Source organism: Streptomyces sp. L2, from assembly GCF_004124325.1.
Taxonomy (GTDB): Bacteria; Actinomycetota; Actinomycetes; order Streptomycetales; family Streptomycetaceae; genus Streptomyces.
Map to the genome: position 1 here is coordinate 1829221 of NZ_QBDT01000001.1, position 228213 is coordinate 2057433.

The following is a 228213-nucleotide window of genomic DNA, read 5'->3' on the forward strand; positions in this document are numbered from 1 at the left end:
GCGAGTGAGCCATCGGCATCGTGCAGGTCCGCGCCGCGCAGCCAGAGGGTGGGGGCGGGACGGGCATGGCCCTGGCCGACCGCGTGGGCGGCATCGGGGCAGCGGAGCCCGCTCGACGGCTCGGTGGTCCGGCGGGAGACCCCGGCCGAGTCGGACGTCTGGGCAGCACAGCCCGCGCTGCTCTGATCGGCGCCGGCTGGCGCGGCCGCGCGGGCATCGGCCACGGATGAAGCTGCGGCGTCCGGCCACGGCTCGGGAACCGGATCAGGCGCGGCGCTGGGCGCACCGGCCATCTGCCACGACGCCGCCCCTGACCATGGTGCGACGTCGGCGTCACTCGACACCTCACGGCCATGAGCGGCTGCGGGCACACCGGCCACCGGTGGTCCCACGACGCCCGGACACAGCGTGGTGACAAGAGCCAAGGCGGTGGGTTGCGCGCCGTGTCCTTCCGATGGGCGCGCCTCGGTATCCGTCGAGGTCGCGGTGGTCGGCGGCCGGGGCTCCGTGGCCGGGCCGTTCCCTGCGGCGGGCCAGGACTGGGGAGGGGGAGCGGAGGGCGTGGGGTCCGTGCCGCGTGGTCCCGAGCGGAGCCCCGCGGCATCCGTCGGGATCGCCGTGGTCCGCGGCGATGGCTGCGTGGCCGGGCTGTCCCCAGAGGTCGGCCAGGCCTGGGGAGAGGGAGCAGAGGCGGTCAGGTCCGTGCCGCGTGGTCCCGAGGGGAGCCCCGCGACATCCGTCGGGATCGCGGCGGTCCGCGGCGATGGCTGCGTGGCCGGGCCGTCCCCGGAGGCCGGCCAGGACTGGGGAGAGGGAGCGGAGGGCGTGGGGTCCGCGCCGCGTGGTCCCGAGGGGAGCCCCGCGGCATCCGTCGGGATCGCCGTGGTCCGGGGCGGGGGCTCCGTGGTCGTGTCGTTGGCGGCGGCGGTCCGGGCCTGGGGAGAGGCGGCGAGATTTGGGGTGTGCAGTGGGGACGGGGTAGTGCGGCGGGCGGCCAGGGTGGCCAGCTCTGTCGTGCGGCCGGTGCCTGGGGCACCCACCAGGGCCAGTACCGGGGTGTCGGCGGCGGCGAACGCGGACAGGTCCCGGGTCAGCGCGAGGCGCTCGACGAAGGGCGTGGCACCCGCGCCGTGGGCGGCGGCCGAGGGGCCGTCCTGGGCGACCGAGGTGGCGGCCAGTTCCAGGACTCCGGCCAGGTTGAGGTCGGCGCCGTAGGCCGGAACGGTCGCCTCGTTGCGGGCGAGCAGTTCGGCGAGGGCGTGGGGGCCGTCGGCGAACCGCAGCGGCGCCGCGAAGCCCGTGTCGCGCTGAGCGGAGTGCAGGGCCGTGCCGAGGACTCCCAGTACCGCGCCCGTCAGCGCGTCGAGAACCGGTCCGCCGGCCGCTCCCCCACCGAGGCGAAGCGCGTCCCGGCCCGCTGTGCCGATCGCCAGTTCCAGGGCGTCGTCAACGAGGTGGAAGCGGTCCGTGGCGGTGTACGTCACCTGCGTCGCCGCCAGAACGCGCGCCTCACGCCAGCAGCCGGCGGCGATCCTCACGTAGGTCCCGGCGTCGATCCGGTCCCGCCTGGTCAGCGGCAGCGGGTCCACGCCCAGGCCCTCAGTGCGGACGAGAGCGAGGTCCCGCGCGGGCAGCGGGGTGACAGCGTGGGCGTCGACGACACAGGTCTGGCCCCCGACCGCGTGCAGGACCAGCCGGGGCAGTCCGTCCACGGCCTCGTGGCTGGTGAGGAGGGTGCCGTGGTGGTCGGCGAGGAACCCGACACCACGCGGGCGGCCGGCCAGGTCATGGATCCGGACGAGGGCGTCGGTAGGGCTCCGGTCGGGTGTGGGGGCGTCGCCGTCCGCCTCGCGGTCTGCGCCGGGCGGGCGTGCAACGGACGCCCCACGTCCCCCGTCACGACGGAGGCCGCCGGCCTCCCTGCGCAGTCCGCGCCGGTCACCACGACGGCGGGCGCCGTCCCCCGGCCGGCCATCGGTATCACCCGTGCGCGTCCCGTCGTCGTCACGACGGAGGCCGCCGGCGTCGTTGCCGTTGCCGTCGTCGCCAGGGCGGCTGTCGCCACGGTCCCGTCGGCCGCTGTCGTCCCCCCGGCGGCTGTCGCCACCGTACAGTCGGCGGCCACTGTCGTCCCCCCGACCACCGTCACCGCCGCGCCGACCACCGGCCACGCGCCCCCCGGAGTCCGTGCCTGCCCCGGTGTCCGAGCGGTACCCGGTCTCCAAGCCCCGCGCGGCCACCCCGCCGCCCGTACCGTCCCTGTCCGGCAGGGCACCGCCCCGTTCCGCCATGGCCGTACCTCCCCGCCCGGTCCCGCCCCGTCCGCACACACGTGCCTGATTTTCGACGGTAGGCGGGTGGTGATCAGCGGGAAAGATCGCGCGGTGAAAGCGCCCCCTTCCGCTCCCCCGGTTCACTCCGAGCGCCTGCCCGGTCGGGTGAATAGGCGGGGGCCGGTGGATACACCCTAGGGGTGGGGGAACCGAGGGGGGACCGTGGAGCGGCGGCGAGTGGCAGTACCCCGTGGCCGCCGCTCCACGGGCCGGGGAGCGCAGGCCGACGGACGCTGTCGGCAGGCGAGCGCGGGCCGCAAACCGGCGGACCTTGCCGGTCGGTGCGCGCAGGCCAGCGACCGGCGGATCCGAGAGCCCCGGCGGCCGCGTACCTGACGCTGGATCCCTCTCAGCGGCGCAGGCTCCGTCGCGTCACGCACACGGAATTCGGCGGCTGACGGCCGGCCGGCCCGGATGCGCCTGCCACGGCCCGGCACCCGCTCCTGAGCCGTCCAGGACCGTGCGCCCCCGGGCGCCCCTACCGGCCGGCGAGCGCAGGCCGGAAACGGCGGACGCTACCTGCCGGCGAGCGCAAGCGGCGACTGGCGGATCCTGCCAGCCGGCGCACCAGGCCAGAAACCGGCGTGCGCAGGCCCGAATCCGACGGACCCTGCCGGTCGGCGCCCGCAAGCCCGAAACCGGCGCGCGGCGGAACCCAGCGGACGCGGCGGAACCCAGCGGACATGGGTCAGCCGAAGACCGCCAAGCTCTTCGCCTTGCCCTTGTGGTGTTCGACGAGCGCGAGGAAACGGCCCTCGGGGTCGAAGACGGCCACGGGGCCGGTGCCGGCGTACTCGTCGGGCATGTCGAGGCGGACGCCGTTGAGGAGGAGACGGGCGCGCCTGGTGTCGACGTCCCAGCGGGCGAACGCGGCCGCTGCGGCCTCGGCGACCGGCATCACAGTCAGCTCCTCCTGGAGCTGGTCGAGGGTCCGCGCCGCGTCGATCTTGTACGGCCCGACGCGTGTCCGGCGCAGCGCCGTGAGGTGGCCGCCGACGCCCAGGCCGGCGCCCAGGTCGCGGGCGAGGGCGCGGATGTAGGTGCCGGAGGAGCAGACCACGGAGACGACCAGGTCGAGCACCGGGGTGCCGTCCTCGGCGACGGCGTCACGGGCGTCGTACACGGTGAAGGAGGAGATGGTCACCGGCCGGGCGGGGATCTCGAACTCCTCGCCCTCGCGGGCCCGCTTGTACGACCGTACGCCGTCGATCTTGATGGCGCTGACCTTGGACGGCACCTGCATGATGTCGCCGGTCAGCTTGGCGATGCCGGCGTCGATGGCGTCCCGGGCGACCTTGGAGGCGTCGGTGGCGGAGGTGATCTCGCCCTCGGCGTCGTCCGTGAGGGTGTTCTGGCCGAGCCGGATGGTGCCCAGATACTCCTTCTCGGTCAGCGCGAGGTGGCCGAGCAGCTTGGTGGCGCGCTCGATGCCGAGGACGAGGACGCCGGTCGCCATCGGGTCGAGCGTGCCCGCGTGGCCGACGCGCCGGGTGCGGGCGATGCCGCGCATCTTGGCGACCACGTCGTGCGAAGTGAAGCCCGACGGCTTGTCGACGATGACGAGGCCGTCGGGCGTGGGGTGTTTCTGGGTCATTCCGCGGCGTCGCCGTCCGTCTCGCCGGTCCCGGCGTCCCCAGGGGTGCCGGTGGCGGTCTCGTCCTCGGCCGGCTTGCGGTAGGGGTCCGCTCCGCCGGCGTACGTGGCGCCTGTGGCCGCCTCGCGCACCTTCTGGTCGGACTGCCGCGCCTTGTCGAGGAGGTCCTCGATGGTCCGGGCGGTGTCGGGCAGGGCGTCGGCGACGAAGGTGAGGGTCGGCGTGAACTTCACGCCGGCCGCGCGGCCGACCTCGGAGCGCAGGATGCCCTTGGCGCTCTCCAGGCCCGCCGCGGCGGCCTGCCGCTCCTCGTCGTCGCCGTAGACCGTGTAGAAGACGGTCGCCTCCCGCAGGTCACCCGTGACCCGGGTGTCCGTGATGGTGACGTGCGAGCCGAGCCGCGGGTCCTTGATCCCGCGCTGCAGCTTCTGGGCCACCACCTCCCGGATGAGGTCCGCCAGCCTTTTCGCCCGCGCGTTGTCGGCCACTGGTCCGTCTCCCGTTCTTTCTTCTTCTTGCGTTCTGCGTTCTGCGGTGTGCGTTGTGCGTACTGAAATCTTTGTGATGTGCGCTGTGCGGTCAGTCGTCCTCGCCGTGGAAGCGGCGTCGTACGGACAGCAGCTCCACCTCGGGGCGGCCGGCGACCAGCCGCTCGCAGCGGTCCAGTACGTCGGTGAGGTGCCCCGCGTCGCCGGAGACCATGGCCAGGCCGATGACCGCTCGCCGGTGGAGGTCCATGTGGTCCACCTCGGCCGCGCTCACGGAGTACTTCCGCTGGAGCTCGGCGACGATCGGGCGGACGACGGAGCGCTTCTCCTTCAGCGAGTGGACGTCGCCGAGGAGGAGGTCGAAGGACAGAGTCCCCACGTACATGTGTGTAGCCGGTTCACCCGCCGGTACGGGATCGATGGCCCCGTGGCCGTGTGGCCGGGGTCATCAAGAACGGTACCGCGTACCCGCCGGAGGCTCGACAGGGTTTACCCGCGTCCCCTACCCGCGTCCCCCCGGGAACGGCGCGCCGGCCGGCAGGAGCGAACTCCCGCCGGCCGGCACGAACCGTGGTCGGTTACGACCGCGGCTTCTCCCGCATCTCGTACGTCGCGATGACGTCGTCGACCTTGATGTCGTTGAAGTTGCCGAGGTTGATACCGCCCTCGAACCCTTCGCGGATCTCGGTGACGTCGTCCTTGAAGCGGCGCAGACCGGAGATGGTGAGGTTCTCCGCGATGACCTTGCCGTCGCGGACGAGGCGCGCCTTGGTGTTGCGCTTGACCTCTCCGGAGCGGACCAGGACACCGGCGATGTTGCCCAGCTTGGACGACTTGAAGACCTCGCGGATCTCCGCCGTACCGAGCTCGATCTCCTCGTACTCCGGCTTCAGCATGCCCTTCAGGGCCGCCTCGACCTCTTCGATCGCCTGGTAGATGACCGAGTAGTAGCGGACGTCGACGCCCTCGCGCTCCGCCATCTGCGCGGCACGGCCGGCCGCGCGGACGTTGAAGCCGATGACGATGGCGTCGGAGCCGGTCGCCAGGTTGATGTCCGACTCGGTGACCGCACCCACGCCGCGGTGCAGGATGCGGATGTCGACCTCTTCGCCGACGTCGAGCTGGAGCAGCGAGGACTCGAGGGCCTCCACCGAACCGGACGCGTCGCCCTTGATGATGAGGTTGAGTTCCTGCACCAGGCCGGCCTTGAGGGCCTCGTCCAGGTTCTCCAGGGAGAACCGGACGCCACGGCGGGCGAAGTTGGCGTTGCGCTCGCGCGCCGCCCGCTTCTCGGCGATCTGCCGGGCCGTGCGGTCCTCGTCGACGACGAGGAAGTTGTCGCCGGCGCCCGGGACGTTGGTGAGACCGAGGACGAGGACCGGGGTCGAGGGACCCGCCTCCTCCACGTTCTCGCCCTTGTCGTCGAGCATCGCGCGGACACGGCCGTACGCGTCGCCGACCACCATGGTGTCGCCGACCCGCAGGGTGCCGCGCTGGACCAGGACGGTCGCGACGGCGCCGCGGCCACGGTCGAGGTGGGACTCGATCGCGATGCCCTGCGCGTCCTGCTCCGGGTTGGCCCGCAGGTCGAGCGAGGCGTCCGCGGTGAGGACCACGGCCTCCAGCAGCTGGTCGATGTTCAGACCCTGCTTGGCGGAGATGTCGACGAACATCGTGTCGCCGCCGTACTCCTCGGCCACCAGACCGAACTCGGTGAGCTGGCCGCGCACCTTGGTCGGGTCCGCGCCCTCGACGTCGATCTTGTTGACCGCGACCACGATCGGCACGTCGGCCGCCTTGGCGTGGTTCAGCGCCTCGATCGTCTGGGGCATCACACCGTCGTTGGCCGCCACCACGAGGATCGCGATGTCGGTCGACTTCGCACCGCGGGCACGCATGGCGGTGAACGCCTCGTGACCCGGGGTGTCGATGAAGGTGATCCTGCGCTCTTCGTCGTTGACCTGGGTGGCGACCTGGTACGCACCGATGTGCTGCGTGATGCCGCCGGCCTCGCCCGCGATGACGTTCGTCTTGCGGATGGTGTCCAGCAGGCGGGTCTTACCGTGGTCGACGTGACCCATGACGGTCACGACCGGCGGACGCGCGACGAGCGCTTCCTCGCCGCCCTCGTCCTCGCCGAACTCGATGTCGAAGGACTCGAGCAGCTCGCGGTCCTCCTCCTCCGGGCTGACGATCTCGACGACGTAGTTCATCTCGCCGGCGAGCAGCTGGAGGGTCTCGTCGGAGACGGACTGCGTGGCAGTGACCATCTCGCCGAGGTTCATCATGACGGCGACGAGCGACGCCGGGTTGGCGTTGATCTTCTCCGCGAAGTCGGTGAGGGACGCACCGCGCGACAGGCGGACGGTCTGTCCGTTGCCGCGAGGCAGCATCACGCCGCCGACCGACGGGGCCTGCATGGCCTCGTACTCCTGGCGCCTCTGCCGCTTCGACTTGCGGCCACGACGGGCCGGACCACCGGGACGGCCGAACGCGCCCTGCGTGCCACCACGGCCGCCGGGACCACCCGGACGCCCGCCGAAGCCGGGACGGCCACCGCCGCCACCCGGACCACCGGGACGGCCGGCGAAACCGCCGCCGCCACCACCACCGGGACGACCGGCGAAGCCACCGCCGCCACCACCGGGACGACCGGCGAAGCCGCCGCCACCCGGGCGACCGCCGCCGCCACCGGGACGACCGCCGCCACCGGGACCGCGGCCACCGGGGCCGCCGCCGGGACGCGGACCGGCCGCGGGACGCTGCGGCATCATGCCGGGGTTCGGACGCGGACCGGACGGGCCGGGACGCGGGCCGCCCTGCGGGCGGGGCATGCCGGACGGGGACGGCCGCTGACCGGGAGCGCCGCCCGGACGCGGGGCGCCGCCCTGGCCGCCGGGCGCCTGCGGACGGGGGCCGCCGGCGCCGGGGGCACCGCCGGGACGCGGACCGCCCTGCGGGCGGGGCGCCTGCGGACGGGCCATGCCGGTGGAGCCACCGGAGGTGAAGGGGTTGTTACCCGGACGCGGGCCGGCCGGACGGCCGCCCGGACGGGCACCCTGGCCGCCGGGACGCGGAGCGCCCTGGCCGGGACGGCCCGCCTGGCCCTGACCGGGGGCCGGACGGCCACCGGGCTTGGGCGCGCCGGGACGGGCACCGCCGGGACGCGGACCTTGCGCGGCCGGGGCCTGCGGGGTCTGTGCGGCCGGAGCGGCCGGCGGAGCGGTGAACTCCGGGGCGGCCGGAGCCGGACGCGGAGCGGGCTTGGGACCCGGAACCGGACGCGGGCCGGGGGCCGCGGCCGGCGACGACGGGGCAGCGGGCTGCTGCGCCGTGGCGGGCTTGGGGGCCGTCGGCGGCTTCGGGGCAGCCGGACGGGCCGCCTGCGCCGGGGACGGCGCGGGGGCGGGCTTGGGGGAAGCCTTGCGCGGGGCGGGCTTGCCGGCGGACTTGCCGTTGCCACCGCCCTGGAAGGCGTCGGTCAGCTTACGTACTACGGGCGCTTCGATCGTCGAAGACGCCGAACGGACGAATTCACCGAGCTCCTGGAGCTTGGCCATGACGACCTTGCTCTCGACACCGAACTCCTTGGCGAGTTCGTAGACCCGGACCTTAGCCACTTCGCTCCTTTGAGGTCCGGGTGAAGCCGGACCGCCGCTAGTTCATGGGCGTACTCATCGCGTACTCATCGAGTGCTCATCGCAATCTCGACCTGCTTTCGACTCGCGAGGTACCGAGCCGCACGGGGGGTTCCGTACGGCACTTCGTGCTGTGTCGCCTGCTCAGCAACTGTCCGTCTGCTCGACGTACCGGCGCAACGCCTTTATGTCGAGCGGCCCCGGGACGCGCAGCGCCCGCGGGAACGCCCGGCGGCGTACCGCCTGGTCGAGACAGACCGGGTCGGGGTGTACATAGGCACCCCGGCCGGGCAGCGTACCGCGAGGATCGGGAACGCACTGTTCCTGATCCGCCACGGCACGCAACAGATCATCCTTGGCCGCTCGCTGCCTGCACCCCACACAGGTGCGTTCAGGGCATGCGCGGGCTCGCGTCCGGCCAGACACCTCTAAGTCTACCTCCCCGTACCGACCTCACCCCTTCGGGGGAAAAGTCGAACAGTTGCTGCATGCAGGCTGACGTGATCTCAGCGACGGACGGCCGAGATCTATTCCCCGGCCGTCGCCCCGCCTCGGACGTCACTCCCCGGCTTCTCCGGCTTCCCCGGCCCCTGCGGCCGCCTGCTCGGTGTCCGGCCGGATGTCGATCCGCCAGCCGGTCAGCCGGGCGGCGAGGCGGGCGTTCTGCCCCTCCTTGCCGATCGCCAGCGACAGCTGGTAGTCCGGCACGGTCACCCGGGCGGACCGGGCGGCCATGTCCACGACCTCGACCTTGGACACCCGCGCGGGCGACAGGGCGTTCGCGACCATCTCCGCCGGGTCGTCCGACCAGTCGACGATGTCGATCTTCTCGCCGTTCAGCTCACCCATCACGTTGCGCACCCGGCCGCCCATGGGCCCGATGCAGGCGCCCTTGGCGTTCAGGCCGGACCGCATGGACCGGACGGCGATCTTGGTGCGGTGGCCGGCCTCGCGGGCGATGGCGGCGATCTCGACGGACCCGTCGGCGATCTCCGGCACCTCCAGCGCGAAGAGCTTCTTCACCAGGTTGGGGTGCGTGCGCGACAGGGTGACGGACGGGCCGCGGACACCCTTCGCCACCCGGACGACGTACGACCGCAGGCGCATGCCGTGCGGGTACGTCTCGCCCGGGACCTGCTCCTGCACCGGCAGGATGGCCTCCAGCCGGCCGATGTCGACCAGCACGTTCTTCGGGTCGCGGCCCTGCTGGACCACGCCGGTGACGATGTCGCCCTCACGGCCCGCGTACTCGCCGAGCGTCGCGTCGTCCTCGGCGTCGCGCAGCCGCTGAAGGATCACCTGTTTGGCGGTGGTGGCGGCGATGCGGCCGAACCCGGAGGGGGTGTCGTCGAACTCGCGGACCTCCTGACCCTCCTCCAGGTCCTCGGGGTCCTCCTTCGCCCACACGGTCACGTGGCCGGTCTCCCGGTTCAGCTCCACACGCGCGTGGCGGCGGCTTCCCTCGGTGCGGTGGTACGCGATGAGGAGGGCCGACTCGATCGCCTCGACCAGCAGGTCGAAGGAGATCTCCTTCTCCCGGACCAAGCCCCGCAGGGCGCTCATGTCGATGTCCACGGCTACGCCTCCTCCTCTTCCTTCATGTCTTTCTCGGCTGCCTTGTCCTTGCGGTTGAACTCGACCTGCACCCGCGCCTTGTCGATCTCGGCGAAGCCGAGCCTGCGGGCCGTGGGCTTGCGGCCCTTGACGCCGGGCACCTCGACGTCGAGTCCCTCGTCGTCGGCCTTCAGGATCCGGGCGATCAGTTCGCCGCCCTCGGCCAGCTGGAACTTCACGAGCCGGTCCGTGGCGCGCACGTAGTGGCGGTGCTCGGTGAGGGCGCGCTCCGCGCCGGGGGTGCCGACCTCCAGGTCGTACGCCGCGTCGCCCATCGCGTTGGTCTCGTCCAGCTTCGCCGAGAGCGCGCGGCTCACATCGGCGACGGCGTCCAGATCGGCTCCGGAGTCGGAGTCGACGACCACGCGCAGCACTTTCTTGCGTCCGACGGAGTCCACCGCGATCTCTTCGAGATCCAGGCCCTGGGAGGTGACGAGCGGTTCGAGCAGCTCTCGCAGCCTCTCGCTCTGGGTGGTGCTCATCCGGGTGACTCCTCGGCCGCGTGTGCTGTTGTGGGATGGGTCGCGTGTCTGGTCAAAGGGTATCGGGTCACGGGGGGTGTTGCCGTCCATGCGGGTGCCTCCGGCGATGGGGCGGGGCGCCTTCGGGTATGGGGGGCGTGGTCGTCTTGCGGGTGCGGGTCGTGGCCGGTTGCTCGCGCCCACGCGGCGGAGCCGCATATCGACACAGCCCCGCGCCCCTTGGGGGGCGTTGCCGCTGGGCGGGTCGAGCCGGTGACAGTAGACGAGGCATGTCACAGGTACGGTGATCAGCGGCGGGGTGTTTTTCCCGCCCGTGTGTTCGTACGAGCCTCTGAGGACGTCATCCGTGCCGTACCCCCCGCCGCCGCGTGAGCCCTCGGGGCCGCGCAGACGAACCCTGCTTGTTTCCGCTGCCGGTGCCGCCCTGCTGGTGGGCTGCTCGGCGGAGTCCGGTACCGGTTCCGGGGGCGGTGACACGCCCTCGGTGACCGCGGCGGCACGCGCGCGTGCGGGCCGGGACAGCGCGGGTCTGCTCGCACGCTACGACGCCGTGGTCGCCGTCCATCCGGGGCTGGCGGAACAACTGCGGCCGTTGCGGGCGCAGGTCGCGGCCCACGTGAAGGCGTTCGGGCACGCCACGCCCACGAAGACGCCCGTGAAGTCGCCCTCCCCCACGGCCACCGTGCCGCCCGCCGAGAAGGACGCCGTCGCCGAACTGGCCGCCGCCGAACGGTCCCTCGCCGACCAGCGCGCGAAGGACCTGCTGGACGTACCCGGCGAACTGGCCCGGCTGCTCGCCTCGGTGGCGGCGTCCGGCGCGGCCCACGCGTATCTGCTGACGAAGGGGGAGGCATGAGCGGGAAGGCCGGTGAGGGGGCGCTGACGGCCCTGCAGGCGGCGCTGGCCGCCGAGCACGCGGCGGTGTACGGGTACGGCGTCGTCGGCGGGCAGATCGCCGACGGGCGGCGCGCGGAGGCGCGGTCGGCGTACGACGCGCACCGGGCCCGGCGGGACGCGCTGGTCCGCGAGGTGCGCGATCTGGGCGGCCGGCCGGTCGCCGCGAGCGCCGCGTACGCGCTGCCGTTCCCGGTCCGGGACCCGTCCGCCGCCGTACAGCTCGCCGCTCGGCTGGAGGAGCGGGTCGCCGACGTGTACTCGGACCTGGTGCGGGCGACGACGGGCGCCCGGCGCGGGACGGCCGCGGCGGCGCTGCGCGAGGCCGCGGTCCGGGCGGTGCGCTGGAGCGGGGAGAGCGTAGCCTTCCCTGGGCTCGCCGAACACGGCGATGAGACGGCGGCACCCGCGGGGCCGCCGGTGTCCACGTCGGCGTCCCCGTCGCGGTGATCCCGTAGCCGCCGGCACGGCAGGAAGGAACGACTCGCGCATGGCTTTCGAACCGCCGAAGCGTCTGGTCCGGGCGCTCGGGGAGACGGCGCCGGCCGGTGACGACTGGCTGGCGCGGCTGCCCCAGGCGGCCGAACGAGCGGTCGGAGAGCGCGAGTTGGTGGTCGAGCGGGTTCAGGTGCCGGGCGGGCGCAGCAGTCTGGTGGTGCTGGTCCGGCGCGCGGACGGCACGCCCGCCGTGCTGAAGCTGGCTCCGCCGCGGGCCCGCCCGGACAGTGAGCGGGCGGCGCTGGCGCACTGGTCCGGACGGGGTGCCGTGGGGCTGCTGGAGGCCGACGCGGGTGCGGGGGTGCTGCTGCTGGAGCGCTTGCACCCGGATGTGTCCCTGCGGTCCCTGCCGGAGGCGAAGGCGCTGCTGGAGGCGGCGGGGACGCTGCGCCGGCTGTGGGTGGAGCCGCCCGACGGGCACGCGTTCGAGACGGTCGAGGACCGCACGGGGCGGCAGGCGGCGGCGATGCGGGCCGGCGCCGACGCGCATCAGGAGGTCGCTCCGCTGGTCGACGCGGCGCTCGCGGCGCGCGAGGAGTTGCTGTCGGTGGCGCCGCCGAGCCGGCGGCTGCTGCACGGCACGTTCCGGCAGAGCAAGGTGCTGGCCGGGGAGCGGATGCACTGGCTGGCGGTGGGTCCGGACCCGGTGGTCGGCGAGTGCGCGTTCGACCTGGCCCGGCTGGTCCGGGACCGGGTGGAGGACCTGATCGCGGCGCCGTCGGGCCCGTCGACGACCCGGCGGCGGATCAAACGGCTCGCGGAGTCCCTGGAGGTGGACCAGGACCGGCTGCGCGGCTGGACGCTGTTCCGCGCGGTGGAGTCCGGCGTCCGCGCCCGCAGGACCGGCCGCGAACGCGACGCGGAACTCCTCCTGGAATTCGCGGCCTGGCTCTGAGCCACGCGCTCTCAGGCGGCGGGGGTGCTCAGGTCGCGCCGGTACCGGGTCGCCGGGCGGTCGTTGATGGTGGTGTCGGCGACCGCTGTGAAGCCGTTGCGTTCGAGGACGGTGCGCGAGGCGCCGTTGTCGAGGGTGGCGACCGCGGTGATGGCGCGCAGGCCGTACTCGGCGGCGGCCAGGCGGCACAGGTCGGCCACCGCCGCCGTCGCGAGGCCCCGGCCGGTGGCGTGTTCGGCGATCCGGTAGCCCAGGGTGGCGCAGCCCTCCTCGACGTCCACGAGGTTGATCCGGCCGACTACTTCGCCCCCGTCGTCCACCAGGACGTGGAAGTGGCAGACGCCGTCCTCCTGTTCGGCGAGGCGGTCGTGGAGCATGGCGTCGAACTCGGCGAAGAAGGCGTCCCCGCGGTCGGGGATCGACCGGGCGAAGTACTCCCTGTTCGCCCGCTCGAAGGCCAGCAGGGCCTCGGCGTGGTCGGTGCGGAGTCGTTCCAGAGTCGGCACGGCGTGTCCCCCGTCCGTAGGTCGAAGACGTCCGCCGGGGGCCGCGGTGGGCCCCCGGCGGACGTCCGGTGTCTGTCCGGTCAGGCCGTCAGGCGGGCGATCGCGTCCTCGACGGACAGCTCCTCGCGCTCGCCGGTCCGGCGGTCCTTCAGCTCCAGCACACCCTCACCGGAGCGGCGGCCCGCGACAAGGATCTTCGGTACGCCGATCAGCTCGGCGTCCGTGAACTTCACGCCCGGGGAGACACCGGCCCGGTCGTCGACCAGGACGCGGACACCGGCGGCGGCCAGCTTCTGCGAGACCTCCAGGGCCAGTTCGGTCTGCAGGGCCTTGCCGGCGGCGACGACGTGCACGTCGGCCGGGGCGACCTCGGCGGGCCAGCACAGGCCCTGCTCGTCGGCGGTCTGCTCGGCGAGCGCGGCGACGGCACGGGAGACGCCGATGCCGTAGGAGCCCATGGTGACCCGGACGGGCTTGCCGTTCTGGCCGAGGACGTCCAGCTTGAGGGCGTCGGTGTACTTGCGGCCCAGCTGGAAGATGTGGCCGATCTCGATGGCGCGGTCCAGCTTCAGGCCGGTGCCGCACTTCGGGCAGGGGTCGCCCTCCTGCACGACGACGACGTCGACGTAGGCGTCGACCTCGAAGTCCCGGCCGGCGACGACGTTCTTGGCGTGCGTGTTCGCCTTGTTGGCGCCGGTGATCCAGGCGGTGCCGGGGGCCACGCGCGGGTCGGCGATGTACGTCACCTTCTCCAGGCCCTGCGGTCCGACGTACCCGCGGACCAGGTCCGGGCGGGCCGCGAAGTCGGCCTCGGTGACCATCTCGACGGTGGCCGGCGCGAAGTGCGCCTCGACCTTGTCCAGGTCCACCTCGCGGTCGCCGGGCACGCCGACGGCGACGATCTCGCCGTCCACCTTGACCAGCAGGTTCTTCAGCGTGGCGGAGGCCGGGACGCCGAGCGAGGCGGCCAGGGTCTCGATGGTCGGGGTGTCCGGGGTGGGGATGTCCTCGGCGGCGGGCACGGCGGAGCCGTCCACCGCCCGCAGTTCGTAGTTGATCGCCTCGGTGTTGGCGGCGAAGTCGCAGTTCGGGCAGTCGGCGAAGGTGTCCTCGCCGGCCCCGGCGGGGGCGAGGAACTCCTCGGACTTGGAGCCGCCCATGGCGCCGGCGGTGGCCGCGCAGATGCGGTAGTCCAGGCCGAGCCGCTCGAAGACGCGCTGGTAGGCCTGGCGGTGCAGAGCGTAGGACTCGGCGAGGCCCTCGTCGGCGAGGTCGAAGGAGTACGAGTCCTTCATCAGGAACTCGCGGCCGCGCAGGATGCCCGCCCGGGGGCGGGCCTCGTCCCGGTACTTGGACTGGATCTGGTACAGGATGACCGGGAGGTCCTTGTAAGAGGTCGCCTGGTCCTTCACCAGCAGGGTGAAGATCTCCTCGTGGGTCGGGCCGAGGAGGTAGTCGCCGCCCTTGCGGTCCTTCAGGCGGAACAGCTCGCCGCCGTACTCGTCCCAGCGGCCGGTCGCTTCATAGGGCTCACGCGGCAGCAGGGCGGGGAGCAGGACCTCCTGGGCGCCGATGGCGTCCATCTCCTCGCGGACGATCCGCTCCACGTTGGCGAGGACCTTCTTGCCGAGCGGCAGCCAGCTCCAGATGCCGGCGGCGGTGCGCCGCACGTAGCCGGCGCGGACGAGGAGCTTGTGGCTGAGGACCTCGGCGTCCGCCGGGTCGTCGCGCAGCGTCTTCACCATCAACTGGGACATGCGCTGGACCGGTGCGTTCGCCATGGTTCTCGTACTCCTGCCGGGTATCGGTGATGGCACGAGGTTAGCCGCGTGGCGGGGGCCGGTGGAAATCGGTTATGCCCGTCCCCCGGAAGTCACCACGGCCGGCGGCGCAGCGGGAGGGGGGCGCCCATCACGGCGTACGGCCGCGGGGCGCTCGGGAAGTGGACCTGGCGGGCCAGGTCGACGTAGCCGAGGGAGTGGTAGAGGCCGCGCGCCGGGCTGTCGGTGTCGATCGCGGAGAGGATCGAGCGGGGTTCGGCGGCGCCGTCGGTGAGGGTGGTGATGAGGGTGCGGCCGATGCCGTGGTTCTGGTGGTGGGGGTGGACGTGCAGTTCGGTGATGACGAAGGCGTCGTCCAGCCAGCCGTCGTTGCCGCCGGCGCGCAGGTAGGGCTCGACGACGGTGGACCACCAGTGGCCGCGGTTGTTGGGCATGCCGTACACGAAGCCGGCGAGGCGGCCGTCGGCGGTGGTGGCGCCGAGCGCGCGGGCGCCCTGGTGGCCCATGTGCCGCAGCACGATCTGGCGGCGTACGGCGACCTCGTCGGCGCCGAGCCCGAAGGCGACGGCCTGGACGGCGAGGGCCTCGTCGACGCGGGCGGCGAGGTCGAGGGGGCCGATGGTGACGGCGTCGTCCACGGGGTGCGGCATGCGGGGAGCGTACCCCGGTGGGATCGGGCCCGAGCGGTGCGAGTCGGTCCGGGTCCGGCCGGTCTAGAACAGGACGCTCATGAACGCGCCGACCTCGCGGAACCCCACCCTCAGATAGGTGCGGCGCGCGGGTGTGTTGAAGTCGTTCACGTAGAGGCTCACGATCGGGGCCACGTCGGCGAGGGCGTAGCGCAGCACGGCCGCCATGCCGGGGGCCGCGAGGCCCTGACCGCGGTACTCGGGGGCCACCCACACGCCCTGGATCTGGCAGGCCTCGGCCGTGGCCGCGCCGATCTCGGCCTTGAAGACGACCTTGCCGTGCTCGTCCAGCCGGGCGAAGGAGCGGCCCGAGCCGACGAGTTCGGCGACCCGGGCCTGGTAGAGCAGCCCGCCGTCCCCGGCCATGGGCGAGACACCGACCTCCTCGGTGAACATCGCCACGCACGCCGGCATGATCGTCTCCATCTCGTCCTTGCGGATGCGACGGAGGTACGGGTCGGGGGCGATGTCGGCGGGCATCCGGTCGGTGACCATCAGCGGCTGCCGGGTGCGGACCTCGCGGGCGGGGCCCCAGCTGGGCTCCAGCAGCCGCCACAGCCGGCTGGTGGACTCCGCGGGGCCGACGATGGAGGAACACCGCCGGCCCGCGCGGCGCGCCCGGTCCGCGAAGGCGCGTACGGCCCTGGGGGTGGCGCAGATCGGGACCAGGTTGGCGCCCGCGTAGCACAGGGACGTGAGCATGCCGTCCTCGTACCAGCCCCACATCTCGCCGCCGAGACGCCAGGGGTCGAGACCGGCGACGCGGACGCGCGAGGTCACGAAGGCGTTGGCGACGGGCTCGCGGTCGAGGACGGCGAGCGCGGCTTCGAGGTCACTCGGTTCGAGGACCCGTGAGGTGGTCTGGGTCAACACGTGCGGGGCCTCACGCTGGGGTTCTGCTGGTTTCCGCACTATAGCTGCGCTGGCTTGGCCGTGCGCCTTTCAGCTCGGGGGGCTTGGGATTCCGGGCGGGTGCGGGCCGTTTGTGGCTGGTCGCGCCCACGCGGCGGAGCCGCATATCAGCACAGCCCCGCGCCCCTTCGGGGCTCGGCCCCCTTCGGGGCGCCGAGCCCGTGCTGGGGCGCGTCAGCCGGCTACCGCTACCGACGGTTCGCCGGAAGGGGTGCCGTCCTTTTCCATCTGCTCGGCCAGCTTCATGGCCTCTTCGATGAGGGTCTCCACGATCTTGGACTCGGGGACGGTCTTGATGACCTCGCCCTTGACGAAGATCTGGCCCTTGCCATTGCCGGAGGCGACGCCCAGGTCGGCCTCGCGGGCCTCACCGGGGCCGTTGACGACACAGCCCATCACCGCGACGCGCAGGGGGACGTCCATGCCGGTAAGGCCCGCGGTGACCTCCTCGGCGAGCTTGTAGACGTCGACCTGGGCGCGGCCGCAGGAGGGGCAGGAGACGATCTCCAGACCTCGCTGCCGCAGATTCAGCGACTCCAGGATCTGGATGCCGACCTTGACCTCTTCGACGGGCGGGGCGGAGAGGGAGACGCGGATGGTGTCGCCGATGCCCTGGGAGAGCAGCGCGCCGAAGGCCACCGCGGACTTGATCGTGCCCTGGAAGGCGGGGCCGGCCTCGGTGACGCCGAGGTGGAGGGGGTAGTCGCACTGCTCGGCGAGCTGGCGGTACGCCTCGATCATCACGACCGGGTCGTTGTGCTTCACGGAGATCTTGATGTCCCGGAAGTCGTGCTCCTCGAAGAGGGACGCCTCCCACAGCGCCGATTCCACCAGCGCCTCCGGCGTCGCCTTGCCGTACTTCTCCAGCAGACGGCGGTCCAGGGAACCCGCGTTCACGCCGATGCGGATCGGGGTGCCGTGGTCCTTCGCGGCCCGCGCGATCTCCTTGACCTTGTCGTCGAACTGCTTGATGTTGCCCGGGTTCACACGGACCGCGGCGCAGCCGGCCTCGATCGCCGCGAACACGTACTTCGGCTGGAAATGGATGTCCGCGATCACCGGGATCTGCGACTTGCGGGCGATCGTCGCCAGCGCGTCCGCGTCGTCCTGCGTCGGACACGCCACCCGCACGATCTGGCAGCCCGACGCCGTCAGCTCCGCGATCTGCTGCAACGTCGCACCCACGTCCGACGTCCGCGTCGTCGTCATCGACTGCACCGACACCGGCGCGTCCCCGCCGACCGCCACGGACCCGACCTGGATCCGCCGGCTCTTGCGGCGCTCGGCGAGCTTGGTCGGAACGGACGGCATGCCGAGAGAAATCGCAGTCATCTGCTGTGCAACCCCAAGTCGTGGATCAAGGTCCGGTCCCGTGAACGGCGGGCTCCAGCCTCCGAGATTACGTCACCGCCCGGGCCGTCGGCACATTCCGCCCGGCAAACCCACCCAATGGATGGCGGCCCGGAACCAGCCGTTCCGAGCCGCCGAAAGTGGTGCTGCCAAGTGATGCCGACCCAAGGGCGCGGGCTAAGAGATCTTGACCGGGTTCACCACGTCCGCCACGAGGACGAGGAGGGTGAAGCAGACGAAGATTCCCGCGACCACGTACGCCACCGGCATCAGCTTCGCCACGTCGAACGGACCGGGGTCCGGGCGGCGCAGCACCCGGGCCAGGTTGCGGCGCAGCGACTCCCACAGGGCGCCGGCGATGTGGCCGCCGTCGAGCGGGAGGAGGGGGAGCATGTTGAAGAGGAACAGGGAGAGGTTGAAGCCGGCGAGGACGAAGACGAACATGGCGAGCTGCTGCGAGGCCGGGATGTTCAGCGTGGCGATCTCGCCGGTGACGCGGGCGGCGCCGACGATGCCCATCGGGGAGTCCGGCTCGCGCGGGCCGTCACCGAAGGCCGCGTCCCACAGGGCCGGGATCTTGCCGGGCAGCGAGACGAGGGAGTCGACGGCGTCGCCGACGCGGTCGTCCATCCAGGTCACCGACTCGCCGAAGCTCTGCCGTTCGACGCCGGTCGCGGAGCTGAAGCCGAGGAAGCCGGCCTTGACGTACTTGCCGGGGACGTAGGTGCCGCTGGAGTCCTTCTCGGCCACCTGGTTCGTGGCGATCTTCGCGTGCAGGGTCTGCTCCTGGCCCTTGCGCTCGACGACGATCGCGACGTTCTTGCCGACGCTGTCCCGGATGAGGTCCGACAGCTTGTCCCAGTCCTTGGTGGACTTGCCGTCGAAGGAGACGATTCGGTCGCCGGCCTTCAGTCCGGCGGCCTGGGCCGGGGAGGCCGGGTCGGACTTCTTGCAGGTGTCGCGGTTCTGGCTCTGCGCGATGACGCAGGGCGAGACCGAGGAGACGGTGGTCGTCTGCTGCTGGATGCCGAAGCCCATCAGCACGGTGAGGAACAGGCCGACGGCCAGGATCAGGTTCATGAAGGGGCCGGCGAACATGACGATGACGCGCTTCCACGGCTTGCGCGTGTAGAACATGCGCGTCTCGTCGCCCTCCTTCAGCTCCTCGAAGGCGGCCGAGCGGGCGTCCTCGATCATGCCGCGCCAGGGCGAGGTGGAGCGGGCGGAGACCCGGCCGGCGTCGTCGGGCGGGAACATGCCGATCATGCGGATGTAGCCGCCGAGCGGGACCGCCTTGATGCCGTACTCGGTGTCGCCCTTGGTGCGCGACCAGATGGTCGGGCCGAAGCCGACCATGTACTGCGGGACGCGGATGCCGAAGAGCTTGGCCGTGGACAGGTGCCCCAGCTCGTGCCACGCGATCGAGACGAGCAGGCCGACCGCGAAGACCACTATGCCGAGGATGAACATCAAGGTCGTCATGCACGCGCCTCCGCGGTCTCCGTCTGGCCGGTCAGTTCACGGGCCCGGGCCCGGGCCCAGGTCTCCGCTTCGAGGACGTCCGACACGGTGAGTGAAGTTCCCGCGACGGGGGTGCCGTGTTCCTCCACCACCCGGGTGACGGTCTCCATGATGCCGTTGAAGGGCAGGGCGCCGCTGCGGAAGGCCTCGACGCACTCCTCGTTGGCGGCATTGAACACCGCCGGGGCGGTCCCCGCGAGCCGCCCCACGTGCCGGGCGAGGTTCACCGAGGGGAACGCCTCGTCGTCCAGCGGGAAGAACTCCCACGTGGCGGCCTTGCTCCAGTCGAAGGCCGGCGCGGCGTCCGGGACGCGCTCGGGCCAGCCCAGGCCGACGGCGATGGGCCCGCGCATGTCGGGCGGTGTCGCCTGGGCGATCGTGGATCCGTCGGTGAACTCGACCATCGAATGAACATACGACTGCGGGTGCACGACCACCTCAATGCGGTCGAAGGGAATGTCGTAGAGGAGGTGCGCCTCGATGACTTCCAGTCCCTTGTTGACCAGGGTCGCGGAGTTGATGGTGATCACCGGGCCCATCGCCCAGGTGGGGTGGGCGAGGGCGTCCTCGACGGTGACGTCTCCCAGCTCGGCCTTCGTACGGCCGCGGAACGGGCCGCCGGAGGCGGTGACGACGAGCTTGCGGACGTCGGCGCGGGTGCCGGCGGCGAGGGCCTGGAACAGCGCGGCGTGCTCGGAGTCGACCGGGATGATCTGGCCGGGCTTGGCGAGCGCCTTGACCAGGGGGCCGCCGACGATGAGCGACTCCTTGTTGGCGAGCGCGAGGGTGCGGCCCGCCTCCAGGGCTGCGAGGGTCGGCGCGAGACCGATGGAGCCGGTGATGCCGTTGAGCACGGTGTGGCAGTCGGAGCCCGCCAGCAGGGTGGCCGCGTCGGGTCCGGCGAGGATCTCGGGCAGCGGCTCGGCGCCGTAGTGCGCGGTGAGCGCCTCGCGCAGGGCCGGTACGACGTCCTCGCGGGCCACGGCGACGGTCCGCACCTTGAGGGTGTGGGCCTGCTCGGCGAGGAGGGCGACGCGTCCGCCGTTGGCGGAGAGCGCGGTGACCCGGAAGCGGTCGGGGTGGCGCCGTACGAGGTCGATGGCCTGGGTGCCGATGGACCCGGTGGAGCCGAGGATCACCACGTCCTTGGGGCCGTCGCCGGCGCCGGGATCGAAGACGAGGTGCGGGTCCGCGAGTGGGGCTGGGCTGTCGCTCATCCCCCCATTGTGGCCGCTGCCGGCGCCCGCGCGGGCAGCGCGTCCCCCGAGCGGGCGCGTCGGCGGCTTTCACGGCCTTATGTGGGGAATGTCCCGACGTGCAGACGGCGTCAGCCGCCGAACGGCCGCCGTACGTTCTCCCGCTCGCTCGGGCCGGGGGTGGCGTCGGCGATCCACGCGCCGTCCGTCGAGGGGTCGATGATCCCTTCCTCCAGCCACTCGTAGGCGCCGCCGAGGACGCCCTTGACCACCGTGCGGTCCAGGTCGTCGGTGTTGGTCCACAGCCGGTTGAAGAGTTCCTCGACGCGGATGCGGGCCTGGCGGCAGAAGGCGTCGGCGAGTTGATAGGCCTCGCGGCCGTGGTCGCCTTCGGCACGCAGCCGTTCGGCGCGCACGCAGGCGGCGCTCATCGCGAACAGTTCGGCGCCGATGTCGACGATCCGTCCGAGGAAGCCCTGCTTGGTCTCCATCCGGCCCTGCCAGCGGGACATGGCGTAGAAGGTGGACCGGGCGAGTTTGCGGGCGTGCCGCTCGACGTAGCGGAGGTGGCCGGAGAGGTCGACCTCCCGTTTGAACTCGCCGTAGGCGGTGGGGAGCTGGCCGGGGCCGGCGACGAGTTTCGGCAGCCACTTGGCGTAGAAGACGCCGGCGCCCGCGCCCGCCTTCGCCTTGTCGGACAGGGACTTGTCGGGGTCGATGAGGTCGCCGGCGACGGAGAGGTGGGCGTCGACGGCCTCGCGGGCGATGAGGAGGTGCATGATCTCGGTGGAGCCCTCGAAGATCCGGTTGATGCGCAGGTCCCGCAGGATCTGCTCGGCGGGCACCCCGCGTTCGCCGCGCGCGCGGAGCGACTCGGCGGTCTCGTAGCCGCGCCCGCCGCGGATCTGGACGAGTTCGTCGGCCATCAGCCAGGCCATCTCGGAGCCGTACAGCTTGGCGAGGGCGGCCTCGATGCGGATGTCGTTGCGGTCCTCGTCGGCCATCTGGGACGACAGGTCGAGGACGGCCTCCAGGGCGAAGGTGGTCGCGGCGATGAAGGAGATCTTGGCGCCGACGGCTTCGTGCAGCGCGACCGGCTTGCCCCACTGCTCGCGTTCGGCGGCCCACTGGCGGGCGATCTTCAGGCACCACTTGCCGGCGCCGGCGCACATCGCGGGCAGGGAGAGGCGTCCGGTGTTGAGGGTGGTGAGGGCGATCTTCAGGCCGGCGCCCTCGGGGCCGATGCGGTGGGCGGCTGGCACCCGGACCTGGTGGAAGCGGGTGACGCCGTTCTCGATGCCGCGCAGGCCCATGAAGGCGTTGCGGTTCTCGACGGTGATGCCCTCGGACGCGGCCTCGACGACGAAGGCGGTGATGCCGCCCTTGTGCCCCTCGGACTTCGGCACGCGCGCCATGACGACGAGCAGGTCGGCGACCACCCCGTTGGTGGTCCAGAGTTTCACCCCGTCGAGGACGTAGTCGTCGCCGTCGGGCACCGCGCTGGTGGCGAGGCGGGCCGGGTCGGAGCCGACGTCGGGCTCGGTGAGCAGGAAGGCGGAGATGTCGGTGCGGGCGCAGCGGGGCAGGAAGGCGTCCTTCTGCTCCTGGGTGCCGAACATCTTGAGCGGCTGGGGCACGCCGATGGACTGGTGGGCGGAGAGCAGCGCGCCGACGGCGGGGCTGACGGAGCCGACGAGGGCGAGGGCCTTGTTGTAGTAGAGCTGGGTGAGGCCGAGACCGCCGTACTTGGGGTCGATCTTCATGCCGAGGGCCCCGAGCTCCTTCAGGCCCGCGACGACCTCGTCGGGGATGCGGGCCTCGCGCTCGATGCGGGCGGGGTCGATCGTGCTCTCGCAGAAGTCGCGCAGCCGGGCGAGGAACTCCTCGCCGCGCCGTACGGCCTCGTCGTCCGGGAGGGGGTGGGGGTGGATGAGGTCGAGCCGGAAGCGTCCGAGGAACAGTTCCTTGGCGAAGCTGGGCTTGCGCCAGTCCTGTTCCCGGGCGGCCTCCGCCACCTGGCGTGCCTCGCGTTCGGTGACGGTGGTGCGTTGGGTGGTGGGGGCGGACATGAGGCTCACCTCGCCGCGAAGAGGGACGATGGGTACCGGTCGTCACCGACCAGTTGCTACTGGATCGTTGGTACCCGAATCGGCGGGGCCTCACCACCCCTCGCGCGTCCGATCGGCCGATTAGGGCCTGTCCGGCGGATCAGGTCGCAGGAGATCGGCGGGACCTCATCAGCCCCGCGTCCGCGGCATGATCCGCCGGACAGGCCCTGGGTCCCTCTGGACGGCGAGGGACCCGGCACCAGATGCGCGGTGCCGGGTCCCTCGTGTGGTGCAGTGTGTGGCGCTGTCAGGCCGTGGCCCGGGCGTCAGCCGTGGCGGGCGGCCTTCGCCAGGGCCGGGACGAAGCGGAGGGCGTCGAGGGTGCCGACGCCGGTCGCCATGTCGTAGCCGTTGACGGCCTTGTAGCCCTTGACGCCCTCGTAGCTGTTGTCCGTGCCGTCCTTGACGTCGACGATGCCCCGGTCCTTGTGCTTGAGGAGCTTGTAGAGGGCCTCGTGGATGTCGCCCACGCGGTGGCCGGCGGCCTGGTCGGCGAGGGCGACGATGCCCGAGAAGAGCGGGGCGGCCTCGCTGGTGCCGCCGGAGACGCCCCAGCCGACGGAGGTCGGGTCGTAGCTGGAGTACGCCCAGGCGCCGCCGTTGACCGCGGCGGCCATGGAGATGTCCGGGGTGCCGCGGCGGCTGCCGACGGTCTTCTTCACGCCGTTCTGGTACGAGGGGCGGGTGAAGACGTGGGACTGGCCGCCGCCGCCCGCGCCGTAGTCGTTGTAGACGCTGTCCGGCTTGACGCGCTGGCCCTTGTCGTTCAGGTGGAGCTGGGTGCCGCCGATGGAGGTGACCAGCGGGTCGGAGGAGGGCCAGGAGTTGACGCGCTTCTTGTAGTAGCCCTTGCCGTCCGCGGTGCTGTCGGTGGCGCCGCCGTCACCGGAGGAGGCGAGCACGGTCACGTGCTTGCGCCGGGCGTCCTCGAAGGCGTACCGCAGCTTCTTGATGCTGGTGAAGTCGCCCCGGGCGAAGCCGGGGAAGGTGTTCTCGGTGGCGCCGAAGCTCTGGCTGATGACGTCGCCGACGCCGTGGTCGATCAGGTACTTCTCGGCGGACATCATCTCCGGCAGGCCGGTGGTGCCCTCGGTCTCCGCGACCGCCGTCTCCACCAGGACGATCTTCGCGCCCGGCGCGACGGCGTGCGCCATCTCGACGTCGAGGCTGGTCTCGCCCGCCCAGCCGGTCATGTCGGAGTTCTTGGGGTCGAACTTGGGCACGTGGCCCCACTTCACGACCTTGACCTTGGTGTGGGGCAGCCCGAACTGCTTGCTGTAGACGTCCAGGTCGTGCTGGACGGTCGGGGACCCGAAGGAGTCGACGATGACGATCGTCCGGCCCTTGCCGGTGACGCCCTTCTTGTACAGCGGGTTCAGGTGGTAGGCGGTGCGGTACTGCAGCGGGTTGTAGCAGTTGATGTGCCACTTGGACTGGCACTGGCCGATGGGCAGCGGGCTGGTCGCGCCCCGGACCAGGGTGTGCCCCGCGACGGCCGGGGCCGCGAAGGTGTGCGGCACGGCGGAGGGCGCGGCGCTGGTGGCGCCGGCCTGGGAGGTGACCGCCAGTGCGGCGGCGACGAGCGCGACGGTGGCGGCGGACGCCGCGACGCCGCGCCCGGGACGGGCTATCTGCATGTGTTCCCCTGAGTGATACCGAGACGTCCTCATCAGGACGTGGTGGTCAGGCGCATCACATCGGGTGAGTCATGGACAGGACAAGACCCGGAGTACGGATCTTGAACCGCCGATGCCGAATCCTTTACCGGGGAGCAGGAAAGCGACGGGAGAGCGAACCGGAAAGCGACCGGGAAAGGCGTGTGAACGGCGGACGGCCGCAGCCCCCGCACAGTGGGCTGCGGCCGTCCGGTTTTTCCGACCTGTCCGTGGCAGGTCAGAGCGCGAGACCGGTGAGGACCAGCACGCGCTCGTATGTGTAGTCGTCCATCGCGAACTTCACGCCCTCGCGGCCCACGCCGGACTGCTTGGCGCCGCCGTACGGCATCTGGTCGGCGCGGTAGGACGGGACGTCGCCGACGACGACGCCGCCGACCTCCAGGGCGCGGTGGGCGCGGAAGGCGGACTGCACGTCGTGGGTGAACACGCCAGCCTGCAGGCCGTACTTGGAGTCGTTGACCGCGGCGAACGCCTCGGCCTCGCCCGTCACCTTCTGCACGGTGAGGACGGGGCCGAAGACCTCCTCGCAGGACAGCGTCGCGTCCGCCGGTACGCCGGTGAGGACGGTCGGCGCGTAGGCGGCGCCGTCCCGCCTGCCCCCGGTGAGCAGCTCGGCGCCCGCGGCGACGGCCTCGTCCACCCAGGACTCCACCCGCTTGGCGGCGTCCTCGCTGACCAGCGGGCCGACGTCGGTCGCGTCGTCGGCGGGGTCACCGGTGCCCTGGGCCTCGACGGCGGCGACGATGCGCGGCAGCAGGCGGTCGTACACCGAGGCGTCGGCGATGACCCGCTGCACGGAGATGCAGGACTGGCCGCCCTGGTAGTTGGAGAACGTCGCGATGCGCTGCGCGGCCCAGTCCAGGTCGGCGTCGCTCGCGTAGTCGGCGAGGACTACGGCCGCGCCGTTGCCGCCCAGCTCCAGGGTGCAGTGCTTGCGCGGCACCGAGTCCATGATCGCGTAGCCGACCTTCTCGGAGCCGGTGAAGGAGATGACCGGCAGGCGCTCGTCCTGGACCAGGGCGGGCATCCTGTCGTTGGTGACCGGCAGGATCGACCAGGAGCCGGCCGGCAGGCCCTCGGTCTCGGCGAGCAGGTCGCCGAGGATCAGGCCGGACAGCGGGGTGGCCGGGGCCGGCTTGAGGATGATCGGCACGCCGGCGGCGATCGCGGGGGCGATCTTGTGGGCGCACAGGTTCAGCGGGAAGTTGAAGGGCGCGATGCCGAGGACGACGCCCTTGGGGAAGCGGCGGGTGAGGGCGAGGCGGCCCTGGCCGCCGGCGTCGGTGTCGAGCCGCTGGGCCTCGCCGCCGTTGAACCGGCGGGCCTCCTCGGCGGCGAACCGGAACACGGAGACCGCGCGGCCGACCTCGCCGCGGGCCCACTTGATCGGCTTGCCGTTCTCGGCGGAGATCAGCTGGGCCAGTTCCTCGGCGCGCTCGGCGATGCGCTTGCTGACGTGGTCGAGGGCGGCGGCGCGCACGTGGGCCGGGGTGGCGGCGAAGTCCTCGCGGACGGCGTGGGCGGCGGCGACGGCCTCTTCGACCTGGGCGTCGGTCGGGACGCTGACCGTGCCGACGAGGCGGCCGTCCCACGGGGAGGTGACGTCGAAGGTGGCCTCGCCGGTGGCCTGGCGGCCGGCGAGCCAGAAGGCGTGGGTGGAAGTCATTGTCGAGTCCCGGCCCTTCCGCGTGAGAGGTGTGCGATCGGTTCGTGGTCCACGGTAGGGGTGGAGGGCGGCGGGGTCGCTTGTCCGGGGTGTACGGGTGCGGGGGGTCGATACGCCGGTTTGGCGGGGTGGGGTGGGGTGGGCCCGGGGGTTTCTCGCCCCCGCCGCCCCTACCCGTCCCGTCCTTCAGGGGCTCCGCCCCTGGACCCCGGTCGGCCTTCGGGCGGCGGGCGCCGTCGCCGGGTGCGGGCACGCTGGGGCTGGTCGCGCAGTTCCCCGCGCCCCTGGCGGGACTGCAGCGCGGTCGGCCGTGCAGCGACCGTGACTGCGACTCCTCTCAGCCCCCTCAGTCGCCGGACTGGCCGGAGGACGTCGCCTTCAGGGCCAGCCAGAGTTCCATTCGGGCGTCGGGGTCGTCGAGGGAGCGGCCGAGGATCTCCTCGACGCGGCGCATGCGGTAGCGGAGGGTGTGGCGGTGGACCCCGAGGTCGGCGGCGGCGGCGTCCCACTGGCCGTGGCGGGAGAGCCAGGCGCGGAGGGACGCGACCAGGTCGCCGCGGCCCGTGGCGTCGTGCTCGTGGAGGGCGCGCAGCAGGCCGTCGGCGAAGGCCCGTACCGCGTCGTCGGCCAGCAGGGGCAGCACCGAACCGGCCGCGACCTGCTCGTGCTCGACCAGGACCCGGCCGCGCCGCCGGGCCACGGACAGCGCCTGCTCGGCCTGCTTGTAGGCGGCGGCAGCGGCGACGGTGCCGACGGGTGCCGACAGGCCGACGACCAGTTCGTCCTCGTCGCCCGCCGGTTCGGGCACGGCCCGCGCCGACTCCAGCGCGGCGGCGTGCGCGGCGCAGGCGGCCACGGCCGCGCCGCCGTCGGCCGCGAGCACCACCAGCCGCTCCCCCTCCGGTACGACGAGGACGGCCTCGCCGGAGCGGGCCGCGGCCGACTCGGCCGCTTCGGTGAGGGCCCCGAGGGGGTCCCCGCCGGCCGGCTGTTCGGCGACGATCATCCGGAACGGGGCGTCGAGCAGCCCGCCGTACAGGTCGCCGGCGACGGCCCGGGCGTGGTCGGGCTGCCCGGCGAGCAGCATGCGCAGCACCGCCGCCCCGATCCGCTGCTCGGCCGCGTGCAGCGAGCGGGAGCGTTCGGTGGTGAGGGTGAGCAGGGCGATGGCGGAGTGGACGGCGTAGCGCTCGGCGGTGCCGAGGGTGGCGGCCGTGCCCACGGCGAGGGCCGCGCGCGGCCGGCGGCCGGTGCCGAGAGAGTGCAGTTCGATCCGGTCCTCGTGTTCGGGGCCGCCGACCACCGCGGAGGCGGGTGCCGGCCGGTCCCGGAGCCGTTCCACGTCCGGGGTGAGCCGCGCCGCCCTGCGGCCCGCCCATTCGGGCGCGGTGGCGACGACGGCGCCGGACGCGTCGTAGAGGGCCGCCCACCCGTCGACCTGGCCGGCGAGCGCGGCGAGGAGCCCCTCGGGGCCGGCGGTGAGAGCCTGCTTGGTGAGTTCGCGCTGGGCTGCGAAGCCCGCCGTGACCGCCCGGTACTGGTCGGCGGCGATCGCGGCGGACACCGCCTTGCTGATCGCGAGGAACGGGGTGCGCCGGGGCACCTCCAGCAGCGGCAGCCCCTCCTCCGCGGCGGCGTCGACGAGTGCGGCGGGGATGTCGTCGTAGTTGACGCCTATCGCGAAGCCCAGCCCGACCACACCGGCCCCGGCCAGCCGCTTCACGTAGCGGCGCATCGCCACCGGGTCCTCCGCGTCCAGCTTGAGGGCGGTGATCAGCAGCAGCTCCCCGCCCTCCATGTAGGGGACGGGGTCGGCCAGCTCGCTGACGTGGGCCCAGCGGACGGGCACGTCGAGGCGGTCCTCCCCCGCGCGCACGGTCAGCTTGAGCGCGGTGTGGTGGACGAGCGAGGCGAGCGTCGGGGGCATGGTGCCTTCAAGGAGTTTCGAAGAACGACGTTCCGGATTTTTGGCCGTCGCGTATGAACAGCCTAGGCCGATTCTGCCGCACCGTACGATCCGTCGATCCCCGCAGCCCGCCGCCCGCCACTCCCCGCCGGCATCGGACCTCAGCTCCGCAGGTCCACCAGTACCGGGGGCGCGTGCTCGCCGCGCACGGTCGTCAGGGACAGCACCGCGTGGCCCGGTGGGACGGCGTGCGCCAGTTCGGAGGCGGACCAGCGTTCGCGTTCGACCTGCCGGACGGTGACGGCCCGGGCGGTCGGCGCCTGGCCGGTGATGACCCGGCGCAGCATGTGCACGGCCTTGCCGGCCGGGGTCTCGGCGATGATCTGCCGGTCGGTGACGTCCCGGGTCTCGGTCCACTCCTTGCCCCAGACCTCGGCGAAGTCCTGTCCGTCCCAGGGGGTGAGCCCGGACAGGGCCATCCGGCACCCGGTCGCGCCGAGCAGCGGCCCGCGCAGCGGCCGGGGTACGTCGTCCAGGGTGCGCAGGGTGAGGACGGCGCCGGCGCCGGCGGACCGGAGCCGCTGGATGCCGCGCACGGCCTCCGGGGTGACGGCGCCGGTGGCGTCGTCGAGCAGCAGGCAGGCGAACAGGGACCGGTCCTCGCGGGCCGCGACGCTTGCCGTGAACTGGGCGAGGACGAGGCGGGCGAGGATCCGGGAGGCGTCGGCGTGGCCGCGCTGCGGCAGGTCGATGCGGACGCGGACGGGGTGGTCGAGCGCCTTCAGGGAGAACGGCCGAGACTGTCCGGAGGTGCCGAAGAAGGAGGCGAAGGCGGGCCGGTCGAGCAGGGCGATCCGGTCGGCGAGGACCGTGCCGACGTCCCCGGGGTGGGCCATCTGCCGTTCGCGGGCGTCGAGTTCGCGCAGCAGCGACTCCTGCCCGGTGTCGGTGAGCGCCTTGCGCAGGGCGGCCAGCGGGCCGGGGGTGCCGTCGAGGAGCTGGCGCAGTTCGGGGACGGACGGGAAGCGGTCGTGGACGGCGCGGAACGGTCCGAGGAGCTGGGCGAGGACGGTGGTGGAGCGGCGGCTGTCGCCGCCGGGGTGCGGGTCGGTGAGGTCGCCGACGAGGGCCTCGGCAAGTATGGCGGCGGCCTCGTCGGGGTCGGTGGTGCCGCCGTAGAGGTCGAGGTCGTAGACGGACTCGGAATGTCCGATGCGGACGACGACGTCGTAGGACTCGGCCGGGCCGAGTCCCGCGCCGGCGGCGCCGACCACGACGACGGCGGCGCGGCCGGCGAGGGCGTGCAGACAGAGCGACTCGGCGAGCGGCCGGACCAGGGTGCCGGTCTTGCCGGAGCCGGCCGGGCCGACGGCGACCAGGGAGGTGCCGAGCAGGTCGGGGTCGAGGGCGAGTCCGGCGCCCCGGTAGCCGTAGGGGTTGCGGGGGTCGTCGGCGGCGGTGCCCAGGCGGACCTGACCGGTGAGCAGGTCGTGCCGGGCGTGCCGGGCGGGCAGGTCGCGGTCGCCGGAGGGGTGGGCGCAGGCGGCGGCGCCGTCGGTGAGCACCGCACTGGTGAAGGCGGCGAGGCTGTGCCGGCCGGACCGCACGCCCTGCCAGGCGCGGTTGATCCGGGCGTGGTCGACGTCCCGGAGGAGGCCGGCCCTGGCCTCGGTGGCGAGTCGTTCGGCGGCCTCCGGGGCGCCGGCCCGGCGCAGCTGCGGCCACTCGGCGGGGTCCTGCTCGGGGGCGGGCGGCGGGACCTCCTCGGGCCTCCCTTGCGTCCAGGCGGGCGGGCCGTAGCGGCGCCAGACCTCGCCCCAGCGGCCGAGGCGGCCGACGACCAGCATGATGGCGAGGGCGATGACCGTGTAGTAGCCGTACCAGAGGATGGCGTTGCCGACGCGGTCGTTGCTCTGCCGCCAGGAGTCCGGGGTGAACAGTTCCAGGGGCAGCACCCACCAGCCGCCGAGATAGCCGTTCCACAGCAGGGACCAGACCAGCCAGCCCACCAGGAACGCGATCAGCGCGCCGCTGAGCAGTTGCCGGGCGGGGATCCGCTCGGGTTCCTCGGCGGGGCGGGGCCGGTGCCCGAACCGCCAGACGCCGGGCGCCGCCTCCGGGCGCGGGGCGCGCAGCCAGGTCAGGTACGCCGACCCGTCGGGCCTCGGCGGGGCGCCGGGCGGAGCCGCGGGCATGGGCGGTACGGCGGAGCTCCGGGCGGGCGGCCCGGAGCCGGCCGCGGGCGGCGTGGAGCCCTCCGCCGGTGCCGCAGGGCGTGGCACCGGATGCGCGTGCGTGCCGCGCGGGTCCCGGGTCCCGTCGCTGTCCATCTGCTGTGCCCCCTGACCTGCCGTTCCGTCCACCGTCAGCGAGCCAATCTAACGCCCCGACAGGGCGAGTTCACCGCTTACGCGGCCGAGAGGGCGGGCCGACCGGGCGTACCTCCTGCCGGGCTGCTATGTCCACCACGGACAACGGGCCCCGGCGACAACGCCCACATGGAGCATGCCCACTGTCCGGTCGTGGTCCTAGCCTGCGAGAAAAGAACGAAAGTGTCCCGCAATACCCCAGGAGCCCCGCATGACCGCACTTCCGCAGGAGCGCCGCGTCGTCACCGCCATCCCCGGCCCGAAGTCGCAGGAGCTGCAGGTCCGCCGTACCGCCGCGGTCGCGCAGGGCGTGGGCTCCGTGCTGCCCGTGTTCACCACGCGCGCGGGCGGCGGGATCATCGAGGACGTCGACGGCAACCGCCTGATCGACTTCGGCTCCGGCATCGCCGTGACCAGCGTCGGCGCGTCCGCCGAGGCCGTCGTCCGCCGCGCGAGCGCCCAGCTCGCCGACTTCACCCACACCTGCTTCATGGTCACCCCCTACGAGGGCTACGTGGAGGTCGCCGAGGCGCTCGCCGAGCTGACCCCGGGCGACCACGCGAAGAAGTCGGCGCTGTTCAACAGCGGCGCCGAGGCCGTCGAGAACGCCGTCAAGATCGCCCGCGCCTACACCAAGCGCCAGGCGATCGTCGTGTTCGACCACGGCTACCACGGCCGTACGAACCTCACGATGGCGCTGACCGCGAAGAACATGCCGTACAAGCACGGCTTCGGTCCGTTCGCGCCCGAGGTGTACCGCGTCCCGGTGGCCTACGGCTACCGCTGGCCGACCGGCCCGGAGAACGCGGGCCCCGAGGCCGCCCAGCAGGCCATCGACCAGATCACCAAGCAGGTCGGCCCGGACAACGTGGCCGCGATCATCATCGAGCCGGTGCTCGGTGAGGGCGGCTTCATCGAGCCGGCCAAGGGCTTCCTGCCCGCGATCCGTCAGTTCGCCGCCGACAACGGCATCGTGTTCGTCGCCGACGAGATCCAGTCCGGCTTCTGCCGCACCGGCCAGTGGTTCGCGTGCGAGGACGAGGGCATCGTCCCGGACCTGATCACCACGGCCAAGGGCATCGCCGGCGGTCTGCCGCTGGCCGCCGTGACCGGCCGCGCGGAGATCATGGACGCCGCGCACGCGGGCGGCCTGGGCGGCACGTACGGCGGCAACCCGGTGGCCTGCGCCGGTGCGCTCGGCGCCATCGAGACCATGAAGGAGCTGGACCTCAACGCCAAGGCGAAGAACATCGAGGCGGTCATGAAGTCCCGCCTCGCCGCCATGGCCGAGAAGTTCGACGTGATCGGTGACGTCCGCGGCCGCGGCGCCATGATCGCGATCGAGCTGGTCAAGGACCGCGCCACCAAGGAGCCGAACCCGGAGGCGACCGCCGCGCTGGCCAAGGCCTGCCACGCCGAGGGCCTGCTGGTCCTGACCTGTGGCACCTACGGCAACGTGCTGCGCTTCCTGCCCCCGCTGGTCATCGGCGAGGACCTGCTGAACGAGGGCCTCGACATCATCGAGCAGGCGTTCGCGCGCATCTGAGCACCCTGTTCGCACCGCTGAGGGACGCTGCGGCAGGCCGTGTGAAGAAGGTGTGCGAGGTGGATGGCGGGACGCGATTCCGTCTGCCCAAGCGCCACCGGCTGCCGTAGGTTCTTCTCAGTTGAGAGATACACCCCGCCCGCAGGGGACTGCGGGCGGCATCGGGCCGGGGCCTCCCCAGCTTCGACCTGGTCGTGCCCTCGCGCACACAACCGGGGCCTGACGGCTCCGGGATCTCCTCACCGATCGGACGGTCGCCGCCCCAAACCCCCCGGGGCGCGCGACGTTCCGATCCGGACGGCCGCCCCGGAACGACCCCCCCTGTTCCGGGGCGGCCGACCTCCTTCCCCTCCCGGCCGGCCGTACGGCCTCCTTCTCCGCCGGACCTGCGAAGCTGGGCGGGTGCCGACCTCAGCCCGCCGCCCGTACGCCGTCCTTCTCGCCCTCCTGGGCGTCCCGGCGCTCCTCTTCGCCCTGATCACCTGGCAGGTCCTCACGCACGGCCCGCTGCTGCGCCCGGACGCGCGGCTGAGCCGGGCCCTGGTCCATCCCGACGGCTTCGCCGAGGTGCTCTCCGACCTCGGCGATGTGCAGGTCGCGGTGCCGGTGCTGCTGCTGGCCGCCGGCTACGCAGCCTGGCGGGGCCGTGCCAGTGGTACGGACCTGTGGTGGCTGCCGCCGGTGGCCGCCGTCGCCCTGATGGCGCTGCTCCCTGCGATCGTCGTCCCGCTGAAGGACTGGACCGCCCGGCCGGGCACGCCGGTGGTGCCGCCGGGGACCGGCTACTTCCCGTCCGGTCATACGGCGACGGCGGCGATCGCGTACGGCTCCGCGACCCTGCTGCTCCTCCCCCTGCTCCGCTCCCCCGCCGCACGCCGGACGGCCGTCGGGATCTGCGCGGCCCTCGTGCTCGGGGTGTCGTACGGGCTGGTCCGGCACGGGTACCACTGGCCGCTGGACGTGGTGGCCAGCTGGTGCCTGTGCACCGTGCTGCTGGCCACCCTGTCCCTGCTGTCGAGCCGGCGCCTCAGCCGAAGTACGCGTCGAAGTTCTTCTCGAACTCCCAGTTCGAGTAGCGGTCCCAGTTCACCGACCAGGTCATCAGACCGCGCAGCGTGGGCCAGGTCCCGTGGGTCGCGTACGAGCCGCAGTTCGTCTTCTTCGTCAGGCAGTCCAGGGTCTTGGTGACCTCCGCCGGGGAGACGTAGCCGTTGCCCGCGTTGGTGGAGGCCGGCATGCCGATGGCGACCTGGTCGGGGCGCAGCGGCGGGAAGACGTTGTTCTGGTCGCCGGCCACCGGGAAGCCGGTGAGCAGCATGTCGGTCATGGCGATGTGGAAGTCGGCGCCGCCCATGGAGTGGTACTGATTGTCCAGGCCCATGATCGGGCCGGAGTTGTAGTCCTGGACGTGCAGCAGGGTGAGGTCGTCACGCAGGGCGTAGATGACCGGGAGGTAGGCCCCGCAGCGCGGGTCCTGGCCGCCCCACTTGCCGGTGCCGTAGAACTGGTAGCCGTTCTGCACGAAGAACGTCTCGGGGGCCATGGTGAGGACGAATCCCGAGCCGTACTTGGCCTTCAGGGTCTTCAGGGCCGAGATCAGGTTGACGATCACTGGCGTGGTGGGGTGCTTGAAGTCGGTGTCGTCGGTGTTCAGGGACAACGAGTGGCCCTCGAAGTCGACGTCGAGGCCGTCGAGGCCGTATTGGTCGATGATCTTCGAGACGGAGGAGACGAAGGTGTCGCGGGCGGCGGTCGTGGTCAGCTGGACCTGGCCGTTCTGGCCGCCGATGGAGATCAGCACCTTCTTGCCGGCGGCCTGCTTGGCCTTGATGGCGGCCTTGAAGTCGGCGTCGCTCTCCACGTTCGGGCACTCGGTGACCGGGCAGCGGTTGAACCGTATGTCACCGGAGGTCGGGGAGGTCGGCTCGCCGAAGGCCAGGTCGATGACGTCCCAGCTGTCGGGCACGTCGGCCATGCGGGTGTAGCCGGAGCCGTTGGCGAAGCTGGAGTGGAGGTAGCCGACGAGGGCGTGGGTGGGCAGGCCGGTCGAGCCGCCGCCGTCTCCGCCCCCGCCGCCGGAGGTGGTCGTGGCGGTCACGGCGGCCGACTTCGCGGACTCGCCGGCGTCGTCGCTCGCGGTGACCTGGAAGCTGTACGCCGTCGAGGCGGTAAGTCCGCCGATGGTCGCCGAGGTGCCGGTCACGGTCTGCGCCTTGGTCCCGTCGCGGTAGACGGTGTAGCCGGTGGCGCCGGGCACCGACGACCAGGACAGCGCGACGGAGGAGGCGGTGACCGAGGACGCGGTCAGTCCGGTCGGCGCGGCGGGCGCCTGTTGGGTGCCGCCGCCGGGGCCGGTCAGGGTGATGTCGTCGGCGTAGTAGGCGCCGGTGCCGTACCAGCCGTGGGTGTAGATGGTGACCTTGGTGGTGGAGGGGCCGGTCCGGAAGGTCGTGGTGAGGTGTTGCCAGTCGGGGGCGGACTGGGTCCAGGTGGAGACGTCGGTGGTGCCGGTGCCGCTCGCGCCCAGGTAGACGTAGGAGCCGCGGACGTACCCGGACAGCGTGTACGGCGAGTCGGGCTGGACGGTCACGGTCTGCGCGCACTGGGCGTTGTCGCTGCCGGCCGGGGTCGCCTGCAGCGCGGCGCTGCCGCTGTGCACGGGTGAGGTGACGGTCGTACCGGCGGAGCAGGTCCAGCCGGTCAGGCCGGACTCGAAGCCGCCGTTCTTCGCGAGATCGGCGTCGGCCGCACGGGCGGCCGACGAGAGCGCGGTGATGCCGGACACGGCGAGTGCCGTGGCCGCGAGGAAGGTGACCAAGGGTCTGGTGCGATCCACAGGTGCCTCCGGGCAAGGGGGAGTTGGAGGAGCGGAGCGCCCTCAATTTGGTCCAGACCAATCCTCGTGTCAAGGTGTCCCGGCGTTACCCGTGCTGATCGCGGTCACTTGCCAGCCGTGCCGCCGCCTCGTGCATCGCCAGTTCCAGCAGCGCCGGATCGGTGAGCGTGCCCGAGCCGTCGGGCGGCACGAGCCAGCGCACCCCCCGGGTGGCCCGGCCGGGATACGGCACCACGATCCAGGTGCCGGACCCGGCGGTGCGGATGCCGGTGCCGAGCCAGCGGGCGGCGGTGCCCGGCGGCACGAAGAAACCGACCCGGTTGTCCCCGAAGTCGACGAGCACCGGGCCCGGTTGGTCGAGGACCCGGGTGAGCACGTCGAGGGTGGGATAGCCGAGGTCGCCCGGCAGGATCAGCACGTCCCAGGACCGGCCGGCCGGGAGCAGCGCGACCCCCAAAGGGTTGCGCTCCCATTCCCAGCGGCAGGCGACGGGATCCGGTGCGACCGACACCAGCCATTCGACGGCGGTCTTCGCCCCTGTCATCAGTGGACCTCCCTCTTCGTCGTGGACGCGGGCGCGTCACGAGGGAGAGGGAGGTCCGGGGGCGGCATTACGCGGGTTCCGGCCACTCCTTGGAGTGAACCCGCTCACACGCGGGGACCGTCAGCTGTCGAAGCCGAGCCCCAGCCGGTCCATGGTCCGCAGCCAGAGGTTGCGCCGCCCGTCGTGGGCGTCCGCGCGGGCCAGGGACCACTTGGTGAGGGCGATCCCGGTCCAGGCGAACGGCTCGGGCGGGAAGGGCAGCGGCTTCCTGCGGACCATCTCCAGCGCGGTCCGCTCGGTGCGCTCCCCGTCCAGCAGGTCCAGCATCACGTCGGCGCCGAACCGGGTGGCGCCCACGCCGAGGCCGGTGTAGCCGGCCGCGTACGCCACCCGGCCCTGGTGGGCGGTGCCGAAGAACGCCGAGAAGCGGGAGCAGGTGTCGATCGCCCCGCCCCAGGCGTGGGTGAAGCGGACGCCCTCCAGCTGCGGGAAGCAGGTGAAGAAGTGCCCCGCCAGCTTGGCATAGGTCTCCGGGCGGTCGTCGTACTCGGCGCGCACCCGGCCGCCGTAGTGGTGGACGGCGTCGTAGCCGCCCCACAGGATCCGGTTGTCGGCGGACAGCCGGAAGTAGTGGAACTGGTTGGCCGAGTCGCCGAGTCCCTGGCGGTTCTTCCAGCCGACGCCGGCCAGCTGTCCGGCGCTGAGGGGCTCGGTCATCAGCGCGTAGTCGTAGACCGGGACGGTGTACGAGCGCACGCGCCGGATCAGGTTCGGGAAGATGTTCGTCCCGAGCGCGACGCGGCGGGCGCGCACGGAGCCGTACGGCGTGCGTACGGCCATCCCGGCACCGTAGCTCTTCAAGTCCAGGGCGGGCGTGTGCTCGTACACGCGCACCCCGAGGTCCAGGCAGGCCCGCTTCAGGCCCCAGGCGAGCTTGGCCGGGTGCAGCATGGCCACGCCCCGGCGGTCCCACAGGCCGGCCTGGAAGGTGGGCGAGTCGACCTGCTCGCGCACGGCGTCGGCGTCCAGGAACTCGACACCGTCGGCGAGACCCTTGTCCTGAAGTTCCCGGTGCCAGTCGCGCAGTTCGGCCGCCTGGTACGGCTCGGTGGCGACGTCGATCTCGCCGGTGCGCTCGAAGTCGCAGTCGATGCCGTGCCGGGCGACGGCCGCCTCGATCTCGTCCAGGTTGCGCCGGCCCAGCTTCTCCAGGGTGTGGATCTCGTCGGGCCAGCGGGCCAGGCCGTTGGCCAGGCCGTGGGTGAGGGAGGCGGCGCAGAAGCCGCCGTTGCGGCCGGAGGCGGCCCAGCCCACCTCACGGCCCTCCAGCAGGACCACGTCCCGCCCGGGATCGCGCTCCTTGGCGTTCAGCGCGGTCCACAGTCCGCTGTAGCCGCCGCCGACGACCAGCAGGTCGCAGGTCTCGGCGCCGGTGAGGGCCGGCTCCGGGCGGGGGCGGCCGGGGTCGTCCAGCCAGTACGGGACCGGCTGGGCCTCGGACAGCGCGGCGATCGGGGTGTCTGTGCCACGACTCATGGCGCTCGGGGCCATGATTTCAACTCCCTACGAAGGGTGTGCGAGCAGGACGAAGGCGTTACGCCTTCTGCCGGTTGCGGCGGCTGGTGACGAGCATCGACGTCAGCACGAACAGGACGGCGACGAGGAACATGGCCGTACCGATGACGTTGATCTGGACGGGTGTGCCGCGCTGCGCCGAACCCCACACGAACATGGGGAAGGTGACGGTCGAGCCGGCGTTGAAGTTGGTGATGATGAAGTCGTCGAAGGAGAGCGCGAAGGACAGCAGCGCGCCCGCGGCGATGCCGGGTGCCGCGATGGGCAGGGTGACCCGCAGGAAGGTCTGCGCCGGACCGGCGTAGAGGTCGCGTGCGGCCTCCTCCAGGCGGGGGTCCATCGACATCACGCGCGCCTTGACGGCGGTGACGACGAAGCTGAGGCAGAACATGATGTGGGCGATCAGGATCGTCCAGAAGCCGAGCTGCGCGCCCATGTTGAGGAACAGGGTGAGCAGCGAGGCGGCCATGACGACCTCGGGCATCGCCATCGGCAGGAAGATCAGCGAGTTGATGGCGCCCCGCGCGCGGAACCGGTACCGGACCAGCGCGAAGGCGATCATCGTGCCGAGTACGGTGGCGCCGATGGTGGCCCACACGGCGATCTGCAGGCTGATGGAGAGCGAGCCGCACAGTCCCGCGACGCCGCACGGGTCCTGCCAGGCGTCCGTGGAGAAGTGCTGCCAGTCGTAGTTGAACCGCCCCTTCGGCTTGTTGAAGGAGAACACGGTGACGACGACGTTGGGCAGCAGCAGGTAGGCGAGCGTCAGGAGTCCCGCGATGACGACGAGACGGCGCTTGAGCCAGGTGACGACGGGCATCAGACCAGGTCCTCCGTCCCTGACCGGCGGATGTAGACCGTGACCATGAGCAGGATCGCGGCCATGAGGATGAAGGAGAGCGCGGCGGCCGTCGGATAGTCGAGGATCCGCAGGAACTGGGTCTGGATGACGTTGCCGATCATCCGGGTGTCGGTGGAGCCGAGGAGTTCGGCGTTGACGTAGTCACCGGCCGCCGGGATGAAGGTGAGCAGCGTGCCGGAGACCACGCCGGGCATCGACAGCGGGAAGGTCACCTTGCGGAACGTGGTCCACGGCTTGGCGTACAGGTCGCCGGCCGCCTCGTGCAGCCGCCCGTCGATCCGTTCCAGCGAGGTGTAGAGCGGAAGGATCATGAACGGCAGGAAGTTGTACGTCAGTCCGCACACCACGGCGAGTGGTGTGGCGAGGACGCGGTCGCCGGCCGTCCAGCCGAGCCAGTTGGTGAGGTCCAGGATGTGCAGCGAGTTCAGGGTGTGCACGACCGGGCTGTTGTCGGCGAGGATCGTCTTCCAGGCGAGCGTGCGGATCAGGAAGCTGGTGAAGAACGGCGCGATCACCAGGATCATGATCAGGTTGCGCCAGCGGCCCGCGCGGAAGGCGATCAGGTACGCCAGCGGGTAGCCGAGCAGCAGGCACAGCACGGTCGCGGAGGCCGCGTAGAGCACGGACCGCAGGAACTGCGGCCAGTACTCGGCGAGGGCGTCCCAGTACGTGACGAAGTGCCAGGTGATCTTGTAGCCGTCCTCCAGGGAGCCCTGCTGCACGGAGGTGGACGCCTGGTAGATCATCGGGAGCGCGAAGAAGACGACCAGCCAGAGGATGCCGGGCAGCAGCAGCCAGTACGGCGTGAACCGGCCGCGTCTGCGCGGCGGCTTGCTCTCGGTCTCGGTGGGCGCGAGGGGCGGCGGCGCCTCGGTGAGGGTCGACATCAGGCGGCCGCCTCTTCCTCGGTGCCGGCGTCGATGTCCTGCGCCGCGTCGAGACCGAACGTGTGCGCGGGGCTCCAGTGCAGGACGACCTCGGCGCCGGGCACGAGACGCCCGTCCCGCTCGACGTTCTGGACGTAGACGGCGAGTTCGTCGCAGACGGGGCTGTCGATGACGTACTGCGTGGAGACGCCGATGAAGCTGGCGTCGGCGATCCGGCCGGTGACCCGGTTGCGGCCCTCGGGGATCTCACCGGCGTCGTCGGCGTGGGTGAGCGCGATCTTCTCGGGGCGGATGCCGACCAGCACCTTGCCGCCGGTCGCGGCGGGCGCGGAACAGCGGGCCCCGGGCAGCACCAGCTTGCCGCCGCCCGCCTTCAGCACGATGTCCTCGCCGCTGCGGGTGTCGACCTCGGCCTCGATGAGATTGGAGGTGCCGAGGAAGTTCGCGACGAACGTGGTGTCCGGGTTCTCGTACAGGTCGCTGGGCGAGCCCAGTTGCTCGACGCGGCCCGCGTTCATCACGGCGACCGTGTCGGCCATGGTCATGGCCTCCTCCTGGTCGTGCGTGACGTGCACGAAGGTGATGCCGACCTCGGTCTGGATGCGCTTGAGCTCCAGCTGCATCTGGCGGCGCAGCTTGAGGTCGAGGGCGCCGAGGGGCTCGTCGAGGAGGAGCACCTTGGGGTGGTTGATCAGCGCGCGGGCGACCGCGACGCGCTGCTGCTGGCCGCCGGAGAGCTGGTGCGGCTTCTTGCGGGCCTGCTCGCCGAGCTGGACCAGCTCCAGCATCTCCTCGACCTGCTTCTTCACCCTCTTGATGCCGCGCCGGCGCAGGCCGAAGGCGACGTTCTCGAAGATGTCGAGGTGCGGGAAGAGGGCGTAGGACTGGAACACCGTGTTGACGGGCCGTTTGTACGGCGGCAGGTGCGTGACGTCCTGGTCGCCGAGGTGGACGGTGCCGGAGGAAGGTTCCTCCAGGCCGGCGATCATGCGCAGGGTGGTGGTCTTGCCGCAGCCGGACGCGCCGAGCAGGGCGAAGAACGAGCCCTGCGGCACGGTCAGGTCGAGCGGGTGTACGGCGGTGAAGGAGCCGTAGGTCTTCGAGATGCCGGAGAGGCGGACGTCGCCGCCGGCGTCAGTCGTCGTCTTCATCGTCGTCACGCCCCTGTGAGCTTCGCGAACTTCTCTTCGTAGGCCGCCTCTTCCTTCTCGCTGAGCGCGCGGAAGGAGTGGGATCGGGCGGCCGTGGCCTTGTCCGGGATGATCAGCGGGTTGTTCGCCGCATCCTTGTCGATCTTCTCCAGGTAGGGCTTCACGCCCTCCACCGGAGACACGTAGTTGACGTAGGCGGCCAGGGCGGCGGCCTGCTGGGGTTCGTAGTAGAAGTCGATCAGCCGTTCGGCGTTCGTCTTGTGGCGCGCCCTGTTGGGGATCATCAGGTTGTCGGTGGACGTCATGTAGCCGGCGGCCGGGATGACGTAGTCGACGTTGGGGTTGTCGGCCTTGAGCTGGACGATGTCGCCGCCCCAGGCGACACAGGCCGCCAGGTCGCCCTTGGCGAGGTCGGACGTGTAGTCATTGCCGGTGAAGCGGCGGATCTGGCCCTTGTCGACGGCCTTCTGCAGCCGGGCGGTCGCCGCGTCGTAGTCGTCGGCGGTGAGCTTGGCCGGGTCCTTGCCCATGTCGAGCAGGGTCATGCCGATGCTGTCGCGCATCTCGGAGAGGAAGCCGACCCGGCCCTTGAGCTTCGGGTTGTCCAGCAGGTCGGAGATCGACTTCACCTCGACGCCGTCGAGCGCCTTCTTGTTGAACGCGATGACCGTGGAGACGCCCTGCCAGGGGTAAGAGTAGGCGCGTCCGGGGTCCCAGTCCGGGCTGCGGAACTGCTCGGCGAGGTTGGCGAAGGCGTGGGGCAGGTTGGACGGGTCCAGTTTCTGGACCCACCCGAGCCGGATCACGCGCGCGGCGAGCCAGTCGGTGAGGACGATCAGGTCCCGGCCGGTGTCCTGGCCGGCGGCGAGCTGCGGCTTGATCTTGCCGAAGAACTCGTTGTTGTCGTTGATGTCCTCGGTGTACTTGACCTGGACGCCGGTCCGCTTGGTGAACGTCTCCAGCGTGGGGTGGTGCTTGCCGCTGTCGTCGACGTCGATGTACTCGGGCCAGTTGGAGAAGTCGACGACCTTCTCCTTGGCCGAGTGGTCCTCGGACGACGTGCCTCCTTGCGTCTTGCCCGCCGCGGGGATCCCGCAGGCGCTCAGCGTCCCGAGTCCGCCCGCCGCGAGCGCGGTGCCGGCGGAGGCGCGCAGCAGCGAACGGCGGGTGAGGGAGGCCCGCCCGGTGCGCAGGCTGCGCCGTAGGGCGGCTGCCTGGGCGGGGGCCAGGCGGTCGGGCTCGTACTGATCCATGCGCGTGGTGCCCTTTCGGGAAGGTCGGCCTGGTCGGTGGCCGGATCGGCTTATCGGTCCCCGAAGATCGTGCGGTGCCAGTCCTTGCGCGCCACCGCCGTGTTGTCGAACATTACGTGTTTGACCTGCGTGTACTCCTCGAATGAGTACGCCGACATGTCCTTGCCGAACCCGGAGGCTTTATGGCCGCCGTGCGGCATCTCGCTGATGATCGGGATGTGGTCGTTGATCCACACGCAGCCCGCCTTGATCTCGCGGGTGGCGCGGTTCGCGCGGTAGACGCTGCCGGTCCACGCGGAGGCGGCGAGGCCGTACGGGGTGTCGTCGGCCAGCCGGATCCCCTCATCGTCGCCGTCGAAGGGCAGGACGGCCAGCACGGGACCGAAGATCTCGGACTGGACGATCTCGCTGTCCTGCGCTGCGTCGGCGATCAGGGTGGGCCGGTAGTAGGCGCCGTCCTTCAAGTCCCCTTCCGGGGCCTCGCCGCCCGTCACCACGCGCGCGTAGGCACGCGCCCGGTCGACGAAACCGGCGACCCGGTCCCGGTGGGCGTGCGAGACGAGCGGGCCGAGGTCGGTGCCGGGGGCGAAGGGGTCGCCGAGCCGGACCGTCTCCATCAGGGCGGCGGTCTGTTCCACGAACGCCTCGTAGAGCGGCCGCTGCACGTACGCGCGCGTGGCGGCGGTGCAGTCCTGCCCGGTGTTGATGAGCGCGCCCGCGACCGCGCCGTGCACGGCCGCCTCCAGGTCGGCGTCGTCGAAGACCACGAAGGGTGCCTTGCCGCCCAGCTCCAGGTGGAGGCGTTTGACGGTGGCGGTGGCGATCTCGGCGACCCGCTTGCCGACCCCGGTGGAGCCGGTGAAGGAGGTCATGGCCACGTCCGGGTGGCCGACGAGCCGCTCACCGGCCTCCTTGCCGGTGCCGCAGACGATGTTGATCACGCCGCCGGGGATGCCGGCGTCCATGGCGGCCTGCGCGAACAGCAGGGAGGTGAGGGGCGTCAGCTCGGCCGGCTTCAGCACGATGGTGTTGCCGGCGGCGATCGCCGGGAGGATCTTCCAGGCGGCCATCTGGAGCGGGTAGTTCCAGGGCGCGATGGAGCCGACGACACCGATGGGCTCGCGGCGGACGTACGACGTGTGGTCGCCGGAGTACTCACCGGCGGACTGCCCCTGGAGGTGCCGTGCCGCGCCCGCGAAGAACGCGGTGTTGTCGATGGTCCCCGGCACGTCGAACTCGCGGCTGAGCTTCAGCGGCTTGCCGCACTGCAGGGACTCGGCGCGGGCGAATTCCCCGGCGCGGTCGGCGAGGACGGCGGCGAACCGGTGCAGGGCGTCCGAGCGCTCGCCGGGGGTCGCGCCGGCCCACCCCGGGAAGGCGGCGCGGGCCGCGGCGACGGCCGCGTCCACGTCGTCGGCGCCGGCCAGTTCGTACGTGTACACATCCTCGCCGGTGGCCGGGTCGACCACGGTGTGCGTGCGGCCGGACGTGCCGTGCGCCGGACGGCCGCCGATGAACTGCGCGCCCTCAGCGAAGCGCTCCCGGGCGGGGAATCGTTCCGGGGTGGCGGTACCCGGTGTGTGCATGTCGCTCTCCTCCGCCGTACGCCCCTGCCGGGGGTGGGTGGCGTAGCTCCAGCTCGAATTGAGTGCCGATCCTGACAGAGGAGTGGCACTCCAACAAGTGATTCCGTTGTTGCCTTTTGGTTACGCGACGGAATCTGTCGACCAGGTGTCGAGTGACGAGGCAAAAGGGCGGACGGAGTGTCAGTGGTCCGTGCCAGACTCGCGTGCATGGGGAAGATCGACTGCGTGGAGGCCCTGGTCAGGGAGGTCCGTGCCGGGGCCCGGGTGAAGTATCTGCACTTCTGGGGGCACCGGCCGCTGCCGGACGGCCGGACCGGCGCGAGCTGCCTGAGTCAGTGGTGGCCGGCGCCGTTCGAGGTCGCCGGGGTGCGGTACGCGACGGCGGAGCACTGGATGATGGCGGAGAAGGCGCGGCTGTTCGGAGACGCCGAGGCGGAGAAGCGCGTGCTGGCGGCGGGGCATCCGTCACAGGCGAAGAAAGCCGGGCGGCTGGTCCGGGGCTTCGACGAGGCGATATGGGAGCGGGAGCGCTTCCGGATCGTGACCGAGGGCAGCGTGCACAAGTTCGGGGCGGACGAGGCGCTGCGGGCGTTCCTGCTGGGCACCGGTGACCGGGTGCTGGTGGAGGCGAGCCCGCTGGACCGGGTGTGGGGCATCGGTCTGGCGGCGGCCGACGAGGCGGCGTCGGACCCCGCGCGCTGGCGGGGCCCGAACCTGCTGGGCTTCGCGCTGATGGAGGCCCGGGAGCGGCTGCGGGAGGGCTGAGCCCCGGTCCCCCGGAGCCGCTGCTCCTCAGACCTCGGGGTGGACGGGGGCCGGGAGGAGGGGCGCGGAGTTGTAGTACGGCTCGGGGGCCGGGTCGGGATCGTCGTTCCTGTGGTCGTAGGCGAACACGAAGACGCACACCCAGAAGATGATCAGAGCGATGCCGAGGACGATCCCGATGATGCCCAGGACGAAGCCCGCCTGGGCCTGGCCGCGGTTGTTCGCCTCACCGCGGGCCACCCGCTTCTTGCCCTTGACACCGAGGACGAGGGCGATGACACCGAGGACGAGGGAGGGCACGCCGTACAGACAGAACAGGCCGACGGCCAGGATGCCCAGCACCATCGCCGCGGTGCCCATGCCGTTCTGCGGGGCCATGGGCATTCCGGGCCAGCCGTAGCCCTGCTGCGGAAAGCCGGGGTAGGCGGGGTAGCCGTAGCCGCCGGGAGCGTGCGGGGCGGGACCGGCCGGGCCTGCCGGGCCTGCCGCACCGGGACCGCCGTAGGGGGCGGCCGGCGGGGGCGGTACGGCGGCGCCCGGGGCCATCGGCGGAGCGGCGGGCTGTGCCCAGCCCTGAGCGGGGGGCGCGGCGGAGGGGCCGCCGGTGCCGGGGGCGCCGAAGCCACTGGCGGGCAGGGACGTCATGGTCGCCGAGTCGTGGAGGGACGGCGACTGGGCGGGCGGCTGGACCGGCGGCTGCTGCTGCGGCTGCTGTGGCTTCTTCTCCAGCGACGGCCCGCCGCTCTCGGGCACCGCCCACGGGTCGAAGCCCGCTCCCCCGCCCGCATCCGGCTGCGTCTGGTCCGTCACGTGGCCCATCCCCCTCGTTCGATCGCCACGACATGGTAAAGCCTCCGCTCCGCGGCCTGACGGCCGGGCGGCGACCACCGCCCGCACGGGCCTTGGAGCGGGACGACCGGCCCGCGGGCCACCGCCTACGATGACTGCGAGTCATCGATCAGCCGATCACCCGCGCCCGGAGCACGGACGTCGTTCCGCGGGCGCCGTTCCCGGGGAGGAACCTTGACCGACACCACCGGCACGACCGGCATCACCGGCGAGACCGGCGCTGCAGGCGAGACCGCCGCACGCGATCCGCACGCCTTCATCGCCGGGCTGCCCAAGGCCGAACTGCACGTCCACCACGTCGGCTCCGCCTCCCCCCGCATCGTCTCCGAGCTGGCCGCCCGCCACCCCGACTCCAAGGTGCCCACCGATCCCGAGGCGCTGGTCGACTACTTCACCTTCACCGACTTCGCGCACTTCATCGAGGTGTACCTGTCGGTCGTCGACCTCATCCGCACCCCGGAGGACGTCCGGCTGCTCACCTACGAGATCGCCCGCGACCTGGCCCGGCAGCAGGTCCGGTACGCCGAGCTGACCGTGACCCCGTTCTCCTCCACCCGGCGCGGCATCGACGAGCTGGGCTTCATGGCCGCGATCGAGGACGCGCGCAAGGCGGCCGAGGCCGAGTTCGGGACGGTGCTGCGCTGGTGCTTCGACATCCCCGGCGAGGCCGGCCTGGAGTCCGCCGAGGAGACGGCCCGGCTGGCCACCGACGACCGGATCCGTCCGGAGGGGCTGGTGTCGTTCGGGCTCGGCGGCCCCGAGATCGGCGTGCCCCGGCCGCAGTTCAAGCCGTACTTCGACCGGGCCATCGCCGCCGGCCTGCACTCGGTGCCGCACGCCGGCGAGACCACCGGCCCGGAGACCGTCTGGGACGCCCTGACCGAGCTGCGCGCGGAGCGCATCGGGCACGGCACCAGCTCCGCGCGGGACCCGAAGCTCCTCGCGCACCTGGCCGAGCACCGGATCGCCCTGGAGGTCTGCCCGACCTCCAACATCGCCACCCGCGCGGTCCGCACCCTCGACGAGCACCCGCTGAAGGAGTTCGCCGCGGCCGGGGTGCTGGTGACCGTCAACTCCGACGACCCGCCGATGTTCGGCACCGACCTGAACAACGAGTACGCGGTCGCCGCCCGCCTCCTCGACCTCGACGAGCGCGGCCTCGCCGACCTCGCGAAGAACGCGGTCGAGGCGTCCTTCCTGGACGCGGCGGGCAAGGCGAGGATCACGGCGGAGATCGACACCTACACGAACGCCTGGACGGCCTCCTGAGACCGGGCGGATGCGGGGGCGGCCCTCCTGAGACCGGCGGGCGCGGGCCGACGGGCGCGGGCCGACGGACGCGGGCCGACGGACGCGGGCCGACGGACGCGGGCCGGCGGGCGGCCACAATGGGGGCCATGCAGACCGTGACCGCCGTGGCCCACCGCGGCGACCCCTACCGCTTCCGCGAGAACACCCTCGACTCCCTGCGTTCCGCGCTCGACCTCGGCGCGGACGCGGTCGAGGTCGACGTACGGCTCACCCGCGACGGCGTCCCCGTGCTGCTGCACGACGACTCGCTGCGGCGGCTGTGGGAGCACGACCGGCCCCTGCTCGCGCTGTCGGCCGAGGAGGTACGGGGACTCACGGCGGGCCGGGTGCCCACCCTGGAGCAGGCGCTGGCCGCGACGGACGGCAGCCGCGTGATGCTGGACCTGCCGGGGCCGGTGCGGCGCCGCACGCTGGAGCGGATCGTGGACGTGGTCCGGCAGACGGGCGCCGAGGACCGGGTGTACTACTGCGCGGGAGCCGAGGCCATGCTCGCCGTCCGCGCCGTCGACCCGTCCGCGGAGATCGCCCTGACCTGGACGACGCTGGCCCCGCCCCGGCCCGCCCTGCTCGACGCGGTGCGCCCGCGCTGGCTCAACTACCGCTTCTCCCTGCTCGACCGGGACCTGGCGGCCCGCGTCCACCGCGACGGCTACCTGCTCTCGGCCTGGACCCCGGACACCCGCCGCGCCATGCGCCGCCTCCTCGCCCTGGGCGTCGACTCGATCACCACGAACCGGGTCGACGTCCTGCACGCCCTGCGCACCACGGGCGGCTGACCGTCAGGCGGCCACGGCCACCGGTGTGCCCAGGCTCTCCAGCCGCTTGATCTTCTTCCGTACGACATAGAGCGGGACGACGCCGAACACGCCGAACGACATGTCGATCAGGGTCCACCAGAACGGGATACCGCGGACCGGGCCGCAGACGAGCGCGAGCGGGATGATGCCGGCGCAGGCGATCATGCCGAACTCGACGACCCAGATGTTGCGGACGGGGTCGCGGTAGGGGCCGTAGAACGCGACCGCGATGACGAGGTGGGCGAAGGCCAGCCAGTCGGTGCCGTACAGCACGAACGGGTAGCGGGCGTCGACCGTGTCGAGCCCGTCCCGCACGCGTCCGATCCAGGCCGTCAGCCCCGGCAGCCACTCCTGGACGGACAGTGCCCGCAACGCTTCGTCCGTCCAGCGCAGTTCGTGCACCAGCGGAAAGGCGGTGGCCCCGCTGAGCACGAGGCACACGACGAACAGGACCAACCAGACGCGAATGCCCTTGAGCAGGGCGGCTCTGTCGCTCATGGGGGGAAGCGTACGCCTCGATTTGAACATGTTCAAAACCTTGGAACCAACCCGAGATGGGCTCACAGGCCGACGATCTTGTTCCAGCGCTTGGCGAACTCCACGCGCTCGGCGGAGGTGATGTCCCGGGCGATCGCCAGGCGTCGGCGCATCGTGTGGTCCGGGAAGATGAGCGGGTTGCGGGCCAGGGCGGCGGTGTCCTTGTCCTTGGAGGCGGCCAGGGCCTCCCTGGCCGCCGGGACGGGGCAGACGTAGTTGACCCAGGCGGCGAGTTCGGCGGCGACCTCGGGGTCGTAGTAGTAGTCGACGAGGCGTTCGGCGTTGCTCTTGTGGCGGGCGCGATTGGGGATCATCAGGGAGTCCGACCACAGCTCGGCGCCCTCCTCGGGGACGAGGAAGCGGATGTCGGGGTTGTCCGCCTGGAGCTGGATGACGTCACCGGAGTACGCCTGGCAGGCCAGGACATCGCCGCTGACCAGGTCCTTGGTGTAGTCGTTCCCGGTGAAGCGGCGTATCTGGCCCCGGTGCACCTCGCGCTCCACCTGGTCGCAGACGGTGTGGAAGTCGTCCGCCGTCCACCGGGTGATGTCGACGCCGTTGCCCTGCATCAGCAGCGCGAACGCCTCGTCCAGGCCGGACAGGAGGGTCACCCTGCCCTTGAGGTCGCCGGCCCACAGGTCCTTCACGTGCCGGATCTCCCGGCCCAGCCTGCGGCGGTCGTACGCGATCCCCGTGATGCCCGACTGCCAGGGCACCGTGAACTTCCGGCCCGGGTCGAAGGCGGGCGAACGCAGCAGCGGGTCGAGGTGCTCACGCACGTTCGGCTGCCGGTCCCGGTCCATCTCCTGGACCCAGCCGAGCCGGACGAACCGCGCGCACATCCAGTCGCTGATGACGATCAGATCGCGGCCGGTGGACTGGTGGTTCATCAGCGCGGGGCTGATCTTGCCGAAGAACTCGTCGTTGTCGTTGATCTCCTCCGAGTAGTCGACGGAGATCCCGGTGCGCCGCTCGAACGCCTCCAGCGTGGGCCGCTTGTTCGGGTTGTCGTCGTCGGTGTCGATGTACAACGGCCAGTTGGCCCAGTCCAGTCTCCGGTCGGCGGCCGACTCGTCGGCCACCCCCCGGTCACCGGGCTTCACATAGGCGGCGGGCACGCCGCAACCGGCCGCCCCACCGAGAACGGCGGCACCGCCGAGGGCACGCAGGAGAGAACGACGGGACAGGGAAGTCGTACGAGCAGTTGTCTGGGCCACACGCGCAGCATGTAGCCCCGCCCCGACCACGGACAATCGACGCTGCGTCAACTAGCCGGGGGCCGGCAAGACACCTTGTCGATCAGCGCCGCAGCGCCCGCGACAGACGAAGGCCCCCGGACGGGGAGGTGAACCCGTCCGGGGGCCGAGCTGTGTCAACGCCGGTTACGGCAGGCGCCCTTCAGGGGCGCGGGGCGCGTCAATTTGCGGCTCCGCCGCGTGGGCGCGATCAACCACAACGCACCCGCACCCGAAACGCAGCCGAACTCAGCCGTCCAAAGAAGTCATCACATGCTTGATCCGCGTGTAGTCCTCGAACCCGTACCCCGACAGATCCTTGCCGTACCCCGACTTCTTGAACCCACCGTGCGGCATCTCCGCGACCAGCGGAATGTGCGTGTTGATCCACACGCACCCGAAGTCCAGCTTCTTGGACATCCGCATCGCGCGCCCGTGGTCCTTGGTCCACACCGAGGAGGCCAGCGCGTACTCGACGCCGTTGGCCCACTCGACGGCCTGGTCCTCGTCGGAGAAGGACTGGACGGTGATGACCGGACCGAAGACCTCGCGCTGGACGATCTCGTCGTCCTGCTTCAGGCCGGAGACGACGGTCGGGGCGTAGAAGTAGCCCTTGTCGCCGACCTGCTGGCCGCCCGCCTCGACCTTGGCGTGCGCGGGGAGGCGCTCGATGAAGCCGGCGACCTGCTTGAGCTGGTTGGGGTTGTTCAGCGGGCCGAAGAGCACGTCCTCGTCGTCCGGCTGCCCGGTCTTCGTCTCGGCGGCGGCCTTGGCCAGCGCGGCGACGAACTCGTCGTGGATGGACTCCTGGACGAGGACGCGGGTGGCGGCCGTGCAGTCCTGGCCGGCGTTGAAGAAGCCGGCGACGGAGATGTCCTCGACGGCCTTGGCGATGTCGGTGTCCTCGAAGACGACGACCGGCGCCTTGCCGCCCAGCTCCAGGTGGACCCGCTTGAGGTCCTTGGAGGCGGACTCGGCGACCGACATGCCGGCCCGGACGGAGCCGGTGATCGACGCCATGGCGGGCACGGGGTGCTCGACCATCAGGCGGCCGGTGTCACGGTCGCCGCAGACGACGTTGAAGACGCCCTTGGGCAGGATCGAGCCGATGATGTCGGCGATGAGGACGGTGGAGGCCGGGGTGGTGTCCGACGGCTTGAGGACGACCGCGTTGCCGGCGGCGATCGCCGGGGCGAACTTCCACACGGCCATCATCATCGGGTAGTTCCACGGCGCGACCTGCGCGCAGACGCCGACCGGCTCGCGGCGGACGATCGAGGTCAGGCCGTCCATGTACTCGCCGGCGCTGCGCCCCTCCAGCATCCGGGCCGCACCCGCGAAGAAGCGGATCTGGTCGACCATCGGCGGGATCTCCTCGGAGCGGGTGAGCCCGATCGGCTTGCCCGTGTTCTCCACCTCGGCCGCGATCAGCTCCTCGGCGCGCTCCTCGAAGGCGTCCGCGATCTTCAGCAGGGCCTTCTGCCGCTCGGCCGGGGTGGTGTCCCGCCAGCCGGGGAAGGCCGCGGCGGCGGCGGCCATGGCGGCGTCCACGTCCGCCTGCCCGGACAGCGGCGCGGTCGCGTACGCCTCGCCGGTCGCGGGGTTGACCACCTCGGTGGTCCGTCCGTCGGCGGCGTCCCGGAACTCACCGTCGATGTAGTTGCGCAGACGACGCAGCTCGGTAGTCACTGCCGGCCCTCCTGGGATTGGTGCGGGGTGTCCATTCACTGAGACACCCACCCTAGTCGCCGTACCGACGTTTTCAACACCCCCACCGGCACCAGTTCTGCGAAATCCGCAAGCTAGACACTCGCTCACAACGAATTTCATCGCTACGGCCTTGCAAAACTGTCGAGACGTCGTGCACAGTGAGGTCGTGGCCAGTCGAAGCGCAGACCAGAGGGACTCGTCCCGCGAGTCCAGGAACGGCAGCAGTCCCCAGCTGGACGCCGTCTCCCTCGCCATCATCCAGCAGCTCCAGGAGGACGGCCGCCGGCCGTACGCCGCGATCGGCAAGGCCGTGGGCCTCTCCGAGGCGGCCGTGCGCCAGCGCGTGCAGAAGCTCCTGGACCAGGGCGTGATGCAGATCGTCGCCGTCACGGACCCGCTCACCGTGGGCTTCCGCCGGCAGGCGATGGTCGGGATCAACGTCGAGGGTGATGTCGAGTCGATCGCGGACGCGCTGACCGCCATGTCGGAAGTCGAGTACGTGGTGATGGCCGCGGGCTCATTCGACATCCTCGCCGAGATCGTCTGCGAGGACGACGACCACCTGCTGGACGTCATCAACAAACGCATCCGGGCGCTGCCCGGCGTGCGCTCCACCGAGAGCTTCGTCTACCTCAAGCTCAAGAAGCAGACCTACATGTGGGGAACCCGATAACCGTGAGCCAGAAGGACCTCAGCCGCACCGCGTACGACCACCTGTGGATGCACTTCACCCGCATGTCCTCGTACGAGAAGTCCCCCGTCCCGACAATCGTCCGGGGCGAGGGCACCTACATCTACGACGACCAGGGCAAGCGCTACCTCGACGGCCTCGCCGGCCTCTTCGTGGTCCAGGCCGGTCACGGCCGCACGGAGCTCGCCGAGACCGCCTTCAAGCAGGCCCAGGAACTGGCGTTCTTCCCGGTCTGGTCCTACGCCCACCCCAAGGCCGTGGAGCTGGCCGAGCGCCTCGCGAACTACGCCCCGGGCGACCTGAACAAGGTCTTCTTCACCACCGGCGGCGGCGAGGCCGTCGAGACCGCCTGGAAGCTGGCCAAGCAGTACTTCAAGCTGACCGGCAAGCCCACCAAGTACAAGGTCATCTCCCGCGCGGTCGCCTACCACGGCACCCCGCAGGGCGCCCTGTCCATCACCGGCCTGCCGGGCCTGAAGGCCCCCTTCGAGCCGCTGGTGCCGGGCGCGCACAAGGTGCCCAACACCAACATCTACCGCGCCCCGATCCACGGTGACGACCCCGAGGCCTTCGGCCGCTGGGCCGCCGACCAGATCGAGCAGCAGATCCTCTTCGAGGGCCCGGAGACGGTCGCCGCCGTCTTCCTGGAGCCCGTGCAGAACGCCGGCGGCTGCTTCCCGCCGCCGCCCGGGTACTTCCAGCGGGTGCGCGAGATCTGCGACCAGTACGACGTGCTGCTCGTCTCCGACGAGGTCATCTGCGCCTTCGGCCGCCTCGGCACGATGTTCGCCTGCGACAAGTTCGGCTACGTCCCGGACATGATCACCTGCGCCAAGGGCATGACCTCGGGCTACTCCCCGATCGGCGCGTGCATCGTCTCCGACCGCCTGGCCGAGCCGTTCTACAAGGGCGACAACACCTTCCTGCACGGCTACACCTTCGGCGGCCACCCGGTCTCCGCGGCCGTCGGCGTGGCCAACCTCGACCTGTTCGAGCGCGAGGGCCTCAACCAGCACGTGCTGGACAACGAGGGCGCCTTCCTGTCGACGCTGCAGAAGCTGCACGACCTGCCGATCGTCGGCGACGTCCGCGGCAACGGCTTCTTCTACGGCATCGAGCTGGTGAAGGACAAGACCACCAAGGAGTCCTTCAACGACGAGGAGACCGAGCGCGTCCTGTACGGCTTCCTCTCCAAGGCGCTCTACGACAACGGCCTGTACTGCCGGGCCGACGACCGCGGCGACCCGGTCATCCAGCTCGCCCCGCCGCTGATCTCCAACCAGGAGACCTTCGACGAGATCGAGCAGATCCTGCGCGCCACGCTGACCGAGGCATGGACCAAGCTCTGAGCCGGCGCTTGAGTCCGCGCTCGGGCCCGCCTCTGGGCTCATTCATCTGATCAGCCGATCAACACCGGCCCCGGTGTCCACCGTTCGAGTGAGAACGGCGGCCCGGGGCCGTGTGCTGTCCGGCCTCCTGGTGACGGCTCCTTAGCGTTCCAGTGACCGATCGGCCCAGCCTTCGTTCCGCCCAACGGGGGATCGGATGCGGGAAAACGGATCAGAACCGAGGTGTACGCCCATGGAGGCTCCGCCGGACAACGACGTGCTGTGGGCACGCTCCCTGCACTTCAGGCACCCCGACGGCTCACCCGGGCTGACCGGGGTGTCGCTCGGTGTCCGCGACGGTGAGATCCTCGCCGTCGCCGGCCCGCGCGGCAGCGGCAAGACGACGCTGCTGCGCTGCCTGTCCGGGCTGGTGCCGGTGCGCGGCGGCGAGGTCTGGTTCAACAGCGTGCCCCTGCACACCATGGGGCCCGTGCGCCGGGAACGGCTGCGCCGGGAGCGGTTCGGCTGGATCGACCCGGCGCCGTTCCTCGTCCCCGAGCTGAACGTCTGGGAGAACACCGCCCTGCCCCTGATGCTGCGCGGCACGAATCGCCGCCGGGCCAAGGTGACCGCCCTGGAGTGGCTGGAGCGCCTGGACGTCGGCGCCACCTCCCGCAAGCACCCGCACGAGCTTCAGCACGCCGAACGCCAGCGCGTCTCCATCGCCCGCGCGCTCGCCCCGGCCCCCACGGTCCTGTTCGCCGACGAGCCGACGGCGCCGCTGCACCGCTCCGACCGCGCGCACGTCCTGCGGACCCTCACCACGGCCGCCCGCTCGCACGGCATCACGGTGGTCCTCGCCACGCACGACGCCGAGACCGCCGCGCTCGCCGACCGTACGGTGGGGCTGCTGGACGGGCGGCGCGTGCGGACCGTGCACCTGCCCGACCCGTCCGAGGCGGAGGGCCGGGCCGCGTGCTCGCTCTCCGTCTGACCCGCGCGGGCCGGCCCGCCGTCCAGCTCCGCCGCCTGCTGGTCGCCCTGGCCTCGGCCGGCACCGGCTTCCTGCTGCTGGCCTCGCTCGGCTACGCGATGAGCCATCCCCAGACGCCGGGGGCCGCCTCGCTGCGGCTGGTCTGGTGCGTGCTGCCGCTGGCCGCGACCGTGTACTTCGCGCTCGCGGTCGCCCGCACCGACCCCGCGACCACGCCCCGCCCCGGCCTCTCGGCGGTCGGCCTCGGCCCGGCCCGCCTGATGGCGATCTCGGCCCTGACGACGGCCCTGTCCTGCACGCTCGGCTCCCTGATCGCGCTCCTCTTCTTCCTCCACCTGCGCGGCGACCTGACCGGCATGCCCTTCGACGGCTCCGCCGCCCAGTTCCTGGCCGCCGGCACCCCCCTCCCGGTTCCGGCCGCGCTCACCCTCCTGGCCACGATCCCGGTCACCGCCTCGGCCACGGTGGCCCTCGCCCTCCGCCCCCGCGACCCCCGCCCCCACCCCGGCCCACGCCGCCCCTACGGCCGCTTCGGCGCATACGGCCGCGCCGCCGCCACAGAAACCATCGGAACCTACGCCCGCTTCGGCACCCGACTCCCCCGCAAACCGGCCACACCCACGCCCGCAAACCCCGAGGCCGCGCACCTCGCCCACGACGAGAACCCCTCCCACCAGCCCGCGAACCCGCGTCCCACCCACGGCGGAAACCCCTCCCACCAGCCCGCGAACCCGCGTCCCACCCACGGCGGGGACCCTACCCGTCAATCCGCGGGCAGTCGTGCCGCTGGGGCGGCACGGGTGGGCGCGGACGGCAACCATGTGACGCCGGGTGGCGTGACCGTGGGCGAACCGGACCTTGTGACGCCGGGTGGCGTGACCGTGGGCGAACCGGACCTCGCCGCGCCGGGCACCGGCACCGGCACCGGCACCGGCACCGAGGCCGGCCTCTCGGCGCGGGACGGCGTCACCGAGGGCACCCCGGCCAACCCCCCGGCAGGGCTCCCCTGGGGCGTCGCCACCCTCGCCGCCGGCCTCACCGTGCAGGCCTACGCAGGCCACCCCACCCACCTCCCCGCCCTCACCACCCTCCCCACCGAGGCCGTAGCCGTACTCGTCGGCTGGCTGCTCACCGCCCTGGGCCTCGTCCTCGCCGCCCCCGGCCTCACCCACCTCTGCGGCCGCCTGCTCCAGGCCGTCCGCCCCGGCGCCCTCCGCCTGCTGGCCGGCCGCGTCCTCATGGCGGAAGCCACCCGCGTCGGCCGCCCCCTCGGCGTCGTGTGCGCCGTCGCCGCCGCGTCGTACGCGATGACCGCCCTGTACGACGGCCCCGCCCCCTCCTTCGGCCCGCTGAGCACCCTCGGCGCCCTGGTGGTCATCGGCTGCACCGTCGCGACCCTGCTCACCGCCGCCGTGGAGGCCCGCCATCTCCGCGCCGACACCACCGCCGCCCTGGTCCGCCTCGGCGCTCCGGCAACGATGCTGCGCGGCGCAGCGGCCCTCCGTGCCGCCGTCCTGCTGGCCGTCTTCGGCCCGCTCACGCTCGCGATCGCCGACCTGGCCGCACTCCCGCTGTCCCGCTGAGCCCCGTACCCCCGCCGTCCGGCAAGAAAGAGACCCGCGCCGCCGATGAGTTTCCCGGCGGCCCGGCGTCTACCCCTGCGAAAGGCGAGCACCACCCGAGGGAGAGACCATGTACCAGCAGATGATCTTCGTAAACCTGCCCGTGAACGACCTGGACGCGTCCAAGAAGTTCTTCACGGAGCTGGGCTACTCGATCAACCCGCAGTTCAGCGACGAAAAGGCGGCCTCCGTCGTCATCAGCGACACCATCGTGGCCATGCTGCTCACCAAGCCGTTCTACGCCACCTTCACCGACAAGGAGATCGCCGACGCGACGAAGACCAGCGAGGTGCTGGTCTGCCTGAGCGCCGAGAGCCGCGACCAGGTCGACCAGTTGGTGGAGCGGGCGATCGCGGCGGGCGGTTCGCCCACCGGCCACACCCAGGACCACGGCTTCATGTACGGCCGCGCCTTCGACGACCTCGACGGCCACACCTGGGAGGTCGTCTGGATGGACCCGGCGGCGATCCAGGGCTGAACCCTCCCCGGCCGAACGCCTGTGCCAGCATGGGCGGGTGCACCCGACACCCGCCCAGCCGCAGCCGGCCCCGCCGTCGCAGCCGCACCGCGCCGCCCACGACCGCGAGATCGAGTCACTCGCCGAGTTCGACGAGGCCGTCTCCGCGCACGGCTCCCTCGCCCGGTACCGCCTCCAGGCGGTCGACCTGACGGACCGCACGGCCGCCCTGCTGAAGCTCGACGCCACCGGCGCCGTCTTCCTCGGCTGCCCGATGGCCCCGGAGGCGGCCGCGCACATCCGGTCGGCCGGCGCCCTGGTCTTCCCGCCGGTCCCGGGACTGCCGTTCGACCCGTACCGGGCACTGCCCTACACCCCCGACGAGCTGTTCGCCTCGCTCGACGGCGGCTACGAGGCGACCCCGGACGCCCGCGCCTACGCCTGGTTCCAGCAGACCAAGGCCGACGGCGACGTCTTCGCCTCGATGCTGCGCGCCGTCCACGACGACGCCGTCTCCGACGCCCTCGACGAACTCCTCGTCGGCGCCCGGGTGGTGGGCGTCATGGGCGGCCACGCCATGGCGCGCGGCACAGCCGCGTACGCCGGAGCCGCCCGGCTCGGCCGCGAGCTGGCCCGGGCCGGCTTCACGGTCGCCACCGGCGGCGGCCCCGGCGCGATGGAGGCCGCGAACCTCGGCGCGTACGCCGCCCCCTTCGACGACGGCATGCTCGACGACGCCCTCCTGCTCCTGGCCAAGGCCCCCTCGTTCCGGCCGTCGGTGTCCGACTGGGCCCGGGCCGCCTTCGAGGTGCGCGAACGCTGGCCGGACGGCGGGGCGTCGGTCGGCATCCCGACGTGGTTCTACGGCCACGAGCCGCCGAACGCCTTCGCCGCGCACATCGCCAAGTACTTCGCCAACGCCACCCGCGAGGACGGCCTGCTGGCCCGCTCGAACGCGGGTGTGGTGTTCCTGCCGGGCGCCGCCGGGACCGTGCAGGAGATCTTCGACAACGCGACACCGAACTACTACGAATCGCGGGGCGAGCCGACGCCGATGGTGCTCGTGAACGAGGAGCACTGGACAGGTGAGTTGCCGGCCTGGCCGCTGCTGACGGCGCTGGCGAGGGAGCGGGCGATGGAGTCCCGTATCGCCCTGGTTGACCGGATCGAGCAGGCTCCGGAGGCGTTGAAACGTCTGCGCGGTTAAACAGCGGGCAAAGCCAACGGCGGTCGGAGGCATATGCATTGACAGGTCTGATGGACCGCTTATAGACCTGTGAGCCACTTGGGGGTGCTGGGACTCACCTCATCCGTCGTCCCAACTCCCCCATGACCCCCCTCACTTGTGCACATGTAAAGGACAAACGTGTCCATGACTCGCCGTAGCGCACACCGTTCCGTGCGCATCCTGGGTGTCGCCTCCGCTTCGGCCGCGCTGGCGTTGGGTATTGCCGGTCAGGCGTCCGCCTGCGTCATCGGCGACTTCACCGCCGAGGCCAAGTGCGATGGCGCCAAGGGCGCCATCCTCGTCACCGACAAGGACGCCTCGGCCACTCCGGCCACCATCACCCTGTTCCGGACTAACAAGGGCGGCGTGGAGAAGCAGATCGACGAGAAGGCCGACGTGAAGGGCTCCGCCAAGGGCACCGTCGTCACCTTCGCGGAGAACTGGCAGCCCACCGCGTCCTACCGCATTCACGTCCAGGCGGGCGCGGTCGACCAGGACATCAGCCCGGCGCTGACCCTGCCGTCCAAGGCCTGCGCCCCCGAGAGCCCGTCCCCCAGCCCCAGCACCTCCGCCGACACCAGCCCGAGCCCCAAGCCGTCCAAGTCCACCCCCGCCGAGTCCGACACCCCGACCCCGTCCACGTCGGAGAGCAGCGCCCCGGCCGTCCCGTCGGACAACGCGCCCTCCCCGGCGGCCGGTGACTCCAACCTCGCCGAGACCGGAGCGAACTCCAACACCGGTCTGATCGCCGGTATCGCGGGCGCCCTCGTCGTCCTCGGCGGTATCGCGGTCTTCTTCGGCCTGCGCCGCCGCAGCGCCGGCAACGGCCGCTGACGACACCCGGTTTTGTACCTCGCTAGGGCCGTGGCCCGTCCCCGTGACTCGGGGGGGGCGGGCCACGGCCATAGCCGTGCGCGAGGGCCCGGCGCCCGCCTCAGCCGAAGGTCGACCGGGACAGCCAGAACTCCAGGGCCGCGCGCTCGCCGACCACCTCCAGGCCGGGTGCGTCCAGCGGCAGCCGCCGGTAGAAGGCCAGCAGCACCGAGGTGAGCGGGCCGCGCAGGGCGACCGTCGCCTTCTCGTGGCCGCGCCGCCACTGGACGCCCTCGGGACCGTACTCCAGCAGCCACTCGGCGTTCAGGGACGAGTCGGCGTCGGTCGCGTGGAGGTGGATGGAGCGTGCTGGGCCGTCCAGCCGGAAGGCGTCCTCGTGGCCCCGGTACCGCTGGAGCCAGACGGCCAGTTCGAGCCACTCGTCGAGCGCGTCGGCGGCCACCTCGGGCGCCACGTCGTACGGCGCCCGGGCGGTCAGCGTCGCGTCGGCGCGGTGCACGGTGATCTCGCAGGTCATCCGGCGGGCCCAGAATCCGCTGGTGGCCGGGCCGGTCCACGACCACACCTTGGCGTCGGGGCCGGCCTCGCGCAGCGCGCCCACGACCAGCTCGCCGCACTCGGCCAGCCACGCGTCCAGGGCAGCGGCGTCGCCGCGCTCCTCGGGGCCCCGGCCCAGCGGGACCTCGTCCCAGGGGATGTTCTCCTGCGCGCGGGTCCGCACCAGCGCGGCCGACCAGCGCAGGGCGCCGCCCATGTGCCGTACGAGCTTCTCCAGCGACCAGTCGGGGCAGGTCGGCACGGTGGCGGACAGATCGGTGCCGGAGGTCACCAGGGCCCTCAACTGGTCCACCTGGTGGGCGATTTCGTCGCAGTACCGGTCATGAGCGAGCAAAGTCATGCACCCACCCTAGGGGGGCGGTGATCAGCCGAGCACCACGATTTCGGCCACGTCGAACTCCGCGCCGGTCTCGGCGCCGACCTCCGGGGCGTCGCGGAGCGGGCAGGCGGCCTCCAGGCGGGGGCCGTCCTGGGGCTGGAGGTGGAGGGTCACGTGGGTGCCCTTGAAGGTGCGGGCGGTGACCGTGCAGGGCAGGCCCGCGTCGGCCGGCACGAGCCGTACCCCGGCGGGGCGGACCAGCAGGGAGCGGGTGCCCTGCGGGGAGCCCTCGGGGACGGGCAGCTTGCCCCACGGGGTGTCGGCGGCCGTCTCGGCCACGGTCGCCGGGACCACGTTGTCGAAGCCCAGGAAGCGGGCGACGAACTCGTCCGCCGGCCGCTGCCAGACCTCCAGCGGCGTCCCCGACTGGGCGATCCTGCCGTCGCGCATCACCACCACCCGGTCAGCCAGGGCGAACGCCTCACCCTGGTCGTGGGTCACGGCGAGCACGGTGGTGCCCAACCGGCGGAACAGCTGCCGCAGTTCGACCACGAGACGTTCCCTCAGGGAACGGTCGAGCTGGCCCAGCGGCTCGTCGAGCATCAGCAGCCGGGGCCGAGGCGCGAGGGCCCGGGCGAGGGCGACACGCTGCTGCTCACCGCCGGACAGCCCGGCCACGGCCCGCCGTTCGGCGCCCGGCAGCCCCACCAGGTCCAGCAACTCCCGCACGCCGTCGCCCTGCCGGCCCTTCGCCAGGCCGTGCATGCGCAGCCCGAACGCCACGTTCCCGGCGACGTCCCGCTGCGGGAAGAGCTGGTGGTCCTGGAACATCAGCCCGACGCCGCGCCGGTGCGCGGGCACGCCCCGCTGGTCGCGGCCGTCGAGCAGCACCCGCCCGGAGTCCAGGGGCTGCAACCCGGCCACCGCCCGCAGCAGCGTGGACTTGCCGCTGCCGCTGGGCCCGAGCACACACACCACCTCGTGCTCGGCGACGTCGAGACCGACCGCGTCGAGCACGGGCCGCCCCCCGAAGCGCACGGTCGCGGCGTCGAGGCTCAGCAGCATCGAACGGTCCCCTTCAGTGGTGCCCCACGGCATCAGAACTCCCCCGTCCGGTCGACGCGCAGCCGCTCCAGGATCAGCAGGGCCGCCGCGCACACCACCATGAGAATCGTGGACAGCGCCATCGCCTGCCCGTAGTTGAGGTCGCCGGGCCGGCTCAGCAGGCGGGCCACGGCGACCGGGAGCGTCGGGTTGCCGGGCCGGGCGATGAACACGGTCGCCCCGAACTCGCCGAGGGACACGGCGAACGCGAACCCGGCGGCGACCAGCAGCGCCCGCCGCACCATCGGCAGGTCGACCTCGCGCCACACCCGCCACGGCGAGGCGCCGAGCACGGCGGCGGCCTCCCGCAGCCGCCCGTCGACCGCGCGCAGCACGGGCAGCATGGTCCGTACGACGAAGGGGGCGCCGACCAGCGCCTGCGCGAGCGGCACCAGGATCCAGGACTGGCGCAGGTCCAGCGGCGGTTTGTCCAGGGCGATCAGGAAGCCGAAGCCGACGGTCACGGCGGACACGCCGAGCGGCAGCATGAGCAGCGCGTCGAATCCGCGCACCAGCCGCCCGGCGTCCCGGCGGGCCAGCGCGGCGGCGGCGAGGCCGCCGATCACCACGGCGATGGCGGTGGCGGCGACGGCGTACTGCAGGGAGGTCCACACGGCCTGGAGGGGGGCGACGAGGAAGGTGCCGCCGTCGGTGTTCGTCAGCTGCCGGTAGTAGCCGAGGCCGGGCGCGTCCAGGGAGCGCTGGACGAGGACGGCGAGTGGCAGCACGAGGAGCAGGGCGATGGTGGCGAGGACGCCGGTGAGCAGCGCCCACTGGCCGGTGCCGCGCGGCCGGCGGGCGGTCACCTTCGGGTCGACCAGGCGCAGCGCGGACTCCCGCCGCCGTACGGTCCAGGCGTGCACGGCGAGGACGGCGCCGACGGCGGCGAACTGGACGAGGGTGAGGACGGCGGCCGTGGACAGGTCGAAGACCTCGGAGGTCTGCCGGTAGATCTCCACTTCGAGGGTGGCGAAGGTGGGGCCGCCGAGGATCTGCACGATGCCGAAGGAGGTGAAGGTGAACAGGAACACCATCAGCGCGGCGGCGGCCACGGCGGGTCCGAGGGCGGGCAGGGTGACCTTCCGCCAGGCGGCGAGGGGGGAGGCGCCGAGCATGCGGGCGGCCTCCTCCTGCCGGGGGTCGAGCTGGGCCCACAGTCCGCCGACGGTGCGGACGACGACGGCGTAGTTGAAGAAGACGTGCGCCAGCAGGATCGCCCACACGGTGGTGTCCAGCCGTACGCCCCACAGGTCGTCGAGCAGTCCGCCGCGGCCGACGAGGGCCAGGAAGGCGGTGCCGACGACGACGGTGGGCAGCACGAACGGGACGGTGACGACGGCCCGCAGCACCTGTTTGCCGGGGAAGTCGAGGCGGGCGAAGACGTAGGCGGCGGGCAGGGCGGCCAGCAGGGTGAGGGCGGTGGAGGCGAGCGCCTGCCAGGTGGTGAACCACAGCACGTGCCGGATGTCGGGCTGGGTGAGGACGTCCGTGATCCGCCCGAGCTGCCAGACGCCGTCCACCTTGAGGCCACGCGCGACGATCGCGGCGACCGGCCAGGCGAAGAACAGCGCGAAGAACGCGACGGGCAGGGCCATCAGGCCCAGCCGCGCCGCGCTCCCGCGTGCACTCCGGGTGCGCCCCGTGCGGGGGGCTACTTCAGTACGAGCGACGTCCACGACTTGACCCACTGGTCGCGGTTGGCGGCGATCTTGGCGGGCGGCATGGTCTCGGGGTGCTTCGCGGCCGGACCGTACTTGGTGAAGTCGGCCGGGACCTGGGCGCCCTTCACCACCGGGTAGACGAACATGTTCAGCGGCATGTCCTGCTGGAACTCCTTGGTGAGCAGGAAGTCGATGAACGCCTTGCCGCCCTGGGTGTTCTTGGCGTTGCTGAGCAGCCCCGCGAACTCGATCTGCCGGAAGCAGGTGCCGGTGGCGACGCCGGTGGGGGCGGTGCTGGGCCGCTTCTTGGCGTAGATCACCTCGGCGGGCGGGGAGGAGGCGTACGACACGACCAGCGGCCGGTCACCGCCGGCCTTCTTGCCGCCGGAGGAGCCGGAGAACTCCTGGTCGTAGGCCTGCTCCCAGCCGTCGACGACCTTGACGCCGTTGGCCTTGAGCTTCTTCCAGTAGTCCTGCCAGCCCTGGTCGCCGAACTGGGCGGCGCTGCCGAGCAGGAAGCCGAGGCCGGGCGAGGAGGTGGCGGCGTTCTCGGTGACGAGGAGGTTCTTGTACGCGGGCTTGGCCAGGTCGGCGAAGGTCTGCGGCGGGGCCAGCTTGTGCTTGCTGAAGTAGGCCTTGTCGTAGTTGACGCAGATGTCGCCGTAGTCGATGGGGGTGACCCGGTGCTTGTCGGCGTCGAGCTGGTAGGCGGAGCCGACGGTGCCGAGGCCCTTGGCGGTGTACGGCTGGAACAGGCCGTTGTCGAGGGCGCGGGAGAGCAGGGTGTTGTCGACGCCGAAGAAGACGTCGCCCTGCGGGTTGTCCTTGGTCAGGATGGCCTTGTTGACGGCCTGGCCGGCGTCGCCGTCCTTCAGGACGCGGACCTTGTACCCGGACTGCTTCTCGAAGTCCTTGAGCACGTTCTTGGAGACGGCCCACGAGTCGTGGCTGACGAGCGTGACGGTCTTGGAGTCGGCGGCCGACGCCTTGTCGTCGGAGCCGCAGCCGGTCAGCGCGGACAGGCTGATCAGGCCGAGGCCGGCCGCCGCGGCCACGAGGGTCTTGTGGTGCACTGGATGTCCTCCTGGGGTTGGCCAGGAAGAGACGCGGCCCCGCCCGGGCTCCGTGAGGGGCCCGGGCGGGGCGCAACAGCTTGAGTGATGACCGAACTTCCTACCCAGAATGACCTGGGCAAGGTTCAGAGGGTCTGCGGCCCTGTCCGCCGCACTCTCAGCGCTGTGGCGCTCCCCTGTCGGAATATGCAGATGTATGAGACGGCCGGATTGCCGTGGCCGGATCACTCTGGCCGGTTTGTCATGGCCAGATTATCGCTCGGTCGCGGCGAGCTGGCCACAGGCCCCGTCGATCTCCTGTCCCCGGGTGTCCCGGATCGTCACCGGCACACCATGGGCGGCGATCGCCTCGACGAACGCCTTCTCGTCCTCCGGCCGGGACGCGGTCCACTTCGAGCCCGGCGTCGGGTTCAGCGGGATCAGGTTGACGTGCACCGGTTTGCCCCGGAGCAGCCGGCCGAGCCGGTCACCCCGCCAGGCCTGGTCGTTGATGTCCCGGATGAGGGCGTACTCGATGGACAGCCGGCGCCCGGACTTCTCGACGTACTCGAAACCGGCGTCCAGCACCTCGCGCACCTTCCACCGGGTGTTCACCGGCACGAGGGTGTCGCGCAGCTCGTCGTCGGGGGCGTGCAGGGAGATCGCGAGCCGGCACTTCAGGCCCTCGTCGGCGAACCGGTGGATGGCCGGGACCAGGCCGACGGTCGACACGGTGATCCCGCGCTGGGACAGCCCGAGCCCGTCCGGTGCGGGGTCGGTGAGCGCCCGGATCGCGCCCACGACGCGCTTGTAGTTGGCGAGCGGCTCGCCCATGCCCATGAAGACGATGTTGGACAGCCGCGCCGGTCCGCCGGGCACGTCACCGTCGCGGAGCGCCCGCATGCCGTCCACGATCTGGTGGACGATCTCCGCGGTGGACAGGTTCCGGTCCAGACCGGCCTGGCCGGTGGCGCAGAACGGGCAGTTCATCCCGCAGCCCGCCTGCGAGCTGATGCACATCGTCACCCGGTCCGGGTAGCGCATCAGCACCGACTCCACGAGCGTGCCGTCGAACAGCCGCCACAGCGTCTTGCGCGTCGTCCCCTCGTCGGTGGACAGATGCCGTACGACGGTCATCAGCTCCGGGAACAGCGCCTCGCGCAGCCGCTCCCGGGAGCCGGCCGGGATGTCCGTCCACTGCTCGGGCTCGTGCGCGTACCGCGCGAAGTAGTGCTGCGAGAGCTGCTTGGCACGAAACGGCTTCTCCCCGGCCTCCGCCACCGCGTCCTTGCGCTCGGCGGGCGAGAGATCGGCGAGATGCCGCGGCGGCTTCTGGGCTCCGCGCGGCGCGACAAAAGTAAGTTCTCCGGGCTTGGGCATGGTGGTACCAGTGTCTCAGATCCACTCGGGTGAACCTGCGGCCCGGAATCGGGGCGGTGGCCCGGGGCGGTGGCCCGGGCCGACTGGGGCTCAGGACATCGCGCTCTTGATCACGGCGAAGGGGGCGCCGGACGGGTCGAGGAACATGGCGAAGCGGCCGATGCCCTCCGCGCTGGTGGCCGGGATGATGACGGTGGCGCCGGCTTCGGCGGCCCTGGCGGTGGTGGCGTCGCAGTCGCTCACCTCGAAGTACGGGTGCCACTCCGGTGTCGATCCGGCGTCGAGGTTCTCCTGCGGGAGCTGCATCAGGCCGCCGTGGGCCGCCTCCGCGCCGGCGCCGGCCGGGGTGAGGACCGTGTAGGTCAGCTCGGGGCTCATCGGCATGTCGGTCATCTGCCAGGAGAAGACGGAGCCGTAGAACGCCTTCACCGCGGCTGCGTCGGTCGTGTACAGCTCCGCCCAGGAGAGGCTGCCCGGCACGCCGACGGACTCCAGGCCCCCGGTCTCGCCCGGCTGCCACACGGAGAAGTCCGCCCCGGCGGGGTCGGTGAAGGCGGCCATCCGGCCGTAGGAGAAGACGTCCGACGGCGGCACCCGGACGCTGCCGCCGGCCTGTTCCACGGTCTTGGCGGTGGCGTCGGCGTCCGGCGTGTGGAAGTACACGGTCCAGGAGGGGCTCGCGCCCTCTTCCGTGAGGGGGCCGAGACCGGCGACGGTCCTGCCGTCCTGCCGGAAGAAGCCGTAGCCGCCCGCCTCCGGGCCCGCCGACTGGAAGTCCCAGCCGAAGACGGCGGCGTAGAAGGCGGCCGCCGCGTCGGTGTCCGGGCTGCCGAGGTCGAGCCAGTTCGGAGCGCCCGGTACGAATGAGGTCGTCAGCATGGTGTGGTCCTCCAGTGTGCTCGCGGTGCGTACTGAAGAACGATCCCGCCGGTTCGCCGTTTCGGCATCCGGTGGGACCCGGCGCCGACGCGGCCCGGCCCCGCGGCCGCCTGCCTCAGGCGCTCCCCACGAAGATCACCAGCAGCAGCCACACCACGGGAGCCGTCGGCAGCAGGGAGTCCAGACGGTCCATGATGCCGCCGTGCCCCGGGAGGAGGGTGCCCATGTCCTTGATGCCCAGATCACGTTTGATCATGGACTCGCCGAGGTCGCCGAGCGTCGCGCTGGCCGCGACCGCGAGGCCGAGGAGCAGGCCCTGCCACCAGGCGCCGTCGTCGATCAGGAACTGCATGCACAGGGCGCCCGCGACCATCGCGAACAGCACCGCGCCCAGCAGGCCCTCGCGGGTCTTGCCGGGGCTGATGCGCGGGGCGAGCTTGTGCTTGCCGAAGCGCCAGCCGACGGCGTACGCCCCGGTGTCGCTGACCACTGTCAGCAGCAGGAAGGTGAGGACGCGCCAGGGGCCGTCGTCTGCGGTGAGCAGCAGCGCGACGAACGTGGCGAGGAACGGCACGTAGAACGCGGCGAAGACGCCGGCCGTGACGTCCTTGAGGTAGCCCTCGGGGGGATCGGTCATGCGCCAGACCAGCACGGCCAGCGCGGTCAGCGCCATGGCGACCCAGGCGCCCTCCGCCCCCCGCACGTACCCGGCGATCACCATCGCGGCGCCGCCGACCGCGAGCGGCACCAGTGGCGCCTTGATCGCCTTGCGCTCCTGCAGCCTGCTGGTCAGCTCCCACAGGCCCACGACTACGGCGACCGCGATCACCCCGACGAACACGGCCTTGACGATGAACAGGGAGGCGACGATCACCACACCGAGACCGACCCCGACCCCTATGGCCGCGCCCAGGTCGCGGCCCGCGCTCTTCTTCTGCGGCGTGGGTGCGGGCGCCGGCTGGGGGGCGTCGGGCATGGGCTCCGGATTCTGCGTCTGGGGCGTCTCGGGCGGAAGGGACTGGCTCGGCTGAAGCAGGTTTTCCCGGAACTCGTCCCGGAACAAGGGGCCGCTCAGCCGAGCGGCCCCCCGGTCGTCGTCCTGGTCTCCGCCATACGCGGGTACGTCGGGAACGATGGGCATGGGGCGAGTCTGCTGCGCCTTGGGCGCATCGTACGCGGGACCCGCCGGGGCAGCCCCCTGGACAGGCCCACGCTCGGTGGGCCCCCAGTACCCGGATGGTGGCGGCGCCCCCCAGGAAGAGTCGCTCATCAGACTTCGAGCAGCTCCGATTCCTTGTGCTTGAGCAGCTCGTCCACCTGGGCGACGTACTTGTGCGTGGTGTCGTCGAGCTCCTTCTCCGCGCGACGGCCCTCGTCCTCGCCGACCTCGCCGTCCTTGATCGCCTTGTCGAAGGCGTCCTTGGCCTTGCGGCGCACGGAGCGGATGGACACGCGCGCGTCCTCGGCCTTGCCCTTGGCGACCTTGATGTAGTCGCGGCGGCGCTCCTCGGTCAGCTCGGGGAACACCACCCGGATGATATTGCCGTCGTTGCTGGGGTTGACGCCCAGGTCGGAGTCGCGGATCGCCTGCTCGATGTTGCGCAGCGCGGTCTTGTCGAACGGGGTCACGACGGCCATGCGCGGCTCCGGCACGGAGAACGAGGCCAGCTGGTTGATCGGCGTCGGGGCACCGTAGTAGTCGGCCACGATCTTGTTGAACATCGCGGGGTGCGCCCGGCCGGTGCGGATCGCGGCGAAGTCCTCCTTGGCGACCACGACGGCCTTCTCCATCTTCTCCTCGGCCTCGAGGAGGGTCTCTTCGATCACCACTTGCTCCTGCGTGTCTTGAGTGAGGCCCGGCTGCGGTTCCTGGTCGGGGCGGCGGCCGGCTGCGTCGCGTCTTCTTCCTGCACGGTTCCGGACCGGCAGGACATTGTCCATCCCCCGGCCTGGGTGCGTCCCGTCCGTCCCCCGGACAGGTGTCGTACCTCGGGCGAAGGGGGCGTACGGGTCAGTGCCTGCCGCCCTGGTCCCCCACCAGGGTGCCGATCTTCTCACCCTTGACCGCCCGGGCGATATTGCCCTCCGCGAGCAGCTCGAAGACGAGGATCGGGAGCCGGTTGTCGCGGCACAGGGTGATGGCGGTGGCGTCGGCGACCTTGAGGTCCCGGGTGATGACCTCGCCGTAGCCGAGGGCGTCGAACTTGACGGCGTCGGGGTTGGTCTTGGGGTCGGAGTCGTAGACCCCGTCCACGCCGTTCTTGCCCATGAGCAGCGCCTCGGCGTCGATCTCCAGGGCGCGTTGGGCGGCGGTGGTGTCGGTGGAGAAGTAGGGCATGCCCATACCGGCGCCGAAGATGACCACACGGCCCTTCTCCAGGTGGCGCACGGCGCGCAGCGGGATGTACGGCTCGGCGACCTGGCCCATGGTGATGGCGGTCTGCACCCGGCTGTCGATGCCCTCCTTCTCCAGGAAGTCCTGGAGCGCGAGGCAGTTCATGACGGTGCCGAGCATGCCCATGTAGTCGGAGCGGGCGCGGTCCATGCCGCGCTGCTGGAGTTCGGCGCCGCGGAAGAAGTTGCCGCCGCCGATGACGACCGCGATCTCGGCGCCGTCGCGGACGACGGCCGCGATCTCGCGGGCGATCTTGTGTACCACGTCCGGGTCCACGCCCAGGCCCCCGCCACCGGAGAACGCCTCTCCGGACAGCTTCAGCAGAAACCGGCCGCGTACTTTGCCGTCGTCGCTCTTCTGGGCCTTGGTGGTCATGGAGATCCCGCCTCTTTCACGTGGTGCACATACGAAGAAGGCCACTGCCGGTTGGGGTCGCTTTTCGCTCCCATGCGCGGCAATGGCCTCCTCGTCAGATCTGCTGCCGTCCGCCGCACGCCCGGGTGTGGCGGTGTGCGCGGACGACTGCTGTCGACCCTACCGAGATTTCCCGCCGGGTCGCGCGTCGATCGCGGTACGGACTCAGATGCCGACCTTGATGCGCGTGAAGCGCTTCAGGGTGACACCGGCCTCGTCCAGCACCTTCTGGACCGACTTCTTGTTGTCCAGCGCGTAGGGCTGGCCGAGCAGCGTGGCGTCCTTGAAGAAGCCGTTGACGCGACCCTCGACGATCTTGGCGATCGCGGCCTCGGGCTTGCCCTCGGCGCGGGTGGTCTCCTCGGCGATGCGGCGCTCGGACTCGACGACCTCGGCCGGCACGTCCTCCTTGGAGAGGTACTTCGGCGCGAACGCGGCGATGTGCTGGGCGATGCCCTTGGCGACCTCGGCGTCGGGCTTGTCGAACTCGACGAGGACACCGATCTGCGGGGGCAGGTCGGGCATCGTGCGGTGCATGTACGCGATGACGTAGCCGTCGGCGAACTGCGCGAAGCGGTCCAGGACGATCTTCTCGCCGAGGTTGGCGTTGGCCTCGTCGACGAACGCCTGGACGGTCTTGCCGGCCTCGATCTCGGAGGCGAGCAGGGCCTCCAGGTCGGCCGGGGAGGTCTTGGCGACGTGCTCGGCGATGGCGGTGGCCACGGCCTGGAACTTGTCACCCTTGGCGACGAAGTCCGTCTCGCACTTCAGCTCGACCAGGACACCGGAGGAGTTGTCGCCGGCGATGATGGAGACCACGGCGCCGTTCTCGGCGGAGCGGCCCTCGCGCTTGGCGACGCCCTTCTGGCCCTTGATGCGCAGCGCCTCGACGGCCTTGTCGACGTTGCCCTCGGCCTCGTCCAGCGCCTTCTTGCAGTCCATCATGCCAGCGCCGGTCAGCTCACGGAGCTTCTTGACGTCGGCGGCGGTGTAGTTCGCCATGAGTCAGTGAGTCTTTCTGGAAGTCTTGGGAGATCTTCAGATCCGGTACGGTCCGCGCTCCGCGTGGGTGGCGGAATCGCGGACCTGGTGCCGACCTACGGGTGAGCGGCGGGGGCGGACTTCACCGCGCCGGGGGCGCCGTGAAATGCGGTACCGCCCCCGCCGTTCGCACCGTCAGGTCAGGCCTGCTCGCCCTCGGCGGCCGGGGCCTCGGCGGGCTTCTCGGCTTCGGCGGCGGGCGCCTCGGCGGCCGGGGCCTCAGCAGCGGCCTCGGCCGGCTTCTCGGCCTCGGCGGCGGGGGCCGCGGGAGCCTCGTCGGCCTTCTTCTCGCCCTCGAGCAGGTCGCGCTCCCACTCGGCGAGCGGCTCGCCGGCGGCCTTCTCGCCCTTGTCACCGGTGGCGACGCGGGAGCGGGAGATGAGGCCCTCGGCGACCGCGTCGGCGATCACGCGGGTGAGCAGGGTGACGGAACGGATCGCGTCGTCGTTGCCCGGGATCTTGTAGTCGACCTCGTCGGGGTCGCAGTTGGTGTCGAGGATCGCGACGACCGGGATGTTGAGCTTCCGGGCCTCACCGACCGCGATGTGCTCCTTCTTGGTGTCCACGATCCAGACGGCGCTGGGAACCTTGGACATCTCGCGGATACCACCGAGGGTCTTCTCCAGCTTGGCCTTCTCGCGCGAGAGCACGAGAAGCTCCTTCTTGGTGAGACCGGACGCGGCGACGTCCTCGAAGTCGATCTGCTCGAGCTCCTTGAGGCGCTGCAGACGCTTGTAGACGGTGGAGAAGTTGGTGAGCATGCCGCCCAGCCAGCGCTGGTTGACGAAGGGCATGCCGACGCGGGTGGCCTGCTCGGCGATGGCCTCCTGCGCCTGCTTCTTCGTGCCGACGAACATGACCGTGCCGCCGTGGGCGACGGTCTCCTTGACGAACTCGTAGGCGCGGTCGATGTACGACAGTGACTGGAGCAGGTCGATGATGTAGATGCCGTTGCGCTCGGTGAAGATGAAGCGCTTCATCTTCGGGTTCCAGCGACGGGTCTGGTGACCGAAGTGGACGCCGCTCTCCAGCAGCTCCCGCATCGTGACGACGGCCATGGCCGTATCTCCTTGAATTTCTCGGTTGTGCCGCGGCAGCCGGGACGGCCGTCGCGCCTGACGCCCGCGGTGCGCCGTTGCCGCGAAGGACCGAGGGGCGCTGATACGGCTCCTTGCCAGGTGCCGTACCGGGGCGTGCGAAGTCGACCCGGTGACCCGGATCGCCAGAAGAAGTGTACGGGACCGACGGGGCCGCGGGTGACGCCGCTGCCCACAACCGGGGAGTTGTCCACAGGCCGCGGCGGTGATCGACGGAATACGGGACGGTGTGGGGCATGCGACGAGTGACGCGAACCGCGTGGACCTGCCTGTTGTTCCTGGCCGCCCTGCCCGCCCTGGCAGTGGCCCTGCTGCCGCCTCCGGCCCGGGCGGCCACGCCGGCGCCCTTACTTCCCAGCCCCCCGGCGACCACGCCGGCGCCGTCGCCCCCGCCGGCCCGTGAGGCACCGGTTCCGGCCGTCGCCCGCGGGTGGCCGGTGGGCGTCCGGCCGCCGGTCCTGCGGGGCTGGGAGCCACCGGCCACGGTCTACGGCCCCGGCCACCGCGGAGTCGACCTGGCCGCGCCTCCTGGCTCCGCCGTGCGCGTGGTCGCCCCCGGCCGCGTGTCCTTCGCGGGCCGGGTGGGGGGACGGGGAGTGGTGTCGGTGACCCTCACGGGGACTGACCTGCGCACGACGTACGAGCCGGTGACCCCCTCGGTGAAGGAGGGGGACGCCGTGGGGGCGGGCGAGGTGGTCGGGACCCTGGAAGACACCGGCTCCCACTGCGGCCGTACGACATGCCTGCACTGGGGCCTCCTACGAGGCGAGACCTACCTGAACCCCCTCACCCTGCTACCCCCCTGGCTCCTGAACACGGGCCCCTCAAGACTGCTACCGGTACTGAGCAAGTAGCAGCGGGCAGGCGTGCGCGCCTAGCTGCGGACACGGGTACGCCCCCAGCTGCGGGCATGCGTGCCGCAAGGGGCGGCACGGGTGGGCGGTCGGGGTCCCCCGCTCGAAGCCGAGAGTGGGGGAGGCACCCCGCAAGCGCGGGCAAGTGAAACCCGCCCCCGCTCAGCCCCGCACCCCCCGCAGCGCCATGCCAACAGCAGCCTCGGTCACGACAGCCGCATCCTCCACGCCCAGCTCGATCCGCCGCACCGCCGCATCGACAACCCCCTGCACCAGCATCGCCGCCAGCCGAGGCTCCCCCTGCCCCATCTCCCCCAGCGCCTGAACGATCATCGCCACCAGCCCCCCGTGCGCCCCCCGGATCTTCTCCCGCGCCCCGGCGTCCAGCTCACTCGCGGAGATGGCGACCACGGCCCGGTGCCGCCGGTCCCCGACCAGCGCCAGCTGCCGCCGCACGTACGCCTCGACCTTCCCCTCGGCCGACGGCACCCGCTCCATCGCCGCCGCCACCTCCGCGGCCCACACGGGAAAGTCGACGGCGCACAGCTCCTCGACCACCGCGGCCCGGGACCGGAAGTACTCGTACACGGACGACCGCGCCAGCCCCGTCCGCTCGGCCAGCGCGGGAAAGGTCAGCGCCTCCGTACCGCCCTCGGACAGCAGGGACCGGGCCGCGTCCAGCAGGGCGGCTCGCTGCATCGACCGGTGCTCGGCCACGGAGGCCGCTCGAATCCTTGGCACGCCGACCACTGTACGGACCGCCGGCCGGCGGCCGCGGGCGCTGCGCCGCTCAGCGTCCGAAGCTCGCCAGCTTCGCCCGCAGCTGCAGAACCGACTTGGTGTGGATCTGGCTGACCCTGCTCTCGGTGACCCCCAGCACGTTCCCGATCTCGGCGAGTGTGAGTCCCTCGTAGTAGTACAGGGTGACCACGGTCTTCTCCCGGTCGGGCAGCGTGTTGATCGCCCGCGCCAGGAAGCGCCGCAGTTCTCGGTCCTCGGCCACTTCCACCGGGTTGTCCGCAGCGGTGTCCTCCAGCGTGTCCATCAGGCTGAGCCGGTCCCCGCCCTCACCGCCGACGTGCAGCAGCTCCTCCAGGGCCACCACGTTCGCCAGCGACAGCTGGCTGAACACGGCGTGCAGGTCGTCGACGTCCATGCCCAGCTCGGCGGCGACCTCGCTCTCGCTCGGCGTCCGTCTCAGCCGGGCCTCCAGCGTGGCGTAGGCCCGCTCGACGTTCCGCGCCTTCTGCCGCACCGACCGCGGGATCCAGTCCAGCGCCCGCAGCTCGTCGATCATGGCGCCGCGGATCCGGGTGATCGCGTACGTCTCGAACTTGATCTCCCGGTCGATGTCGAACTTCTCGATCGCGTCGATCAGCCCGAAGACCCCGGAGGAGACGAAGTCGGCCTGCTCGACGTTGGGCGGCAGGCCGACGCTGACCCGGCCCGCCACGTATTTGACGAGCGGCGAGTAGTGCAGGATCAGCTGCTCCCGCAGCCGGTCGTCCCCCGTCGCCTTGTACGACCGCCACAACTCGTCGAGCGTCGAGGGAGCGGGCGGCCGCACGCTGCCACCGTCGCGGGCGGCTGGGGGGATCGCCGCCCGGTCGGACCCGGAGGTGTGCTGGGGCATTCGTCGCCTTGTGCCGTTCTGCCGTGAAGTGCCGTGAAGTGCTACGGCTGCGGTGTCGTGGGGGGTGGTGGGATGAGGTGGGCTGTCTGGGCGAGCTGTCGGTCTGATGTCGAGTTGGCGCGGTCTGCGCCAGGGCCTTCGTGAGCGTAGCGTGACTGAGGAGTCGCGGTGTGCGAACTGTGCGGCACCACCCTTGCGCGGACTGCCTCCACGGGCCGCGACACCGCTCTGCGCAGGTCGCTCAGCGTGACCGAGTGGAGGCATCAACTCCGGGAAAACCCAAGGGGGTCGGGGATTCCCCCGGACGGCCGAACACGCTCGGTCAGCACGGGCTGCGGCCGCGCCGGACCGAGATCACCGCCTGGCGTGTCAACTTCCAGCCGTCGCCGTGTCGTTCGACGTAGCCAAGTGCTCGGAGTTCGTACAACCTCGCGATCGCCTCGTCGCGTGTCGTCCGCGCGCCCCGCGCGATCTCCTCGGCGGGGGCCGCACGGTGTCCGGGCAGAGCGGCGAGTACCTCGCGGGCTGCGGGTTCCAGCAGGTCTCGCGGGAGGACGGGCCCGTGCCGGACCGGGGCCAGCTCTCCCATCTCCCCGACGAGTTCGACGACGTCGGCGGCGTCGGTGACCAGGGCGGCCTCACCGCGCAGCAGTTCGTGGACGCCGGCGGAGAGTGCGCTGGTGACCGGGCCGGGGATGCCCATCGTGATCCGCCCGAGGCGCTGGGACGCCCGCGCGGTGACCAGCGAGCCGCTGCGGCGGGCCGCCTCCACGACGACGGTGCCCCGTGTCAGCGCGGCGATCACCCGGTTGCGGAGGATGAAGCGGCTCGGTGTCGGGTGGTCGCCGGGTGGCAGTTCGCCGATGACCAGTCCCTGTTCCGCGATCCTGCCGATCAGTGCGGCGTGGCCGCGCGGGTAGGGACGGTCGACGCCGCAGGCCAGCACGGCGACGGTGGCGCCGCTGGCCGCGAGCGCTCCGCGGTGGGCGGCGCCGTCGATGCCGTAGGCGCCGCCGGAGACCACGATCCAGCCGCGCTCGGCGAGGCCCGAGGCGAGGTCGGCGGCGACGTGGGCGCCGTACTCCGTGCAGGCGCGGGCGCCCACGACGGCCACGGAGCGGAGCGCCCACATCCGCAGGGAGGCGGTCCCGCGGACCCAGAGGCCGAGCGGGCGTCCGTCGCCCAGGTCGTCGAGCTGGCCCGGCCACTCGACGTCCCCCGGCCGGAGGAACCGCACTCCGGCGGCCCGCGCCACGTCCAGGTCCCGCTCCGGTTCCGCCGCGCCGGCCCGCGCCACGAGCCCGCCCCACCGCGCCGCGCTCACCCCGGGCAGGGCGTCCCGCGCCTGCCGCAACCGCCGCACCACCTCCGCCACCCCGAACTCCCGCACCCACCGCCCCCCAACCTCGTCCCCGGGCTCGATGACCCGAGCCAGAAACACCCGCGCGAGCAGCTCGGCGTCGGGTTCGCGGGCGTCTGCGCTCACGTCAGGGCCCCGATGGCCATGGGCACACCGCGTGGCACCCCGGTGCGCAATTGCAGCGCGAGGGCGACGTCGGTGGCGTCGGGCCGGTCGTGGCCGACCAGGTCGGCGACCGTCCAGGCGACCCGTAGCACCCGGTCGATACCGCGGGCGGTGATCACCCCGCGTTCCAGGTTGCGTTCCGCCTCCTCCATCGCGCCGACGGCCGCGAGGAACCGGCTGCGCAGTTCGCGCCCGGGCACCTCGCTGTTGGTGCGCCACGGCGTGCCGGTCAGACGTGCCGCCGCGCGCTGCCTGGCCTGGCCGACCCGGTCGGCCACGGTCGCGGTGGACTCACCGCGGGCGCCCGGGTCCGTGAGCTGGGCCCGGGTGACCGGGTCGACCTCGACCCGCAGGTCGACTCGGTCCAGCAGCGGCCCGGACAGCCGTGCCTGGTAGCGGCGGATGGCCGACGGCGGGCACTCGCAGAGGGAGTCCCGCTGCGAGAAGCGCCCGCACGGGCAGGGGTTGGCCGCCAGCACCATCAGGAAGCGGGCCGGGAACCGCACCACGCCCGCGCTGCGCGCGATCACGACGTGGCCCGACTCCAGCGGCTGGCGCAGGGCGTCGAGGGTGCGGGTGTGGAACTCGGGGGCCTCGTCGAGGAAGAGGACACCCCGGTGGGCGAGGGAGACGGCACCGGGGCGGGCGATGCCCGGGCCACCGCCGACCAGGGACTGCATGGTGGCCGAGTGGTGCGGAGCGCAGTAGGGGGCGATGTCGATGAGCGGCTTACCCGGAGGCAGCAGACCGGCCACCGAGTGCACGGCCGTGACCTCCAGCGACTCCCCACGCGTGAGCAGGGGGAGCACAGCAGGCAGGCGCTCGGCGAGCATCGTCTTCCCGGCACCCGGAGGCCCCTCCAGGAAGAGGTGGTGCCCACCCGCCGCGGCCACTTCCACGGCCGTACGCGCCGAGGTCTGGCCCACGACATCCGCCAGGTCGTGGTCGTGGCCGTGCTGGGTGGCGCCAGTGCTGTGCATGCCCGTGGCCGCGCCCGTGCCCGGCACGCGCAGGCCGGCCAGCAGCGGATCGGGGCGGCCCTCCTCGTCCGCGGGTTCGTCGGGCAGCGGCTCGTCGGCCAGTACCGCGATCAGCTGCCGCAGGCTGCGGATGCCGAGCACGGAGATCCCGGGGACCAGCGAGGCCTCGGCCGCGGCGCACTCCGGTACGACCACTTGTTCGTAGCCGGCGTCGGCGGCGGCCAGGACGGCGGGCAGGATGCCCCGGACCGGCCGCACCCTGCCGTCAAGTCCCAGCTCCCCGATCATGACGATGTCGGCGAGGACCCTCGGGTCGATCCGCTCGGCGGCGCCGAGGACCGCGCAGGCGATGGCCAGGTCGAAGCCCGAGCCTGCCTTGGGCACCGATGCCGGGCTGAGCCCGACGGTGAGTTTCTTCGGCGGCCACTCGCCGCCCGAGTTCACCACCGCCGCCCGGACCCGGTCCTTGCTTTCTGTCAGGCTTTTGTCCGGGAGGCCCACCAGGGTGAAGGCCGCGACGCCGGGTTCGAGGTCGGCCTGGACCTCGACGACCACGCCCTCGACGCCGACCAGGGCCACGGAGCAGGTGCGGGCGAATGCCATCAGGCCACCCCCCGCGCGTGCTCGACGGACGGGGCGCCGCGGCGGGGCAGCAGGACGCCGACCAGGTCGATGCGGACGCCGCCCGGTGGGGCGCCGCCCTGGGCCTGGATCCAGCGGTGCGCCAGGGCGAGGAGCCGCTCCGCCTTCTCCGGGGTGACCGCGGCCATCGGGTGCTGGAAACCGCCGCTCCTGCGGGTCTTCACCTCGCAGACGACCAGCGTGTTCCCGTCCCGGGCCACGATGTCGATCTCACCGGTCCGTCCGCAGCGCCAGTTGCGCTCCAGGATCGTCATACCGGCCTCGGTCAGCCGCCGGGCGGCCAGCCCCTCGCCGTACTTGCCGAGTGCGCTGCGTGCCTTGCTCATGTCGGCACCACCTCCGGCGCCAACCGTCACGCATCGGCCGCCAAGAAGTGGATCTTGGTGCACTACTCACGGGTTGTGGACAACCCCGTCACCCGAACGTGGTGGATCAGCCGCCCGGAAGCTCCAGGTCGCTCTTGTTCAGCTCCTCGATGTTCACGTCCTTGAACGTCAGGACGCGCACCTGCTTCACGAAGCGGGCCGGCCGGTACATGTCCCAGACCCAGGCGTCGGCCATGGACACCTCGAAGAACACCTCGCCCTGGACCGAGTGCACCTGCATCTCGTAGTCGTTGGTGAGATAGAAGCGCCGTTCGGTCTCGATCACGTATTTGAACAGACCGACGACATCTCGGTACTCCCGGTAGAGCTTCAGCTCCATCTCGGTCTCGTACTTCTCGAGGTCCTCGGCGCTCATGGCATGTTCCCCTTCAGCCGTGCGATCCCACCATTGTGCGCCAGTCCGACGGACCCTCAGACGATTTCCGTGTCGAGGGTCACGGGTCCGGCCGGGGGACCCTCGTCGAGCAGCGTGCGCAGCAGCCCGGCGAGTCTGGTCGGATACACCGTCTCATGGGTCCGGGTCAGTTCCTGACACGTCCACCAGCGCGCTCCGGAGACGCTGCGCCGCTCCAGCTCCGTCAGCGCCGCCGGCTCGGTGGCCGTCCGCGTCGTACGGGCCAGGTAGTACCACTCGTCCTGGTCCCAGCGGCGGCCCGCGAACGGGAAGGAACAGGTGCGCCGCCACAGCACCGGGCCGAGTTCCACCTCGGTGATGCCGGTCTCCTCCGCGAGTTCCCGCAGCGCGGCCTCCTCGCGCGTCTCGGCGCCCTCCAGTCCGCCGCCCGGGGTGAACCACCAGTCGTCGGCCGGATCGTCCGGCTCGTGCCCGTGCAGCAGGAGGATGCGGTCCTCGGGGTCGAGCAGGACCACCCGGGCCACCTTGCGCAGCCCGCCCGCGCAGGACTCGTCGTACGTCTCCTCGCCCGCCCCCGTGGGTTCAGCGGGCACCGGCGGCCTCCGTGCGGGCGCGGGTGCGGGAGCGGGCCCTGCGGTTCGCGATCGGGCCGTAGGCGCCGCCCAGGAGCACCAGGACCGCCCCGGCGACGATCATCGTCTCGATGGTCCGCAGGGGGCCCGGCTGGGACAGGGTGCCCAGGGCCTCGAAGCCGGTGGGGCGCTTGAGCATGCCCTTCATCGGCCAGATGACGGCGTCCACGCGCGCGGCGACGGCGTCGCGGGACACGGTGCCCTTGGCGGCGTCGGTGAGGTGGGCGGTGGAGTCCAGGGAGCCCTGGCGTTCGTCACCGAGCAGGAAGAGACGGCCCTCGGGGACCTTGATCTCCGGGATCTTCTTGGTCTCGGCCAGGCTGCCCTTGGGCAGATACGGTTCCTCGATCTGCTTGCCGTTGACGGTGAGCTTGCCGTCGGTGCAGCAGGAGACGGTGTCCCCGCCGACCGCGACCACGCGCTTGACCACGTCCGAGCCGGTGACCCAGTCCTTGTCCCGGAAGACGACCACGTCACCGCGCCGGATGTCGGAGCCGTCGACGCGCTGGGCGAGGACGCGGTCGCCGACGCCGATGGTCGGGGACATGGAACTGGTGGGCACGGTGTACGGCCGGTAGGTGAAGGCGGCCCAGCCGAAGCCGCCCAGGAACAGGACCAGGCCCAGGGCCACGGCCACTCCGGACAGCCGCTGCCCCGTCCGGCTGCCGCCGGGTCGTGCCGTGCCTGTGCCCGCGCCGTGCGGTGCCGTACGTGTTGTGCTCTCGCCACCCATGGGCGGCACCCTACCCGGCAGTACCGTGCCCGCCCAGCCCCGGTTCCGTCCGGCCCGGCCGGACGGAACCGGGTCGGTCAGTCCTGCTTACGCTTCGCCGGACGCCGCCGCCTGCGCCATACGACCACCGGCACGACCAGGGCGACGGCCACGCCTCCCGGGGCCGCCGGCAGGGGCGCCGCCGAGGAGTGGTCGCTCAGGCCCGGCTGGCTGAAGGTGTCGGGGACCGGGAGGGTGCCCCAGCGGTTGATCGGCCAGGCGCGGACGATGGCGCGGCCGACGACGTCCTTCACGGGGACCATGCCGTGGTGCTTGTCGTTCTGGTTGTAGCGCGAGTCGCGGGAGTTCTGGCGGTGGTCGCCCATGACCCAGATGTAGCCCTTGGGGACCGTCACCTTGAACCGGCCGCCCGTGTCGTCGTCGGAGCACGGGGTGTTGCCCGCGTACACGTACGACTGCTCGTTCAGCGCCTTGCCGTTGACCATGAGGGGCCCGGTGCCGTTGCACTGGATGGTGTCGCCGCCGACGCCGATCACGCGCTTGATCAGGTCCTTCTCGTCCGCGGACGGCATCAGTCCGACCCAGCTGAGGACCTGCTGCACCGCGTTCGGGGACGGGGCCGGCTCGCCCGCGAGCCAGTTGTCCGGGTCGTGGAACACGACGACCTCGCCGCGCTCGGGCTCGGAACCGAACCACGGGGTGAGCTTGTCGACGAGGACCCGGTCGCCGATCTGCAGGGTGTTCTCCATCGACGCGGACGGGATCGAGAACGCCTGTACCAGGAACGTCTTGATCAGCAGGGCCAGCACGAGGGCGATGCCGATCAGGATCGGCAGCTCCTTCCAGAAGCTGCGCGGCTTCTTGGGGGCCGACGCGGCCTCGTCCCCGTCCTCGGTGTCGTCCGTGTGGTCCGTACGGTCCCTGTCCAGCGTGTACTCCGTGTGCGCCGTGTTCTCGTCCCTGCTCCGGGGCCGGCCGTCCGCCGGTGGTCCGGCGGCGCCCGCCGCGTCATTCCCGGAGGTCATGGCGCCTTCGGATGCGGGGACGTCCGCCTCCACGGGGTGCCCGCGGTGCTCCTCGCCGTCGTGTCCCGACCGTGCGCCAACCGCCACATCCCCCACGCCAACTCCTCACTCTGCGTCGCTGCCTGCCCCACACGCGGCGCAGGCCCACCACTCCCATAACGAGCGGGAGTTCCGCAGGGGTCGGGAGCCGGGTCAATCCGTTCTGTTCGTCGGAAGCAACCCTATGCGACAGCGCGGGAGCGGCGGTGGCACCCGACACGGAGTGGGAAACGCTTGCGAAGGTTTTAGGTTCGTCCAGACCCGTCCAGTGACCGACCGGCCAGCCGATGACCATGGCCCGGCCCACTACGGAGCGCAACGAGACCGTGCCGCCGTACTTCGTGTTCTGGTGGACGCGGGAGTCCGCGGAGTTGCCCCGGTGGTCCCCCATCACCCACAGCCGCCCCTTCGGGACGGTGATGTCGAAGGGCGTGTTGGAGGGCGCGTTGCCGGGGTACAGGTAGTCCTTCTCGTCGAGGGGTACGCCGTTGACGGTGATCCTGCCCTGCGCGTCGCAGCACTTCACATGGTCGCCGCCGACCCCGATGACCCGTTTGATCAGGTCTTTCTCGTTGTCGGAGGGCAGCAGGCCGATGAAGGTCAGGCCCTCCTTGATCTGCTTGACGACGATGGGGTCGTTCTTCTTGGGCGTCTGCTCGCCCTCCAGCCAGCCACCCGGGTCGTGGAAGACGACGACGTCCCCGCGGTGCGGCTCGGAGCCGAACCAGGGGGTGAACTTGTCGACCAGGACGCGGTCGCCGATCCGGATCGTCTGCTCCATGGAGCCCGAGGGGATGACGAACGCCTGGACGAGGAACGTCTTCAGCACGAGCGCTATGAGGACCGCGACACCCACCAGAAGGGGGATCTCTCGAACTACCGATCGTCTGCGCTTGCGTTTGACCTTGCGCTGCAGTTTGCGCCGCTCCGCGCGCGTACGGCCGCCGGCGGGCGACGCGGCCGACGTACGGCGGGCCCCCGTGGGCAGCAGGTCCTCGGCGGGCGTGCTCGGCGCCCCGCGCGGCTTGCCGCGGTTACCCATGTGCGCCCTCCGGTGCGGGGACGCGCGCGTAGGCGCCGGGGCGGGTCAGGTGGGTCCAGTGGTCGCGGGGCCAGATGATCCAGTCGGCGCGGCCGATGACGGAGCCGACGGGGATCATGCCGCCGCCGGGCGAGCCGAGGTGGTCACGGGAGTCGCTGGAGTCGCTGCGGTGGTCACCGAGGACGAACAGGCGCCCTTCGGGCACGACGACGTCGAAGGAGACGTCGGAGGGGCTGTCCCCGGGATAGAGGAACGCCGTCTCGTCGACCGCCCGGCCGTTCACCTCGACCCTCCCCTGCTTGTCGCAGCAGACCACATGGTCTCCACCCACCCCTACAACGCGCTTGACGTAGTCGCCGTGCCCGAAGTACTCGGTGCCGTCGAAGACGACGACGTCGCCGCGGTGCGGCTGGGCACCGAAACGGTACGCCAACTTGTTTACGAGAACGCGGTCCCCGATCCTCAATCCCTGTTCCATGGATCCGCTCGGAATCTGGAACGGTTGCACCACGACGTGGTTGAGGATCAGCAAGAACGCCAGGCAGACGAAGAGGCCGAGGGTGATCCGGCCGCCGGGCAGCCACTCGGCGAGCCGCGGCACCAACGCGAAACGCGACCGGCCCTCCGGGCCCGGAGTACCGGGCTGGGAGGAACGGTCGCGCTCTGTCGGCTTCGCTTCGGTGTCCATCGAGGCCAGATGGTATCCGGCCCCGCTGTGCACGCCCGCGCGAGATCAGTTCTCGCGCTTCTCCTTGATCTTCGCGGCCTTGCCGCGCAGCTCACGGAGGTAGTACAGCTTGGCGCGGCGCACGTCACCGCGGGTGACCAGCTCGATCTTCTCGACGATCGGGGTGTGCACCGGGAAGGTGCGCTCGACGCCGACGGAGAACGAGACCTTGCGGACCGTGAAGGTCTCGCGGACACCACTGCCCTGGCGGCGGATCACAACGCCCTTGAACTGCTGCACACGGGAGCGGTTGCCCTCGATGACGCGGACGTGGACGTTGACGGTGTCACCCGGGCGGAAGGCCGGGACGTCGCTGCGCAGCGACGCGGAGTCGACGGTGTCGAGCAGGTGAGACATTTCGTCTGCTTTCTTCGCTGATGCCACAGGTCATCAACGGAAACTAGGTGTATCAGGGGTCTGCCGTGCGGGTCGGGACGGGCGTCGTGTCCCCCTGCGGCAGGGGCGCACGCCGGACGGACGCACAACAGCGGTCTATTCTTCCACGGCCTCGGGCCTGCGCCAAAATCGGCCGTACGGCTCCCCCTCCGGGTCGGGCGCCCAGCCCAGGATGGAGAGCATCTCGCGGTCCTTCTTGTCGAAGGCGCCGGGCTCGCAGCGCTCGATCAGGTCGGGCCGGTTGGCGGTCGTCCGCCGCAGCGCCTCGTCGCGGCGCCAGCGGGCGATCTTGCCGTGGTGGCCGCTGAGCAGCACGTCCGGGATGTCCCGCCCGCGCCAGAGCGGGGGCTTGGTGTAGACGGGGCCCTCCAGCAGGTTCGCCATCGCGCCGGGTGCGAAGGAGTCGTCCCGGTGGGACTCGGCGTTGCCGAGGACGCCGGGCAGCAGCCGGGCCACGGCCTCGGTGACGACGAGGACGGCCGCCTCGCCGCCGGCCAGGACGTAGTCGCCGATGGACACCTCGTACACGGGCATACGGCTCGCGTACTCGTCCATCACGCGCCGGTCGATGCCCTCGTAGCGGGCCGGCGTGAAGATCAGCCAGGGCCGCTCGGAGAGTTCGACGGCCAGTTCCTGGGTGAAGGGGCGGCCGCTGGGGGTGGGGACGATCAGGGCGGGTGCCTGGGCGCCGGTCTCGTAGCCGTCGGCGAGGACCGTGTCCAGGGCTTCGCCCCAGGGTTCGGTCTTCATGACCATGCCGGGGCCGCCGCCGTACGGGGTGTCGTCGACCGTGTTGTGCCGGTCGTACGTCCATCCGCGCAGGTCGTGCACCTGGACGTCGAGCTGTCCACGCGCGCGTGCCTTGCCGACGAGGGAGACGTTCAGCGGTTCGAGGTACTCGGGGAAGATCGTGACGACGTCGAGCCGCATCACGCCTCGTCCCGTGACGAGGCGATTTCGGCCTGGTCGTCGATCAGGCCCGGCGGCGGGGTGATGACGGCCTTCTGCTCGGCCAGGTCGATCTCGGTGACGATCTCCTCGACGAAGGGGATCATCACCTCGCTGCCGTCGGGGCGCTCCACGATGAACAGGTCCTGGGACGGCAGGTGCGAGATCTCGGTGATCCGGCCGACCTCGGTGCCGTCCGCGGTGACGACGTCGAGGTCCATGAGCTGGTGGTCGTAGTACTCGTCCTCGTCCTCGGGCAGCTCGTCCGGGTCCACGTCGGCGATCAGGAGGGTGTTGCGGAGGGCCTCGGCGCCCGTACGGTCGCTCACGCCCTCGAATCGCAGGAGGAGGCGGCCGCTGTGGACGCGTCCGGTGGCGATGGTGAGCGGTCCGGTGGCGGCCGGGTCGGTGGTCAGGACGGCACCGGGTGCGAGCCGCAGTTCCGGCTCGTCGGTGCGTACCTCGACGGTGACCTCGCCCTTGATGCCGTGGGCGCGGCCGATCCGTGCGACTACGAGCTGCACGTGTCCCATTCTCCTGTCGTCTGCTGCCCGGTGTCCTGCGCAGGCTGCTCAAGTGTGCTCATACGGCTGCGCTCATACGACTGCGGGCCGGGGACGGCCTGTGGCCCTCCCCGGCCCGAGCCGGTTGCTTTGAAGCGTCAGCGGACGTGGTCCACGTCGACGAGGTCGACGCGGACGCCGCGACCGCCGATGGCGCCCACGACGGTACGCAGGGCACGCGCGGTACGGCCGTTGCGGCCGATCACCTTGCCGAGGTCGTCGGGGTGCACCCGGACCTCCAGCACGCGCCCGCGGCGCAGGTCGCGCGAGGCGACCTGCACATCGTCGGGGTTGTCGACGATGCCCTTCACGAGGTGCTCAAGCGCCTCTTCGAGCATGCTGCTCAGGCCTCGGTCGACTCGGACTCGGCCGCGGCCTCGTCCTTCTTCTCAGCCTTCTTCTTCTGGGTGATGGCCTCACCCTTGCCCTCGTCTTCGCCACCGAGAGCCTCGAACGACGGACGCGTGGCCTTGGGCTCGGCGACGAGCAGCGGCGCGGGGGCCGGCTCGCCCTTGAACTTCTGCCAGTCGCCGGTCTTCTTGAGGATGGCGAGCACGGGCTCGGTCGGCTGCGCGCCGACACCCAGCCAGTACGCCACGCGCTCGGCGTCCACCTCCATGACCGACGGGTTGTAGGTCGGGTGGTACTTGCCGATCTCCTCGATGGCCCGGCCGTCACGGCGGGTACGGGAGTCGGCGACGACGATGCGGTAGTGAGGCGAACGGATCTTGCCCAGACGCTTCAGCTTGATCTTGACTGCCACGGGAGTGGATTCTCCTGGAATTGACGTGGTTGGGCACGGCGAGACGCCGCGTGGGGTTGCGGTACCCGAGTGCCCGATGGACGCGTCAGCCGGAGGAGAGAGGGGTCCTGTGCGGCTGTCGAGTACAGCTAGCCATTGTGCCATACCCTGCGGGTCGCTTTTGGCCGGGTGGGTGAGCTGTGCTGCGGGCATGCCTGGGAGGCACCCGGCGTAGTGGTGCCGTACGTCGGGTGCGCTGCCCGGCGCTGACGGGGTGCCGTCCGCGCCCACCCATGCCGCCCTGCGGCACGACTGCCCGCGGATTGGACTCTGAGCTGACCTACGGCTGCCACGAGCAGCCGTGGGTCAGCTTGCTGCCGCTCCTGCCAGTTCTGGGATGCGGAAGGGTTTGCCGCAGCCGCCGCAGACGATGGGGGCCTGGGCGAGGACGGAGGGGACGACGCGGACGTTGCGGCCGCAGTCGCAGACCGCCTTGACCCGGACCCCGCCGCCCGAGGAGCCGTGCCGTGCGGCCGGGCCCCGGAAGGTGCGGGAGGTGTCGGACGAGGTGGCCGCCACGTGGGCCTTCAGCGCGCGCTGCAGCCGCTCCATGGTCGGGCGGTAGCGCCGCTTCGCCTCGGGGTTGAGCGTGACCAGGGAGAAACCACTGCTCGGGTGCGGTTCCTCGGGGTGGTCCAGGCCCAGCTCCTCGGCGATGGCGAGGAAACGACGGTTGTGGTAGCGGCCGGCACGGGAGGTGTCGCGGATCCCACGGGCGGCCGCGATGCCATGGACTGCCTCATGAAGCAGTCGCTCGAAGGAGAGCTCGTGCCCGCACGCGGACGACGACTCTCCGATCAGGGACTCTGGCGCGGCAAGGTCGGGCAGCTCGGGGTGGTACCGCTGAATGTCGGCCCACGCCTGTGCCAGCTCTGCGGCGAGAACAGGTGGTGTCTGTGTCGTGCTCACGTAATGACAACGAGCGGGGGTGCCCCTGTGTTCCTATTCCGGGGCATCCCAAATAATTTGCACGTACCCGTCAGTTGGCACTCATGCGTCCGGACGAGGGCGGGTGCGCTGATCTGCGGAGAAGCCGCACAGCTCATACCAAGCCGGTGCGTAGTCTGACGTACGCCCCAGTGATGGGCGCGGATCCGCCCGCCTGCGCAAGAGGCGTTTCGGCCGCACTGCTGTCGCAGAGCCGTTGCCTTCGTCAGCGCCGGTGACGACCGCGACGTTACCGGGTGCCTGCCGGCGGCCCCGCACCGGCCCGGCCCGCCAGCCCGCGCGGGGCCGGGGGGTGGTGAATTCCCGCCACTCACACCCGCGGCTCCCAAACGGGGCCCCTCGGACCCTGGACGGCATGGCGAGGCGGGAGTTACCTGGCATACGTGGATGGTGCGAGCGCACGGCACGGGGGCCACGCCATCGGGTTACTGCGGCGAACGCGACGCCGGTCCGGTCGGGCCGGCTCCGGACTGTCGGCGGATTGGGGCGCTTACCTATGACACCTACGCTCGTGCGGGAACACCTGTCCTCCTCCACGGGTTCCGCGCCGCGCGTGAACCCGTACGCACGCGCGCGTGACTGGTCCGAGATCCAGGAGCGGATGCTGGTGCCGCTCCACCAGGCGGTCTACGACCGTCTCGACGTGGGCCCGGCCACCCGACTGCTGGGTCTGCGGTGCGGTTCCGGTCTGGCCCTGCTGACGGCGGCCGCCAGAGGAGCCGCGGTCACCGGTGCCGATCCGTCCCCCGAGCGCCTCGCCCTCGCCCGTGAGCGCCTGCTGCCGGACGCGCCGCCCGGCCCCCGCGGCCGTACACGCGCGCGTGCGAGTGCCCGTACGGCCGGCCGTACGGGAGGGCGTACGGCCGTGGAACTCGTCGAGGGCTCCCCCACCGATGTCGCCGCGCACACGCGGGGCGCGGACACTCCCCCGTACACCCTGGTGACCGTTTTCGAGCCGATCGGCTGCCTCGCGGGGGACGCCGAGGGGCTCACCGAACTGCTCGCGGCCGCCGTACCGCTCGCCGGGCGCGGGGCGGCGGTGGTGCTGGCCGGCTGGGGTCCACCGGAGCGCTGCGCCACCTCCTCGGTGCTGCGGGTGGCGGCGAAACTGGCCGATCCGCTGAGCAGCCCCCGCTGCTGGCGGCCGGCCGGACGGGACGATCTGGAGGAGGTCGCCCAGCGGGCCGGGCTGCGGCCCGACGGCTCGGGGCGGGTGGCCTGCCCGTTCGGGTACGCCGATGCCGACAGTGCCGTACGGGGGCTGCTGTCGACGGGGTTGTTCGACGCGGCGGTCGCGGCGACGGACCGCAAGCAGGTGGCCAAGGAACTGGCGGAGGCGCTGCATCCGTATCGTCGCGCGGACGGCACGGTGTGGATGCCGAACGTGTTCCGCTACCTGATCGCCCGCGTGCCCTGAGGGGACACGCGGGCGACGGCGGCCGGGGCCGGGGCCTCGGTCAGCCCATGAACTTCTTGAACTCGTCCGGCAGCTCGAAGTCCTGACCGCCCTGCTGCGGCAGCCCGCCGAAGGGGTTGCCGTTCTGCGCGGCCTCGCGGCGCTGGGCCTCCTCCAGCTCCTGCTGCTTGCGCTTCATCGGGTTGCCGGAACGCTGCTTGCCCTTGGCCTTCTTGGGCTGCTTCTTGGAGCGGCCCGGGCCGCCGCCCATGCCGGGGATCCCCGGCATGCCGGGCATGCCGCCGCCCTGCGCCATGCGGGACATCATCTTGCGCGCCTCGAAGAACCGCTCGACCAGGTTCTTCACGGCGCTGACCTCGACACCGGAGCCCTTGGCGATACGGGCGCGGCGCGAGCCGTTGATGATCGTCGGCTCCTGGCGCTCGGCCGGGGTCATCGACTTGATGATCGCGGCGGTGCGGTCGACGTCCCGCTCGTCCAGGTTGTTGATCTGGTCCTTGATCTGGCCCATGCCGGGGAGCATGCCGAGCAGCTTGGAGATGGAGCCCATCTTCCGGACCTGCTCCATCTGGGCCAGGAAGTCGTCGAGGGTGAAGTCCTGGCCCTTCTTGGAGGCCAGCTTCTCCGCCATCTTCTGGGCTTCGGCCTGGTCGAAGGTCTTCTCCGCCTGCTCGATCAGGGTGAGCAGGTCACCCATGTCGAGGATGCGGGAGGCCATCCGGTCCGGGTGGAACTGGTCGAAGTCCTCCAGCTTCTCGCCGTTGGACGCGAACATGATCGGCTTGCCGGTGATCTGCCGGATCGACAGGGCGGCACCGCCGCGGGCGTCGCCGTCGAGCTTGGAGAGGACGACGCCGTCGAAGCCGACGCCGTCGCGGAAGGCCTCGGCGGTGTTGACCGCGTCCTGGCCGATCATCGCGTCGACGACGAAGAGGATCTCGTCCGGGGAGACGGCGTCGCGGATGTCCGCGGCCTGCTGCATCATCTCGGCGTCGATGCCGAGGCGGCCGGCGGTGTCCACGATCACGATGTCGTGGACCTTGGACTTGGCGAACTCGATGGAGTCCTTGGCGACCTTGACCGGGTCGCCCACCCCGTTGCCCGGCTCCGGCGCGTAGACGGCGACGCCGGCGCGCTCGGCGACGACGCTGAGCTGGTTGACGGCGTTCGGGCGCTGGAGGTCGCAGGCGACCAGCAGGGGCGAGTGGCCCTGCTCCTTGAGGTACCGGCCGAGCTTGCCCGCGAGGGTGGTCTTACCGGCACCCTGCAGACCCGCGAGCATGATCACGGTGGGGGGCTGCTTGGCGAAGCGGAGCCGCCGGGTCTCGCCGCCGAGGATGGTGACCAGTTCCTCGTTGACGATCTTCAGCACCTGCTGGGCGGGGTTCAGCGCCTTGGAGACGTCGGCGCCGAGGGACCGCTCCTTGACGTTCTTGATGAACGACCGGACGACCGGCAGGGCCACGTCCGCCTCAAGGAGCGCGATGCGGATCTCGCGGGCCGTGGCGTCGATGTCGGCCTCGCTCAAGCGCCCCTTGCCGCGCAGGTTCTTGAAAGTCGCTGACAGGCGATCGGAGAGAGTGTCGAACACGGCGCTCGCGGTCCTCGGGGTAGGAGTCGTCTTGGGCTGCCCTCAAGGGTATCCGGACCCGCAAGCACATCGTCCCCGCCCGCCGAACATCGGCGGGCGGGGACCCACCCCCGCGGCTGCGGGGACTGTGCGAGCACACTGGGCGCCAAGGCCGTCGACGCCGGGTCACCCCCGCCGATGCGGGGCGCACAGCCGTGAAGCGAACCCCTGGTCTGAAGGTTACGCGCGCAGCGCGTCCTCGATCGTCTTCACCATCGATGCGGTCTCCTCCGCCGGCACGGGCAACCCGGCGCCGGTCGTCACGTAGAAGGCGTCCACTGCGTTCGAGCCCAGCGTCGAAACGTGCGCGCTTCGCACCCGCACCCCCGCCCTGTCCAGCGCACGCCCGATCCGGAACAGCAGGCCCGGGGCGTCCTGGGCGCGGACCTCGATGACCGTGGCGTGGTGGGAGGCGGCCGGGGCCACGCGCACGCGTGGGGGCGGGGCGGTCCAGCCGCGGCGGCGGGGGTAGGCCGCGTCGCGTTCGGCGAGGCGGGCGGCCGTGTCGAGGGAGCCGTCGAGCGCGCGGACGAGGTCGGCGCGGAGCCGGGTGGCCTGGGGCAGGGAGCCGTACTCGGCGGCGACGCGCCAGTCGAGGAGGAGGACCGAGCCGGTGCCGTCGGTGTCGACGGCACCGGGCAGTCCGAGGGTGCGCAGCTCGGCGGTGCGGACGGTCAGCCGGTGCACGGCGAGGACTCCGGCGACGGCGGGCAGGACGCCGGGCTGGTCGGGTACGGCGATGAGCAGTTCGACGCCGAGCGGCTCGGGGTCGCCGGAGGGCTCGGGTGCGGGCGGGGTCTGGGCGCGCAGGGCGAGGACGGGGCCGCGGGTGCGGAACGCCTCGACGGCGAGGCGTTCCTGCTCGGCGGTGGGGGCGGCGGGCTCGGGTTCGTCGGGGGCGTCGCCGGCGAGGACGGCGGCGGCGCGCCGGACGAGGTCGGCGACGAGGGAGCCGCGCCAGCGGGACCAGGCTGCCGGTCCGGTGGCCAGCGCGTCGGCCTCGGTGAGGGCGTGCAGCAGTTCCAGGGTGCTCTGGGTGCCGACGGCCTCGGCGACGGACCGGACGGTGGCGGGGTCGTCCAGGTCGCGGCGGGTGGCGGTGTCGACGAGGAGCAGGTGGTGACGGACCAGGGTGGCCAGCACCACCGTGTCCGCGCGGTCGAAGCCGATGCGTACGGCGACGTCGCGGGCGATGACCTCGCCGGCCACGGAGTGGTCGCCGGGCCAGCCCTTGCCGATGTCGTGCAACAGGGCGGCGACGAGGAGGAGGTCGGGGCGGCCGACGCGGCGGGTCAGTTCGGAGGCGCGGACGGCAGTTTCGATCAGGTGCCGGTCGACCGTCCAGAGGTGGACGGCGTTGCGCTGGGGGCGGCAGCGCACCCGTTCCCAGTCGGGCAGCAGGCCGCTGACCAGGCCCTCCGCCTCCAGGGCTTCCCAGACGTCGACCGTGGGCCGGCCCGAGCCGAGGAGGGTGACGAGTTGTTCGCGGGCCTCGGCGGGCCAGGGGGTGGGCAGGGGGCGCACGGTGGCGGCCATGCGCCGTACGGCGTGCGGGGAGAGCGGGAGGCCGGACTGGGCGGCGGCGGCCGCGGCGCGCAGGGGGAGCACGGGGTCGCGTTCGGGGCGCGCGGCGCGGGCGAGCACCACTTCGCCGTCCTGTTCGACGACTCCTTCGGCCAGCGGCGAGCGCTCAGGGGCCGGTTTGTCCCCGCCCTTGAGCAGGGCGCGCAGTCGCGGCCGTACCGCGCGGGAGCGCAGCACGCGGCCCACCTCGCGCCAGGTGACGTCGCCGGCGTAGGAGATGACGCGTGCCACTTCGTAGACCTGTCGCAGCAGGGCGTCGGCGTCGAGCAGGTCCAGCTCGGTGGCGACCTGGTCCTGTTCCTGGAGGGCGAGCCGGTCGGTGGCGCGGCCGGTGGCGAGGTGCAGGGCGTCCCGCACGTCGAGGAGGCTGCGGCGGGCGTCCGCGAGACCTTCGCGGGGGGCGTCGGCGAGCCAGGAGGCGGCGACGGCGCGCAGGGCGGTGGCGTCCCTCAGGCCGCCGCGGGCCTCCTTGAGGTCGGGTTCCAGCAGGTACCGCAGTTCGCCCTGGCGTTCGGCGCGCTCGGCGCACAGTTCCTGGAGTTCGGGGAGGCGTTTCGGGGCCTGGTTGCGCCAGTCCGCGAGCGCGGTGGTGCGCAGGGCGGCGGTGAGGGCGGGGTCGCCGGCGAGGTGGCGGGCGTCGAGGAGGCCGAGCTGGACCTTGACGTCCTCTCCGGCGGTCTTACGGGCCTCGGCCGGGGTGCGGACGGAGTGGTCGAGGGCGAGCCCGAGGTCCCAGACGGGGTACCAGAGGCGGTCGGCGAGGCCGGCGACCGCGGCGGGGTCGGTGCCGTCGTGCAGCAGCAGGAGGTCGAGGTCGCTGCGCGGGGACAGCTCGCCGCGGCCGTAGCCGCCGACGGCGACGAGGGAGACGCCGGCGGCAGGGCTCACGGCGGCCGCCGTGAACAGTCCGCCGAGCCAGTCGTCGGTCAGCCCGGCGAGGGCGGCACGGCGCGGCGGCCCGGACCGCGCCCCCTCGGTGAGGAGGCGCAGCCGGGCCGCCGCGTAGCCGCCGGGTCCCGAGTCGTCGTTTTCGCTTCGCACATCCGTTCCCGTCACCCAGCGACTCCTGTCCTTCTGCCGTGCTGCCGTGGCCCGCCGGGTCAGAGCGCGTCCGGGCCGCGCTCGCCCGTGCGGACCCGTACGGCCGTGTCGACCGGCAGGGACCAGACCTTGCCGTCTCCGATCTTGCCGGTACGGGCCGCCTTCACGACGACCTCGATCAGCTGTTCGGCGGCGTCGTCCTCGGCGAGCACCTCGATGCGGATCTTGGGGACGAGGTCGACGGTGTACTCGGCACCGCGGTAGACCTCGGTGTGGCCCCGCTGCCGGCCGTAGCCGCTGGCCTCGGTGACGGTCAGGCCGTGCACCCCGAAGGCCTGCAGGGCTTCCTTGATCTCGTCGAGCCGGTGGGGCTTGACGACGGCGGTGATGAGCTTCATGCGTCCACCTTCTTGCTGGGGGTGGCCTTGCCGTGTGCGGCGGCCAGGGCCGTGGAGGCGGCGGCGAGGGTGCCGGTGACGCCGCCGCCCGCGCCGCTGAAGTCGTAGGCGGTCTCGGCGTGTTCGGCCTGGTCGATGCCGGAGACCTCGTCGTCCTCGGTGACCCGCATGCCGAGCGTCCTGTCGATGAGGAAGGCGAGGACGGCGGAGGCGATCAGGGAGTAGGCGAGGACGGCGAAGACGCCGGCGCACTGCTTCCAGAACTGGTCCAGGCCGCCGCCGTAGAACAGGCCCTTGGCGGTGGACTGGCCCTTGCCGGTGGCGAAGAAGCCGATGAGCAGGGAGCCGAGGATGCCGCCGACCATGTGGACGCCGACCACGTCGAGGGAGTCGTCGTAGCCGAGGCGGAACTTCAGGTTGATGGCGGCCGCGCAGACGACACCGGCGACGGCGCCGACGGCGATCGCGCCGAGCGGGGAGACCGCTCCGCCGGACGGGGTGATCGCGACCAGTCCGGCGACCGCGCCGGAGGCGGCGCCGAGCGTGGTGAACGCGCCGTGCCGGATCTTCTCGTAGGCGAGCCAGGCGAGCATGGCGGCGGCGGTGGCGACCTGGGTGTTGACGAACATCAGCGCGCCGACGCCGTCGTCGTTGCCGAGCCAGGAGCCGGCGTTGAAGCCGAACCAGCCGAACCACAGCAGTCCGGCGCCGAGCATGACGAGCGGGAGGCTGTGCGGGCGCATCGGGTCCTTCTTGAAGCCGACGCGCTTGCCGATGACGAGGATCACGCCGAGGGCGGCGGCACCGGCGTTGATGTGCACCGCCGTACCGCCGGCGAAGTCGATCACGCCGAGCTTGTAGGCCCAGCCGTCGGCGCCCCAGACCCAGTGGGCGACCGGGACGTAGACGATCGTGACCCACAGGGCGATGAACAGGGCCCAGGCGGAGAACTTCACGCGGTCCGCGAGGGCGCCGCTGATCAGGGCCGGGGTGATGATCGCGAACATCAGCTGGAAGACCATGAAGACGTAGATCGGGATGGTGTAGCCGTCCCAGAGCTGCGTCAGGCCGATGTTGCTGAGGCCGAGCCAGTCGGCGTTGAAGCCGATGAGGCCGTTGTGCGTGCCGAAGGCGAGGGAGAAGCCGTAGAGCACCCAGAGGATGGTGACGATGCCCATGCTGATGAAGCTCATCATGAGCATGTTGAGGGTGCTCTTGACGCGGACCATGCCTCCGTAGAAGAAGGCGAGTCCCGGGGTCATGAGCAGCACCAGGGCGGAGCAGATGAGCATGAAGCCTGTGTTCGCGGAGGACAGTCTGGGTGCCTCGGCGGCAAGCGTGATGGCTGGTGCCATCGGCGTCTCCTCGTCGTCGGTACGGCCCCGTGCGTGCGGTGCCTGGGCGGTCCGGTCGGGGGGCGGGGGGAACCGGGTATGCGCCATGAGCGTGGCGCAGCGCGGTTTCGGTGGAAGCCCCTCGATGTTTCACCGGGGTGACGAAGGCGCCTGGCGTGTTACGCGCTCATGAACTACGGAATGCCGGGAACGCCGATGATCACCGTGACACGACTATCGCGACGGACACCGCAACCACTGATTGAGGAACCACGACGGCGAGCAACCAGGTCCGCGAGAGCGGCGCCGGCTTAGGCGCAAAAGGGAACCGGCCGCGGGAGGCCTCTCGATGACCTGGCATGGGGGAGCCGAGTCGGGCAGTTCGGGAGGACCGGCCGCGGCCGGGGTGTGGAGGACCCGCGGGTCAGACCGCTTCGGCGGACTCGGGCAGGTCGACGGCGAGCTGCTCGGCGAGGTCGGTGACGGCGCTGAGGTCGCCGTAGTCACGGACGGCCGTGTCGACGGTCTTCCGGATACGGGTGTTCACGCGCTCGGAGCGGACCTTCCTGGCGACCAGCATGGCCCGCGAGGCGTACTCCGTGCTGTGTTCCGGCTGGTCGCGCAGCAGGTGCACGGTGGCCATGCCGATCAGGTTGAGTGCGTACGACCGCTGGTGCTCGTGGTCCTTGGCGAACAGGTCCACGGCCCGCTCCATCAGCGGCTGGGCCAGGGATGCGTAGGCGGGGCTGCGGCCGGCTACGTAGGCGAGGTCGCGGTAGGAGTGCGAGTTCTCCGCGAACAGTTCGGCCTCGGAGAAGAAGCGGATCCAGTCGGGGTCCGGCTCGTCCCACTCGTCGGCCTCGGCGAAGGTGTCCTCGGCCATGCGCACGGCCCGCTTGCAGCGTCCGGGCTGGCCCATGTTGGCGTAGGCGCGGGCCTCCATCGCATACAGCATGGACTGGGTGCGCGGACTGGCGCAGTCGCGGCTGCCGTACTGCGCGAGGTGGATCAGCTCCAGGGCGTCGTCGGGCCGGCCGAGGTGGATCATCTGGCGGCTCATGCTGGACAGCACGTATGACCCGAGGGGCTTGTCGCCGGCTTCCTTGGCCGCGTGCAGCGCGAGGACGAAGTACTTCTGGGCGGTGGGCTGGAGCCCGACGTCGTAGCTCATCCAGCCCGCCAGTTCGGCGAGTTCGGCGGCGACCTTGAACAGCTTGCGGTTGGTGGCCTCGGGCTGGGGCTCCTGGAGGAGGTCGGTGACCTCGTGCAGCTGGCCGACGACCGCCTTGCGGCGCAGGCCGCCGCCGCACTGGGCGTCCCACTGGCGGAACATCACCGTGGTGGACTCCAGCAGTTCCAGCTCGGGCTTGGACAGGCGGTGCGGGCGGCTCGACTCGACGAGGGGCTCGGACTCGGCGGGGGCGGGCGAGGAGGGGCCTGAAACGAGCCAGCGCTGCATCGGCTCGATGAGGGAGGGGCCGGCGGACAGGGCCAGCGAGGTGCCGAGGAAGCCGCGCCTCGCCAGCATCAGGTCGCTGCGGGAGAACTCGCCGAGCAGGGCGACGGCTTGGGGGGCCGTCCACGGCAGGTCGACGCCGGACGCGGAGGGTGACTGCCGCGCGGCGCGCAGGCCGAGGTCCTCGACGGAGACGACGCAGCCGAAGCGCTCGGAGAACAGCTCGGAGAGGATCTTCGGAATCGGCTCGCGCGGGTTCTCCCCGTCGAGCCAGCGGCGCACCCGCGAGGTGTCCGTGGAGATGTGGTTGGCGCCCAACTGGCGTGCCCGGCGGTTCACTTGGCGGGCCAGCTCACCCTTGGACCAGCCGCTGCGCACGAACCACGAGCCGAGCAGCTCGTTGGGGCGCTTGTCAGCGCTCGACCCACTACCGCCGTTGCCGCTCACTGGAACGCCCCCATCCCTGAGACCACTTGTCGCCGAGTGCGCCAAGCCCTATCAGAATGCCGGTAAATACGGCCTCCCGTCCGCCGGTTCCCACCCTTCGAACGAGTTGACGAGTTGCCTCCGGCATACCCACAAGCGCATGTGCCTCCACCACTCGCACACTCACAGTAATCCTACGATCACCGTTCCAGCCATGGCGATCCTGGAAACGCCACCATTCGCCACCCCTTCGAATGAACTCACAACCAGCGGGGCGCGATTCACTTGACATAGGACGGCTGGAAGTGGGCGGAGAGGTGCACGACGGAGCGCACGGATCCCGGTGCACCACCCGACGCGCTTCGAAGCGCCGCCTTGCCCCGCGGGAGTGAGGGGAAGGCGGAGCCCGGAGACGTCACGTTCCGCTTCCGGACCGCTCCGGGTCGTAACCACCGGCGCGCTGGACCCGTTGGAGGGGGCATGGGCTTCACGATCGGCGGCATTCGCGAGATCCGCTCCGGCACGCGCCGGCGTGGCCGTGCGTCGGAGTGCGGTACCGCCGTCGCCGAGTTCACCGGGCTGTGGGGCTGGGACGTGGTGCCGGGCGCGCGGGCCGCCGCGGGCGCCTGCTCCTGCGGGCGCGCCGACTGTACGGCGCCTGGCGCGCACCCGCTCGGCTTCGCCGCCCCCGTGCCGGCCGGCGCGACGCTCGACGAGGTGAGCAAGGCCTGGGCGGAGTTCCCCGGCGCCGCGATCATGCTGCCGGTGGGCCGCGCCTTCGACGTCATCGAGGTCGCGGAACCGGCCGGGCGCCGGGCCCTGGTCCGGCTGGAGCGCATGGGCCTCCCCCTGGGCCCGGTCGCCGCCACCCCGGACGGCCGCGCGCACTTCCTCGTCGCCCCCGGCGCCGCCGCCGAACTCCCCCGGCTGCTGTACCGCATGGGCTGGGACGACCCGTCCGCGCTGGACCTGCGCGGGCTCGGACCGGGCGACCACATCACCGCCCCGCCCTCGGACCGCGGTGGCCTGGGCCCGGTCCGCTGGCTGCGCCCACCCGCCCTGGACTCGGCGACCCGCCCCCCGGCGGCTCGTCTCCTGCTGGGCACCCTGGCATACGTGGCCCACCGGTCAGCAGCGCGGGCGTAACCCGGGCACGGTCGGGAGCGCGGGCCCGGGCGCCGGGCCCTGGTCCGGCTGGAGCGCATGGGCCTGCCCCGGCCCGGTCACCGCCACGCCGGACGGCCGCACCCACTTCCTCGTCGCCCCGGGCGCCGCCGCCGAACTCCCCCGGCTGCTCTACCGCATGGGCTGGGACGACCCGTCTGCACTGGACCTGCGCGGGCTCGGGCCCGGCGACCACATCACCGGCCGCGGCTGCTGCTGGGCACACTGGCCTACGTGGCCCACCGGTCAGCAGCGCGGGCGTAACCCGGGCACGGTCGGGGGCCCGGGCACAGCGCCGAGTCGGGGGCCCGGGCACAACGCACGCACCGTCGCGGGCCCGGGCGTGACTCCCGGAGCGCTCCCGAGCGGGGCCTTACGCGACGAAGGGCCCGCCCCCACGGGGGCGGGCCCTGATGGCGAGGACCCCGGAACGTTCCCAGGTGGTCCCCGCCGGGGCGGTCACTCGCCGATCAGCGCGTCCACGAACGCCTCCGGCTCGAACGGCGCCAGGTCGTCCGCGCCCTCGCCGAGTCCGACCAGCTTGACCGGCACGCCCAGCTCGCGCTGGACCGCGACCACGATGCCGCCCTTGGCGGTGCCGTCGAGCTTGGTCAGCACGATGCCGGTGATGTCGACGACCTCGGCGAACACGCGCGCCTGGACCAGGCCGTTCTGGCCGGTGGTGGCGTCGAGGACGAGCAGCACCTCGTCCAGCGGCGCCTGCTTCTCCACGACCCGCTTGACCTTGCCCAGCTCGTCCATGAGGCCGGTCTTGGTGTGCAGGCGGCCGGCGGTGTCGATGAGGACGACGTCGACCCCCATCTCCTTGCCCTCCTTGACCGCGTCGAAGGCGACGGAGGCGGGGTCGCCGGCCTCGGGGCCGCGCACGGTGTAGGCGCCGACGCGCTCCCCCCAGGTCTGGAGCTGGTCGGCGGCGGCGGCGCGGAAGGTGTCGGCGGCCCCCAGGACGACCGTGCGGCCGTCGGCCACCAGGACGCGGGCGAGCTTGCCGGTGGTGGTGGTCTTGCCCGTGCCGTTGACGCCGACGACCATCACGATGCCGGGCTTGCGGTCCTCCGGCTCGGTGCGGACCGTGCGGTCCACGTCGGTGCCGACCAGCTTGAGCAGCTCCTCGCGGAGCAGGCCGCGCAGCTCGTCCGGCGTGCGGGTGCCGAGCACCTTGACGCGCTCGCGCAGCCCCTCGACCAGCTCCTGGGTGGGCTGCACGCCGACGTCGGCGGTGAGGAGCGTGTCCTCGATCTCCTCCCAGGTGTCGTCGTCGAGGTGCTCGCGGGACAGCAGGGTGAGCAGTCCCTGGCCGAGCGCGTTCTGCGAGCGGGACAGGCGGGCGCGCAGGCGGACCAGCCGGCCGGCGGTGGGCTCCGGGATCTCGATCTCCGGGGCCGCCTCGACAGCGGACGGAGGCTCCTCCACGACCACCGGGGCGGGGCCGCCCGGGAGATCCACCTCCTCGATCGTCCGGCGCGGTTCGTCGCGCGGCGTCTCGGCCTCGTCGCCGACGTGCGGCTCGGCCGGGGGCGCGGTGATGTCGGGCGCGGCGGGCGGCGGCGGGGGCAGCGGCTTCCGGCGCCGGCTGCCGATGACGAGCCCGCCGAGCGCGCCGAGCACGACCACGGCGATGACTACAGCAAGGATGATGGTTTCCATAACGGCTCCAGTATCGGCCATGGGTTCCGTGCGGCCCCGCTTGCCGCCCGTTGTCGTTTCCTCCGAGAGACAAACGCCACCTAAGGTGCGGAGTCGGATCAAAGTACAATGGCAGGGACTCCGTCAACGCGCGTAGAGTCCCGTCGTCCCCTTCCCCCCACTTCCGAGGTCCCTCTTCCATGAGCAAGACCGCCCAGTCCGAAGGCGCACTGGAGACCCGCGGCATCGAGCAGGTGCCCGACCACGAGCGCACCGCCCGGACCCGCGAGCTGTTCCCGACCTGGGTCGGGGCGAACATCAGCGTGCTGCTGCTGACGATGGGCGCGAGCCTCGTCGTGGCGTACCACCTGGACATCTGGCAGGCGCTCGTCGTGGCGGCCGTCGCGCCCGTCGTGTCGTACGGCCTGGTCGGGCTGATCGGGATCGCGGGCAAGCGGGGCGGGGCGCCGGGCATGGCGCTGTCCCGGGCGGTGTTCGGGCAGCGCGGCAACCTGCTGCCCGGTTCGCTGATCTGGGTCGCCCGCTGGGGCTGGGAGACGATCAACGCGGTGACCGGCGCCTACGCGGTGCTCACCATCCTGGACATCGTGTTCGGCATCCACGGCAACAGCGTGCTCGACATGGTGACCCTGCTGGCGTTCGTCGTCGCGACCTTCGCGATCTCCGGGCTCGGCATCGGGGCCGTGCAGAAGTGCAATAAGTACGCGACGTACGTCTTCGGCGTGTTCTCGGTCCTGGTGCTGGTGTACCTGGCCGCGCACACCGACTGGTCGAAGGTGCTGGACCACGGCGCCGGCTCGACGGCCGCGGTGATCACCGGGATCGGCATGATCGCGGCGGGCGGCGTGAGCTGGATCCCGACCGCACCGGACTTCACGCGCTACCTGCCGCGCACGGCGTCCTCGAAGGCGATCGTGGGCACGTCGGTGGGCGGCGCCGGCATCGTCGTGCTGCCGATGGTCCTCATGGGCGCGGTGATGGCGGTCTCCACGCCCGACCTGGCCTCGGCGACCGACCCGGTGTCCTTCCTCGGCGAGATCCTGCCGACCTGGATCGCGGTGCCGTACCTGCTGATCGCGCTGATCGGCATGCTGCTGATCAACTCGATGTCGATGTACTCGGCGGGCTTCACCGCGCAGACCCTCGGCTTCAAGGTGCCTCGGCACTGGGCGGTGTCGGTCAACGCCGTGATCTCGCTGGTCTTCGGCGGTGTGCTGATGCTGGTGGCGACGAGCTTCATGGGCTCCTTCATCGCCTTCCTGTCCCTGCTGGCGGTCGCCTTCTCCGCCTGGGTGGGGGTCTTCGGCGCGGACATGCTGCGCCGGACCGAGTACGACGGCGCGGCCATGGCGGACACGACCCGCTCCAGCGCCTACTGGTACAAGGGCGGCTTCTCCCCCGCCGCGGTGGCCTCCTGGGCGATCGGCCTGGTGGGCGGCCTGCTGTTCACCACCTCGGACTGGTTCACCGGCCCGCTGGCGAAGAACAACGTGATCGGCGAGTACGGCCTCGGCTGGGTCGCGACGATCGTGATCTCGGGCCTGCTGTACCTGGCCCTGCCGAGGCCGGCGGTGGTGCGCCCCGCGCAGGGGGACCCCGAGTCGGCCGAGGGGTCCGAGGAGTCCGAGACCGTCGCCGTATCATCCATGGCCATCTGACACTACGTCAGCTAACGTCCCCCTCCACCGACCCGCACCGGAGGGGGACGTCTCATGCCCGTCACGGTCGTACGCTTCAACCTCGTCGAACCCGGCGCCACTCCCGCCTCCCTGGCCGCCCGTTACCGCGCCGCGCTGGAGATGGCCGCGTACGCCGACGAGAACGGGGTCAGCACGGTGCAGACCGAGGAGCACCACGGTGTCGCCGACAACTGGCTCCCGTCGCCGTTCGCCTTCGCGGGCGCGGTGTTCGGCGCCACCCGCCGGATCGCCGTGACGGTGTCGGCGATCATCGGCCCGCTGCACGACCCGCTGCGGCTGGCCGAGGAGATCGCCGTACTGGACCTGCTCAGCGGCGGGCGCCTGGTGACGGTGGCCGGGATCGGCTACCGGCCCGAGGAGTACGCCCTCTTCGACGTGGACTGGAAACGGCGCGGCCGGCTCCAGGACGAACTGCTGGAGACCCTGCTGACGGCGTGGACCGGCGAGGAGTTCACCTACCGGGGCCGTGCGGTACGGCTCACCCCGCGCCCGTACACCGATCCGCACCCGCTGCTGCTGGTCGGCGGTTCGTCCAGGGCCGCCGCCCGCCGGGCCGCGCGGCTCGGCCTGCCCTTCTTCCCCAGCGCGAACCTGCCGGAGCTGGAGGCGTACTACAAGGAGCAGCTCAGCGCGTACGGCACCGAGGGCTGGACCATGATGCCCGCCGCCGAGACCCCGCTGCTGCACCTCTCCGAGGACCCGGACCGGACGTGGGCCGAGTACGGCCGGCACTTCCTGCACGAGGCACGGACCTACGCGTCCTGGCAGTCCGGCGACATCCGCTCGGCCGTGCGGTCGGCGGCCACGACCGTGGACGAGCTGCGCGCCGAGGGTGTCTACCGCGTCCTCACGCCGGGCCAGTGCGTGGAGCTGGGCCTGGACAGCCTGGTCCTGCACCCGCTGGCGGGCGGGATGCCCCTGGAGGAGGGCTGGCGCAGCCTGCGGTTGTTCGCCGAGAAGGTGCTGCCGGCGCTGGCGGGGTGATCGCCCGGAAGGGCGCGGACGCACCGCCGCCCCCGGTCCGGGCAGTGGCCGGAGCGGGGGCGGCGGCGGGGTACGAGGAGAGGGGCAGCGGGGACTTGGCCCTTCTCCTCGGGTCCGGGGGCCGGGCCCGGGACCCGGTGTCCAGGACGCCGGGCCCGAGGCGGGTCAGCCCATTTCTTCCAGGGCCTTGCCCTTCGTCTCCCTGACGAACCTCAGGACGAACGGGATGGAGAGCGCGGCGAAGACGGCGTAGATCACGTAGGTCACGGAGAGGTTCCAGTCGGCCAGCGACGGGAAGCTCGCGGTGATGGCCCAGTTGGCGATCCACTGCGCGGAGGCGGCCACGCCCAGCGCGGCGGCGCGGATCTTGTTCGGGAACATCTCGCCGAGCATGACCCAGACGACCACGCCCCAGGAGAGGGCGAAGAAGAGGACGAAGACGTGGGCGGCGATCAGGGCGGTCCAGCCCTGGGCGGCGGGCAGCTTGCCGTCGACGAGGTGGTGGCTGAACGCCCACGCCTCCAGGGCGAGGCCGACGGCCATGCCGACGGAGCCGATGAGGGCGAGCGGCCGGCGGCCGATGCGGTCCACGAAGATCATCGCGATCACGGTGCCGACGATGTTGATGATCGACGTCGTGAAGGAGTAGAAGAACGAGTCGGACGGGTTCACGCCGACGGACTGCCACAGCGTCGAGGAGTAGTAGAAGGCGACGTTGATGCCGACGAACTGCTGGAAGACGGACAGGCCGATACCGACCCAGACGATCGGCTTGAAGAAGAAGGAGCCGCCGAGCAGGTCCCGGAAGCCGGACTTCTCCTCGCGCTTCATGGCGTGCTCGATCTCGGTGATCCGGGCGTCGAAGTCGATGTCGCCCTCGACCTCGGCGAGGATCTCGCGGGCCCGGTCGCGCCGGCCGACGGAGATCAGGAAGCGCGGGGACTCGGGGATCGCGAAGGACAGCAGGCCGTAGAGGACGGCCGGGACGACCATCACGCCGAGCATGACCTGCCAGGCCTCCAGGCCCATCAGGTGGCCGCGCTGCTTGCCGTCGGCGGCGTTGAGGATGCCCCAGTTGACCAGCTGGGAGATGGCGATGCCGACGACGATCGCGGCCTGCTGGAAGGAGCCGAGGCGGCCGCGGTAGGCGGGCGGGGCGACCTCGGCGATGTAGGCGGGGCCGATGACGGAGGCCATGCCGATGGCGAAGCCGCCGACGATCCGCCAGAAGGCGAGGTCCCACAGGGCGAACGGCAGGGCGGAGCCGACGGCGCTGATCGTGAACAGGACGGCGGCGATCTGCATGCAGCGGATGCGGCCGATCCGGTCGGCTATGCGGCCGGCGGTGGCGGCGCCGATGGCGCAGCCGATCAGGGCGATGGCGATGACCTGGGCCAGCGCCGCGGAGCCGATGTCGTAGCGGCCCCGGATGGCCTCGACGGCACCGTTGATGACGGAGCTGTCGTAACCGAACAGGAAGCCGCCCATGGCGGCCGCCGCCGCGATGAAGATGACGTGCCCGAGATGTTCGGGATGAGCCGTCCTGGCTCCTGGCTGGGGTGCCTGCGCTGTGCTGGTCACGAACAACTCCTCGGGCCACGGCAACGCTGCCGGGTGGGGGTGAGCCCTGTCAGATCCATACCTGAAGGTAAAAGCAACGTTGCAGAGACTATTCCTTCAAGTCCCGAAGTCAATAGGTCCACTGCTGTGAATTTAGTCAGACGACACATACCTCTGCGTTCAGAAAGTGAACGCAGAGTGTTTCCGGTACGGGCTTCGATCTTGTACGGAGGGGCGCGCTAGCGGAGGCGCTGCGAGATGACCTTCGAGACACCGTCACCCTGCATGGAGACGCCGTAGAGCGCGTCGGCGACCTCCATCGTGCGCTTCTGGTGCGTGATCACGATCAGCTGCGAGGCCTCCTGCAGCTCCTGCATGATCCGGATCAGCCGCTGGAGGTTGGTGTCGTCCAGCGCCGCCTCGACCTCGTCCATGACGTAGAACGGGCTGGGGCGGGCCTTGAAGATCGACACCAGCAGGGCCACGGCCGTCAGCGAACGCTCGCCGCCCGAGAGCAGGGAGAGCCGCTTGACCTTCTTCCCCGGCGGGCGGGCCTCCACGTCCACGCCCGTGGTCAGCATGTTGCCGGGGTCGGTCAGCACGAGCCGTCCCTCGCCGCCCGGGAACAGCCGGCCGAAGACGCCCTCGAACTCGCGTGCGGTGTCGTGGTAGGCCTCGGTGAAGACCTGCTCGACACGTTCGTCGACCTCCTTGACCACCTGGAGCAGGTCGGCGCGGGTCTTCTTCAGGTCCTCAAGCTGCTCGCTGAGGAACTTGTGCCGCTCCTCCAGGGCCGCGAACTCCTCCAGGGCGAGCGGGTTGACCTTGCCGAGCTGCTGGTAGGCGCGCTCGGCGGCCTTGAGCCGCTTCTCCTGCTCCGCCCGCACGAAGGGCCTGGGCCGGTTGCGGGGGTGATCCGGGTCTTCAGGGAGCTGTTCGCCCTCGGCGGGGAGCGAGGGCGGCACAGGCTGGTGCGGCCCGTACTCCGCCTCCAGCCCGGCCGGTTCGACACCCAGCTCCTCCAGTGCCTTCGTCTCCAGCTGCTCGATGCGCAGCCTCTTCTCGGCGCCGAGTACCTCGCCGCGGTGCACTGAATCCGTCAACTTGTCCAGCTCGGCCTTCAGGTCGCGGCCGGCGGTCCGCGCGGTGACCAGGTCCCGCTCGTGCAGCGCCTTCGCCTCCTCGGCCGCGGCACGCTCCCGCTCGGCGCGGCCGAGGGAGACCTCGACGTGCGCGAGGAGCTGCCGGGCGCCGGAGGCGACTGCCTCGGCGACGGCGGCCTCGTGGCGCAGCCGGGCGCGGCGCTGCTCGGCACGCGCGCGTGCCTCGCGTTCGGCGCGGGCTGCCCGGTCGAGGGAGTCGGCCCTGCCGGCCAGGCCCTTCACCCGCTCCTCGTGCGTACGGGCCTGGAGGCGGGCCTCCATCTCCGTCTGCCGGGCGTTGGCCCCGTCGGCGGCGAGGCGGTCCCGTACGGCGGTGTCGGGCTCCTCCTCGACGGGCATCTCCTCGGCCACGGCCAGGCGCTCGGCCAGCTCCTCGGCCTCCTGCACCGCCCGCTCCAGGGCGTCCTGGGCGCGGGCGGCCGCGGCGGCGGAGCGTTCCGCCTCGCCGGCGGCTCCGCGGGCCTGGCCTGCGAGGCGGCCGAGCTGCTGGGCTACGGCGGACTTCTCGCGGTCCGCTGCGCGGCGCCGTTCGCCGAGGTCCTCTACGAGGGTGGCGGCGGTGCTCCTTTGGGTCTGCGCGGTGCGCTGGGCCTCGGCCAGTTGTTCGCAGCGGACCTGCAGTTCTTGCAGCTGCGCCGCGGCCTCGTCCACCGAGGCCTGGACCTCCAGGAGGCTGGGGGCGCCTGCGGAGCCGCCGTGGGCGTAGTGGGCGGCGAGGATGTCGCCTTCGGCGGTCACCGCGGTGAGGTGGGGGTGGGTGCGGATGAGGTCTTCGGCGTCTTCGAGGGTGTCGACGATGGCCGTGTCGCGGAGGAGGCGGTGGATGGTGGGGGTGAGGTCCGGGGGGGACTGGACGAGGGTGGCTGCGGGGAGGTGTGGTGCGGGCGGTTCGTCGAGTGCGGGTGCGTTGTGGCCTGTCGCGCAGTTCCCCGCGCCCCCTTCGGGGACTTCGGCCGGGTGGTTCGGTGCGGGTGCGTTGTGGTTGCTCGCGCAGTTCCCCGCGCCCCTGAGGGGTGGTGCGGTCCGGTCGTTGGGTGCGGGTGCGTTGTGGTTGCTCGCGCAGTTCCCCGCGCCCCCTTCGGGGGGTGTTGTCAGGAGGAGGGTGGCTCGGCCTGCTTGTTCTTTGTGTAGGAGGCGGAGGGCGTTGGCGGCTGCTGTGGGGGTCGTCATGGCGAGGGCGTCGGCTGCTGTGCCGAAGGCGGCGGCCAGGGCCACCTCGTAGCCGGGGGTGATGGTCAGGAGTTCGGCGGCCGGGCCGAGGATGCCCGTGAGGCGGTCCTGGGCGGCGAGCAGGAGGCCGGTGCCGTCCTTGCGGCGCAGGCCGAGGGCGAGCGCTTCGTGGCGGGCGCGGGTGGCGGCGCGGGAGCGTTCGGCGGTCGTGGCCGCCTCGCGGGCCTCGGTGAGGGCCGCTTCCGCTTCGGCGAGCTGGAGCTTGGCGGCCTCGTGGCGTTCGGCGAGGTCGGCGTCGTCGGCGTCCAGGCCGTCGACCTCGGCCTTGAGGGTCTCGTACTCCTGCTGGGCGCTCACCGCGCGCTCCTCGGCCTCGTCGCGGGCCGCGGCCAGGCGGTCGATCTCGGCCTGGGCGGAGGCGGCGCGCGAGCGGGCCGCGTTGACCTGGCCGGAGAGGCGGGCCAGCCCCTCTCGGCGGTCGGCGATGGCGCGGGCCAGGTCCTTGAGCCGGCGTTCCTCGACGGCCAGCTCCCGCTCCAGTTCCGCCCGGTGCGCGACCGTGTCGTCCAGGGCGTGCTGGGCCGCCTCCAGGGCCGCCTCCAGCTCGGCCTCCTGCTCGCGCACCCGGGCCGCCTCGCGCTCCAGGTCCTCGGGGTCGCGGCCGCGCCGCTCCTCGGGGGGTGCGGAGGTCGCGCTCTTGACGCGGGCGTCGGCCAGGGAGATCGTGCCGCGGACGCGTTCGGCCAGCTGGGACAGCTCGTACCAGGTCTGCTGGGCGCGCTGCAGGCGCGGCGTGAGCTGCCGTACCTCCTCCTCCAGCCGGGTCTCCCGCTGGACGGCCTTGCGCAGCTCCTGCTCGGCGGCCTCCTTGCGCTCCTTCAGGGCCGCCTCGTCGGCGATCTCACCCTGCAATGCCTCCCGGAGCCGTACGAGGTCGTCGGCGAGCAGGCGCAGGCGGGTGTCGCGGAGGTCGGCCTGGATGACGGCGGCCCGGCGGGCGACGGCGGCCTGCCGGCCCAGCGGCTTGAGCTGGCGGCGCAGCTCGTCGGTGAGGTCCTGGACGCGGGCGAGGTTGGCCTGCATCGCGTCCAGCTTGCGCAGCGCCTTCTCCTTGCGCTTGCGGTGCTTCAGGACGCCGGCCGCCTCCTCGATGAAGGCGCGCCGGCCCATGGGGTCGGCGTGGAGCACGGAGTCGAGCTGGCCCTGGCCGACGATGACGTGCATCTCGCGGCCGATACCGGAGTCGGAGAGGAGGTCCTGGATGTCGAGCAGCCGGCAGGTGTCGCCGTTGATCTGGTACTCGCTGCCGCCGTTGCGGAACATGATCCGCGTGATGGTGACCTCGGCGTACTCGATGGGCAGCGCCCCGTCGGAGTTGTCGATGGTCAGGGACACCTCGGCGCGGCCCAGCGGCGGGCGGCCGGTGGTGCCGGCGAAGATGACGTCCTCCATCTTGCCGCCGCGCAGCGACTTGGCGCCCTGTTCGCCCATGACCCAGCTGAGCGCGTCCACCACGTTGGACTTGCCCGAGCCGTTCGGGCCGACGACGCACGTGATGCCCGGCTCGAACCGGAGCGTGGTGGCCGAGGCGAACGACTTGAACCCGCGGAGGGTCAGGGCCTTGAGGTGCACGCCGCCGGACTCTACCGGTCGCCGCTATCTCACTCCACGAACCGTTGCAACCGCGCGGTTTCGCCATTGAACATGCAGGGCACATCAGACGTTGAAGAGGGTGAAAGGATGCGCGGGGAAAGAAGGAAGGGACGCCGAAGCGTCCCTTGCGACTCGACAACTGTGCGGTTGATACGGGCAGCCCAGCCGCTGCGACTGCTGTCGTGGAGCGATGCAGCGATTCAGGTGAGCGCAGGCTCCGCCTGGTGTGCGTCGATGCTCTCCATGATCCTGTCCTGAGAGGCGGCAGCCGCGAGCGCGTCGTTCTCGGCCTGGATTCGTACCAGCTCCGACTCCAGGTCCTGGACACGCTGCTGAAGCCGTCGCATCTCGGCGAGGAGTCGAGGGTCGGAGCCGCCGACGTAACCGAGAAGCGCCTTTGCCATGATGGATGGTCCTCCACAATGAGTGACCGACCGATGCGGTGTGGGTCGTGAGGGATTCGCACCCGCGGTGCTTGACACATCCGAGTGTTGCTCTGGTGTTGCCACATGCCAAACAGCTAAGGTGCGCGGGGCTTTCAGCGTCTCACCAAAAAGTTTGACGGTCAACACGATCACGCCCTGTATTGGCGGGCGAACCCGGCGCGCGCGGCCGGAGAGCGGCGGCGTTGCGACTTGGGCGGGGGCCCGCGGAGCGTGTGGATCACGTGTGGATCACTTGTATCTGCGGAGCCTGCCACGCCACGCCGTTCTTGGCAACCACCAGGTCGTTCCTGCTCCGCGCACATGCCGGGGGCAGCTCGCCCCGCGGTGGCCTGCGGAGCTTTACAGAAACGACTCAGCGGATGGCGAAGCCGTCGTAGCCCCCACGCGGTGTGTCCCAGATCTCCGTGACACCGTCCACGTGTCCGGGCGTGTCGCCGCCCTCGAGCCAGTCGAGCAGTCGGTCGCAGCCCTCGCGCGCGCCCTCGGCGACGACCTGGACGCGACCGTCGCCCAAATTGAGAGCAAAACCACTCAGGCCGCCGATCTCCAGCGCCTTGGCCCGCGTGAACCAGCGGAAACCCACACCCTGGACGCGTCCCCGCACCCAGGCGACCAGCCGTACATCCTCGCTCATGGGTGCAACCTAACCGGCCGATGTCGCTCAGGACACTTCCTCCCCGAGTGGCATGCGGTACGGTCCCCACCCAATGCATCTCATATGAAACTCACTCGATCGAGTGAGTTCGGTCGGTCAGGGGGAGTGACGCACCCCAGGGGGCCCGGTCGACCGCGAGCACGAGGAAGAGGGCAGGGACATGGGCCGCCACCGACGCCCGGCCGCCGGGCGCGCCTCCACCGGCCGCGCCGCGGGGAGTACGCACACACAGGGTTCCGCCACGGGCGGCGGCGGCCGGCTCGGCTCCCGGGCCGGCGAGCGCGCGCCCCGGGGCATCGCGCCGTACCTGAACCCCGAGGCGTACGCCGAGACCAACGCCCGGAGCACGGCCTACCTGTTCGCCACGGACGACAGCACGGGGCCGGGTCCGTCCGGGTTCACCCCGGCCGGCGGCCCCCCGCACGAACACCGGCGCCGGAAGCGGCCCGGCCGTCCGGTGCGCGCGGGCTTGCTGGGTGTCTCCGCCGCCGTGGCCCTGGGCACGGCCGCGGTGGCCACGGGCGTGGTGCCCGGCCTGCAGCACTACCAGCTCGGCGGCGGTACGACCACCACCGGCGGCGACCGAATACAGGCGGCGGACTCCCCCAGCAACACGGCGTCCGAGCAGGGCGGCACCTCGGGCAGCGCACGGACCCCGGGCGGCACCCCCTCGGCGGGCGGCGGGAACCGGCACGCGGGGGCCTCCCCGACGACCACCGCGTCCCCGAGCGCGTCTCCCTCCCCCTCCGCGTCCCCGTCGAAGTCCCCCTCGAAGCCCGCGGAGAAGCACTCCGCCTCCGCGGCCCCCTCCAAGGCGCCCTCGCGGAAGACGGCTCCGAAGACGACCCCGAAGGCCACGCCGAGCGCCGGCCGGCCGAGCAGCACGCCGTCGCGTACGGCGCCCAGGCCGCCCGCGCGGACCACGGCGCCGGCGCCGGTGACCGTCTCGGCCCAGGCCGCCGCCGAGGCCGAGGTGCTGAAGCTGGTCAACGAGGAGCGGGCGAAGGTCGGCTGCAGCGCGCTGGCGGCGAACTCCTCGCTGACCGATCTGGCCGAGTCGTTCAGCAACGACATGGCGGCGCGGGGCTTCTTCGACCACACGGACCCGGACGGCGCCACGCCGTGGGACCGGGCGGCCAAGGCCGGGATCACCGACCTCGGCGGCGAGAACATAGCCCGCGGCCAGGCGGACGCGGCGGCGGTGATGCAGGCCTGGATGAACAGCCCGGACCACCGCGCCAACATCCTGAACTGCGACTACAAGACCCTCGGCGTCGGCGTCCACTTCGGCCCGGGCGGCCCCTGGTGGACGCAGGACTTCGGGTACTGAGCGCTTGGCGGGCCGGCAGGGCCTCGGCGCGGGGAGCATCGGATGCGCAGTCGGCCGCGCACTAACCTCTAGCTAGCGCAAACTTCTGGTTAGCGCTGCCCTCGCGTAGGCTGGAGGGATGAGCGACCAGGACACGCGGCCCACGGACGACCTCGCGTACGACGTGTTCGCCAAGGCCTGCCCCTCGCGCGGCACCCTGGAGCACGTCACCGGCCGCTGGGGCGGGCTGACGCTCGGGGCGCTGTACGAGGGGTCGCTGCGCTTCAACGAGTTGCGCCGCCGGGTCGACGGGGTGAGCGAGAAGATGCTCTCCCAGACCCTGCAGGCGCTGGAGCGCGACGGCCTGGTGCACCGGGAGGCACAGCCGACCAACCCGCCCCGCGTGGACTACGAGCTGACTCCACTGGGCCGTGAGGTCGCCGGCCGGCTGCTCTCCCTCATCCAGTGCGTGGAGGGCGCGATGGACGACGTGCTGGCCGCCCGCGCGCGTTACGACGACACGCGCGGCGCCCTCTGACACTTCGGGCAGAAGTAGCTGGACCGGTTCATCCAGGGCCGTCGGCGCATGGGTGTCCCGCAGCGCCCGCAGGGCAGGCCCTCGCGCCCGTAGGCGTCCAGGGAGCGGTCGAAGTAGCCCGACTCGCCGTTGACGTTGACGTACAGGCTGTCGAAGCTGGTGCCGCCGACGGCGAGGGCCGCGTTCATCACGTCCCGGACGTGGCCGAGCAGCTCCGTCGTCACCGGGCGGGTGAGGGTCGCGGTGGGCCGCTCGTAGTGGAGGCGGGCGCGCCACAGCGCCTCGTCCGCGTAGATGTTGCCGACGCCGCTGATCAGCGACTGGTCCAGCAGGGCCCGCTTGATGGTGGTCCGCTTGCGGCGCAGCGCCCGGTGGAAGGCGTCGTCGTCGAACAGCGGGTCGAGGGGGTCGCGGGCGATGTGCGCGATGACGTCGGGCAGGCCGTCGGGGGTGTTGTCGTGCAACGACAGTCCGCCGAAGGTGCGTTGGTCGACGAACCGGAGTTCCGTGCCGAGCGCGTCGGCGAACCGCACCCTCACGCGCAGGTGCTTCTCGTCCGCCGACTCGTGCGGCTGGACCAGCAGTTGACCGCTCATGCCGAGGTGGGCGAGGACGGACTGGTTCGTCTCCTCCAGCGGCAGCCACAGGTACTTGCCGCGCCGGCTGGGCAGGCCGATGTGCCGGCCCTTGAGGCGGTGCGCGAAGTCGTCGGCGCCCGCGAGGTGGCGGCGCACGGCGCGCGGGTGCAGCACCTCGACGTCGGCGACGGTGCGCCGGGCGACCCACCGCTCCAGACCGCGCCGTACGACTTCGACCTCGGGCAACTCGGGCATCGGTACCCCCGTGGGACGTGCCGAGCGCCCGCCCCGGAGCCGGGGGCTCGGGACGGGCGCTCGGGCGCTGCTGTCCTGCTGAGACTGCTCGGTACTGCTCGGGTGCCTGCGCGCCGGGTGCTCGCGTCAGGCGGTGGCGGACGACGCGTCGTCCGGGACGACGTCCTTCGCGTCCTTCGAGTCGTTCGCCGTCTTCGATCGCTCGTCCGCCGCGGCCCGGATGGAGCGCCAGGCGGACTCGGCGGCCTGCTGCTCCGCCTCTTTCTTGCTGCGGCCGGTGCCGGTGCCGTACGAGACGCCCCCGACGCGGGCGGCAGCAGTGAAGGTCTTCTCGTGGTCGGGGCCGGTCTCCGTGACCAGGTACTCGGGCACGCCGAGCCCCTCGGTCGCGGTCAGCTCCTGGAGGGAGGTCTTCCAGTCCAGGCCGGCGCCCAGGTTGGAGGACTTCTCGATCAGCGGGTCGAAGAGCCGGTGCACCAGCTCGGACGCCGCGTCGAGACCCTGGTCGAGATAGACCGCGCCGATCACCGCTTCCAGGGTGTCGGCCAGAATGGACGCCTTGTCCCGGCCGCCCGTGCCCTCTTCACCACGGCCGAGCCGGATGAAGGCGCCCAGGTCGAGCCCTCGGCCCACCTCCGCCAGCGCACGCGAGTTGACCACCGCGGCCCGCAGCTTGGCCAGTTGGCCCTCGGGCAGGTCGGGGTGGATGCGGTACAGCGTGTCCGTGACGACGAGACCGAGGACGGAGTCACCGAGGAACTCCAGCCGCTCGTTCGTCGGCAGACCGCCGTTCTCGTACGCGTAGGAACGGTGGGTCAGCGCACGCACCAGAAGGGCGGACTCGAGCCGGTAGCCGAGCCGCCCTTCCAGAAGCGTGTGGGACGAGGCCTGGTTGTCCTTCTTCTTGGCGGACGAAGCCGCTTTGGCGTCTTCCGCCTTCTTGGGACTGGACACAGTGCCTCTCACCAGCCCGCTCAGACTTCGAGGACCTGGCGCTTGTTGTAGGTGCCGCAAGACGGGCACGCGATGTGCTGCTGCTTGGGCTCGTGGCAGCGCTCGCACGCAACCAGGGTGGGGACCGCAGCCTTCCACTGCGACCGGCGGTGGCGCGTGTTGCTGCGCGACATCTTCCGCTTCGGAACAGCCACGGCTACTTCTCCTGCTTCTCGTCGACGCCAGGTTCGGCGCCGCTCATCTCGTCCTTCTCGCCGTCCGACATGGTGCCGGCGAGTCCCTGCAAAGCCGCCCAACGAATGTCGACGGCGTCGTGGTGGTGGTCCGGGTCGTCCGCGAGCCGCGCTCCGCACTCGGAGCACAGACCCGGGCAGTCTTCCCGGCACACCGGCTGCATCGGCAGTGCGAGCACCACCGCATCGCGCAGCAGAGGTTCGAGGTCGATCAGACCGTCCTCGATGAAGAGCCTGTCCTCGTCGTCCTCGGCGTCGTCGCCCGGTTCCGCGATCACGCGGCCCCGGCCGTCGGCGTCAGGGTACGAGAATATCTCCTGGAAGTCCGCTTCGAGCTCCAGCCCGACCGGCTCCAGACACCTTACGCACTCCCCCTCGGCCCGTGCACGGGCGGTGCATGTGACGAGCACCCCTTCCATGACCGACTCAAGGCGGAGGTCGAGTTCCACCGGGGCGCCCTCCGGCACTCCGATGACTCCCTGGAGACCGAGGTCCCGGGGGGCGTCGACCTCGCGGGTCAGGCGCTGCAGCGCACCAGGACGCTGGCCCAGCTCGTGCGTGTCGATCACGAGGGGGTTGCGGTGGTCGAGGCGGGCGTTGGTGGCCATTCCTGCTTTCAGTCTTCGAACTCGGAGGAGACACCGCCCGTCGGTGTTCCGGGCAGCGGCGAGTCGCGGACGTACGCGCGACCGAAGGGCCAGGATACTGGACCTTTCGCTCTCGGCCCAATCCGGCCCCTCGAAGGCCGCCCGTCCTAGAGCCCGCGCCCCTGTTCGTAGGCCCGCAGCTGCTCCGCGCTGATCATGCCGGTGTCGAAGAGGCTGGTCTCGTCGAGGGCGTAGCCCTGCTGGGGCTGCTGGACGGGCTGCTGCACCGCGTTCGGGTCGTAGCCGGTCTGCTGCTGGTCGTAGCCCTGGTAGGCGGCGGCGTAGGGGTCGGCCTGCTGGTAGCCGTACGGGTCCGTCTGCTGCCCGTAGCCGGACTGCTGCGGGAAGGCGGCGTACGGGTCCTGCTGCTGGTCGTACGCGGCGTACGCCGGCTGCGGGTCGTACGACGGCTGCTGCGGCGGCTGCTGGGGCTGTGGGGGCTGCTGCGGCTGGTGCTGCGCCGGGGATTCGGCCGGGGTGTCCGCGAGGGCGGCCAGGTCGGCGAGGTAGTCGGCGTCGCTGGAGTGCTGGAAGGTCGTGGTGTCGTCGGCGAGGGCGCCGAGGTCGTCGGTGGCGATCCGGCCGTGCAGCTTCTGCCGGCCGCGGCCGACCGCCTCCAGGGTCTTGGCGAGGACCGCCTCGAAGGCGCCGAGCTTGGTGTCGACGTACTGGTCGGCGTTCTGGCGCAGGGTCTGCGGGTCCAGGCTGCGCTCGGGGGCGTCCTCGTCCTCGTAGCCGTCCTCGTCCAGGCCGGGCCCGGTGCCGAGGAGCTTCTCGCGGCCGCGGCCGACCGAGCCGAGCGTCTTGGTGAGGACGACCTCGAAGTTGGCGAGCTTGGAGTCGACGTAGTCGTCGGCCTCGGCGCGGACCTCCTCGGCCTCCTGGCGGGCCTCGGAGAGGATCCGGTCGGCCTCGGCCTGGGAGCGGCGGGCGATCTCGGTGCCGGAGATCAGCGAGCCCCGCTCGGCGTGCGCGGTCTCGATGATCCGGTCCGCCTCGGCGCGGGCCTGCTCGACCATCTGCTCCCGGCCGCCGATCAGCTCCTGCGCCTGGGCGAGGGAGCCGGGCAGTGCCTGGCGCACCTCTTCGAGCAGCGCGAGCAGCTCGGCGCGGTTGATCACGCACGAGGCCGACATGGGCATGGCCCGGGCGCCGGAGACCGCGGTGACGATCTCGTCGAGCTTCTTCTGCACGTCCACCTGTGCTCGCCACTCTCTACAGCCGGGTTGGAGACGGACGGGACGACTGTACGACCCCGGGGTGGCCGCCGGACACCGGGTGACGGGCTGTCAGGACCTCAGTCCTTCTTCAGCCGCTGGGACAGGGCCTCGAAGACCGCCGGGGGCACCAGGTGGGAGACGTCGCCGCCCCAGGCCGCGACCTCCTTCACCAGGGAGGAGGAGAGGAAGCTGTAGGTCGGATTGGTGGGCACGAACAGCGTTTCGACGCCGGTGAGCCCGTTGTTCATCTGCGCCATCTGCAGTTCGTAGTCGAAATCGCTGACGGCGCGCAGGCCCTTGACGATGGCGGGGATGTCGCGCTGCTTGCAGAAGTCGACGAGGAGGCCGTGAAAGGCCTCGACGCGGACGTTGGCGCAGTCGGCGGTGACCTGGCGGATCAGGTCGATCCGCTCGTCGATCTCGAACAGGCCCTTCTTGGACTGATTGATCATCACCGCGACGTAGACCTCGTCGTACAGCCGGGAGGCGCGGGCGATGATGTCGAGGTGTCCGTTGGTGATCGGGTCGAACGACCCGGGACATACGGCGCGGCGCACTTGTGATCCCTCGCTCTCCGGTCCGGTCATCGTGCGTCTTCGCACGTAGAGGCGGCGCGACCGTACCAAAACGTTCCCTCGCCGTAGCGACGGGACCGGATCGGCTCGAAGCCGTCCGGCCAGCGGAATTCCCCGCCTCTGGTGCTGCGCTCCACGGTGACGAGCGCTTGCTCAGTGAGCCAGCCTTCCGAGCGGAGTGTGAGGAGGATCTCGCGAAGATCGTTGTCCGCGACGGCGTACGGGGGGTCCAGGAAGACCAGGTCGTACGGGTCTGCCGGCGCCGGTTGCCTGATGATCTGTTCCGCTTTGCCCGTGCGTACTTCGGCGCCTGGGAGGCCGAGGTTCTTGACGTTGTCCCGGACCGTTTTCGCGGCTCGGGCGTCCGCCTCGACCAGGAGGGTGTGGCTCGCGCCACGGGAGAGGGCTTCCAGGCCTACGGCGCCTGAGCCGGCGTAGAGGTCGAGTACGCGGGTCCCTTCCAGGGGGGTGCGGGTCCCTTCCAGGGGGGTGAGGAGGGACTGCCAAGTTGAGAAGAGACCTTCGCGTGCGCGGTCTGAGGTGGGCCGGGTGTTGGTGCCGGGCGGTACTGACAGGCGCCGTCCGCCTGCCGTACCGGCGATCACGCGGGTCATCTTCGGTCCTTGGTCGTGGGCGGGTTTCCGTTCATTGTGGCTGGTCGCGCAGTTCCCCGCGCCCCTTGGGGGCACTTCAGCTCTAGCCCTTTTCCAGGTACTGCTCCCTCTCCTCGTCCAACAGGGCGTCCAGGGCCGTTCGTAGGCCCGGGAGGTTGGTCAGCTCCGGGTCGGCGGTGACGACGGCCGTCGCCTCCTCTCTCGCCTCGGCGATGAGGTCCTCGTCCTCGATGACCGCCAGGACGCGGAGGCTGGTGCGGGCGCCGGACTGGGCCTGGCCCAGGACGTCGCCCTCGCGGCGTTGTTCGAGGTCGATGCGGGAGAGTTCGAAGCCGTCGAGGGTGGCGGCGACCGCGGTCAGGCGCTGCCGTGCGGGGGTGGCCTCGGGCATCTCGGTGACGAGGAGGCAGAGGCCGGGGGCCGAGCCTCGGCCCACGCGGCCGCGCAGCTGGTGGAGCTGGGAGACGCCGAAGCGGTCGGCGTCCATGATCACCATGGCGGTGGCGTTGGGGACGTTGACGCCGACCTCGATGACCGTGGTGGCGACCAGGACGTCCGTCTCGCCGGCGGCGAAGCGGCGCATGACCGCGTCCTTGTCGTCGGGGTGCATACGGCCGTGGAGGACCTCGACCTTCAGGCCCTTCAGGGGCCCGGCGGCCAGTTGGGCGGCCACGTCCAGGACGGCGAGCGGCGGGCGCTTCTCGGCCTCGTCCTCGGGGGACGTGCGGGAGGGCTTCTTGGTGTCCTCCTCGTCGCCGATGCGGGGGCAGACGACGTACGCCTGGTGGCCGTTGTCCGCCTCCTCGCGGACCCGCTCCCAGGCGCGGGCCAGGAAGTGGGGCTTGTCGGCGGCCGGGACGACGTGGCTGGCGATGGGCGAGCGGCCGGCCGGGAGCTGGTCCAGGACGGAGGTCTCCAGGTCGCCGAAGACCGTCATGGCGACCGTGCGCGGGATGGGCGTGGCCGTCATGACGAGGAGGTGCGGGGGCTGTTTGCCCTTGCCGCGCAGGGCGTCCCGCTGTTCGACGCCGAAGCGGTGCTGCTCGTCCACCACGACCAGGCCGAGGTCGTGGAACTGCACCTTGTCCTCGATCAGGGCGTGGGTGCCGATGACGATGCCGGCCTCGCCGGTGACCAGGTCGAGCAGGGCCTGGCGGCGGGCGGCGGCGCCCATGGAGCCGGTGAGCAGCACGACCTTGGTGGCGTGCTCGGTGCCGCCCAGCATGCCTCCCTCGGCGAGGTCGCCCATCATCTCGGTGATCGAGCGGTGGTGCTGCTGGGCGAGCACCTCGGTGGGCGCGAGCATGGCGGCCTGGCCGCCCGCGTCGACCACGGCGAGCATGGCGCGCAGCGCCACCAGGGTCTTGCCCGAGCCGACTTCGCCCTGGAGCAGGCGGTGCATGGGGTGTTCGGTGGCCAGGTCGTCGAAGATCTCCGCGGAGACCTTCCGCTGGCCCTCGGTGAGGGTGAAGGGCAGGCGGTCGTCGAAGGCGGTGAGCAGGCCGTCCGACCGGGGGCGGCGGGCCACCGCCGGGAGACCGGCGTCGGCGTGCCGGCGGCGGGCCAGGGCGACCTGGAGGACGAAGGCCTCGTCCCACTTCAGGCGGGCGCGGGCGTCGGCGATGTCGGCCTTGGTGTGCGGTCGGTGGATCTTGAGCAGGGCCTCGGGGAGGGAGACCAGACCGCGGCCCTCCCGGAGGGAGGGCGGCAGGGGGTCGGTGGCCTCCTGGGCGCTGGGCAGCACCGTCTGGACGGCCTTGCCGATCTTCCAGGACTCCAGCTTGGCGGTCGCGGGGTAGAGCGGGATCAGCGCCCCGGCCCAGGTCTCGGCCGCTTCCGCTCCGTCACCTTCACCGCCCAGCAACTCATAGGCGGGGTGCGCGAGTTGGAGACGGCGGTTGAAGACGGAGACCTTGCCGGCGAACATCGCGCGGGTGCCCGGCAGCAGTTCCTTGTGGGGCTTGTGAACACCGTGCCCGAAGAAGACCAGTTGGAGCCGGCCGCTGCCGTCCGTGATGGTGACCTCCAGCCGCTGCCCCTTGCCGCGCGGGGCCTTGGCGGAGGCGAAGCTGTGCAGGCGGGCGTCGGCGACCTGGGCGACCACCGTGACGTGCTCGTCCAGGGGGAGGTCGGCGAGGTGGGTGAGCTGCCCGCGCTCCTCGTATCTGCGCGGGTAGTGGTGCAGGAGGTCACCGACGGTGTGCAGGCCGAGGTGCTCGGCCATCACCTTCGCGGTGGCGGGGCCGAGCACTGACTTCAGTGGCTGCTTCAGGGGTTCTTCCAGTGCGGGCACGAGATCCATTGCACACCACGGCACTGACAATGGCACGGACGGCGCTACTCCACGCCGATCAGGAGCAGGGCGCCCTGGCGGCCGCCCCGGTAGACCACGGTGTCCACGGCCAGGTACGACTCGCGGACGTGGGACTCCAGGTGGTCGGTGACGGCCGGCGGGACCTCGTCCGCGGTGACCAGGGTGACCAGTTCGCCGCCCGCCCGGAGCATGCGGTCCAGGAGGGTCTCCGCGGTGGCCGTGACGTCGGAGCCGATGACGGCCACGTCCCCGTCGATCAGTCCCAGGACGTCCCCGGCCTGGCAGATGCCGGCGGACGTCCAGGACTCGTGCTCGGCGACGGTGACCTCGGCGTGGCGGGTGGCGCCGGCCGCCGAGGTCATCTGGACGACGTCCTCGTCGAAGCGGCGCCCCGGCTCGTGCACGGCGAGCGCGGCGATGCCCTGCACCGCCGAGCGGGTCGGGATCAGCGCGACGCGGACGCCTTCCCTGCGGGCCTGCTCGGCCGCCGCCGCGGCGGTGTGCCGCAACTCCGCGTCGTTGGGCAGCAGGACGACCTCGCGCGCGTGGGCCCGCCGTACCGCTTGCACGAGTTCCCCGCTGGCGGGCGGTTCCCCGGGGCGGGCCAGCACCGTCGTCGCGCCGGCCTCCGCGTACAGCCCGGCCAGCCCCTCCCCCGGCACCACCGCCACGACGGCCCGCTGGGCGGGCTCGCGCGGCGGGCGTTCGGCACCGGTGTGCACGTCACCGAGCCCGAAGTGGGTGATCCGGATCCGGTAGGGCCGCCCGGCCTCCACGCCCGCCTCTACGGCCGCGCCGGCGTCGTCCACGTGGACGTGGACGTTCCACAGCCCGTCGCCGCCGACCACGACGAGGGAGTCGCCGAGCGTGTCGAGCCGCTGCCGCAGCCGGGCCACGGCCTCGTCGCCGGCCTCCAGGAGGTAGATCACCTCGAAGGCGGGGCCGCCCTCCTCGCGGCCATCGGTACAGGGGGCGTCATCAGCGGAAGCGTCCTCGGCGCAGGGGACTCCGGTGGCCGCCTCCACGCGCGCGTGCGGGTCCGGAGCGCCTTCCGGAACACTCCCCGGGGCTCCGGGCGATACGGCACCGCCGCCGGCGGGCTCCGGTGCCGGCTCCCCGGTCACCGCCTCCACGAGGGCTCCCAGCACCGCCACCAGCCCCAGCCCTCCGGCGTCGACCACCCCGGCGCGTCGCAGCACCGAGAGCCGGTCCGGGGTCGCCGCCAGGGCCGCCCGCGCGCCGTCGTGCGCGGCCCGGACGACCGTCCCGCAGTCGCCCTCGCCGCCGTCCAGGCCCGCGGCGTCGGCAGCGGCCGAGGCGACCGTCAGCACCGTGCCCTCCACGGGATGGGCCACGGCGTCCCGGGCCGAGTCGGCCGCCTGCCGCAGCGCCAGCCCCAGACCCGTACCGTCGGTGTGCGGTTCCTCACCCGCGGCGAGCACCTGCGCCATCCCGCGCAGCAGTTGCGCGAGGATCGTCCCGGAGTTGCCGCGGGCCCCGATGAGCGCGCCGTGGGCCATCGCGCGCATCGCGTCCGCCAGCGACGGCAGGGCGGGCCCGGTCTCGTACCCGGCGAACACGGCCTCCACGGCGGTCGCCGCGGACTCCAGGGTCAGGTACAGGTTCGTGCCGGTGTCGCCGTCCGCGACCGGGTACACGTTGATCGCGTCGATCTCCTCGCGCGCCCGCCCCAGTGCCTTGAGGGCGAGACCGCACCAGGTGCGCACCGCCAGAGCATCGAAGAATGTGGGCGGCACCTGCGCCACCTGCGCCTCCCTGAGCCGGCCGGACGTGGACGCAGCGTAGACCCCGGGCCGGGGGTCCGCCGGTGGAGGGCCGGGAGCGGGTCCCTGAGCTGCCATGGTAGTTTCGTTGCACTGGCGCAGTCGTTGTATGCTGCTCCGGTTGCCCGATCCCGATCGGGCCATTCCCCCTGGCAACGCCATTCAAGATCTCAGATCTCAGGATCTCGATCCCGGCCTGCCGGGATCAACCGTAAGTGCATCTGAAGTCTTTGGAGTGACCCGTGGCTGCCAACTGCGACGTCTGCGGCAAGGGGCCGGGCTTCGGCAACAACATCTCGTTTTCGCACCGCCGTACGTCTCGCCGCTGGAACCCCAACATCCAGCGTGTGCGTACCGTGGTCGGCGGGACGCCGAAGCGCGTGAACGCCTGCACCTCGTGCATCAAGGCCGGCAAGGTCTCGCGCTGACGCTCAGCTGAGCGCGCGGCCACTGCTGGTTCGCTGCACAGAGCCGGTCCACCTCGGTGGACCGGCTTTTTGCCGTACCCGCGCACGGCACCATGCGCGAGACCGCTTCCCCGCTCACGTCACGCTGTCCGCCACCGCCACCCGTGGTCCACCGGTCCGATGCCCGCGCCCAGCGCGAAGCCGGCCGCGATCGCCCCGGTGACGTACGCCTTGGCCGCGGCCACCGCCTCCGGGACGGAGAGCCCCTTCGCCAGCCCCGAGGCGATGGCGGAGGCGAGGGTGCAGCCCGTGCCGTGCGTGTGCCGGTTGTCGTGGCGGGGGGCGCGCAGCAGGTGCTCCTCGGTGCCGTCCGTGAGCAGGTCCACGGCCTCTCCGGGCAGGTGGCCGCCCTTGATCAGCACCCAGCGCGGCCCGTACTCCAGCACGGCCGCCGCGGCCCGCCGCAGATCGTCCTCGGCTTCGACCCGCACCCCGGTCAGCTGGGCCACCTCGTCGAGGTTCGGGGTGGCGACGGTGGCGGCGGGCAGCAGCCGGGACCGTACGGAGTCCAGCGCGGAGGCCGCCAGCAGCGGATCGCCGTGCTTGGACACCCCCACCGGGTCCACGACCGCCGGCGCGTCCGTCCCGGAGATCAACTCGGCGACCGCCTCGACGAGTTCCGCCGAGGCGAGCATCCCGGTCTTCACGGCCTGTACGCCGATGTCGTCGACGACGCTTCGGTACTGCGCCCGGACCGCCTCCACCGGCAGCTCCCAGGCGCCCTGGACGCCGAGGGAGTTCTGAGCGGTCACGGCGGTGATCACGCTCATGCCGTGCACGCCGAGCGCCAGCATCGTCTTCAGGTCGGCCTGGACGCCGGCGCCGCCGCCGGAGTCCGAGCCGGCGACCGTGAGCACCCTGGCGAGGCTCATGACTCGTTGTCCCCGAAGTGGTCCCAGCCGCCCTTGCTGGTCCAGGGCGCCCCGTCGACCGTCACCTGGGGCAGCGCCGAGGGGTTGAGGACCTCGCCGATGACCTTCCAGCGGGCCGGGAGCTTGGCGTCGGGCGGGAAGGTCGCCACGATCGCGTGGTCCTCTCCCCCGGTCAGCACCCACTGCAGCGCGTCCACGCCGACGGCCTGCCCGATGTCGTTCATCTGCGAGGGGATGTCGATCGCGGCCGAACGGATGTCGATGCGGACCTTGCTGGCCTCCGCGATGTGCCCGAGGTCGGCGATCAGCCCGTCGCTCACGTCGCACATCGCGGTCGCGCCCAGCCCCGCCGCGGCCGGGCCGGCGTGGTACGGCGGTTCGGGGCGCCGGTGGGCCTCGACGAAGGCACGCGGGGAGCGGAAGCCGCGGGAGAGCACCGCGTACCCGGCCGCCGACCAGCCCAGCCAGCCCGTGACGGCCACGACGTCGCCGGGCTGGGCGCCCGACCGGGTCACCGGCTCCTGGTTGCGCAGGTCGCCGAGTGCGGTGATCGACACCGTGATCGTGTCGCCGCGTACGACGTCCCCGCCGACCACGGAGGCGCCGGCGACCTGGCACTCGTCCCGGATGCCGTCCATCAGCTCGCTCGGCCAGGCGACCGGGAGTTCGGCCGGCACGACCAGACCGAGCAGCAGCGCGGTCGGTACGGCGCCCATCGCGGCGATGTCCGCGAGATTCTGCGCCGCCGCCTTGCGCCCGACGTCGTACGCCGTCGACCAGTCGCGGCGGAAGTGCCGCCCCTCCAGCAGGATGTCGGTGCTGGCCACGACCCGGCGGTCGGGCGCGGCGACGACCGCCGCGTCGTCGCCGGGGCCGACCCGGACCGCCGGCGTGGTGGTGAGACGGGAGGTCAACTCCCGGATGAGCCCGAACTCACCCAGCTCACCCACAGTGCCCTTCATCGCCTCAAGCCCCTTCTGTGCCGGTCGGTGTCCGCTCGCGCGTCGTGCGCGGCCCCGCTACGGTCGTCGATGACCGTCAACTTCTGTCGTACCTGCACCCCGGCGCGCACGTCCTGGCTCCCGCGGGTCTCCCCGCGGGGAGCGGTGACGCGATACCGTGGCGTTCCTTCTCCCCACATGATCCTCGTGGCCGCCTTGGAGGTTCCGTGGTACAGGCGTACATCCTGATCCAGACTGAGGTCGGCAAGGCGTCGACCGTCGCCGAGACGATCAGCAAGATCCCTGGAGTGATCCAGGCCGAGGACGTGACAGGACCGTACGACGTCATCGTGCGCGCCCAGTCCGACACAGTCGACGACCTGGGTCGCATGGTGGTCGCCAAGGTCCAGCAGGTGGACGGCATCACCCGCACCCTGACCTGCCCGGTCGTCCATCTGTAGCCCCCGTCTACGCTTGGCCGGTGAACATCTTCCGTCACCGGCCCCTCGGCCTGCTCGCCCCGGCCCTGCTGATCGCTGTCGCGGGCTGCTCCTCAGCAGACGACAGCGCGGCGGTCGCGGTTCCCAGCCCTGACGCGAAGACCGCCGGGCCGTGCCGCGCCCTGCACCGGGCGCTGCCCGGGAAACTCGACGGACACGACCGTGCCGACCCCCGGCCCCGGTCCGCCTACACGGCGGGCTGGGGAAACCCGGCGATCATACTGCGCTGCGGTGTCGAGCGGCCCCCGAAGATGATCGACCCCAAGGTGGCCCGGGACGCCGACCCGAACGCCCTGAGCGGGAGCGTCAACGGCGTCGACTGGCTGATGGAGAAGCAGGGCGACGGCACCTGGCGGTTCACCACGGCGAGCCGCGTGGCCTACGTGCAGGTGACGCTCCCCAAGGGCATGTCCGGCCAGGACGACGGCCTGGGCGCCCTCACCGACCTGGCTCCCGCCATCAAGAAGGCGATCCCCAAGGGAATCGCCTCCATGCGCTGACGTACCGCGCCCCGAAGGGGCGCGGGGCTGTGTCGATATGCGGCTCCGCCGCGTGGGCGCGACCAGCCACAACGCACCCGCGGATGCGAACCGGCCTCACAAGGTGAACCGGCCCCGGCCAGCGCAGCGCTCAGCGCAGCCCCGTGGAGCGCCGCAGCGCCGCCGAGACCAGCCGGTCGACCAGCTCCGCATAGCCGATCCCGGAGGCCTCCCACATCTGCGGGTACATCGAGATCGGCGTGAACCCGGGCATCGTGTTGATCTCGTTGATGACGAACTCCCCCTCCTCGGTGAGGAAGAAATCCGCGCGGACCAGCCCCTCGCAGGAGGCCGCCTCGAAGGCCCGCACCGCCAACTCCTGGACGCCGGCCGTCTCCTCGGGCGTCAGCGGCGCCGGGACGATGCCGGGCGTGGAGTCGATGTACTTGGCCTCGAAGTCGTAGTACGCGTGCGCGTCCGGCGGCGGGATCTCCGCCGGGAGGGAGGCGCGCGGGCCGTCCTCGAACTCCAGGACGCCGCACTCGATCTCCCGGCCGGTCACGGCGGCCTCGATCAGGATCTTCGGGTCGTGCGCCTGGGCCTCTGCGATGGCCTCGTCCAGGCCGGACAGGTCGTCGACCTTGGTGATGCCGATCGACGATCCCGCGCGCGCGGGCTTCACGAAGAGCGGCCAGCCGTGTTCGCCGGCGAAGTCGACGATCTTCTTGCGGGCGGCGGACTCGTCCCGCTCCCACTCGCGGGGCCGGATCACCACGTACGGGCCGACGGTGAGCCCGAACGAGGTGAACACCCGCTTCATGTACTCCTTGTCCTGGCCGACGGCCGAGGCGAGCACGCCCGAACCGACGTACGGCACCCCGGACAGCTCCAGGAGGCCCTGCAGCGTGCCGTCCTCGCCGTACGGCCCGTGCAGCACGGGGAAGACGACGTCGACCTCGCCGAGCGCCTTCGGCACGGAGCCGGGCTCGCTGTAGACGACCTCGCGGTTGGCGGGGTCGACGGGGAGCACCACGCCGCCCTCGCTGGACTCGGCCAGCTCCGCCACGTTCGGGGTGCGGCGGTCGGTGATGGCCATGCGCTCCGGTTCGTCGGCGGTCAGCGCCCAGCGGCCGTCGGCGGTGATGCCGATCGGGAGGACGTCGTACTTCGTCCGGTCGATGGCCTTGAGGACGGCGCCGGCGGTGACCACGGAGATCCCGTGTTCGGAGCTGCGCCCGCCGAACACGACGGCCACGCGCGGCTTGCGGGACGGCTGCTCAGGGCTCTGGGGGAGGTTCTCGGTGCTCATATCGGGTTGAGAGTACCCGGTGGTATCCCCTGAGTCAGCGTCCACTTGGCCGCCGTCGCTGAGCGTCGCACGGACGGTCGCTCAGCGTCGCGCGGGACGACCGCCGGGCCGGCGGAATCGCGGTGTTCAGCGCCGTTCGGACTTGGCGCTGCGGGACATCAGCTCCTTGAGGGCGACGACGGGCGGCTTGCCCTCGTGGACGATGCCGACGACCGTCTCGGTCAGCGGCATGTCGACGCCGTGCCGGCGGGCCAGATCCAGCACGGACTCGCAGGACTTGACGCCCTCGGCGGTCTGCTTGGTGACCGCGATGGTCTCCTGGAGGGTCATGCCCTTGCCGAGGTTGGTGCCGAAGGTGTGGTTGCGGGACAGCGGCGAGGAGCAGGTGGCCACCAGGTCGCCGAGGCCCGCGAGTCCGGCGAAGGTCAGCGGGTCTGCGCCCAGGGCCATCCCGAGCCGGGTGGTCTCGGCGAGGCCGCGCGTGATGAGCGAACCCTTGGCGTTGTCGCCGAGCCCCATGCCGTCCGCGATGCCGACGGCCAGCCCGATGACGTTCTTGACGGCGCCGCCGAGTTCGCAGCCGACCACGTCGGTGTTGGTGTACGGCCTGAAGTACGGGGTGTGGCAGGCGGCCTGGAGTCGCTGCGCGACCGCCTCGTCGGTGCAGGCCACGACGGCCGCGGCGGGCATGCGGGCGGCGATCTCCCGGGCCAGGTTGGGGCCGGTGACGACGGCGACGCGTTCGGCGCCGACCTTGGCGACGTCCTCGATCACCTCGCTCATCCGCATCGCCGAGCCCAGCTCGACGCCCTTCATCAGGGAGACGAGGACGGTGCCGGGCGCGAGCAGCGGCGTCCAGTCGGCGAGGTTGGCGCGCAGCGTCTGGGAGGGGACGGCGAGGACGGTGAAGTCGGCGTCCCGGAGGGCGGCGGCCGGGTCGGCGGTGGCGCGCAGCCGCTCGGGCAGCTCGACCCCGGGCAGGTAGTCGGGGTTGGTCCGGGTGGAGTTGACGGCCTCGGCCAGCTCGGGCCGGCGGGCCCACAGGGTGACGTCGCAGCCGGCGTCGGCGAGCACCATGCCGAAGGCGGTGCCCCAGGAGCCGGTGCCCATGACGGCCACCCGCACAGGCTTGCTCACGTGCCGCTCTCCTTGTCCGTGCCGCCGGCCTGGGCCTTCTTGGGGACCGGCCGGGCGCTTTCCCGACCGGCCTCCGCCTGGGCGGACTGACCGGCCTGACCGGCCTGACCCGCTTGAGCGGCCTGGGCTGCCTGCGCGGCCTGGGCGCGGGTCTTGCGGCGCTGTTCGATGCGCTCGCGGCGGGGGTCGTAGGGCTGCTCGGGGGCCTTCTCGCCGCGGATCTCCTCCAGGTGGCGGGTGATGGCCGCCATGATGACCTCGGTGGCCTCCTTCAGGAGGTCGCTGGTCATCTCCTTGTCGTAGAACCGGGAGAGGTCCACCGGCGGGCCCGCGAGGACCTGGTGGGTCTTGCGCGGGAAGAAGCGGGGCTTCGTCGAGTATGGCGGCAGCAGTTCGTTGCAGCCCCACTGGGCGACGGGGATCACCGGGCACTTGGTCTGCAGGGCCACGCGGGCGGCACCGGTCTTGGCCGTCATGGGCCAGCCGTCGGGGTCGCGGGTGAGGGTGCCCTCGGGGTAGAAGGCGACGCACTCGCCGCGCTCCACGGCGTCGATCGCGGCGCGGAACGCGCTCAGCGCGTCGGTGCTCTCGCGGTAGACGGGGATCTGCCCGGTGCCCCGCATCGCGGCGCCGACCAATCCCTTCTTGAAAAGGCCGCTCTTCGCGAGGAAACGCGGAACCCGTCCGGTGTTGTACTGATAATGGGCGTACGCGAAGGGGTCCACGTGGGAATTGTGGTTCACCGCGGTGATAAATCCGCCCTCGGCCGGAATGTGCTCCATTCCACGCCAGTCCCGCTTGATCAGAACCACCAGCGGCGGTTTGCAGATCACCGCGGCGAAGCGGTACCAGAAGCCGATTCTGCGGCGGGGCACACCGACACCTTCCTCTAGGGCTGCCTCCCGGGCGGGGGGCCGCACAAGTGTCGCCCCGGGCCGCCGGTCTGTCGAGAACACCGTACGCCCCGCCACCTCCGCTGCCAGCGGGTCCGGGTGACAATGAGCGCGACAAGAGAGGGACGGTACGCCGGTGCAGTGGACCTTGGTCATACCGCTCAAGCCGCTGGCGCGGGCGAAGAGCAGGCTGGCGGACACCGCCGGTGCCGGGGTGCGGCCGGGGCTGGCCCTCGCGTTCGCACAGGACACGGTGGCCGCGGCGGTGGCGTGTGCCGAGGTGCGGGATGTGGTGGTCGTCACGGACGACGCGCTGGCCGGGCGTGAGCTGGCGGCGCTGGGTGCGCAGATCGTCCCGGACACGCCGGGAAGCGGCCTGAACGCCGCGCTGGGGCACGGGGCGGCGGTCGTACGGTCGCTGCAACCCCGGGCTCCGGTGGCCGCACTGAACGCCGATCTGCCGGCGCTGCGGGCGGGGGAATTGGCCCGGGTTCTCGTCGCCGCCGCGGAATTCCCGAGGGCTTTTCTCGCGGATGCGGAGGGGGTGGGTACGACCTTGCTGGCGGCCGGTGCGGACACTCTTTTGCGCCCGCTCTTCGGCCCCGGCTCACGCGCCCGGCACCGCGAGTCCGGCGCCGAGGAACTAGGCCTCACGGGCGTGAACTCGGTACGCCAGGACGTCGACACCGGCGCGGATCTGCGCGCGGCGCTGGCACTGGGCGTGGGCCCCCGCACCGCAGCGGCGTCCACGGCACTCCTGCCCCGGGGTTCCTGAGCGCCCTGCGCTCATGCGGGCCGGGGGTGGGTCCGCTCACCGGCGCTTGCCGGGTGCCGCCGCGCCCACCCGTGCCGCCCCTAGCGGCACGCATGCCCGCAGCTACGCACGCACGCGCCCCGTCAGGGGCGCGGGGCTGTATCGATATGCGGCTCCGCCGCGTGGGCGCGACGAGCCACGACGCACCCGCGGCCTGCGAGGCACCGGACCCCCGCGGCGGGCCGCAGGAACACCGCAGACATTAGGCTGGCCGTCATGCAGGCCACCGCGTACACGTACGACGCAGACACCCGGTCCGGCCAAGTCCTGCTGGACGACGGCACCCCCCTCCCCTTCGACGCGGCGGCGTTCGACGCGGGCGGCCTGCGCCTGCTGCGCCCGGGCCAGCGGGTCCGGATCGAGACGGACGGCAAAGGCGAAGGCGAAGGCAAGGGCGAAGGCGGCGCCCAGCCACACATCACCCTCGTGACACTCCAGACCCTGTAGCCACAAGCACCACACCACACACCACACACGCCGCGGGCCGGGCTCCCCCAGGGAGTCCGGCCCGGCGCGTGAAGTGCTGCCCTGCTGACCTACGCCTTGCGGGCGGTGGCCTTCTTGGCGGTCGTCTTGCGAGCCGTCGACTTCTTGGCCGGCGCCTTCTTCGCGGTGACCTTCTTCGCCGGGGCCTTCTTGGCGGTGGTCTTCTTCGCCGCCGCCTTCGTGGTCTTCTTGGCCGCCGCGGTGGTCTTCGCGGTCGACTTCTTCGCCGTGGTCTTCTTCGCCGTGGCCTTCGTCGTCGTCTTCTTCGCCGGCGTCGCCTTCTTGGCGGTGGTCTTCTTCGCCGCCGCCTTGGTGGTCTTCTTCGCGGCGGCCTTCTTGACCGTCGCGGAAGCCCCACCGGTCAGGCTGCCCTTGGGCGCCTTCTTGACGGAGACCTCGCCGCCCCGCGGCAGCTTCTTCGAGCCGCTCACCAGGTCCTTGAAGCCCTGGCCCGCGCGGAACCGCGGCACGGAGGTCTTCCTGACCCGAACCCGCTCGCCCGTCTGGGGGTTGCGGGCGTAGCGGGCGGGGCGGTCCACCTTCTCGAAGGACCCGAAGCCGGTGACCGAGACCCGGTCACCCGCGACGACCGCGCGGACCACGGCGTCCAGGACCGCGTCGACAGCATCGGCGGCCTGCTGGCGGCCGCCCATCTTGTCGGCAATCGCTTCTACGAGCTGCGCCTTGTTCACGTCTTCCCCTTCGGAGACATCGCCAGAACGAATGTGTTCAAGCTTTTTCGCACGTTAGGCAGATATATACCGCAAATCAAACACGAAACGGGCTAATCACCCTTGTGCCGCAACGGACTCGGCGTCTCGTAGTTGTTCAGCGGTCCCCTTCGGGGATCCGCCCCTCGTCGAGGTCCGCCATGAACCGTTCGAGCCGCCTTGCCGCGCCGGGCAGATCGTGCTTGGCCGCGGCCGTAATGACCAGCAGCTTCCGGGTCAGCGCCATCCGTACGCCCTCCGGGACTTGCAGTGCGCGCACTCTTGCGTGCGCTTCCTTGAGTTGGTTCGCGACCGCCGTATAGAGCTGGAGTTGGCCGTCGTGTCCCATGCACAGATTGTGCCATCTGGGGCGAGTTGTCGCCTGCGCAGGGGGCAACTGCCGTGCCGAACAGTCCTTTCGGCCCCCTCGCCGGTCGCGGGGCCACAGCTCGCGTACCCCGGCAACCACCCCTCTAACGTGGGAAGTTGACCGGAACGGGGGCCCCATCGCGAGGCCGTTCGGGTGCAGACATGGCTGTACCCCCAATCGTGTCGATCGGGGGTACGGAGGGGGTGTTGGGTGGCCGAAACCCGACCCGTCCCGGGCGCGCGGGATGGGTCGCGCGGGACGGGTGGGCCAGGAGGGTCAGACCTGGCGCGTCCGCGGCTTGTACGCGGGGCGCTTGTCCTCGTAGGCGGCGATGTCGGCCTCGTTCTGGAGCGTGATGGAGATGTCGTCCAGGCCGTTCAGCAGCCGCCAGCGGGAGTTCTCGTCCAGCTCGAAGGAGGCGGTGACGCCCTCGGCGCGCACCTCACGCGCCTGGAGGTCCACCGTGATCTCGGCGGTCGGGTCGTTCTCGGTCAGCTCCCACAGCGTGTCCACGGTCTGCTGGTCGAGGACCACCGTGAGCAGGCCGTTCTTCAGCGAGTTACCCCGGAAGATGTCGGCGAAGCGGGAGGAGATCACGGTCTTGAAGCCGTAGTTCTGCAGCGCCCAGACGGCGTGCTCGCGGGAGGAGCCGGTGCCGAAGTCGGGGCCGGCGACCAGGACGGTCGCGCCCTGCCGCTCGGGGCGGTTGAGCACGAACTCGGCGTCCTTGCGCCAGGCCTCGAACAGCCCGTCCTCGAACCCGTCCCGGGTCACCTTCTTGAGCCAGTGGGCGGGGATGATCTGGTCGGTGTCGACGTTGCTGCGGCGCAGCGGGACGGCCCGGCCGGTGTGGGTGGTGAAGGCTTCCATGGCTGATCAGACTCCAGCGGGCGTGGCGGTGGCGGCGTCGGACAGGTCGGCGGGCGAGGCCAGGTGGCCGAGGACGGCGGTGGCGGCCGCGACCTGGGGCGACACCAGGTGGGTACGGCCGCCCTTGCCCTGCCGGCCCTCGAAGTTGCGGTTGGAGGTGGACGCCGAGCGCTCGCCGGGGGCCAGCTGGTCGGGGTTCATGCCGAGGCACATCGAGCAGCCCGCGTGCCGCCATTCGGCGCCGGCCTCCTTGAAGACCACGTCGAGGCCCTCGGAGACGGCCTGCAGGCCCACCCGGGCGGAGCCGGGGACGACCAGCATCCGTACGCCGTCGGCGACTTTGCGGCCGCGCAGCAGGTCGGCGGCGGCGCGCAGGTCCTCGATGCGGCCGTTGGTGCAGGAGCCTACGAAGACGGTGTCCACGCTGATGGAGCGCAGCGGCTGTCCGGCCGACAACCCCATGTACTCCAGGGCCTTTTCGGCGGCGAACCGCTCCGAAGCGTCTTCGTACGAAGCCGGGTCGGGGACCTCCGCCGAAAGGGGCGCGCCCTGGCCCGGGTTGGTGCCCCAGGTGACGAACGGGGAGAGGGAGGCGGCGTCGATGTGCACCTCGGCGTCGAAGACGGCGTCCTCGTCGGTGCGCAGGGTCTTCCAGTACGCGACCGCGGCGTCCCAGTCGGCGCCCTCGGGGGCGTGGGCACGGCCCTGGAGGTAGGCGAAGGTGGTCTCGTCCGGGGCGATCATGCCCGCGCGGGCACCGGCCTCGATCGACATGTTGCAGATGGTCATCCGGGCCTCCATCGAGAGGTTCTCGATGGCGGAGCCGCGGTATTCCAGGACGTAGCCCTGGCCGCCGCCGGTGCCGATCTTTGCGATGATCGCCAGGATCAGGTCCTTGGCGGTGACGCCCTCGGGCAGTTCGCCGTCGACCGTGATCGCCATGGTCTTCGGACGGGCCATCGGCAGCGTCTGGGTGGCCAGCACGTGCTCCACCTGGGAGGTGCCGATGCCGAACGCCAGCGCGCCGAAGGCGCCGTGGGTGGAGGTGTGGGAGTCGCCGCAGACCACGGTGGTGCCGGGCTGGGTCAGGCCGAGCTGCGGGCCGACGACGTGCACGACGCCCTGCTCGACGTCGCCCAGCGGGTGCAGCCGTACGCCGAACTCGGCGCAGTTCTTGCGCAGGGTCTCCAGCTGGGCGCGGGAGACCGGGTCGGCGATGGGCTTGTCGATGTCGAGGGTGGGGGTGTTGTGGTCCTCGGTCGCGATGGTGAGGTCGAGGCGGCGCACCTGGCGGCCGCTCTGGCGCAGACCGTCGAACGCCTGCGGGCTGGTCACCTCGTGCAGCAGGTGCAGATCGATGAAGAGGAGGTCGGGCTCGCCCTCGGCGCGCCGGACGACGTGGTCGTCCCAGACCTTCTCCGCGAGTGTCCTACCCATCGCTGTTCCCTCCGGCCGGCATGCGTCCACCGACCCAACTCGAGATCTTGAGGAGGCGGGGCCCCCTTGGTGCGGGGCGGGGCCGTCCGGGTCCGGGCGTCCGCCACCAGGCCCTTTGGTCCACGGGCCGCTGTGTGATTCCAGGGTGGCGCGTTCCACGGAAAATTGAACTTGCGTTTCACAGAGTGAGACGTGAGTATCGTTGCATGGACAACAGTAGCGGCGTCGGCGTTCTGGACAAGGCGGCCCTCGTCCTGAGCGCTCTGGAGTCCGGTCCGGCCACCCTCGCGGGTCTGGTCGGCGCCACCGGACTGGCACGACCCACGGCCCACCGCCTGGCCGTGGCATTGGAACACCACCGCATGGTGGCACGCGACATGCAGGGCCGTTTCATTCTCGGTCCCCGGCTGTCGGAACTGGCCGCGGCGGCCGGCGAGGACCGCCTCCTCGCGACGGCGGGCCCGGTGCTGACCCACCTCCGTGACGTGACCGGCGAGAGCGCGCAGCTCTATCGCCGTCAGGGCGACATGCGCATCTGCGTCGCCGCGGCGGAGCGCCTGTCCGGTCTGCGGGACACGGTCCCGGTGGGCTCCACGCTCACGATGAAGGCCGGTTCCTCGGCGCAGATCCTCATGGCCTGGGAGGAGCCGGAGCGGCTGCACCGGGGCCTGCAGGGCGCCCGCTTCACGGCGACGGCGCTGTCGGGCGTACGGCGCCGCGGCTGGGCCCAGTCGATCGGCGAGCGCGAGCCGGGCGTGGCGTCCGTCTCGGCGCCCGTGCGCGGCCCCTCCAACCGCGTCGTGGCCGCCGTGTCGGTCTCGGGCCCGATCGAGCGCCTGAGCCGCCACCCGGGCCGCATGCACGCGCAGGCGGTCATCGACGCGGCGTCCCGCCTGTCGGAGGCCCTGCGCCGCTCGGGCTGACTGCCCCGGTCAGGCGACGGCCCCGGTCAGCAGAACGGGCGGTCCCGCCGGAAGACGGCCGCCTCAACGCCGCGGCGCCGTCTCCCGGCGGGACCGCCCGCATCGGTCCTCCGGTTCAGCAGGTGGGGACCATGCCGGGGGCGACCTCGCCCTTCTTGCTGAGGATCGACGTGCCCGAGTCGATGTAGCCGGAGCCGCCGTCGTAGGAGATCTTGAACCACCCGTCCTCGTAGCAGGAGACGGTGAGCGGTGCCAGCGTGGTGAGTTCGCCCGTCTGCCGTCCTCCTGGGCCGGGGTCCGACCAGACGGTCACGGTGTCGTAGTCCTCGACGGTTCCCTTGAGGCCGTCGTCCCCGCAGGCGGTGAGCGCGAGCCCGCACAGCGCGGTGCAGCAGAGGGCCGGCGCGATCCGGCGTAACGCGTTCACTTCACGGCCTCCCCGGACCGGTGGGCGAAGCGGTCCTTCGCGTAGCGGCCGCGGGCGGCCAGCGGCACCTGGCCGTGGGCGCCGGCCAGGCCGAACGCCGGCATGTCGAAGTAGATGGACTCGTACGACCCCTCGGGCGCCACGTAGGTCTCGTGCCACAGGCCCACGTGGCCGCGCACCTTGCCCGCGCGTTCCTTGCGGTTGATGATCGCCCACACCCGGTGGTGGAACATGTCGGGCGAGGTGGCGTAGGCGTACAGCTTCTCCTTGGACTCCCAGTACTGGACGACGTAGTACGTCCGCGGCGACGCCGTCAGGAGGACGTGGCCCAGCAGCCCCCGGTCCGGGTCCCGCCTCAGCTCCCTCAGCATGCGGAGCATGGACAGCTGGACCGGGAGCCACTGGTGCACCGCCCAGAAGTGGTTGATCCGCATCCCGATCAGCAGGACCACCGCGTCACCCTCGACGTCGGCGGTCGTACGGCCACGCACCGGCTTGGCGAACATGACAGCTCCCCCGTCCCCTAGATCGGATAGCGCCACTATCCTTCTGTCGGTGCTTGGATAGTGGCACTTCCCATGGAGAGGTGCAAGAGATGCGGCTGGCCGAACTCAGCGAGCGCAGCGGGGTGTCCACCGCGACGATCAAGTACTACCTGCGGGAGGGCCTGCTGCCGCCGGGCCGCCAGATCAACGCGCGGACCGCCGAGTACGACGAGGAGCACCTGCGTCGGCTGCGGCTGGTGCGGGCGATGATCCAGGTCGCCGGTGTGCCGGTGGGGAAGGTGCGCGAGGTCCTCGGACACGTGGACGACGAGTCGCTGGGCCGGACGATCCGGCTGGGAGCGGCGCTCTGGGCGCTGCCGCAGGTGCCCGAGCCGGACGAGGACGACGAGTTCGTCCGGGCCGCGCACCAGGAGGTCGACACGCTCCTGGACCGGCTCGGCTGGGCGAACGCCAGGCAGCTCACGACCATCTCGCCGGCGTACCGCTCGCTGGTGGTGGCGGTGGCCGCGTTCCGCCGGCTCGGTTACGACTGGGGGGCCGAACAGCTCGCGCCGTACGCCGAGTTGATGCACCGGACGGCCGTCCTGGACATGGACAACATGGAGACGTACGCCTCGGAGGCGGAGCGGATCGAGTTCGCCGTACTGGGGGCGATCCTCAACGAGCCACTCCTGCAGTCGCTGCACCGGCTGGCCCAGGAGGAGGAGTCGGCGCGGCGGTACGGCTTCGAGTGAGGTCCGCTTGACCTTCATGGAGCCGGACATGCGAGAAGGCCCCCACCGAAGTGGAGGCCTTCTCGTTCTGTACCCCCGACCGGATTCGAACCGGCGCTACCGCCTTGAGAGGGCGGCGTGCTAGGCCGCTACACAACGGGGGCGTGGACCCTACGAGCGTTCAATACTGCACCGCCGCAGGCCCGAGCTGGTCTACCTGGACTCGAACCAAGACTAACTGAACCAGAATCAGTCGTGCTGCCAATTACACCATAGACCAATGATGGTTTAGACCAGTCAGTACCCCCGACCGGATTCGAACCGGCGCTACCGCCTTGAGAGGGCGGCGTGCTAGGCCGCTACACAACGGGGGCCCTAGCGATCCCGAGCTGATCAGGATCAGTACCCCCGACCGGATTCGAACCGGCGCTACTGCCTTGAGAGGGCAGCGTGCTAGGCCGCTACACAACGGGGGCGTTGCGGATGTGATCCGCGGTCGCAGACTGAAGCGTCTGCAAGCTGGCCTACCTGGACTCGAACCAAGACTAACTGAACCAGAATCAGTCGTGCTGCCAATTACACCATAGGCCACTGGAACGCAAGCCCCTGAAGGGTTCTCGTTCTAGTTCGCTCCTCCGGTTCCGGCCTTTCGGCCCGCTCCCCGGCGGCGCAGGAAGAACATTACCCGAAGGTGGACGGGGCTCCAAAACGGGTATCGGCGCGGACGAGCGCGGGGAGTTCGGCGAGGCCGGTGATCCGCAGCGCCGGCAGGTCACCACCGGCCCGCATGGTCACCCCGCCCCGGTCGATCCACACCGACAGCAGCCCGGCCTCGGCGGCGCCCCGCCCGTCGATCTCCGGATGGTCACCGACGTACGCCACCTCGTGCGGCGGCAGCCCCAGCGCCTCGCAGGCCGCCAGGAAGGCACCGGCCAGCGGCTTGGACACGCCCAGCTCGGCGGCGCACAGCACGACCTCGAAGCGGTCCCGGACGCCGAGGGTGCGCAGCTTGTGCTCCTGGACGTGCAGGCTGGAGTTGGACAGCACGGCGTGCCGGTGACTGCCGGCGAGGGCGTCCAGGGCGGGCAGCACGTCCGGGAAGAGGCTCCAGGCGCCCTGGTAATGCCCCATGTACCGCTGGAACCACGCGTCGGCCTGCGCGTCGCTCAGCTCCTCCCCGAGGAAGACCCGCACCCGGTCCCGCCGCTGCCCCTCGAAGCTGCTCTCCCCCGCCGCGTACCGCGCCCACTGCGCCTCGGTGACCTCCCGCCACCGCTCCAGCGCCGCCTCCACCCCGCCGTACCCCCCGAGCAGCCCCTCCGCCACGAGATGCGCCCGCATCCCGTGCCGGTCGGCACTCGTGTAGTCGAAAAGGGTGTCATCGACGTCCCAGACGACGGCTCGGATACTCATACCGCTGACGCTATCCCCGGGCTGGCACACTGGTGACATGAGCGAGTACCGCGTCCAGTTCACCGTCGAGGCCCGCGCGGCGTACGACGGCCTGCCCGGCGAGCGTCGAGCCCAGCTGGACAAGGCTGTACGGATACTGGCGCGTGACCCCTTCCGCAAGACCGCGACCGCTCAACTCGGTCCTGACGAACACCTGCGGAAGGCCTACGTGGCTCCTGGAGTGCTGCTGGAGTACATGGTCGCGGGAGCCATCATGGTCATCGTCGTACTCGAGATCTTCGACGAGTTCGCCTACCTGGTCGACGAGGCCGACGCTCTGTGATCGCCACACACTTTCAGTTCATTTCGCCCGGAGACGAGGAGGGGACCGGGGTCGGCGGCGACCAGGAGTGGTGATATCCATGGTCGGCCCTCAGCCGCCTTCTCCCCGATCGCTCGCACCGTATGCGCGCAAACGGGCACCACGGCTGAGTGCTCCTACTCATCTCCGCGGAACCCGGCGCCTCAGACAGCGACCTCCGCGTACACCGTCTTGCCCCGCCCTCCGTCCGTACGTGGCACCACCGCCCAGCGCTCGCGAGGGCCGCGACAAGGCGCAGGCCTCGGCCCGTCTCGGCGTCCGGCTCGCGCAGCACACAGGGTGGTCCCGATCGCATGCGGTCGCCCCGGACGTCGGTCACCTCAACCCCGACCAGCGTCTCGGTCGGATTCATCGACAGAGAGAGCCTGCATTCCCGGCCTGATACGCGCCCGTGCGTCACCGCGTTGGCCGACCATCGCGGACGAGCTGCTCCGCAAATCCCCCTCGCCCCCGACACAGAGTGCCTGCTCGCCGTCGTGGGGCTCGCATGATCACGAACACGGCATCGTGCGGCTACACAGATGCCTTGCCTGCCCACCAGCAGGCCAAACCGCGCGAAACCACCACCTCAACAGGCGGCGATCGCCACTGCCGAATCGAGGTCGGAGTGGAACGCAGGCCAATTTTCCGCCGTGGTCTGCGCGCACTCAGCAGACTCCGCTTCCGCGTCGGATCGTAGTGGGCCCCCGCTCTTCCCTGATTCCACTCTCGCGCCGACAGCGTCCCCCACCCACCATATCGAGCCATATAATCTCGCGGCTGTTATTGGCGGCGCCTATAGAGTGATGCCCTGCTCCCGACGAGTTGGGGAACTGCCTGCCGAGAGCATTCGGGCAGGACGGGGGCCGAAGAACCAAACACGCTGCACAACGGGGACCTGAAGCGCAAATTCCGATACCAGCGGTCTCCGCGTGCCATCAAAACGGGGGAATTTTCATGCGCAAACGACTGTCCGCTCTCGGCCTGTCCGCAATCTTTGTCTCTTCAGTCCTGACAGCTCCGCAAGCACTGGCAGAGGGCTCTCAACCGGCACCTGAGAAGGTGCCTGGCGCAAACGTTGAGCTTTCACCGAGCGCTGCACACGATCCGCTAACCCGCGCCCTCGCGGCAGCTAATCCCGCAGCGGTGCAAGCCGGAGGCACATCGTGCGGTAGCGGATACAAGCTGGCTTTCGTGGAACGACTTCCGGACTCCCGTCGGTTCGGTACCCTCTTCACATATACCAAGGAGGTCAAACAAGGAACGAACGGGGCCTGCTCGTTGTTCGACAACAACCTCGGCACAAAACAGCACATGAAACTGAAGCTGTGCTGGACGACTTGCAAGACCGATGAGGGCTCATTCTCCGAGTACGCGGGCCCGGTCAAGTACGAAAGCCGGTCATCCGCCTTCCAGCCCGCCTGTGTCGTGGTGACGGCTCTGATGTGGGAGGGCCGTGTCGCGATCATCGACCGGCAACGTCACATCGACGTCTGCGACTGACCACCCTCTGTCCCCTCCTTCTGTGAGGTAGATGTTCATGCCCGTGCGTATACCAGTGCCCCGTCGCCTCCTGATCCTGCTCGTCGCTGCCGGAGCAACGACCGCTGCCTGCGGGCATGAACAAGAGGGCCGGCGACCGGACAACGCAGCCGTTCAGCCCTCCTCGGCAGCCTCCGCATCGCCGACTGCCGCCAACCCGTCAGCCGACGCCCCGGAGCCGAACAGCACCGCGGCGGCTTTGCAGAAGGTGGAACGGGAACGGAGGCAGGCCGCACCGCCTGGGACAACCATCACTCCGTCGCCAGCCGGGACGGGCATTGCCAAAGGAAGCGAACATTTTGGAACTCCGGTCGTTCGGAAAGGAGATGTGACCGTTTACGCAGCCCGCCGAGCCAACGATAGCATGACGGTCCCTGTAGAGGTGGTCAACAATGGCCGGAAGCGCGCTTTCTATCGATTCCGTATCCGTATCACGGGGCCTGGTGGTTTCGATGCAACAGCCGACGCTTCGATGGGTGTCGTCGGCTTGTACCCCGGGGCCTCGTGGCCGACCGAACTAACACTGAGCGACCCCGGTCACACACCCCCCGCGCATCCGCACATCATCATCGAGAGCGTCGAGCGGAACGAATACAAGCCCTAAAACGCCACTGACAATCTCGAAATCATGCCAGGTCTATCCGGTCTTGCCCCGATCGGCTTATCGGTGAACCCGGGAAGCCAGTCGGCGGCCGGAGCGAGATCTTCAGAGCGCTCCTAGAACGTCGGCCCTTACTCCCTTCCCGACCAACCTCCAGAGTCGCCCTGATGCGCACACAACCCTAGGGCTGCAACCAAGAGTGCCTCTCGGAGCCGCTCATCAAGTTCACGGCTCCCGAGTTCATGAACGGGGGGCCAGTTGATGTGGCCTGGCCTGAACGCCTACTTTGCCGGTGCCTCGATGCTTTCCAGAGCGAACGGACCCAGCTGAACAATTACCGGTCCGAGTCGTTGTCGTGGCACGTGCCGTTGCCCACCTCCACCGCCGGCCCACTGTCTTCGCATGCGCGCCCACTCTCTGGCCGCCTCCCAAGGGGACGAGCGGTCGAGCCCTGCCCCGACCAGGCAGGGGGAACCTCTCAATCTGAAACGGGGAAGTTCTCTCTTGAGACGCAGAAAAAGATTCCATGTACACATAATTGCTCTGGTCGCCTGCACGGCGATGACGGGTGGTCTGCTGCAGGCAGCGCCCTCCGCAGCCGCGTCGACGTCCAGCCCTGACCACAGGAAGAGCGCACAGGTAGCGCCGTCTCCTCCCCGCCGCGTCGCGGATCCGGGGACGAAACTCGGCGCGGGCTGGAAGACCTCCACGGACCGAGCGGTGACCGGGGCGGCTGACACCGGCGGCTTCAAGATCCTTGCGGCCAACAGCAGCCAGGCTTACGCGTGGAAGACGGCCGCCGAACTGTCCGAGCCGGGTCTGACGACGGACTCGTGGATCGGTAATCAGTGCGTGATGGACCGGGACCATGTCGCAGCCGTGTACGCGCCGCGCACCTTCACGAACAAGCCGGACCTGATGCAGGGCGGTTCGTTCGCCGCCATTGTCGACACGGCAACCGGACACGTGACGAAGCTTCCATTCACGGTCTCTCTCGCCTACTTCGACCCGTCCTGTAACACCCTGGCGCACACGGCCGCGTTCACCGCCTTCCGGGACGTGAACGACCCGGCTCGGACGAAGACCCGTGTGGTGACCGTCGACACCGCCGGAAAGTCCCTGGGCAGGGTGGCCTTGAAGGGTGAGATCACCAGCGCCGTACCGTTCGAGGACGGAACGGTCGCCGCGCGTGGCCACGACCTGATTCACATCGACCGTGCCGGCAAGGTGAAGCACCTCGCCACCGGGGACAGCGTCCCGTTCGACATCCGGCCCGCTCAAGGCGGCAGAGTCGCCTTCGTCGACCGAAAAGACGCGAAGGATTCACAGGCGAAGGTGTGGTCGGGGCACGGCAGGCCGACGCTCGTCGCCACCGGCAAACTGGGCAGCCTCGACCTGATGCCGGGTGAGGCGGGCCGGGTGTTCCTCACTGGTCACCCCAAGGGAACCCCCAAGGTGCGGGGCACCGGCATCACCAGGATCGGCGCCCCCGCCGACACGGACATCTCCACGCGCGGACGCCTCGCCGTCGAACCGGTCCTTACGCCGGGCATTCGCGCGGGTCTGTTACACATCAAGGCCGCGGGCAAGGGGCTGACCGAGAGTGAGCCCACCCCACAGCAGGTCCGGCCGACCCCTGAAACCATGGCCGGGGGCCAGTCCGTGACCGTCACCAGCACAGCCACCGTCACGGGTGAGAAGATCACCCAGTCGGTCGCGGACACCACTGCACCGAGCGGGAAGAACCCGAGCCCCGCTCTCCCCATCGCCCAGGGCAAGGACAAGAAGACGTCGGTGGCCGGAGTCAACGGCCCCACCACGGCGATGGACCCGAGGGACACCGACCGGATCTGCGCCATCTCCCGCAACGACGTCAACGCGCAGGCGCTGCAGCCGACGCCGAACCAGGTCGAGTGGGCCGTCGACATGGCCGTTCGCGGGAAGCTGCGCTCCCAGTACCTGCGGCAGGGCGGCTACCGCAGTCAGACCGGTCTGGGCACGATCGACCCCCAGGGTCTGTTCCCCCTGCCCAAGCTGGCAGGCGGCGACGGCAAGGGACGCATCCCGGCCAACGTACTGCTCGGCATCATGGCGCAGGAGTCGAACCTGTGGCAGGCCGAGGGCGGTTCGATCCCCGGGCAGATGGGCAACCCCCTCGCCGCGATGGATGGCTACTACGGCCGCAAGGCCGTGGAGAACGACCCGGACGCATACTGGAAGATCCACTGGGACAAGTCCGACTGCGGGTACGGCGTCGGACAGGTCACCGACGGCATGCGGCTGGCCGGCCACGAGAAGACGGACGCCAACGGGCACAAGGAGAAGGCTCTGCCGCCGGGACTGCAGAGAGCCGTCGCCGTCGACTACGCCACGAACATCGCCGCGGCGATGCAGATCCTGGCCGACAAGTGGAACGAGGTCCACACCGCCGGGCAGACGGTCACCGTCAACGACGACAACCCGTCCATGGTCGAGAACTGGTTCACCGCCGTGTGGAACTACAACCTGGGCTTCAACCCGGTCGCGGACTCGGGCAAGAACGCCGGCCATTGGGGCCTCGGCTGGTACAACAACCCGGCCAACCCCTTCTACAAGAAGAGCTGGGGCCATCCGTTCATGGACACCGACGTGGACGGCCCGACCGCGAACAAGGACGCCGCGCACCCGCAGGACTGGCCCTACGAGGAGAAGGTGATGGGCTGGGCCGCCTGGTCCATGGACACCGGCTTCTCCTACGGCACCGACGGCAAGCAGGACTGGCCCGGCGAATCCGGGTTCAGCTCGGCGGGTTTCCAGCCCGCCTGGTGGATCAGCAAGGACTACCGCAGCCGTGTCTCTCCGCCGCTGGACACGTTCTGCAACACCAAGAACGACTGTGACCCGGACGTTCCACCGCACTGCCCGAACAAGGACTGCTACAAGCAGTACTGGTGGAACCAGTCCAACGCGACCTGGAAACCCGCCTGCGAGACCACCTGCGGGCACGAAAGCATCAAGTACAAGACGCTGATCTCGGAGCCCGGCCGGGGACATCGTCTACAGGACGGCACGCCGATCTGCACCGGAGCCCCCCACGGGGCGGAGGTCGTGGCCTCTGTACCGGCCGGTACGCCAACATGGTCCGACTGTGGCAACAGCACATCAGCGGGAACCTTCGGCTTCCGCTTCTTCCCCGACTCCGACGGCCGCTACGAAGGCAAGGAGGATCTGCACCAGATCGGCGGCGGATACGGCGGCCACTACTGGTACGCCCACACGCGCAACGCGGACCATCTTGGTGGCGACGGCGGCCGTATGGCCATCAACGGGATCTGGACTCTGGGAAAGGATCTCAACTGGGCACGGGTCATGGTGCATCTGCCCGACACCGGCGCGCAGACGAGGCAGGCGAAATACCACATCTTCAATACCGACAGCAAGAGCCCCGATCGGTACGTGCAGCAGCGCGCGGGACGCTGGGTGAGCCTGGGCGCGTTCCACTTCACGGGGCGACCGGCGGTCATGCTGTCGAACGTTACCGACGACGGAACGGCAGACGAGGACATCGCCTGGGGCTCGGTCGCCTTCCAGCCGCTGCCGGGCAAGCCGAAGAATGTGGTAGTCGCGATGGGCGACTCGTACTCCTCCGGCGAGGGAGCCTCCGAAGGCGACCGGGACTACTACCCGGAGAGCAACTACGCCAGCAAACTCGACGCGAATGCCCGTGACGCCTGCCACCGGTCCACCCAGACGTGGTCGCGTCAGGCCACCATGCCCGGTGCGTCGAAGTCGATCGGCCAGTTGGACGACTCTCTGGATCCGAGCATGGACTACCACCTGATCGCCTGCTCGGGAGCACGCACGTACAACGTCCTGCATGATGGCGTGTCTCAGGACAACAGCCGTGAGATGCCGCAGATCGACGAGGGGTACCTGGACCAGAACACCACTCTGGTCACGATCTCCATCGGCGGCAACGACTCCCGGTTCTCGGACATCTTCCAGAAGTGCCTGCTCTCCTTCGGGGACGGGAACTGCAAGGACAAGACGTTCACAGAGGCGGACGAGGACAAGGACGTCGACGGCCGCGATGCCAAGTTCGCCGGCCAGAAGTTGGAGACCGCCGTTCCCGGCATCATCAACGAACTCGTACGCCCGGACATCACCAGGACGCTGCTGCAGATCCATGGCAAGGCGCCACACGCGAAGATCGTCCTCATGGGGTACCCACCATTGCTCTCCGACAAGGGTGCATGCCTGACGTTCCCGCCCCTCCTCCTCGGCCTGTCCCCGGATTCTGCGAACTGGCTTAACGAGACGGCCGGCACGCTGGCGACGGCGATGCGGGGTGCGGCCGCCGACGCGAACAAGCAGGGAGCGAACGTGTGGTTCACCAACCCGGCCACCGACTTCGCGGGCAAGGGGGTCTGTGGTGATCCGGAGCAGGTGCACGGCATCGTCAAGTCCCTCGTGAAGTCGGACAACCCGAGCAACGACTGGCCGTTCCTCCGAAAGTACGGCCTTTCGGCACAGTCGTTCCACCCCAAGATCGGTGGGGCTCGCCTGTACGCGAACTCTCTGGAGCGAACCATGTCAGGTATGAGCCTGTAACGATCACTTCCCGGTCACGCCGGGGCAGCCCACAAGGGTTGCCCCGGCCCTGTCTGAGTACCCGTACTCATGCCCTGCCCCGGCGACCGTGTGCACAGTGGGGGCGGCACGGAATCTCCCTGGAAGGCGCGTCCAGCGATGAGAGGCCCGATGAAAAGTACCGCGAAGGGTGGCATTGCCGTCCTTCTTCTGCTCGCGATGGCCGCCTGTTCGTCCGGCAACCGCGCAGTCAGCGAGAAGGAGGCGCGGAGCCTGGCCGGCAGCCGCCAAGCACTTGACGCCAGGCACCATGCGGAACAGCGGCTCCGTAAGATCGTGCGGACGTATTCCGACCACACCCGCCTACACCTCGGGCTGGTCGTTGTACGGGACGCCTGCCAGACGGGCCTACGCAAGCAGCCGTTCTTCCAGGATGGAAGCGACACCTACAGAATCAAGTGTTCGATGCGCGTGCTCGCCTACTACGGTGCCGACCGAAACCACATGGGCGATGTCATCGACAGTATTCTCACAACGGGCGACAGCGACCCGCGAATTCCGTTCACCCACGATGACACCGGCAGACATCTGGTCGCCTTTTACCGCGGCACCGGACCCAACCCCAACGGGCCGAACGCGCTGGATCCGAGCGAAGTCTTCGCCTGGGGAGACACACTGAGCTGGGACCCCGTGAATGACCACAACCCCAAGCGTCTGGTCGAGGAACCTCTTGCCGTGAAGAACGATCCGCCAGTACAGCGGTTCCTTCGCGAGCCGGCTTCGGGAACGGTCTCCGGCATTCGCAAGAGGTACGGCATGGTGTTCCGACTTGAACTCAGCTCTGGCGACTACTACCACGTTCTCAAGGACGACCGTAATTCCTGACACGCTGCTGAAGAAGGCTCACACGTGGGGGGGTGTGGCACCAGGAGAGCCCGGGTGCCACACCCCCGCGTGCGGGTAGGCGTTACTCCGCCAGCCGCGCCAGGGCCGCGTCGATACAGGTCAGGGTCTTCCTGTTGCCCAGGACTTCGAGAGACTCGAAGAGGGGGAGGCCGACCGTGCGGCCGGTGACGGGTTACGCGAACGGCGGCCTGGGTCTTGCCGAGCTTGAGGCCGTGGGTCCCGCCGGCGGCGAGGACGGCCTCCTTCAGGGACTCCGCCGATGCCCCTCGAAACTGCACTCCCCCGCCGCGTACCGCGCCCACTGCGCCTCGGTGACCCCCCGCCACCGCTCCAGCGGCCCCCACCCCCTCGTACCCCCGAGCAGCCCCTCGGCCGCGAGATGCGCCCGCATCCCGTACCGGTCGGCACTCGTGTAGTCGAAGAGGGTGTCGTCCACGCCCCGGACGACGGCTCGGATACTCATGCCTACGACGCTATCCCGTTCCGGCACCTCGCGGGGCAGGCCCCGTTCCGCACACCTTCCAGGGGGGGTGGGCTTGGTCACGGGTGTTTCAGACAGCCACCTCCGCGTACACCGTCTTGCCCGGCCCTCCATCCGTACGCGGGGCCACCGCCCAGCGGCTCGCAAGGGCCGCGACCAGGCACAAGCCCCTGCCCGAATCGGCGTCCGGCTCGGGCAGCGCGGAGGGCGGCCCCGGTGGCATGCGGTCGTCCCGCGTGTCGGTCACTTCCACCCGGGCCAGCCCCTCGGCCGGGTCCACCGACAGGAAGAGCCTGAAGTCCCGGCCGGGCACGCGCCCATGCGTCACAGCGTTTGCGGCGAGCTCTCCCACGATCAGGGTCACCGTGGTGTTCAGGTCCGATTCGTACGGGTGGCCCCAGGCGTCGAGGCGGTGGGAAGCGAGCCTGCGGGCCAGCCGTGCCCCGCGTGGCGTGGACGTGAACGACATGCGGAACTCCCGCGCGGGCAGCGGAAGTCGGCAGATGTCCTCGGAGGAATGCGTTTCTGTCGTCATGGCCACGAGCGTGGTCCGACACGCGTACCTTGACCAGCAACGACATCCATACACACTGTGCCTGTACGGCTGCGGTGGGTGTTCTGTCGGGGTCCGTGGTGAGACACGTGCTGGAGGGAAGCCTATGACGCAGGTCCCGGAACAAGCCGTCGCTCGGCGCGGCGAGGACCCGGCCGACGAGTTGCTGCGGTCGTTCGGCAGGCAGGTCAAGATCCTCAGGGAGCGGGCCGGGTACACCCAGGCCGCCCTGGGACAGCTCCTCGGGTACAGCGAGGCGCAAGTCGCGGCGATCGAGCAGGGGCGGCGCATCGCCCGGCCCGACACCATCGACAAGCTCGATCAGCTGCTGGACGCTGGCGGCATGCTGATCGCCATGAAGCGACCCGTGGCGCTGACCCGCTACCCCGCCTTCTTCCGCGACGCCGCGCGGATCGAGGAAGAGGCCGTCGAGTTCCACGCGTACGCCGTTCTCGCGGTCCCTGGCCTTCTGCAGACCGAGGAGTACGCGAAGACCATGTTCACCGTGCGACGCCCGCGACGCGGCGAGTCCGAGATCGAGCAGATGGCGACCGCCCGCATGGCCCGGCACAAGATTTTCGATCGCGCACCCGCTCCGACACTGAGCTTCGTCATCGAGGAATCCGTGCTGCAACGGCCGTACGGAAGCGTCCATGTGCTTCGGGGCCAACTCGAACACTTGCGCCTGATGGGCGAGAACCCCAACCTTGAGATCCAGGTGATGCCGACCCGCACCATGGACCACGCGGGAGCGGACGGGCCGTTCACCTTGATGACGCCCCAGGGTGGGGAACAGGTCGCCTACGTGGAGAGCCAGGGCAACGGACGAGTGATCACTGATCGTGAAACCGTACGCGGGTTCGCCGTTCGGTATGGAATCCTGCGAGCTCAGGCGCTGTCCCCCGCCGATTCCCTGCGTCACATCGAGAAGTTGCTGCAAGGAGACCTATGAACACCGATCAGTCCGAGGCCGAGTCGCTCCAGTGGTTCAAGAGCAGTCACAGCGGCGGCGAAGGCGGCGAGTGCGTCGAGACCGCCATCACTCCCGCCGCCATCCACATCCGCGATTCCAAGGCCCCCACCCGCGGCACCCTCGCCGTGCGCCCCGCGACGTGGTCCGCGTTCCTCGACCTCGCTCGCCGGGACTGACGGACAGAGACCCGATCTCCAGTTGCGTCACATTTGTGGCCGTCCCTCACGGGGCGGCCACAGTCGTGACCGCGTCCGTTGTGCGGATGAAGCTGTCATCGCCACGGTCGAACCCGGGGTAGACAAGCAGCAGCCCTCGTATAGGACAGACGTTCGCTCCGCCCCGGCCCGGTAACGCCTCGGTCCTCGTCGTCACGCGGCGTGTGGGGTGAAAGTGACACGGGAGTCGCCCTCGTCGATGGCGACGTTCAGGGAACCGTCCAGGGCCTTCGCCAAGCGTCGAAGCAGGGGAAACGTGGGCACGGTGTCGCCACCCTCCATGCGGGACACCTGAGGCTGCGTCATCCCTGCCCGCTCGGCCAGTTCGGCCTGGGAGAGGCCGAGTTCGATCCGCCGGTCGTGGACAGCCTGCCCGAGATCGCCGGCCAGCCGCGCGTCGACGTACTCCTGGTCGTACTCCACCGCCTCACCCGCAAGCCGCCGGGTTTGGCGCGTTCTCCATGCGCTGTGATTCATCAGCTCTCCTTGCGCCGATCGTAGAGGTGCTGAGCGCGGCCGTGTTCGGTCTCGCAGACCTTCAGCACCTGCTGGGCACGCTCGACCTCCGCCGCTTCACGCATCCTCGTCTTGCGGAACACCGTGAGCAGGACGATCCGCCGCCCGGGGGCAAGCCAGTACGGGATACGCACGGCCTCGCCGTCCAGTTCGAGGCGCAGCTCGCGCAACTTGCCGCCCAGATGACGCGAGTACGGCTCACCGAGCGTCGTCGGTTCCTCAAGCAGACGGTCGGCCTTGTCCTCCACCCGTCGGTACAGCCGGAACGGCAGCAGCTCCAGCCAATCCCGCACCTCGGGTTCCAGCTCGATCTGCCACCACTCTGTCATGCAAACAACGCTATATTCCATCAATTGCATAACGCAAGGTATTGAGCCACTCTCGGCGTATCAGCGCGCACGACACTGTCCAGTCGCATCACGAAGGGGGGCACCCGGAAGACACCGGGCGCCCCCTGTTCTGCACGTCGGTTACGCGCCGAGCCTCGCCAGCGCCGCGTCGATCCGGGCCAGGGTCTTCTCCTTGCCCAGGACTTCGAGGGACTCGAAGAGGGGGAGGCCGACCGTGCGGCCGGTGACGGCTACGCGGACGGGGGCCTGGGCCTTGCCGAGCTTGAGGCCGTGGGTCTCGCCGGCGGCCAGGACGGCCTGCTTGAGGGACTCCGGGGAGGTCCAGTCGGCCGACTCCAGGTTCTCCCGGGCCGTGCGGAGCAGGGCGTCGCTGCCCTCCTTCATCGCCTTCGTCCACGACGCCTCGTCGAAGACGGGCTCGGGCAGGAACAGGAAGTCGACGTTGTCCGTGATCTCGGAGAGGACCTTCAGACGGGTCTGCGCGTGCGGGGCGATGGCCTGCCACTTGGCCTCGTCGAAGTCCTCCGGCGCCCAGGGGGCGAAGGGGGCCGCCAGCCACGGCGCGCAGCGGTCGGTGAAGTCCTTCACCGGCAGCATGCGGATGTGGTCGGCGTTGATCGCCTCGCACTTCTTCAGGTCGAAGCGCGCCGGGTTGGGGTTCACGTCGGCGATGTCGAAGGCCGCGACCATCTCCTCGACCGTGAAGATGTCCTGGTCGGCGGAGAGGGACCAGCCGAGGAGCGAGAGGTAGTTGAGCAGGCCCTCGGGCAGGAAGCCGCGCTCGCGGTAGAGGTTGAGGGACGCCTGCGGGTCGCGCTTGGACAGCTTCTTGTTGCCCTCGCCCATCACGTACGGCAGGTGGCCGAAGACCGGGGTCGTCCTGGCGATGCCCAGCTCGGTCAGCGCCTTGTAGAGGGCGATCTGACGCGGGGTGGAGGAGAGCAGGTCCTCGCCGCGCAGGACGTGCGTGATCTCCATCAGGGCGTCGTCGACCGGGTTGACCAGCGTGTACAGCGGGGCGCCGTTGGCGCGGACGATGCCGTAGTCCGGGACGTTCTCCGGGAGGTAGGTGATGTCGCCGCGGACCAGGTCCGTGAAGGTGATCGCCTCGTCGGGCATCCGGAAGCGGACGATCGGGGTGCGGCCCTGCGCCTTGTACTCCTCGGCCTGCGCCTCGGTGAGGTCGCGGCAGTGGCCGTCGTAGCCGGACGGCTTGCCGGCGGCGCGGGCGGCCTCGCGGCGGGTGTCCAGCTCCTCCTGGGAGCAGTAGCAGTGGTAGGCGTGGCCGGCGGCGAGGAGCTTCTCGGCGACGTCCTTGTAGAGGTCCATGCGCTGCGACTGGCGGTACGGCGCGTACGGGCCGCCGACCTCGGGGCCCTCGTCCCAGTCGAAGCCCAGCCAGCGCATCGAGTCGAGCAGCTGGTCGTAGGACTCCTCGGAGTCGCGGGCCGCGTCGGTGTCCTCGATGCGGAAGACCAGAGTGCCCTGGTGGTGCCGGGCGAACGCCCAGTTGAACAGGGCGGTGCGGACCAGGCCCACATGGGGGTTACCGGTGGGCGAGGGGCAGAAACGGACGCGTACGGGAGTGCCGGGTGCGCTAGCCACGCTTGACAACCTTGTTGGTGAGAGTGCCGATGCCTTCGATGGTGACGGCGACCTCGTCGCCGACGTGCAGGGGGCCGACTCCGGCCGGGGTGCCCGTGAGGATCACGTCGCCGGGGAGCAGCGTCATGGCCTCGGAGATGTTGACGATCAGGTCCTCGATCGGGTGGAGCATGTCGCTCGTGCGGCCGAGTTGGCGCTGTTCGCCGTTGACGGTGAGCTGGAGGGTCGCGTCGTTCGCCGCGGCGAGGCCGAGGCCCGTCTCCACCCAGGGGCCGAGGGGGCAGGAGGTGTCGAAGCCCTTGGCCCGCGCCCACTGCTTCTCGCGCCGCTGCACGTCGCGGGCGGTGACGTCGTTGGCGCAGGTGTAGCCGAAGATCACGTCCTTGACGCGGTCGCGCGGGACCTCGCGGCACATGCGCCCGATGACCACGGCCAGCTCGGCCTCGTGGTGCAGTTCCTCGGAGAAGGACGGGTACTGGATGTCGTCGCCGGGGCCGATGACCGAGGTGGACGGCTTGAAGAAGGCGAACGGTGCGTCGGGCACCTCGTTCCCCAGCTCGCGCGCGTGTTCGGCGTAGTTGCGGCCGAACGCCACGACCTTGTTGGGGAGCACCGGCGGCAGCAGCCGTACCTTGCTCAGCGGGACCTTCGTGCCGGAGAGCTCGAAGTCCGCGAACGGGATGCCCTTGATGATGTTCAGGACGAGCTCGTCCGGCTGGTCGCCCTCGACCGCGCCGAAGGCGACGTTCCCGTCGATGGAGAACCTGGCGATGCGCACGGGATCCTTGCGCCCCTTAACTGAGCTGGCTGGAGTCTGACGCTCCAGGCTAACGCGGCGGCGGGGCCGCGCCGTGCGCATTTACGGCCGGTCGGGGGCCCGCGCCCCGGCCGGCGCGGTCCGCCGGGCGGGGCGGACCGGGCGCACGCGCGACGTCCCCCGGGCGGCCGGCCCCGGCGCACGCGCGACGCGCCCCTGGCGGCCGGCCCGGGGCGCGTTGAGTGATCCGCCGCGGCGGTGCGTACTACGGGGCGACGGAGGCCGTGGCGGGGGCTTCCACCAGGATGGTGCGACGGGGGTTGGCCGTCTGGGCCGGCAGGTCGACGGAGTGCTCCGGCAGTTCCGGCGCCATCAGTTCCTCGGCGTCCGCGAGGTGCGCCAGGGTGGTGCGACGGGGGTTGGCTATGTTGCGGAACATCATCGTCGTCTTCACGGTTGTCGTAAGTCCTGTCCTGGTTCGCGGTGGGCAAATGCGCCGCCCATGTAAAGCGTCAGGCTAGACACCGCCATTCCCCGCCCTGACAGGGACCCCCCTTGATCAGCGTGTGAGTTTCCTCACTTACTCAGGGGCAAAACGGTCAATCCCGGCTCGCAATTGACCCCAACGAAACGGACATTGGGCGACTGAAGCCCGCATTCCGCTCCTGATCATGGCGACTGGGACACCAGAGCCGGAACGACCGCGCGCAGGGATACGTCCGTTATGCCCCGGATCAGCCTCCACGCCCGGTGATTTCTCCCTCACAGCCCGTCACACAGGTCACAGCTCGGGGCACGGGCCTTGTTGGAGATCGGGCACTGTGCTGGAATTCCACGGACCGCCGCAGGATCGAGCCGGCGCGCAGGGGCGCAACGCAGCGCCGAGTGGCGGCGAGATGGGGGGAAACCTGCGCCGGTCACTCCAGACCACCCGGGGGGCGTTTTCAGGGCGCCCACCACAACGCCGACACCGTGTTCCTCCGTTCTCGCGGAGGAGCGCCTGGTCCAGAGGTTGCGACGCTAGTGCAGGGACGTTTCAAGAGGGATGGCAGCGCTTCGGCGGAGCCGGAGCCGCATGGCGGGACTGGCCAAGGCAGCTCCACGCCCCAGCACGCCCAGAACCCGGGCCCGGCCCCTTCCGTAGAGGGCGGTGACCGCTCCGGGCGCCCCGGCGCGTCCGCTTCGCCGGGATCCTCGGGTCCCGGGGGCACGTCCGGGACGGCGGCCCCCACGCCGGACGTGAAGCCCGTGCCGAGCGCCGGCTCGCGCCTGGCGCTGCGCAACTGGCGCATCTCCACGCGCCTGGTGTCGCTGCTCGCGCTCCCCGTCGTCGCGGCGACCTCGCTCGGCGCGCTGCGCATCAGCGACTCCATGGACGAGATCCGGCAGCTCGACAACATGAAGCTGCTGACGGACATGACCAAGCAGGCCACCGAGCTGGCCCAGGCGCTCCAGGACGAGCGCGACGAGTCCGCCGGTCCCCTCTCCCACGGCCTGACGACGACCGACTACACGGTCAAGGGCGCCCAGGAGAAGACCGACCGGACCGCGAAGAACTTCATCGACGCCTCCGAGGAGATCGACGCCGCCAGCAAGGACGGCAACCTCACGGGCGTCCGCGACAGCCTCGTCGGCGTGGTCGGGCAGATCAACCAGCTGCAGAAGATCCGCCACGACGCCTACCAGTCCAAGGGCAACTCGACCCAGACCATCGAGTCGTACCACCGGCTGATCACCCAGCTGATCGACCTCTCCCAGGACATGGCGGAGGCGTCCAGTAACCCGGAGATGATCCAGCGCACGCGCGCCCTGGCGGCGTTCTCCACCGCCAAGGAGTACGCGTCGGTGCAGCGCGCGGTCCTCGCCGCGGCCCTGCCGACCACCAACACCACGGTCGGCAAGCTCTCCCCGAACGACCGCCTCTACGGCGAGGCGGCGTACGAGAGCGAGAACTCCGAGCTGAAGATCTTCCGGCAGATCTACGCCAAGCAGGACCCCGACAGCCTGCTGAAGCCGATCGACGACAGCAACTCGACGATCAAGCCGGCCGACGAGTACGCCAAGCGTGCCCTCGGCGCCACGGACGGCCTCGACAGCCTGCCGAAGCGGTCGTACCGCGACTGGATGGACGACAGTTCCACCAAGATCGACCAGATGAAGAAGATCGAGCACTCGCTGCTTGAGGAGATGGAACAGAAGGCCCGCGAGCTGAAGAGCGCCTCGCAGCGCGAGGCGATCATCTCCGGCGCGCTGATCCTGCTCGTGCTCGGCGTCTCGCTCGTCGGCGCCTTCATCGTGGCCCGGTCCATGATCCGCTCGCTGCGCCGGCTCCAGGAGACCGCGACCAAGGTCGCCCAGGACCGCCTGCCCGAGCTGGTCAAGCAGCTGTCCGAGTCCGACCCGCAGGACGTCGACACCTCCGTCGAGTCCGTCGGTGTGCACTCCCGGGACGAGATCGGCCAGGTGGCCGCGGCCTTCGACGACGTGCACCGCGAGGCGGTCCGCCTCGCCGCCGAGCAGGCCCTGCTGCGGGGCAACGTCAACGCGATGTTCACGAACCTCTCGCGCCGCTCCCAGGGTCTGATCCAGCGCCAGCTGTCGCTGATCTCCGAACTGGAGTCCCGCGAGGCCGACCCGGACCAGCTGTCCTCCCTGTTCAAGCTCGACCACCTGGCCACCCGTATGCGCCGTAACGGTGAGAACCTGCTCGTCCTCGCGGGTGAGGAGCCCGGCCGCCGCTGGACCCGCCCGGTCCCGCTGGTCGACGTGCTCCGCGCCGCCGCGTCCGAGGTGGAGCAGTACGAGCGCATCGAACTGGCCTCCGTGCCGACCACCGAGGTCGCCGGCCGCGTCGTCAACGACCTCGTGCACCTGCTCGCCGAGCTGCTGGAGAACGCGACCTCGTTCTCCTCGCCGCAGACCAAGGTCAAGGTCACCGGTCACGCGCTGCCCGACGGCCGCGTGCTGATCGAGATCCACGACACCGGTATCGGCCTGTCCCCCGAGGACCTCGCCGCGATCAACGAGCGGCTCGCCTCGCCGCCCACCGTGGACGTGTCGGTCTCCCGCCGCATGGGTCTGTTCGTGGTCGGCCGGCTGTCCCAGCGGCACGGCATCCGCATCCAGCTGCGCCCGTCCGACTCCGGTGGCACGACCGCGCTGGTCATGCTGCCCGTGGACGTCGCCCAGGGCGGCAAGAAGCCCACTCCGGGCAAGCCCGGCGCGCCGTCGACCGGTGGTCCCGCCGCCGCGCAGGCCGCGGCCGGCGCCGCCGCGGCGCGGCGGAACAGCGGCGGCAACGGCGGTGCCCTCGGCGGCGCCCCGTCCGCCGGACGGCTCGCGGCCGGACCCGGCCCCCGCGGCCAGGTCGGCCCCGCCCAGGGTCCCCGGGCCGCGCTGCCCGGCGCGGGCCAGGGCGGCCGCCCCGGTGGTCCCGGTGGAGCGCGCGGCCCGCAGGGTCCGGGCGCGGGCCAGCAGGGTCGGCCGGCGCCCGCCGGAACCGGCGCGGGTCTCTTCGGCGGCCAGCCGGGTGCCCAGCAGGGCACGCAGTCGGCGGGCTCCTCCGGGCCCGACCTGTTCGGCGGCCGTACCCCGCAGCGCGGCACCAGCGGCGCCGACCAGGGCCGTCAGCCCCAGCTGCCGCCGCGCGGCGGACCGCGCGCCGAACTGCCGGGCGGCAACCAGCAGGACTGGAGCGACAGCGCCCAGCTGTCACGCGCCTCGCTGGACACCCCGCGCGGCCACGACGAGCGCGACCCGCAGCACACGGCACCCATGCCGCGCATCGACGACCGGCAGGGCCCCGGCCAGACCGCCGAGATACCCCGCATCGACGCGCAGGGCCCGGCGGCCACCGGCGAGTTCCCCCGCCCGGACCTGACCGGCGCCAACGGCTCGCACACCACGGGCCAGTTCGCGGCCCCCGGGACCGACGGCATGAGCGGCACCGGCCAGTTCCAGCGTCCGGGCGCCCCGCAGGGCCCGGCCGACTTCCAGCTGCCGGGCGACCCGAGCGCCACGGGTGAGTTCCAGCGCCCCGGCAACCCGAACCACACCGGCGAGTTCCAGCGCCCCGCCGGGCAGCAGGACAACGGCTCGTTCGTCCGCTCCGACGTGTTCGGCACGCCGGCCCCCGGCCGCCAGGACGGCGGGCAGCACACCGGCCAGTTCGCGGCCCCCGCGGCCCCGCAGGGCTACGACGGCGGCTACGACGGCGGTTCCACCGGCCAGCACGCGCTGCCCGGCAGCCACGGGCCGGGGAACACCGGCCAGTTCGAGCGGCCGCAGCCAGGCGGCCCCTCGGACTTCGGTGCCCGGCAGCCCGGCGGCCCCGCCGACTTCGGCGCGCCGCGCCCGCCGGTCCCGCCGGTCCCGCAGCAGCAGCGTCCCGTGCGCCGTGAGCCCGACAACGGGGGCGCCGCGCAGCGGCCCGTTGAGGGGCGGGGGCCGGGTGACGGGTGGGCCCTGCCCCCGGCCTCGGGTCCCGGTGACGGTCGTACCCCGCTGTACGACACGCTGGAGACGAACTGGTTCCACGGCGGACAGGGCGGCCAGGGCGGTCAGCCGGAGCGGCAGCAGGAGAGCACTCCCGCGCCGGTCCCGCAGGCACCGCAGGCCCCCGCTCCCAGCGCCGCTCCGGCGGCCCCGCAGCGTCCCGCGACCAGCTCCTGGCGCTCCTCCCCGAACGACGACCTCGTCCGGCAGGCGGAACGCGTACGGCAGCCCGCCGCGGGCGGTGTCACCACCTCCGGTCTGCCGCGCCGGGTGCCCCGGGCGAACCTGGTCCCGGGCACGGCACAGCAGCAACAGCACCAAGCAGGTCCGCAGGTCTCGCGTGCGCCCGACGACGTACGCGGCCGGCTGACCAATCTCCGTCGGGGCATCGCTCAGGGCCGGCAGGCCGGCGGCGGCCAGACCGGCAGCTACCCGAGCCCCACTCACCAGCAGGAGCGTTAGTTGAGTCCGATGAGCCAGGCGGCACAGAACCTGAACTGGTTGATCACCAACTTCGTGGACAACACCCCCGGGGTGTCCCACACCGTCGTCGTGTCCGCCGACGGTCTTCTGCTGGCGATGTCCGAAGGATTCCCGCGGGACCGTGCCGACCAGCTGGCGGCCGTCGCGTCCGGGCTCACCTCGCTGACGGCCGGGGCGTCCCGGATCTTCGAGGGCGGCAACGTGGCGCAGACGGTCGTCGAGATGGAGCGCGGGTTCCTCTTCCTGATGTCCGTCTCGGACGGGTCGTCCCTCGCGGTCCTGGCCCACCCTGAGTGCGACATCGGCCTCGTCGGCTATGAGATGGCACTGCTGGTCGACCGCGCGGGTGCGGTACTCACCCCGGACCTGCGCGCCGAACTCCAAGGCAGTCTGCTCCACTGATCGGCCCCGGCACCACCTGTCTCACCAAACCACCGTCCGGCCGCCACAATCCCCCCACCGGCCCCGTCAGACGGCACGACTGACCTAACTGCTGTCCCGCCCGGAGGATTCATGACCCCGCCGCCCACCGCCCATCATGATCCGTACGCGGAGCCGTACGGGGACGAGGGCGACCAGCCGCTGGTACGTCCCTACGCGATGACCGGCGGCCGGACGCGGCCCCGCTATCAGCTCGCCATCGAGGCGCTGATCAGCACCACGGCCGACCCGGCAGCGCTCATGGGCCTGCTCCCGGAGCACCAGCGCATCTGCCACCTGTGCCGGGAGGTCAAGTCGGTCGCGGAGGTCTCCGCGCTGCTGGCCATGCCGCTCGGTGTGGCCCGGATCCTGGTCGCCGACCTCGCCGAGGCCGGCCTGGTCGCCATCCACCAGCCGGGTGGCGACGAGAACAACGGCGGCGCTCCGGACGTGACGCTGCTCGAAAGGGTGCTCAGTGGACTTCGCAAGCTCTGACGCGGGCCGGGCCACCACCTCCGCGAAGATCGTGGTGGCGGGCGGCTTCGGCGTGGGCAAGACCACGTTCGTCGGCGCCGTCTCGGAGATCAACCCGCTGCGCACAGAGGCCGTCATGACGTCCGCGTCGGCCGGCATCGACGACCTCACCCACACCGGCGACAAGACGACCACCACGGTCGCCATGGATTTCGGCCGCATCACCCTCGACCAGGACCTCATCCTCTACCTGTTCGGCACCCCCGGACAGGACCGCTTCTGGTTCATGTGGGACGACCTCGTCCGCGGCGCCATCGGCGCCGTCGTCCTCGTCGACACCCGCCGCCTCGCCGACTGCTTCCCCGCCGTCGACTACTTCGAGAACAGCGGACTCCCCTTCGTGGTGGCGCTGAACGGCTTCGACGGACAGCAGCCGTACCAGCCGGAGGAGGTGCGCGAGGCCCTGCAGATCGGCCCCGACACCCCGATCATCACCACCGACGCCCGCCACCGCGCCGACGCCAAGAGCGCGCTGATCACCCTGGTCGAACACGCCCTCATGGCGCGGCTGCGGTAGCACGCGGAAGCGAGACGCGCTACGGCAGTTGTCGTAACCGCAACGGAGCCGGCTGTGGCTTTTGACACGGTCGGCTCCGGTGTTCATAACGTTTCGGCAGAGGAATCGGGTGGGGTGGCCACCGATCGCGTCCGATCAGTGCCGCTGCGCTCACATCCGGCCCGCCTTTTGCCGGGGCTCGCTCTTTATGACCGTTTTATCTGGGCCCTACAAGAGCGTCGCCCCGGCTCTTCCACTGTTTGGAAGAGCGCTGGATGACGTGCTGGAATGCCTGAACTGCCCAGTAGTCAAAGACGTACTCCTCAGTGGTCTTGGACGAACCGGGCTCTGAGAGACTGCGGCACGACGTAGGTGCCGACCGCCGAGAGGTTGTTGGTCGAGTGAGGCGAAGCAAGAACGGTCCCGAGCCGTCGGCACGGGGCAACTTCACCCCGCCGCCGCGCGCTGCGGCGCCCTCCCCCGTGCCCCGTACGGAGTCCGCGGCCACTCCCCCGCCGAGCGGCGGCCGGTTCTCCCCGCGCAACTGGCGGGTGCCGACCCGGCTGAACGCGATCCTGCTCATACCCGTGCTGGTCGGCCTCGTCATGGGCGGCTTCCAGGTGAAGGGCTCGATCGACACCTGGCAGGAGGCGCGGGACGCCGAGAGCACCGCCCGCCTGGTCCGTGCCGCCCTCACCTACGCCGACGCCCTCGACAACGAGCGCGACGTCAGCGCGGCCCCGCTGCTCCTGCACAAGGACAAGGCGACCGTCACGGCCGCCCGCAAGCAGACGGACGCGGCCGCCGACGCCTTCGACGCCGCCGCGCAGAACATGCCGCACAAGTCGGGCCTGGAGCGCCGGCTGGCGCTGTTCCGCAAGGTCGAGCCCAAGCTGCAGCAGCTCCGCCAGGTCGCGTACACCAGCAAGCTCACCGGTGTGCAGACCGAAGAGGGCTACGTCGACATCAACCACCCCCTGATGGAGTTCGCCAACGAACTCGGTCTGGGCACCGGCAACATCACCTCCTACGGCCGTACCGTCTACGCCATCTCGCTCACCAAGGCCGCGCTGTCCCTGGAACGCTCGATCGGCATGCACATCCTGGTCAAGCCCGGCCCGGACGCCCCGAACCTGGCGACCCAGCGGGTGTCGCTCTCCAGTTACGCGTACCTGGAGCGCATCGCCATCGAGGAGTACAAGGGCGGTGGCACCGCAGCCGACGCGGCCGTGCTGGCCCAGGCGCAGGCGAAGATGAAGAAGGACGGCGCCGCGATGGCGGCGCAGGCCAAGCAGCAGGACCCCAGCTACGTCCCGCCGCCGTCCGACCCGACGAAGATGGTCACCGCGCTGGCCACGCTGCCCGACACTAGCCCGCTCGCCCGGCAGGCGCTCGCCGCCAAGGGCATCACGGCGCAGAACTGGTGGGCGGTCAACACGCTGAAGTACAAGGGCTACCGCCAGATCGAGTCGGATCTCGCCGACAAGGCGGTGAACGAGGCCTCCGGCATCGCCGACGACGCCAAGACCTCCGCGATCACCACCGGCGCGGTCGTCGTCTTCGCCCTGCTGCTCGCGTTCATCCTGGCCGGTGCCGTGGCCCGGCAGATGAGCCGCTCCATGCGCCAGCTGCGCAACGCCGCCTTCGGCATCGCCGAGCAGCGCCTGCCGATGCTGGTCGACCAGCTCTCCCGCACCGACCCCGGCCGGGTCGACACCCGTGTCGAACCCATCCCCATCAACACCAGGGACGAGATCGGCGAGGTCGCCCGGGCCTTCGACCAGGTCCACCGCGAGGCCGTCCGGCTGGCCGCCGAGCAGGCCCTGCTGCGGGGCAACATCAACGCGATCTTCACCAACCTCTCGCGTCGCAACCAGTCGCTGATCGAGGGCCAGCTGACCCTGATCACCGACCTGGAGAACAACGAGGCCGACCCGGACCAGCTGGAGAACCTCTTCCGCCTGGACCACCTGGCCACCCGTATGCGGCGCAACGGCGAGAACCTCCTCGTCCTCGCCGGCGAGGAGCCCGGCCGCCGCTGGGACCAGCCGGTCCCGCTGATCGACGTCGTCCGCGCCGCCTCCTCCGAGGTGGAGCAGTACGAGCGCATCGAGCTGTCCGGCGTCCCCGAGGCCGAGATCCACGGCCGCGCGGTCACCGACCTCGTGCACCTGCTCGCCGAGCTGCTGGAGAACGCCACCACGTTCTCCTCCCCGCAGACCAAGGTCCGCGTCACCGCGACCCGGCTGCCCGACGGCCGCGTCATGATCGAGATCCATGACAAGGGCATCGGCCTGACCGCCGAGGACTTCGCGGACATCAACCACAAGCTGGCCAACCCGCCGACCGTGGACGCCGCGATCTCGCAGCGCATGGGCCTGTTCGTGGTCGGCCGGCTGTCCGACCGGCACGGCATCCGGGTCCAGCTGCGCCCCTCGGGCGAGCAGGCCGGCACGACCTCCCTGGTCATGCTCCCGGACGCGATCACCCACGGTGGCGGCGGCGAGGTCCCGCTGGACCGCGAGGAGTTCACCGTCTCCCAGATCATCCCGGAGCAGCAGTTCCAGGGCGAGAACTTCGGCCGGCAGGAGCCCCTGCGCACCGCCGCCGAGCTGGGCTTCGACGACAGCCGGTACGCGGAGGTCCCCGACGACATCCGTGAGCTGGACCCGGTCGGCCGTTCGCTGATGCGCGAGGAGCGCCGGGCCGCCCTGGAGGCGCAGTCCCAGGACCCGCAGTCCGCTCAGCAGCAGCCGGCGGCCGACGAACAGGTCGGCTACCCGGACCGGTTCGAGGCCCCGCAGGGCTACGACAGCGGCTACGACGTCCCGACGGGATACCCGGAGCAGCCGCAGCAGCCGTACGAGGAGCAGCAGCAGGCCGCGTACCAGGAGTCGTACGAGGAGCAGCCCTACGGCACCTCCTACGACAAGCCCTACGACGAGCAGTACTACGCGCCGAACGCCGGCTACCAGGGCCAGGGCCATGCGGAACCGGCCCAGGAGGAGTCCACGGCCGTCCACGCCGGGGCGTCCGACGGGTTCGGAGCCCAGGAGGAGCCGTCCTACCAGGACGACTGGCCCCAGCAGAACGGCTACCAGAACGGCTACCCGGCCCCGTACGCTCCGGAAGCGGAATCCTCGCAGGCCGCTGACGTGAGCGAGCCGGACCGCGTAGGCTTCGACCGTCCGGGACCGGCCTCTCCCGCCGCCCACGAGCTGACCGACGCCGGGCTGCCGCGCCGCGGCTCCGTCGCGAGCGGTTCCCACGGCGCGAACGGCACGGCACGCGTGCAGCGGGAAACGCCGGCTCCGGCTCCCGCCTCCGGGACCGACGGCGACAGCAGCTGGCGTTCGGCGAACGACGACCGCTGGGAGCAGGCCGCACAGCTCCGGAGGCCCAAGGCAGGCGGGGTCACCGCCTCCGGCCTGCCGCGGCGGGTACCCAAGGCCAACCTGGTCGAGGGCACCGCCGAGAGCACCCCCCAGGGCGGCCCCCAGGTCTCCCGCGCCCCGGAGGACGTCCGGGGCAGGCTGAGCAACCTGCGTCGGGGCGTCCAGCGCGGACGCAACGCAGGCAGTGAAACGAACGGCCAGGCCACTACGAATCAGCACAGTGGTCCTGACAGCACCTACAACCAGGAGCGTTAGTGTGAGCCCGATGAGCCAGGCGGCACAGAACCTGAACTGGTTGATCACCAACTTCGTGGACAACACCCCGGGGGTGTCCCACACGGTGGTGGTCTCCGCCGACGGACTCCTTCTCGCGATGTCCGAAGGGTTCCCCCGGGACCGCGCGGACCAGCTCGCGGCCGTCGCCTCCGGTCTGACGTCACTGACGGCAGGCGCCTCCCGTATCTTCGAGGGCGGCAGCGTGAACCAGACGGTCGTGGAGATGGAGCGGGGATTCCTCTTCATCATGTCCATCTCCGACGGTTCCTCGCTGGCGGTGCTGGCCCATCCCGAGGCGGACATCGGCCTCATCGGGTACGAAATGGCCCTTCTGGTGGACCGTGCGGGCACCGTTCTCACCCCGGATCTGCGCGCGGAGCTCCAGGGGAGCCTTCTCAACTAACAGTCAGACGGTGCGGTTTCGCGTCCCGGGGCCGTAAGGTTTCGGGACGCGGCACCACAGGGACGGGTGCCCGGCGCAGTCGGAGGAGGAGAAAGTGGCAACACCCCCAGGCGGTTCGTCTTCGGGCAACTGGTCGTACGGCCCTGCCCAGGGCCAGGGCGACGGCTCGGCGAACTACGACTTTCCCTCCACCCCGCGCCACCGGCGGCCCTACCTGCCCCAGGGCCCGGGGCCCTCGCCCTACGACCAGCCGCCGGCCCCGCGCATCCAGCCGGTGCAGCCCCAGCGCCGTCCCGAGCCGGCGCCCGCGGCGGCGAACAACCCCCTGGTGCGTCCGTACGCCATGACCGGCGGCCGGACCCGCCCGCGCTACCAGCTCGCCATCGAGGCGCTGGTGCACACCACCGCGCAGCCGCACCAGATGCAGGGCCAGCTGCCCGAGCATCAGCGGATCTGCAACCTCTGCCGGGAAATCAAGTCGGTGGCCGAGATCTCGGCCCTGCTGACGATCCCTCTCGGCGTGGCCAGGATCCTCGTCGCCGACTTGGCGGAGGCGGGCCTGGTCGCCATCCATCAGCCCGGCGGAGACGAGAACGCCGGTGGCCAGCCAGACGTGACACTGCTCGAAAGGGTGCTCAGTGGACTTCGCAAGCTCTAGCGGAGGGCCGGTTTCTCAGAGTCGCTCCACCACCTCCGCGAAGATCGTGGTGGCCGGCGGCTTCGGCGTGGGCAAGACCACGTTCGTCGGCGCCGTCTCGGAGATCAACCCGCTGCGCACAGAGGCCGTCATGACGTCCGCGTCGGCCGGCATCGACGACCTCACCCACACCGGCGACAAGACGACCACCACGGTCGCCATGGACTTCGGCCGCATCACCCTCGACCAGGACCTCATCCTCTACCTGTTCGGCACCCCCGGACAGGACCGCTTCTGGTTCATGTGGGACGACCTCGTCCGCGGCGCCATCGGCGCCGTCGTCCTCGTCGACACCCGCCGCCTCGCCGACTGCTTCCCCGCCGTCGACTACTTCGAGAACAGCGGCCTCCCCTTCGTCATCGCCCTCAACGGCTTCGACGGCAACCAGCCGTACCAGCCCGACGAGGTCCGCGAGGCGCTCCAGATCGGCCCCGACACCCCGATCATCACCACCGACGCCCGCCACCGCGCCGACGCCAAGTCCGCACTGATCACCCTGGTCGAGCACGCGCTGATGGCCCGCCTCCGGTAATCGCCCGTCTGCGGACCGTCGAGACTTCTCGCGCCCACGCGGCGGAGCCGCATGTCGACACAGCCCCGCGCCCCTTCAGGGGCGCGGGGAACTGCGCATATGGGGGTCTGGGGGCTCGCCCCCAGGGACGGGAAGGGTAGGGGCGGCGGGGGCGAGAAAAAAGGGCCCCTCTCCAAGGAGAAGGACCCTTCGTCGCATGCTCAGCGCCAGCTGTGAGGCGCCCGGAACCCCGGCTCACGCTCCAGCCGCCGCCACCCGGCTCGCGGCCGTACCCGCCGCACAGGCTCGGGCGCAGCCGCCGCCCGAGCCAACAACACCGCCGTGATGGCAGCGACTTCCTCGGGCCCGGCCTGGCCCTTCTCGACACGAATGTCAGTGCTCATAGCTCCAGGTCTCCGTGGACGACGTTACTGCGGGGGGTTGCCGTGCTTGCGCGAGGGCAGATCGGCGTGCTTGGAGTGCAGCATCGCCAGCGACTTCACCAGCACCTCACGCGTCTCGGCCGGGTCGATCACGTCGTCGACCAGACCGCGCTCGGCCGCGTAGTACGGGTGCATCAGCTCGGCCTTGTACTCCTTGACCATCTTCTGCCGCATCGCCTCGGGGTCCTCGGCCCCGGCGATCTGCCGCCGGAAGATGACGTTGGCCGCGCCCTCGGCGCCCATCACGGCGATCTCGTTGGTCGGCCACGCGTAGGTCAGGTCGGCGCCGATGGACTGGCTGTCCATCACGATGTACGCGCCGCCGTACGCCTTGCGCAGGATCAGCGAGATCCGCGGAACGGTCGCGTTGCAGTAGGCGTAGAGGAGCTTCGCGCCGTGGCGGATGATCCCACCATGCTCCTGGTCGACGCCGGGCAGGAACCCGGGTACGTCCAAAAGGGTGACGATCGGGATGTTGAAGGCGTCGCACATCTGAACGAAGCGCGCGGCCTTCTCGCTGGCCTCGATGTCGAGGACACCGGCCAGCACCTGCGGCTGGTTGGCGATGATGCCGACGACCTGGCCGTCGAGGCGGGCCAGCGCGCAGATGATGTTCCGCGCCCAGCGCTCGTGGACCTCCAGGTACTCGCCGTCGTCGACGATCTCCTCGACGACCTTGACCATGTCGTACGGCCGGTTGCCGTCGGCCGGGACCAGGTCCAGCAGGGTCCCGGACGGGCGGTCGACGGGGTCGGAGCAGTCCACCCGCGGCGGGTTCTCCCGGTTGTTCTGCGGGAGCAGCGACAGGAGGTAGCGCACCTCGGCGATGCACGTCTCCTCGTCGTCGTACGCGAAGTGGCAGACGCCCGAGGTCTCGGCGTGCACGTCCGCGCCGCCGAGGCCGTTCTGGGAGATCTCCTCGCCGGTGACCGCCTTGACGACGTCCGGGCCGGTGATGAACATCTGGGAGGTCTCGCGGACCATGAACACGAAGTCGGTGAGGGCGGGGCTGTAGGCCGCGCCGCCCGCGCACGGGCCGAGCATCACGCTGATCTGCGGGATGACACCGGACGCCTTCGTGTTGCGCTGGAAGATGCCGCCGTACCCGGCGAGGGCGGAGACGCCCTCCTGGATGCGGGCGCCGGCGCCGTCGTTCAGGGAGACCAGGGGCGCGCCGGCCGCGATGGCCATGTCCATGATCTTGTGGATCTTGGTGGCGTGGGCCTCGCCCAGCGCCCCGCCGAAGATCCGGAAGTCGTGCGCGTACACGAAGACGGTACGGCCCTCGACCGTGCCCCAGCCTGTGATCACACCGTCGGTGTACGGCTTCTTCGCCTCCAGGCCGAACCCGGTCGCCCGGTGCCGGCGCAGCTGCTCGACCTCCTGGAAGGAACCCGGGTCCAGGAGCAGCTCGATGCGCTCCCGGGCCGTCAGCTTGCCCTTGGCGTGCTGGGCCTCGGTCGCCTTCTCGCTGGGGCCCGCCACGGCCTGTGCACGGATCCCGTGCAGCTCGGCGACCCGCCCGCGCGCGTCCGTCGGCTCGTCGCCCGGCTCGCCCGTCGGCTCACCCGTCGTCTCTTCCAAAACGGTCATGTAGTGACCTTACGAAGCGCACCAAGGAAAGGGGGCCGTCGACTCCGTACAGTCTCGGGGCCGTTTTCCTGGTACCCCTGAACAGAACCTTGGCGGCATGCAGCCGTTCCGACTGCTCGGAGGGCTCCGGCGTTGTGGGGGTTCGACAAAGACGTCACCCGAGGGTCACCACGCATTCGTGGGTCGCACATGCCCTCCCCGGAGTGACACGTACCCGCAGACGGCGGCCCGTGGAGAGGACGCGGACGGTGTCGTCGGCCCGGACGACCGAGTGCACGGGGTGGTCCCAGACGATCTCCAGCGGCGTTCCCGTACGGGGTGGCTCGCTCACGCAGAGGGTAGCGGTCCGGCCCCGGCGCCGGACGAGCACGCTCGCGCCCGCCGACGCGGTCAGCGGACCCGCCGTACCGGCCTGCCAGAAGGTGGCGGCGGTCAGCCCGGAGGCGGGGGCGGCGACGGCCTGGGCGGTGGAGTCGTTGGCGAGGACGAGCGGCCAGTGGCGGTCGGCGGCACGCACGGCGACCTCGCGGGGACCGGCGCCGGGCAGGAGGACGTAGACGTAGGCCGCGCCGGACGGGTCCGTGCCGTGGTCGAGCCAGAGGGTCTGCCAGCGCCGGGTGCACCGCTCGGCCGTACTGCCCGTGTTGATGTCGGACCAGGCTCCGGTGCGGTCCTGGCGCAGGGTGTGCAGGGTGCCGCCGTCGCGGACGATCCAGCCGCCGTGGCCCTCCAGGTGGGCCCAGTCCAGGCCCCGTACGAAGGCCTGCTCGCCGGACTCCCCGAGGTTGCGGTTGTCCACGACCGTCTCGACCGGGACGCCGTCCGCGCAGGTGATCCCGGCGCCGAGGCACACGATCGCGTCGTCGAGGAAGAACCAGGACTTGCGGGCGTCCAGGGTGGAGCCGAGCCCCTTCAGGTGCTGGCCGACGGCCGCGCAGGTGCCGTCGGTGGTGCCGCCGACCCACCGGACGTCCGGTTTCGGGGCGCCCCACTCACCGCCGGCCCGGTCGGGCAGCCGCCTGGTCGACACGGTGGTGCCGGGCAGCCGGTACCACTCCACGGTCGGCCAGTACCAGTCGGTGTACTGGTCGCTGGTCCCGCGCGGCCACCAGGAGAGCATGCCGGACCCGGTGTGCCAGCCGCGCGGGTTCTCGCCGTTGCCGCACTCGTAGTGGGCGATGCGGTCGCTCGCCATGGCGAGCGCCGCGGTGAAGCGGGGGCCGCGGTGGACGGCCCGGTCCATGGCCGGGAACAGCCGGTGGCCGAGGGGCTCGGCCGCCGCGGGTACGGCGGACTCGGCGGCGGTGTTCAGCCGGGCCAGGTCGGCCACGTCGAACTGCGGGGCCGTCAGCAGCGGGGTGACGGTGTCCCGTTCGGCCCAGCCCTTGACCAGCCCGTGCCACCGCTCCCGTTCCGCCTCGCTCGCGCCGCCGGCCAGCAGGGCGACGGCGGCGATGAGCGCCTGCCCGTGGTAGTGGTCGCCGCGCATCACGTGCAGGTCGTCGCCGCGCAGGCAACCCCGGCTGATGGCACGGCCGTTGACGCAGTCCATCACCAGCCCGTCGTGGACGAGGGGCGCGTAGGCGTGCTCGACGCTGTCCAGGATGTTCTGCCGGGCCGGGTCGGTGATCTCCCACGGCGATCCGGCGAGCAGGGTGAACAGCCGTCCGAGGCCGTCGAGCAGGACCTGGCCGTAGGTGCCGGAGTAGGCGACCCAGGTGTGCTGGACGAAGGAGCCGTCGGCGTAGAGCCCGTCGCCCTCCGCGACGTGGGGGAAGACCGGTGAGAGGGCGTCGCGGGCGAGGACGGTCTTCTGCGCGGACCGGCCGAGGATGCCGCGCAGGGCGACCGAGCGGCACAGGTCGACGCGGTTGGCGCCGGTGGAGGTGCCGGAGTAGTCGGTCAGCATGGTGTCGGGGACGAAGTGGTCGACGGCCGCGCAGGCGGCGGCGATCCGGGCGTCCCCGAGGTGGTCGTACAGCGCGGCCGTGATGTCCATGAGCAGGCGCGGGCTGCCGATCTGCCATTCCCACCAGTTGCCGTAGCGGGTGGTGGCGGGGTTGTAGACGGTCGCGGAGAGGTGGTCGAGGCCGCGCAGCACGTCGGCCAGCAGACCGGGGTCGCCGGTCGATCCGGTACCGGGCTGGACGTGGGCCTGTGCCATGGTCCACAGGCGGCCGTAGCTGAAGGTGATACCGGAGGGCGGGTCGAAGGGGTGGCCCGGCCAGAGGGAGCCGGCGGCCGGAACCATGCCGGCCCTGTACTCGGCCGCCCGCTGTCCGAGGCCGGCGAGCCGGGAGGCGTACGGCTCCACGGTGGGGTCGTAGCCGGTGCCGAGGGCGATGTCGAGCCAGCGGCGGCGCAGGGTGTCGTAGGCGCCGAGGTCCGGGTCCGTGCCAGGGGTGGGGCCGGTGGCCGCCTCGGCGGCGGTGGGCGCGAGGCCGGCCGCCAGGGCAGCGGCCAGCAGCGCGCGGCGGGTGGGCCGGACGGCGGGGCCCACGGGGCTCAGCAGCCGCCGCAGTTGTAGTAGAGGACGTCCCAGTGGTTGCCCTCGTCGGCGTAGATGTTGCCGGAGCCGGACCGGTACTGCGGGGCGCCGTCGCCGCGCAGGCCGATGTAGCCGAAGTAGTTCCTGATGTAGCCGGTGACGCAGGTGTTCTTGCCGTAGTCGAGTTTGTAGCCGTTCCAGTGGGAGTACGTGCCCGAGGCGTGGCCGACCTCGGTGCCGCCGGTGATGTTCAGGGCGCAGCCGCTGGCCCGCTTCAGGGTCTGGGCGCCCTGGGCGGTGGCGAGGTTGAGCTGCTCGAAGGACGTGCAGGTGGAGTTGTAGCGGTCGGAGCAGCCGCCGGAGGACGACCAGGTGATGCCGACGGTGCGGAACATGCCGGTGGCGGTGGAGTGGCTGATCTTGGTGACGGCGAACGCGTCGGTGGCGGTGCCGAGGACGGCGGCACCTGGGGCGACGACGAGGGCGAGCGCGGTGAGGGCGGAGCGGACCTTCATGGGGGACCTTCCTGCTTCGGCCGTGCTTCCTGTGGGTCGGCTGTGCAGGTGGTGCAGCGAAATGATGCCCGAGGTCTACGCGCGTCCGCCAGAGGCGCGCACGACGACGCCCGGTTCGTACGCGAATACCCCGGCGTTGGATGTTGAAAGTTGAACAGAATGGGTCTATGGTCGAGGTGTCGTGTTCGTTGAACCTTAAACAATCAAGGAGACATCATGAGCACCCTGACCGGCGACTACTCGATCGACCCCGCGCACACCACGATCGGCTTCGTGGTCCGGCACGCGATGGTCACCAACGTCAAGGGCGGGTTCCAGGACTTCTCCGGCTCGCTGCACCTGGACGAGGCGAACCCCGCCGCCTCCACCGCCACGATCGACGTCAAGATGGACAGCATCGACACCGGCAACGCGGACCGGGACGGCCACCTGAAGTCGGCCGACTTCTTCAAGACGGACGAGTTCCCGGTGATGACGTTCCGCTCCACCCGGGCGGAGTCCCTCGGCGGCGACGACTACCGCATCACCGGTGACCTCTCCATCCTCGGCGTGACCAAGCCCGTCACCATCGACCTGGAGTTCAACGGCCTGGCCAAGGACCCCTTCGGCAACGAGCGCGTCGGCTTCGAGGGCAAGGCGGAGATCCTCCGCTCCGAGTGGGGCCTGAGCTGGAACGCGGCACTGGAGACGGGCGGCGTCCTGGTCTCCGACAAGATCAAGCTGCGGTTCGACATCTCGGCGATCCGGAACGCCTGAGCCCGCCCACGCCGGTCGGCCCGCCGTCGTCGGCGGGCCGGGGCCGGGGCCGGGGCCGGGTCAGCTGGGCTGGTCCGTGCCGCAGTGGCGGCACTTGGACGCGGCGGCCGGGAGGTCCTCCGAGAGACACGCCGGACAGACCTTCAGGGGAGCCGGGTCGCCGAAGACCGTGACGCCCCGGCGGGACTGGTAGTGCTTGTACGGCAGCACGATCAGGAAGTACACGACCGCCATGAAGATGATGAAGTAGATCACCGCCGAGATGAACGAGCCGATGTCCAGGTAGGTCGCCTTGTTGCCGGCGTGGCCGAGCTGCCAGCCGAGGCCCACCGATTTGCCGCCCTGGGCGCGGGCGATGAGCGGGTTGATCACGAAGTCGGTGAACGCCTTGATCAGCGTGCTGAAGGCGAGGGCGACGATCAGGCCGACGGCGACGATGACGACGTCGCCGCGCATCAGGAAGTTCTTGAAGCCCCGGAGCACGGCCGGCGCCTCAGTGGGTGCGGTCGTGCAGGTCCGCCAGCGCCACCGCGAGGCGGACGTGCTTGTTGCGGCCCAGGTCGCCCACCGTCTTGATCTTCAGCGCGGCCAGTGCCTCGCCGTGCGCGTCGGTCACGCCCGCGAGCGCGGCCACCGGCGCGTCGAGGATCTCCGTGACGGACATGTTCTCGTACTGCTTGTCCAGCGCCTTGTCGAGGTCGTGGTGAACGGGCATGGGGTGCCTCCGTGGGAGAATTCCTGCCGCTCCACCGTCACCCCGCGATGCCGGACACGCGCTCCGGGCGAGGCAGACGAGGGACCTCGGAAGCCGCCGGGGCCTCAGAAGCCGCCGCCGAAGTCGCCGCCGCCTCCCCCGCCGTCCCCGAAGCCGCCGCCGTCGAAGCCGCCCCCGTCGCCGAAGCCGCCCCCGAAGTCCCCGGGGTCGAAGTCCGAGCCGGACATGTCGCCGCCGTCGTAGCCGCCGCCGAGGTCACCCCCGCCGAAGTCGCCGTACCCGGCGCCGTAGTCGGCCGCGTAGGTCGGGGTGGCCATCATGCCGCCGAGCATCGTGCCGACGAGCAGGCCGGGCAGGATGCCGCCGCCGAAGTAGCCGCCCGCCCAGGGGCCGTAGGCCGGGCCGGCGTCCCAGTAGGGGCGGCGGCCGTGGTCGGTGTCGACCTCGCGGACGACCGGGTCGCGGCCGTCGGCCAGCCGGGTCGCGTCGGCCGCGCAGACCGGGACCTCGCGCGTGGCGCCGGCGGGCGGGGTCCAGGCCGCGTCGGTCACCGACGGGCCGTGCCGGGGGTCGAAGAAGCAGGGCGGCCGGCGCTCCGGGAGGGGCCGGCCCTCGCGGCGGGCGGCCAGCACGGCGAGGCAGAAACGGCCGTCCTCCAGCGCCTCGGTGACCGCGCGGACGTCCTCGGGCCTGCGCGCCTCGGCCATGTACCGCTTGGCGTTCTCGTAGGCGTCCAGCGCCCGCCCGTAGTCGCCGCGCATGGCGTCGTCGGCGCCCGCCTCGGATGGGTTGAAGTCCAGGCGGTCCAGTTCCTCGCCGAACGCGGTGATGTCCTCGTCGACGACCACCCGCAGCCGGTCCAGTGAGGCCCGCTGCTCCGCCTGGTGCCAGCGGCGGTTGCGCCGGACCAGGCCGTAGGCGCCGGCGCCGCACGCCACCACGACCACCCCGGCCGCGATCAGCGCGCCCGTGGGCGTCCCCCCGCCGCTGCCGGAGGAGCCCCAGGACGAGGGGGCGTGGCCGCCCATGTTGGTCAGGGCGCGGTCGGTGAAGTCCGTGAGCTGGGTCTTGGCGCTCTCCCCCTGGACGCTGGTGACGAGGTTCTGCACGGCCGTGCGCGGCAGCACCTGGGCATCGGCGCGGGCGTCGAAGCGGTCGCCGAGGCGGACGGCGTACAGGCCGGTGACGCCGGTCGCGGTGCGCAGGTCGCGGAACAGGTTCTGCGTGGGATAGCCGGCCGGCAGCACCGCCACGAACAGGGGTTTGTCCGCGTCCTTGATGTGCTTGGCGAGGGCATCGGCGTCCGCCTTCGACAGCTGGCCGGAGGCGGACGGATCGACGTACACCGGGCTCTGGCGCAGGGCGCCGGCGATCGTGGAGACGCCGGTGACCGCCCGTGCTCCGGGGGCGAGGGCGGTCATGACGACGAGCGCCAGGGCGGCCAGCAGCAGTGCCGGCAGGCTTCGGGTCCGCGCGACGGCCTTCATCCTTCGACGCTACCCGAAGCCCGCTCAATACGGTCATTCACGCCGATCTACGGCGGTGCCGGTCAGGCCGCCCGGTAGGCCTCCGTCAGCTTCCGCACCGCCTTTCCGTAGCGTCCGGTCAGCAGCAGGTGCTCGGCGTCCGCGAACGGCTTCGCGAACGCCTGCGTGATGTGCTGTCCGGCCCGCTGCTGGACGATCAGCCGGGCGCGGGCCACGAGCGCCTGCCCGGCCCGGTCGGCGCCCGCCCGTTCGGCCGCCGAGGCCGCCAGGGCGAGGGCCCGCAGGGTGGCCGCGCCGCCCTGCGGGGCGTGGGTGCCGGTCGTCAGGCCCCAGCCGTACGGGTACTGCGGGTCGTACGACGCGTCGCCCACGTTGATGGGCAACTGGGTCTCGGAGCGGGGCCAGGTGACGGGCAGCCGGCCGGTGAAGGGCCGCTTGCCGTAGAGGACGTCGGCGACGCCCTCGCCCTCGGTGCCGGGCAGCCAGGAGGCCACCAGGGCGTCGATCTCACCCAGTTGGCCGCCGATCAGCTGGGGGCGGCCGGAGACGACCAGCACCGCGCACTTCATCGCCGCGCACACCTTGTCCACGGCGGCCCGGTCGGCGGCGGACAGGTTCAGGTCGTGGCCGTTGCCGACGTCGCCGACGCCCTCCGCGTACGGCGTCTCCCCGACGACGACCACGCCGACGTCGTAGCCGTCGGTCGGGGCGGAGGCGTCCTTGGAGTAGGTGACGTTCCCGCCGGCCTCGCGCATGCCCTGGAGGATGGTGGTGCCGGGGGTTACGGCGCCGGAGGAGCCCTGCCAGGTCACCGTCCAGCCGCCGCTCTGGTTGCCGATGTCGTCGGCGTTCGACCCGGCGACGTACACCTTCTCGCTCTTCCTCAGGGGCAGTACGCCGCCGTCGTTCTTCAGCAGCACCTGCGACTCGGCGGCGGCCTGCCGGGCGACGGCGCGGTGGGCCGGGGAGCCGATGCGGGAGGCGCCGCTGGTGTCGGCGTAGGGGTGCTCGAAGAGGCCGAGCCGGAACTTCTGGGTGAGGATGCGGGAGACGGCGTCGTCGATCCGCTTCCCGCTGATCCGGCCGGCCTTCACCTCGTCGGTCAGGGTCTGGGTGAAGTCCTTGTAGGTGTACGGCACCATCATCATGTCGACGCCCGCGTCGACCGCCGTCCGCACGTGGGCGGCGTAGTCGCCGGGCAGTTGGTCGATGGCGTTCCAGTCGCTGATGACGAAGCCGTCGAAGCCCATACGGTCTTTGAGCACGCCGTTGATCATGTCGCCGCGCGCGTGCATCTTGACCGGTCCGAGGCCGTCGCCGGTGATGTCGAGGGATGAGTACGAGGGCATGACCGTGCCGATGCCGCGTTCGACCGCCGTCCGGAACGGCGCCAGGTGGATGTCCTCCAACTGCTTCCGGGTGACGGTGGTGACTCCCTGGTCGATGGTGTACGTGCCCGTCGTGGAGGATCCGTAGGCGGTGCCGCCGTCGCCGACGAAGTGCTTGGCGGTGGCGAGGACCTTGTCGGCGCGGTCCAGGTCGCTGCCGTTCGCGCGGCCCTGGAGGCCCTGGACGACGGTCTCCATGGACTGGACGAGGGCCGGGTCCTCGCCGAAGGACTCGTAGGAGCGGCCCCAGCGTTCGTCGCGGCTGACGCAGAGGCAGGGCGCGAAGTCCCAGGGGATGCCGGTGGCCCGGACCTCGGCGGCGGTGACCGCGCCGGTGCGCTCGGCGAGCGCGGGGTCGCGGGTGGCGCCGAGGCCGATGTTGTGGGGCATGATCGTGGCGCCGACCAGGTTGTTGTGTCCGTGGACCGCGTCGACGCCGTAGATCAGCGGGATCTGGAAGCGGGTCGCCTGCGCGCGGAGCTGGAAGCCGTCGATCATCCTGGCCCAGGCGGCGGGGGTGTTGGGCGTGGGCGTGGAGCCTCCGCCGGAGAGCAGGGAGCCGAGGTCGTAGCCGGCGATGTCGCCCGGGTTCGTCAGGGCGCCCCGCTCGGCCTGGGTCATCTGGCCGGCCTTCTCGGCCAGGGACATGCGGGAGAGGAGGTCCTTCACGCGCTGCTTCACCGGCAACTCGGCGTTCAGGTACGGCAGTCCGTGGGCGTCGACGACGATCTGCGGGGTCTCGGCGGGGGCCTTGGCGCCGGTCACGGTCAGCTTGAGCGGGATCGTCTCGGCGGGTTCGGCAAAACGGTCCTTCCGCGTGGGCACCTTGACGGTCCGGGCGGCGCCGGACGGCGTGCCGGCCGGGAAGGTGAGGGTGCCGGAGACGGGTGCGTAGTCCGTGCCGGGGTCGGCGGTGCCGCCCGTCGTCGTGTAGGTGACGGTGACCGGGTCGGTCAGGGGCTCGGCGCCGGTGGTGGCGACGGCGACCCGGACGCTCGCGGTGCCGCCCTCGCGCACCGGGTAGACGGGGGCGTCGGTGGTGACGGAGGCGCGCAGGGATTGGTCGGCGCGGCCGTACAACTCGACGTCGTCCATGGCGAAGTGACCCTTGACGCCGGGCGGGAGGGTGACGGCGTAGCCCCACATCCGCGTGAGGCCGAGGACGTGGTCGATGCCCCCGACGGGCTGGTAGTCGGTGCGGTAGGCGAAGTCGGCGAAGGGGATCTCGATCCGCTTCCAGCCGGTGAAGTCGTCGGTGAAGGAGGTCGTCCAGAGCTCGGAGGCCTCGCCGTTCGCGCCACCGTCCTTGATCTCGAAGGCGATCTTCTTGCCGTTGTCCTGGCCGTCCCACCAGAAGCGGATCCCCTGGTGGGCGGACCAGTCGTGGGCGGGCCCGGCGGCGGCGTAGTCGTGGGTGAAGCCGCCGTAGCCGCTGATGTCGTAGGTGCCGCTGAGGACCTTGGCACCCTCGGGGGCGTCGGAGCGCGCGGTCAGCTGGAGGGCGGGCGGGTCGTCGGCGTCGCCGCCCCAGGTGAAGATGCCCTCGGCGGGCTGGGCGGCGAACGGGACCTCGCCCTCGAAGCGGTCGACGGGGACGGGCGGGGGGTCGCCGGCGCCGGCGGCGGTGGTCGCCGTGGACAGCGGGACCAGCGCGGTCAGCAGGGCGGCGGAGGCGAGCAGGGCGGTTCTTCGCATGGACCTTCCCTTGGCACTCGTGGTTCACTCATGGCTTAGCTCACGCCATGAGTTAACGGGTGCCCCGTATCCCCGTCAAGACGGCGGCACTCCTGGCTCGCGGCCCAAGCACCCCTGGCAACACACGCGTTGTCCCCCACGAGAAGGGTTGCACCATGAGCAGAGGCTCCCGAGCGGTCCGGCTGCTGCTGGCCGGACTGCTCTGTTCGGCGGGCGTCACGGCGGCGGCCGTGCCCGCGCACGCCTCCGGCGAGCAGGTCACCGCCTGGCTCACCACCACCGACGACTCCGCCGGACGCCATGTCACGCGCGGGCTGCAGGCACAGGCGCCGTTCGCCTTCCAGTCCGGTACCGGGGGCGGCGGCGAGAACATCACCGTCGACGAGAACACCCGGTACCAGACCTTCACCGGGGGCGGCGCGTCCTTCACGGACACCGCCGCGTGGCTGATGAACAGCAGCGGCGCGCTGTCGCAGTCGACCCGGGACGCGACCATGCGCAGACTGTTCTCGCCGACGGACGGGATCGGGCTGTCGTTCCTGCGCAACCCGATGGGCGCCTCGGACCTCGCGCGCTACGGCTACACCTACGACGACGTCCCCGCCGGGCAGACCGACGCCTCGCTGTCGAGGTTCTCCCTCGCGCACGACCTCGCGGACGTCGTCCCGCTGACCCGGCAGGCGCTCCAGCTGAACCCGAAGCTGACGGTGATGGCCTCGCCGTGGACGGCGCCGGCCTGGATGAAGGACAGCGGCTCGCTCAACGGGGGCTGGCTGAAGGCGGAGGACTACGGCGCGTACGCCGACTACTTCGTGAAGTACCTCCAGGCGTACGAGAACCAGGGCGTCCACGTCTCCTACGTCACCGCGCAGAACGAGCCGACCTGCTGCTCGGGCTACCCCTCGATGAGCTGGAACGCCAACGGGCTGGCCTACTTCACGAAGAGCGAGCTGCTGCCGAAGCTCCAGTCGGCCGGCCTGACGACGAAGGTGCTGGCGCACGACTGGAACTGGGACACCTACGACTCCTACGCCGCCCAGACCGTGAACGACCCCGCCGTGCGCGACCACCCCAACTTCGGCGGCATCGCCTGGCACGGCTACGGCGGCGACGTCACCAAGCAGACCTCTGTGCACGACCAGTACCCCGGCCTGGACGCCTTCGGCACCGAGCACTCGGGCGGCACCTGGATCGCCGACCAGCAGCACGAGGACATGACCAACATCATCGACTACACCCGGAACTGGGCGAAGTCGGTGACCAAGTGGTCGCTCGCCGTGGACCAGGACAGGGGGCCGCACAACGGGGGCTGCGGCACGTGCAGCGGGCTGATCACCGTGCACGACGGGGACGACCGCAGCGGGCAGGTGGACTACACCGTCGAGTACTACGACATGGGGCAGCTGACGAAGTTCGTCCGGCCCGGCGCGCAGCGGATCGCCTCCACCGCGTCGAGCACCGTGCCGAACGTGGCGTGGCGCAACCCCGACGGCAGCAAGGCGCTGATCGCCTACAACGGTTCGTCCTCGGCACGGACGGTCACCATCAACTGGGGCTCACAGCACGCCACTTACTCCCTCCCGGCCCGGACCTCCGCCACCTTCACCTGGTCCGGCACCCAGTCGGGCGGCGGCGCCCGCACCGGTTCCCTCGTCGGCCTGGCCGCCAAGTGCCTGGACGTGGCCGGCGGTTCGAGCGCGAACGGTACGGCGGTGCAGCTCTGGGACTGCAACGGCAGCGCGGCCCAGCGGTGGACGGTCGCCGGCGACGGCTCGGTCCAGGCGCTCGGCAAGTGCCTGGACGTGACGTCCGGATCGACCGCCGACGGGGCGAAGGTCCAGCTCTACGACTGCAACGGCACCGGTGCGCAGCGGTGGTCGTACGACGCGGCCACGGGTGACGTCGTGAACACCGCATCGGACAAGTGCCTCGACGTCACGGACAGGTCGTCGGCGAACGGGGCGCGGGCCCAGATCTGGAGCTGCACGGGGGCCGCGAACCAGAAGTGGCGTCTCGGGTAGCGTCGCCTTGCCCCGGACCCGCTTCGCGCGCTTCATGGGGCGTAGGAAGACCGTTCAGGACCGACCGGGGAGTGCTCATGGACACCGCGCGGGATCTGTACATCGTCGGTACGGGCGGCTTTGGCGACCGGCCGGTCGAGCGGGGTGAGCTGTCGCTGGCGCTCGCCGGGGCCGAGCTGGTCGACCTGCTCGGGGCGCGTGCCGTTCGCCTGGAGGGTGAGCGGATCGTGCCGGGGCCGCCGCTCGCCCTGGGCGACCGGATGCTGGACGGGGCGGTGTCGGCGCTCGTCCGGGAGGAGCCGTACGAGAGGGCCGAGGACTGGCTGTGGCGCCGGGGCGAGGGGCTGGCGGCGGCCTACGCCGACGCCCTGGCGGAGGAGGGCCGGCCCGCCGGCGGGCGCAGCCCCTGGTTCCCGCGCCGGCCGCGGCCCGCTGAGGGCGCCGGGGCAGCCGACGGCGCGGCCCGGCGCCACGCCGGGGACCGCTGGGAGTCGCGGGAGCCGGTCCTCGCCGCTCTCGGGGAGGCCCTGGGCATCGAGGGCGGCGCGGAACAGGCCGACGAGGAGTTCCTGGACGAGGCGGTCGTGACCGTGCTGGCCGCCGTCGGCGACGCGGTGACGGAGCTGACGGCGGTACGGCAGCGCCGGGAGATCGAGAACGCGGCGTTCGACAACATCTGGCGCGCGCCCGGCTGAGCCGGGAGAACGGCCGCCCCGGCCCGCCAGGCCCGGGGGCGGACCGTACCGCCCCTACCCGTGCCTACGCGGCCGGTTCCACGCCCGCGCGGAGGAGGCCGTAGGTGTAGGCGTCCTCCAGGGACTGCCAGGAGGCGGCGATGACGTTTTCCGCCACGCCGACGGTGGACCACTCGGCGGCGCCGTCGGAGGTGGAGATCAGGACGCGGGTGGTGGACTCGGTGCCGTGGACGCCCTCCAGGATGCGGACCTTGTAGTCGACCAGCTCCAGCTTGGCCAGCTGGGGGTAGATCTTCTCCAGGGCGACCCTGAGGGCCCGGTCGAGGGCGTTGACCGGGCCGTTGCCCTCCGCCGTGGCGACGATCCGCTCGCTCTTGGCCCACAGCTTGACGGTGGCCTCGTTGGCGTGGCTGCCGTCGGGCCGGTCCTCGACGATGGCCCGCCAGGACTCGACCTCGAAGTAGCGCAGCGGCCGGCCCTCGACCTCGGAGCGCAGCAGGAGTTCGAAGGAGGCGTCGGCGGCCTCGTAGGTGTAGCCCTTGAGTTCGCGTTCCTTGACGCGTTCCACGACCCGGCCGACCAGTTCCCGGTCGCCGCCGAGGTCGATGCCGAGCTCCTTGCCCTTCAGCTCCACGGAGGCCCGGCCGGCCATGTCGGAGACGAGCATCCGCATGGTGTTGCCGACCAGCTCGGGGTCGGTGTGCTGGTACAGGTCCGGGTCGACCTTGATCGCGGAGGCGTGCAGGCCGGCCTTGTGGGCGAACGCGGAGACGCCGACGTAGGGCTGGTGGGTGGAGGGGGTGAGGTTCACGACCTCGGCGATGGCGTGCGAGATCCGGGTCATCTCGCGCAGCCGGCCCTCGGGCAGCACCTGCTTGCCGTACTTCAGCTCCAGGGCGGCGACGACCGGGAACAGGTTGGCGTTGCCGACCCGCTCGCCGTAGCCGTTGGCCGTGCACTGCACGTGGGTCGCTCCCCCGTCGACGGCGGCGAGGGTGTTGGCGACCGCGCAGCCGGTGTCGTCCTGGGCGTGGATGCCGAGCCGGGCGCCGGTGTCGGCGAGGACCGTGGAGACGACGGCGTGGACCTGCGCGGGCAGCATGCCGCCGTTGGTGTCGCACAGCACGACCACGTCGGCGCCCGCCTCGGAGGCGGCCCGGACCACCGCCTTCGCGTAGTCCGGGTTCGCGCGGTAGCCGTCGAAGAAGTGCTCGCAGTCGACGAACACCCGCCGGCCCTGCGCGCGCAGGTACGACACGGTGTCCCGGACCATCTCCAGGTTCTCGTCGAGTGTGGTGCGCAGCGCCAGTTCCACGTGCCGGTCGTGGGACTTGGCGACCAGGGTGATCACCGGGGCGCCGGACTCCAGCAGCGCGTTGACCTGCGGGTCCTCGGACGCCTTGGCCCCGGCCCGGCGGGTGGCGCCGAACGCGACGAGCTGGGCGTGCCGGAAGTCGATCTCCTTCTGGGCGCGGGCGAAGAACTCGGTGTCGCGGGGGTTCGCGCCGGGCCAGCCGCCCTCGATGAAGCCGACGCCGAAGTCGTCCAGGTGCCGTGCGATGGCGAGCTTGTCCGCGACGGTGAGGTTGATGCCCTCGCGCTGGGCGCCGTCGCGCAGCGTGGTGTCGAAGACGTGGAACGAGTCGTCGAGCTCGTTGGATGCCGTCTCGGTCATGGTCTCAAGGCTCCTGTTGTGGATCTTCGGTCTTACCGGAATGCCCGGCTCCACCGTCCCCCCAATGGTCCCTCGCGCTCCGCCTCCGGCTTCAGGTGGGCCGTAAAACGAGAAAAACCCCTCGCGGGTGCGAGAGGTCTGCGCGCGGGTCGAGGACGACGGTGGCCACCCGCACCTGGTCGTGCGGGGTGGTCACTGCGGACCGGCGCGCCTGCTGCCCATAATCATGGCGAACGAGAGCACGGTCGCATTTTGGCACAGGGGGCGCCTCCGCTCACCGCCTGTCTCAGATTCCGGTCACTCCAGTGGACGGAGGCCTGCTCACCGGCGCCGATCGGCTGCCGCGCGCTGCCGCTGGGCGGGGCGGGTGTCGCTTACCGGCGCTGTCCGGGTGCCGCTGCGCCCACCCGTGCCGCCCTGGGGGTCCCCCCAGGCCCTTAAGGCACTGGGGGAGGCACGCATGCCCGCAGCTAGGGGGCAGCGCCCCTTTAGGGGCGCGGGGAACTGCACGACGAGCCACGACGGGCGCGCACCCGTCGCACGGACCGCGAGGTCTACCGCGCTCCGAGCGACTCGGTGACGAACTCACGGACGTGGGCCAGCACCTGCGCCCGGTCCGTGCCGCGCAGCCCGATCGCGACGTGGATGGAGAATCCGTCGAGCAGCGCGCGCAGCCTCGTGGCGAAGCGGTCGGGGTCGACGGGGCGGAACTCGCCTCGCGATACGCCCTCCGCGACGAGGGCTACGAGATCCCGGTGCCAGGCCCCCTCGATCGCGGCCTGCCGCCCCCGCGCGTCCTCGTCCGCGTTCTGCGACCGGTTCCAGACCTCCAGCCACAGCGTCCAGTGCGGATCCCGGTGCCCGTCGGGGACGTACAGCTCGACGTAGGCCTCCAGCCGCTCCCGCGCCGGTTCGGCACGGGTGAGCAGGCGCCCCCGCTCGGCCCCGAGCCGGCCCTCGCTCCACTCCAGGGTCTGCAGCAGCAGCTCGTCCTTGGAGCGGAAGTAGTACAGCAGATGGCCGCTGCTCATGCCGACCTCACGGCCGAGCCCGGCCATGGTGAGCTTCTCCAGACCGCGCGCGGCGATCATGTCCATGGCCGCCGCGAGGACCTCCTCGCGCGGTGGCGCGTTCCTCCGCGCACCGGCCATCTGCCGCTCCCGTGTGTCAGACCTTCGGCTGCTGTTGCGTGATGCAGTGGATACCGCCCCCGCCTGCGAAGATCGTACGCGCGTCCACGAGGGTCACCGTCCGCTCGGGGAAGAGACGGCGGAAGATCCCGGCGGCGACCTCGTCGCGCGGGTCACCGAAGCCGCACAGCACGACCCCGCCGTTGCACAGGTAGTGGTTGATGTAGGAGTAGTCGGCCCAGTGGCCGTCGGCCTCCAGGACGGTCGGGGCAGGCACCTCGACGACCTCCAGGCGGCGTCCCCGGGCGTCCGTCGCCGACCTCAGCAGGCCGATGACCTCCTTCGTCACCTCGTGGTCGGGGTGGGCCGGGTCCGGCTGGTGGTGGGCGACCACGACACCGGGGCGCGCGAACGCGGCCACGATGTCGACGTGCCCGAGGGTGCCGAAGCCGTTGGGGGTCCCCCCACGCCTTTCGGGCAGTGGGGGAGGGTAGTCGCCGGTCAGACCGCGCGGCAGCCAGATCGCCTTCTCGGTGCCGAGGTGCGCGTGGATCTCCGCCTCGACCTGTCCCCTCGTCCAGTGCGGGTTGCGCTCCGGACCGAGCTGGACCGTCTCGGTGAGCAGCACCGTGCCCTCGCCGTCGACGTGGATGGCGCCGCCCTCGTTGACCAGCTTCGAGGCGTACGTCTTCGCCCCGGCCAGGTCGGAGACATACGCGGCGATCTTGGAGTCGTGCTCCCAGCGGGCCCAGTCCTGCGCGCCCCAGCCGTTGAACGTCCAGTCCACGGCGGCCAGTCCACCACGCCCGTCCGTGAGGAAGGTGGGGCCGATGTCCCGCATCCAGGCGTCGTCCAGCTCCCGCTCGACGGTGTCGATGCCGGGGCCGAGGAGCACCTGCGCCTCGGCGGACCGGCCGGGCCCGCAGACCACCGTCACGGGCTCGAAGCGGCGGACGGCGCGGGCCACCGACGCCCAGGCGGCGCGGGAGGCGGCGAGGTCGTCCGGGTCGTCGAAGGTGGGGTTGGGGCCCGGCCACGCCATCCAGGTGCGCTCGTGCGGGGTCCACTCGGCGGGCATGCGGAAGCCGTCGGCGGCGGGGGTGTTCATCAGGGATCCTCAGAGGAAGTAGAGGCGGTTGAGGGAGACGGAGTCGGCGGGCTCGGAGCTGAGCGGTTCGCCGTCGAGGGTGACCAGGCCGGTGCGCTGGTCGACGTCGACCGCTCCGGTCCGGGAGTTCAGCCGCAGGTCGGCGGGGCCGATGCCCCGGGTGCCGCGCACGGCGACCCGGCGGCGCCGGGTGGGCATGGTGTCGCCCCCCTGGTCGACGGCGGCCTGGGCGACGAACGCCACGGAGATGTCGGCGGCCGTCGCGCCGTACGACCCGAACTGCGGGCCCAGCACGAGGGGTTCGCACGTGTCGGTGGCCGCGTTCGGGTCGCCGACCACACCGTACGCCGGGAAGCCGGACTTGAGGACGAGCTGCGGTTTGGCGCCGAAGTACTCCGGCATCCACAGCACGATGTCGGCGAGCTTGCCCACCTCGATGGAGCCGACCTCGTGCGCGAGGCCGTGCGCGATGGCCGGGTTGATCGTCAGCTTGGCCATGTAGCGCAGCACGCGCTCGTTGTCGTGCCCGGTGTCCGGCGCGCCCAGCTCGGCCTTCATCTTCCCGGCCATGGCGAAGGTGCGGCGCACGGTCTCGCCCGCCCGGCCCATGCCCTGGGCGTCGGAGGAGGTGATGCCGATCGCGCCCAGGTCGTGCAGCACGTCCTCGGCGCCCATCGTGCCGGCGCGGATGCGGTCGCGGGCCATGGCGGCGTCGCCGGGCAGGTCGGTCTTCAGGTCGTGGACGGAGACGATCATGCCGTAGTGCTCGGCGACCGCGTCCCGGCCGAAGGGCAGGGTGGGGTTGGTGGAGGAGCCGATGACGTTCGGGACGCCGGCCATCTTCAGCACGTTGGGGACGTGTCCGCCACCGCAGCCCTCGATGTGGAAGGCGTGGATCGTACGGCCCTCCAGCACGCGCAGGGTGTCCTCCACCGACAGGCACTCGTTCAGGCCGTCGCTGTGCAGGGCGACCTGGACGTCGTGTTCCTCGGCGACGCGCAGCGCGGTGTCCAGGGCGCGGGTGTGGGCGCCCATGTCCTCGTGGACCTTGAACCCGGACGCGCCGCCCTCGGCGAGCGCCTCGATGAGCGGGGCGTCGTGGGAGGACGAACCCCGGCCGAGGAAGCCGATGTTGACGGGCCAGGCGTCGAAGGCGTTGAAGGCGTGGCGCAGCGCCCAGGGCGAGTTGACGCCGACGCCCCACACCGGGCCGAACTCCTGCCCGATGATCGTGGTCACCCCGGAGGCGAGCGAGGCCTCCATGATGCGGGGCGACAGCAGGTGGACGTGGGTGTCGACGGCTCCGGCGGTGGCGATCAGCCCCTCGCCGGACACGATGGAGGTGCCGGTGCCGACGACGACGTCGACGCCGTCGAGGGTGTCGGGGTTGCCGGCGCGTCCGATGCCGCAGATCCGGCCTTCCCTGATGCCGATGGACACCTTGCGGATGCCCTGGGCCGCGTCGATCACGACGACGTTGCTGATGACGACGTCACAGGTGTCGCGGACGGCGGCGGCCTTGAGGTGCAGTCCGTCACGGGCGGTCTTGCCGAACCCGGCGAGGAACTCGTCGCCGTACTGCTGCGCGTCGGCGTCGACGCGGATGACCAGCCCGGAGTCGCCGAGGTGGACGCGGTCGCCGGCGCGGGGGCCGTGGGTGGCGGCGTAGGCGTGCGGGTCGACGTGGATCGACCGGCTCACCTCGCGTCCCTTGGATCGGCTCATCGCTCCTCGCCTCCTTCCGGCGTCGTCGTGCCCAGGTATCCGCAGGCGGCGGCCCTGCGCAGTGCCTCGTCCTTCGCGCCCGGCGCGTCCAGCGGTCCGTCGACCAGTCCGGCGAAGCCGATCGCGATCCGGTCGCCGCCGATCGGGACGAGCCCGACCTCCTCGCTCTCCCCCGGCCCGAACCGCACCGAGGACCCGGCGGGTACGGCGAGCCGCATGCCGTAGGCCCTCTCGCGTACGAAGTCCAGGCGCGGGTTGGCCTCGAAGAAGTGGAAGTGGGAGGTCACGGAGACCGGCACGGTGGCGGTGTTGGTGACGGTGAGCCGGAGCGCCGGTGCGGGGTCGGCGTGCTCGGGGCCGGGCAGCAGCGCACCCGGACCGTCCGCGCCGAGGGCCCCGCCGCCGATCGGGTCGGAGACCACGGCGAGCCGGGAGCCGTCGTCGAAGACGGCCTCGACCATCACCTCGGTGACGACGTCGGCGACGCCGGGCAGCACGTCCTCGGGGCCGAGCACCGAGCGGGCGGCCTCGATGGCCTCGGCGAGCCGCCGGCCGTCCCGGGCCGCCTCGCAGACGGTGTCCGCGATCAGCGCGGTGGCCTCGGGCACGTTCAGCCGCAAGCCCCGGGCCCGGCGGGCCCGGGCCAGCTCGGCGGCTCCGAAGAGCAGCAGCCGGTCACGTTCCGTGGGGGTGAGTCTCACGACGCGGCACCTCCTTGCCATCCCCAACTTAGAGCATCACTCTAAACCTAAGGTTCGTGAAACAGAAGCATTGACCGGCGAGCAGGATTCAGGACACATTGAACGTCGCTCAAACTGTCAGTGGCGGCCGTCGAAGGAGACCCCAGCCATGCCCATAGAACAGCGCGGAGTCGACACCATCCCGGACGAGGAACGCACCAGCGGGCCCCGGGACCTGGTGTCGATCCTGCTCGGCTCCAACCTCTGCCTCGGCGTGATCATCTTCGGCTGGCTGCCGCCGTCCTTCGGACTCGGCTGGTGGGCGTCCGTCACCTCGATCGTGGCGGGCACGGTGGTCGGCACCCTGTTCACGGCCCCGCTCGCGCTGGTCTCCCTGCGCACCGCGACCAACCTCTCCACGTCCTCCGGCGCCCAGTTCGGGGTGCGGGGCCGGCTGGTCGGCTCGATCGTCGGCCTGCTGCTGGCCCTCGGCTACACCGCGCTGACCGTGTGGATCGGCGGCGACGTGATGATCGGCGTCCTCGGCCGGCTGTTCGGCCTGTCCGCGGACGGAGTGTCGTACGGCATCGTCTACGCGGTGCTCGCAGCCGCCACCGTCGCCGGCGCGGTGTACGGCTACCGGGTGCTGCTCGCCATGTCCAAGCTGCTGAGCATCGGCATGACCGCCCTGCTGGTCCTCGGGATCGTCGCCTACGCCCCGCACTTCACCACCGCGGCGCTGCCGGGGGCGGGCGGCTACCTCCTCGGCGGGTTCTGGCCGACCTGGTTCCTCGCGGCCGTCGCGGCCGGCCTGTCCGGGCCCATCGCCTTCATCACCCTGCTCGGCGACTACACCCGCTACATCTCCCCCGCCCGGAACTCCGGCCGCCGCGTCCTGCACGCCACCTGGCTCGGCCTGGTCCTCGGCCTGCTGGTGCCCCAGCTGTTCGGCACGTTCACGGCGTACGCGGCCCACGCCGCCACCGACTACGCGGGGCCGCTGGTCGCCGCGTCCCCCGCCTGGTACCTGATCCCGCTCCTGCTGTCCGCCTCCGCAGGCTCGGTCGGCAACGCGGGCCTCATGCTGTACTCCATGGGCCTGGACCTGGACGCCATCCTGCCCCGCGCCTCCCGCGCCCGCGCCACCTGCACGGTCGCCCTGGTCGCCACGGTCTGCGTCTTCGTCGGCCACTACGCCTGGAACGCGCAGTCCGCGATGACGTCCTTCGTGCTCCTGCTCACCGCCATCGGCACGCCCTGGGCGGTCATCACCCTCATCGGCTTCGCCCGCTGCCGGGGCGTCTACGACGCCGACGCCCTCCAGGTCTTCAACCGCCGCGCCCGAGGCGGCGCCTACTGGTACCGCGCCGGCTGGAACATCCGCGCGACGACATCCTGGGCGATCGGCGCGGGAGTAGGCCTGCTGGGAGTCTCCCTCCCCTCCTACCAGGGCCCTTTGCTGCACCTGACAGGCGGAGTGGACTGCAGCTTCCTGCTGTCGGGCGCGGTGGGAGGAGCGACCTATTCGCTACTGACGCTCACTGAACGCGCTCGAAGGGGCGCGGGGAACTGCGCGACCAGCCACGATGGACCCGCGGAGAGTCACCGGGCCGAGGCAGTCCCCCGCTAAGCCCTCAGCCGAGACGGTGCATCCAGCCGTGCGCGTCCTCCGTGATCCCCCGCTGGATGTCCAGCAGAGCCTGACGCAGCCGCATCGTCACCTCACCGGGCTCCCCACCCGACTGCTTCCACTCGGCCCCGTCCCGCTTGACCGTGCCGACCGGGGTGATCACCGCGGCCGTCCCGCAGGCGAACACCTCGGTCAGGGTGCCGTTCTCGGAGTCGGCCTGCCACTGCTCGATGGAGACGCGGGCCTCCTCCGCCTCGTAGCCGAGGTCGCGGGCCACGGTCAGCAGGGAGTCACGGGTGACGCCCTCCAGGATCGAGCCGGACAGCTTCGGCGTGACGATCTTGTCGCCGTACACGAAATACAGGTTCATGCCACCGAGTTCCTCGACCCACTTGTGCTCCACGGCGTCGAGGTAGCAGACCTGGTCGCAGCCCTTGGCGGCGGCCTCGGCCTGCGCGAGCAGGGAGGCCGCGTAGTTGCCGCCGGTCTTGGCGTCGCCCATGCCGCCGGGGACGGCGCGGACGCGGTCCTCGGAGGCCCAGATGGAGACCGGCTTCACGCCGCCGGGGAAGTAGGCGCCGGCCGGGGAGGCGATCACGATGAACAGGTACTCGTTGGCGGGCTTCACGCCGAGGCCGACCTCGGTGGCGATCATGAAGGGGCGCAGGTAGAGGGAGTCCTCGCCGCCGTGCGCGGGCACCCAGTCCTTGTCCTGCTGGACGAGCGCGTCGCACGCCTCGATGAACGTCTCGACGGGTAGCTCCGGCATGGCCAGGCGACGCGCGGAACGCTGGAAGCGCTTGGCGTTCTGGTCGGGGCGGAAGGTGGCGACCGAGCCGTCGGGGCGCCGGTAGGCCTTCAGGCCCTCGAAGATCTCCTGGGCGTAGTGCAGGACGTTGGTGGCGGGGTCCAGCGGGATCGGCGCGTACGGCACGAGCTGGCCGTCGTGCCAGCCGCGGCCCTCCGTCCACTTGATCGTCACCATGTGGTCGGTGAAGTGGCGGCCGAATCCGGGGCCGGCCAGGATCGCCTCGCGCTCCGCGGCGGCGAGCGGGTTGGCGGAGGGCTTGAGCTCGATCGTGGGCGTCGTCATGGGTGGTTGTCCTTCACCAGTTGGAGTGACGGGCCGCGCTCATGCCCGGCACCGGTCGTTTCCGGCCGGTGCTAGGACGTCCGAGCTTTCCCTCATGTCGCGGCTCCGCGTTCGATTATCGCGCGGAGGAGGCGATGGACGGAACCGGGGGGCGGCGGCCCAGGTCCTGCCGCCAAACTCCCGTCGTTCGCCCGGAGGGCGGGCCGCGCGGCGTCAGGTGCGTGCTCTGGGGGTCCCCCCGGCCGGAGGCTGGGGGAGTGCCGGCCCCAGACCCTCGTACTGGACGTACTCGGGTCAGGGCCCGGTGCGGCGAGTGGGGGCACCTCCCGGCCGAAGGCTGGGGGAGCGTGCATGGCGTCGCGCGGCAGACGGGAGTTTGGCGGCAGGGCCTGCGAGGTTGATGGTGGCACCCGGGGCCGGGCAAGGAGAAGCCGCCGGGTGCGGTTGCGACCCGGCGGCTTGGGGGGAGCGCCGGGTCAGCCGGCTACTCGGGAGGCGAGCGCGTCGCCGATCTGCGCGGTGCCGCGGGCGAGGCCGCCGGCGCGCTCGGTGAGGTCGGCGGTGACCGCCTCGTCGATCCGGTCCGCCGCGGCGTCGTAACCGAGGTGGCGCAGCAGCAGGGCGACGGACAGGACCGTGGCCGTGGGGTCGGCCTTGCCCTGGCCGGCGATGTCCGGGGCCGAGCCGTGGACGGGCTCGAACATGGACGGGAACTCGCGGCCCGGGTTGATGTTGCCGGAGGCCGCGACGCCGATGCCGCCGGAGACGGCCGCGGCGAGGTCGGTGATGATGTCGCCGAAGAGGTTGTCGGTGACGATGACGTCGAACCGCTCGGGCTGGGTGACCAGGTAGATGGTCGCCGCGTCGACGTGCATGTACTCGGTGGTGACCTCGGGGAACTCTGCGGCCACCTTGTTGAAGACGTTCGTCCACAGGTGACCGGCGAAGGTCAGCACGTTGTTCTTGTGGATCAGCGCGAGCTTCTTGCGGGGGCGGGCCTGGGCGCGGGCGAAGGCGTCCCGGACGACCCGCTCGACGCCGAAGGCGGTGTTGACGGAGACCTCGGTGGCCACCTCGTGCTCGGTGCCCTTGCGGATGGTGCCGCCGTTGCCGGTGTAGGGGCCCTCGGTGCCCTCGCGGACGACGACGAAGTCGATGCTCGGCTCACCGGCGAGCGGGGTGGCGACGCCGGGCAGGAGCTTCGACGGCCGCAGGTTGACGTGGTGGTCGAAGGCGAAGCGGAGCTTGAGCAGGAAGCCGCGCTCCAGGACGCCGGACGGCACCGACGGGTCGCCGATGGCGCCGAGCAGGATGGCGTCGTGCCGCTTGAGCGCGTCGAGGTCGGCGTCGGTGAGGGTCTCACCGGTGGCGTGGTACCGCTTGGCGCCGAAGTCGTACTCCTTGGTCTCCAGCTTCACATCCTGCGGCAGGACGGCGGAGAGGACCTTCAGACCCTCGGCCACGACCTCCTGGCCGATGCCGTCACCGGGGATCACTGCGAGATTGATGCTGCGAGACATGCGGGCACCCTACTCTTCGTCCCAGGTGATGACACGCCCCGTCCGCCATTCGGACGGGGCGCGTTGCCGGCGCGGTGGTCCGGGCCGGCGGCCGGCTCAGTGGCCGGTCTCGCCGCCGTTGTCCCGGCGGTCGAGGGCGCGCTGCAGGGCGGCGGCGGCGTTCTTGCGGTCGGACTCGCTGGTGCGGGACACGTGGCGGACTCGGCGGCGGACGGTCGTCTCGGCCATGAGGGATCGACTCCTTCGCAATCACGGAGTGCGGAAAGTTACGAGTCGCCGGAAGGGGCGGGGAGCGCGAGGCCGCAGGGGTTGCCTGCTCGGGGCCCGGCTCACGACCGCCATTCGCTGGATCGAGCGAGACGTTCGGCTCCTACAAAAGTAAGGGAGCAGGCCGCGCCTGTCTGCACAATTACTCGGACTTCCTACTATCTGAGACGGCCGCCTCGGTCACACCCCCCTGAGCTGCGGTTTCAATGAACATGTCCGGGCATGGCAACGGGCCGGGAAGCCAGTTTCGGGTCTGGCTTCCCGGCCCGCGTCGGTGGGGGCCCTGCGGTCAGCCCATGTGGGGGTAGCTGTAGTCGGTCGGCGGGACCAGCGTCTCCTTGATGGCGCGGGTCAGCGTCCAGCGCAGCAGGTTCTGCGGGGCGCCGGCCTTGTCGTTGGTGCCGGAGGCACGGCCGCCACCGAAGGGCTGCTGGCCGACCACGGCGCCGGTCGACTTGTCGTTGATGTAGAAGTTGCCGGCCGCATAGCGCAGCTTCTCCATCGTGTACGCCGCCGCCGCGCGGTCGTTCGCGACGACCGAGCCGGTGAGGGCGTAGTCGGAGACCGACTCCATCTGGGTCAGCATCTCGTCGTACGTGTCGTCCTCGTAGACGTGGACGGCGAGGATGGGGCCGAAGTACTCGGTGCGGAAGACCTCGTTCTCCGGGTCGCTGCACTCGATGACGGTCGGGCGGACGAAGTAGCCGACCGAGTCGTCGTAGGAGCCGCCCGCGACGATGCGGCAGGCCGGGTCCTCCTTGGCGCGGTCGATCGCGGCCTTGTTCTTCGCGAAGGACCGCTCGTCGATGACGGCGCCGATGAAGTTCGACAGGTCGGTGACGTCACCCATGGTGAGGTAGTCGACCTCGGCGGCGAACTCCTCCTTGAAGCCGGCGTTCCAGATGGAGGCCGGGACGTAGGCGCGGGAGGTGGCGGAGCACTTCTGGCCCTGGTACTCGAAGGCACCACGGGTGAGGGCGGTCTTCAGCACGGCGCGGTCGGCGCTCGGGTGGGCGACGAGGAAGTCCTTGCCGCCGGTCTCGCCGACCAGGCGCGGGTAGGAGCGGTACTTCTCGATGTTGGCGCCGACCGTCTTCCACAGGTACTGGAAGGTCTTGGTCGAGCCGGTGAAGTGGATGCCTGCGAGGTCCCGGTGCTCCAGGGCGACCTTGGATACCTCGATGCCGTCACCGGTGACGAGGTTGATGACGCCCTTGGGCAGACCGGCCTCCTCCAGCAGCCGCATCAGCAGCACGGCGGCGTGGGTCTGCGTCGGGGACGGCTTCCAGACCACCACGTTGCCCATGAGGGCGGGCGCGGTGGGCAGGTTCGCGGCGATCGCGCTGAAGTTGAACGGCGTGATCGCGTAGACGAAGCCCTCCAGCGGGCGGTGGTCCAGACGGTTCCACACGCCCGGGGAGTTCGCCGGGGGCTGCTCGGCGAGGATCTGGCGGGCGTAGTGGACGTTGAACCGCCAGAAGTCGACCAGCTCGCAGGGGCTGTCGATCTCGGCCTGCTGGGCGGTCTTGGACTGGCCCAGCATGGTGGAGGCGGCGATGGTCTCGCGCCACGGGCCGGCCAGCAGCTCGGCGGCGCGCAGGATGATCGCGGCGCGGTCGTCGAAGGCCATCGCACGCCAGGCCGGTGCGGCGGCGAGGGCCGCGTCGATGGCGTCCTGGGCGTCGGCCTGCGTGGCGTTGCGCAGGGTGCCGATGACGGCCTTGTGGTTGTGCGGCTGGACCACCTGGAAGGGTTCGCCGCCACCGAGCCGCTTCTCGCCGCCGATGGTCATCGGCAGGTCGACCGGGTTCTCGGCCAGCTCCTTGAGCTTGGCCTCCAGCCGGGCGCGCTCGGGCGAGCCGGGGGCATAGCCGTGCACCGGCTCGTTGACGGGGGTGGGGACCTGGGTCACAGCGTCCATGTGATCCGAACTCCTTGTACGTGAGCGGGTGTCGGGGCTTGGGGCGTGCGGGGGGGGCTCAGCCCTTGCTGAGCATGCTGCGGACGAAGAACCGCAGGTTGGCCGGCTTCTCGGCGAGGCGCCGCATGAAGTAGCCGTACCAGTCGGTGCCGTAGGCCGTGTAGACGCGCATGCGGTGGCCCTCGGCGGCCAGCCGCAGGTGCTCGTCACTGCGGATGCCGTACAGCATCTGGAACTCGTACTCGTCGAGCTTGCGTCCGGCCTGGTGGGCCAGTTCCTGGCCGATGGAGATCAGGCGCGGGTCGTGGGACCCGATCATCGGGTAGCCCTCGCCCTCCATCAGGATGCGCAGGACACGGACGTACGCCTTGTCGATCTCGTGCTTCTGCTGGAGGGCGACCTCGGCGGGCTCCTTGTAGGCGCCCTTCACCAGGCGCACCCGGCTGCCGGCGGCGGCGAGGCGGCGGGCGTCGGCCTCGGTGCGGAAGAGGTAGGCCTGGATGACGCAGCCGGTCTCCGGATGGGTCTTCCGCAGCTCCTCGTGGATGGCGAACATCGAGTCGAGGGTGGTGTGGTCCTCGGCGTCCAGCGTCACGGTCGTACCGATGGCCGCGGCGGCCTCGACGACCGGCCGGACGTTGGCGAGGGCCAGCTCGTGCCCGCCCTGGAATGCGGGGGCGGGCCCGGAGGGCCCTCGGTTGAGGGCGGTGGTGGGAGACGGGAGGGCCTGGCCGAACATGGAGAGCTTGACCGACATCTCGACCTTCTCGCCGAGCCCCAGCTCCTTGAGGTGGTCGATCAGCGCGAGGTAGGCGTCGCGGGCGGCGGCGGCCTGCTCGGGGGTGGTGATGTCCTCGCCGACCACGTCCATGGTCAGTTCGAGCCCCTTGGCCGTCATCTCCCTGACGATCGGCACGATGTCGTCGACGGACTCGCCCGGGATGAACCGGTCGACGACCTGCTTGGTCACCGGGGCCGCCGAGATCAGGCGACGCATCCGGTCGCTGCGCGACGCGGCGAGAATCACGGGACCCAGCACGGGCACCTCCACAGACAAGCACCAATTCGGCCGTCATCCCACGATTCGGGTACGGCACGGAGAACCACGGTGAAACCTATGGATCTCTCCGATCGTGGGCCATCGACAGCTGTCACGCATCCGCGCCCGGGATCTCAGACAGATGTATGAAGGCGGCCGTGAGATGCGGAAGAATGGGGCTCGTGGCGGCTGACGCTGCGCCATTCCGGGGGGCGACCCCCGGGCCCCCGGCAGAAGAGCCGCCTGCCGACCGCGACCAGCACCGAGACACCGGGGCGACTGTGACCAAGAGCGAGCCTTACCGGGGCGATTACCAGGAGCTGGTGGACGAGGTCTCGGAGCTGCTGGGGGTGCCGGCGACCCTGGAGAACCGTGACTTCGGGCTGATCGCCTTCGCCGGGTACGACCCGGAGGGCGACCTCGACCCCTCGGCGCTGGACCCGGTCCGCACCCGCTCGATCCTGACCCGGCGCTCCACGGCGGCCGTGCGGCACTGGTTCGAGGGATTCGGCATCACACGCGCCACGGGCCCGGTACGGATCCCGCCGACGCCGGAGGCCGGCGTGTACCGGGGCCGCATCTGCCTTCCGGTACGGCACCGGGGGGTCGTCCTCGGCTACGTCTGGCTCCTGGACAGCGACCCCGGCCCGACGGACGCCCAGCTGGCCGACGCCATGGGGGTGACCGGGCGGATCGGTGCGCTGCTCGCGGACGAGGCACAGGCGGGGGCGGACCTGAGCCGGGAACTGCGGGCGGTGCTGACGGCCGAGCGGGGCTGGCAGCGGGACATGGCGGTGGCGGAGTTCCGCACCGCCCTCGGACCCCGCGCGGACGGCCCCCACACCCTGGTCTGCGTGGCCCCCTGGCCCTCAGCCGACCCGGACGACGCCCCGTCCCCGCGCACGGTCCCGCACACCACGGCGCTGTGCACGGTCCCGTGGGGAGCGACGGCGCACAGCCTCGCGGCCCTGGTACGACTCCGGACCACGGACGTGACGACCCCGGCCCTCACGGCGGCCGCACGCCTGCTGCGGGAGGCGGAACGGGCCCCGGCCGCAGGCGTCGGCGAGCCCCGGACCGGCCTGGCCGACCTGGGCGCCACCTGGCAGGAGGCGTCGGCGGCCGCACGCGCGGCCCTGGCCGAGCCGAGGCTGGGCCCGGTCGCCGAGTGGTCCCGAATCGGCCCGTACCGACTCCTGACGGCCCTCCCCCCGGAGTCCGCCCACGACCCGGCGGTCGCCCCCCTCCTCACCCCCGCCCACCGGGAGCTGGCCCGCACGGCGGAGGTCTACCTGGACTGCGCGGGCCAGGCAGGCCGCACGGCAGCGGAGCTCGGCATCCACCGGCAGACCCTGTACTACCGCCTCTCCCGGGTCGAGCAGCTCACCGGCCTCGACCTCGACGACGGCGAAGACCGCCTCCTCCTCCACATGGCCCTCAAGGTGGCCCGGCTCTGAGCATCGCGAGCGGGACTCGGCGGCACCGGCCTGATCGGCCTCACCGAGGAGCGCTACAACCTCCCGGCCCAGCCCGACCCGGCGACGACGTGAGCGATGAACGCCGCCCAGGCACGGGAGGGGACGAGGAGCGCGGGTCCGCCGGGATTTTTGGAGTCCCGGACGGCCAGGTGGGGGGGGAGAGGGGTTGCTTCTATGCGGTTCTGGCCGGCGGAGTCGCTGTAGGAGGACTTGAACCAGGCGCGCTCCGTGTCCTCTGGAGGCAGGTGAGTTACCCCATGACGGCTCGCAGCGTCTCCCTCGCCCGGGTGCACGTCCGGCGCCGCCTCACGCTCTGGAGCTGGGCCGGGGACGTGGCGGACGCCGTACTCGTGACCTCCGAACTGGTCGCCAACGCGGTGGTGCACGGAAAGGTGCCTGGCCATGACGTGTGGCTGCGGCTGGCCGAGTTGGAGTCGGGGGCCCTCGTCGTGGACGTGTCGGACCCGGTACGAGCCCTCCCCCGGCCGGCCGAGGAGGGCACCGGAGGCGAACGGGGCCGGGGGCTCCTGGTGGTGGCCCCACGGCAACCTCACAACGCCGGCGCACTCACCCAACCCGTCTCGGCACGGTCGTCGGTACCGGGTACACCGTCCACCCCGCCGGAGCCGTCTCGCCGAGCCAGGTCGCCAGCAACGCCTCGGTGGCCGGGTACAGGGGCGTCGGCGGAGTCTCCGGATGCACCCAGCGCCACTCGGCGAAGACGTCCGGTTCGGTGAGGGCCGCTTCGAGGGGGCCGTCGGTGTGGGCCACCACGCAGCCCGTGACCGAGGTGTCGGGGACGTCCGTGCGCAGGGTCACCGCGAAGGCGCGGATCTCGGGCAACCGGTCCCGGGGGATGCCGGTCTCCTCCTCCACCTCCCGCAGCGCGGCCTCCTCGAACGTCTCCCCCGGCTCCACGTGACCACCCGGGAGACACCAGGTCGGCGTCTCGCCGCGCTTGATCCGCCTGCCGATCAGGATGCGTCCGTCGGGGCCGATCAGCAGCACCCCTACTCCGACGGTCGACGTCATGCGCGGGCCACCCCCTCCACCACCCGGCGCAGACCCTCGGTCAGGACCTCGCCGTCCGGGGCGGTCTTCGGATCGAACGTCCACAACGTGATCAGCCCGGTCATCAGGACCGTGTAGAAGCTGCCGAGCGTGTCGACGACGTCCTCGGGGATGTCCTCTTCGGGCGTGTCCGTCATGAGGGCGACGAAGCCGCGGGACCCCTCCCGCTGGGCCCGCGCCAGATGGTCCCGCACCTCGGGCAACTGGTCGCCCATGACGGCGATCTCCGCGCTGAGCCGCCACATCGAGTGGGGCTCGCGCATGGTGGTGACAACGTTGGACCACACCTGCCGGAAGCGCTCCAGTGAGCCCGGCGCGGCGGTGAGCCCCGCGTCCGCTCCCCCGGCGAACGCCTCGGACATCTCCTCCACCAGCGCCACGTACGCCTGCGCGAGCAGCGCGTCCTTGGAGCCGTAGTGGTAGCCGATGGAGGCCAGGTTGGTGCCGGACTCCTTCACGATGTCGCGCGCCGTCGTCCGCGCGAACCCCTTCTCCAGCAGGCAGCGCTTCGCGCCGTCGAGCAGATCCTCACGGTGTCCCATGCCTCGCAGCCTACCCCTCGATCCATACGAGCGTCTTAGACGAGTGGCCTATACATTCGTTCTAGACAAGCGTTTAAGACGCTCGTATATTCCTTGGCATGACCAACCCGACGAGCACCGCCCCGAGCACACCCACCACCGCACGCGCCACACCCGCCACCGCCACCCCCACCCGCGCCGGACGGCGTGAGTGGACCGCGCTCGGTGTGCTGATGCTTCCCCTGCTCCTGGTCTCGATGGACGTCTCCGTCCTGTACTTCGCGACCCCGGCGATCAGCGCCGACCTGCGCCCCAGCGGCACCCAGCAGCTGTGGATCTACGACATCTACGGCTTCGTCCTGGCCGGCCTGCTGATGACGATGGGCTCGCTCGGCGACCGGATCGGCCGCCGCAGGCTCCTCCTGATGGGCGCCGCGGCCTTCGGCGGGGCGTCCCTGCTCGCGGCCTACGCCGACAGCGCCGGGACCCTCATCGCGGCCCGCGCGGTCCTCGGGATCGGCGGCGCCACGCTGATGCCGTCGACGATGGCCCTGCTGCGCACGATGTTCACCGACCCCGGCCAGCGCGCGAAGGCGATCGGGCTGTGGTCCGGGGTGATGACGGGCGGCATCGCGCTCGGCTCGGTGATGAGCGGCGTCCTGGTCGAGCACTTCTGGTGGGGCTCGGTGTTCCTGGTCAACCTGCCGGCGATGCTGCTCCTGCTGGTCCTCGGCCCGGTCCTGCTGCCGGAGTCCCGCAGCGCCGACCCCGGCCGGTTCGACTGGGTGAGCGTGCCGCTGTCGATGGCCGCCGTACTGCCCGTGATCTACGGCCTGAAGGAGATCCCCTCCGAGGGCTGGCACCCGCTGTACGTCGTCTCGGTGACCGTCGGCCTGCTGTTCGCGGCGCTGTTCGTGCACCGGCAGCGCACCGCCGCCTCCCCGCTGATCCCGCCGGCGCTGCTGAAGGGCCGCGGCTTCACCCCGGCGCTGGTGCTGACCCTGGTCTCCGCGTTCGGCATGATGGGCTCGGCGATCTTCACGACGCAGTACCTGCAGTCGGTCCTCGGCAAGAGCCCGCTGCAGGCGGCGCTGTGGAGTCTGCTGCCGTCGGTACTCATCGGCGTCGCCGGTCCGGTGGCCACCGTCCTCGTCCAGCGGGGCGCCAACCGCGGCTATGTGGTGGCCGCCGGCTTCGCCGTCACCGCCGCGGGGTACGCGCTGCTCGCCTTCGCGGGCACCGACTCGCTCTGGCTGGTCCTGGCCGCCGCCGGCATCCTCGCCTGCGGCGTGGTGATGGTGATGTCCCAGCTGACCGACCTCGCCATGAGCACCGCCCCGGTGGAGCGGGCGGGCACGGCGTCCTCCCTGCTGGAGACCGCCACGGAGTTCGGCGGCGCGCTCGGCATGGCGGTGCTGGGGTCCGTCGGAACCGCCCTCTACCGCCACGGGATGCCGGCCTCGGCGCCCGCCCCGGCCCGGGAGACACTGGGCGGCGCCCTGACGACGGCGGCCCACCTGCCCGGCCGGGCCGGTGAGTCCCTCCTCTCCACGGCCCGGGAGGCGTTCACGAGCGGGATGCAGGGGGCGGCGACCGCGGGTGCGGTGCTGCTGGCGCTGGCCGCGGGCGGAGCGGCGGTGAGCCTGCGCCGGATCGAGGTCACCGACGACAAGTAGGGCACGGGCACGAGAGAACGCCGGGCGGGCTGACCTTCGTCAGCCCGCCCGGCGTTCTCTCGTGAGGGAACTCAGACCAGGTTCACCGACCGGGCGGAGGTCGCCCCGATCTCGGCGGCCAGCTCGCCCAGCACACCCGACGCGACCGTGTCGTCGACGGTCAGGACGGCCAGCGCCTCCCCGCCGACCGTCGCGCGGGCGACCTGCATGCCGGCGATGTTGATGCCCGCCTCGCCGAGGATGCGGCCGACGGTGCCGACGACACCGGGGCGGTCCTCGTAGCGCAGGACGACCATGTGGTCGGCGAGGGCGAGGTCGACGTCGTACTCGCCGACGGCGACGATCTTCTGGACGTGCTTCGGGCCGGCCAGCGTGCCGGAGACCGAGATCTCCTCGCCGGTGCCGAGCGTGCCGCGCACGGTGACGACGTTGCGGTGGTCGGCCGACTCGGAGCTGGTGGTCAGCCGGACCTCGACGCCGCGCTCCTGGGCGAACAGGGGGGCGTTGACGTACGACACCGTCTCGTCGACGACGTCCTCGAACACGCCCTTGAGCGCGGACAGTTCGAGCACCTTGACGTCGTGCTGGGTGATCTCGCCGTACACCTCGACGTCGAGGCGGACCGCGACCTCGCCGGCGAGCGCGGTGAAGATGCGGCCGAGGCGCTCGGCGAGCGGCAGGCCGGGCTTGACGTCCTCGGCGATGACTCCGCCCTGCACGTTCACCGCGTCCGGGACCAGCTCGCCGGCGAGGGCGAGGCGCACCGAGCGGGCGACGGCGATGCCGGCCTTCTCCTGGGCCTCGTCGGTGGACGCGCCGAGGTGCGGGGTGCACACGACCTGGTCCAGCTCGAACAGCGGGGAGTCGGTGCAGGGTTCCTTCGCGTACACGTCGAGGCCGGCGCCGGCGACGCGGCCCTCCTTCAGCGCCGCGTACAGCGCCTCCTCGTCGACGATGCCGCCGCGCGCGGCGTTGACGATGCGGACGCTCGGCTTGACCTTGCGCAGCGCCTCGTCACCGATGAGGCCGAGGGTCTCGGGGGTCTTGGGCAGGTGGACGGTGATGAAGTCGGAGACTTCCAGCAGCTCGTCCAGCGAGAGGACCTTCACGCCCATCTGGGCGGCGCGCGCGGGCTGCACGTAGGGGTCGTAGGCGACGACCTTCATGCCGAAGGCCGACATGCGCTGGGCGACCAGCGCGCCGATGCGGCCGAGGCCGACGACGCCGAGGGTCTTCTCGGCCAGCTCCACGCCGGTGTACTTGCTGCGCTTCCACTCGCCGTTCTTCAGGGCCGAGTTGGCCTGCGGGATGTTGCGGGCGGAGGCGAGCAGGAGGCCGCAGGCGAGTTCTGCGGCGGTGACGATGTTGGAGGTGGGCGCGTTGACCACCATCACGCCGGCCTTGGTGGAGGCGGAGACGTCCACGTTGTCCAGGCCGACACCGGCGCGGGCGACGACCTTGAGCTTCTTCGCGGCGGCGATGGCCTCGGCGTCGACCTTGGTGGCGGACCGGATCAGGATCGCGTCGACGTCGGCGATGGCGGGGAGCAGCTCGGTCCGGTCGGCACCGTTGCAGTGCCGGATCTCGAAGTCGGGTCCCAGGGCGTCGACGGTGGCGGGCGACAGCTCTTCAGCGATGAGTACGACGGGTTTCGAGCTCACGTGAGTCCTCACAAGTCCAGTGCGGACGGCCGTCCCGACGGCCGATGGCGGTGGAGGGGCTAGCCGCGGAGACGCACGACGCTGTGGGCCTGACGCGTTTGTTGTTCAGCAGTCTAGTAGCGCCGCGGCCGACGGTTTGCGCCGCTGCGGAAGGATCACTCGTCCGTGGCTGGACGAGGTGGACAACAGGTGGACGAAGGGGGCCGGAGCAGTCTGCCCCGGCCCCCTGACGTGGTGCTTACGCCTCTTCGTCGACCCAGCTCATCAGCTTGCGGAGCTGCTTGCCGGTGGTCTCCAGCAGGTGCTCGGAGTCCTGCTGCTTGTACTCGTTGTACTTCTTCAGGCCGCCGTGGTACTCGTCCATCCAGTTCTTGGCGAACGTGCCGTCCTGGATCTCGGCGAGGACCTTCTTCATCTCGGCCTTGGTGGCGTCGGTGATGATGCGCGGGCCGGTGACGTAGTCGCCCCACTCGGCGGTCTCGGAGATGGACCAGCGCATCTTCTCCAGGCCGCCCTCGTACATGAGGTCCACGATCAGCTTCAGCTCGTGCAGGCACTCGAAGTAGGCGATCTCCGGCTGGTAGCCGGCCTCGGTCAGGGTCTCGAAGCCCGCCTTGACCAGCGCGGCCGTACCACCGCAGAGGACGGCCTGCTCGCCGAACAGGTCGGTCTCGGTCTCCTCGGTGAAGGTCGTCTTGATGACGCCGGCGCGGGTGCCGCCGATGCCCTTGGCGTACGACAGGGCCAGCGCGAAGGCGTTGCCGGAGGCGTCCTGCTCGACGGCGGCGATGCAGGGGACGCCGCGGCCCTCCTCGTACTGGCGGCGGACCAGGTGCCCCGGGCCCTTCGGGGCGACCATGCAGACGTCCACGCCGGCCGGGGGCTTGATGAAGCCGTAGCGGATGTTCAGGCCGTGACCGAAGAACAGGGCGTCGCCGTCCTTCAGGTTGTCCTTGATGTGCTCCTCGTAGACCTGGGCCTGGATCGGGTCCGGGACGAGGATCATGATGACGTCGGCCTCGGCGGCGGCCTCGGAGGGGCTCACCACGCGCAGGCCCTGCTCCTCGGCCTTGGCCTTGGACTTGGAGCCGTCGTGCAGACCGACCCGGACGTCGACACCAGAGTCACGCAGCGACAGCGCGTGGGCGTGGCCCTGGCTGCCGTAGCCGATGACCGCGACCTTGCGGCCCTGGATGATGGACAGGTCGGCGTCAGCGTCGTAGAACAGCTCGGCCACTTTGGGTTCTCTCCTTGTGTACGGGTGGTGCGTCCCACCGTATGACGGTGGGCGGGACGGAAGACTGCGGGTCTCGGCATACGGGCGGCCGCGCGTACGGCCGCCCGTTGACATCCTTACGCCGATCGGTCGAGGGCGCGCAGCGAGCGGTCGGTGATGGAGCGGCCGCCGCGGCCGATCGCGATCGTGCCGGACTGGACCAGCTCCTTGATGCCGAACGGTTCCAGCATCTTGAGCATGGCGGTGAGCTTCTCGCTGCCGCCGGTGGCCTCGATCGTGACGGCGTCCGGGGAGACGTCGACGGTCTTGGCGCGGAACAGCTGGACGATCTCGACGATCTGGGAGCGGGTCTCGTTGTCGGCGCGGACCTTCACCAGGACGAGTTCGCGCTGGACGGCCTGGCCGGGCTCCAGTTCCACGATCTTCAGGACGTTGACGAGCTTGTTGAGCTGCTTGGTGACCTGCTCCAGCGGGAACTCCTCGACGCTCACCACGATGGTGATGCGGGAGATGTCGGGGTGTTCGGTGACGCCGACGGCGAGCGAGTCGATGTTGAAGCCGCGGCGGGAGAACAGGGCGGCGATCCGGGCGAGGATGCCCGGGGTGTTCTCCACCAGGACGGAGAGCGTGTGCTTGGACATGGGCTTGAAGTCTTCCTCGCTCAGTCGTCTTCGTTGTCGCCGAAGTCGGGGCGGACGTCCCGGGCGGCCATGATCTCGTCGTTGGAGGTGCCGGCGGCGACCATCGGCCAGACCATCGCGTCCTCGTGGACGATGAAGTCGATGACGACGGGGCGGTCGTTGATGGAGTTGGCCTCCGCGATGACCTTGTCGAGGTCCTCGGGGCGCTCGCAGCGCAGGCCGACACAGCCCATCGCCTCGGACAGCTTGACGAAGTCCGGCACGCGGGTGCCCTTGGCCTCCGGGTTGATGTCCTCGGGGCCGGAGTGCAGCACGGTGTTGGAGTAGCGCTGGTTGTAGAACAGGGTCTGCCACTGGCGGACCATCCCGAGGGCGCCGTTGTTGATGACGGCGACCTTGATCGGGATGTTGTTCAGGGCGCAGGTGGTGAGCTCCTGGTTGGTCATCTGGAAGCAGCCGTCGCCGTCGATGGCCCAGACGGTGCGCTCGGGCTGTCCGGCCTTGGCGCCCATGGCGGCGGGGACGGCGTAGCCCATGGTGCCGAGGCCGCCGGAGTTGAGCCAGGTGGCGGGCTTGTCGTACTGGATGAAGTGGGCGGCCCACATCTGGTGCTGGCCGACGCCGGCCGCGAAGATCGTGCCCTCGGGGGCGAGCTGTCCGATCCGCTCGATGACGGCCTGCGGGGACAGGGAGCCGTCCTCCGGCTTGTCGTAGCCGAGCGGGTAGGTGTCGCGCCAGCGGCTGAGGTCGCTCCACCATGCGGTGTAGTCGCCCTTGTGGCCCTCGCTGTGCTCCTTCTGCACGGCCTGGACCAGGTCGGCGATGACCTCGCGGGCGTCGCCGACGATCGGCACGTCGGCGGCGCGGTTCTTGCCGATCTCGGCGGGGTCGATGTCGGCGTGGACGATCTTGGCGTACGGCGCGAAGCTGTCCAGCTTGCCGGTGACGCGGTCGTCGAAGCGGGCGCCGAGGGCGACGATGAGGTCGGCCTTCTGCAGCGCGGTGACGGCGGTGACCGCACCGTGCATGCCCGGCATTCCCACGTGCAGCGGGTGGCTGTCGGGGAAGGCGCCGAGGCCCATCAGGGTGGTGGTGACGGGCGCTCCGGTGAGTTCGGCGAGGACCTTCAGCTCGGCGGTGGCCTCGGCCTTGAGGACGCCGCCGCCGACGTAGAGGACGGGGCGCTTGGCGGCGGTGATCAGCTTGGCGGCCTCGCGGATCTGCTTGGCGTGCGGCTTGGTGACGGGCCGGTAGCCGGGCAGGTCCATGACCGGGGGCCAGGAGAAGGTGGTCTTCGCCTGGAGGGCGTCCTTGGCGATGTCGACGAGGACGGTGCCGGGGCGGCCGGTGGAGGCGATGTGGAACGCCTGCGCGATCACCCGGGGGATGTCCGCCGCCTTGGTGACGAGGAAGTTGTGCTTGGTGATCGGCATGGTGATGCCGACGATGTCCGCCTCCTGGAAGGCGTCCGTGCCGATCGCCCTGGAGGAGACCTGGCCGGTGATCGCGACCACGGGCACGGAGTCCATCTGGGCGTCGGCGATCGGGGTGACCAGGTTGGTCGCGCCGGGTCCGGAGGTCGCCATGCAGACGCCGACCTTGCCGGTGGCCTGCGCGTAGCCGGTGGCCGCGTGGCCTGCGCCCTGCTCGTGTCGGACGAGGACGTGGCGGACCCTGGTCGAGTCCATCAGCGGGTCGTACGCCGGGAGGATGGCTCCGCCGGGAATGCCGAATACCGTGTCAGCGCCGACCTCTTCGAGGGAGCGGATGAGGGACTGGGCGCCCGTCACGTGCTCGACGGGGGCGGACTGTCCTCCGGAACGGGGCCGCGGCTGCGGATGGGCCCCGGGGGCCTGCTCGGTCATCGGCATTCTCTTCTCGATGCTGAGGGTTTTTGCGAGGTTTGTGCGGTGTGCGACTGCGTGGTGTCTGCTGTTCACCGGCGCTGGTGCAACAAAAAACCCCTCGTGCCGGGAGGCAAGCGAGGGGAGCGCGCCGGTGAGGGTCGCTGGGAGTTCCGGATCTCCTCCGGCGGGTCCCAGCTCAGCCGACGCGCTGTCCAAGTACGAGAATTCGGGTGCGCATGGCACTGACCCTCCCCCCGGCGCGCACCCGGTGTCAAGTAGGTGGGACGGGAGTCTCATTATGTGAGCGTCGGGAGGCTCCACCGGCGAGGACGGCGGGGGCCGCGGGCATGGCGGGTACGCCGGGCCCCGCGGGCACGACGCTTCCCACGGCCACACCGGGCGCGGCCGGGCCGTACCCCCCGCCGGCGAACGCGGGTTCGGCGGGCGCGTGCGGCACGGGGTAGTGGCCGGAGGCGAGCGCCCGGCGCAGCCGGTACTCGTCCAGCGGCCCCGCGAACGCCATGCCCTGCCCGTGCGTGCAGCCCATGCCGCGCAGGGCGACGACCTGCTCCGGGAGGTCGACACCCTCGGCGACCGACTGCAGCCCGAGGTCGCCGGCGATGCGGAGCAGCCCACTGGTGATCTTGTGCAGCCGCGCGGACTCGACGATGCCCTCGACGAGTCCCCGGTCGAGCTTGAGGACGTCCACGGGGAGCCGTCTGAGGGCCGTGACGGCCGCGTAGCCGCTGCCGAAGCCGTCCAGCGCGATCCGGACGCCGAGCCGGCTCAGCGCGGTCAGGCGCCGCTCCAGCTCGTCCAGCGAGACCCTGGGGTCGGTATCGGTCAGTTCGACGAGGAGCGCGCCGGGCGGCAGGCCGTGCCGGGTCAGCAGCGCCTCCACCGAGCCGAGCGGCATGGAACGGTCGAGCAGCCGCCGGGCGCTCATCCGGACGGCCACGGGGACGACGAGCCCGCCCGCGGCCCGCTCCGCGGCCTGCTCCACGGCCTCCTGGACGATCCACCGGTCCAGCTCGGCCGTCTTGTCGGTGTCCTCGGCGACCCGCAGGAACTCGGCCGGGGTGAACGACACCCCCTGGGAGGAGCGCCAGCGCGCCTGGGCGGAGACCGACGCGATCCGGCCGTCGTCCAGGCTCACCACAGGCTGGTGCAGCAGCGCGAACTCACCGTCGTGCAGGGCGGCGCGCAGGCGTCCGGCCAGCTCCGCCTTGCGGACGACGTCCTGCTGCATCTGCGGCCGGTACAGCTCGACCCGGCCCTTTCCGGCCGACTTCGCCCGGTACATCGCCAGGTCGGCGTTGCGCAGCAGTTCGCCCGCGCCGAGCCCGGCCTCGGCGAAGGCGACGCCGATGGAGGCGTTGACCCGGACATCGTTGCCGTCGATGGCGTAGGGCTGGGAGAGGGTCGTCCTGAGGCGGTCGGCGAGCTCCAGGATGTTCCGCTCCCGGGCGGCAGGGTCACGGGTGCCGTCCCCGGCGATCAGGGCCGCGAACTCGTCGCCGCCGAGGCGGGAGGCGGTGTCCCCGTGCCGGACCGCGTCCTGGAGTCTGCGGGCGGCCTGGACGAGCAGTTCATCCCCGGCCTGGTGCCCGATCGTGTCGTTGACGGCCTTGAAGCCGTCCAGATCGATGAAGAGGACGGCCGTGCCGCTCAGGGCGGCGCCGCGGTCGGTGGAGCGGCGGCCGGACAGGGCCTGCTGCACGCGCCGCGTGAACAGGGCGCGGTTGGGCAGGTCGGTGAGCGGGTCGTGCTCGGCGTTGTGCTGCAACTGGGCCTGCAGGCGCACGCGTTCGGTGACGTCCCGGCAGTTGAAGATGAGGCCGCCGTGGTGGCGGTTGACGGTGGACTCGACGTTGAGCCAGCCGCCGTGGCCGGAGCGGAAGCGGCACTCGATCCGGGTGGTGGGCTCGTCCTGGGGGCCGGCGGCGAGGAAGCGGCGCACCTCGTGCACGACGCAGCCCAGGTCCTCAGGATGGATCAGGCCGGCCAGTTCGGTGCCCACGAGCTCCTCGGCGGGGCGGCCGTAGACGCCGGCGGCGGCCGGGGAGACGTAGCGCAGGATGCCGCTGGGCGCGGCGATCATGATGACATCGCTGGAGCCCTGCACCAGGGAGCGGAAGTGGTTCTCCTTCTGCGCCAATTCCTGGGTCAGGGTGATGTTGTCGAGCAGCATGATGCCCTGGCGCATGACGAGCGCGAGGACGACGGCGCCGGCGGTGATCAGCACCACGTGGTCCGGGCGCCGGCCGTTGAGGACGTTGTACAGGATGCCCAGGGTGCACACGGCCGCGGCGAGGTACGGGGTGAGCGCGGCGAGGGAGCCGGTGAGCGGCCGGCCGGCCGGGTACCGGCTGTGATCGCTTCCCGGCGCGGGAGGGGGCGCGGGTCCGGGCGCCGGCGCGGGCGGGTGGTGGTGGGCGGCGGCGCCCCGCTGGCCGGGCACGTGCTCGTGGACCACGCGGCTGTGTCCGTCCGGCACGTGCCGCTCGGTGTCCCGCGCGGTGCCCTGGGGCCGGGGAGCGGCCCAGGGGGCGTAGGCGAGCAGCAGCGAGCCGGCGAACCAGCCGGCGTCCAGGAGCTGGCCGGAGTGGTAACTGCTGTGCAGCAGGGGGGAGGTGAACAGGGCGTCGCACATCACGGTCAGGGCGAGCGCGCCGATGGCGGTGTTCACCGCCGTGCGGTTGCCCGGTGTGCGGCGGAAGTGCAGCGCGAGCACCATGCTGACGAGCGCGATGTCCATCAGCGGGTACGCCAGGGACAGCGCGGTGTGCGCGACGCTCGGCCCGTCGAAGCGGGCGGCCTGGGCGAGCGCGAGGCTCCAGGACAGGGTGAGCAGCGAGCCGCCGATCAGCCAGGCGTCCAGGCCCAGGCAGATCCAGCCGGCCTTCGTCACGGGCCGCTTTGCGAGAACCAGCAGGCCCACGATGGCGGGCGGGGCGAAGCACAGGAAGAACAGGTCGGCGTAGCTCGGGCTGGGCACGCTGCGGCCCAGCACCACCTCGTACCACCCCCAGATCGCGTTGCCGAGGGAGGCCATCGTGGAGGAGAGGGCGAACAGCAGCCAGGCGGGGCGGAAGCGGACCCGGGGGCTGCGGGCGTAGAGGAAGCAGGACACGGCGGCGGTGCCGGCGGCGGCGCTCAGCCCGAAGTCGCCCATGATCAGGGCGAGTCCGCCCGAACCCCAGTCGAGCGCGGCCCCGACGGCGTAGGTCGCGCAGACCAGGGCGAGGACCAGCTGGCGGGCCAGCCGGGAGCCGCGGGGGGCGGCGGGCGGCCGGGGCAGCGGCGGCCCCGACGGGCGCTGCGCGCACAGCCGTCCGTCGAGGGTGGGGGTCACGGAGGTCGGCGAACTCACCGGGGCCTCCCGGTCCGTGCCGCCCGGCCCCGCGGGTCGCGGTGGGCGTGCCGTCTGCGGCCGGTGTGCCTGCGGTGCCGGCTGTGCCGGGTGTGCGTGTGGTGGCCGGCGTGGTGGCCGCGTTTGCGCGCCGTCGCGCGCCAGGGCCGCCGTCGGCGGCTCCGTCGCGTCGGATCGTTCGTCCATAGGCCGTGCATCGTCCGTCGCCCCCCTCACAAATCTGAAATGTCCATCCCCCGCGCCGTAGGTGGGGCGGCGCAGCCCTTGTCGGGACGATACACCAGGATCGTCACTCAGGGACATAGCTTCTCTACGCTCCGTGACGAGTAGCGGGGATGCCGGTACGCACCGCGTCCGGGGGGTCGCGGAGGGTGTGCGCCGCTGGTGCGCGGCGGGGGTGCGCGGCGGGCGCGGGCGGGGTCAGCCGGCGGTGGTTCCCGGTGCGGTGCCGGTCGTGAGGATCACGTTCCGCACGGGTTCCCCGTTCACGAAGCGGGTCAGCTGGTCGACGAGCAGCCGCTTGGCGCGGGGCAGGAACGCCGAGGTGGGGCCGCCCACGTGCGGGGTGATGAGCACGCCCGGCGCCTGCCACAGGGGGTGGCCGGACGGCAGCGGTTCGGGGTCCACGACGTCGAGGGCCGCGGTGAGCCGGCCGCTCTCCAGCTCCGGGAGCAGCGCCTTGGTGTCGACGACGGCCCCGCGGGCCACGTTCACCAGCAGCGCGCCGTCCTTCATCCGGCTCAGGAAGTCCGCGTCGACCAGGCCTTTCGTGGCCTCCGTCAAGGGCGTGGAAAGGATCACGATGTCGGCGTGCGGAAGCAGGGCGGGCAATTCGGTGAGTGGATGCACCGGACCGCGCGCCGTGGTGCGCTCAGAGCGCGCAACGCGCGCCACCCGCGCGAGCTCGAAGGGCGCGAGCCGGTCCTCGATGGCGGCGCCGATCGCGCCGTAGCCGACGATGAGGGCGGACTTGTCGGCGAGGGCGGGGTGGAAGCCGCTCTTCCAGTGCCCCTGGTCCTGGTTCCGGACGAACTGCGGGATGCCCCTGAGGGAGGCGAGAATCAGGGCCAGGGTCAGTTCGGCGGTGCTCGCCTCGTGCACGCCGCGCGCGTTGCACAGCTGGACTCCGGGCACGATGGACGACAGCCGGGCGGTGATGTCGTCCACGCCCGCGCTGAGCGTCTGGATGACCTTGACGTGGGTCAGCCGCTCCAGCGGGCGCACCTTGACCGCCTGCCGCTTCAGGTAGGGGACCACGTAGTAGACGCAGGCCGCCGGGTCGCCGGGGAACTCCTGGTCGCCGTTGTCACCGCCGTCCCAGAACAGGTAGCGGGGCCCCTCGGGCAGCCCCTCGATCTCCTCCGGCGGAAAGGGAAGCCATACGTCTGCGCTCATGCGTGGAGGCTATGTCAGGCGCACAGGTGTGCGGAGGTTAGGTTGGGGGCCGGGCTGGGGTCTGAGGGAGGTTCACGAGCAGGTGGAGCGCAGGACGATCGGCGCGGGTTCGCTCGCGGTGGGGGCCGTCGGACTCGGGTGCATGCCGATGAGCTGGGGGTACGGCGGTTCGGGGCGGCGGGGTGAGGAGTCGCTCAGGACCGTGCACCGGGCACTGGACGCGGGCTCGGACCTTCTCGACACGGCCGACATGTACGGCCCGTTCACCAACGAGCTGTTGCTGGGGCGGGTGCTGAAGGAGCGGCGCGCGGACGCCTTCGTATCGACGAAGGCGGGGCTGCTGGTGGGCGAGCAGCACATCGTGGCCAACGGCCGCCCCGGCTATGTGAGACGGGCCTGCGACGCCTCGCTGCGGCGCCTGCAGACGGATGTGATCGACCTCTACCAACTGCACCGCGCGGACCCCGAGGTCCCCGTCGAGGAGACGTGGGGCGCGATGGCGGACCTGGTGCGGGCCGGGAAGGTGCGGGCGCTGGGCCTGTGCGCGGTGGGGGCGCGCGGAGCCCGCCGGCCGGGCGCGCGGCTGTACGACCACACGCTGGACCAGCTCCGGCGGGTGCAGCAGGTGTTCCCGGTGAGCGCGGTGGAGGCGGAGCTGTCGGTGTGGTCGCCGCAGGCGCTGGAGGTGCTGCTGCCGTGGTGTGCGGCGCGCGGGGTGGGCTTCCTGGCTGCGATGCCGCTGGGCAACGGCTTCCTGACCGGCACGCTCACCCCGGGTGAGGGCTTCAAGCCGGACGACCTGCGCGCCCGGCATCCCCGGTTCACGGCGGAGATGATGGCGGCGAACCAGCCGATCGTGGCCGGTCTGCGCCGGATCGCGCGCCGCCACGGCGAGCACGTCACGCCGGCGCAGGTGGCCCTGGCCTGGGTGCTCGCACAGGGCCGGCAGGTGATCGCGCTGCCCGGGGCCAGGCGGGAGCAGCGGCCCGCGGAGAACGCGGCGGCGGCGTCGCTGCGGCTGACGCCGGAGGATCTGGCGGAGGTGGCGGGGTTGCCGGTCGCACGGGGATCCTGGGACTGAGGGGCGAACCTCGCGGCCCTCCTGTTGCGTCAGAGCTTTCGTGCCGAGGGCGAAGGGGACCATGATCGTGCAACGACGAGCTGTGTCGGCCGTGCTGGCCGCTGCCGCGCTCCTGCTGACGGCCGGCTGCTCCTCCGACGGCGGAGGACCGCCGGGCGGCGGGGGCACGGCTTCGGGTGCGGCTTCGGGGGGTACGGCGTCCACGGCGTCCCCCTCCCCGTCGCCGAGCGAGTCGACCCCGCCCGCCAAGGGGTCGGTGAAGGTCCTGCGCACGGTCGCGGAGGGCCTGACGACGCCGTGGGGTCTGGCCCCGCTGCCGGGCGGTGATCTGCTGGTGTCCTCCCGGGACGACGGGACGATCGTCCGGGTCGACGAGAAGACCGGCAAGAAGACCGTGCTGGGCCAGGTGTCCGGGGTGTCCCCGGAGGGCGAGGGCGGCCTGCTGGGCATCGCTCTCTCCCCCGACTACGCCTCGGACCACATGATCTACGCCTACTTCACGTCGGCCTCGGACAACCGCATCGTGCGGGTGCTGTACGACGAGAAGAAGCCGGCCGGTGAGCAACTGGGCGCCCCCGACACGATATTCCGGGGGATCCCCAAGGGCGTCATCCACAACGGGGGGCGGATCGCGTTCGGTCCCGACAAGATGCTGTACGCGGGCACCGGCGAGAGCGGTGAGCGGGGGCTGGCCCAGGACAAGAAGTCGCTGGGCGGCAAGATCCTCCGGATGACCCCGGAGGGCGAGCCGGCGCCCGGCAACCCGTTCCCGGGGTCGGTCGTGTACTCCTACGGCCACCGCAACGTGCAGGGGTTGGCCTGGGACGACAAACAGCGGTTGTTCGCCTCGGAGTTCGGGCAGGACACCTGGGACGAGCTGAACGCGATCAAGCCGGGCGGCAACTACGGGTGGCCCGACGCCGAGGGCAGGTCGAGCGACCCCGCGTTCCAGAACCCGATCGCCCAGTGGCACACCGACGACGCCTCGCCCAGCGGCATCGCCTACGTCGACGGCGTCATCTGGATGGCCGGCCTGAAGGGCGAGCGCCTGTGGCGCATCCCCTTGAACGGCACGAAGGCCTCGGCGGCCCCGCAGGCGTTCCTGACCGGGAAGTACGGCCGGCTGCGCACGGTGGCCGCGGCGGGCGGCGACACGATCTGGCTCACCACCAGCAACACGGACGGCCGCGGCACCCCGAAGAAGGGCGACGACCGCATCCTGGAGGTGAGGGTCCGCTAGGCCGGTCCGGCGGAACAGGCCGGCGGATCAGGTCAGCGGATCAGGTCAGCGGATCAGGTCGGCGGATCAGGCCGGAGAACGTCGCCGGTGCCTCGTCGGTGCGGGGTGCGCGGCTTGGGCGCGGGCGCCCGCAAGGCGGAGGAGGGGGGCGGACGCGGGGGTCGGCAACGCGGCAGATGGACGTGCCGGGCCTCGCGTATGCCGCATGATGCGGATGAGCCCTGACCCCGCCCGCTCACTCCTCGGCGGGCTCCGGGGCCGACGGGCGGACGACGACCTTTCCGGACGCGAGGTCTATCGGGCCGCGGCCGGGGTCGTTGTCGCCTATGTCCTCCCGGGTCAGCTCCAGGCGTTTCTCCTCGTCCCTCGTGTGCTTGCGGCCGGGCGCGAACAGTTCCTCGAAGACGTTGAACACCGCACTCCCTCCGGGTGGTGCACCGGGGCTCACTCCTCGTCTATCAGCGACCGGTCGAGAATCGCCACGGAGACCAGGATCAGGAAGGCTCGGTGCACCATGTAGTCGACCGTCAGTCCGGGCGCGACGGACACCACGCGGATGTCCTCGCCGCTGATCGCCTGCGACACCGGCGTGAACGGGTCCTCGGCGAGCTTGTGCAGCCCGCGCTCCAGCAGCTTGCGCCGGTCCTCCGGGAGCGCGTCCCGCTGTGCGGCGGCGCGCTCCGTGAACTCGATCTGGTACAACACGGCTCCTCCCCGACCTGGGCTCCGGGGCCATTATCCCGCGACCATGCGGTCTTCGGCCTCCTCGGGGAACAGTCCCAGCCGGTGGGCCGTGGCCGCGGCCTCGCCGCGGCCGGAGACGCCGAGCTTGGCGAGGATGTTGGAGACGTGCACGCTGGCCGTCTTCGGGGAGATGAAGAGTTCCTCGGCTATCTGGCGGTTGGTGCGGCCGGCCGAGACCAGGCGGAGGACGTCGCGTTCCCGGCTGGTGAGGCCCAGCGCCTCGGCCGGGTCGGCGGGGGCCGGGGTCCGGCGCGGGGCCGGGGTCAGGGGGAGGCGGGCCCGCTGGGCGAGACGGGTGACCGCCTCGGCGAGGGGGCGGGCGCCGAGGTGGCCGGCGACCGCTCCGGCCAGCCGGAGCAGTTCCACGGCCCGGTCGCGCTCGTCGTCGCCGCCCTCGGTGAGCAGGGCCTGGGCGAGGCGGTGCCGGACGCGGGCGAGGTCGTAGGGGCGGTCCAGGCATTCGAAGGCGCTGACCACGGGTGACCAGGTGTCGGCGGAGTCGGCTGCCTCGGCCCGCAGGAGTTCGGCGCGGGTCCAGCGGTCGTAGGCCTGCCAGAGGGGCACGCCGGTGGTGAGGGTCCGGGCGGCCCCGGCGACGCGCTCCAGGGTTTCCGCCCGGCCGGCGCCGGCGGCGGGCAGGGCGCGGGCGTCGGCCTCGGCGGTGGCGGCGGCCAGCAGCAGCGGCCAGCCGTACCGCTGGGTGCCGGGCGGGAAGCCGGCCTCCAGGGCGGCGGCCAGTTCGGCGCGGGCGTCGGGGAGCCGGCCTTCCGCGGCCGCGACGCCGACGGCGAGCCGGGCCAGCGGCAGCGCCTGCTGGGGCATCGGGTCGTGGGTGCCGTAGTGGGTGCGGGCGGTGGCGAGCTGGCGGGCGGACTCGGCGATGTCGCCGCGGGCCAGGGCGAGATGGGCCAGGCGCATCGCGCCGGCGCCCTGGGGTTTGGCGCTGTGGCCGACCCGCATCGCGTGAGCGGCGGCTTCGGCGGCCTCCTCCCACTCGCCGAGCGAGTACAGCGCCTCGGAGAGGTTGCCCCACACCCAGGCCTCGTCGGCCAGCAGGCCGTGGGCGCGCGTGAAGGAGAGGCCCTCGCGCAGGACCGGCACGGCCTCCCGGTCACGGCCGAGGCCCTGCAGCACGGAGGGCAGGTTGACGTAGGCGCGGCCCGCCACGTGGGCCACGCCCTCCGCCAGCGCGTGCTCCTTGACCAGACCCAGCTCGGCGAGGCCGGCCTCGATGTCGCCCGCCTCGACGGTGAGTCCGCCGAGGGTGAGCCGGGCGTTCAGCTCGGTCGCGCGGGCGCCGACCATGCGCGCGTACCGCACGGCCCGTTCGGCTGCGGCGAAGGCGTCGGGGCCGGGGCGGCGCAGCATGGACCAGTTGGCGACGTTGGCGAGGACCTCGGCGTGCACCTCGGACGGTGGCAGGCCGCGCACGAGGTCCTGGGCGGTGGCCAGTTCCCGCCAGCCGTCGCCGCGGGCCAGGGCCTGGACCAGGCGGGAGCGCTGGACGCCGAACCAGGCGGCGCGCAGGGGGTCGCCGTCGTCCTCCAGCAGCCGCAGCGCCCGCTTGGTGATCTTCAGGGCGCGTTCGCGTTCGCCGCCGAGCCGCCCGGCGACGGCGGCCTCCGCCATGATGTCCAGGTAGTCCAGCGGCATGGTGGCCGGGTCGCAGCCGCAGGGAGGATAGACCTCGGTGTAGTCGACGGGGCGCAGGGCGGAGCGGACCTCGTCGGGGGCGCTGTCCCACAGCTCCATCGCCCGTTCCAGCAGCCGGAGTTGTTCGGTGTAGGCGTGCCGGCGGCGGGCCACGACGGAGGCGTCGAGCACGGCGGGCAGGGCCTTGGCGGGGTCGTGCGCGTGGTACCAGTAGGTGGCCAGGCGCATCACGCGCGCGTCGGCCGGAACGAGCGCCGGGTCGGCCTGGAGGGCCTCGGCGTAGCGGCGGTTGAGGCGGGAGCGTTCGCCGGGCAGCAGGTCGTCGGCGACGGCCTCGCGGACCAGGGAGTGCCGGAAGCGGTAGCCGTCGCCGGCCGGGGCGACGGTGAGGATGTTGGCTCCGACGGCGGCCCGCAGGGCTTCGAGGAGGTCGTCCTCGGTGAGGCCGGCGACGGCGGCGATGAGCGGGTACTCCACGGTGGAGCCGCCCTCGGCGACGATCCGGACGACGCGCTGGGCGCTCTCGGACAGTGCCTCGACCCGGACCAGGAGCAGGTCGCGCAGGGAGTCGGTGAGGCCGGTGCGGCAGCCCTCGCAGGCGGCTACGGCGAGTTCCTCGACGAAGAAGGCGTTGCCGTCGGAGCGTTCGAAGATGTCGTCGACCTGGGCGGGGTCGGGCTCGGCGGCGAGGATCCCGGCGATCTGCCGGCCGACCTCGTCGCGGGTGAAGCGCTCCAGTTCGAGGCGGCGGATGGTGCGCAGCCGGTCGAGTTCGGCGAGGAGGGGGCGCAGGGGGTGGCGGCGGTGGATGTCGTCCGAGCGGTAGGTGGCGAGGACGAGGAGGCGGCCAGTGCGCAGGGTGCGGAAGAGGTAGGCGAGGAGGTGGCGGGTGGAGGCGTCGGCCCAGTGCAGGTCTTCCAGGGCGAGGACGACGGTGTGCTCGGCGGCCACCCGCTCCAGCAGCCGGGCGGTGAGCTCGAACAGGCGGGCCATGCCCTGTTCGTCGTGGCGGCTGGAGGTGGCCTCGCCCAGGTCGGGCAGCAGCCGGGCGAGTTCCTCCTCCTGGCCGGTGGCGGCGGCGGTGAACTCCTCGGGCAGCGAGTGCCGCAGGGCGCGCAGCGCGGTGGAGAAGGGGGCGAAGGGCAGCCCGTCGGCGCCGATCTCCACGCAGCCGCCGACGGCGACGACCGCCTTCGCGCGGCAGGCCGCGGTGGCGAACTCCTCCACGAGGCGGGTCTTGCCGACGCCGGCCTCCCCGCCCAGCAGCAGCGCCTGCGGCTCCCCCGCGGCGGCACGGGCGAGCGCGTCGTTCAGCGCGCCCAGTTCGCCGGTACGGCCGACGAACACGGGACTCACGGACCTGGTTTCCACGGGCCCGAGCATCGCACGAGGTCCGGCCGGTGTGGCAGCGGTTTTCCACAGGTCCGGTGCGATGGTCGTACGAACGGCCGGAAGGGTCGTACGACTCTCGGGGAGAGTCGTACGACCCCGGGACCTCGGGCGACCGACCCCCGTGCGGCCGCCCGTCGTCCGTCCGGCGCTCACGCGGTGCGCGGGAGCCGTAGCCGGCGTGGCCGGTCGGTATCGCCATGGCTCTCGGCGTGCGTCCCGTCCCGGCCGGCCGCCTCGGCGCGGCGGGCGGCGCGCCGCGACCGTACGGCCTCGCGTGCCAGGCTTTCCTCCCGCGCCGCGCGGCGCAGCTCGGCGGAACGCATCTCGTGCAGTTCGAACTCGAACATGTCAGGTCCTTCGGAAGAGGTGGGCTTCGCTTTCCGCGTCCGCCTCGGCTTCGTTCGCCTCGGCTTCGCGATGCCTCCACCTTCGTCTCCCAGGGGGGCCGGCCACATCGGGAGAGTTCCGCATCTTCGGGCGGCCGGCCCGGCTCCGGGGACGGATAAGGGGCCTTAGGTGATCCGTAAGGCACTTACGGATCACCTAAGGCCCCTGGGACCTGCGGTTCCTCAGCCCGTCGAGGGCACGTTCCGTGTGGTACGCGCGCGTGCCTCACGCCACTCGGGCGCCAGCACCGACCAGATCTCGGTGTCGTGCCGGACACCGCCGTGGAGGTGGTTCTCGCGGATCACCCCGTCCCGGGTCATGCCGAGGCGCCGGGCGACGTTGATGCTCGCCAGGTTCCCGGACGCGGCGTGCCACTCCACGCGGTGGATGCCGCGTTCCTCCACGGCCCAGTCGATGAGGACGCGCATGGCGCGGGTGATCAGGCCTCGGCCGGTCGCGGCGGGCTCCAGCCAGCAGCCGACCTCGCAGTTGCCCCGCTCGGCGTCGAAGTTCAGCGTCAGGACGCCACCGACGAGCTTTCCGTCCAGCCAGATGCCGTGGTGGGAGGCGCTGTCCGCGGCGCGCAGACCGGCGTACCGCTGGAGGGTCTCCCGGGCGGAGACCAGGTCCGTGGCCTGTGAGCCGAACGGGATGAACCGCCCGATGAACTCCCGGCCCCGGTCCAGGTGCGCCAGGAACTCCTCTGCGTGCCAGGGTTCCAGGAGCCGTAGCTCCGCGCCGTCGTCACCCAGGGATATCGCGTACATCGTGCCGCTGCTCCTCCCGCATGCGCGCCACCGTGACCTTGCCGAGCCTCTCATGGGCGGCACGGCACTCGGGCGGCTCGATGCTGATGCGCGGCAGGCGGCGCTCCATCCAGCGGGGCAGCCACCAGTTGGCGGAACCGAGCAGGTGCATCAGGGCCGGCACGAGCAGGGTGCGCAGCACGAACGCGTCGAGGGCCACGGCGGAGGCCAGCGCGATGCCGAACATGGCGATCACCCGGTCGCCGCTGAGCACGAAGGCGAGGAAGACGGAGATCATGATGACCGCGGCGGAGTTGATCACGCGGCTGGTCTCGGCGAGGCCCACGCGCACGGCACGCCGGTTGTCACCGGTCTCCAGCCACTCCTCGTACATCCGGCTGACCAGGAAGACCTGGTAGTCCATGGAGAGCCCGAAGAGCACCGAGACCATGATCACGGGCAGGAACGGCTCGATCGGGCCGGCGCGGCCGAGGCCGAGGAGTTCGCTGCCCCAGCCCCACTGGAACACGGCGACGACGATGCCGAAGGCGGCGGCGACGGCGGCGATGTTCATCACGGCGGCCTTCAGCGGGATGCCGAGCGACCGGAAGGCGATCAGCAGCAGCACGCAGCCGAGGCCGATGACCACGCCGACGAAGAGCGGCAGTTTGCCGACGATCACGGCCGCGAAGTCGTCGTAGCTCGCGGTGACCCCTCCGACGTGCACGTCCAGGGAGGTGCCGAGCTGGGCGCGCGGGAGGACCTCGGTGCGCAGCCGGTCGACGAGGTCGCTGGTCTGCCGTGACTGCGGGGCGGAGTCCGGGACGACGACGAGGTAGGCGGTGTCGCCGCCGGTGTCGTAGGCGACGGGGCTGACCGAGGAGACGCCCGGGGTGTCGCGCAGGGTGGTGTCGAGGTTGTCGAGGGCGAGCTTGTCACCGGCGCCATCTACGCGCGTCACCAGTGTCAGCGGACCGTTCACTCCCGGACCGAACCCCTGTGCGAGGAGGTCGTAGGCCTGGCGGGTGGTGGACGTCTTCGGGTCGTTGCCCTGGTCTGAGGTGCCCAGGTGCAGGGAGAAGGTCGGCACGGCCAGCACCGCGATGACCGCGACGGCGAGGGAGCCGAGCAGTTTGGGGTGACGCTCGACGAACGCCGACCAGCGGGCGGCGAGCCCGGTGGGCAGTTCGAGCTGCGGGCCGTGCTCGGCGAGCCGGCGCCGCTCGCGCCGGCTGAGGGCGCGCGGACCGATCCACGACAGCAGCGCGGGCAGCAGGGTCACGGCCGCGGCGACGGTGAGGACGACCGTCAGACAGGCGGCGACCGCGACGCCGTTGAGGAAGCTCAGGCGCAGTATGAGCATCCCGAGCAGGGCGATGCACACGGTCGCGCCCGCGAAGACCACCGCCCGCCCGGTGGTGGCGACGGCGTTCGTGGCGGCCTCGGTGACGCTCAGGCCGCGTTTCAGCCCGCGCCGGTGTCTGGTCACTATGAACAGCGCGTAGTCGATGCCCACGCCGAGCCCGATCAGCATGCCGAGCATGGGCGCGAAGTCGGCGACCGTCATGGCGTGCCCGAGCAGGCCGATCCCGGCGTAGGCGGTGCCGACGCCGACCAGCGCGGTGGCGATGGGCAGCAGGGACGCGGCGAGCGAGCCGAAGGCGAGGAACAGCACGACGGCGGCGACCGCGACGCCGACCACCTCGGCGGTGTGCCCGCGGGGGGACTCGGTGGACCCGACGGCGGTGCCGCCCAGTTCCACCCGCAGCCCGTCGTCCTCGGCGGCCTTGGCGGTGCGTACGACGGCCTCGGCCTCGGACGTGGGGATGTCCTCCGCCTGCTGGGTGAAGGTGACGGTGGCGTACGCCGTGTGGCTGTCGGGGCTGATCCGGTGGGCGCCCTGGCTGCCGTACGGCCCGGACACGGTGGCCACGCCCGGCAGTTCGGCGATGTCGTCGAGGGTGCGGGTCATGGTCTGTTCGACGTCGGCCGCGCGGACGGTGCCCGAGCCGGTGTGCCAGACGATGGTGTCGCCGTCCCCGCCGAGGTCGGGGAAGCCCTGCATGAGCAGCTGGTTCGCCCGGCCGGACTCGGTGCCGGGGACACCGTAGTCGTTCGAGTACGCCGAACCCGCCAGCGTGGCGGCCGCGGTGACGCCACCGAAGGCGACGAGCCACAGCAGAACCGTCATGAGACGATGCCGGACACACCAACGCGCGAGGGCTGCCACCGGACGTGCTCCCAGAAGCCGATTTGTGGATCTTTGACCGGGAACAGTCATCCATAAACTGAACAACCCGCAAAGAACGCATGAGCAAGCAGACACACTCTTGCAGGCGAAAGTGATCGTTTGCCGTATTCGTGGGCTTATTCACAAGAGTGCGAGGGACGTCACAGGACAGTTCCCCGAACTCTGTCGCCCCGGGGCTCACTTGCGGCGTGCCCGGCGCCCTCAGTCGAACTGGTCGCCGAGCGCCATGATCATGGTCCCGGCGATCAGCAGCCACAGCGCCCTGCGGGTACGGCCCCGGGCGCCGAGGACCGCGGCGCACGCGCAGACGGCGGCTCCGAGGGCGTAGGCGGCCGGTACGAGGGCGGGGTCGGAGCCGGTGGCCCGCAGCAGCGCGGCGGCGAGTCCGGCGAGGCAGAGCAGGCCTCCGGCGCCGGCGGCGGTCCACCGGGCCCGGCGGGCGTCGGTGATCTCGCCGGCTTCGTCGTCGCTCTCCTCGTCCGCGCGCCCGGCGGCGGGGACCTGCGCCTCGGCCGGGTCCTCCGGCCGCTCGGCTATGGCGGGTTCGAGGCCGGAAGGGGTACGTCCACTCATGGCGCGGGAGCGTAGCGGGTCCGGGGTCCGGGGGAACGCCGAGGGGGGACGTGCCGGGCTCGGCACGTCCCCCCTGGTGGGTCATCCGGACGTCATGCGGGCTCAGCCCTCGGAGACGCCCAGCTTCTCCAGGATGAGTTCCTTCACGCGGGCCGCGTCGGCCTGGCCGCGGGTCGCCTTCATGACCGCGCCGACCAGGGCGCCGACGGCGGCGACCTTGCCGCCGCGGATCTTGTCGGCGATGCCCGGGTTGCCGGCGATGGCCTCCTCGACGGCGGTGGTGAGCGCGCCCTCGTCGGAGACGACCTTCAGGCCGCGCTTGTCGACGACCTCGTCCGGGGTGCCCTCGCCCGCGAGGACGCCCTCGATGACCTGACGGGCCAGCTTGTCGTTCAGGTCACCCTTGACGACCAGCTCGGTGACCCGGGCGACCTGGGCCGGGGTGATCCCCAGCTCGTCCAGGGCCTTGCCCGACTCGTTGGCGCTGCGTGCCAGTTCGCCCATCCACCACTTGCGGGCGGAGGCCGCGTCGGCACCGGCGTCGATGGTGGCGACGATCGGGTCCAGCGCGCCGGCGTTCAGGATCGCCTGCATGTCGGTGGCGGAGATGCCCCACTCGGCGAGCAGCCGGGTACGGCGGGCCAGCGGCGGTTCCGGCAGGGCCGCGCGGATCTCCTCGACCCACGCGCGGGACGGCGCCACCGGGACGAGGTCGGGCTCAGGGAAGTACCGGTAGTCCTCGGCCTCCTCCTTCACGCGGCCCGAGGTCGTCGACCCGGTGTCCTCGTGGAAGTGGCGGGTCTCCTGGATGATCGTGCCGCCGGAGGACAGCACGGCCGCGTGCCGCTGGATCTCGAAGCGGGCCGCGCGCTCCACGGACCGCAGTGAGTTGACGTTCTTCGTCTCGGAGCGGGTGCCGAACTTCTCGGTGCCGTTCGGGCGCAGCGACAGGTTGACGTCGCAGCGCATCTGGCCCATCTCCATGCGGGCCTCGGACACGCCGAGGGCGCGGATGACCTCGCGCAGCTCACGGACGTACGCCTTGGCGACCTCGGGGGCGCGCTCGCCGGCGCCCTCGATCGGCTTGGTGACGATCTCGATGAGCGGGATGCCGGCGCGGTTGTAGTCCAGCAGGGAGTGGGACGCGCCGTGGATACGGCCCGTGGCGCCGCCGACGTGCGTCGACTTGCCGGTGTCCTCCTCCATGTGGGCGCGCTCGATCTGGACGCGGAAGGTCTCGCCGTCCTCCAGCTGTACGTCGAGGTAGCCGTCGAAGGCGATCGGCTCGTCGTACTGGGAGGTCTGGAAGTTCTTCGGCATGTCCGGATAGAAGTAGTTCTTCCGGGCGAAGCGGCACCACTCGGCGATCTCGCAGTTCAGCGCGAGACCGATCTTGATCGCCGACTCGACGCCGGTCGCGTTGACGACCGGGAGCGCGCCGGGCATGCCGAGGCAGACGGGGCAGGTCTGGGTGTTCGGGTCGGCGCCGAGCGCGGTCGAACAGCCGCAGAACATCTTCGTGCGGGTGCCGAGTTCGACATGGACCTCAAGGCCCATGACGGGGTCGTACGACGCCAGCGCGTCCTCGTACGACACCAGGTCGGTCGTGGTGGTCACGGTGAAACTTCCCTCTCAGCCCAGCAGGACGTCGTCGTCGCCCAGCCGCTTCAGCTCGCGGTAGAGGATGGCGAGGCCGGTGACGATGGCGGCGGCGGACACGGCCGCGTCGATCAGGCGCAGCGTGTCGCTCTCGGTGCGGGCCAGCTTGGCCTGCTTGGCGACGCTGACCGCACCGAACGCGGTGGTGGCCATGGACAGGTAGAGGCCGGACTTGGACTTCTTGAAGCCCTTGGCCTTCGACAGTGTCTTGCTCACAGCGACGGTGCCTCCTCCAGCAGCGGGTGGCCCCACTTTTCCACGAAGGCGGCCTCGACGGCGGCACCCACCTGGTAGAGCCGGTCGTCCTTGAGGGCCGGGGCGATGATCTGCAGGCCGACCGGGAGGTTGTCCTCCGGGGCGAGGCCGCAGGGCAGGGACATGGCCGCGTTGCCCGCCAGGTTGGTCGGGATGGTGCACAGGTCGGCGAGGTACATCGCCATCGGGTCGTCGGCGCGCTCGCCGATCGGGAAGGCGGTGGTGGGCGTGGTCGGGGAGACGATCACGTCGACCTGCTCGAACGCCTTCTCGAAGTCGCGCGTGATGAGCGTGCGGACCTTCTGCGCGGAGCCGTAGTAGGCGTCGTAGTAGCCGCTGGAGAGGGCGTACGTGCCGAGCATGATGCGCCGCTTCACCTCGGGGCCGAAGCCGGCCTCGCGGGTGAGGGAGGTGACCTCCTCGGCGGAGTGCGAGCCGTCGTCGCCGGTCCGCAGGCCGTAGCGCAGGCCGTCGAAGCGGGCGAGGTTGGAGGAGCACTCGGACGGCGCGATCAGGTAGTACGCCGACAGGGCGAGGTCGAAGGACGGGCAGTCCAGCTCGACGATCTCGGCGCCCAGCTCCTTGAGCAGCTCGACGGACTCGTCGAAGCGCTGGATGACGCCGGCCTGGTAGCCCTCGCCGCGGAACTGCTTGACGACGCCGACGCGCATGCCCTGGACGCTGCCGTTGCGGGCGGCCTCGACGACCGGCGGGACCGGGGCGTCGATGGAGGTGGAGTCCATCGGGTCGTGTCCGGCGATCACCTCGTGCAGGAGGGCCGCGTCCAGGACCGTACGGGCGCAGGGGCCGCCCTGGTCCAGGGAGGAGGAGAAGGCGACCATGCCGTACCGGGAGACCGCGCCGTACGTCGGCTTCACGCCGACCGTGCCGGTGACGGAGGCCGGCTGGCGGATGGAGCCGCCGGTGTCGGTGCCGATGGCCAGGGGCGCCTGGTAGGCGGCGAGCGCGGCGGAGGAGCCGCCGCCGGAGCCGCCGGGGATCCGGGTGAGGTCCCAGGGGTTGCCGGTCGGCCCGTAGGCGCTGTTCTCGGTGGAGGACCCCATGGCGAACTCGTCCATGTTGGTCTTGCCGAGGATGACGACGTCGGCGGCCTTCAGCCGCTTGGTGAGCGTCGCGTCGTACGGCGGGATCCAGCCTTCGAGGATCTTCGAGCCGACGGTCGTGGGCACGCCCTCGGTGGTGAAGATGTCCTTGAGCGCGAGGGGGACGCCGGCCAGCGGGCCGAGCTTCTCGCCGCGCGCCCGCTTCTCGTCCACGGCGCGGGCCTGGGCGAGGGCGCCCTCACGGTCGACGTGCAGGAAGGCGTGCACCTTCTCGTCGACGGCCTCGATCCGGGCGAGGTGTGCTTCGGTGACCTCTACGGCCGTCAGCTCGCCGGAGGCGATCCGCTCGGCGATCTGGGCCGCCGTGAGCTTGATGATGTTGCTGTCCGTCATGGCGGTTCAGTCCTCCCCCAGGATCTGCGGCACCTTGAAACGCTGCTGCTCCTGGGCCGGGGCGCCGGAGAGCGCCTGCTCGGGGGTGAGCGAGGGTCGGACCTCGTCCGGCCGCATGACGTTGGTCAGCGGGAGCGGGTGCGAGGTCGGCGGTACGTCTTGGTCGGCGACCTCGCTGACGCGGGCGACCGCGCCGATGATGTCGTCCAGCTGTCCCGCGAAGTGTTCGAGCTCTTCGGGCTTCAGCTCCAGACGCGCCAGCCGGGCGAGGTGGGCGACCTCCTCGCGCGTGATGCCAGGCATGCAGCGATCCTCTGGGTGAGTGTGTGTGGTTTGGGGCCAATCCTATGGGGCGGGGCGGCATGCCTGTGAAACGGTTTGGCGCGGCCCGCCGACGGGGCGGCACCACCCACGGAAAAGGGTGCCCTTGCAACAGACCCGAAACGGGCGGGTGGGAAAGCTATTCGGCGGCCGGAAGCGCGGCGCGCGGCCGCTGCCAGCCGCGCGACCCCCGGGCCAGCAGCCACGCAGTCGTCTCGTCGGCCGGCATCGCCGCGGCGACCAGCCAGCCCTGTACGGCGTCGCAGCCGAGGTCGCGCAGCCGCTCCCAGGTCTCGTCGTCCTCGACGCCCTCCGCTACGACGAGGAGGCCGAGCGAGTGGGCGAGGTCGACGGTGCAGCGCACGATCTCCGCGTCCTCGGTGTCCACGGCCAGCCGGGCCACGAAGGAGCGGTCGATCTTCAGCTCGCTGACGGGCAGCCGGCGCAGGTGCACCAGGGAGGAGTAGCCGGTGCCGAAGTCGTCGAGGGACATCTTCACGCCGTGCCCGGTCAGCCCGGCGAGGGTGTCCGCGGCCCGCTGCGGGTCCTCCAGCAGGACGTGCTCGGTGATCTCCAGCTGGAGCGCGCCCGCCGGGACGCCGTGCCGGGCCAGCCGGGCGGCGACGGACCCGGCGAAGCCCGGGGTGTGGACGTCGCGCGGGGAGACGTTGACCGCCACCGGCACCCGGAGCCCCTGCGCGCGCCAGCGGGCGACCTGCGCGAGGGCGGTGTCCAGCACGTACTCCGTGAGGTGGGGCATCAGCCCGGAGGACTCGGCGATGGCGATGAACTCGTCCGGCGGGACCTTGCCGCGCTCGGGGTGCACCCAGCGGACCAGGGCCTCCAGTCCGGCGACCTGGCCGTCGAAGCGGACCTTCGGCTGGTAGTGCAGCTGCACCTCGCGCGCGTCGAGGGCACGGCGCAGATCTCCGAGCAGGCCGAGCCGGTCGGGGGTGTTGGAGTCCCGCTTGGACTCGTAGACCTCCACGCCGGTACGGCCCTTCTTCGCCTGGTACATCGCGACGTCGGCGCGGCGCAGCAGGCCCTCGGCGTCGAGCGCGTGGTCGGGGAAGACGGCGACGCCCGCGCTGGCCTCCAGGACGAGGGTGAGTCCGTCGAGGTCGAGCGGTGAGCTGAGCGCGGCGACGATGCCGCGGGCGACGCGGGTGGCGGAGGTGGTGGAGTCGGCGACGGGCAGTAAGACGGCGAACTCGTCGCCGCCGAGCCGGGCGGCCTCCGCTCCCCGTGGCAGCGCGAGGCGGAGCCGGTCGGCGATCTGGAGCAGCAGCCGGTCACCGGCGAGGTGACCGAGTGTGTCGTTGACCGATCGGAACCGGTCGAGGTCGATCAGCATGAGGGCGGCGCGGGCGTCGATGCGTTCGGCGTCGTCGAGGGCGGTCCAGATGCGTTCCTGGAGCCACTGCCGGTTGGGCAGTCCGGTCAGCGGGTCGCGCAGTTGCTCCTCGGCGCGGGCCCGGGCCATCCACAGGGTGGAGTCGAGGGCGATCAGCGGGATCGCGAACAGCGGCAGCAGGACGGGCCGGGCGATGGCGACGACGCAGACGAGGGGCGCGATGCCGAGCAGGGCGGCGGCGATCAGGCCCTGCCGGACGACGGCGGTGCGGGCCACGGTGGGCAGGCCGCCGCCGGGCGGGGCCTGGAGGTACCACAGCAGGCCGCGGCTGACGGCGAGGTAGGCGAGGGCGACGAGGACGAACTCGGGGGCGGTGGCGAGGGTCCAGGTGTGCGGGTGCCAGGGCTTCTCGACGGTCGGCACGCGGCCGAAGGCGCCGAGGACAAGGGCGCCGGCGCCGATGCCGAGGATGTCCACGGCGCCGTGCAGGACGCCCTGCCGCCAGCGGCGCCGGCGGGCGATGCCGACCAGGACGACGACGGTGAGGCTGACCAGTCCGGCGGCGACCCAGCCGTAGAGGAGCAGGACGGCGAGGGTGAGGGCGGCGCCGGAGCCGGTGCCGCCCCACCAGCGGGCGCGGCCGAGCAGCACGAGGTGGCCGACGATGATGCCGGTGAGCAGGGCCAGCGACCAGCCGGCGGTGCCGCACGGGAAGAGGGCGTGGTGGCCGGCGACGGCCCGGTAGAAGCCGGCACCGAGGGCGCACGCGGCGGCGGCGACGACCGCCGCGGGGAGCGCGGGCCGGGGCAGCCGCCGCTGCGGCCCGGCGCCCGGGCCGGTCAGGGAGGGCGGCGGTTCGATGGCGAGAGGGGCCAAGGAATGCGCTTGCGGCGCCTGGACGGGTATGGACGGGTTCCCGTCCGTGCCGGACGTGCCCGACGTCCCGGAGGTGCCGGTGCGCGTACTCGCGCGTGCCGTCCGCCGGCTTCCCCGCCACGCGCCGACGCGGCGGCGCGGGGGCAGCGAGGAGTCCAGGGCGGCGCTCTCGGTCGGTTCCATTCCCGTCCCTCTCACAGCCGGCGGTGCCCACGCCACGCGGCCCGATGCCCGACAACCATCAGCGGCTCCGCGTTGGAAAACCCTTCCCCGGGCCCTCGGCGGGCACGGGGAATGCCCCGACCGCAGCTGGGCACGGCAGGCGCACCCGACAACAGTAGGCCGCGGAACGCTGCCAGGGGCAGCGGTCGTCGACGGTTGCCCGAATGCGCCCGGGCCACCCGTATGCAACTGATATGCACCGATCGGGTGGCCTTCAACCGCTACTCCTCGGTCGGAAGCGCGACCTCGGCCGCCGCCTCGGGTCCCTGCTCCAACAGGACGGTGAAACCGGCCTCGTTCAGAACGGGAACCTTCAACTGCATCGCCTTGTCGAACTTCGATCCAGGACTGTCACCAACCACCACAAACGAGGTCTTTTTCGAAACCGAACCGGTCACTTTCGCGCCCCCGTTCTGCAGCGCCTCCTTGGCGCCGTCCCGCGTGAAGTTCTCCAGGGTGCCGGTGACGACGACGGTAAGCCCTTCCAGCGGGCGCGGACCCTCGTCCTCGCCGGACGACTGGTCCTCCAGCGGCACCCCGGCGGCCTCCCACTTGCGCACGATCTCGCGGTGCCAGTCCTCGGCGAACCACTCCTTCAGCGCGGCGGCGATGATGGGCCCCACGCCGTCGGTGGCCGCCAGCTCTTCTTCAGTCGCCTGTTCGATGCGGTCGAGGGAGCGGAACTCACGGGCGAGGGCCTGTGCGGCGACCGGGCCGACATGCCGGATGGACAGGCCGTTGAGGAACCGGGCCAGCGGGCGCTGCTTGGCCGCCTCGATGTTCTCCAGCAGGGCCAGGGTGTTCTTCTTCGGCTCGCCCTTCTGGTTGGCGAAGACCGTGACGACCTTCTCCTCGCCCGTCTTCGGGTCCCGCTTGGGCAGGCCGCTGTCGGGGTCGAGGACGTAGGCCTTGATGGGGAGCAGCTTCTCCACCGTCAGGTCGAACAGGTCGCCCTCGTCCACCAGCGGCGGGTCGGCCGGCTCCAGCGGGCGGGTGAGCGCGGCGGCGGCCACCCCACCGAAGTGCTCGATGTCCAGGCACTCCCGGCCCGCCAGGTAGGACACCCGCTCGCGCAACTGGGCCGGGCAGGTGCGGGCGTTGGGGCAGCGGAGGTCGATGTCTCCCTCCTTCATGGGCCGCAGCGCCGTACCGCACTCGGGGCACTCGCCCGGCATCACGAACTCCCGCTCGCTGCCGTCCCGCAGGTCGACGACCGCGCCGAGGATCTCCGGGATGACGTCACCGGCCTTGCGGATGACGACCGTGTCTCCGATGAGGACGCCCTTGGCCTTGACGACCTCCTGGTTGTGCAGGGTGGCGAACTCGACCTCGCTGCCGGCCACAGTGACCGGCTCCACCTGCGCGTACGGCGTGACCCGGCCGGTGCGGCCGACGCCCACCTTGATGTCGATGAGCTTGGTGTTGACCTCCTCCGGCGCGTACTTGTAGGCGATGGCCCAGCGGGGTGCGCGCGCGGTGGAGCCGAGGCGGCCCTGGAGCCGGATCTCGTCGAGCTTGACGACCGCGCCGTCGATCTCGTGCTCCACGGAGTGCCGGTTCTCGCCGTAGTACGTGATGAACTCCCGGATGCCGTCGAGCCCGTCGACCACCCGGTTGTGCGGGGAGGTGGGCAGGCCCCACGTCTTGAGGAGGTCGTAGGCCTGGGAGAGGCGGGTCATGCCCGTGAAGCCCTCCAGGGCGCCGATGCCGTGGACGACCATGTGCAGCGGGCGGGTTGCGGTGACGCGCGGGTCCTTCTGGCGCAGCGAGCCCGCGGCGGCGTTGCGCGGGTTGGCGAACGGCTTGTCACCGGCGGCGACGAGCCGCTCGTTCAGTTCGAGGAACTTCTCCATCGGGAAGTAGACCTCGCCGCGGATCTCCACCAGGTCGGGGACGTCGTCGCCGTGGAGGCGGTCGGGGATTTCCGCGATGGTGCGCACGTTCGGCGTGATGTCCTCGCCGGTGCGGCCGTCGCCGCGGGTCGCCGCGCGCGTGAGGCGGCCGCGCTCGTAGGTGAGGTTGACGGCGAGGCCGTCGACCTTCAGCTCGCACAGGAAGTGGTACTCCTGCTCGCCCAGTTCCCTGGCGATGCGGTCGACCCAGGCGGCCAGGTCGTCGTCGTTGAACGTGTTGTCCAGGGACAGCATCCGCTGCCGGTGCTCGACCGCCGTGAACTCCGTGGCGTACGACCCGGATACCTTCTGGGTGGGCGAGTCGGGGGTGCGCAGCTCGGGGTACTGCTCCTCCTGGGCCTCCAGGGACTTCAGGAGCCGGTCGAACTCGGCGTCGCTGACGACCGGGGCGTCCTTCACGTAGTACCGGAAGCGGTGCTCCTCGATCTGCTCAGCGAGCTGCGCGTGCTTCTCACGTGCCTCGGCGGGCACTGCCGTCTCCGCCTGCTGCTTGTCGCCGGCCACCGTGTGGTCCTCCCGTTACTCAGGGTTGTCCGCGAGGGATCTCGCCGCCCGGACGCAGTGGGCGAGCACCTGGCGCGCGTAGGCGGGGGAAGCCCCCGCCAGACCGCACGCCGGGGTCACCGTGACCGCCTCGGCGAGCAGCCCCGGTTGCAGGCCCAGCCTGCGCCACAGCGTCCTGACACCCATGACGCTACCGGCAGGGTCTGACAATGGGCCGTCCGTGCCCGCCGCGACACCGGCGAACAGGCGGGTCCCGGCTTCCACGGCCTCGCCGATCGTGTCGTCGTCACGTTCGGTGAGGAGGGAGAAGTCGAAGGAGACGGCGGCGGCTCCGGAGCGGCGCAGCAGCGCGAAGGGGACGTCGGGGGCGCAGGAGTGCACGACGACGGGCCCGTCCCCGTGGGCCGCGATGACGTCCCGCAGGGTGGACTCGACGAGCTGGCGGTCGACGGCGCGGTGGGTGCGGTAGCCGCTGGCCGTGCGGACCTGGCCGCGCAGGACGGCGGTCAGGGAGGGCTCGTCGAGCTGGAGGACGAGCCGGGCGCCGGGGACGCGGCGGGCGACCTCGGCGAGGTGCTGGCGCAGGCCGTCGGTGAGGGAGGCGGCGAGGTCGCGGCAGGCTCCGGGGTCGGACAGAGCGGCCTCGCCGTTCCTCAGCTCCAGGGCGGCGGCGAGGGTCCAGGGGCCGACCGCCTGCACCTTGAGGTCGCCCTCGTAGCCCTGGGTGAACTCCTCCAGGGCGTCGAGGTCCTCCCCCAGCCAGGACCGGGCCCGCTTGGTGTCCCGGCCCGGCCGGTCGCCGATCCGCCAGCCGCTGGGCTCCACGCGCGCGTACAGCTCGACGAGCATCCCCGCCGTACGGCCGATCATGTCGGCGCCCGGCCCGCGCGCGGGCAGCTCGGGGAGGTACGGAAAGTCCTCGAAGCTGCCGGTGACCGTCTTGGCCGCCTCCCGGGCGTCCCCGCCGGGCATGGACCCCACCCCGGTGGCCCCCGGGAACCTGAACACGCTGTTTTCGCTCACCCGGAAAGCCTACGGAACCACGGCCCCGCGGAACTCCCCGGCGGCATCAGCGTCCCGGCCGGACCGTCAGGTCGTTGACCTCCGCGTCGGCCGGCAGGTCGATGGCCATCAGGATGGTGGTGGCCACCGACTCGGGGTCGATCCACTTCTCCGGGTCGTAGTCCTTGCCCTCCTGCTGGTGGACCTTGGCCTGCATGGGGCTGGCGGTGCGCCCGGGGTAGACGGAGGTGACGCGGACGCCGGCCGCGTGCTCCTCCTGGCGCAGGGCGTCGGCGAGCGCCTTGAGACCGTGCTTGGAGGCGGCGTACGCCGACCAGCCCGCGTGGGCGTTCAGGCCCGAACCGGAGTTGACGAACACGACGTGGCCGCGCGTCGCCCGCAGCTGCGGCAGGAAGTGCCGCGTCAGCTCGGCCGGCGCGATCAGGTTGACGTTGAGCTGGTGGCGCCAGGACTTCGGGGTCAGGTCGCCGACGCCGCCGAGGTCGACCACGCCGGCGATGTGCAGCAGGGAGTCCACGCGGTCCGGGAGCGTCTGGTGGGAGAACGCCCAGGACAGCCGGTCGGGTTCGTCGAGGTCGCCGACGAGGGTGCGCGCGCCGGGGAACTCGGCGGCCAGTTCCTTCGCCCGGCCCGCGTCGCGCGCGTGCAGAACGATATCGTCCCCGCGCGCGTGCAGGCGGCGGGCGACGGCCGCGCCGATGCCGGATCCGGCCCCGGTGATCACATGAGTAGCCATGCCCGCCATGCTCGCATCACCGGGTGCCGACGGACTCTTCCAGGTAGGCGAGCGCACCGACCGGCTCCTCGGCGAAGAACACCAGCTCGGCGAGGGGGCGCGGCAGGAAGCCCTCGTCCTCCATGCGCTGGAACTGCTGGCGCAGGCCGTCGTAGAAGCCTGCCGTGTTCAGGAGGACCACGGGCTTCTCGGTCCGCCGGTGCTTCTTCAGCTCCAGGATCTCGGTGGCCTCGTCGAGGGTGCCGGTGCCGCCCACCATGATGACGACGGCGTCGGCCTTCTCCAGCAGCAGCTTCTTGCGTTCGGCGAGGTCGGCGGCGATGACCATCTCGTCGGCGCCGGGCCGGGCCTTCGACGAGAGGAAGTCGACGGAGACGCCCAGCAGCCTGCCGCCCGCCTCGTGCACCCCGTCCGCGACGACCTTCATCAGGCCGACGTCGGAGCCGCCCCACACCAGGGTGTGGCCGCCCTTGCCGAGCAGTTCCGCGAACTCGCGCGCGGGGCGCGTGTACCGCTCGTCGAGGTCGGCGGCGGAGAGGAAGACGCAGATGTTCATGCCGTCCACCGTACGCGGGCGGATCCGGGAAGAACCGCGCGGCCGCCGGTGCTGTCCCGACTATGACCGATGGACACACGATCACGATCGAGCAGGGCGAGCGGCACGTGCGCGTGGTGCGCGACGGGCAGGTGCTCGCGGAGACCGACCGCGCGCTGGAGCTGCGCGAGACGGGCTGTCCGGTGCGGTACTACATCCCTGCCGAGGACGTCCGCCTCGACCTCCTGGCCGCCTCCGACACCCACACCTTCTGCCCGTTCAAGGGGACGGCGTCCTACTGGTCGCTGCCGGACGCGCCCGACCTGGTGTGGGCCTACCCGGACCCGAAGCCGGACGTGGCCCGGATCAAGGATCACTACTGCTTCTACGACGTCGACGTGTCCTGACCGATGAGCCGGGCGCCATGCGGCAGTCTGCACCGGCATGGACGACATGACGACTTCCCGTGACGGCACCTCCCTCGCCTACGAGGTGAGGGGCCGGGGGCCGACGGTGATCCTGGTGAGCGGCGCGATGTCCACCGGCGGCACGATGGCGCCGCTGGCCGAGCGGCTCGCCGACCGCTGCACGGCCGTGGTGTACGACCGCCGGGGCCGCGGCGAGAGCGGTGACACGACGCCGTACGAGGTGGCCCGCGAGGTCGAGGACCTGGCCGCGCTGGTCGAGGCGGTGGGCGGCGAGGCGGCCCTGTTCGGGGTCTCCTCGGGCGGGGCGCTGGTCCTGCACGCGGCGGCGAGCGGGCTTCCGGTGCGCCGGGCGGCGGTGTACGAGGTGCCGTTCGCCGACACTCTGGCGGGCGGCGCCGAACAGCAGGCGGCGTACACCGAGAACCTGGAGCGGGCGCTCGCGGAGGGCCGGCGCGGGGACGCGGTGGAGCTGTTCCTGCGGCTGACCGGCCTCGGCGAGCAGATGATCCAGGGGGCCCGGCAGTCCCCGATGTGGGCGGGCATGGAGGCCGTCGCGCCGAGCCTGGCGTACGACAACGCCGTCATGGGCGACGGCCTGCTCCCCCGCGACCTGCTGGCCGGGGTCTCCGTGCCCGTGCTGGCGGTGGCCGGCGGGGCGAGCCCGGAGTGGATGCGCGCGGCGAGCCGCGCGGTCGCGGAGACGGTTCCGCAGGGCACGTACCGCGTCTTGGAGGGCCAGACCCACATGGTGGAGCCGGGGGTGCTGGGGCCGGTGCTGGCGGAGTTCTTCACGGAGTGAGCCACACCGTGAACTCAGCGGGCCCGGGTCACACCGTCGCGGTCGCCCGCGTGGTCGTCGCGATGGTCGCCGAGCCGACGACGCGGGTGCCGTCGTAGAGGACGATCGCCTGGCCGGGGGCCACACCGCGGACCGGGGAGGTGAAGGAGACCTCCAGCGTGCCGTCGACGAGTTCCGCGGTAGCCTCGGTCTCGCCGCCGTGGGCGCGCAGCTGGGCGGTGTAGGTGCCGGGGCCGGCCGGGGCGGCGCCGCACCAGCGGGGCTTGATCGCGGTGAGGGCCGTGACGTCCAGGGCGGCGGCCGGGCCGACGGTCACGGTGTTGGTGACCGGGGAGATGTCGAGGACGTAGCGGGGCTTGCCGTCGGGGGCGGGGGTGCCGATGCGCAGGCCCTTGCGCTGACCGATGGTGTAGCCGTACGCCCCCTCGTGCGTGCCGAGCCGGTTGCCGGCCTCGTCGACGATGTCGCCCTCCGCCTTGCCGAGCCGGCCTGCGAGGAAGCCCTGGGTGTCGCCGTCGGCGATGAAGCAGATGTCGTGCGAGTCGGGCTTCTTGGCGACGGCGAGGCCCCGGCGCTCGGCCTCGGCGCGGATCTCGTCCTTGGTGGTGACGGTGTCGCCGAGGGGGAACAGCGCGTGCGCGAGCTGCCGGTCGTCCAGCACGCCGAGGACGTACGACTGGTCCTTGGCCATGTCGGAGGCGCGGTGCAGCTCGCGGGTGCCGTCCTCGCGGACGATCACCTGCGCGTAGTGGCCGGTACAGACGGCGTCGAAGCCGAGGGCGAGGGCCTTGTCGAGCAGGGCGGCGAACTTGATCTTCTCGTTGCAGCGCAGGCACGGGTTGGGGGTGCGCCCCGCCTCGTACTCGGCGATGAAGTCCTCTACGACGTCCTCGCGGAAGCGGTCGGCGAGGTCCCAGACGTAGAAGGGGATGCCGATGACGTCGGCGGCACGGCGGGCGTCGCGGGAGTCCTCGATGGTGCAGCAGCCCCGCGCGCCGGTGCGGAAGGACTGCGGGTTCGCGGAGAGCGCGAGGTGGACGCCGGTCACGTCGTGCCCGGCCTCCACGGCGCGCGCGGCGGCGACGGCGGAGTCGACACCGCCGGACATGGCGGCGAGGACGCGGAGGGGGCGCTGCGGGGTCTCAGTCATAACCCATTCAGGGTACGGGGCCCGGGGACCGGGCGTGCCGCTCAGCTCAGGCCCGCCGCGCGGGCCCGTTCCACCGCCGGTCCGATCGCCTTGGCCACGGCCTCGACGTCGGCCTCGGTGGAGGTGTGGCCGAGGGAGAAGCGGAGGGTGCCGCGGGCCAGGTCGGGGTCGGTGCCGGTGGCGAGGAGGACGTGGCTGGGCTGGGCGACGCCCGCGGTGCAGGCGGAGCCGGTGGAGCACTCGATGCCCTGGGCGTCCAGCAGGAGCAGCAGGGAGTCGCCCTCGCAGCCGGGGAAGGTGAAGTGGGCGTTGGCGGGGAGCCGGCCGCCGGGGGCGGGGTCGCCGCCGAGGATCGCGTCCGGGACGGCCGTCAGGACGGCGTCGACCAGCTGGTCGCGCAGGGCGCCGATCTCGCGGGCGAACCACTCCTGCTGTTCGGCGGCGAGCCGGCCGGCCACCGCGAAGGAGGCGACGGCGGGCACGTCGAGGGTGCCGGAGCGGACGTGGCGCTCCTGCCCGCCGCCGTGCAGGACGGGTACGGGGGTGTACTCGCGGCCGAGGACGAGGGCGCCGATGCCGTACGGGCCGCCGATCTTGTGGCCGGAGACGGTCATGGCGGCGAGTCCGGAGACGCCGAAGTCGACGGGGACCTGGCCGAGGGCCTGGACGGCGTCGGCGTGCAACGGGACGCCGAACTCGGCTGCCACGTCGGCGAGTTCGCGGACCGGCATGATCGTGCCGATCTCGTTGTTGGCCCACATCACGGTGGCCAGGGCGACGTCGTCGGGGTCGCGGGCGATGGCCTCGCGCAGCGCGTCGGGGTGGACGCGGCCGTGGGCGTCGACGGGGAGGTACTCGACGGTGGCGCCCTCGTGTTCGCCGAGCCAGTGCACGGCGTCCAGGACGGCGTGGTGCTCGACGGGGCTGGCGAGGACGCGGGTGCGGGTGCCTGCGGGGGCGGTGTCGCGGCGGGACCAGTACAGGCCCTTGACGGCGAGGTTGTCGGCCTCGGTGCCGCCCGAGGTGAGGACGACCTCGCTGGGGCGGGCGCCGATCGCCTCCGCGAGGGTTTCGCGGGACTCCTCGACCGTACGGCGGGCCTGGCGGCCGGAGGCGTGCAGGGAGGACGCGTTGCCGGTGATGCTCAGGTGGGCGGTCAGTGCCTCTGCCGCCTCCGGGAGCATCGGGGTGGTCGCGGCGTGGTCGAGGTAAGCCATGGTGAGGCGATTCTACGGCTCCCCTTCAGTGGGCCTGGGCCCAGAGGTGCCGTTGGCTGCCGCCCATGCGCCTTGACTTGGCTGCCGCCGGGGTTGGTGGCGTGGCGCCCGGGGTTGTCCGCCGTGCCCACCCTCCCCCACTCTCGGCTCCGTTCGAGCGGGGGGACCCCCATCGCCCTGCGGAACGCCTGCCCACGGCAGGGTAGGGCGGGGGCCGGCGGTCGGCGGCGTGGGCGCGGCAGTGACCGGCGCAGGCGCGTAGTCGGCTGCGGGCCGGTGTGGGCTACAGGCTCCAGGAGATCGTGTTGGTCAGTTCCATGGAGAGGGCCAGGGCTGCGAGGTCGGCTATGCCGAGGGTGAGGCCGAGGTAGGCGCGGCCTCGGCGGGTGGTGCCTCGCCAGAGGGAGACGGCGGCCAGGACGATGGCGACCGGGCCGAGGAAGATGTTGAGGACGAGCAGGCCGAGAAGGCCGAGAATGAAGGACGCGACGGCCATGCCGTCGGCGTCGCGGGTCCGGGGCGCGGTGTCGGTGCGCGGGACGGCCGGTGCGGTGAGTCGCATGATGCTCAGCTCCAGGAAGTCGGTGCGGACGGTCAGTTGGCCGAGGACTGGCGGCGGCGGCCGTGGCGCTCGCGGATCGCGAAGACGCCGAGCCAGACGGCGATGACGGCGGCCAGGACGGCGGTGACGGTCAGCGGCGCGTGGGCGACGGTGCCCAGGACGACGCCGAGCAGCATGAGTGCGGCGACGAGGAACAGCATGGGATCGGATCCCCCTCCGAGATGCCTCGCGTGTAAAGGCCGGTGTGAAGTTTCGGTGAACAGTTGTAGTAACAGTTGTTCACTGACTTCGAGTCTAGCGCTTCCCGCGGCTTTTCAATTCCAGAGAACAGTTGTTAACTGGATGACATGAGTCACACCCTCGGCATCCGGCAGGCCCAGAAGCAGAAGACGCGGCAGGCGTTCCTGGACGCGGCGCTCACGCTGCTGGAGGAGCAGAGCCTGAGCAGCCTGGGCCTGCGCGAGGTCACCCGGGCCGTCGGGGTGGCCCCGACCGCGTTCTACCGGCACTTCCGGTCCACCGCCGACCTCGGCGTGGCGCTCGTCGACGAGGCGCTGGGCAGCCTGCACCCGATGGTGCGGACGACGGTGTCCGGCACCGGCAGCAGCGTGGAACGCATCGCCCGCGCCGTGGAGTTGATCGGCCACCACGTGGACACGTACCCGGCGCACGTGCGGTTCATCGCCCGTGAGCGGCACGGCGGGGTGCAGCCGGTGCGCGAGGCCATCCAGGCCCAACTGGCCCGGTTCGCCGAGGAGGTGAAGGCCGAGTTGGCGGGCGACGCGCAGGCCGCGGGGTGGAGCGACGACGACCTGCTGATGCTGGCCCACCTGTACGTGGACCAGATGCTGATCACCGCCTCCCTGTTCCTGGAGGCGCTGGAGGGTCCGGCCGAGGAGCGCGAGCGGGTCACCCGGCTCGCCACCCGGCAGTTGCGGCTCATCAGCATCGGCCGCCGGCACTGGCTGGACTGAGTCACGGCCCTCACCGGCGGCCTCACCCGTCGGCCGGGGCCTCCCCCTCGTACCGCGCCAGCACCGCGCGGGCGCCCGCCACCAGTTCCGCCCGCGCCTCGGGCGGGGCGAGGACCTCCACCCGGTCGGAGAACGCGAGGAGTTGGCGGACCGCGCGGAGCACCGGGTAGGACAGCCGGACGGTGACCCAGTCGCCCTCAACGTCGCCCTCGGGCGGCGCGGTCAGCTGCTGGGCGGCGATGCGCCGGAACATGTCGAGGTGTTCGCGGCGGATCCGGACCGTGACCTCGATCCCGTCCGGCCGCTCCTCCACCTGTCGGCGCAACGCCTCCCAGGCGTCAGCGAGTTCGACCCCGGCCCGGCGCCGCACCGGGTCGTCCAGCAGGCGGGCGGAGTGCACCCGGTCGGCCCGGAACAGCTGCGGCCGGCCGCGCCGGTCGGCGACTAGGTACCAGGTCCCGGCCTTGGCGACGAGGCCGTAGGGATCCACGGTGTACGTCCGCGGCTCGCGCTGCCCGCTGTGCCGGTAGCGCAGCTTCAGGCGCCGGTCGGAGAACACCGCGTCCTGGAGGACGTCCAGGTCGACGGCCTGCTGGGGTCCGCTTCTCCACCGGGTGGCGTCGACCAGGACGCGCCGGCTGGTGACCTCGGCGGCGGGCCGGTGCGGCGCGGGCAGCGCGGCCATCACCTTGCGCAGGGCCGAGCCGAGTGCCGCGTCCAGACCGAGCGCGGCGTGCGCGCCCTGGGCGGCGAGGATGAACAGGGCGCGGGACTCGTCGGCGGTCAGCCCGGTGACGTCGGTACGGAATCCCGCGAGGAGTTCGATGCCGCCGTGCCGGCCGCGCTCGGCGTAGACGGGGACACCGGAGGCCGACAGCGCCTCGACGTCCCGGTAGATGGTGCGGACCGACACCTCCAGTCGGCCGGCGAGTTCGTGCGCGGGGACCCGGCCCCGGGTCTGCAGGAGCAGCAGGATCGACAGCAGCCGGTCGGACTTCACCGGCCCAGAATCGCGCCGGGAAGGGGTCCGACGCAAATGTTGACGGGTTCTGTCAGGTTATCCGGGCACGCTGCGTCCTACCGACTCAGGAGAGGTACACCATGACCAGCACCGGTTTCACCGACCCGCGTCCCGTCTACGTCCGCGCCACCGAGCAGGCGGCCGCGCTGATCAAGACGGTCCGCCCCGAGCAGCTCACCGGGCCGACCCCGTGTTCCGAGTTCGACGTACGCGCGCTGCTGGGCCACGTCGTGGGCGGCACCCGGCGGATCGCGGTGGTCGGCGAGGGCGGCGACGGAATGGCCGTCGACCCGTCCACCGAGGGGGTGCCGGACGACGGCTGGGCGGCGGCCTACGACGAGGTACGCGTGCGCGTGCTGAAGGCCTGGGAGAGCGATGAGCGGATGACGTCGGCGGTCACGGTGCCGTGGGGTCAGGTGCCGGGGCACGCGGCGCTGTCGGGTTACGTCATGGAGATCGTCACCCACACGTGGGACCTCTACGAGGGGCTTGGGCAGCCTGTCGAACTCGACCCCGAGTTGGCCGAGTTCGCCCTCGCTACGGCCCGTCAGGTGCTGTCGGACGATCGGCCGCGGGACGAGGCAACGCCCTTCGCCGGGCGCCGCGAGGCCGCCGAGGGCGCGGACGTGTACGAGCAACTGGCTGCGTGGCTCGGGCGGGCGCCGCTCAGCAGGCCCTGAGAGGTCGTAGTTCGGCTGCGGCTTCGTGAGGGCTTGTCACGCAGTTCCCCGCGCCTCTTCGGGGCGCGTGCCCCGGCTGCGTCAGGGCTGGTCGCGCCCACGCGGCGGAGCCGCATATGTCACAGCCCCGCGCCTCTTCGAGGCGCGTGCCCCGGCTGCGTCAGGGCTGGTCGCGCCCACGCGGCGGAGCCGCATATGTCACAGCCCCGCGCCCCTTCGGGGGCGCGTGCCCCCTCAGCCCAGTCGTACGCGAGCCAACTGCCGGGACTGGGCTACCAGGCGTCCGGCACTGTCCCAGACCTCCGCGTCCTCCTCCAGGAAGCCGCCCGCCAGGTTGCGAGTGGTGATGGAGACGCGGAGGGGGCCGGGGGCGGGGCGGTGGCGGACGTGGACGGTGAGTTCGACTGTGGGGACCCAGCCCTTCAGGCCGATCTCGAAGGCTGTCGGCGGCAGCGCGTCCACCGCGAGCAGCAGGGACAGCGGGTCGGGGTCGCGGCCGTCGGCCAGCCCGAACCAGGCCCGCATCTCGCCCTTGCCGGAGGGCGCGCCGAGGGCCCAGCCGAGGGTGGAGGGGTCGAGCTTGAGCATCAGCCGGTCGGCGATGGCGGAGCTGCCGTCGACCGGCGCCGGACCGTCCTCGGGGCCGAAGCACTGCTCCATTGGCGGGATGGCGGGCGGCTCGGCGGTCGTACGGACGTCGTCGGGGAGGGTGGAGAGGTCGCCGTAGGAGGCGAGGACGCGGATGCGTTCGACCTCGTTGCCGTCGTCGTCGTACTGGAAGAGGGACGCCTGGCCGGTGGAGAGGGTGCGGCCGGTGCGGACCGTCTCGGTACGGACGACCGCGCGGCCCGGCTGGGAGGCGGTCAGGTAGTGCGCGGAGACGGTGAACGGGTCCGGGTGCGGGAGGGTGTCCGCGAGGGCCCGCCCGAGGACGGCCAGCAGATAGCCTCCGTTGACGGCTCTGATGATGGTCCAGCCGGCCGAGAGGTCGATGTCGTAGACACCGGGCTCGCGCCGGGTGACCGCGGTGTCGCGGTCGAACTCACTGTCGCCGGTCCAGGCCGGTGCGGCCGGTGCGGAAGCTGCTTCGGGCATGGGTGAACCGTACAACAGGTAATTACTAAGCGGTAGCTTTTTGTCTCCTGGGCGCAGGATCCACTCCCGCTCCCGGGTGAGATCCCGGCAATTTCTCGGTAAGTGTCCGGACACGTCCACAACCCCGTGCTTCCGATTCGCCTCTATGGGGACATGAGCCTCACCGGGACTTCGTTCCTCTACACGACCATGGTGCTGTCCGTGGTCGCCCTCATACTGCCGCTCGCCCTGTGGTCGAGGATGCGGGGGCCGAGGTTCCTGCGCGCCGCGGCCCGGGTGCTGATGCTGCTGTTCGCCCAGGGTACGGCCGTCACCCTGGTGTTCGTCCTCGTCAACAACCAGAACAACCTGTACGACAACTGGGCCGACCTGCTCGGCACCGGCAACCACGTCCAGCGGGCCGCCGACCTGGGACAGGACGGCACGGGCGGCATCTCGCTGAAGCGGCTGCCCAAGGTGAGGCAGGAGTTCGAGCCGGCCACCGGTCCCGGGATGCGCGCGGCCGGCGGGGTCCGGGTCACCCAGCTCAAGGGCCGGGTCTCGGGAGTGAACGCCGAGGTCTACGTCTGGCTGCCCCCGCAGTACAACGAGCCCGCCTACCGGCACCGCACCTTCCCGGTGGTGGAGCTGCTGCCCGGCTACCCCGGCTCGGCGAAGGCCTGGTTCGGCTCGCTGAAGGCGCACGAGCAGCTGCTGCCGCTGATGAGGAGCGGGCAGGTGGCGCCCTTCATCCTGGTCTCACCGCGCACCAACCTGCTGGCCGGCGTCGACACCGGCTGCGCCAACATCGCGGGCACGGTGAACGCGGACACCTGGCTCAGCATCGACGTGCCGAAGATGGTCACGGACAACTTCCGCGCCCAGGCGGGGCCGCGCGGCTGGGCGGTGGCCGGGTACTCGGCGGGCGCGCACTGCGCGGTCAAGCTGGCCGTGGCCCACCCGGACCGGTACCGGGCCGCGGTGAGCATGTCCGGCTACAACGACCCGATCGGGGAGCGCAACTCCCTGGCCGCGCAGAGCCCCGCGCTGCGCGCCGCGAACAACCCGTACCTGCTCCTCAGGAAGAAGCCGGTGCCGCCGCAGATCGCGCTGTACCTCTCCGGGGAGTCCGGCGACGGCTACGAGTCGGGGATGGCGCTGCGGTCGATCGCCAAGGCGCCGACGACCGTGCACGTGACGTTCC

Annotated in this window: 201 protein-coding genes, 5 tRNA genes, 4 pseudogenes and 1 riboswitch (2 of these 211 cut by a window edge); of the genes and pseudogenes, 57 read left to right on the forward strand and 153 right to left on the reverse strand. The window is 71.4% G+C overall.

Going from position 1 to position 228213, the window contains the following annotated elements; translation table 11 throughout:
* The 8 genes from DBP14_RS36700 to rimP form a co-directional block, all read right to left on the reverse strand.
* Positions 1–1793, reverse strand: partial view of a trypsin-like peptidase domain-containing protein gene (locus DBP14_RS36700; protein ID WP_241741193.1) — the beginning only. It extends 2857 nt beyond the left edge of the window; the window shows 1793 of its 4650 coding nt (coding positions 1–1793); it begins with the start codon at positions 1791–1793; the stop codon falls past the left edge of the window.
* Positions 1794–3021: 1228 nt separating this feature from the next.
* Positions 3022–3927, reverse strand: a complete 906-nt coding sequence (gene truB / locus DBP14_RS07510; RefSeq protein ID WP_129306248.1) for a tRNA pseudouridine(55) synthase TruB — start codon at positions 3925–3927, stop codon at positions 3022–3024.
* Entirely contained in the window at positions 3924–4415 is a 492-nt protein-coding gene (rbfA, locus tag DBP14_RS07515) for a 30S ribosome-binding factor RbfA (protein WP_129306249.1), read from the reverse strand. The genes truB and rbfA overlap by 4 nt, the downstream gene beginning before the upstream one ends.
* Before the next feature lie 91 nt (positions 4416–4506).
* Entirely contained in the window at positions 4507–4800 is a 294-nt protein-coding gene (locus DBP14_RS07520) for a DUF503 domain-containing protein (protein ID WP_129306250.1), read from the reverse strand.
* Positions 4801–4993: 193 nt separating this feature from the next.
* Positions 4994–8035, reverse strand: a complete 3042-nt coding sequence (gene infB, locus DBP14_RS07525) for a translation initiation factor IF-2 (protein ID WP_129306251.1) — start codon at positions 8033–8035, stop codon at positions 4994–4996.
* 162 nt (positions 8036–8197) lie between these two features.
* Positions 8198–8479 (reverse strand): YlxR family protein, encoded by a 282-nt coding sequence (locus DBP14_RS07530; RefSeq protein ID WP_129306252.1) that lies wholly within the window; start codon positions 8477–8479, stop codon positions 8198–8200.
* A gap of 132 nt (positions 8480–8611) precedes the next feature.
* Positions 8612–9628 (reverse strand): transcription termination factor NusA, encoded by a 1017-nt coding sequence (nusA, locus tag DBP14_RS07535; protein ID WP_129306253.1) that lies wholly within the window; start codon positions 9626–9628, stop codon positions 8612–8614.
* A gap of 2 nt (positions 9629–9630) precedes the next feature.
* Positions 9631–10149, reverse strand: a complete 519-nt coding sequence (rimP, locus tag DBP14_RS07540; RefSeq protein ID WP_129306254.1) for a ribosome maturation factor RimP — start codon at positions 10147–10149, stop codon at positions 9631–9633.
* Between the two features lie 346 nt (positions 10150–10495).
* Between rimP and DBP14_RS07550 the strand changes: the two genes are divergently transcribed.
* From DBP14_RS07550 to DBP14_RS07560, 3 genes are read left to right on the forward strand one after another with little or no spacing between them, the layout of a single operon-like run.
* Positions 10496–11005 carry a hypothetical protein gene (locus DBP14_RS07550; RefSeq protein WP_129306256.1) on the forward strand — a complete coding sequence of 170 codons (510 nt, stop codon included), beginning with the start codon at positions 10496–10498 and terminating at the stop codon, positions 11003–11005.
* Entirely contained in the window at positions 11002–11493 is a 492-nt protein-coding gene (locus tag DBP14_RS07555) for a ferritin-like domain-containing protein (RefSeq protein ID WP_129306257.1), read from the forward strand. The genes DBP14_RS07550 and DBP14_RS07555 overlap by 4 nt, the downstream gene beginning before the upstream one ends.
* A 40-nt stretch (positions 11494–11533) precedes the next feature.
* On the forward strand, positions 11534–12436 hold the full coding sequence (locus DBP14_RS07560) for an aminoglycoside phosphotransferase family protein (RefSeq protein ID WP_129306258.1): 903 nt from the start codon (positions 11534–11536) through the stop codon (positions 12434–12436).
* A gap of 11 nt (positions 12437–12447) precedes the next feature.
* Here the strand turns inward: DBP14_RS07560 and DBP14_RS07565 are convergent, their stop codons facing one another.
* The 12 genes from DBP14_RS07565 to DBP14_RS07620 all read right to left on the reverse strand — a co-directional run bounded on the left by DBP14_RS07565 (position 12448) and on the right by DBP14_RS07620 (position 30077).
* The gene (locus DBP14_RS07565; protein WP_129306259.1) at positions 12448–12942 is read right to left on the reverse strand and encodes a GNAT family N-acetyltransferase; all 495 of its coding nucleotides are present in this window, start codon (positions 12940–12942) and stop codon (positions 12448–12450) included.
* A gap of 80 nt (positions 12943–13022) precedes the next feature.
* Positions 13023–14723, reverse strand: a complete 1701-nt coding sequence (locus DBP14_RS07570; protein WP_129306260.1) for a proline--tRNA ligase — start codon at positions 14721–14723, stop codon at positions 13023–13025.
* A 92-nt stretch (positions 14724–14815) separates the two neighbouring features.
* Positions 14816–15373, reverse strand: a complete 558-nt coding sequence (locus DBP14_RS07575) for a GNAT family N-acetyltransferase (RefSeq protein ID WP_129306261.1) — start codon at positions 15371–15373, stop codon at positions 14816–14818.
* 63 nt (positions 15374–15436) lie between these two features.
* Positions 15437–16285, reverse strand: coding sequence for a GNAT family N-acetyltransferase (locus DBP14_RS07580; RefSeq protein ID WP_129306262.1), 849 nt, complete (start codon positions 16283–16285; stop codon positions 15437–15439).
* Positions 16286–16498: 213 nt separating this feature from the next.
* A complete protein-coding gene (gene ispG, locus DBP14_RS07585; protein ID WP_129306263.1) occupies positions 16499–17656 on the reverse strand; it encodes a flavodoxin-dependent (E)-4-hydroxy-3-methylbut-2-enyl-diphosphate synthase in 1158 nt (385 codons plus the stop codon).
* A 195-nt stretch (positions 17657–17851) separates the two neighbouring features.
* Positions 17852–19144, reverse strand: a complete 1293-nt coding sequence (locus DBP14_RS07590) for a site-2 protease family protein (protein WP_206739431.1) — start codon at positions 19142–19144, stop codon at positions 17852–17854.
* A gap of 8 nt (positions 19145–19152) precedes the next feature.
* Positions 19153–20412 carry a 1-deoxy-D-xylulose-5-phosphate reductoisomerase gene (dxr, locus tag DBP14_RS07595; RefSeq protein ID WP_129306265.1) on the reverse strand — a complete coding sequence of 420 codons (1260 nt, stop codon included), beginning with the start codon at positions 20410–20412 and terminating at the stop codon, positions 19153–19155.
* Positions 20413–20522: 110 nt separating this feature from the next.
* A complete protein-coding gene (locus DBP14_RS07600) occupies positions 20523–22460 on the reverse strand; it encodes an acyl-CoA dehydrogenase family protein (RefSeq protein WP_129306266.1) in 1938 nt (645 codons plus the stop codon).
* A gap of 305 nt (positions 22461–22765) precedes the next feature.
* A complete protein-coding gene (locus tag DBP14_RS07605; protein WP_129306267.1) occupies positions 22766–24136 on the reverse strand; it encodes a S53 family peptidase in 1371 nt (456 codons plus the stop codon).
* Between the two features lie 256 nt (positions 24137–24392).
* The gene (locus DBP14_RS07610) at positions 24393–25841 is read right to left on the reverse strand and encodes an aldehyde dehydrogenase family protein (RefSeq protein WP_129306268.1); all 1449 of its coding nucleotides are present in this window, start codon (positions 25839–25841) and stop codon (positions 24393–24395) included.
* A gap of 346 nt (positions 25842–26187) precedes the next feature.
* On the reverse strand, positions 26188–27768 hold the full coding sequence (locus tag DBP14_RS07615) for a PucR family transcriptional regulator (RefSeq protein ID WP_129306269.1): 1581 nt from the start codon (positions 27766–27768) through the stop codon (positions 26188–26190).
* A gap of 140 nt (positions 27769–27908) precedes the next feature.
* Positions 27909–30077, reverse strand: a complete 2169-nt coding sequence (locus DBP14_RS07620; protein WP_129306270.1) for an ATP-binding protein — start codon at positions 30075–30077, stop codon at positions 27909–27911.
* A gap of 250 nt (positions 30078–30327) precedes the next feature.
* On the opposite strand from DBP14_RS07620, the gene gabT reads away from it, so the two are divergent.
* Positions 30328–31662: a 4-aminobutyrate--2-oxoglutarate transaminase gene (gabT, locus tag DBP14_RS07625; protein ID WP_129306271.1), complete on the forward strand. Its 1335-nt coding sequence runs from the start codon at positions 30328–30330 to the stop codon at positions 31660–31662.
* Between the two features lie 699 nt (positions 31663–32361).
* A pseudogene (locus DBP14_RS36705) lies at positions 32362–32619 on the forward strand (phosphatase PAP2 family protein); the annotation flags it as partial.
* 70 nt (positions 32620–32689) lie between these two features.
* On the opposite strand, the gene DBP14_RS07635 reads toward DBP14_RS36705, so the two are convergent.
* The 8 genes from DBP14_RS07635 to DBP14_RS07670 form a co-directional block, all read right to left on the reverse strand.
* Positions 32690–34498, reverse strand: coding sequence for a glycoside hydrolase family 18 protein (locus DBP14_RS07635; RefSeq protein ID WP_129306272.1), 1809 nt, complete (start codon positions 34496–34498; stop codon positions 32690–32692).
* 85 nt (positions 34499–34583) lie between these two features.
* Positions 34584–35042: a hypothetical protein gene (locus DBP14_RS07640; RefSeq protein WP_129306273.1), complete on the reverse strand. Its 459-nt coding sequence runs from the start codon at positions 35040–35042 to the stop codon at positions 34584–34586.
* 120 nt (positions 35043–35162) lie between these two features.
* Positions 35163–36593, reverse strand: coding sequence for an FAD-dependent oxidoreductase (locus DBP14_RS07645; RefSeq protein WP_129306274.1), 1431 nt, complete (start codon positions 36591–36593; stop codon positions 35163–35165).
* Positions 36594–36636: 43 nt separating this feature from the next.
* Positions 36637–37437 carry an ABC transporter permease gene (locus DBP14_RS07650; protein ID WP_129306275.1) on the reverse strand — a complete coding sequence of 267 codons (801 nt, stop codon included), beginning with the start codon at positions 37435–37437 and terminating at the stop codon, positions 36637–36639.
* Complete coding sequence (locus DBP14_RS07655) at positions 37437–38366, reverse strand: ABC transporter permease (RefSeq protein WP_129306276.1); 930 nt, start codon at positions 38364–38366, stop codon at positions 37437–37439. The genes DBP14_RS07650 and DBP14_RS07655 overlap by 1 nt, the downstream gene beginning before the upstream one ends.
* Positions 38366–39517: an ABC transporter ATP-binding protein gene (locus DBP14_RS07660; RefSeq protein ID WP_206739223.1), complete on the reverse strand. Its 1152-nt coding sequence runs from the start codon at positions 39515–39517 to the stop codon at positions 38366–38368. The genes DBP14_RS07655 and DBP14_RS07660 overlap by 1 nt, the downstream gene beginning before the upstream one ends.
* 5 nt (positions 39518–39522) lie before the next feature.
* Positions 39523–40770, reverse strand: a complete 1248-nt coding sequence (locus DBP14_RS07665; RefSeq protein ID WP_129306278.1) for a spermidine/putrescine ABC transporter substrate-binding protein — start codon at positions 40768–40770, stop codon at positions 39523–39525.
* Between the two features lie 50 nt (positions 40771–40820).
* Positions 40821–42356, reverse strand: a complete 1536-nt coding sequence (locus DBP14_RS07670) for a gamma-aminobutyraldehyde dehydrogenase (RefSeq protein ID WP_129306279.1) — start codon at positions 42354–42356, stop codon at positions 40821–40823.
* A 207-nt stretch (positions 42357–42563) separates the two neighbouring features.
* On the opposite strand from DBP14_RS07670, the gene DBP14_RS07675 reads away from it, so the two are divergent.
* A complete protein-coding gene (locus DBP14_RS07675; RefSeq protein ID WP_129306280.1) occupies positions 42564–43121 on the forward strand; it encodes an NADAR family protein in 558 nt (185 codons plus the stop codon).
* 27 nt (positions 43122–43148) lie between these two features.
* Here the strand turns inward: DBP14_RS07675 and DBP14_RS07680 are convergent, their stop codons facing one another.
* Positions 43149–43940 carry a DUF4190 domain-containing protein gene (locus DBP14_RS07680; RefSeq protein ID WP_129306281.1) on the reverse strand — a complete coding sequence of 264 codons (792 nt, stop codon included), beginning with the start codon at positions 43938–43940 and terminating at the stop codon, positions 43149–43151.
* A gap of 231 nt (positions 43941–44171) precedes the next feature.
* On the opposite strand from DBP14_RS07680, the gene DBP14_RS07685 reads away from it, so the two are divergent.
* Both DBP14_RS07685 and DBP14_RS07690 read left to right on the forward strand, forming a co-directional pair.
* The gene (locus DBP14_RS07685; RefSeq protein WP_129311736.1) at positions 44172–45239 is read left to right on the forward strand and encodes an adenosine deaminase; all 1068 of its coding nucleotides are present in this window, start codon (positions 44172–44174) and stop codon (positions 45237–45239) included.
* A 128-nt stretch (positions 45240–45367) separates the two neighbouring features.
* Positions 45368–46057, forward strand: a complete 690-nt coding sequence (locus DBP14_RS07690) for a glycerophosphodiester phosphodiesterase (RefSeq protein WP_129306282.1) — start codon at positions 45368–45370, stop codon at positions 46055–46057.
* A 3-nt stretch (positions 46058–46060) separates the two neighbouring features.
* On the opposite strand, the gene DBP14_RS07695 is transcribed toward DBP14_RS07690, so the two are convergent.
* The 3 genes from DBP14_RS07695 to DBP14_RS07705 form a co-directional block, all read right to left on the reverse strand.
* The gene (locus tag DBP14_RS07695; protein ID WP_129306283.1) at positions 46061–46576 is read right to left on the reverse strand and encodes a hypothetical protein; all 516 of its coding nucleotides are present in this window, start codon (positions 46574–46576) and stop codon (positions 46061–46063) included.
* Positions 46577–46638: 62 nt separating this feature from the next.
* A complete protein-coding gene (locus tag DBP14_RS07700; protein ID WP_129306284.1) occupies positions 46639–47832 on the reverse strand; it encodes a spermidine/putrescine ABC transporter substrate-binding protein in 1194 nt (397 codons plus the stop codon).
* Positions 47833–48099: 267 nt separating this feature from the next.
* Positions 48100–49539, reverse strand: coding sequence for a gamma-aminobutyraldehyde dehydrogenase (locus tag DBP14_RS07705; RefSeq protein ID WP_129306285.1), 1440 nt, complete (start codon positions 49537–49539; stop codon positions 48100–48102).
* Between the two features lie 172 nt (positions 49540–49711).
* Here DBP14_RS07705 and DBP14_RS07710 point away from each other — a divergent pair, with 172 nt between their 5' ends.
* The 7 genes from DBP14_RS07710 (at position 49712) to DBP14_RS07735 (ending at position 56714) form a co-directional block, all read left to right on the forward strand.
* Positions 49712–50233 carry an Lrp/AsnC family transcriptional regulator gene (locus DBP14_RS07710; protein ID WP_129306286.1) on the forward strand — a complete coding sequence of 174 codons (522 nt, stop codon included), beginning with the start codon at positions 49712–49714 and terminating at the stop codon, positions 50231–50233.
* Between the two features lie 2 nt (positions 50234–50235).
* On the forward strand, positions 50236–51600 hold the full coding sequence (locus DBP14_RS07715; RefSeq protein WP_129306287.1) for an aspartate aminotransferase family protein: 1365 nt from the start codon (positions 50236–50238) through the stop codon (positions 51598–51600).
* A 232-nt stretch (positions 51601–51832) separates the two neighbouring features.
* A complete protein-coding gene (locus DBP14_RS07720; protein WP_129306288.1) occupies positions 51833–52573 on the forward strand; it encodes an ATP-binding cassette domain-containing protein in 741 nt (246 codons plus the stop codon).
* Complete coding sequence (locus DBP14_RS35970) at positions 52555–54156, forward strand: hypothetical protein (protein ID WP_164992271.1); 1602 nt, start codon at positions 52555–52557, stop codon at positions 54154–54156. The genes DBP14_RS07720 and DBP14_RS35970 overlap by 19 nt, the downstream gene beginning before the upstream one ends.
* A 109-nt stretch (positions 54157–54265) precedes the next feature.
* A complete protein-coding gene (locus tag DBP14_RS07725; protein ID WP_129306289.1) occupies positions 54266–54673 on the forward strand; it encodes a VOC family protein in 408 nt (135 codons plus the stop codon).
* Positions 54674–54710: 37 nt separating this feature from the next.
* The gene (locus DBP14_RS07730; RefSeq protein WP_164992272.1) at positions 54711–55859 is read left to right on the forward strand and encodes an LOG family protein; all 1149 of its coding nucleotides are present in this window, start codon (positions 54711–54713) and stop codon (positions 55857–55859) included.
* A gap of 159 nt (positions 55860–56018) precedes the next feature.
* A complete protein-coding gene (locus DBP14_RS07735) occupies positions 56019–56714 on the forward strand; it encodes an LAETG motif-containing sortase-dependent surface protein (RefSeq protein WP_206739224.1) in 696 nt (231 codons plus the stop codon).
* A gap of 100 nt (positions 56715–56814) precedes the next feature.
* Here DBP14_RS07735 and DBP14_RS07740 read toward each other — a convergent pair whose 3' ends face one another.
* The 11 genes from DBP14_RS07740 to rpsB all read right to left on the reverse strand — a co-directional run bounded on the left by DBP14_RS07740 (position 56815) and on the right by rpsB (position 68575).
* Complete coding sequence (locus DBP14_RS07740) at positions 56815–57612, reverse strand: maleylpyruvate isomerase N-terminal domain-containing protein (RefSeq protein WP_129306291.1); 798 nt, start codon at positions 57610–57612, stop codon at positions 56815–56817.
* Positions 57613–57636: 24 nt separating this feature from the next.
* A complete protein-coding gene (locus tag DBP14_RS07745) occupies positions 57637–58656 on the reverse strand; it encodes an ABC transporter ATP-binding protein (RefSeq protein WP_129306292.1) in 1020 nt (339 codons plus the stop codon).
* Positions 58657–58688: 32 nt separating this feature from the next.
* On the reverse strand, positions 58689–60290 hold the full coding sequence (locus tag DBP14_RS07750) for an iron ABC transporter permease (protein WP_129306293.1): 1602 nt from the start codon (positions 60288–60290) through the stop codon (positions 58689–58691).
* A gap of 56 nt (positions 60291–60346) precedes the next feature.
* Positions 60347–61429 carry a thiamine ABC transporter substrate-binding protein gene (locus tag DBP14_RS07755; protein WP_129306294.1) on the reverse strand — a complete coding sequence of 361 codons (1083 nt, stop codon included), beginning with the start codon at positions 61427–61429 and terminating at the stop codon, positions 60347–60349.
* A 79-nt stretch (positions 61430–61508) separates the two neighbouring features.
* Positions 61509–61617: riboswitch (TPP riboswitch) on the reverse strand.
* 64 nt (positions 61618–61681) lie between these two features.
* The gene (rlmN, locus tag DBP14_RS07760) at positions 61682–62788 is read right to left on the reverse strand and encodes a 23S rRNA (adenine(2503)-C(2))-methyltransferase RlmN (RefSeq protein WP_129306295.1); all 1107 of its coding nucleotides are present in this window, start codon (positions 62786–62788) and stop codon (positions 61682–61684) included.
* A gap of 90 nt (positions 62789–62878) precedes the next feature.
* A complete protein-coding gene (locus DBP14_RS07765) occupies positions 62879–63667 on the reverse strand; it encodes a VOC family protein (RefSeq protein WP_129306296.1) in 789 nt (262 codons plus the stop codon).
* A 115-nt stretch (positions 63668–63782) separates the two neighbouring features.
* Positions 63783–64937, reverse strand: coding sequence for a phosphatidate cytidylyltransferase (locus tag DBP14_RS07770; RefSeq protein ID WP_129306297.1), 1155 nt, complete (start codon positions 64935–64937; stop codon positions 63783–63785).
* Positions 64937–65494 carry a ribosome recycling factor gene (frr, locus tag DBP14_RS07775; RefSeq protein ID WP_129306298.1) on the reverse strand — a complete coding sequence of 186 codons (558 nt, stop codon included), beginning with the start codon at positions 65492–65494 and terminating at the stop codon, positions 64937–64939. Before frr ends, DBP14_RS07770 begins: the two co-directional genes overlap by 1 nt.
* Positions 65495–65678: 184 nt before the next feature.
* Positions 65679–66437, reverse strand: a complete 759-nt coding sequence (gene pyrH / locus DBP14_RS07780) for a UMP kinase (RefSeq protein WP_129306299.1) — start codon at positions 66435–66437, stop codon at positions 65679–65681.
* A 204-nt stretch (positions 66438–66641) separates the two neighbouring features.
* Complete coding sequence (tsf, locus tag DBP14_RS07785; RefSeq protein ID WP_129306300.1) at positions 66642–67478, reverse strand: translation elongation factor Ts; 837 nt, start codon at positions 67476–67478, stop codon at positions 66642–66644.
* Between the two features lie 179 nt (positions 67479–67657).
* Positions 67658–68575 carry a 30S ribosomal protein S2 gene (gene rpsB, locus DBP14_RS07790; RefSeq protein ID WP_129306301.1) on the reverse strand — a complete coding sequence of 306 codons (918 nt, stop codon included), beginning with the start codon at positions 68573–68575 and terminating at the stop codon, positions 67658–67660.
* Between the two features lie 275 nt (positions 68576–68850).
* Between rpsB and DBP14_RS07795 the strand changes: the two genes are divergently transcribed.
* Entirely contained in the window at positions 68851–69468 is a 618-nt protein-coding gene (locus tag DBP14_RS07795; protein WP_129306302.1) for a M23 family metallopeptidase, read from the forward strand.
* 162 nt (positions 69469–69630) lie between these two features.
* On the opposite strand, the gene DBP14_RS07800 is transcribed toward DBP14_RS07795, so the two are convergent.
* The 17 genes from DBP14_RS07800 to DBP14_RS07880 form a co-directional block, all read right to left on the reverse strand.
* Entirely contained in the window at positions 69631–70185 is a 555-nt protein-coding gene (locus tag DBP14_RS07800; RefSeq protein ID WP_129311738.1) for a TetR/AcrR family transcriptional regulator, read from the reverse strand.
* A gap of 73 nt (positions 70186–70258) precedes the next feature.
* Positions 70259–71101: an RNA polymerase sigma factor WhiG gene (whiG, locus tag DBP14_RS07805; RefSeq protein ID WP_129306303.1), complete on the reverse strand. Its 843-nt coding sequence runs from the start codon at positions 71099–71101 to the stop codon at positions 70259–70261.
* Between the two features lie 322 nt (positions 71102–71423).
* A complete protein-coding gene (gene dprA / locus DBP14_RS07810) occupies positions 71424–72587 on the reverse strand; it encodes a DNA-processing protein DprA (RefSeq protein ID WP_129306304.1) in 1164 nt (387 codons plus the stop codon).
* Positions 72584–74209 (reverse strand): YifB family Mg chelatase-like AAA ATPase, encoded by a 1626-nt coding sequence (locus tag DBP14_RS07815; RefSeq protein ID WP_129306305.1) that lies wholly within the window; start codon positions 74207–74209, stop codon positions 72584–72586. Before DBP14_RS07815 ends, dprA begins: the two co-directional genes overlap by 4 nt.
* Positions 74209–74574: a YraN family protein gene (locus tag DBP14_RS07820; RefSeq protein WP_164992273.1), complete on the reverse strand. Its 366-nt coding sequence runs from the start codon at positions 74572–74574 to the stop codon at positions 74209–74211. Before DBP14_RS07820 ends, DBP14_RS07815 begins: the two co-directional genes overlap by 1 nt.
* Before the next feature lie 106 nt (positions 74575–74680).
* Complete coding sequence (locus DBP14_RS07825; protein WP_003965949.1) at positions 74681–74989, reverse strand: DUF2469 domain-containing protein; 309 nt, start codon at positions 74987–74989, stop codon at positions 74681–74683.
* A 56-nt stretch (positions 74990–75045) separates the two neighbouring features.
* On the reverse strand, positions 75046–75582 hold the full coding sequence (locus DBP14_RS07830; protein ID WP_129306307.1) for an NUDIX hydrolase: 537 nt from the start codon (positions 75580–75582) through the stop codon (positions 75046–75048).
* A complete protein-coding gene (gene lepB / locus DBP14_RS07835) occupies positions 75572–76354 on the reverse strand; it encodes a signal peptidase I (protein WP_129306308.1) in 783 nt (260 codons plus the stop codon). Before lepB (DBP14_RS07835) ends, DBP14_RS07830 begins: the two co-directional genes overlap by 11 nt.
* A gap of 77 nt (positions 76355–76431) precedes the next feature.
* A complete protein-coding gene (gene lepB / locus DBP14_RS07840; RefSeq protein ID WP_164992274.1) occupies positions 76432–77475 on the reverse strand; it encodes a signal peptidase I in 1044 nt (347 codons plus the stop codon).
* Entirely contained in the window at positions 77363–78460 is a 1098-nt protein-coding gene (gene lepB / locus DBP14_RS07845; protein WP_129306309.1) for a signal peptidase I, read from the reverse strand. Before lepB (DBP14_RS07845) ends, lepB (DBP14_RS07840) begins: the two co-directional genes overlap by 113 nt.
* On the reverse strand, positions 78453–79148 hold the full coding sequence (lepB, locus tag DBP14_RS07850; RefSeq protein WP_129306310.1) for a signal peptidase I: 696 nt from the start codon (positions 79146–79148) through the stop codon (positions 78453–78455). Before lepB (DBP14_RS07850) ends, lepB (DBP14_RS07845) begins: the two co-directional genes overlap by 8 nt.
* A 45-nt stretch (positions 79149–79193) precedes the next feature.
* Entirely contained in the window at positions 79194–79544 is a 351-nt protein-coding gene (rplS, locus tag DBP14_RS07855; RefSeq protein ID WP_046727833.1) for a 50S ribosomal protein L19, read from the reverse strand.
* Between the two features lie 135 nt (positions 79545–79679).
* Positions 79680–80513, reverse strand: coding sequence for a tRNA (guanosine(37)-N1)-methyltransferase TrmD (gene trmD, locus DBP14_RS07860; protein ID WP_129311740.1), 834 nt, complete (start codon positions 80511–80513; stop codon positions 79680–79682).
* Positions 80513–81055, reverse strand: coding sequence for a ribosome maturation factor RimM (rimM, locus tag DBP14_RS07865; RefSeq protein ID WP_129306311.1), 543 nt, complete (start codon positions 81053–81055; stop codon positions 80513–80515). The genes trmD and rimM overlap by 1 nt, the downstream gene beginning before the upstream one ends.
* 137 nt (positions 81056–81192) lie before the next feature.
* On the reverse strand, positions 81193–81432 hold the full coding sequence (locus DBP14_RS07870; protein ID WP_005479813.1) for an RNA-binding protein: 240 nt from the start codon (positions 81430–81432) through the stop codon (positions 81193–81195).
* Positions 81433–81437: 5 nt separating this feature from the next.
* The gene (rpsP, locus tag DBP14_RS07875) at positions 81438–81857 is read right to left on the reverse strand and encodes a 30S ribosomal protein S16 (RefSeq protein WP_129306312.1); all 420 of its coding nucleotides are present in this window, start codon (positions 81855–81857) and stop codon (positions 81438–81440) included.
* A 345-nt stretch (positions 81858–82202) separates the two neighbouring features.
* Entirely contained in the window at positions 82203–82805 is a 603-nt protein-coding gene (locus DBP14_RS07880; RefSeq protein WP_129306313.1) for a hypothetical protein, read from the reverse strand.
* A gap of 535 nt (positions 82806–83340) precedes the next feature.
* Here DBP14_RS07880 and DBP14_RS07885 point away from each other — a divergent pair.
* Positions 83341–84261, forward strand: a complete 921-nt coding sequence (locus DBP14_RS07885; protein WP_206739225.1) for an SAM-dependent methyltransferase — start codon at positions 83341–83343, stop codon at positions 84259–84261.
* Positions 84262–84301: 40 nt separating this feature from the next.
* Here the strand turns inward: DBP14_RS07885 and ffh are convergent, their stop codons facing one another.
* The 5 genes from ffh to DBP14_RS07910 all read right to left on the reverse strand — a co-directional run bounded on the left by ffh (position 84302) and on the right by DBP14_RS07910 (position 92151).
* Positions 84302–85852, reverse strand: a complete 1551-nt coding sequence (ffh, locus tag DBP14_RS07890; RefSeq protein ID WP_129306314.1) for a signal recognition particle protein — start codon at positions 85850–85852, stop codon at positions 84302–84304.
* A 219-nt stretch (positions 85853–86071) separates the two neighbouring features.
* Positions 86072–88531 carry a [protein-PII] uridylyltransferase gene (locus DBP14_RS07895; RefSeq protein WP_129306315.1) on the reverse strand — a complete coding sequence of 820 codons (2460 nt, stop codon included), beginning with the start codon at positions 88529–88531 and terminating at the stop codon, positions 86072–86074.
* A gap of 44 nt (positions 88532–88575) precedes the next feature.
* Entirely contained in the window at positions 88576–88914 is a 339-nt protein-coding gene (locus DBP14_RS07900; RefSeq protein ID WP_129306316.1) for a P-II family nitrogen regulator, read from the reverse strand.
* Complete coding sequence (locus DBP14_RS07905) at positions 88911–90269, reverse strand: ammonium transporter (protein ID WP_129306317.1); 1359 nt, start codon at positions 90267–90269, stop codon at positions 88911–88913. Before DBP14_RS07905 ends, DBP14_RS07900 begins: the two co-directional genes overlap by 4 nt.
* Before the next feature lie 403 nt (positions 90270–90672).
* Positions 90673–92151: a hypothetical protein gene (locus DBP14_RS07910; RefSeq protein ID WP_129306318.1), complete on the reverse strand. Its 1479-nt coding sequence runs from the start codon at positions 92149–92151 to the stop codon at positions 90673–90675.
* Positions 92152–92610: 459 nt separating this feature from the next.
* On the opposite strand from DBP14_RS07910, the gene DBP14_RS07915 reads away from it, so the two are divergent.
* Both DBP14_RS07915 and DBP14_RS07920 read left to right on the forward strand, forming a co-directional pair.
* A complete protein-coding gene (locus DBP14_RS07915; protein WP_129306319.1) occupies positions 92611–93276 on the forward strand; it encodes a bifunctional DNA primase/polymerase in 666 nt (221 codons plus the stop codon).
* Positions 93277–93309: 33 nt separating this feature from the next.
* Positions 93310–93558 (forward strand): annotated as a pseudogene (locus tag DBP14_RS07920) (DNA primase); the annotation flags it as partial.
* Positions 93559–93753: 195 nt separating this feature from the next.
* Here the strand turns inward: DBP14_RS07920 and ftsY are convergent.
* Positions 93754–94962, reverse strand: coding sequence for a signal recognition particle-docking protein FtsY (ftsY, locus tag DBP14_RS07925; RefSeq protein WP_129306320.1), 1209 nt, complete (start codon positions 94960–94962; stop codon positions 93754–93756).
* Between the two features lie 179 nt (positions 94963–95141).
* Between ftsY and DBP14_RS07930 the strand changes: the two genes are divergently transcribed.
* Positions 95142–96620: a cytosine permease gene (locus tag DBP14_RS07930; protein ID WP_241740838.1), complete on the forward strand. Its 1479-nt coding sequence runs from the start codon at positions 95142–95144 to the stop codon at positions 96618–96620.
* 54 nt (positions 96621–96674) lie between these two features.
* Complete coding sequence (locus tag DBP14_RS07935; RefSeq protein WP_129306321.1) at positions 96675–97646, forward strand: LLM class flavin-dependent oxidoreductase; 972 nt, start codon at positions 96675–96677, stop codon at positions 97644–97646.
* A 165-nt stretch (positions 97647–97811) separates the two neighbouring features.
* Here DBP14_RS07935 and DBP14_RS07940 read toward each other — a convergent pair whose 3' ends face one another.
* From DBP14_RS07940 to DBP14_RS07965, 4 genes are all read right to left on the reverse strand, one after another.
* A complete protein-coding gene (locus DBP14_RS07940) occupies positions 97812–99227 on the reverse strand; it encodes a sugar porter family MFS transporter (protein WP_129306322.1) in 1416 nt (471 codons plus the stop codon).
* 218 nt (positions 99228–99445) lie between these two features.
* Positions 99446–103171: an AAA family ATPase gene (locus DBP14_RS07945; RefSeq protein WP_129306323.1), complete on the reverse strand. Its 3726-nt coding sequence runs from the start codon at positions 103169–103171 to the stop codon at positions 99446–99448.
* A 221-nt stretch (positions 103172–103392) separates the two neighbouring features.
* Positions 103393–103596, reverse strand: a complete 204-nt coding sequence (locus tag DBP14_RS07955) for a hypothetical protein (RefSeq protein WP_018544743.1) — start codon at positions 103594–103596, stop codon at positions 103393–103395.
* 394 nt (positions 103597–103990) lie between these two features.
* On the reverse strand, positions 103991–104272 hold the full coding sequence (locus tag DBP14_RS07965; RefSeq protein ID WP_129306325.1) for an acylphosphatase: 282 nt from the start codon (positions 104270–104272) through the stop codon (positions 103991–103993).
* A 181-nt stretch (positions 104273–104453) separates the two neighbouring features.
* On the opposite strand from DBP14_RS07965, the gene DBP14_RS07970 reads away from it, so the two are divergent.
* A complete protein-coding gene (locus DBP14_RS07970; RefSeq protein WP_129306326.1) occupies positions 104454–105623 on the forward strand; it encodes a CAP domain-containing protein in 1170 nt (389 codons plus the stop codon).
* Between the two features lie 118 nt (positions 105624–105741).
* On the forward strand, positions 105742–106140 hold the full coding sequence (locus tag DBP14_RS07975) for a helix-turn-helix domain-containing protein (RefSeq protein WP_129306327.1): 399 nt from the start codon (positions 105742–105744) through the stop codon (positions 106138–106140).
* Here DBP14_RS07975 and mutM read toward each other — a convergent pair.
* From mutM to DBP14_RS08020, 9 genes are all read right to left on the reverse strand, one after another.
* Complete coding sequence (mutM, locus tag DBP14_RS07980) at positions 106113–106973, reverse strand: bifunctional DNA-formamidopyrimidine glycosylase/DNA-(apurinic or apyrimidinic site) lyase (protein ID WP_129306328.1); 861 nt, start codon at positions 106971–106973, stop codon at positions 106113–106115. The two genes, DBP14_RS07975 and mutM, sit on opposite strands and share 28 nt — an antisense overlap.
* A gap of 126 nt (positions 106974–107099) precedes the next feature.
* Positions 107100–107939, reverse strand: coding sequence for a ribonuclease III (gene rnc / locus DBP14_RS07985; RefSeq protein ID WP_164992275.1), 840 nt, complete (start codon positions 107937–107939; stop codon positions 107100–107102).
* 8 nt (positions 107940–107947) lie between these two features.
* The gene (gene rpmF, locus DBP14_RS07990) at positions 107948–108121 is read right to left on the reverse strand and encodes a 50S ribosomal protein L32 (protein ID WP_003951102.1); all 174 of its coding nucleotides are present in this window, start codon (positions 108119–108121) and stop codon (positions 107948–107950) included.
* Positions 108122–108123: 2 nt separating this feature from the next.
* On the reverse strand, positions 108124–108768 hold the full coding sequence (locus tag DBP14_RS07995) for a YceD family protein (RefSeq protein WP_129306330.1): 645 nt from the start codon (positions 108766–108768) through the stop codon (positions 108124–108126).
* Between the two features lie 146 nt (positions 108769–108914).
* A complete protein-coding gene (locus DBP14_RS08000) occupies positions 108915–110006 on the reverse strand; it encodes a cell division initiation protein (RefSeq protein WP_129306331.1) in 1092 nt (363 codons plus the stop codon).
* 98 nt (positions 110007–110104) lie between these two features.
* Positions 110105–110584 carry a pantetheine-phosphate adenylyltransferase gene (coaD, locus tag DBP14_RS08005; protein ID WP_241741195.1) on the reverse strand — a complete coding sequence of 160 codons (480 nt, stop codon included), beginning with the start codon at positions 110582–110584 and terminating at the stop codon, positions 110105–110107.
* A gap of 26 nt (positions 110585–110610) precedes the next feature.
* The gene (gene rsmD, locus DBP14_RS08010) at positions 110611–111216 is read right to left on the reverse strand and encodes a 16S rRNA (guanine(966)-N(2))-methyltransferase RsmD (protein WP_129306333.1); all 606 of its coding nucleotides are present in this window, start codon (positions 111214–111216) and stop codon (positions 110611–110613) included.
* A gap of 82 nt (positions 111217–111298) precedes the next feature.
* Complete coding sequence (gene recG / locus DBP14_RS08015; RefSeq protein WP_129306334.1) at positions 111299–113518, reverse strand: ATP-dependent DNA helicase RecG; 2220 nt, start codon at positions 113516–113518, stop codon at positions 111299–111301.
* A gap of 35 nt (positions 113519–113553) precedes the next feature.
* Entirely contained in the window at positions 113554–115296 is a 1743-nt protein-coding gene (locus DBP14_RS08020; protein WP_129306335.1) for a DAK2 domain-containing protein, read from the reverse strand.
* Positions 115297–115556: 260 nt separating this feature from the next.
* Between DBP14_RS08020 and rpmB the strand changes: the two genes are divergently transcribed.
* Positions 115557–115742: a 50S ribosomal protein L28 gene (gene rpmB / locus DBP14_RS08025; RefSeq protein WP_009190838.1), complete on the forward strand. Its 186-nt coding sequence runs from the start codon at positions 115557–115559 to the stop codon at positions 115740–115742.
* A 119-nt stretch (positions 115743–115861) separates the two neighbouring features.
* Here the strand turns inward: rpmB and thiD are convergent, their stop codons facing one another.
* Both thiD and DBP14_RS08035 read right to left on the reverse strand, forming a co-directional pair.
* Positions 115862–116653 carry a bifunctional hydroxymethylpyrimidine kinase/phosphomethylpyrimidine kinase gene (thiD, locus tag DBP14_RS08030; protein WP_129306336.1) on the reverse strand — a complete coding sequence of 264 codons (792 nt, stop codon included), beginning with the start codon at positions 116651–116653 and terminating at the stop codon, positions 115862–115864.
* The gene (locus tag DBP14_RS08035) at positions 116650–117615 is read right to left on the reverse strand and encodes a thiamine-phosphate kinase (protein ID WP_129306337.1); all 966 of its coding nucleotides are present in this window, start codon (positions 117613–117615) and stop codon (positions 116650–116652) included. The genes thiD and DBP14_RS08035 overlap by 4 nt, the downstream gene beginning before the upstream one ends.
* 206 nt (positions 117616–117821) lie before the next feature.
* Here DBP14_RS08035 and DBP14_RS08040 point away from each other — a divergent pair, with 206 nt between their 5' ends.
* Both DBP14_RS08040 and DBP14_RS08045 read left to right on the forward strand, forming a co-directional pair.
* Positions 117822–118055 carry an Lrp/AsnC ligand binding domain-containing protein gene (locus DBP14_RS08040; protein WP_053137604.1) on the forward strand — a complete coding sequence of 78 codons (234 nt, stop codon included), beginning with the start codon at positions 117822–117824 and terminating at the stop codon, positions 118053–118055.
* Positions 118056–118075: 20 nt separating this feature from the next.
* Positions 118076–118594 carry a DUF3515 domain-containing protein gene (locus DBP14_RS08045; protein ID WP_129306338.1) on the forward strand — a complete coding sequence of 173 codons (519 nt, stop codon included), beginning with the start codon at positions 118076–118078 and terminating at the stop codon, positions 118592–118594.
* Positions 118595–118724: 130 nt separating this feature from the next.
* Here DBP14_RS08045 and DBP14_RS08050 read toward each other — a convergent pair whose 3' ends face one another.
* From DBP14_RS08050 to DBP14_RS08060, 3 genes are all read right to left on the reverse strand, one after another.
* Complete coding sequence (locus DBP14_RS08050; protein ID WP_129306339.1) at positions 118725–119882, reverse strand: D-alanine--D-alanine ligase family protein; 1158 nt, start codon at positions 119880–119882, stop codon at positions 118725–118727.
* A gap of 126 nt (positions 119883–120008) precedes the next feature.
* Positions 120009–121019, reverse strand: coding sequence for an NAD(P)H-dependent glycerol-3-phosphate dehydrogenase (locus DBP14_RS08055; protein WP_129306340.1), 1011 nt, complete (start codon positions 121017–121019; stop codon positions 120009–120011).
* The gene (locus DBP14_RS08060) at positions 121016–121894 is read right to left on the reverse strand and encodes a lysophospholipid acyltransferase family protein (RefSeq protein WP_164992276.1); all 879 of its coding nucleotides are present in this window, start codon (positions 121892–121894) and stop codon (positions 121016–121018) included. The genes DBP14_RS08055 and DBP14_RS08060 overlap by 4 nt, the downstream gene beginning before the upstream one ends.
* A gap of 154 nt (positions 121895–122048) precedes the next feature.
* On the opposite strand from DBP14_RS08060, the gene cofC reads away from it, so the two are divergent.
* Positions 122049–122687 (forward strand): 2-phospho-L-lactate guanylyltransferase, encoded by a 639-nt coding sequence (gene cofC, locus DBP14_RS08065; protein WP_129306341.1) that lies wholly within the window; start codon positions 122049–122051, stop codon positions 122685–122687.
* 255 nt (positions 122688–122942) lie between these two features.
* Complete coding sequence (locus DBP14_RS08070) at positions 122943–123173, forward strand: hypothetical protein (RefSeq protein ID WP_129306342.1); 231 nt, start codon at positions 122943–122945, stop codon at positions 123171–123173.
* 89 nt (positions 123174–123262) lie between these two features.
* Here the strand turns inward: DBP14_RS08070 and DBP14_RS08075 are convergent, their stop codons facing one another.
* From DBP14_RS08075 to leuC, 4 genes are all read right to left on the reverse strand, one after another.
* Positions 123263–123904, reverse strand: coding sequence for an HU family DNA-binding protein (locus tag DBP14_RS08075; RefSeq protein WP_129306343.1), 642 nt, complete (start codon positions 123902–123904; stop codon positions 123263–123265).
* Positions 123905–124040: 136 nt separating this feature from the next.
* A complete protein-coding gene (locus DBP14_RS08080; RefSeq protein ID WP_129306344.1) occupies positions 124041–124271 on the reverse strand; it encodes a hypothetical protein in 231 nt (76 codons plus the stop codon).
* Positions 124272–124568: 297 nt separating this feature from the next.
* Entirely contained in the window at positions 124569–125162 is a 594-nt protein-coding gene (gene leuD, locus DBP14_RS08085; RefSeq protein WP_129306345.1) for a 3-isopropylmalate dehydratase small subunit, read from the reverse strand.
* A 6-nt stretch (positions 125163–125168) separates the two neighbouring features.
* Entirely contained in the window at positions 125169–126599 is a 1431-nt protein-coding gene (gene leuC, locus DBP14_RS08090) for a 3-isopropylmalate dehydratase large subunit (protein WP_129306346.1), read from the reverse strand.
* Positions 126600–126805: 206 nt separating this feature from the next.
* Between leuC and ndgR the strand changes: the two genes are divergently transcribed.
* Positions 126806–127522, forward strand: coding sequence for an IclR family transcriptional regulator NdgR (gene ndgR, locus DBP14_RS08095; RefSeq protein ID WP_129306347.1), 717 nt, complete (start codon positions 126806–126808; stop codon positions 127520–127522).
* A 115-nt stretch (positions 127523–127637) separates the two neighbouring features.
* Here ndgR and DBP14_RS08100 read toward each other — a convergent pair whose 3' ends face one another.
* A complete protein-coding gene (locus DBP14_RS08100) occupies positions 127638–127949 on the reverse strand; it encodes an SH3 domain-containing protein (RefSeq protein WP_206739226.1) in 312 nt (103 codons plus the stop codon).
* Positions 127946–128455, reverse strand: coding sequence for a DUF4188 domain-containing protein (locus DBP14_RS08105; protein ID WP_129306348.1), 510 nt, complete (start codon positions 128453–128455; stop codon positions 127946–127948). The genes DBP14_RS08100 and DBP14_RS08105 overlap by 4 nt, the downstream gene beginning before the upstream one ends.
* Before the next feature lie 89 nt (positions 128456–128544).
* Between DBP14_RS08105 and DBP14_RS08110 the strand changes: the two genes are divergently transcribed.
* A complete protein-coding gene (locus DBP14_RS08110; RefSeq protein ID WP_129306349.1) occupies positions 128545–129189 on the forward strand; it encodes a MerR family transcriptional regulator in 645 nt (214 codons plus the stop codon).
* 70 nt (positions 129190–129259) lie between these two features.
* Here the strand turns inward: DBP14_RS08110 and DBP14_RS08115 are convergent.
* The 6 genes from DBP14_RS08115 to DBP14_RS08140 all read right to left on the reverse strand — a co-directional run bounded on the left by DBP14_RS08115 (position 129260) and on the right by DBP14_RS08140 (position 130581).
* A tRNA-Glu gene (locus DBP14_RS08115) sits at positions 129260–129332 on the reverse strand.
* Positions 129333–129376: 44 nt separating this feature from the next.
* Positions 129377–129448: transfer RNA gene (locus DBP14_RS08120), tRNA-Gln, on the reverse strand.
* A 21-nt stretch (positions 129449–129469) separates the two neighbouring features.
* Positions 129470–129542 (reverse strand) — tRNA-Glu (locus DBP14_RS08125).
* Between the two features lie 29 nt (positions 129543–129571).
* Positions 129572–129644, reverse strand: a tRNA-Glu gene (locus DBP14_RS08130).
* A 43-nt stretch (positions 129645–129687) separates the two neighbouring features.
* Positions 129688–129759: transfer RNA gene (locus DBP14_RS08135), tRNA-Gln, on the reverse strand.
* Between the two features lie 90 nt (positions 129760–129849).
* The gene (locus tag DBP14_RS08140; protein WP_129306350.1) at positions 129850–130581 is read right to left on the reverse strand and encodes an HAD family hydrolase; all 732 of its coding nucleotides are present in this window, start codon (positions 130579–130581) and stop codon (positions 129850–129852) included.
* A 37-nt stretch (positions 130582–130618) separates the two neighbouring features.
* Here DBP14_RS08140 and DBP14_RS08145 point away from each other — a divergent pair, with 37 nt between their 5' ends.
* The 4 genes from DBP14_RS08145 to DBP14_RS08160 all read left to right on the forward strand — a co-directional run bounded on the left by DBP14_RS08145 (position 130619) and on the right by DBP14_RS08160 (position 138518).
* Complete coding sequence (locus tag DBP14_RS08145) at positions 130619–130903, forward strand: hypothetical protein (RefSeq protein ID WP_129306351.1); 285 nt, start codon at positions 130619–130621, stop codon at positions 130901–130903.
* A 975-nt stretch (positions 130904–131878) separates the two neighbouring features.
* A complete protein-coding gene (locus DBP14_RS08150; protein ID WP_129306352.1) occupies positions 131879–132424 on the forward strand; it encodes a hypothetical protein in 546 nt (181 codons plus the stop codon).
* 1360 nt (positions 132425–133784) lie between these two features.
* Positions 133785–137654, forward strand: coding sequence for an SGNH/GDSL hydrolase family protein (locus tag DBP14_RS08155; RefSeq protein ID WP_241740839.1), 3870 nt, complete (start codon positions 133785–133787; stop codon positions 137652–137654).
* Between the two features lie 150 nt (positions 137655–137804).
* A complete protein-coding gene (locus DBP14_RS08160; RefSeq protein ID WP_129306354.1) occupies positions 137805–138518 on the forward strand; it encodes a hypothetical protein in 714 nt (237 codons plus the stop codon).
* 82 nt (positions 138519–138600) lie between these two features.
* On the opposite strand, the pseudogene DBP14_RS08165 reads toward DBP14_RS08160, so the two are convergent.
* From DBP14_RS08165 to DBP14_RS08175, 3 genes and pseudogenes are all read right to left on the reverse strand, one after another.
* Positions 138601–138799 (reverse strand): annotated as a pseudogene (locus DBP14_RS08165) (glutamate--tRNA ligase); the annotation flags it as partial.
* Positions 138793–139002: pseudogene (locus DBP14_RS08170) on the reverse strand (HAD family hydrolase); the annotation flags it as partial. The pseudogenes DBP14_RS08165 and DBP14_RS08170, both read right to left, overlap by 7 nt.
* 88 nt (positions 139003–139090) lie before the next feature.
* The gene (locus DBP14_RS08175; RefSeq protein ID WP_129306355.1) at positions 139091–139555 is read right to left on the reverse strand and encodes an ATP-binding protein; all 465 of its coding nucleotides are present in this window, start codon (positions 139553–139555) and stop codon (positions 139091–139093) included.
* 124 nt (positions 139556–139679) lie between these two features.
* On the opposite strand from DBP14_RS08175, the gene DBP14_RS08180 reads away from it, so the two are divergent.
* Positions 139680–140525: a helix-turn-helix transcriptional regulator gene (locus DBP14_RS08180; RefSeq protein WP_129306356.1), complete on the forward strand. Its 846-nt coding sequence runs from the start codon at positions 139680–139682 to the stop codon at positions 140523–140525.
* Positions 140522–140722, forward strand: coding sequence for a DUF397 domain-containing protein (locus tag DBP14_RS08185; RefSeq protein ID WP_129306357.1), 201 nt, complete (start codon positions 140522–140524; stop codon positions 140720–140722). The genes DBP14_RS08180 and DBP14_RS08185 overlap by 4 nt, the downstream gene beginning before the upstream one ends.
* A 192-nt stretch (positions 140723–140914) precedes the next feature.
* Here DBP14_RS08185 and DBP14_RS08190 read toward each other — a convergent pair whose 3' ends face one another.
* From DBP14_RS08190 to DBP14_RS08210, 5 genes are all read right to left on the reverse strand, one after another.
* Complete coding sequence (locus DBP14_RS08190; RefSeq protein ID WP_129306358.1) at positions 140915–141238, reverse strand: helix-turn-helix transcriptional regulator; 324 nt, start codon at positions 141236–141238, stop codon at positions 140915–140917.
* The gene (locus tag DBP14_RS08195; protein WP_129306359.1) at positions 141238–141606 is read right to left on the reverse strand and encodes a type II toxin-antitoxin system RelE/ParE family toxin; all 369 of its coding nucleotides are present in this window, start codon (positions 141604–141606) and stop codon (positions 141238–141240) included. The genes DBP14_RS08190 and DBP14_RS08195 overlap by 1 nt, the downstream gene beginning before the upstream one ends.
* Before the next feature lie 141 nt (positions 141607–141747).
* Positions 141748–143232, reverse strand: a complete 1485-nt coding sequence (gene gltX / locus DBP14_RS08200; protein WP_129306360.1) for a glutamate--tRNA ligase — start codon at positions 143230–143232, stop codon at positions 141748–141750.
* A complete protein-coding gene (locus DBP14_RS08205; protein ID WP_129306361.1) occupies positions 143225–144010 on the reverse strand; it encodes a fumarylacetoacetate hydrolase family protein in 786 nt (261 codons plus the stop codon). The genes gltX and DBP14_RS08205 overlap by 8 nt, the downstream gene beginning before the upstream one ends.
* A 244-nt stretch (positions 144011–144254) precedes the next feature.
* The gene (locus DBP14_RS08210) at positions 144255–144443 is read right to left on the reverse strand and encodes a hypothetical protein (protein ID WP_129306362.1); all 189 of its coding nucleotides are present in this window, start codon (positions 144441–144443) and stop codon (positions 144255–144257) included.
* A gap of 569 nt (positions 144444–145012) precedes the next feature.
* Between DBP14_RS08210 and DBP14_RS08215 the strand changes: the two genes are divergently transcribed.
* From DBP14_RS08215 to DBP14_RS08250, 8 genes are all read left to right on the forward strand, one after another.
* Positions 145013–148945 carry a nitrate- and nitrite sensing domain-containing protein gene (locus tag DBP14_RS08215; RefSeq protein ID WP_206739227.1) on the forward strand — a complete coding sequence of 1311 codons (3933 nt, stop codon included), beginning with the start codon at positions 145013–145015 and terminating at the stop codon, positions 148943–148945.
* 9 nt (positions 148946–148954) lie between these two features.
* Positions 148955–149368, forward strand: a complete 414-nt coding sequence (locus DBP14_RS08220) for a roadblock/LC7 domain-containing protein (RefSeq protein WP_003973453.1) — start codon at positions 148955–148957, stop codon at positions 149366–149368.
* A 111-nt stretch (positions 149369–149479) separates the two neighbouring features.
* Entirely contained in the window at positions 149480–149881 is a 402-nt protein-coding gene (locus DBP14_RS08225) for a DUF742 domain-containing protein (RefSeq protein ID WP_129306364.1), read from the forward strand.
* Positions 149862–150437 (forward strand): ATP/GTP-binding protein, encoded by a 576-nt coding sequence (locus DBP14_RS08230; RefSeq protein WP_067004841.1) that lies wholly within the window; start codon positions 149862–149864, stop codon positions 150435–150437. Before DBP14_RS08225 ends, DBP14_RS08230 begins: the two co-directional genes overlap by 20 nt.
* A gap of 380 nt (positions 150438–150817) precedes the next feature.
* Positions 150818–154066: a nitrate- and nitrite sensing domain-containing protein gene (locus tag DBP14_RS08235; RefSeq protein ID WP_206739228.1), complete on the forward strand. Its 3249-nt coding sequence runs from the start codon at positions 150818–150820 to the stop codon at positions 154064–154066.
* A gap of 10 nt (positions 154067–154076) precedes the next feature.
* On the forward strand, positions 154077–154490 hold the full coding sequence (locus DBP14_RS08240) for a roadblock/LC7 domain-containing protein (RefSeq protein ID WP_004983065.1): 414 nt from the start codon (positions 154077–154079) through the stop codon (positions 154488–154490).
* A 94-nt stretch (positions 154491–154584) separates the two neighbouring features.
* A complete protein-coding gene (locus tag DBP14_RS08245) occupies positions 154585–155148 on the forward strand; it encodes a DUF742 domain-containing protein (RefSeq protein ID WP_129306366.1) in 564 nt (187 codons plus the stop codon).
* Positions 155129–155719 (forward strand): ATP/GTP-binding protein, encoded by a 591-nt coding sequence (locus DBP14_RS08250; protein WP_129306367.1) that lies wholly within the window; start codon positions 155129–155131, stop codon positions 155717–155719. Before DBP14_RS08245 ends, DBP14_RS08250 begins: the two co-directional genes overlap by 20 nt.
* Before the next feature lie 200 nt (positions 155720–155919).
* Here DBP14_RS08250 and DBP14_RS08255 read toward each other — a convergent pair whose 3' ends face one another.
* The 4 genes from DBP14_RS08255 to DBP14_RS08270 all read right to left on the reverse strand — a co-directional run bounded on the left by DBP14_RS08255 (position 155920) and on the right by DBP14_RS08270 (position 160737).
* Entirely contained in the window at positions 155920–156102 is a 183-nt protein-coding gene (locus DBP14_RS08255; protein WP_129306368.1) for an acyl-CoA carboxylase subunit epsilon, read from the reverse strand.
* 24 nt (positions 156103–156126) lie between these two features.
* Positions 156127–157734: an acyl-CoA carboxylase subunit beta gene (locus tag DBP14_RS08260; protein ID WP_129306369.1), complete on the reverse strand. Its 1608-nt coding sequence runs from the start codon at positions 157732–157734 to the stop codon at positions 156127–156129.
* 154 nt (positions 157735–157888) lie between these two features.
* Positions 157889–160234, reverse strand: coding sequence for a polysaccharide lyase 8 family protein (locus tag DBP14_RS08265; protein ID WP_164992277.1), 2346 nt, complete (start codon positions 160232–160234; stop codon positions 157889–157891).
* A gap of 5 nt (positions 160235–160239) precedes the next feature.
* Complete coding sequence (locus tag DBP14_RS08270; RefSeq protein WP_129306370.1) at positions 160240–160737, reverse strand: hypothetical protein; 498 nt, start codon at positions 160735–160737, stop codon at positions 160240–160242.
* 216 nt (positions 160738–160953) lie between these two features.
* On the opposite strand from DBP14_RS08270, the gene DBP14_RS08275 reads away from it, so the two are divergent.
* Entirely contained in the window at positions 160954–161493 is a 540-nt protein-coding gene (locus DBP14_RS08275; RefSeq protein ID WP_129306371.1) for a YceI family protein, read from the forward strand.
* A 60-nt stretch (positions 161494–161553) separates the two neighbouring features.
* Here DBP14_RS08275 and DBP14_RS08280 read toward each other — a convergent pair whose 3' ends face one another.
* The 4 genes from DBP14_RS08280 to DBP14_RS08295 form a co-directional block, all read right to left on the reverse strand.
* Positions 161554–161976: an MscL family protein gene (locus tag DBP14_RS08280; RefSeq protein ID WP_129306372.1), complete on the reverse strand. Its 423-nt coding sequence runs from the start codon at positions 161974–161976 to the stop codon at positions 161554–161556.
* 10 nt (positions 161977–161986) lie between these two features.
* A complete protein-coding gene (locus DBP14_RS08285; protein WP_129306373.1) occupies positions 161987–162208 on the reverse strand; it encodes a hypothetical protein in 222 nt (73 codons plus the stop codon).
* 104 nt (positions 162209–162312) lie between these two features.
* Positions 162313–163695, reverse strand: coding sequence for a hypothetical protein (locus tag DBP14_RS08290; RefSeq protein WP_129306374.1), 1383 nt, complete (start codon positions 163693–163695; stop codon positions 162313–162315).
* 62 nt (positions 163696–163757) lie between these two features.
* Entirely contained in the window at positions 163758–166778 is a 3021-nt protein-coding gene (locus DBP14_RS08295) for a glycoside hydrolase family 3 N-terminal domain-containing protein (RefSeq protein ID WP_129306375.1), read from the reverse strand.
* Positions 166779–166933: 155 nt separating this feature from the next.
* Here DBP14_RS08295 and DBP14_RS08300 point away from each other — a divergent pair, with 155 nt between their 5' ends.
* Together DBP14_RS08300 and DBP14_RS08305 are read left to right on the forward strand one after the other, a co-directional pair.
* Complete coding sequence (locus tag DBP14_RS08300) at positions 166934–168799, forward strand: ricin-type beta-trefoil lectin domain protein (protein ID WP_129306376.1); 1866 nt, start codon at positions 166934–166936, stop codon at positions 168797–168799.
* 77 nt (positions 168800–168876) lie between these two features.
* Positions 168877–169494, forward strand: a complete 618-nt coding sequence (locus tag DBP14_RS08305) for a GPP34 family phosphoprotein (protein ID WP_129306377.1) — start codon at positions 168877–168879, stop codon at positions 169492–169494.
* A 64-nt stretch (positions 169495–169558) separates the two neighbouring features.
* On the opposite strand, the gene cimA is transcribed toward DBP14_RS08305, so the two are convergent.
* The 5 genes from cimA to ureA all read right to left on the reverse strand — a co-directional run bounded on the left by cimA (position 169559) and on the right by ureA (position 175833).
* Positions 169559–171169, reverse strand: coding sequence for a citramalate synthase (gene cimA / locus DBP14_RS08310; protein WP_129306378.1), 1611 nt, complete (start codon positions 171167–171169; stop codon positions 169559–169561).
* 554 nt (positions 171170–171723) lie between these two features.
* Positions 171724–172320, reverse strand: a complete 597-nt coding sequence (locus DBP14_RS08315; RefSeq protein WP_129306379.1) for a TetR/AcrR family transcriptional regulator — start codon at positions 172318–172320, stop codon at positions 171724–171726.
* Positions 172321–172336: 16 nt separating this feature from the next.
* Positions 172337–173407, reverse strand: coding sequence for an agmatine deiminase family protein (locus tag DBP14_RS08320; RefSeq protein WP_129306380.1), 1071 nt, complete (start codon positions 173405–173407; stop codon positions 172337–172339).
* 9 nt (positions 173408–173416) lie between these two features.
* Positions 173417–175132 carry an urease subunit alpha gene (locus DBP14_RS08325; RefSeq protein ID WP_129306381.1) on the reverse strand — a complete coding sequence of 572 codons (1716 nt, stop codon included), beginning with the start codon at positions 175130–175132 and terminating at the stop codon, positions 173417–173419.
* A complete protein-coding gene (gene ureA, locus DBP14_RS08330; RefSeq protein WP_129306382.1) occupies positions 175129–175833 on the reverse strand; it encodes an urease subunit gamma in 705 nt (234 codons plus the stop codon). The genes DBP14_RS08325 and ureA overlap by 4 nt, the downstream gene beginning before the upstream one ends.
* Positions 175834–175981: 148 nt before the next feature.
* On the opposite strand from ureA, the gene DBP14_RS08335 reads away from it, so the two are divergent.
* A complete protein-coding gene (locus DBP14_RS08335; RefSeq protein ID WP_129306383.1) occupies positions 175982–177442 on the forward strand; it encodes a cytosine permease in 1461 nt (486 codons plus the stop codon).
* A gap of 4 nt (positions 177443–177446) precedes the next feature.
* Here DBP14_RS08335 and DBP14_RS08340 read toward each other — a convergent pair whose 3' ends face one another.
* From DBP14_RS08340 to DBP14_RS08365, 5 genes are all read right to left on the reverse strand, one after another.
* Complete coding sequence (locus DBP14_RS08340) at positions 177447–178535, reverse strand: branched-chain amino acid aminotransferase (protein WP_129306384.1); 1089 nt, start codon at positions 178533–178535, stop codon at positions 177447–177449.
* Between the two features lie 476 nt (positions 178536–179011).
* Complete coding sequence (locus tag DBP14_RS08350; RefSeq protein WP_129306385.1) at positions 179012–180055, reverse strand: 3-isopropylmalate dehydrogenase; 1044 nt, start codon at positions 180053–180055, stop codon at positions 179012–179014.
* Positions 180056–180151: 96 nt separating this feature from the next.
* The gene (locus tag DBP14_RS37250; RefSeq protein WP_015493350.1) at positions 180152–180283 is read right to left on the reverse strand and encodes a hypothetical protein; all 132 of its coding nucleotides are present in this window, start codon (positions 180281–180283) and stop codon (positions 180152–180154) included.
* 328 nt (positions 180284–180611) lie between these two features.
* Positions 180612–182243, reverse strand: a complete 1632-nt coding sequence (gene pruA, locus DBP14_RS08360; RefSeq protein ID WP_129306386.1) for an L-glutamate gamma-semialdehyde dehydrogenase — start codon at positions 182241–182243, stop codon at positions 180612–180614.
* A 58-nt stretch (positions 182244–182301) separates the two neighbouring features.
* Positions 182302–183282, reverse strand: coding sequence for a proline dehydrogenase family protein (locus DBP14_RS08365; protein WP_129306387.1), 981 nt, complete (start codon positions 183280–183282; stop codon positions 182302–182304).
* 281 nt (positions 183283–183563) lie between these two features.
* Here DBP14_RS08365 and DBP14_RS08370 point away from each other — a divergent pair, with 281 nt between their 5' ends.
* Complete coding sequence (locus DBP14_RS08370; RefSeq protein WP_241740840.1) at positions 183564–184739, forward strand: helix-turn-helix domain-containing protein; 1176 nt, start codon at positions 183564–183566, stop codon at positions 184737–184739.
* A 53-nt stretch (positions 184740–184792) separates the two neighbouring features.
* On the opposite strand, the gene DBP14_RS37420 is transcribed toward DBP14_RS08370, so the two are convergent.
* The 3 genes from DBP14_RS37420 to DBP14_RS08385 form a co-directional block, all read right to left on the reverse strand.
* The gene (locus tag DBP14_RS37420; RefSeq protein WP_347239641.1) at positions 184793–185164 is read right to left on the reverse strand and encodes a DUF397 domain-containing protein; all 372 of its coding nucleotides are present in this window, start codon (positions 185162–185164) and stop codon (positions 184793–184795) included.
* Positions 185165–185327: 163 nt separating this feature from the next.
* Positions 185328–185792, reverse strand: a complete 465-nt coding sequence (locus tag DBP14_RS08380) for an NUDIX domain-containing protein (protein ID WP_129306389.1) — start codon at positions 185790–185792, stop codon at positions 185328–185330.
* Positions 185789–186373 carry a TetR/AcrR family transcriptional regulator gene (locus DBP14_RS08385; RefSeq protein ID WP_129306390.1) on the reverse strand — a complete coding sequence of 195 codons (585 nt, stop codon included), beginning with the start codon at positions 186371–186373 and terminating at the stop codon, positions 185789–185791. Before DBP14_RS08385 ends, DBP14_RS08380 begins: the two co-directional genes overlap by 4 nt.
* Before the next feature lie 212 nt (positions 186374–186585).
* Between DBP14_RS08385 and DBP14_RS08390 the strand changes: the two genes are divergently transcribed.
* Positions 186586–188028 carry an MFS transporter gene (locus tag DBP14_RS08390; protein WP_241741197.1) on the forward strand — a complete coding sequence of 481 codons (1443 nt, stop codon included), beginning with the start codon at positions 186586–186588 and terminating at the stop codon, positions 188026–188028.
* A 71-nt stretch (positions 188029–188099) separates the two neighbouring features.
* Here the strand turns inward: DBP14_RS08390 and serA are convergent, their stop codons facing one another.
* The 6 genes from serA to DBP14_RS08430 all read right to left on the reverse strand — a co-directional run bounded on the left by serA (position 188100) and on the right by DBP14_RS08430 (position 198182).
* Entirely contained in the window at positions 188100–189689 is a 1590-nt protein-coding gene (serA, locus tag DBP14_RS08395; RefSeq protein ID WP_129306392.1) for a phosphoglycerate dehydrogenase, read from the reverse strand.
* Between the two features lie 238 nt (positions 189690–189927).
* A complete protein-coding gene (gene ilvC, locus DBP14_RS08400; protein ID WP_129306393.1) occupies positions 189928–190926 on the reverse strand; it encodes a ketol-acid reductoisomerase in 999 nt (332 codons plus the stop codon).
* 116 nt (positions 190927–191042) lie between these two features.
* Complete coding sequence (ilvN, locus tag DBP14_RS08405) at positions 191043–191567, reverse strand: acetolactate synthase small subunit (RefSeq protein ID WP_129306394.1); 525 nt, start codon at positions 191565–191567, stop codon at positions 191043–191045.
* A 20-nt stretch (positions 191568–191587) separates the two neighbouring features.
* The gene (locus DBP14_RS08410; RefSeq protein WP_129306395.1) at positions 191588–193432 is read right to left on the reverse strand and encodes an acetolactate synthase large subunit; all 1845 of its coding nucleotides are present in this window, start codon (positions 193430–193432) and stop codon (positions 191588–191590) included.
* A 253-nt stretch (positions 193433–193685) separates the two neighbouring features.
* Entirely contained in the window at positions 193686–196787 is a 3102-nt protein-coding gene (locus DBP14_RS08420) for an EAL domain-containing protein (RefSeq protein ID WP_164992279.1), read from the reverse strand.
* Positions 196788–197207: 420 nt separating this feature from the next.
* A complete protein-coding gene (locus DBP14_RS08430; protein WP_129306398.1) occupies positions 197208–198182 on the reverse strand; it encodes a 2-hydroxyacid dehydrogenase in 975 nt (324 codons plus the stop codon).
* 82 nt (positions 198183–198264) lie between these two features.
* Here DBP14_RS08430 and DBP14_RS08435 point away from each other — a divergent pair, with 82 nt between their 5' ends.
* Both DBP14_RS08435 and DBP14_RS08440 read left to right on the forward strand, forming a co-directional pair.
* Positions 198265–199263 carry an aldo/keto reductase gene (locus DBP14_RS08435; protein ID WP_129306399.1) on the forward strand — a complete coding sequence of 333 codons (999 nt, stop codon included), beginning with the start codon at positions 198265–198267 and terminating at the stop codon, positions 199261–199263.
* A gap of 61 nt (positions 199264–199324) precedes the next feature.
* Complete coding sequence (locus DBP14_RS08440; RefSeq protein WP_129306400.1) at positions 199325–200503, forward strand: PQQ-dependent sugar dehydrogenase; 1179 nt, start codon at positions 199325–199327, stop codon at positions 200501–200503.
* Between the two features lie 235 nt (positions 200504–200738).
* On the opposite strand, the gene DBP14_RS08445 is transcribed toward DBP14_RS08440, so the two are convergent.
* The 16 genes from DBP14_RS08445 to DBP14_RS08525 all read right to left on the reverse strand — a co-directional run bounded on the left by DBP14_RS08445 (position 200739) and on the right by DBP14_RS08525 (position 219125).
* Positions 200739–200918: a DUF6191 domain-containing protein gene (locus tag DBP14_RS08445; RefSeq protein ID WP_129306401.1), complete on the reverse strand. Its 180-nt coding sequence runs from the start codon at positions 200916–200918 to the stop codon at positions 200739–200741.
* A gap of 29 nt (positions 200919–200947) precedes the next feature.
* The gene (locus tag DBP14_RS08450; RefSeq protein ID WP_241740841.1) at positions 200948–201208 is read right to left on the reverse strand and encodes a hypothetical protein; all 261 of its coding nucleotides are present in this window, start codon (positions 201206–201208) and stop codon (positions 200948–200950) included.
* 30 nt (positions 201209–201238) lie between these two features.
* Complete coding sequence (locus DBP14_RS08455; protein ID WP_206739229.1) at positions 201239–204283, reverse strand: helix-turn-helix transcriptional regulator; 3045 nt, start codon at positions 204281–204283, stop codon at positions 201239–201241.
* A gap of 158 nt (positions 204284–204441) precedes the next feature.
* Positions 204442–204639: a hypothetical protein gene (locus DBP14_RS08460; RefSeq protein ID WP_129306402.1), complete on the reverse strand. Its 198-nt coding sequence runs from the start codon at positions 204637–204639 to the stop codon at positions 204442–204444.
* Positions 204640–204861: 222 nt separating this feature from the next.
* Positions 204862–205446, reverse strand: coding sequence for a GNAT family protein (locus DBP14_RS08470; RefSeq protein WP_129306404.1), 585 nt, complete (start codon positions 205444–205446; stop codon positions 204862–204864).
* Positions 205424–207655, reverse strand: coding sequence for an MMPL family transporter (locus DBP14_RS08475; protein WP_129306405.1), 2232 nt, complete (start codon positions 207653–207655; stop codon positions 205424–205426). The genes DBP14_RS08470 and DBP14_RS08475 overlap by 23 nt, the downstream gene beginning before the upstream one ends.
* Positions 207656–207877: 222 nt before the next feature.
* Positions 207878–208249, reverse strand: a complete 372-nt coding sequence (locus tag DBP14_RS08480) for a hypothetical protein (RefSeq protein WP_129306406.1) — start codon at positions 208247–208249, stop codon at positions 207878–207880.
* Positions 208250–208351: 102 nt separating this feature from the next.
* Positions 208352–209866, reverse strand: a complete 1515-nt coding sequence (gene gatB / locus DBP14_RS08485) for an Asp-tRNA(Asn)/Glu-tRNA(Gln) amidotransferase subunit GatB (RefSeq protein ID WP_129306407.1) — start codon at positions 209864–209866, stop codon at positions 208352–208354.
* Between the two features lie 15 nt (positions 209867–209881).
* Positions 209882–210124, reverse strand: coding sequence for a hypothetical protein (locus tag DBP14_RS08490; protein ID WP_129306408.1), 243 nt, complete (start codon positions 210122–210124; stop codon positions 209882–209884).
* Positions 210121–211620 (reverse strand): Asp-tRNA(Asn)/Glu-tRNA(Gln) amidotransferase subunit GatA, encoded by a 1500-nt coding sequence (gene gatA / locus DBP14_RS08495; protein WP_129306409.1) that lies wholly within the window; start codon positions 211618–211620, stop codon positions 210121–210123. The genes DBP14_RS08490 and gatA overlap by 4 nt, the downstream gene beginning before the upstream one ends.
* Positions 211621–211626: 6 nt before the next feature.
* Positions 211627–211923 (reverse strand): Asp-tRNA(Asn)/Glu-tRNA(Gln) amidotransferase subunit GatC, encoded by a 297-nt coding sequence (gene gatC / locus DBP14_RS08500; protein WP_030231941.1) that lies wholly within the window; start codon positions 211921–211923, stop codon positions 211627–211629.
* A gap of 157 nt (positions 211924–212080) precedes the next feature.
* A complete protein-coding gene (locus DBP14_RS08505; protein WP_129306410.1) occupies positions 212081–214354 on the reverse strand; it encodes a bifunctional diguanylate cyclase/phosphodiesterase in 2274 nt (757 codons plus the stop codon).
* Between the two features lie 260 nt (positions 214355–214614).
* Positions 214615–216810, reverse strand: coding sequence for an NAD-dependent DNA ligase LigA (gene ligA / locus DBP14_RS08510; RefSeq protein WP_129306411.1), 2196 nt, complete (start codon positions 216808–216810; stop codon positions 214615–214617).
* Between the two features lie 15 nt (positions 216811–216825).
* The gene (locus DBP14_RS08515; RefSeq protein ID WP_129306412.1) at positions 216826–217833 is read right to left on the reverse strand and encodes a methionine synthase; all 1008 of its coding nucleotides are present in this window, start codon (positions 217831–217833) and stop codon (positions 216826–216828) included.
* Positions 217834–217879: 46 nt separating this feature from the next.
* A complete protein-coding gene (locus DBP14_RS08520; protein WP_206739230.1) occupies positions 217880–218569 on the reverse strand; it encodes an SDR family oxidoreductase in 690 nt (229 codons plus the stop codon).
* Between the two features lie 16 nt (positions 218570–218585).
* A complete protein-coding gene (locus DBP14_RS08525; RefSeq protein ID WP_164992280.1) occupies positions 218586–219125 on the reverse strand; it encodes a TIGR00730 family Rossman fold protein in 540 nt (179 codons plus the stop codon).
* 62 nt (positions 219126–219187) lie between these two features.
* Here DBP14_RS08525 and DBP14_RS08530 point away from each other — a divergent pair, with 62 nt between their 5' ends.
* Both DBP14_RS08530 and DBP14_RS08535 read left to right on the forward strand, forming a co-directional pair.
* On the forward strand, positions 219188–219511 hold the full coding sequence (locus tag DBP14_RS08530; RefSeq protein WP_129306415.1) for a DUF427 domain-containing protein: 324 nt from the start codon (positions 219188–219190) through the stop codon (positions 219509–219511).
* 37 nt (positions 219512–219548) lie between these two features.
* Entirely contained in the window at positions 219549–220331 is a 783-nt protein-coding gene (locus DBP14_RS08535) for an alpha/beta hydrolase (RefSeq protein ID WP_129306416.1), read from the forward strand.
* Between the two features lie 28 nt (positions 220332–220359).
* Here the strand turns inward: DBP14_RS08535 and mnmA are convergent, their stop codons facing one another.
* The 4 genes from mnmA to DBP14_RS35975 all read right to left on the reverse strand — a co-directional run bounded on the left by mnmA (position 220360) and on the right by DBP14_RS35975 (position 223460).
* A complete protein-coding gene (gene mnmA, locus DBP14_RS08540) occupies positions 220360–221481 on the reverse strand; it encodes a tRNA 2-thiouridine(34) synthase MnmA (RefSeq protein ID WP_129306417.1) in 1122 nt (373 codons plus the stop codon).
* Between the two features lie 41 nt (positions 221482–221522).
* On the reverse strand, positions 221523–222698 hold the full coding sequence (locus DBP14_RS08545; RefSeq protein WP_129306418.1) for a cysteine desulfurase family protein: 1176 nt from the start codon (positions 222696–222698) through the stop codon (positions 221523–221525).
* A gap of 283 nt (positions 222699–222981) precedes the next feature.
* Positions 222982–223260 (reverse strand): DUF4190 domain-containing protein, encoded by a 279-nt coding sequence (locus DBP14_RS08550; protein ID WP_129306419.1) that lies wholly within the window; start codon positions 223258–223260, stop codon positions 222982–222984.
* A gap of 32 nt (positions 223261–223292) precedes the next feature.
* Positions 223293–223460, reverse strand: coding sequence for a hypothetical protein (locus DBP14_RS35975; protein ID WP_164992281.1), 168 nt, complete (start codon positions 223458–223460; stop codon positions 223293–223295).
* Between the two features lie 147 nt (positions 223461–223607).
* Here DBP14_RS35975 and DBP14_RS08555 point away from each other — a divergent pair, with 147 nt between their 5' ends.
* Positions 223608–224234, forward strand: a complete 627-nt coding sequence (locus DBP14_RS08555; RefSeq protein WP_129306420.1) for a TetR family transcriptional regulator — start codon at positions 223608–223610, stop codon at positions 224232–224234.
* A gap of 22 nt (positions 224235–224256) precedes the next feature.
* Here DBP14_RS08555 and DBP14_RS08560 read toward each other — a convergent pair whose 3' ends face one another.
* Positions 224257–225234, reverse strand: a complete 978-nt coding sequence (locus DBP14_RS08560) for a YafY family protein (protein ID WP_129306421.1) — start codon at positions 225232–225234, stop codon at positions 224257–224259.
* A 101-nt stretch (positions 225235–225335) separates the two neighbouring features.
* On the opposite strand from DBP14_RS08560, the gene DBP14_RS08565 reads away from it, so the two are divergent.
* On the forward strand, positions 225336–225935 hold the full coding sequence (locus DBP14_RS08565) for a TIGR03086 family metal-binding protein (RefSeq protein WP_129306422.1): 600 nt from the start codon (positions 225336–225338) through the stop codon (positions 225933–225935).
* A 234-nt stretch (positions 225936–226169) separates the two neighbouring features.
* On the opposite strand, the gene DBP14_RS08570 is transcribed toward DBP14_RS08565, so the two are convergent.
* On the reverse strand, positions 226170–227030 hold the full coding sequence (locus DBP14_RS08570) for a thioesterase family protein (RefSeq protein ID WP_129306423.1): 861 nt from the start codon (positions 227028–227030) through the stop codon (positions 226170–226172).
* 153 nt (positions 227031–227183) lie between these two features.
* On the opposite strand from DBP14_RS08570, the gene DBP14_RS08575 reads away from it, so the two are divergent.
* Positions 227184–228213, forward strand: partial view of an alpha/beta hydrolase-fold protein gene (locus DBP14_RS08575; protein WP_129306424.1) — the 5' portion only. It continues 206 nt past the right edge of the window; 1030 of the gene's 1236 nt are visible here — the first part of the coding sequence; the start codon lies at positions 227184–227186; the stop codon falls past the right edge of the window.

Bases quoted from the DNA above. Each gene is read 5' to 3' on its own strand.
- truB (WP_129306248.1), bottom strand. From the start codon at position 3,927: ATGACCCAGAAACACCCCACGCCCGACGGCCTCGTCATCGTCGACAAG.
- DBP14_RS07520 (WP_129306250.1), bottom strand. From the start codon at position 4,800: ATGTACGTGGGGACTCTGTCCTTCGACCTCCTCCTCGGCGACGTCCAC.
- rimP (WP_129306254.1), bottom strand. From the start codon at position 10,149: ATGAGCACCACCCAGAGCGAGAGGCTGCGAGAGCTGCTCGAACCGCTC.
- DBP14_RS07555 (WP_129306257.1), top strand. From the start codon at position 11,002: ATGAGCGGGAAGGCCGGTGAGGGGGCGCTGACGGCCCTGCAGGCGGCG.
- DBP14_RS07560 (WP_129306258.1), top strand. From the start codon at position 11,534: ATGGCTTTCGAACCGCCGAAGCGTCTGGTCCGGGCGCTCGGGGAGACG.
- DBP14_RS07570 (WP_129306260.1), bottom strand. From the start codon at position 14,723: ATGGCGAACGCACCGGTCCAGCGCATGTCCCAGTTGATGGTGAAGACG.
- DBP14_RS07575 (WP_129306261.1), bottom strand. From the start codon at position 15,373: ATGCCGCACCCCGTGGACGACGCCGTCACCATCGGCCCCCTCGACCTC.
- ispG (WP_129306263.1), bottom strand. From the start codon at position 17,656: ATGACTGCGATTTCTCTCGGCATGCCGTCCGTTCCGACCAAGCTCGCC.
- DBP14_RS07590 (WP_206739431.1), bottom strand. From the start codon at position 19,144: ATGTTCATCCTCGGCATAGTGGTCTTCGCGGTCGGCCTGCTCGTCTCG.
- dxr (WP_129306265.1), bottom strand. From the start codon at position 20,412: ATGAGCGACAGCCCAGCCCCACTCGCGGACCCGCACCTCGTCTTCGAT.
- DBP14_RS07600 (WP_129306266.1), bottom strand. From the start codon at position 22,460: ATGTCCGCCCCCACCACCCAACGCACCACCGTCACCGAACGCGAGGCA.
- DBP14_RS07605 (WP_129306267.1), bottom strand. From the start codon at position 24,136: ATGCAGATAGCCCGTCCCGGGCGCGGCGTCGCGGCGTCCGCCGCCACC.
- DBP14_RS07610 (WP_129306268.1), bottom strand. From the start codon at position 25,841: ATGACTTCCACCCACGCCTTCTGGCTCGCCGGCCGCCAGGCCACCGGC.
- DBP14_RS07615 (WP_129306269.1), bottom strand. From the start codon at position 27,768: ATGCCCCCGACGCTCGCCTCGCTCGTCCACCACACCGCGCTCAAGCTG.
- DBP14_RS07620 (WP_129306270.1), bottom strand. From the start codon at position 30,077: ATGGACAGCGACGGGACCCGGGACCCGCGCGGCACGCACGCGCATCCG.
- gabT (WP_129306271.1), top strand. From the start codon at position 30,328: ATGACCGCACTTCCGCAGGAGCGCCGCGTCGTCACCGCCATCCCCGGC.
- DBP14_RS07640 (WP_129306273.1), bottom strand. From the start codon at position 35,042: ATGACAGGGGCGAAGACCGCCGTCGAATGGCTGGTGTCGGTCGCACCG.
- DBP14_RS07645 (WP_129306274.1), bottom strand. From the start codon at position 36,593: ATGGCCCCGAGCGCCATGAGTCGTGGCACAGACACCCCGATCGCCGCG.
- DBP14_RS07650 (WP_129306275.1), bottom strand. From the start codon at position 37,437: ATGCCCGTCGTCACCTGGCTCAAGCGCCGTCTCGTCGTCATCGCGGGA.
- DBP14_RS07655 (WP_129306276.1), bottom strand. From the start codon at position 38,366: ATGTCGACCCTCACCGAGGCGCCGCCGCCCCTCGCGCCCACCGAGACC.
- DBP14_RS07660 (WP_206739223.1), bottom strand. From the start codon at position 39,517: ATGAAGACGACGACTGACGCCGGCGGCGACGTCCGCCTCTCCGGCATC.
- DBP14_RS07665 (WP_129306278.1), bottom strand. From the start codon at position 40,770: ATGGATCAGTACGAGCCCGACCGCCTGGCCCCCGCCCAGGCAGCCGCC.
- DBP14_RS07670 (WP_129306279.1), bottom strand. From the start codon at position 42,356: ATGCACACACCGGGTACCGCCACCCCGGAACGATTCCCCGCCCGGGAG.
- DBP14_RS07675 (WP_129306280.1), top strand. From the start codon at position 42,564: ATGGGGAAGATCGACTGCGTGGAGGCCCTGGTCAGGGAGGTCCGTGCC.
- DBP14_RS07680 (WP_129306281.1), bottom strand. From the start codon at position 43,940: ATGGGCCACGTGACGGACCAGACGCAGCCGGATGCGGGCGGGGGAGCG.
- DBP14_RS07690 (WP_129306282.1), top strand. From the start codon at position 45,368: ATGCAGACCGTGACCGCCGTGGCCCACCGCGGCGACCCCTACCGCTTC.
- DBP14_RS07695 (WP_129306283.1), bottom strand. From the start codon at position 46,576: ATGAGCGACAGAGCCGCCCTGCTCAAGGGCATTCGCGTCTGGTTGGTC.
- DBP14_RS07720 (WP_129306288.1), top strand. From the start codon at position 51,833: ATGGAGGCTCCGCCGGACAACGACGTGCTGTGGGCACGCTCCCTGCAC.
- DBP14_RS07725 (WP_129306289.1), top strand. From the start codon at position 54,266: ATGTACCAGCAGATGATCTTCGTAAACCTGCCCGTGAACGACCTGGAC.
- DBP14_RS07740 (WP_129306291.1), bottom strand. From the start codon at position 57,612: ATGACTTTGCTCGCTCATGACCGGTACTGCGACGAAATCGCCCACCAG.
- DBP14_RS07745 (WP_129306292.1), bottom strand. From the start codon at position 58,656: ATGCTGCTGAGCCTCGACGCCGCGACCGTGCGCTTCGGGGGGCGGCCC.
- DBP14_RS07750 (WP_129306293.1), bottom strand. From the start codon at position 60,290: ATGGCCCTGCCCGTCGCGTTCTTCGCGCTGTTCTTCGCCTGGCCGGTC.
- rlmN (WP_129306295.1), bottom strand. From the start codon at position 62,788: ATGCCCAAGCCCGGAGAACTTACTTTTGTCGCGCCGCGCGGAGCCCAG.
- DBP14_RS07765 (WP_129306296.1), bottom strand. From the start codon at position 63,667: ATGCTGACGACCTCATTCGTACCGGGCGCTCCGAACTGGCTCGACCTC.
- DBP14_RS07770 (WP_129306297.1), bottom strand. From the start codon at position 64,937: ATGAGCGACTCTTCCTGGGGGGCGCCGCCACCATCCGGGTACTGGGGG.
- pyrH (WP_129306299.1), bottom strand. From the start codon at position 66,437: ATGACCACCAAGGCCCAGAAGAGCGACGACGGCAAAGTACGCGGCCGG.
- tsf (WP_129306300.1), bottom strand. From the start codon at position 67,478: ATGGCGAACTACACCGCCGCCGACGTCAAGAAGCTCCGTGAGCTGACC.
- rpsB (WP_129306301.1), bottom strand. From the start codon at position 68,575: ATGGCCGTCGTCACGATGCGGGAGCTGCTGGAGAGCGGCGTCCACTTC.
- DBP14_RS07795 (WP_129306302.1), top strand. From the start codon at position 68,851: ATGCGACGAGTGACGCGAACCGCGTGGACCTGCCTGTTGTTCCTGGCC.
- whiG (WP_129306303.1), bottom strand. From the start codon at position 71,101: ATGCCCCAGCACACCTCCGGGTCCGACCGGGCGGCGATCCCCCCAGCC.
- DBP14_RS07815 (WP_129306305.1), bottom strand. From the start codon at position 74,209: ATGGCATTCGCCCGCACCTGCTCCGTGGCCCTGGTCGGCGTCGAGGGC.
- DBP14_RS07820 (WP_164992273.1), bottom strand. From the start codon at position 74,574: ATGAGCAAGGCACGCAGCGCACTCGGCAAGTACGGCGAGGGGCTGGCC.
- DBP14_RS07825 (WP_003965949.1), bottom strand. From the start codon at position 74,989: ATGAGCGCCGAGGACCTCGAGAAGTACGAGACCGAGATGGAGCTGAAG.
- lepB (WP_129306308.1), bottom strand. From the start codon at position 76,354: ATGGGTGGCGAGAGCACAACACGTACGGCACCGCACGGCGCGGGCACA.
- lepB (WP_129306309.1), bottom strand. From the start codon at position 78,460: ATGGGTAACCGCGGCAAGCCGCGCGGGGCGCCGAGCACGCCCGCCGAG.
- lepB (WP_129306310.1), bottom strand. From the start codon at position 79,148: ATGGACACCGAAGCGAAGCCGACAGAGCGCGACCGTTCCTCCCAGCCC.
- rplS (WP_046727833.1), bottom strand. From the start codon at position 79,544: ATGTCTCACCTGCTCGACACCGTCGACTCCGCGTCGCTGCGCAGCGAC.
- trmD (WP_129311740.1), bottom strand. From the start codon at position 80,513: ATGCGGCTCGACGTCGTCACGATCTTCCCCGAGTACCTCGAACCGCTG.
- DBP14_RS07870 (WP_005479813.1), bottom strand. From the start codon at position 81,432: ATGCTCGAAGAGGCGCTTGAGCACCTCGTGAAGGGCATCGTCGACAAC.
- DBP14_RS07885 (WP_206739225.1), top strand. From the start codon at position 83,341: ATGACACCTACGCTCGTGCGGGAACACCTGTCCTCCTCCACGGGTTCC.
- DBP14_RS07900 (WP_129306316.1), bottom strand. From the start codon at position 88,914: ATGAAGCTCATCACCGCCGTCGTCAAGCCCCACCGGCTCGACGAGATC.
- DBP14_RS07905 (WP_129306317.1), bottom strand. From the start codon at position 90,269: ATGGCACCAGCCATCACGCTTGCCGCCGAGGCACCCAGACTGTCCTCC.
- DBP14_RS07915 (WP_129306319.1), top strand. From the start codon at position 92,611: ATGGGCTTCACGATCGGCGGCATTCGCGAGATCCGCTCCGGCACGCGC.
- ftsY (WP_129306320.1), bottom strand. From the start codon at position 94,962: ATGGAAACCATCATCCTTGCTGTAGTCATCGCCGTGGTCGTGCTCGGC.
- DBP14_RS07930 (WP_241740838.1), top strand. From the start codon at position 95,142: ATGAGCAAGACCGCCCAGTCCGAAGGCGCACTGGAGACCCGCGGCATC.
- DBP14_RS07935 (WP_129306321.1), top strand. From the start codon at position 96,675: ATGCCCGTCACGGTCGTACGCTTCAACCTCGTCGAACCCGGCGCCACT.
- DBP14_RS07955 (WP_018544743.1), bottom strand. From the start codon at position 103,596: ATGGCAAAGGCGCTTCTCGGTTACGTCGGCGGCTCCGACCCTCGACTC.
- DBP14_RS07965 (WP_129306325.1), bottom strand. From the start codon at position 104,272: ATGAGCGAGGATGTACGGCTGGTCGCCTGGGTGCGGGGACGCGTCCAG.
- DBP14_RS07970 (WP_129306326.1), top strand. From the start codon at position 104,454: ATGGGCCGCCACCGACGCCCGGCCGCCGGGCGCGCCTCCACCGGCCGC.
- DBP14_RS07975 (WP_129306327.1), top strand. From the start codon at position 105,742: ATGAGCGACCAGGACACGCGGCCCACGGACGACCTCGCGTACGACGTG.
- mutM (WP_129306328.1), bottom strand. From the start codon at position 106,973: ATGCCCGAGTTGCCCGAGGTCGAAGTCGTACGGCGCGGTCTGGAGCGG.
- DBP14_RS07995 (WP_129306330.1), bottom strand. From the start codon at position 108,768: ATGGCCACCAACGCCCGCCTCGACCACCGCAACCCCCTCGTGATCGAC.
- rsmD (WP_129306333.1), bottom strand. From the start codon at position 111,216: ATGACCCGCGTGATCGCCGGTACGGCAGGCGGACGGCGCCTGTCAGTA.
- recG (WP_129306334.1), bottom strand. From the start codon at position 113,518: ATGGATCTCGTGCCCGCACTGGAAGAACCCCTGAAGCAGCCACTGAAG.
- thiD (WP_129306336.1), bottom strand. From the start codon at position 116,653: ATGAGCCTCGCCAGGGTGCTCACGGTCGCCGGCTCGGACTCCGGCGGC.
- DBP14_RS08035 (WP_129306337.1), bottom strand. From the start codon at position 117,615: ATGAAGGGCACTGTGGGTGAGCTGGGTGAGTTCGGGCTCATCCGGGAG.
- DBP14_RS08050 (WP_129306339.1), bottom strand. From the start codon at position 119,882: ATGAGCACCGAGAACCTCCCCCAGAGCCCTGAGCAGCCGTCCCGCAAG.
- DBP14_RS08070 (WP_129306342.1), top strand. From the start codon at position 122,943: ATGCAGGCCACCGCGTACACGTACGACGCAGACACCCGGTCCGGCCAA.
- DBP14_RS08080 (WP_129306344.1), bottom strand. From the start codon at position 124,271: ATGGGACACGACGGCCAACTCCAGCTCTATACGGCGGTCGCGAACCAA.
- leuD (WP_129306345.1), bottom strand. From the start codon at position 125,162: ATGGAAGCCTTCACCACCCACACCGGCCGGGCCGTCCCGCTGCGCCGC.
- leuC (WP_129306346.1), bottom strand. From the start codon at position 126,599: ATGGGTAGGACACTCGCGGAGAAGGTCTGGGACGACCACGTCGTCCGG.
- ndgR (WP_129306347.1), top strand. From the start codon at position 126,806: ATGGACAACAGTAGCGGCGTCGGCGTTCTGGACAAGGCGGCCCTCGTC.
- DBP14_RS08105 (WP_129306348.1), bottom strand. From the start codon at position 128,455: ATGTTCGCCAAGCCGGTGCGTGGCCGTACGACCGCCGACGTCGAGGGT.
- DBP14_RS08110 (WP_129306349.1), top strand. From the start codon at position 128,545: ATGCGGCTGGCCGAACTCAGCGAGCGCAGCGGGGTGTCCACCGCGACG.
- DBP14_RS08140 (WP_129306350.1), bottom strand. From the start codon at position 130,581: ATGAGTATCCGAGCCGTCGTCTGGGACGTCGATGACACCCTTTTCGAC.
- DBP14_RS08145 (WP_129306351.1), top strand. From the start codon at position 130,619: ATGAGCGAGTACCGCGTCCAGTTCACCGTCGAGGCCCGCGCGGCGTAC.
- DBP14_RS08150 (WP_129306352.1), top strand. From the start codon at position 131,879: ATGCGCAAACGACTGTCCGCTCTCGGCCTGTCCGCAATCTTTGTCTCT.
- DBP14_RS08160 (WP_129306354.1), top strand. From the start codon at position 137,805: ATGAAAAGTACCGCGAAGGGTGGCATTGCCGTCCTTCTTCTGCTCGCG.
- DBP14_RS08175 (WP_129306355.1), bottom strand. From the start codon at position 139,555: ATGACGACAGAAACGCATTCCTCCGAGGACATCTGCCGACTTCCGCTG.
- DBP14_RS08180 (WP_129306356.1), top strand. From the start codon at position 139,680: ATGACGCAGGTCCCGGAACAAGCCGTCGCTCGGCGCGGCGAGGACCCG.
- DBP14_RS08185 (WP_129306357.1), top strand. From the start codon at position 140,522: ATGAACACCGATCAGTCCGAGGCCGAGTCGCTCCAGTGGTTCAAGAGC.
- DBP14_RS08190 (WP_129306358.1), bottom strand. From the start codon at position 141,238: ATGAATCACAGCGCATGGAGAACGCGCCAAACCCGGCGGCTTGCGGGT.
- DBP14_RS08195 (WP_129306359.1), bottom strand. From the start codon at position 141,606: ATGACAGAGTGGTGGCAGATCGAGCTGGAACCCGAGGTGCGGGATTGG.
- DBP14_RS08220 (WP_003973453.1), top strand. From the start codon at position 148,955: ATGAGCCAGGCGGCACAGAACCTGAACTGGTTGATCACCAACTTCGTG.
- DBP14_RS08225 (WP_129306364.1), top strand. From the start codon at position 149,480: ATGACCCCGCCGCCCACCGCCCATCATGATCCGTACGCGGAGCCGTAC.
- DBP14_RS08240 (WP_004983065.1), top strand. From the start codon at position 154,077: ATGAGCCAGGCGGCACAGAACCTGAACTGGTTGATCACCAACTTCGTG.
- DBP14_RS08255 (WP_129306368.1), bottom strand. From the start codon at position 156,102: ATGAGCACTGACATTCGTGTCGAGAAGGGCCAGGCCGGGCCCGAGGAA.
- DBP14_RS08260 (WP_129306369.1), bottom strand. From the start codon at position 157,734: ATGACCGTTTTGGAAGAGACGACGGGTGAGCCGACGGGCGAGCCGGGC.
- DBP14_RS08270 (WP_129306370.1), bottom strand. From the start codon at position 160,737: ATGAAGGTCCGCTCCGCCCTCACCGCGCTCGCCCTCGTCGTCGCCCCA.
- DBP14_RS08275 (WP_129306371.1), top strand. From the start codon at position 160,954: ATGAGCACCCTGACCGGCGACTACTCGATCGACCCCGCGCACACCACG.
- DBP14_RS08285 (WP_129306373.1), bottom strand. From the start codon at position 162,208: ATGCCCGTTCACCACGACCTCGACAAGGCGCTGGACAAGCAGTACGAG.
- DBP14_RS08290 (WP_129306374.1), bottom strand. From the start codon at position 163,695: ATGAAGGCCGTCGCGCGGACCCGAAGCCTGCCGGCACTGCTGCTGGCC.
- DBP14_RS08295 (WP_129306375.1), bottom strand. From the start codon at position 166,778: ATGCGAAGAACCGCCCTGCTCGCCTCCGCCGCCCTGCTGACCGCGCTG.
- DBP14_RS08300 (WP_129306376.1), top strand. From the start codon at position 166,934: ATGAGCAGAGGCTCCCGAGCGGTCCGGCTGCTGCTGGCCGGACTGCTC.
- DBP14_RS08305 (WP_129306377.1), top strand. From the start codon at position 168,877: ATGGACACCGCGCGGGATCTGTACATCGTCGGTACGGGCGGCTTTGGC.
- cimA (WP_129306378.1), bottom strand. From the start codon at position 171,169: ATGACCGAGACGGCATCCAACGAGCTCGACGACTCGTTCCACGTCTTC.
- DBP14_RS08315 (WP_129306379.1), bottom strand. From the start codon at position 172,320: ATGGCCGGTGCGCGGAGGAACGCGCCACCGCGCGAGGAGGTCCTCGCG.
- DBP14_RS08320 (WP_129306380.1), bottom strand. From the start codon at position 173,407: ATGAACACCCCCGCCGCCGACGGCTTCCGCATGCCCGCCGAGTGGACC.
- DBP14_RS08325 (WP_129306381.1), bottom strand. From the start codon at position 175,132: ATGAGCCGATCCAAGGGACGCGAGGTGAGCCGGTCGATCCACGTCGAC.
- DBP14_RS08335 (WP_129306383.1), top strand. From the start codon at position 175,982: ATGCCCATAGAACAGCGCGGAGTCGACACCATCCCGGACGAGGAACGC.
- DBP14_RS08340 (WP_129306384.1), bottom strand. From the start codon at position 178,535: ATGACGACGCCCACGATCGAGCTCAAGCCCTCCGCCAACCCGCTCGCC.
- DBP14_RS08350 (WP_129306385.1), bottom strand. From the start codon at position 180,055: ATGTCTCGCAGCATCAATCTCGCAGTGATCCCCGGTGACGGCATCGGC.
- DBP14_RS37250 (WP_015493350.1), bottom strand. From the start codon at position 180,283: ATGGCCGAGACGACCGTCCGCCGCCGAGTCCGCCACGTGTCCCGCACC.
- pruA (WP_129306386.1), bottom strand. From the start codon at position 182,243: ATGGACGCTGTGACCCAGGTCCCCACCCCCGTCAACGAGCCGGTGCAC.
- DBP14_RS37420 (WP_347239641.1), bottom strand. From the start codon at position 185,164: ATGGCCAGGCACCTTTCCGTGCACCACCGCGTTGGCGACCAGTTCGGA.
- DBP14_RS08380 (WP_129306389.1), bottom strand. From the start codon at position 185,792: ATGACGTCGACCGTCGGAGTAGGGGTGCTGCTGATCGGCCCCGACGGA.
- DBP14_RS08385 (WP_129306390.1), bottom strand. From the start codon at position 186,373: ATGGGACACCGTGAGGATCTGCTCGACGGCGCGAAGCGCTGCCTGCTG.
- DBP14_RS08390 (WP_241741197.1), top strand. From the start codon at position 186,586: ATGCTTCCCCTGCTCCTGGTCTCGATGGACGTCTCCGTCCTGTACTTC.
- ilvN (WP_129306394.1), bottom strand. From the start codon at position 191,567: ATGTCCAAGCACACGCTCTCCGTCCTGGTGGAGAACACCCCGGGCATC.
- DBP14_RS08410 (WP_129306395.1), bottom strand. From the start codon at position 193,432: ATGACCGAGCAGGCCCCCGGGGCCCATCCGCAGCCGCGGCCCCGTTCC.
- DBP14_RS08430 (WP_129306398.1), bottom strand. From the start codon at position 198,182: ATGAGCGCAGACGTATGGCTTCCCTTTCCGCCGGAGGAGATCGAGGGG.
- DBP14_RS08440 (WP_129306400.1), top strand. From the start codon at position 199,325: ATGATCGTGCAACGACGAGCTGTGTCGGCCGTGCTGGCCGCTGCCGCG.
- DBP14_RS08455 (WP_206739229.1), bottom strand. From the start codon at position 204,283: ATGCTCGGGCCCGTGGAAACCAGGTCCGTGAGTCCCGTGTTCGTCGGC.
- DBP14_RS08460 (WP_129306402.1), bottom strand. From the start codon at position 204,639: ATGTTCGAGTTCGAACTGCACGAGATGCGTTCCGCCGAGCTGCGCCGC.
- DBP14_RS08470 (WP_129306404.1), bottom strand. From the start codon at position 205,446: ATGTACGCGATATCCCTGGGTGACGACGGCGCGGAGCTACGGCTCCTG.
- DBP14_RS08480 (WP_129306406.1), bottom strand. From the start codon at position 208,249: ATGAGTGGACGTACCCCTTCCGGCCTCGAACCCGCCATAGCCGAGCGG.
- gatA (WP_129306409.1), bottom strand. From the start codon at position 211,620: ATGACGGACAGCAACATCATCAAGCTCACGGCGGCCCAGATCGCCGAG.
- gatC (WP_030231941.1), bottom strand. From the start codon at position 211,923: ATGCCTGGCATCACGCGCGAGGAGGTCGCCCACCTCGCCCGGCTGGCG.
- DBP14_RS08505 (WP_129306410.1), bottom strand. From the start codon at position 214,354: ATGGAACCGACCGAGAGCGCCGCCCTGGACTCCTCGCTGCCCCCGCGC.
- DBP14_RS08520 (WP_206739230.1), bottom strand. From the start codon at position 218,569: ATGGCTACTCATGTGATCACCGGGGCCGGATCCGGCATCGGCGCGGCC.
- DBP14_RS08525 (WP_164992280.1), bottom strand. From the start codon at position 219,125: ATGAACATCTGCGTCTTCCTCTCCGCCGCCGACCTCGACGAGCGGTAC.
- DBP14_RS08530 (WP_129306415.1), top strand. From the start codon at position 219,188: ATGACCGATGGACACACGATCACGATCGAGCAGGGCGAGCGGCACGTG.
- DBP14_RS08535 (WP_129306416.1), top strand. From the start codon at position 219,549: ATGGACGACATGACGACTTCCCGTGACGGCACCTCCCTCGCCTACGAG.
- mnmA (WP_129306417.1), bottom strand. From the start codon at position 221,481: ATGACTGAGACCCCGCAGCGCCCCCTCCGCGTCCTCGCCGCCATGTCC.
- DBP14_RS08545 (WP_129306418.1), bottom strand. From the start codon at position 222,698: ATGGCTTACCTCGACCACGCCGCGACCACCCCGATGCTCCCGGAGGCG.
- DBP14_RS08550 (WP_129306419.1), bottom strand. From the start codon at position 223,260: ATGCGACTCACCGCACCGGCCGTCCCGCGCACCGACACCGCGCCCCGG.
- DBP14_RS35975 (WP_164992281.1), bottom strand. From the start codon at position 223,460: ATGCTGTTCCTCGTCGCCGCACTCATGCTGCTCGGCGTCGTCCTGGGC.
- DBP14_RS08555 (WP_129306420.1), top strand. From the start codon at position 223,608: ATGAGTCACACCCTCGGCATCCGGCAGGCCCAGAAGCAGAAGACGCGG.
- DBP14_RS08565 (WP_129306422.1), top strand. From the start codon at position 225,336: ATGACCAGCACCGGTTTCACCGACCCGCGTCCCGTCTACGTCCGCGCC.
- DBP14_RS08570 (WP_129306423.1), bottom strand. From the start codon at position 227,030: ATGCCCGAAGCAGCTTCCGCACCGGCCGCACCGGCCTGGACCGGCGAC.